This window comes from Algoriphagus sp., assembly GCF_030694375.1.
GTDB lineage: Bacteria > Bacteroidota > Bacteroidia > Cytophagales > Cyclobacteriaceae > Algoriphagus.
The window spans coordinates 1-230,686 of sequence record NZ_JAUXYL010000041.1 but is presented as its reverse complement, the minus strand read 5'-3'; the positions used below and the strand labels follow the sequence as shown (position 1 = coordinate 230,686).

188 protein-coding genes and 4 tRNA genes (1 of these 192 cut by a window edge) are annotated in these 230,686 nt (G+C 43.1%); 136 read left to right on the top strand and 56 right to left on the bottom strand.

Annotation, left to right across the window (positions count from 1 at the left end; genetic code table 11):
• From dnaE to Q8M62_RS16835, 7 genes are all read right to left on the bottom strand, one after another.
• Window positions 1–3,515 carry the 5' portion of a DNA polymerase III subunit alpha gene (gene dnaE / locus Q8M62_RS16865; RefSeq protein WP_304899304.1) on the bottom strand. Its footprint begins 778 nt before the window's first position, so the window shows 3,515 of its 4,293 coding nt (coding positions 1–3,515); its start codon is at window positions 3,513–3,515; the stop codon falls past the left edge of the window.
• A 154-nt stretch (window positions 3,516–3,669) separates the two neighbouring features.
• Complete coding sequence (locus Q8M62_RS16860) at window positions 3,670–4,836, bottom strand: ATP-binding protein (protein ID WP_304899303.1); 1,167 nt, start codon at window positions 4,834–4,836, stop codon at window positions 3,670–3,672.
• Between the two features lie 535 nt (window positions 4,837–5,371).
• Window positions 5,372–6,115: a GLPGLI family protein gene (locus Q8M62_RS16855; RefSeq protein ID WP_304899302.1), complete on the bottom strand. Its 744-nt coding sequence runs from the start codon at window positions 6,113–6,115 to the stop codon at window positions 5,372–5,374.
• 29 nt (window positions 6,116–6,144) lie between these two features.
• Complete coding sequence (locus tag Q8M62_RS16850; RefSeq protein ID WP_304899301.1) at window positions 6,145–8,961, bottom strand: TonB-dependent receptor family protein; 2,817 nt, start codon at window positions 8,959–8,961, stop codon at window positions 6,145–6,147.
• Window positions 8,962–9,792: 831 nt separating this feature from the next.
• Window positions 9,793–10,437 (bottom strand): 16S rRNA (guanine(527)-N(7))-methyltransferase RsmG, encoded by a 645-nt coding sequence (rsmG, locus tag Q8M62_RS16845; RefSeq protein WP_304899300.1) that lies wholly within the window; start codon window positions 10,435–10,437, stop codon window positions 9,793–9,795.
• A complete protein-coding gene (locus Q8M62_RS16840) occupies window positions 10,437–11,048 on the bottom strand; it encodes a sigma-70 family RNA polymerase sigma factor (RefSeq protein WP_092729134.1) in 612 nt (203 codons plus the stop codon). Before Q8M62_RS16840 ends, rsmG begins: the two co-directional genes overlap by 1 nt.
• The gene (locus Q8M62_RS16835; protein ID WP_304899299.1) at window positions 11,039–12,178 is read right to left on the bottom strand and encodes a glycosyltransferase; all 1,140 of its coding nucleotides are present in this window, start codon (window positions 12,176–12,178) and stop codon (window positions 11,039–11,041) included. Before Q8M62_RS16835 ends, Q8M62_RS16840 begins: the two co-directional genes overlap by 10 nt.
• A gap of 121 nt (window positions 12,179–12,299) precedes the next feature.
• On the opposite strand from Q8M62_RS16835, the gene tgt reads away from it, so the two are divergent.
• From tgt to Q8M62_RS16815, 4 genes are all read left to right on the top strand, one after another.
• Window positions 12,300–13,430, top strand: a complete 1,131-nt coding sequence (gene tgt / locus Q8M62_RS16830; RefSeq protein WP_304899298.1) for a tRNA guanosine(34) transglycosylase Tgt — start codon at window positions 12,300–12,302, stop codon at window positions 13,428–13,430.
• Window position 13,431: 1 nt separating this feature from the next.
• Window positions 13,432–14,505 (top strand): LptF/LptG family permease, encoded by a 1,074-nt coding sequence (locus Q8M62_RS16825; protein WP_304899297.1) that lies wholly within the window; start codon window positions 13,432–13,434, stop codon window positions 14,503–14,505.
• Entirely contained in the window at window positions 14,506–15,426 is a 921-nt protein-coding gene (locus tag Q8M62_RS16820) for a DMT family transporter (RefSeq protein WP_304899296.1), read from the top strand.
• A gap of 466 nt (window positions 15,427–15,892) precedes the next feature.
• Window positions 15,893–16,381, top strand: a complete 489-nt coding sequence (locus Q8M62_RS16815; protein ID WP_304899295.1) for a hypothetical protein — start codon at window positions 15,893–15,895, stop codon at window positions 16,379–16,381.
• A 111-nt stretch (window positions 16,382–16,492) separates the two neighbouring features.
• Here Q8M62_RS16815 and Q8M62_RS16810 read toward each other — a convergent pair whose 3' ends face one another.
• The 3 genes from Q8M62_RS16810 to ispE all read right to left on the bottom strand — a co-directional run bounded on the left by Q8M62_RS16810 (window position 16,493) and on the right by ispE (window position 17,930).
• Window positions 16,493–16,804, bottom strand: a complete 312-nt coding sequence (locus Q8M62_RS16810; protein ID WP_304899294.1) for a type II toxin-antitoxin system PemK/MazF family toxin — start codon at window positions 16,802–16,804, stop codon at window positions 16,493–16,495.
• A 7-nt stretch (window positions 16,805–16,811) separates the two neighbouring features.
• On the bottom strand, window positions 16,812–17,054 hold the full coding sequence (locus tag Q8M62_RS16805; RefSeq protein WP_304899293.1) for a ribbon-helix-helix domain-containing protein: 243 nt from the start codon (window positions 17,052–17,054) through the stop codon (window positions 16,812–16,814).
• A 69-nt stretch (window positions 17,055–17,123) separates the two neighbouring features.
• On the bottom strand, window positions 17,124–17,930 hold the full coding sequence (gene ispE, locus Q8M62_RS16800; protein WP_304899292.1) for a 4-(cytidine 5'-diphospho)-2-C-methyl-D-erythritol kinase: 807 nt from the start codon (window positions 17,928–17,930) through the stop codon (window positions 17,124–17,126).
• Window positions 17,931–18,456: 526 nt separating this feature from the next.
• Between ispE and ilvD the strand changes: the two genes are divergently transcribed.
• The 9 genes from ilvD (at window position 18,457) to leuB (ending at window position 29,710) form a co-directional block, all read left to right on the top strand.
• On the top strand, window positions 18,457–20,145 hold the full coding sequence (ilvD, locus tag Q8M62_RS16795) for a dihydroxy-acid dehydratase (RefSeq protein WP_304899291.1): 1,689 nt from the start codon (window positions 18,457–18,459) through the stop codon (window positions 20,143–20,145).
• A 4-nt stretch (window positions 20,146–20,149) separates the two neighbouring features.
• Window positions 20,150–21,844, top strand: coding sequence for a biosynthetic-type acetolactate synthase large subunit (gene ilvB, locus Q8M62_RS16790; RefSeq protein ID WP_304899290.1), 1,695 nt, complete (start codon window positions 20,150–20,152; stop codon window positions 21,842–21,844).
• Between the two features lie 10 nt (window positions 21,845–21,854).
• On the top strand, window positions 21,855–22,355 hold the full coding sequence (ilvN, locus tag Q8M62_RS16785; RefSeq protein WP_304899289.1) for an acetolactate synthase small subunit: 501 nt from the start codon (window positions 21,855–21,857) through the stop codon (window positions 22,353–22,355).
• Between the two features lie 48 nt (window positions 22,356–22,403).
• Window positions 22,404–23,447, top strand: coding sequence for a ketol-acid reductoisomerase (gene ilvC, locus Q8M62_RS16780; RefSeq protein WP_092729143.1), 1,044 nt, complete (start codon window positions 22,404–22,406; stop codon window positions 23,445–23,447).
• Window positions 23,448–23,466: 19 nt separating this feature from the next.
• On the top strand, window positions 23,467–24,975 hold the full coding sequence (locus Q8M62_RS16775) for a 2-isopropylmalate synthase (RefSeq protein WP_304899288.1): 1,509 nt from the start codon (window positions 23,467–23,469) through the stop codon (window positions 24,973–24,975).
• Window positions 24,976–24,977: 2 nt separating this feature from the next.
• Window positions 24,978–26,384 carry a 3-isopropylmalate dehydratase large subunit gene (gene leuC, locus Q8M62_RS16770; protein WP_304899287.1) on the top strand — a complete coding sequence of 469 codons (1,407 nt, stop codon included), beginning with the start codon at window positions 24,978–24,980 and terminating at the stop codon, window positions 26,382–26,384.
• A 103-nt stretch (window positions 26,385–26,487) separates the two neighbouring features.
• Entirely contained in the window at window positions 26,488–27,078 is a 591-nt protein-coding gene (gene leuD, locus Q8M62_RS16765; RefSeq protein ID WP_304899286.1) for a 3-isopropylmalate dehydratase small subunit, read from the top strand.
• Window positions 27,079–27,090: 12 nt separating this feature from the next.
• Window positions 27,091–28,674 carry an alpha-isopropylmalate synthase regulatory domain-containing protein gene (locus Q8M62_RS16760; protein WP_304899285.1) on the top strand — a complete coding sequence of 528 codons (1,584 nt, stop codon included), beginning with the start codon at window positions 27,091–27,093 and terminating at the stop codon, window positions 28,672–28,674.
• Window positions 28,643–29,710: a 3-isopropylmalate dehydrogenase gene (gene leuB / locus Q8M62_RS16755; RefSeq protein WP_304899284.1), complete on the top strand. Its 1,068-nt coding sequence runs from the start codon at window positions 28,643–28,645 to the stop codon at window positions 29,708–29,710. Before Q8M62_RS16760 ends, leuB begins: the two co-directional genes overlap by 32 nt.
• 53 nt (window positions 29,711–29,763) lie before the next feature.
• Here the strand turns inward: leuB and Q8M62_RS16750 are convergent, their stop codons facing one another.
• Genes Q8M62_RS16750 through Q8M62_RS16730 form a run of 5 tightly spaced genes read right to left on the bottom strand, consistent with a single transcriptional unit; the run spans window position 29,764 to window position 32,114 of the window.
• Complete coding sequence (locus Q8M62_RS16750) at window positions 29,764–30,663, bottom strand: restriction endonuclease (protein ID WP_304899283.1); 900 nt, start codon at window positions 30,661–30,663, stop codon at window positions 29,764–29,766.
• Window positions 30,644–30,961, bottom strand: coding sequence for a DUF86 domain-containing protein (locus Q8M62_RS16745; RefSeq protein WP_304899430.1), 318 nt, complete (start codon window positions 30,959–30,961; stop codon window positions 30,644–30,646). The genes Q8M62_RS16750 and Q8M62_RS16745 overlap by 20 nt, the downstream gene beginning before the upstream one ends.
• A gap of 28 nt (window positions 30,962–30,989) precedes the next feature.
• Window positions 30,990–31,280: a nucleotidyltransferase family protein gene (locus Q8M62_RS16740; protein WP_304899282.1), complete on the bottom strand. Its 291-nt coding sequence runs from the start codon at window positions 31,278–31,280 to the stop codon at window positions 30,990–30,992.
• A gap of 1 nt (window position 31,281) precedes the next feature.
• Window positions 31,282–31,488 carry a DUF2442 domain-containing protein gene (locus Q8M62_RS16735; RefSeq protein WP_304899281.1) on the bottom strand — a complete coding sequence of 69 codons (207 nt, stop codon included), beginning with the start codon at window positions 31,486–31,488 and terminating at the stop codon, window positions 31,282–31,284.
• Between the two features lie 41 nt (window positions 31,489–31,529).
• Window positions 31,530–32,114, bottom strand: coding sequence for a hypothetical protein (locus tag Q8M62_RS16730; protein WP_304899280.1), 585 nt, complete (start codon window positions 32,112–32,114; stop codon window positions 31,530–31,532).
• Between the two features lie 78 nt (window positions 32,115–32,192).
• On the opposite strand from Q8M62_RS16730, the gene Q8M62_RS16725 reads away from it, so the two are divergent.
• The 4 genes from Q8M62_RS16725 (at window position 32,193) to Q8M62_RS16710 (ending at window position 39,089) form a co-directional block, all read left to right on the top strand.
• A complete protein-coding gene (locus tag Q8M62_RS16725) occupies window positions 32,193–32,963 on the top strand; it encodes a tRNA pseudouridine(38-40) synthase TruA (RefSeq protein ID WP_304899279.1) in 771 nt (256 codons plus the stop codon).
• A gap of 327 nt (window positions 32,964–33,290) precedes the next feature.
• On the top strand, window positions 33,291–34,808 hold the full coding sequence (locus Q8M62_RS16720; RefSeq protein ID WP_304899278.1) for an arylsulfatase: 1,518 nt from the start codon (window positions 33,291–33,293) through the stop codon (window positions 34,806–34,808).
• A gap of 209 nt (window positions 34,809–35,017) precedes the next feature.
• Window positions 35,018–36,694, top strand: a complete 1,677-nt coding sequence (locus Q8M62_RS16715; protein WP_304899277.1) for an FAD-dependent oxidoreductase — start codon at window positions 35,018–35,020, stop codon at window positions 36,692–36,694.
• A 109-nt stretch (window positions 36,695–36,803) separates the two neighbouring features.
• Window positions 36,804–39,089 carry a sulfatase-like hydrolase/transferase gene (locus Q8M62_RS16710; RefSeq protein WP_304899276.1) on the top strand — a complete coding sequence of 762 codons (2,286 nt, stop codon included), beginning with the start codon at window positions 36,804–36,806 and terminating at the stop codon, window positions 39,087–39,089.
• 71 nt (window positions 39,090–39,160) lie between these two features.
• Here the strand turns inward: Q8M62_RS16710 and Q8M62_RS16705 are convergent, their stop codons facing one another.
• Window positions 39,161–40,615 carry a sulfatase gene (locus Q8M62_RS16705; protein ID WP_304899275.1) on the bottom strand — a complete coding sequence of 485 codons (1,455 nt, stop codon included), beginning with the start codon at window positions 40,613–40,615 and terminating at the stop codon, window positions 39,161–39,163.
• A gap of 275 nt (window positions 40,616–40,890) precedes the next feature.
• Here Q8M62_RS16705 and Q8M62_RS16700 point away from each other — a divergent pair, with 275 nt between their 5' ends.
• The 9 genes from Q8M62_RS16700 (at window position 40,891) to Q8M62_RS16660 (ending at window position 61,292) form a co-directional block, all read left to right on the top strand.
• The gene (locus Q8M62_RS16700; RefSeq protein WP_304899274.1) at window positions 40,891–44,757 is read left to right on the top strand and encodes a glycosyl hydrolase; all 3,867 of its coding nucleotides are present in this window, start codon (window positions 40,891–40,893) and stop codon (window positions 44,755–44,757) included.
• A 261-nt stretch (window positions 44,758–45,018) separates the two neighbouring features.
• The gene (locus Q8M62_RS16695) at window positions 45,019–49,041 is read left to right on the top strand and encodes a two-component regulator propeller domain-containing protein (RefSeq protein ID WP_304899273.1); all 4,023 of its coding nucleotides are present in this window, start codon (window positions 45,019–45,021) and stop codon (window positions 49,039–49,041) included.
• Between the two features lie 150 nt (window positions 49,042–49,191).
• On the top strand, window positions 49,192–52,344 hold the full coding sequence (locus Q8M62_RS16690; RefSeq protein WP_304899272.1) for a TonB-dependent receptor: 3,153 nt from the start codon (window positions 49,192–49,194) through the stop codon (window positions 52,342–52,344).
• A gap of 5 nt (window positions 52,345–52,349) precedes the next feature.
• Window positions 52,350–53,885: a RagB/SusD family nutrient uptake outer membrane protein gene (locus Q8M62_RS16685; RefSeq protein ID WP_304899271.1), complete on the top strand. Its 1,536-nt coding sequence runs from the start codon at window positions 52,350–52,352 to the stop codon at window positions 53,883–53,885.
• An 82-nt stretch (window positions 53,886–53,967) separates the two neighbouring features.
• Window positions 53,968–55,377 carry a sulfatase-like hydrolase/transferase gene (locus Q8M62_RS16680; protein WP_304899270.1) on the top strand — a complete coding sequence of 470 codons (1,410 nt, stop codon included), beginning with the start codon at window positions 53,968–53,970 and terminating at the stop codon, window positions 55,375–55,377.
• A 28-nt stretch (window positions 55,378–55,405) separates the two neighbouring features.
• Window positions 55,406–57,064: a right-handed parallel beta-helix repeat-containing protein gene (locus Q8M62_RS16675; RefSeq protein WP_304899269.1), complete on the top strand. Its 1,659-nt coding sequence runs from the start codon at window positions 55,406–55,408 to the stop codon at window positions 57,062–57,064.
• Between the two features lie 104 nt (window positions 57,065–57,168).
• Window positions 57,169–58,299 carry a glycoside hydrolase family 43 protein gene (locus Q8M62_RS16670; protein WP_304899268.1) on the top strand — a complete coding sequence of 377 codons (1,131 nt, stop codon included), beginning with the start codon at window positions 57,169–57,171 and terminating at the stop codon, window positions 58,297–58,299.
• A 10-nt stretch (window positions 58,300–58,309) separates the two neighbouring features.
• Window positions 58,310–59,698: a sulfatase-like hydrolase/transferase gene (locus tag Q8M62_RS16665; protein ID WP_304899267.1), complete on the top strand. Its 1,389-nt coding sequence runs from the start codon at window positions 58,310–58,312 to the stop codon at window positions 59,696–59,698.
• Window positions 59,699–59,735: 37 nt separating this feature from the next.
• A complete protein-coding gene (locus Q8M62_RS16660) occupies window positions 59,736–61,292 on the top strand; it encodes an arylsulfatase (protein WP_304899266.1) in 1,557 nt (518 codons plus the stop codon).
• Between the two features lie 85 nt (window positions 61,293–61,377).
• Here Q8M62_RS16660 and Q8M62_RS16655 read toward each other — a convergent pair whose 3' ends face one another.
• Window positions 61,378–61,875 carry a GNAT family N-acetyltransferase gene (locus Q8M62_RS16655; RefSeq protein WP_304899265.1) on the bottom strand — a complete coding sequence of 166 codons (498 nt, stop codon included), beginning with the start codon at window positions 61,873–61,875 and terminating at the stop codon, window positions 61,378–61,380.
• A 297-nt stretch (window positions 61,876–62,172) separates the two neighbouring features.
• Here Q8M62_RS16655 and Q8M62_RS16650 point away from each other — a divergent pair, with 297 nt between their 5' ends.
• Complete coding sequence (locus tag Q8M62_RS16650; protein ID WP_304899264.1) at window positions 62,173–63,753, top strand: peptide chain release factor 3; 1,581 nt, start codon at window positions 62,173–62,175, stop codon at window positions 63,751–63,753.
• 180 nt (window positions 63,754–63,933) lie between these two features.
• Window positions 63,934–65,091, top strand: a complete 1,158-nt coding sequence (locus tag Q8M62_RS16645; protein ID WP_304899263.1) for an ATP-binding protein — start codon at window positions 63,934–63,936, stop codon at window positions 65,089–65,091.
• A 135-nt stretch (window positions 65,092–65,226) separates the two neighbouring features.
• Here the strand turns inward: Q8M62_RS16645 and Q8M62_RS16640 are convergent, their stop codons facing one another.
• From Q8M62_RS16640 to Q8M62_RS16625, 4 genes are all read right to left on the bottom strand, one after another.
• Entirely contained in the window at window positions 65,227–65,676 is a 450-nt protein-coding gene (locus Q8M62_RS16640) for a hypothetical protein (protein ID WP_304899262.1), read from the bottom strand.
• A complete protein-coding gene (locus Q8M62_RS16635; RefSeq protein ID WP_304899261.1) occupies window positions 65,636–66,787 on the bottom strand; it encodes a DUF4221 family protein in 1,152 nt (383 codons plus the stop codon). The genes Q8M62_RS16640 and Q8M62_RS16635 overlap by 41 nt, the downstream gene beginning before the upstream one ends.
• 555 nt (window positions 66,788–67,342) lie before the next feature.
• Window positions 67,343–68,491, bottom strand: coding sequence for a DUF4221 family protein (locus tag Q8M62_RS16630; protein ID WP_304899260.1), 1,149 nt, complete (start codon window positions 68,489–68,491; stop codon window positions 67,343–67,345).
• Window positions 68,492–68,497: 6 nt separating this feature from the next.
• Complete coding sequence (locus Q8M62_RS16625) at window positions 68,498–70,894, bottom strand: TonB-dependent receptor plug domain-containing protein (RefSeq protein WP_304899259.1); 2,397 nt, start codon at window positions 70,892–70,894, stop codon at window positions 68,498–68,500.
• A gap of 347 nt (window positions 70,895–71,241) precedes the next feature.
• On the opposite strand from Q8M62_RS16625, the gene Q8M62_RS16620 reads away from it, so the two are divergent.
• The 3 genes from Q8M62_RS16620 to Q8M62_RS16610 all read left to right on the top strand — a co-directional run bounded on the left by Q8M62_RS16620 (window position 71,242) and on the right by Q8M62_RS16610 (window position 74,345).
• Window positions 71,242–72,948, top strand: a complete 1,707-nt coding sequence (locus Q8M62_RS16620; RefSeq protein ID WP_304899258.1) for a GMC oxidoreductase — start codon at window positions 71,242–71,244, stop codon at window positions 72,946–72,948.
• A 3-nt stretch (window positions 72,949–72,951) separates the two neighbouring features.
• Window positions 72,952–73,545, top strand: a complete 594-nt coding sequence (locus Q8M62_RS16615; protein WP_304899257.1) for a gluconate 2-dehydrogenase subunit 3 family protein — start codon at window positions 72,952–72,954, stop codon at window positions 73,543–73,545.
• A 605-nt stretch (window positions 73,546–74,150) separates the two neighbouring features.
• The gene (locus tag Q8M62_RS16610; RefSeq protein WP_304899256.1) at window positions 74,151–74,345 is read left to right on the top strand and encodes a CsbD family protein; all 195 of its coding nucleotides are present in this window, start codon (window positions 74,151–74,153) and stop codon (window positions 74,343–74,345) included.
• A gap of 178 nt (window positions 74,346–74,523) precedes the next feature.
• On the opposite strand, the gene Q8M62_RS16605 is transcribed toward Q8M62_RS16610, so the two are convergent.
• The 10 genes from Q8M62_RS16605 to Q8M62_RS16560 form a co-directional block, all read right to left on the bottom strand.
• Window positions 74,524–75,417, bottom strand: a complete 894-nt coding sequence (locus Q8M62_RS16605) for a Nif3-like dinuclear metal center hexameric protein (protein WP_304899255.1) — start codon at window positions 75,415–75,417, stop codon at window positions 74,524–74,526.
• Window positions 75,418–75,504: 87 nt separating this feature from the next.
• Window positions 75,505–76,164, bottom strand: a complete 660-nt coding sequence (locus Q8M62_RS16600; protein ID WP_304899254.1) for a hypothetical protein — start codon at window positions 76,162–76,164, stop codon at window positions 75,505–75,507.
• A 23-nt stretch (window positions 76,165–76,187) separates the two neighbouring features.
• Window positions 76,188–76,985 (bottom strand): SDR family oxidoreductase, encoded by a 798-nt coding sequence (locus Q8M62_RS16595; protein ID WP_304899253.1) that lies wholly within the window; start codon window positions 76,983–76,985, stop codon window positions 76,188–76,190.
• Window positions 76,972–77,652 carry an acetoacetate decarboxylase family protein gene (locus tag Q8M62_RS16590; RefSeq protein ID WP_304899252.1) on the bottom strand — a complete coding sequence of 227 codons (681 nt, stop codon included), beginning with the start codon at window positions 77,650–77,652 and terminating at the stop codon, window positions 76,972–76,974. The genes Q8M62_RS16595 and Q8M62_RS16590 overlap by 14 nt, the downstream gene beginning before the upstream one ends.
• A complete protein-coding gene (locus Q8M62_RS16585; protein ID WP_304899251.1) occupies window positions 77,645–78,406 on the bottom strand; it encodes an SDR family NAD(P)-dependent oxidoreductase in 762 nt (253 codons plus the stop codon). Before Q8M62_RS16585 ends, Q8M62_RS16590 begins: the two co-directional genes overlap by 8 nt.
• A 59-nt stretch (window positions 78,407–78,465) precedes the next feature.
• Window positions 78,466–80,184 (bottom strand): IlvD/Edd family dehydratase, encoded by a 1,719-nt coding sequence (locus Q8M62_RS16580; protein ID WP_304899250.1) that lies wholly within the window; start codon window positions 80,182–80,184, stop codon window positions 78,466–78,468.
• Window positions 80,185–80,394: 210 nt separating this feature from the next.
• Complete coding sequence (murA, locus tag Q8M62_RS16575; protein WP_092731142.1) at window positions 80,395–81,702, bottom strand: UDP-N-acetylglucosamine 1-carboxyvinyltransferase; 1,308 nt, start codon at window positions 81,700–81,702, stop codon at window positions 80,395–80,397.
• Complete coding sequence (locus tag Q8M62_RS16570) at window positions 81,702–82,364, bottom strand: DUF4290 domain-containing protein (protein WP_304899249.1); 663 nt, start codon at window positions 82,362–82,364, stop codon at window positions 81,702–81,704. Before Q8M62_RS16570 ends, murA begins: the two co-directional genes overlap by 1 nt.
• 66 nt (window positions 82,365–82,430) lie before the next feature.
• Window positions 82,431–84,689: an ATP-dependent helicase gene (locus tag Q8M62_RS16565; RefSeq protein WP_304899248.1), complete on the bottom strand. Its 2,259-nt coding sequence runs from the start codon at window positions 84,687–84,689 to the stop codon at window positions 82,431–82,433.
• Window positions 84,690–84,917: 228 nt separating this feature from the next.
• Entirely contained in the window at window positions 84,918–85,757 is an 840-nt protein-coding gene (locus Q8M62_RS16560; RefSeq protein WP_304899247.1) for a lysophospholipid acyltransferase family protein, read from the bottom strand.
• A 130-nt stretch (window positions 85,758–85,887) separates the two neighbouring features.
• Here Q8M62_RS16560 and Q8M62_RS16555 point away from each other — a divergent pair, with 130 nt between their 5' ends.
• The 7 genes from Q8M62_RS16555 to Q8M62_RS16525 all read left to right on the top strand — a co-directional run bounded on the left by Q8M62_RS16555 (window position 85,888) and on the right by Q8M62_RS16525 (window position 91,704).
• A complete protein-coding gene (locus Q8M62_RS16555; RefSeq protein ID WP_304899246.1) occupies window positions 85,888–86,487 on the top strand; it encodes a sigma-70 family RNA polymerase sigma factor in 600 nt (199 codons plus the stop codon).
• A gap of 11 nt (window positions 86,488–86,498) precedes the next feature.
• The gene (locus Q8M62_RS16550) at window positions 86,499–86,771 is read left to right on the top strand and encodes an anti-sigma factor (RefSeq protein ID WP_304899245.1); all 273 of its coding nucleotides are present in this window, start codon (window positions 86,499–86,501) and stop codon (window positions 86,769–86,771) included.
• Window positions 86,768–87,346, top strand: a complete 579-nt coding sequence (gene gmk / locus Q8M62_RS16545; RefSeq protein WP_304899244.1) for a guanylate kinase — start codon at window positions 86,768–86,770, stop codon at window positions 87,344–87,346. Before Q8M62_RS16550 ends, gmk begins: the two co-directional genes overlap by 4 nt.
• 2 nt (window positions 87,347–87,348) lie before the next feature.
• The gene (gene nadD, locus Q8M62_RS16540; RefSeq protein ID WP_304899243.1) at window positions 87,349–87,915 is read left to right on the top strand and encodes a nicotinate (nicotinamide) nucleotide adenylyltransferase; all 567 of its coding nucleotides are present in this window, start codon (window positions 87,349–87,351) and stop codon (window positions 87,913–87,915) included.
• A gap of 713 nt (window positions 87,916–88,628) precedes the next feature.
• Window positions 88,629–89,717 carry a BF3164 family lipoprotein gene (locus Q8M62_RS16535; RefSeq protein WP_304899242.1) on the top strand — a complete coding sequence of 363 codons (1,089 nt, stop codon included), beginning with the start codon at window positions 88,629–88,631 and terminating at the stop codon, window positions 89,715–89,717.
• A 559-nt stretch (window positions 89,718–90,276) separates the two neighbouring features.
• The gene (locus tag Q8M62_RS16530) at window positions 90,277–90,501 is read left to right on the top strand and encodes a hypothetical protein (RefSeq protein WP_304899241.1); all 225 of its coding nucleotides are present in this window, start codon (window positions 90,277–90,279) and stop codon (window positions 90,499–90,501) included.
• A 66-nt stretch (window positions 90,502–90,567) separates the two neighbouring features.
• Entirely contained in the window at window positions 90,568–91,704 is a 1,137-nt protein-coding gene (locus tag Q8M62_RS16525; RefSeq protein WP_304899240.1) for a 6-bladed beta-propeller, read from the top strand.
• A gap of 377 nt (window positions 91,705–92,081) precedes the next feature.
• On the opposite strand, the gene Q8M62_RS16520 is transcribed toward Q8M62_RS16525, so the two are convergent.
• The 7 genes from Q8M62_RS16520 to Q8M62_RS16490 form a co-directional block, all read right to left on the bottom strand.
• Complete coding sequence (locus tag Q8M62_RS16520) at window positions 92,082–93,437, bottom strand: vanadium-dependent haloperoxidase (RefSeq protein WP_305668227.1); 1,356 nt, start codon at window positions 93,435–93,437, stop codon at window positions 92,082–92,084.
• Between the two features lie 281 nt (window positions 93,438–93,718).
• On the bottom strand, window positions 93,719–97,012 hold the full coding sequence (locus tag Q8M62_RS16515) for a VCBS repeat-containing protein (RefSeq protein ID WP_304899238.1): 3,294 nt from the start codon (window positions 97,010–97,012) through the stop codon (window positions 93,719–93,721).
• Window positions 97,012–100,311, bottom strand: coding sequence for a VCBS repeat-containing protein (locus tag Q8M62_RS16510; protein ID WP_304899237.1), 3,300 nt, complete (start codon window positions 100,309–100,311; stop codon window positions 97,012–97,014). Before Q8M62_RS16510 ends, Q8M62_RS16515 begins: the two co-directional genes overlap by 1 nt.
• Window positions 100,308–100,874, bottom strand: a complete 567-nt coding sequence (locus Q8M62_RS16505; RefSeq protein ID WP_304899236.1) for a hypothetical protein — start codon at window positions 100,872–100,874, stop codon at window positions 100,308–100,310. The genes Q8M62_RS16510 and Q8M62_RS16505 overlap by 4 nt, the downstream gene beginning before the upstream one ends.
• Window positions 100,861–104,148: a VCBS repeat-containing protein gene (locus Q8M62_RS16500; protein ID WP_304899235.1), complete on the bottom strand. Its 3,288-nt coding sequence runs from the start codon at window positions 104,146–104,148 to the stop codon at window positions 100,861–100,863. Before Q8M62_RS16500 ends, Q8M62_RS16505 begins: the two co-directional genes overlap by 14 nt.
• Before the next feature lie 65 nt (window positions 104,149–104,213).
• A complete protein-coding gene (locus Q8M62_RS16495) occupies window positions 104,214–105,704 on the bottom strand; it encodes a RagB/SusD family nutrient uptake outer membrane protein (protein WP_304899234.1) in 1,491 nt (496 codons plus the stop codon).
• A gap of 19 nt (window positions 105,705–105,723) precedes the next feature.
• Window positions 105,724–108,717, bottom strand: a complete 2,994-nt coding sequence (locus Q8M62_RS16490) for a SusC/RagA family TonB-linked outer membrane protein (protein ID WP_304899233.1) — start codon at window positions 108,715–108,717, stop codon at window positions 105,724–105,726.
• Window positions 108,718–109,844: 1,127 nt separating this feature from the next.
• On the opposite strand from Q8M62_RS16490, the gene Q8M62_RS16485 reads away from it, so the two are divergent.
• The 5 genes from Q8M62_RS16485 (at window position 109,845) to Q8M62_RS16465 (ending at window position 121,721) form a co-directional block, all read left to right on the top strand.
• On the top strand, window positions 109,845–112,811 hold the full coding sequence (locus Q8M62_RS16485) for a SusC/RagA family TonB-linked outer membrane protein (protein WP_304899232.1): 2,967 nt from the start codon (window positions 109,845–109,847) through the stop codon (window positions 112,809–112,811).
• 18 nt (window positions 112,812–112,829) lie between these two features.
• The gene (locus tag Q8M62_RS16480) at window positions 112,830–114,464 is read left to right on the top strand and encodes a RagB/SusD family nutrient uptake outer membrane protein (protein WP_304899231.1); all 1,635 of its coding nucleotides are present in this window, start codon (window positions 112,830–112,832) and stop codon (window positions 114,462–114,464) included.
• 179 nt (window positions 114,465–114,643) lie between these two features.
• Window positions 114,644–115,246: a hypothetical protein gene (locus tag Q8M62_RS16475; protein WP_305668226.1), complete on the top strand. Its 603-nt coding sequence runs from the start codon at window positions 114,644–114,646 to the stop codon at window positions 115,244–115,246.
• Between the two features lie 335 nt (window positions 115,247–115,581).
• Window positions 115,582–118,917, top strand: coding sequence for an FG-GAP-like repeat-containing protein (locus Q8M62_RS16470; RefSeq protein ID WP_304900505.1), 3,336 nt, complete (start codon window positions 115,582–115,584; stop codon window positions 118,915–118,917).
• Between the two features lie 143 nt (window positions 118,918–119,060).
• Window positions 119,061–121,721, top strand: coding sequence for a DUF5686 and carboxypeptidase regulatory-like domain-containing protein (locus Q8M62_RS16465; protein WP_304900506.1), 2,661 nt, complete (start codon window positions 119,061–119,063; stop codon window positions 121,719–121,721).
• 190 nt (window positions 121,722–121,911) lie between these two features.
• Here the strand turns inward: Q8M62_RS16465 and frr are convergent, their stop codons facing one another.
• Both frr and pyrH read right to left on the bottom strand, forming a co-directional pair.
• Window positions 121,912–122,472 carry a ribosome recycling factor gene (frr, locus tag Q8M62_RS16460; protein WP_304900507.1) on the bottom strand — a complete coding sequence of 187 codons (561 nt, stop codon included), beginning with the start codon at window positions 122,470–122,472 and terminating at the stop codon, window positions 121,912–121,914.
• Window positions 122,473–122,480: 8 nt separating this feature from the next.
• Window positions 122,481–123,194, bottom strand: coding sequence for a UMP kinase (pyrH, locus tag Q8M62_RS16455; RefSeq protein ID WP_092731179.1), 714 nt, complete (start codon window positions 123,192–123,194; stop codon window positions 122,481–122,483).
• 193 nt (window positions 123,195–123,387) lie between these two features.
• Here pyrH and Q8M62_RS16450 point away from each other — a divergent pair, with 193 nt between their 5' ends.
• Window positions 123,388–124,215 (top strand): SDR family NAD(P)-dependent oxidoreductase, encoded by an 828-nt coding sequence (locus tag Q8M62_RS16450; RefSeq protein WP_304900508.1) that lies wholly within the window; start codon window positions 123,388–123,390, stop codon window positions 124,213–124,215.
• A 29-nt stretch (window positions 124,216–124,244) separates the two neighbouring features.
• On the opposite strand, the gene Q8M62_RS16445 is transcribed toward Q8M62_RS16450, so the two are convergent.
• The gene (locus tag Q8M62_RS16445; protein ID WP_304900509.1) at window positions 124,245–124,739 is read right to left on the bottom strand and encodes an acetyl-CoA carboxylase biotin carboxyl carrier protein subunit; all 495 of its coding nucleotides are present in this window, start codon (window positions 124,737–124,739) and stop codon (window positions 124,245–124,247) included.
• Between the two features lie 75 nt (window positions 124,740–124,814).
• On the opposite strand from Q8M62_RS16445, the gene Q8M62_RS16440 reads away from it, so the two are divergent.
• The 58 genes from Q8M62_RS16440 (at window position 124,815) to Q8M62_RS16155 (ending at window position 168,663) form a co-directional block, all read left to right on the top strand.
• Window positions 124,815–127,430, top strand: a complete 2,616-nt coding sequence (locus Q8M62_RS16440) for a M1 family metallopeptidase (protein WP_304900510.1) — start codon at window positions 124,815–124,817, stop codon at window positions 127,428–127,430.
• A 155-nt stretch (window positions 127,431–127,585) separates the two neighbouring features.
• Window positions 127,586–127,668: transfer RNA gene (locus Q8M62_RS16435), tRNA-Tyr, on the top strand.
• A 70-nt stretch (window positions 127,669–127,738) separates the two neighbouring features.
• Window positions 127,739–127,811, top strand: a tRNA-Gly gene (locus Q8M62_RS16430).
• A 34-nt stretch (window positions 127,812–127,845) separates the two neighbouring features.
• A tRNA-Thr gene (locus tag Q8M62_RS16425) sits at window positions 127,846–127,917 on the top strand.
• Between the two features lie 59 nt (window positions 127,918–127,976).
• Window positions 127,977–129,164, top strand: a complete 1,188-nt coding sequence (gene tuf, locus Q8M62_RS16420; RefSeq protein ID WP_304900511.1) for an elongation factor Tu — start codon at window positions 127,977–127,979, stop codon at window positions 129,162–129,164.
• Window positions 129,165–129,275: 111 nt separating this feature from the next.
• Window positions 129,276–129,346 (top strand) — tRNA-Trp (locus tag Q8M62_RS16415).
• Between the two features lie 17 nt (window positions 129,347–129,363).
• Complete coding sequence (gene secE / locus Q8M62_RS16410; RefSeq protein WP_092731189.1) at window positions 129,364–129,552, top strand: preprotein translocase subunit SecE; 189 nt, start codon at window positions 129,364–129,366, stop codon at window positions 129,550–129,552.
• Between the two features lie 13 nt (window positions 129,553–129,565).
• Complete coding sequence (gene nusG, locus Q8M62_RS16405; RefSeq protein ID WP_305351541.1) at window positions 129,566–130,123, top strand: transcription termination/antitermination protein NusG; 558 nt, start codon at window positions 129,566–129,568, stop codon at window positions 130,121–130,123.
• Window positions 130,124–130,126: 3 nt separating this feature from the next.
• Complete coding sequence (gene rplK, locus Q8M62_RS16400; protein WP_092731193.1) at window positions 130,127–130,570, top strand: 50S ribosomal protein L11; 444 nt, start codon at window positions 130,127–130,129, stop codon at window positions 130,568–130,570.
• A gap of 10 nt (window positions 130,571–130,580) precedes the next feature.
• A complete protein-coding gene (gene rplA / locus Q8M62_RS16395; RefSeq protein WP_304902276.1) occupies window positions 130,581–131,279 on the top strand; it encodes a 50S ribosomal protein L1 in 699 nt (232 codons plus the stop codon).
• A 2-nt stretch (window positions 131,280–131,281) separates the two neighbouring features.
• Window positions 131,282–131,824, top strand: a complete 543-nt coding sequence (rplJ, locus tag Q8M62_RS16390; protein WP_304902277.1) for a 50S ribosomal protein L10 — start codon at window positions 131,282–131,284, stop codon at window positions 131,822–131,824.
• Between the two features lie 40 nt (window positions 131,825–131,864).
• Complete coding sequence (gene rplL / locus Q8M62_RS16385; RefSeq protein ID WP_304902278.1) at window positions 131,865–132,248, top strand: 50S ribosomal protein L7/L12; 384 nt, start codon at window positions 131,865–131,867, stop codon at window positions 132,246–132,248.
• Window positions 132,249–132,404: 156 nt separating this feature from the next.
• Window positions 132,405–136,280, top strand: a complete 3,876-nt coding sequence (gene rpoB / locus Q8M62_RS16380) for a DNA-directed RNA polymerase subunit beta (protein ID WP_304902279.1) — start codon at window positions 132,405–132,407, stop codon at window positions 136,278–136,280.
• Between the two features lie 47 nt (window positions 136,281–136,327).
• Complete coding sequence (gene rpoC / locus Q8M62_RS16375) at window positions 136,328–140,644, top strand: DNA-directed RNA polymerase subunit beta' (protein ID WP_304902280.1); 4,317 nt, start codon at window positions 136,328–136,330, stop codon at window positions 140,642–140,644.
• 67 nt (window positions 140,645–140,711) lie between these two features.
• Window positions 140,712–141,026, top strand: a complete 315-nt coding sequence (locus Q8M62_RS16370) for a DUF3467 domain-containing protein (protein ID WP_304902281.1) — start codon at window positions 140,712–140,714, stop codon at window positions 141,024–141,026.
• A gap of 98 nt (window positions 141,027–141,124) precedes the next feature.
• Entirely contained in the window at window positions 141,125–141,541 is a 417-nt protein-coding gene (gene rpsL / locus Q8M62_RS16365; RefSeq protein WP_026966261.1) for a 30S ribosomal protein S12, read from the top strand.
• Between the two features lie 18 nt (window positions 141,542–141,559).
• The gene (gene rpsG / locus Q8M62_RS16360; RefSeq protein ID WP_092731221.1) at window positions 141,560–142,027 is read left to right on the top strand and encodes a 30S ribosomal protein S7; all 468 of its coding nucleotides are present in this window, start codon (window positions 141,560–141,562) and stop codon (window positions 142,025–142,027) included.
• A gap of 5 nt (window positions 142,028–142,032) precedes the next feature.
• Window positions 142,033–144,150, top strand: a complete 2,118-nt coding sequence (gene fusA, locus Q8M62_RS16355; RefSeq protein WP_092731223.1) for an elongation factor G — start codon at window positions 142,033–142,035, stop codon at window positions 144,148–144,150.
• A gap of 11 nt (window positions 144,151–144,161) precedes the next feature.
• Complete coding sequence (rpsJ, locus tag Q8M62_RS16350) at window positions 144,162–144,467, top strand: 30S ribosomal protein S10 (RefSeq protein WP_024284766.1); 306 nt, start codon at window positions 144,162–144,164, stop codon at window positions 144,465–144,467.
• Between the two features lie 245 nt (window positions 144,468–144,712).
• Entirely contained in the window at window positions 144,713–145,345 is a 633-nt protein-coding gene (rplC, locus tag Q8M62_RS16345) for a 50S ribosomal protein L3 (RefSeq protein WP_092731282.1), read from the top strand.
• A 3-nt stretch (window positions 145,346–145,348) separates the two neighbouring features.
• Complete coding sequence (gene rplD / locus Q8M62_RS16340) at window positions 145,349–145,978, top strand: 50S ribosomal protein L4 (RefSeq protein WP_092731225.1); 630 nt, start codon at window positions 145,349–145,351, stop codon at window positions 145,976–145,978.
• Window positions 145,979–145,982: 4 nt separating this feature from the next.
• Window positions 145,983–146,270 carry a 50S ribosomal protein L23 gene (rplW, locus tag Q8M62_RS16335; RefSeq protein ID WP_077346312.1) on the top strand — a complete coding sequence of 96 codons (288 nt, stop codon included), beginning with the start codon at window positions 145,983–145,985 and terminating at the stop codon, window positions 146,268–146,270.
• A gap of 13 nt (window positions 146,271–146,283) precedes the next feature.
• A complete protein-coding gene (gene rplB, locus Q8M62_RS16330; protein WP_304902282.1) occupies window positions 146,284–147,108 on the top strand; it encodes a 50S ribosomal protein L2 in 825 nt (274 codons plus the stop codon).
• 2 nt (window positions 147,109–147,110) lie between these two features.
• Window positions 147,111–147,389, top strand: coding sequence for a 30S ribosomal protein S19 (rpsS, locus tag Q8M62_RS16325; protein ID WP_074226879.1), 279 nt, complete (start codon window positions 147,111–147,113; stop codon window positions 147,387–147,389).
• Window positions 147,390–147,391: 2 nt separating this feature from the next.
• The gene (rplV, locus tag Q8M62_RS16320) at window positions 147,392–147,784 is read left to right on the top strand and encodes a 50S ribosomal protein L22 (protein WP_304902283.1); all 393 of its coding nucleotides are present in this window, start codon (window positions 147,392–147,394) and stop codon (window positions 147,782–147,784) included.
• Window positions 147,785–147,792: 8 nt separating this feature from the next.
• On the top strand, window positions 147,793–148,542 hold the full coding sequence (gene rpsC / locus Q8M62_RS16315) for a 30S ribosomal protein S3 (RefSeq protein WP_304902284.1): 750 nt from the start codon (window positions 147,793–147,795) through the stop codon (window positions 148,540–148,542).
• Between the two features lie 27 nt (window positions 148,543–148,569).
• Window positions 148,570–148,989: a 50S ribosomal protein L16 gene (gene rplP, locus Q8M62_RS16310; RefSeq protein WP_092731233.1), complete on the top strand. Its 420-nt coding sequence runs from the start codon at window positions 148,570–148,572 to the stop codon at window positions 148,987–148,989.
• Window positions 148,990–148,998: 9 nt separating this feature from the next.
• The gene (rpmC, locus tag Q8M62_RS16305) at window positions 148,999–149,181 is read left to right on the top strand and encodes a 50S ribosomal protein L29 (protein WP_092731235.1); all 183 of its coding nucleotides are present in this window, start codon (window positions 148,999–149,001) and stop codon (window positions 149,179–149,181) included.
• A 19-nt stretch (window positions 149,182–149,200) separates the two neighbouring features.
• Window positions 149,201–149,464, top strand: a complete 264-nt coding sequence (gene rpsQ / locus Q8M62_RS16300; RefSeq protein ID WP_092731237.1) for a 30S ribosomal protein S17 — start codon at window positions 149,201–149,203, stop codon at window positions 149,462–149,464.
• 2 nt (window positions 149,465–149,466) lie between these two features.
• Window positions 149,467–149,835 carry a 50S ribosomal protein L14 gene (gene rplN / locus Q8M62_RS16295; RefSeq protein WP_026966248.1) on the top strand — a complete coding sequence of 123 codons (369 nt, stop codon included), beginning with the start codon at window positions 149,467–149,469 and terminating at the stop codon, window positions 149,833–149,835.
• Between the two features lie 2 nt (window positions 149,836–149,837).
• Window positions 149,838–150,182: a 50S ribosomal protein L24 gene (gene rplX / locus Q8M62_RS16290; RefSeq protein ID WP_092731239.1), complete on the top strand. Its 345-nt coding sequence runs from the start codon at window positions 149,838–149,840 to the stop codon at window positions 150,180–150,182.
• A complete protein-coding gene (gene rplE, locus Q8M62_RS16285; protein ID WP_092731241.1) occupies window positions 150,175–150,735 on the top strand; it encodes a 50S ribosomal protein L5 in 561 nt (186 codons plus the stop codon). The genes rplX and rplE overlap by 8 nt, the downstream gene beginning before the upstream one ends.
• A gap of 2 nt (window positions 150,736–150,737) precedes the next feature.
• Window positions 150,738–151,007, top strand: coding sequence for a 30S ribosomal protein S14 (gene rpsN / locus Q8M62_RS16280; RefSeq protein ID WP_111670697.1), 270 nt, complete (start codon window positions 150,738–150,740; stop codon window positions 151,005–151,007).
• An 82-nt stretch (window positions 151,008–151,089) separates the two neighbouring features.
• A complete protein-coding gene (gene rpsH, locus Q8M62_RS16275) occupies window positions 151,090–151,485 on the top strand; it encodes a 30S ribosomal protein S8 (RefSeq protein WP_304902285.1) in 396 nt (131 codons plus the stop codon).
• A gap of 9 nt (window positions 151,486–151,494) precedes the next feature.
• Window positions 151,495–152,052 (top strand): 50S ribosomal protein L6, encoded by a 558-nt coding sequence (gene rplF, locus Q8M62_RS16270; protein ID WP_304902286.1) that lies wholly within the window; start codon window positions 151,495–151,497, stop codon window positions 152,050–152,052.
• Window positions 152,053–152,058: 6 nt separating this feature from the next.
• Window positions 152,059–152,409, top strand: coding sequence for a 50S ribosomal protein L18 (gene rplR, locus Q8M62_RS16265; protein ID WP_092731249.1), 351 nt, complete (start codon window positions 152,059–152,061; stop codon window positions 152,407–152,409).
• Between the two features lie 5 nt (window positions 152,410–152,414).
• Window positions 152,415–152,933, top strand: a complete 519-nt coding sequence (rpsE, locus tag Q8M62_RS16260) for a 30S ribosomal protein S5 (protein WP_077346324.1) — start codon at window positions 152,415–152,417, stop codon at window positions 152,931–152,933.
• 5 nt (window positions 152,934–152,938) lie between these two features.
• Entirely contained in the window at window positions 152,939–153,118 is a 180-nt protein-coding gene (gene rpmD, locus Q8M62_RS16255; protein ID WP_092731250.1) for a 50S ribosomal protein L30, read from the top strand.
• A gap of 2 nt (window positions 153,119–153,120) precedes the next feature.
• Complete coding sequence (gene rplO / locus Q8M62_RS16250) at window positions 153,121–153,567, top strand: 50S ribosomal protein L15 (RefSeq protein ID WP_304902287.1); 447 nt, start codon at window positions 153,121–153,123, stop codon at window positions 153,565–153,567.
• Window positions 153,568–153,571: 4 nt separating this feature from the next.
• Window positions 153,572–154,891 (top strand): preprotein translocase subunit SecY, encoded by a 1,320-nt coding sequence (secY, locus tag Q8M62_RS16245; protein ID WP_304902288.1) that lies wholly within the window; start codon window positions 153,572–153,574, stop codon window positions 154,889–154,891.
• 1 nt (window position 154,892) lies between these two features.
• Complete coding sequence (gene map, locus Q8M62_RS16240; RefSeq protein WP_304902289.1) at window positions 154,893–155,666, top strand: type I methionyl aminopeptidase; 774 nt, start codon at window positions 154,893–154,895, stop codon at window positions 155,664–155,666.
• 1 nt (window position 155,667) lies between these two features.
• Window positions 155,668–155,886 (top strand): translation initiation factor IF-1, encoded by a 219-nt coding sequence (gene infA / locus Q8M62_RS16235; RefSeq protein ID WP_009183359.1) that lies wholly within the window; start codon window positions 155,668–155,670, stop codon window positions 155,884–155,886.
• Window positions 155,887–155,892: 6 nt separating this feature from the next.
• Complete coding sequence (gene rpmJ / locus Q8M62_RS16230; protein ID WP_092731256.1) at window positions 155,893–156,009, top strand: 50S ribosomal protein L36; 117 nt, start codon at window positions 155,893–155,895, stop codon at window positions 156,007–156,009.
• 2 nt (window positions 156,010–156,011) lie between these two features.
• Entirely contained in the window at window positions 156,012–156,389 is a 378-nt protein-coding gene (gene rpsM, locus Q8M62_RS16225; protein ID WP_092731258.1) for a 30S ribosomal protein S13, read from the top strand.
• 15 nt (window positions 156,390–156,404) lie between these two features.
• Window positions 156,405–156,803: a 30S ribosomal protein S11 gene (rpsK, locus tag Q8M62_RS16220; RefSeq protein ID WP_092731260.1), complete on the top strand. Its 399-nt coding sequence runs from the start codon at window positions 156,405–156,407 to the stop codon at window positions 156,801–156,803.
• An 18-nt stretch (window positions 156,804–156,821) separates the two neighbouring features.
• A complete protein-coding gene (gene rpsD, locus Q8M62_RS16215) occupies window positions 156,822–157,427 on the top strand; it encodes a 30S ribosomal protein S4 (RefSeq protein WP_092731262.1) in 606 nt (201 codons plus the stop codon).
• Window positions 157,428–157,463: 36 nt separating this feature from the next.
• A complete protein-coding gene (locus Q8M62_RS16210) occupies window positions 157,464–158,453 on the top strand; it encodes a DNA-directed RNA polymerase subunit alpha (protein ID WP_304902290.1) in 990 nt (329 codons plus the stop codon).
• Between the two features lie 6 nt (window positions 158,454–158,459).
• Window positions 158,460–158,996 carry a 50S ribosomal protein L17 gene (rplQ, locus tag Q8M62_RS16205; RefSeq protein WP_304902291.1) on the top strand — a complete coding sequence of 179 codons (537 nt, stop codon included), beginning with the start codon at window positions 158,460–158,462 and terminating at the stop codon, window positions 158,994–158,996.
• 117 nt (window positions 158,997–159,113) lie between these two features.
• Window positions 159,114–160,211, top strand: a complete 1,098-nt coding sequence (gene carA / locus Q8M62_RS16200; RefSeq protein ID WP_304902292.1) for a glutamine-hydrolyzing carbamoyl-phosphate synthase small subunit — start codon at window positions 159,114–159,116, stop codon at window positions 160,209–160,211.
• Between the two features lie 22 nt (window positions 160,212–160,233).
• Complete coding sequence (gene eno, locus Q8M62_RS16195) at window positions 160,234–161,517, top strand: phosphopyruvate hydratase (RefSeq protein WP_304902293.1); 1,284 nt, start codon at window positions 160,234–160,236, stop codon at window positions 161,515–161,517.
• Window positions 161,518–161,614: 97 nt separating this feature from the next.
• Entirely contained in the window at window positions 161,615–161,902 is a 288-nt protein-coding gene (locus Q8M62_RS16190) for a septum formation initiator family protein (protein ID WP_304902294.1), read from the top strand.
• Window positions 161,883–162,431 (top strand): hypothetical protein, encoded by a 549-nt coding sequence (locus tag Q8M62_RS16185; protein ID WP_304902295.1) that lies wholly within the window; start codon window positions 161,883–161,885, stop codon window positions 162,429–162,431. Before Q8M62_RS16190 ends, Q8M62_RS16185 begins: the two co-directional genes overlap by 20 nt.
• Before the next feature lie 21 nt (window positions 162,432–162,452).
• A complete protein-coding gene (locus Q8M62_RS16180; protein WP_304902296.1) occupies window positions 162,453–163,301 on the top strand; it encodes a serine O-acetyltransferase in 849 nt (282 codons plus the stop codon).
• Between the two features lie 85 nt (window positions 163,302–163,386).
• Window positions 163,387–164,265 carry a cysteine synthase CysM gene (cysM, locus tag Q8M62_RS16175; protein WP_304902297.1) on the top strand — a complete coding sequence of 293 codons (879 nt, stop codon included), beginning with the start codon at window positions 163,387–163,389 and terminating at the stop codon, window positions 164,263–164,265.
• A 318-nt stretch (window positions 164,266–164,583) separates the two neighbouring features.
• On the top strand, window positions 164,584–164,790 hold the full coding sequence (locus Q8M62_RS16170) for a hypothetical protein (protein ID WP_304902298.1): 207 nt from the start codon (window positions 164,584–164,586) through the stop codon (window positions 164,788–164,790).
• Between the two features lie 452 nt (window positions 164,791–165,242).
• The gene (locus Q8M62_RS16165; RefSeq protein ID WP_304902299.1) at window positions 165,243–167,690 is read left to right on the top strand and encodes a hypothetical protein; all 2,448 of its coding nucleotides are present in this window, start codon (window positions 165,243–165,245) and stop codon (window positions 167,688–167,690) included.
• Between the two features lie 6 nt (window positions 167,691–167,696).
• Window positions 167,697–167,972, top strand: coding sequence for a hypothetical protein (locus Q8M62_RS16160; protein WP_304902300.1), 276 nt, complete (start codon window positions 167,697–167,699; stop codon window positions 167,970–167,972).
• Window positions 167,953–168,663, top strand: a complete 711-nt coding sequence (locus Q8M62_RS16155; RefSeq protein WP_304902301.1) for a hypothetical protein — start codon at window positions 167,953–167,955, stop codon at window positions 168,661–168,663. The genes Q8M62_RS16160 and Q8M62_RS16155 overlap by 20 nt, the downstream gene beginning before the upstream one ends.
• Before the next feature lie 65 nt (window positions 168,664–168,728).
• Here the strand turns inward: Q8M62_RS16155 and Q8M62_RS16150 are convergent, their stop codons facing one another.
• Window positions 168,729–169,640, bottom strand: a complete 912-nt coding sequence (locus Q8M62_RS16150; protein ID WP_305668225.1) for a sugar phosphate isomerase/epimerase — start codon at window positions 169,638–169,640, stop codon at window positions 168,729–168,731.
• A gap of 106 nt (window positions 169,641–169,746) precedes the next feature.
• On the opposite strand from Q8M62_RS16150, the gene Q8M62_RS16145 reads away from it, so the two are divergent.
• Genes Q8M62_RS16145 through Q8M62_RS16130 form a run of 4 tightly spaced genes read left to right on the top strand, consistent with a single transcriptional unit; the run spans window position 169,747 to window position 175,994 of the window.
• Entirely contained in the window at window positions 169,747–170,448 is a 702-nt protein-coding gene (locus Q8M62_RS16145; protein ID WP_304902527.1) for a hypothetical protein, read from the top strand.
• Between the two features lie 8 nt (window positions 170,449–170,456).
• Window positions 170,457–173,189 carry a carboxypeptidase-like regulatory domain-containing protein gene (locus tag Q8M62_RS16140; RefSeq protein WP_304902528.1) on the top strand — a complete coding sequence of 911 codons (2,733 nt, stop codon included), beginning with the start codon at window positions 170,457–170,459 and terminating at the stop codon, window positions 173,187–173,189.
• Window positions 173,189–174,337, top strand: coding sequence for a DUF4249 domain-containing protein (locus Q8M62_RS16135; protein ID WP_304902529.1), 1,149 nt, complete (start codon window positions 173,189–173,191; stop codon window positions 174,335–174,337). Before Q8M62_RS16140 ends, Q8M62_RS16135 begins: the two co-directional genes overlap by 1 nt.
• Window positions 174,330–175,994 (top strand): hypothetical protein, encoded by a 1,665-nt coding sequence (locus Q8M62_RS16130; protein ID WP_304902530.1) that lies wholly within the window; start codon window positions 174,330–174,332, stop codon window positions 175,992–175,994. The genes Q8M62_RS16135 and Q8M62_RS16130 overlap by 8 nt, the downstream gene beginning before the upstream one ends.
• A 1-nt stretch (window position 175,995) precedes the next feature.
• On the opposite strand, the gene Q8M62_RS16125 is transcribed toward Q8M62_RS16130, so the two are convergent.
• From Q8M62_RS16125 to tilS, 5 genes are all read right to left on the bottom strand, one after another.
• The gene (locus Q8M62_RS16125) at window positions 175,996–177,651 is read right to left on the bottom strand and encodes a mechanosensitive ion channel family protein (RefSeq protein WP_304902531.1); all 1,656 of its coding nucleotides are present in this window, start codon (window positions 177,649–177,651) and stop codon (window positions 175,996–175,998) included.
• Between the two features lie 66 nt (window positions 177,652–177,717).
• On the bottom strand, window positions 177,718–180,423 hold the full coding sequence (locus Q8M62_RS16120) for a hypothetical protein (protein WP_304902532.1): 2,706 nt from the start codon (window positions 180,421–180,423) through the stop codon (window positions 177,718–177,720).
• 102 nt (window positions 180,424–180,525) lie between these two features.
• The gene (mdh, locus tag Q8M62_RS16115; protein ID WP_304902533.1) at window positions 180,526–181,461 is read right to left on the bottom strand and encodes a malate dehydrogenase; all 936 of its coding nucleotides are present in this window, start codon (window positions 181,459–181,461) and stop codon (window positions 180,526–180,528) included.
• Window positions 181,462–181,606: 145 nt separating this feature from the next.
• A complete protein-coding gene (locus Q8M62_RS16110) occupies window positions 181,607–182,122 on the bottom strand; it encodes a Crp/Fnr family transcriptional regulator (protein ID WP_304902534.1) in 516 nt (171 codons plus the stop codon).
• A gap of 3 nt (window positions 182,123–182,125) precedes the next feature.
• Window positions 182,126–183,445: a tRNA lysidine(34) synthetase TilS gene (gene tilS / locus Q8M62_RS16105; protein ID WP_304902535.1), complete on the bottom strand. Its 1,320-nt coding sequence runs from the start codon at window positions 183,443–183,445 to the stop codon at window positions 182,126–182,128.
• Between the two features lie 125 nt (window positions 183,446–183,570).
• On the opposite strand from tilS, the gene Q8M62_RS16100 reads away from it, so the two are divergent.
• From Q8M62_RS16100 to Q8M62_RS16030, 15 genes are all read left to right on the top strand, one after another.
• Complete coding sequence (locus tag Q8M62_RS16100) at window positions 183,571–185,241, top strand: OstA-like protein (RefSeq protein ID WP_304902536.1); 1,671 nt, start codon at window positions 183,571–183,573, stop codon at window positions 185,239–185,241.
• Between the two features lie 142 nt (window positions 185,242–185,383).
• Complete coding sequence (locus Q8M62_RS16095) at window positions 185,384–186,094, top strand: T9SS type A sorting domain-containing protein (protein ID WP_304902537.1); 711 nt, start codon at window positions 185,384–185,386, stop codon at window positions 186,092–186,094.
• Between the two features lie 70 nt (window positions 186,095–186,164).
• A complete protein-coding gene (locus tag Q8M62_RS16090; RefSeq protein ID WP_304902538.1) occupies window positions 186,165–187,064 on the top strand; it encodes an outer membrane protein assembly factor BamD in 900 nt (299 codons plus the stop codon).
• A gap of 27 nt (window positions 187,065–187,091) precedes the next feature.
• A complete protein-coding gene (locus Q8M62_RS16085) occupies window positions 187,092–187,406 on the top strand; it encodes a DNA-directed RNA polymerase subunit omega (protein WP_092733029.1) in 315 nt (104 codons plus the stop codon).
• A 5-nt stretch (window positions 187,407–187,411) separates the two neighbouring features.
• Complete coding sequence (coaBC, locus tag Q8M62_RS16080) at window positions 187,412–188,620, top strand: bifunctional phosphopantothenoylcysteine decarboxylase/phosphopantothenate--cysteine ligase CoaBC (RefSeq protein ID WP_304902539.1); 1,209 nt, start codon at window positions 187,412–187,414, stop codon at window positions 188,618–188,620.
• Window positions 188,621–188,648: 28 nt separating this feature from the next.
• A complete protein-coding gene (locus Q8M62_RS16075; protein WP_304902540.1) occupies window positions 188,649–189,551 on the top strand; it encodes a DUF4835 family protein in 903 nt (300 codons plus the stop codon).
• A gap of 39 nt (window positions 189,552–189,590) precedes the next feature.
• Window positions 189,591–191,243 (top strand): DNA repair protein RecN, encoded by a 1,653-nt coding sequence (gene recN / locus Q8M62_RS16070; protein WP_304902541.1) that lies wholly within the window; start codon window positions 189,591–189,593, stop codon window positions 191,241–191,243.
• Between the two features lie 62 nt (window positions 191,244–191,305).
• On the top strand, window positions 191,306–192,121 hold the full coding sequence (locus Q8M62_RS16065) for an enoyl-ACP reductase (protein ID WP_304902542.1): 816 nt from the start codon (window positions 191,306–191,308) through the stop codon (window positions 192,119–192,121).
• A 286-nt stretch (window positions 192,122–192,407) separates the two neighbouring features.
• The gene (locus Q8M62_RS16060; protein WP_304902543.1) at window positions 192,408–194,000 is read left to right on the top strand and encodes an amidohydrolase family protein; all 1,593 of its coding nucleotides are present in this window, start codon (window positions 192,408–192,410) and stop codon (window positions 193,998–194,000) included.
• Between the two features lie 69 nt (window positions 194,001–194,069).
• Window positions 194,070–194,870 (top strand): alpha/beta fold hydrolase, encoded by an 801-nt coding sequence (locus Q8M62_RS16055; RefSeq protein WP_304902544.1) that lies wholly within the window; start codon window positions 194,070–194,072, stop codon window positions 194,868–194,870.
• A 137-nt stretch (window positions 194,871–195,007) separates the two neighbouring features.
• Complete coding sequence (locus tag Q8M62_RS16050; protein ID WP_304902545.1) at window positions 195,008–195,460, top strand: MarR family winged helix-turn-helix transcriptional regulator; 453 nt, start codon at window positions 195,008–195,010, stop codon at window positions 195,458–195,460.
• 78 nt (window positions 195,461–195,538) lie between these two features.
• On the top strand, window positions 195,539–196,093 hold the full coding sequence (locus Q8M62_RS16045; RefSeq protein ID WP_304902546.1) for a YceI family protein: 555 nt from the start codon (window positions 195,539–195,541) through the stop codon (window positions 196,091–196,093).
• Between the two features lie 167 nt (window positions 196,094–196,260).
• Window positions 196,261–197,211 (top strand): ring-cleaving dioxygenase, encoded by a 951-nt coding sequence (locus Q8M62_RS16040; RefSeq protein WP_304902547.1) that lies wholly within the window; start codon window positions 196,261–196,263, stop codon window positions 197,209–197,211.
• Entirely contained in the window at window positions 197,204–197,815 is a 612-nt protein-coding gene (locus Q8M62_RS16035; protein ID WP_304902548.1) for an alpha/beta hydrolase, read from the top strand. Before Q8M62_RS16040 ends, Q8M62_RS16035 begins: the two co-directional genes overlap by 8 nt.
• 266 nt (window positions 197,816–198,081) lie before the next feature.
• Window positions 198,082–199,278: an ATP-binding protein gene (locus tag Q8M62_RS16030; RefSeq protein ID WP_304902549.1), complete on the top strand. Its 1,197-nt coding sequence runs from the start codon at window positions 198,082–198,084 to the stop codon at window positions 199,276–199,278.
• Between the two features lie 725 nt (window positions 199,279–200,003).
• Here Q8M62_RS16030 and Q8M62_RS16025 read toward each other — a convergent pair.
• Complete coding sequence (locus Q8M62_RS16025; RefSeq protein WP_304902550.1) at window positions 200,004–203,036, bottom strand: SMC family ATPase; 3,033 nt, start codon at window positions 203,034–203,036, stop codon at window positions 200,004–200,006.
• Window positions 203,033–204,262, bottom strand: coding sequence for an exonuclease subunit SbcD (locus tag Q8M62_RS16020; RefSeq protein WP_304902551.1), 1,230 nt, complete (start codon window positions 204,260–204,262; stop codon window positions 203,033–203,035). Before Q8M62_RS16020 ends, Q8M62_RS16025 begins: the two co-directional genes overlap by 4 nt.
• 198 nt (window positions 204,263–204,460) lie before the next feature.
• On the opposite strand from Q8M62_RS16020, the gene Q8M62_RS16015 reads away from it, so the two are divergent.
• The 8 genes from Q8M62_RS16015 (at window position 204,461) to Q8M62_RS15980 (ending at window position 216,946) form a co-directional block, all read left to right on the top strand.
• Entirely contained in the window at window positions 204,461–205,018 is a 558-nt protein-coding gene (locus Q8M62_RS16015) for a septal ring lytic transglycosylase RlpA family protein (RefSeq protein ID WP_304902552.1), read from the top strand.
• A 434-nt stretch (window positions 205,019–205,452) separates the two neighbouring features.
• Entirely contained in the window at window positions 205,453–206,619 is a 1,167-nt protein-coding gene (locus Q8M62_RS16010) for a DUF4221 family protein (RefSeq protein WP_304902553.1), read from the top strand.
• Window positions 206,555–206,989, top strand: a complete 435-nt coding sequence (locus tag Q8M62_RS16005; protein ID WP_305668224.1) for a hypothetical protein — start codon at window positions 206,555–206,557, stop codon at window positions 206,987–206,989. Before Q8M62_RS16010 ends, Q8M62_RS16005 begins: the two co-directional genes overlap by 65 nt.
• A gap of 216 nt (window positions 206,990–207,205) precedes the next feature.
• On the top strand, window positions 207,206–208,285 hold the full coding sequence (locus Q8M62_RS16000; protein ID WP_304902554.1) for an efflux RND transporter periplasmic adaptor subunit: 1,080 nt from the start codon (window positions 207,206–207,208) through the stop codon (window positions 208,283–208,285).
• Window positions 208,282–211,326 carry an efflux RND transporter permease subunit gene (locus Q8M62_RS15995; protein WP_304902555.1) on the top strand — a complete coding sequence of 1,015 codons (3,045 nt, stop codon included), beginning with the start codon at window positions 208,282–208,284 and terminating at the stop codon, window positions 211,324–211,326. Before Q8M62_RS16000 ends, Q8M62_RS15995 begins: the two co-directional genes overlap by 4 nt.
• Window positions 211,323–214,427, top strand: coding sequence for an efflux RND transporter permease subunit (locus tag Q8M62_RS15990; RefSeq protein WP_304902556.1), 3,105 nt, complete (start codon window positions 211,323–211,325; stop codon window positions 214,425–214,427). The genes Q8M62_RS15995 and Q8M62_RS15990 overlap by 4 nt, the downstream gene beginning before the upstream one ends.
• 131 nt (window positions 214,428–214,558) lie before the next feature.
• The gene (locus Q8M62_RS15985; RefSeq protein WP_304902557.1) at window positions 214,559–215,707 is read left to right on the top strand and encodes a cellulase family glycosylhydrolase; all 1,149 of its coding nucleotides are present in this window, start codon (window positions 214,559–214,561) and stop codon (window positions 215,705–215,707) included.
• 75 nt (window positions 215,708–215,782) lie between these two features.
• A complete protein-coding gene (locus Q8M62_RS15980; protein ID WP_304902558.1) occupies window positions 215,783–216,946 on the top strand; it encodes a hypothetical protein in 1,164 nt (387 codons plus the stop codon).
• Window positions 216,947–217,005: 59 nt separating this feature from the next.
• Here the strand turns inward: Q8M62_RS15980 and Q8M62_RS15975 are convergent, their stop codons facing one another.
• From Q8M62_RS15975 to Q8M62_RS15945, 7 genes are all read right to left on the bottom strand, one after another.
• Window positions 217,006–217,704 carry a hypothetical protein gene (locus tag Q8M62_RS15975; RefSeq protein ID WP_304902559.1) on the bottom strand — a complete coding sequence of 233 codons (699 nt, stop codon included), beginning with the start codon at window positions 217,702–217,704 and terminating at the stop codon, window positions 217,006–217,008.
• An 81-nt stretch (window positions 217,705–217,785) separates the two neighbouring features.
• Complete coding sequence (locus Q8M62_RS15970) at window positions 217,786–218,952, bottom strand: ATP-binding protein (protein WP_304902560.1); 1,167 nt, start codon at window positions 218,950–218,952, stop codon at window positions 217,786–217,788.
• A 153-nt stretch (window positions 218,953–219,105) separates the two neighbouring features.
• Window positions 219,106–220,473 (bottom strand): Gfo/Idh/MocA family protein, encoded by a 1,368-nt coding sequence (locus tag Q8M62_RS15965; protein ID WP_304902561.1) that lies wholly within the window; start codon window positions 220,471–220,473, stop codon window positions 219,106–219,108.
• A 163-nt stretch (window positions 220,474–220,636) separates the two neighbouring features.
• Window positions 220,637–221,059, bottom strand: a complete 423-nt coding sequence (locus Q8M62_RS15960; protein WP_304902562.1) for a DUF6036 family nucleotidyltransferase — start codon at window positions 221,057–221,059, stop codon at window positions 220,637–220,639.
• 35 nt (window positions 221,060–221,094) lie between these two features.
• Window positions 221,095–221,310 (bottom strand): hypothetical protein, encoded by a 216-nt coding sequence (locus Q8M62_RS15955; protein ID WP_304902563.1) that lies wholly within the window; start codon window positions 221,308–221,310, stop codon window positions 221,095–221,097.
• A gap of 54 nt (window positions 221,311–221,364) precedes the next feature.
• Window positions 221,365–222,438: an Ldh family oxidoreductase gene (locus Q8M62_RS15950; protein WP_304902564.1), complete on the bottom strand. Its 1,074-nt coding sequence runs from the start codon at window positions 222,436–222,438 to the stop codon at window positions 221,365–221,367.
• A gap of 165 nt (window positions 222,439–222,603) precedes the next feature.
• Complete coding sequence (locus Q8M62_RS15945) at window positions 222,604–223,545, bottom strand: exopolyphosphatase (protein ID WP_304902565.1); 942 nt, start codon at window positions 223,543–223,545, stop codon at window positions 222,604–222,606.
• A gap of 174 nt (window positions 223,546–223,719) precedes the next feature.
• Between Q8M62_RS15945 and Q8M62_RS15940 the strand changes: the two genes are divergently transcribed.
• The 7 genes from Q8M62_RS15940 to Q8M62_RS15910 all read left to right on the top strand — a co-directional run bounded on the left by Q8M62_RS15940 (window position 223,720) and on the right by Q8M62_RS15910 (window position 230,479).
• The gene (locus Q8M62_RS15940; protein WP_304902566.1) at window positions 223,720–225,303 is read left to right on the top strand and encodes an acyl-CoA carboxylase subunit beta; all 1,584 of its coding nucleotides are present in this window, start codon (window positions 223,720–223,722) and stop codon (window positions 225,301–225,303) included.
• A gap of 51 nt (window positions 225,304–225,354) precedes the next feature.
• A complete protein-coding gene (locus Q8M62_RS15935; RefSeq protein ID WP_304902567.1) occupies window positions 225,355–225,708 on the top strand; it encodes a four helix bundle protein in 354 nt (117 codons plus the stop codon).
• 57 nt (window positions 225,709–225,765) lie between these two features.
• Window positions 225,766–226,830 (top strand): M20/M25/M40 family metallo-hydrolase, encoded by a 1,065-nt coding sequence (locus tag Q8M62_RS15930; protein ID WP_304902568.1) that lies wholly within the window; start codon window positions 225,766–225,768, stop codon window positions 226,828–226,830.
• Window positions 226,831–226,893: 63 nt separating this feature from the next.
• Window positions 226,894–227,652, top strand: coding sequence for an ABC transporter substrate-binding protein (locus Q8M62_RS15925; RefSeq protein WP_304902569.1), 759 nt, complete (start codon window positions 226,894–226,896; stop codon window positions 227,650–227,652).
• A 115-nt stretch (window positions 227,653–227,767) separates the two neighbouring features.
• The gene (locus Q8M62_RS15920) at window positions 227,768–229,120 is read left to right on the top strand and encodes a Gfo/Idh/MocA family protein (protein ID WP_304902570.1); all 1,353 of its coding nucleotides are present in this window, start codon (window positions 227,768–227,770) and stop codon (window positions 229,118–229,120) included.
• Between the two features lie 4 nt (window positions 229,121–229,124).
• A complete protein-coding gene (locus Q8M62_RS15915; RefSeq protein WP_304902571.1) occupies window positions 229,125–229,886 on the top strand; it encodes a DUF1080 domain-containing protein in 762 nt (253 codons plus the stop codon).
• Window positions 229,883–230,479 carry a DUF1080 domain-containing protein gene (locus tag Q8M62_RS15910; RefSeq protein ID WP_304902572.1) on the top strand — a complete coding sequence of 199 codons (597 nt, stop codon included), beginning with the start codon at window positions 229,883–229,885 and terminating at the stop codon, window positions 230,477–230,479. The genes Q8M62_RS15915 and Q8M62_RS15910 overlap by 4 nt, the downstream gene beginning before the upstream one ends.
• Window positions 230,480–230,686: the final 207 nt, after the last annotated feature.

Below are 230,686 nucleotides of genomic sequence, written 5' to 3'. Positions count from 1 at the left end.
TCGATAAGGGAAAGGTCTCCTGCCGGTGCTTCAAGGTATTGTCTCCGATGATGTTCTTTGAAACCGTCAAATGCTCCTGCCATGGCAAGGGCTTCCATCGTTTTCTTGTTCAAAGCTCTGGAGTTGACTCGTTTCGCAAAGTCAAAGATGTTTTTATAGGGTCCGTTTTTCTCCCGCTCCTTGATGATTTCGTCCACTGCGGCAGAACCTGCACCTTTGATCGCTGCCATTCCAAAGCGAATTTCCCCCACTTTATTTACTGTAAATCCTCCCTTGGATTCATTGACATCCGGACCGGCCACTTTGATGCCCATTCGCTTACACTCCTCCATGAAAAACGACACCTGTGTGATGTCATTCATGTTGTTGCTCAGCACCGAGGCCATGTATTCAGCAGGATAGTGGGCCTTCAAATATGCGGTCTGATAGGCAATCCAAGCATAGCAGGTTGAGTGGGATTTGTTAAATGCGTAGGATGCAAAAGCCTCCCAGTCCGTCCAGATTTTTTCCAGTTTCTTGGGCTCGTGACCTTTGGCTGATGCTTGCTCGACAAATTTTGGTTTCATTTTGTCCAGCACGTCCTTCTGCTTTTTACCCATTGCCTTTCGCAAGACGTCTGCTTCACCTTTGGTGAATCCTGCGAGTTTTTGGGACAAAAGCATCACCTGTTCCTGGTAGACGGTAATCCCGTAAGTTTCCTCCAGGTATTCCTGCATGTCATCCAAGTCATAAGTGATTGGCTCGGTGCCGTGCTTCCTTCGCACAAATGACGGGATATAAGCAATCGGTCCCGGACGATACAGCGCGTTCATCGCAATCAAATCCGCAAATACGGTCGGCTTGAGTTCGCGCATGTATTTCTGCATGCCGGCAGATTCATATTGGAAAATACCAACGGTCTCTCCGCGTTGGAAAAGCTCGTACGTTTTAGCATCCTCGATGTCAAATTCATCTGCATCGAGCTGGATTCCGTGTCGTTCTTTGACGATTTTGATCGCATCCTTGATCAAAGTGAGGGTTTTCAAACCCAAAAAGTCCATTTTCAGCAAGCCGGCAGATTCCACGACCGAGTTGTCAAACTGCGTGCAGACCATGTCTGAATCCTTGGCCAAAGCGACCGGGACAAAGTTGGTGATGTCATCAGGAGTGATGATCACTCCGCAGGCATGTATTCCAAGATTTCGCACGGATCCTTCCAGCATGGCGGCCTGATTGATTGTCTTGGCAGATTCGTCCTGTCCTTTTGAAATCCGGATCAGTTCGTCTGCTTTGGCAATCATGTCGGCTTGATCTTTCAGCTTGTCTGCGATGGCTGCCCGGTTACCCTGAAGGCTAAAAAGCGATTTGAGCTTGATGTCTGGGACGAGATTGGCCAGTCTGCCTGCTTCCGCTAGCGGTAGGTTAAGTACCCGTGCGGTATCCCGAATCGCAGATTTGGCTGCCATCGTACCGTAGGTGATGATCTGTGCGACTTGGTTGGCACCATATTTCTTGATCACATAGTCGATCACCGATTGTCGGCCTTCATCATCAAAGTCAATATCAATATCGGGAAGTGAAACCCGGTCTGGATTCAGGAAACGTTCGAATAGAAGGTTGTAGGCGATCGGGTCAATATTGGTGATACCCGTGCAATAGGCAACTGCGGAACCTGCGGCGGATCCACGGCCGGGCCCTACGGATACCCCCATTTTTCTTGCCTCCGCAATGAAATCCTGTACGATCAAGAAGTAACCCGGGTAACCGGTATTTTGTATTGTTGCCAGCTCAAAATCCAATCGCTCCTGAATCTCTGTGGTAATCTCAGGGTAGCGTTTTTGGGCACCTTCATAGGTCAGGTGTCTCAGATAAGCATTTTCACCCCGCTTGCCTCCGTCTGCTAGATCTTCTTCATGGAGAAATTCTTCCGGGATGCTAAACTTGGGCAGCAAAACCTCTCTGGCAAGTTTGTAGGATTCTATCTTGTCTACAATCTCCTGTGTGCAGACAATGGCCTCCGGCAAATCCGCAAAGAGTTTTTTCATTTCCTCCGGTGTTTTGAGGTAGAATTCGTCATTGGGAAATCCGTATCGAAATTCTCTTCCTCGCTTACCGATGTATTTTTTGGGTTTGTCGAAAAGTTCGCCGTCTTTGACGCAGAGTAGGACGTCGTGAGCCTGCGCATCGCTTTTGTCAGTGTAGTAAGAGTTATTGGCAGCGAAATATTTTACATCATATTTTCTAGCAAAATCCAGGAGCACTTCGTTGACTTTTTCTTCTTCAGGGACGCCATGACGGGAAAGCTCGACATAAAAGTCGTCTCCAAACTGTTCTTTCCACCAAACAAATGCTTCCTCTGCCTGAGTCTCTCCCACATTCAAAATCAAAAATGGAATCTCTCCCCAAAGTCCTCCTGTGGTAGCGATCAGATCGCCTTTGTACTGGAGGAGAAGCTCCTTGTCAATTCGGGGCAAATAATAGAAGCCTTGGATATTGGCATAGGAAGACAATTTGGCTAGGTTGTGATAGCCTGCTTTGTTCTTGGCTAAAAGCACCGTTTGGTAGCCGTCGTCTTTATTGCTTTTGTTTTTTCGGTCACGGCAGAGGTTAAATTCGCAGCCTAAGATTGGCTTGATTTCCTTGCTCATGGCCTCCTTGACGAAGTTGAACGCGCCCATCATATTTCCATGATCGGTCATTGCAATGGCAGGCATGCCGAGTGCTTTTGCTCTGGCGATCAAAACTGGAATCTCCGAGGTCGCCTGCAGGACAGAGTACTGCGTATGGACATGAAGATGAGTGAAAGATACATCAGCCAGATCGGAGATGTCAGCTTTTCCCGCTTGCTTCAGGACATCTTTGGCGTTTGTTTTTGTGGCATCTTTTACCTGGACAAAGTTGGCTTCTGCCAGTTGTGGAGTCTCGTAAATGACTTCAGCTACGGAGATGCCCGGCTCGGGAGACTGGATCCCCTGAGTGATCAATCCGAAAAAACAACGAGCCGTTGCGTCCACATCGTAAGCGGCATCGTGCGCATCTCCGAATCCCTTTCCGAATAGTTTTTGGTGCAGTTCGGTCAGGGTCGGCCACTTAAATTTGCCACCTCTTCCTCCTGGAAGCGCACAGAATTCAGTTGAAATATCCTTGGTATCGAGTTCTTTCTTATCACCTAAAGGCATGACTAACTCAGATCGGAGAAATTCCGATCCCACGACATTGATGTCAAAACCAATATTGTGACCTACCAGGTATTTGGCTTGGACCACGTCTTCGCGGAAGACTTGAAGGATTTCTTTCAGGTCATGGCCTTCCGCCAAAGCGCGTTTGGTGGAAATGCCATGGACTTTCTCAGCATTATATGGAATGGTAAAGCCTTCAGGCCGAATGATGTAATTGTGGTTGGAAAGTAGCTTACCCTTTGCATTGTGAAGTTGCCAGGCGATCTGTACGAGACGCGGCCAATTGTCCACATCGGACATGGGGGCATTGTAATCCCGGGGTAAGCCGGTGGTCTCGGTATCAAAAATAATATACATAGCTCAAATGGAATTGAAGCTTCAAATTAGGGCAATTCCTTTAAAGAAAGTAAGTCTGCGGAGGTAATTGTCAGAGAAAAGAAAAGTCCGAAGTCCTGATCAATTGGTAGAGTTTTGTTATTCTCTTGCCAAACAGAGACTTCAGACTTTTTGATCAGAATTCAGGAAAATCTTTCCAAGAAATCACTTGACCATAGGATCTTTTTTGATTGAGATCTCCGGCATAGACCAATCCCTTTTTAGAAATAGGAAGATCTGAAATGCCTTCAAACTTTGACAACCCATCAAAATTTTTGGTCAAAATGGTTTCACTGGCTTTGATTTCAAAGATGTCCAGGCTTAACCCTTGATCCAATAAAAGGTCCACCTCATCTCCATGATTATCTCTCCAAAACCAAGGTCTTTCATCTCGGTACCCATGGTGCATCTGCTTGTGAAATTCAGCAACGATCATGTTTTCAAACAAAGCTCCTTTGACAGGATGGGTCAGGAGAGTTTCTCTGGATTTAATTTTTAGTAGATAGGCCAATAAACCTGTGTCATAGAAATAGAGCTTTGGAGTTTTGACTACCCGCTTGCTGAAATTTTTGTGAAAAGGATAAAGTTGGAATGTAATGTAGCTGGATTCAAGTGCGGAGAGCCAGGATTTTGCAGTTGGCTGGGATATTCCAGTTTCATTTGCCAATGCGCTCAAGTTCAGAAGTTGGCCTGCCCGTGCGGCACAAAGACTCAAGAAATTTTGAAATTGTCTCAAATCTTTCACGGTCATGAGTTCCGTTACATCACGATTCACATAGGTCTGTACATAATTGGAATAGAAAACCCCCGGAGAGATCTTACGGTCATAGAGCGCAGGATAAAATCCGTGAATCAACTGGTCAAAAGGATCTTCAGCAAGCAAATTCGCGTCCTCCAGTTCCTGAATATCCAGTGGAAACAGCTTGAATAGCGCGACTCTTCCTGCTAGACTTTGAGTGATTCGCTCCATCAGGTGGAAATTTTGGGATCCGGAAAGAATAAATCCACCCATCCGGTCAGGTCGGCTGTCTACCAAAGTTTGGAGGTAGGAGAAAATTGCCGGAGCCTGTTGAACTTCATCAAAGATCATTTGGTCATTGTATTCAGCCAAAAATCCATTGGGATCCTTGAGGGCAAAATCACGGGAATCCGGATTTTCCAGACTGACGTAGCGGTAATCCGGGAAGAGTTGTTTCAATAGGGTAGTCTTCCCCGACTGTCTTGGACCTGTCAGAGCCAGAATCGGGTATTTGCCTTGGTATTCCCGTATAGCCTTGTAAATGTGTCTATTGATTACATTCATTTGCTACAAAAGAACGTCTTATTTTGAAAATGTACAAGGGTTACTTTGAAAATGTACAAGCTTTATTTTGAAATTGTACAAGGTTTACTTTGAAATTGTACAAGTTCTAATCCGTGATTTCAATATAAGAAACCAAGTAAAAATAGCGGTAGCTTTCTTCCCCAGCCTATTTCCAGATCGTCGGAAGAAAAAATAAGATTATCCGCAACGATACCGGTAAATCAAAATGGCCTCGACTTCGCTTGACCACCGGATCCTTGGTTAATGATGGGAGTGGAGGTGGACATTAATAAAGTTTGGTTTTTGTGAGAAAGCGGAAATACACAAATAAAAATTTCAAAATTGTATGATAGAAGATACAGTTATACCCAAAAATTGTATCCTGGAAGATGCAGTATTGCCTAAAAACTGTATCTCTCAAAATACACTTTATTACCTTTTATCCTACCAAGGCGTACAAACCATCTTTTTAGTCTCAAAAAATTTATCCTGGGAATTTTCATCCCTTTTACTTACCAGCTTACTACACTCTTTCTCAATATCTTATTTCCCACATCCAAGCTCGCTTGGTTTCGACAGAAGTCTGGATAAATTTTTTGACTATGTCCTGGTATGCAGAGCCCGATAACTCTCTCCCTTTCATTTTTTTTGGCAGGGTGATGATTTGCTCCGGTTCCCCGAAAGTAATTTTCTCTGCTTCCACGATAAGCATCCCGTCGTTGATGTCATAGGCTAAAATTAAACCTGGAAGCCCGAATTGTTCCTCAGGACCGATTGGAACGGGAATATCCGAGGCAAACCAAGCCGTGATCTTTTGGCCTTTGATGGGGTCTTCACTCACGGCTTTCATGCACATGTGCCCAAGAATATCCCGTATTTCGTTCATTACTCGCCATTTTGGAGCATTTAGGCTGTCACGGACTATATAGGTTTTGCCCATTTGATCCATGTACTTCAGATAGGTCTGATCATTTAGATTATTTTCAATGAAATAGTCTTGCACTTGCCAAGAGTAGCTCCGTACTTCATAGGGTTCACCGTAAGTGTAAAGACTTTTTTCCGGCCAAAACTGCAGTTTCATCCGGGTGCTGTAGCCTTCAGGATTATTCCAAGTGAGTAGAATTCTGTCCCGTTCCTGTTGGGTAAGGTGAGGCAAACTCGAATAGATTTTATCATAGAAAATCTTATAGCGGTATTCCACCTCACCTACTATATTTTGGGCTCTAAGTCCTGTGGTAATTAGGATCAGCACAAGGATATTTAAAAGTTTTAATTTCATTACTGTTTAGGTTGACTTGCTTGTATAGATTATCTTCTGCTTTTCACTTCTACTCCCCGCATATTATAGGTCACTCCGAGTAGGAAATATCTTGACAAAGTTTCAATACGTCCTGTGGATACGAAGTTTTGACCCGCAAACTGGCTGATAGTTTGATTTTGCTTGAAGACATCATAGGCAGAGAGCCTGACTTCCCATTTTTTAGCTTCCCCGATAAGTTTATAGATAAATGCATTTAGAATGGGAACTTCCTGGCTAAATCCAAAACTTTCGTTTTCAAATCGGTTGTAGTTGAATTTCATATCAAAATAGAAATCTTTGGGAAGCTTCACATTCATATTCGTATATGCACTCAAATTAACAATGTCCTGGTTCTGGGAGGGATTCTGTTCGTATTTGGTTTTGCTCAGACGGAATGATGTACCGGCATATAGACTGAGCCATTCGATTGGGGTCAAGTCTAAATTTACCCCAACGTTATGGCTCAAGGTATTTGTTTCTGTCTCGATGGAGTTGATTAGGGCGAGGCTTTTAGTATAGGATGGGTTTGCAGTTAGGTATGCATTAAATTTGGTTTTCACGATAGGAAACCCGAAACCTATATAAGAAAAGTAGCGCTGTCCACCGGAAACATTTCCTGCCTTAAAGGAAGTGACAAAAGTTTCAGGGTCTATGGATTGGTTTTGGACTACTTGGCTCTGATAGAATGTGGAATTCAATGAAAACTGGAAATTTATAAAGGTAGCCGGATCATACATGTTGTAACCTGTATTGAAAGAATGGGTTACTTCGGGCTGTAAATCGGGATTTCCTTCCCGGATATACAGTGGGTTGGCAATGTCCTTGAATGGCTGTAGATCGGCAATATTTGGTGGAGTGACCCCCATGGCATAGCCTGCGTTGATGCGCTTGTTGCCCTTCATTGTTTTCCAGTAAGAAACGTTAGGGGTGAAGTTCAGGTAGTTTTTGTCCACGGTGCCCAGAATCTCACTCTTTTTTTCTACTGAAAATTGCCCGTTCAATCGGTAGTTTGAGGCGGCTAATCCCACACTTAGGTTAGAGCCTTTGTTGGCATATCGGATACTGGAACCCAATCTGTTGTAAGTAATTGTATTGTCAAAAAACCGACTAAGATCAGGATTAAGCTCGCGGGTATCACTTGCCTCCACATCGAATACTTTTCGGTCTGTCTCGCTCTTTGATTGGCTGAAATTGTAGAACGTTTCCCAAAAAAAGATTTTTTTGATAGGTTCGACATAAAGCAAGCTTGACTTGATCGTGTTATTAGTATTCAATGCTTGGTTCAATTGGTCCAAATTTCTAAAGTAGGTATTAGGGTCTGTGGAGTTAACAAGGTCTACGACGGATTTTTGGATGCCATCTTGGTCTGCCTTGCTATAAGTATTGCTAAGGCTAGCGGCAAAGTTTCTTCCGCTTTTTTCGAATTTATGCCTATAGATTGCAGTACCCTGAAAAGCGCCAGACCATTTATTCGATCGGTTGTCACGTTCCATTTGGCTTTGCTCAGTGCTACTGCGTATCAGCTCCTGAAGGCTTCCCAATGAGGTATTGAGTGAACTTAGCCTTCCCTTTGCATTGATGGTGATGGTGTTGGCGCTGTCTAGTTCGTTTTGAAAACGAAGATTTGCCCGATGGTGACCTGCCACATTGTTTTGTAAACTTTGGTCGGTGGAACTGAAGGAGGAATTGTCCTGAAGGAAGTTGGTTCTGCTATTGAAGCTCTCTATGATTTGGTCACTGTGGCTATAGAAATAGTTGCCGCTGAAATCCTTTTTGTTCTTCAGGCGGTTGAAATTAACTCCTATAGCTTCATTATTGGAGAAGCCTGAGCTGAGGTTGTTGAAGGGGATCTCAAATGATTCTTCGCGGTCCCCTCCTGAAAAAGTAATGTAATTTATTCCCCCACTGCCATTAAAACCGAAATCTCCCGTATCGCCAAATTGGAATGCACTGCTACCCCTAAACTCCTGCAGGTCATCAAAGCTCAAACCTGTTTGGTTGACATTATTGCCATAGCCGATGATTGAAAATTGGTTTACTTTGTCAAACTTATTGTAAGAGGCATTTGTAGAATATCTCCCGTCGGTGCCTCCCGCCGCAGATACCTTACCAAAACCTCCTTTTTTTGCTTCCTCCTTCAGCTCAACGTTTAATGTTTTTTCCTTCACTCCATCATCCACTCCTGTAAGTTTGGACTGTTCTGATTTGTCGTCGTATAGCTGAAGCTTGCTTATGGACTCTGCATTCAGATTTTGTGTAGCCATTTTTGTATTTCCGCCAAAAAAACGCCTTCCATCCACTGTCACCTTCTGCACTTGTTGACCTTGAGCTACAATATTTCCATCCTTGTCGATTTGTATCCCCGGCAGCTTGCGGAGCAGTTCTTCCAAGGTCGCTCCGGGTGGCACTTTGAATTTGCTGGCATCATATTCAAGCGTATCTCCACGCATCATCAACGGTGCTTTTGCGGCTTTCACCACCACCTCGTACAGTTCCTGTAGGATGGGCATTAAGCGAATCTCTTCTACTTCCAAGACATCTGTCTCAGGCAGTACCAATTCCTTTTGGATGGGTAGGTAGCCCATATAGGTGGCTTTGATGAGGAGTGGCTGCCGATCTACGTTTTTGAATAGGTATTCTCCGGATTTATTAGTCAAGGTATAGGCCACCAAAGCGGAGTCTTTTGGGCTAAGAAGAAGTACAGAGGTGTAGTCGAGCGGGAGATTTGTGGTGTCTTTCACCGTTCCCCGAATAGTAAGTTTGGATTGGGCCTGAGAAGCAAAAGTGATGGCAACCAAAAGAAGGGATGAAAAGAGTAATTTCATTTTTTTCAGCGTTAAATTTTTACCTATAAAATCTATGACTAAAACTATATTCCGCTCCATAGTCACTGCCAGCTCATATTTGCAGGTAGAATTCTTTGCTTAAGATGACAGACTCAGGATTTTATGGACAGTTTTTGAATCCAGTTAATTTTAAAAAGAGTGTACTTTACTATTGCAACCTTAAGTTGACCTTTACCCTATATAACCCTAGGGCCCCAATCTCTAGATGAAGATGTCTCTCACTTCTTCCTTCATCGCTCAGTGCTGTTTTTAAACAAATCAAAAATTCTTTCAATCAAATGGTGCCTTTTAATAAAAAATCGGCAATCAACTAATTAGAATATTGATGAGTATTTTGATACTGCTAGTATAGTAATTATTCTATTAAAATAGAATGCCTAATTTGTTAAAAAATGTATTTTAGGAATACGAAATGGTTGAGCAGTGGAATTAATTCCAAATTTGAAGGTGGTAATTACCTCGTTACGCTAATTAAATTCTGGAAAAATCATTTTTGCCCCTTAGTGGTGGAAGAAATACCGGTAACTATTTCCGCTTTAAAAATGCCAATCGGCGCAAAAAATCCAAACTAATAAAAACTCAGTAAATATCGAATGACCGAAATATTGCCCCATTCATTTACGGGATATTTTTCATGCTACTGAAATTCATTTTTTTTTTATGTGTATCCGTGAACTTGCCTGTAGCTATTGAAATTTGGATCGGAGGACAGATTTGCTAAGCTATGGACTATTGACTGGAGTCGAGGATTCGCAACTTGCCGGGCCAATTTTCAGCCTACGTGCATCCTTGCGGAGACTCCTGTTTTTATCATCTTTTATCTTCCCAAGGCATGTACACGACCTTTTTGGTCTGGAAAAAATCTTCTTTGAAGTAGTCCTCCAGGTGATAGACTACATAGGACTTGTCCAAGGCTTCCATTTCCTCATCGACATCTCCGCCTTTAAGATAGAGGATGCCGTTTTGGAATTCATTGATGTCCTCTTTTTTTATCTTGTTTTTCACCCAGGGATAAAAATTGACCATTTGGGTCACGGCCCGGCTGATTACAAAGTCATATTTGCGAACCAGTTCCTCTGCCCGCGCTTGTTGGGGTTCGACGTTTGAAAGTTTCAATTGCTTGGCTACATCCTTTACCACGCCGATTTTTTTTCCAATGGAATCCACCAGGTGGAAATGGGTGTCCGGAAAAAGAATGGCCAGTGGAATACCGGGAAACCCTCCTCCTGTGCCGATATCCAGCACTTTGGTGCCGGGTTGGAAGGCCATCACCTTAGCTATACCCAAGGAATGGAGGACGTGATGGACGTAAAACTGATCCATATCCTTGCGGCTGATCACGTTGATCTTGGAGTTCCAGTCTTCGTAAAGTTCTTGGAGACGGTCAAATTGAGCGACTTGTGTTTCGCTGAGATTTGGGAAATAAGTAAGGATCAGCTGAGTGCCTGAGTTCATCAAATGTGTTTTTCTTTGCCGGAGGCGATCTCAAAAAGCAACTCCCGAGATCTGTGAAGTTGTGCTTTGACAGTTCCCAGAGGTTTTTCTAATTCCTGTGCGATCTCTTCATACGAAAGTTCGTCAAAGTAGCGCAACTGCACCAGTTTGCGGTATTTGGCAGGAAGCTTATCTACAAAAATTCGCACCATATCGATGCGCTGAGAGCGGATGTATTGATCCTGAGGATTGTTGTCGTCGTCCTCGATGTCTATAGTGACTGAGTTGCCACTGTCATCAGAAAGCGTATTGTTCAAGCTCATGGTTTTGAGCTTTTTCTTTCGGATAAAATCAATGGTATTGTTGGTGGCAATTCGAAAAAGCCAAGTACTGAATGTATAGTCCTTTTTGAATCGCTCCAGGTTTTTGAATGCTTTGGCAAAAGCCTCCATGGTCAGATCTTCAGCATCATCCGCGTCACGGATCATTTTCAGGATCATGAAATAAACGGCCTTTTTGTACCGCTTCATTAAAGTAGCGTAGGCTTGCTGGTCTTTATCCTGTACAGCTCTGTCGATCAGATCAAAATCCTCCAGTGCTTTAATCGAAAAACCTCGTTCGTTTATTTCCATGGGATATCTTTTGCTTGGTAAGAAACTGAACCCAATACCCAAAAATAGCCCAGATAAAGAAAATCATTGATCAGGACATTCATTGGTGTAGCGGATCCTTGGATCTTTTTTGAAGCCGAATTGAAAATACTCAACACCAAAAATGATCTTACTAAAACAATACCTAAAACGATTAAAAATTGTTCCAATTCTGTTTCAACTCCGAAATAAATCATCAAACCGATAGCCCCAATCCAAAATAATGCATGGGAAAGTGAGAATAGTCCAATTTTTCGTTTGTCCTCTCCCCGGTAATATTTTCCTGCATTTAAGTGACGCTTTTTCTGAACGAGGTATTTTTTCCAGGTTTCTTTTGGGATTGAAGTAGTCGTAGCGCCGGGATCAATTACGATAGCTGAATTTTTCCCTGTGGCGTATTGATTGACAAAAAGGTCGTCATCTCCACCCTCCAAGTGCCAGAGTCCCTTGAAAGCCTTTACTTCCATGAAAAAACTTTTGCGGTAGCAAAGATTTCTTCCCACCCCCATAAATGGTGCCTTCCAGAGTCCAAAAGAAAAGTAGAAGAGCGCAGTCAGCATTGTCTCAAACTGTATCCATTTATTCAAAAGCGATGATTTGACTTCATAGCCCGAGAATCCAATGGAGAAAGTTTTACCATCTTCTCTGATTGGGGCAGTCATTTTTCTGATCCATTGGTCATTTGTAGGCATACAATCAGCATCTGTCAAAAGGATGACGTCATTTTTGGCCACTTTGATACCAAGGGTCAGTGCAAATTTTTTGGGAGTGACGTGATTTGGGGTGTATTTGATCGTGACTGACCGGAGTTTTGGGTAGAGGGCCATCATTTCCTCAAGCAATCGCTTCGTGCGATCTGTGCTTCGGTCGTTGACGACCATCACGTCAAATTTGGGATAATCCTGTTCGAAAAGTTTGGGAATCAAAACCTTAAGGTTTTGAAATTCATTGTGAGCTGCGACAAGGACGGTCACTCCCTCCTCAGGGATTTGGTTTTTCGAAGACTTCGTAATTGATTTGAACCAGGCAGTCCGTCCGAAAATCACTAGAAGGTAAACCAACTGGATGATAACGCCGATGCCAAAGAAAAACCAGAGTAAAAATAGGCCCATAGGTCAATTTTGCTGGGCAAATATAAAATCAATTTCAGCATTCGTTTAAGAATAAGTGGATATTTTTGCCAGCAATTCGGAACAGTTTGTATATGAGTGCTGCGGCCTCAGAAATTTAGATATGAAGTTTACCTTAGGGAAAAAAGATTTACAGACAAAAGCGCGAACAGGGACACTTTTTACTGATCATGGGGAAATTCAAACCCCGATTTTTATGCCTGTCGGAACCGCCGCCACAGTAAAGGCCGTGCATCAGCGTGAACTAAAAGAAGACATCAAGGCTCAGATTATTCTTGGCAATACCTACCATTTATATCTGAGGCCAGGGCTTGACATTCTTGAAAAAGCTGGTGGGCTTCATAAATTCAACGGCTGGGATCGCCCCATTCTGACAGATAGCGGTGGATATCAGGTGTTTTCGCTTTCCGGTACCCGGAAAATCAAAGAAGCAGGCGTGACTTTCAAATCCCACATCGACGGATCTAAGCATGAGTTTACTCCGGAAAATGTGATGGACATCCAGCGAACCATCGGAGCAGATATTATTATGGCTTTTGACGAATGCACACCCTACCCATGCGAATATGGCTATGCCAGCAATTCCATGGAAATGACCCATCGTTGGCTGAGGCGTTGCATTGATCGATTTGACTCCACTGAAGGGAAATACGGCTATAGCCAGACCTTTTTTCCGATCGTTCAGGGCTCGGTTTACAAGGATTTACGCAAGCAAAGTGCGGAATTCATTGCTGCACAGGGAAGAGAGGGGAATGCAATTGGTGGGCTGTCTGTAGGAGAGCCTGCTGAAATGATGTATGAAATGACCGAACTGGTCACGGATATTTTACCTGCTGACAAGCCTCGCTACTTGATGGGAGTGGGGACGCCCGCGAATATCCTGGAATGCATCGCCCTTGGTGTGGATATGTTTGACTGCGTGATGCCGACCAGAAATGCCAGAAACGGAATGCTATTCACCTCAGAGGGAATTATCAATATCCGCAATGAAAAATGGAAAGACGATTTCAGCCCGATTGATCCGGCGATTGGAAATTATGCGAGTACTTTTTACTCAAAAGCTTACCTTCGTCACTTGACTGTTTCCAAAGAAATCCTTGCAGCACAGATTGCCAGCATTCATAATCTTGCTTTTTACCTTTGGCTAGTCGGGCAGGCGAGAGAACATATCCAAGCCGGTGATTTTGCCGTTTGGAAAGATCAGATGGTGAAAAAAGTGAGCACAAGACTTTAAAATGAAGATTCTCGACAAACTGATCATCAAGGAATTTTTGAAGACCTACTTTTTTGTGGTGGTCATGCTGATCCTGATTGTATTGGTTTTGGACTTCACAGAGAAGAATGATACCTATATCAGAAATGCTGTGCCTGCGGGAGAGATTCTCCGATACATGGGCAATTATGGCTTGTACCTAAATAACCTCCTGACTCCGATCACGGTATTTATTGCGGTTATTTTCATCACTTCCAAGATGGCCGGACGGACTGAAATCATCGCCATTTTGAGTTCGGGGGTGAGCTTTGTCCGATTGCTTAGACCATTTTTGTTTGCAGCGGCAATGATCGGAGCGATCAGTTTCTTGCTGAATGGTTGGGTTTTGCCTGTGGCAACCGGCGGTGTTACTAAATTTAGGATCGCCTATTTGGACAAAGGCAATGCTTCGACTGATCCCAATATTCACATTAAGGTAGGTCCTGACTCGTATGCCTTTCTGACGCGATTTTTCAAAACTAGCAATACAGGATATAGCTTTACTTTGGAAGAAATCCGGGATGGGCAGTTGTTGTCTAAACTTTCTGCAGATCGGATCCAATGGGATACCACAAAACATGTCTGGACATTGATCAATTGGCGGCTTCGCAAACTTCAGGAAAGAGGGGAAGATTATACTGTGGGAGAAAGTTTGGATACAGTTTTATCCATCACTCCGGCGGACTTTGATTTGCCTGAAAATCATCATGAGACCCTCAAGCTTCCCGAGCTTACCCGTCAAATCAAGATTTTGGAAGATCGTGGAGCAGATAATGTGAGCTTCTATCGAATCGAGCGTTATGTGCGGTTTATGTCTCCTTTTGCGGCATTGATTTTGACTTTTATAGGGGTGATTATGTCTGCGAGGAAGACCCGTGGAGGATCAGGATTCCAGATTGCGATGGGATTTTTATTGGCTTTTGTGTATATCCTGTTGTTCATTCTTTCCAGAACTTTTGCAGAGGCAGGTTCCCAATACCCGATATTTTCAGTTTGGTTACCCAACATCGTCTTTGCGCTTACCGGTTTGGTGCTTTATAAAACCGTACCCAGGTAGATGTTGATCCGACGGACTGTCAAAGATTATTTAATTCTCCATTTCATTGTGTTGATCTGGGGCTTTACGGCCATTTTGGGGCTTTTGATAAGCCTCCCTTCGCTGGAGTTGGTGTTTTATCGAACGCTCATTGCCTCTATTGGAGTGGCAGGACTGATTTACTTCAAAAAGGAGTCTCTTGTAGTACCCCTCTCTCAAATAATAAAAATAATGGGAGTTGGGATTTTGATTTCGCTTCACTGGATCACCTTTTTCTGGTCTGCGAGATTAGCTACGGCCTCAGTCTGCCTTGCAGGAATGGCCACTACCTCACTTTGGACAGCTTTTATCGAGCCTATAGTTAATCGTACTAAAGTAAAGTGGTATGAAGTTGTCTTAGGAGTTATAGTGATTTCCGGATTGTTGGTGATTTTCCAGTTTGAATCAGGCTATTGGTTGGGTCTTTCCGTAGCCTTGATTTCGGCATTTTTGGCTGCGTTGTTTTCCGTGCTAAATGGGCGATTGTCCCGGCGCCATACTCCCTACCAAATCACGTTTTATGAGATGCTTGCCGCCTGTCTTTTTGCCTTAGTGATGCTGCCGTTTTTTTCCGAACTGATGACTGATCAAAAAGCCATTCAATGGGCTTGGACCGGTTGGGATTGGCTTTGGTTATTAATTTTGGGCGTGATTTGTACTGTTTATCCTTTTTCAGTTACGGTTGAATTAATGAAAAGGCTTCCGGTTTTTTCAATAAACCTAACAATGAATCTCGAGCCTGTCTATGGAATAGTACTGGCAGTTTTGATTTTGGGAGAAAGCGAAAAAATGACACCCCAGTTTTATCTAGGGACGCTGATTATCCTGATTTCGGTTTTGATCTACCCCGTGTTAAACTATTGGAATAAGCGAAGGAAAAAAGCCCCCTTAACCGTAAGTTGAAAAGTGGATTAAAGCGTCGTGATATCTTGAAGTGTCGCTAGTGCGGTCTGCAGTTCCTTTTTTGAAATCTTACCCCAAGCCTTCTTCCTCATTTCACAGGACTCCAACATGGTTTGGATCTTACCTCCAAATTTCACCCTGCTTTTTATAACACTAAACGATCACTGATGTTGAGAATCATTATATAAAAAAATTAATTATAAATATAAATAAAATAATATTTATTGAATTTAATTGATTTTAAAAGTCTTTTAAAATTAATATTTTAAATACTGACTTTTATTTACATATTTGCAATTAAACTTTTAAACGAAATTTTTATGAAAAAAAATAGAGGATTCGGACAAAGATCCTATTTAGGAGTGAATTATGGAGTTGAAAGATTTGGGAAATTTGAATTTTATTTAGTTCCACAAATTCAAATTTGATAATGCGATCTAGTTTATTTCTTATTTTATGTTTTTGTATGATTTCCCTGAAGGGGATCTGTCAATCAAAAAACTATGATTTAAAAATTCATGGTGGGATTGTAAGTCAAATACAAGGAAGTTCGCAGTCGAATCAATTGGGTGCTTTTCTTGGTGGAGGGGCTGTACGACACGCTCAACTTGGAAGATGGGATTTGGATTTAAGCTTCATTTATCTGAATAAAACTACTCCTGATCGAAGGATTAACACCTATGAAGGAATAAGCTTGAAAGGGCAGACAAACTTTTTGTTTAAGATCCTGCCTATGGGTGACAGTTTTCTTTACCTTGGTCCAGGAATAGCCATTCACCAACCTTTAAATAGTAGTGGAGATTACAATGGGCCTAGTTTCGGTGCAAATGGTAAGGTCATGGCACCTTTAAAACTTTCTGGTATTTTGTTTTACTTAACTTATGATTTAGACTATCTCACAGGTCCAGGGTTTTGGAGAAATAGTGTTGGAATTGCCTTTTCACCGAACTTCTAAAATCAGCGAGGAAGGGTAGTCAATTTTTTTGATTACCCGTTTTTACTTTTAGCATAATTGAACTATTGGAATAAAAGGAGAATTCCGGTAAGAACACTTTGCTAAAAAATGCTAAAGTGTAGTAATATCATTAAGTGTGGCGAGTGCTGTTTTTAATTCCTCTTTTGAGACCTCTCCAATTTTTTCAATAAGCCGATCCTTGGAGATGGAGCGGATATGAAAAACCATCAGTTCAGACTCCAATTTTAGTCCATTCAAAGTAGAAGGTTTTAAAATCGGATTTCCCTGATAGTTTTTGATTTTGGATGTCAGCGGGGCTGTAATCACTACTTGGAGAAATTTATTCATCAAGTTGCCGCTAAGAATGACCACAGGTCTTCTTCCTGCTTGTTCAGAACCAATCACAGGATTCAGATCGGACATCCATATTTCACCCTGCCTCATCTTCGATCTGCTTCAAGTAGTCACCCATTCCTTCTTCTGCTACCAGAAGTATGTCCTCATCCTTCGCTGCTTGTCTGTAAGATTTGGCATATTCGGCCCTCTTGAGGTGATCCAGATAGAGATTCAGCGCATTCTCCATCAACTTGTTTTTTGGAAGAGAAAGCTTCTTGGCATAATCAGCGAGTCGCTGAAGCAGGTCGTCGGGAAGTGTACTGGTGAAGGTTGCCATTGTGATTTATATTTATGAATTACAAATATAAAAACATTTATTTTTTATAAACAATTTATTTTGAGATGATTACAAGCAAGATTCAAATTTAAAATTGTACACTGTAAATCCTACATCTGAAGGTTTCGTGTCAAACAATCCAAACACACTCGATCCCGAACCCGACATTGCTGAATAGAACGCTCCGGCATCATACATTTTCTCTTTGATCTCAGCTATTTCGGGATGGTTTTTGAAAATACTCGGTTCGAAGTCATTTACCAGTTCCGCTTTCCACCGGCTTCGATCTGCCAAGACTTCCTCCAACTTTACCTTTGGCGGGGCAGGTGTGACTCCTGCATAGGCTTCTTTGGTTCCGATATGAATTCCCGGATTGACCAAGACGAGGTAGGTTCCTTGAAGAGAAAGATCGATAGGTTCCAAGATTTCACCTCTCCCACGGGCGATTTTGGGTGTATTGGCTATGAAAAAGGGACAGTCGCTACCAAGTTCCGTCGCATATTCTTCCAAGAAAAAATCATCCAAGTGGAGATCAAAGAGGTTATTCATCAATTTCAGGGCAAAAGCTCCGTCCGCAGACCCTCCACCGAGGCCGGCACCCATCGGAATGTTTTTATGCAGATGGATATTTAAATTGGGCAGTCCCTGAAAGTCTTTTCTCAGGAGTTTTTCCGCTTTCAAGATCAAATTATCTTTTGGATCACCGGGTATATCCAAACCGGAGGAATTCCAGGTGGCTTTTTTATCAAGGATCATCTCTAGTGCATCGAATAGGGGTATTGGAACCATACAAGATTCGATGTCATGGTAGCCGTCCTTTCGTTTTGCAGTGATGTGTAGTCCTAGATTTATTTTTGCGTTTGGGAAGGTGATCATTGGATGAAGGTGTTTTGACAAAATTAATTGAATTTCGGTGAATGAGTTTTTCAATCGTGGTTTGAAAAATCTCTAATGTTTCCATCATTTATTAGCTTTTTGACAGCATATCATTTTTTTTCTTAATTAAAAGAGAATAAATTTTCAATTATTTTGAAATTACTTGAATTCGATACAAAATTTCGAAACACCCTCCTTTTTCCTACTATTCTTAAAAATTGATTTTGAATATACTCAAAAAACAAAACAATATTTGTTAATAAATATTTAACTATAGTATTTAAGTCTGTGAAAATTGAATTGTAGAGAATTAAATATTGTAAGTCTCGTGAATGGGTTTTAATATTGTCATGTGATTCGTCATCGAAGCATAAAACCTCAAACCAACCTATGCACCTCTCGGTCTTCTTGCTAAGCTTTATTATTCTCATCGGATTTTCGAAGTGAGGCACTAGACTATTTATAAAACAGCATATAAATCTAAAGTGTCTCACTCAAATGGGACACTTTTTTGTTTTTCAGACCTATGACCCAGAACAACCTAAAGAAATACAGTTGGGAAATCAGCGACAATGACGAGCATCCGGCGGGAAAAGCGATGCTTTATGCCACCGGCTTGAGCGATAAAAAAATGAAACAGCCATTTGTAGGGATAGCCAGTTGTGGCTATGAGAGTAATCCCTGCAATATGCACTTGAATGACTTTGCCGGTCTGATCAAAAACTCCTCACAGGAATATGATCTGACCGGTTTGGTTTTTAATACCATCGGGATTTCGGACGGAACTTCTATGGGAACTTTGGGAATGCGTTATTCCCTGGTCTCCAGAGAGATTATCGCCGACTCCATCGAGTCATTTATCCTTGGGCATTCCTTTGATTCCTGCATCGCTGTGGCGGGCTGCGATAAAAACATGCCCGGAGCTATCATGGGTATGATCCGCATCAATCGTCCGGCAATCATGGTCTATGGGGGCACCATTGCTTCGGGGCTATACAAAGGCGAAAAATTAAATATCGTTTCCGCTTTTGAAGCTTTTGGGAAAAAAATACAGGGCTCCATCTCCGCGGAAGATTATGACGGAGTGATCCGAAATGCCTGTCCGGGGGCCGGTGCCTGTGGAGGGATGTACACTGCCAACACCATGTCCTCAGCCATAGAGGCTATGGGCATGTCATTACCCTACTCTGCGTCCTTTCCGGCCAATTCTCCCGAAAAGCTCCGGGAATGCCGCGAGGTCAACAAGTACATGCGGATACTTTTGGAAAAAGACATCAAGCCAAGCGATATCATCACCCGAAAAAGTATTGAAAATGCTGTTCGTGTAGCTATTGCCTTGGGCGGAAGCACCAATGCGGTGCTGCATATTCTGGCTATTGCCCGAACAGCCGGAGTTGATTTTTCACTTCAAGACTTTAAAGCTTTGAATGCCAAGACCCCGATGATCGGAGACTTCAAGCCATCGGGCAAGTTCCTGATGGAAGATCTCCATGAGCAAGGTGGGTTACCGGCTTTCATGAAATACTTCCTCGATAAAGGTTACCTCCATGGAGATTGCATGACCGTGACAGGAAGGACATTGGCTGAAAATCTTGAGCATGTTCAAGCGATTGTTCCCTCTTCTGTCAATGTGATTCATCCGATCGAATCACCAATTAAAGAAACCGGGCACCTGTGTATCCTCTCCGGTAATCTGGCTCCGGAAGGCGCAGTGGCTAAAATTACCGGAAAAGAAGGGCGTTTGTTCACAGGTCCGGCAAGAGTATTTGATTCGGAATTGGAAGCCAACAACGCTATTCGTGATCATCAGGTCAAGGCAGGGGATGTAGTGGTCATTCGAAATGTCGGCCCTAAGGGTGCACCGGGAATGCCGGAGATGCTTAAACCGACATCTATGATTATCGGGGCAGGTCTTGGGTCAGATGTGGCATTGATCACAGATGGACGATTCTCTGGTGGAACGCATGGATTTGTGGTAGGTCATGTGACTCCCGAAGCTTGGTGTGGTGGCCCTATCGGATTATTGCACGACGATGATCTGATCACCATTGACACAGATAATCAGCTTCTTAGCGTACGGGTGAGTGAGCAGGAATTTGCCGAACGTAAAAAAACATGGTCTCCAAAATCCATCGAAGGACTTCAGGGGACACTCAAAAAGTACAATAAACTTGTGTCAACCGCATCTGAAGGTTGCGTTACCGATAAATTCTAATTCTATGAAGGATTCGATGATCAGAGGAGCAGACATTGTAGTGAGGTCAATTATTGCAGAAAACGCCGATATCATTTTTGGCTATCCCGGCGGAGCAATCATGCCCGTCTATGATGCCTTGTATGATTACCATGATCAGGTCAGGCACGTATTGACCCGTCATGAACAGGGAGCAATCCATGCAGCACAGGGTTATGCCCGTGTATCCGGCAAAGTCGGTGTCTGCATTGCCACTTCTGGACCTGGAGCTACCAATCTGATCACCGGATTGGCTGACGCGCAGATCGACAGTACTCCTTTGGTATGTATCACCGGTCAGGTAGCGGCTCATTTACTTGGGACTGACGCGTTCCAAGAGACAGACGTGGTCGGTATTTCTATGCCCGGGACCAAATGGAATATCCAGGTAAGAAGGGTGGAAGATATCGCACCGGCTATTGCAAAGGGATTTTACATTGCCCGCTCCGGCAGACCGGGACCGGTTTTGATTGATATTACCAAAAATGCCCAGGTAGATTTTGGAGAGTGGAACTATGTCCCATGCATGGGATTCAGATCTTATAAAACACATATTCCTGTGGATGTTTCATTGATCCAACAGGCTGCTGAGCTTATAAATAATGCAGAACGACCTTATCTGCTATTTGGTCAGGGAGTAGTTTTGGGAAAAGCTGAAACAGAACTTAAGTTTTTCCTGGATAAATCAGGAATTCCTGCTGCTTGTACACTCTTGGGCTCCGGCGCCATTTCCCAAGATCACCCAAATTATGTTGGTAAACTTGGAATGCACGGCAACTATGCTCCAAATCTGCTGACTAACCAATGTGACGTATTGATTGCCGTCGGAATGCGGTTTGATGATCGGGTAACGGGAGACTTAAAACGGTATGCCAAGCAAGCCAAAGTAATTCATCTGGAGCTGGATAAGGCAGAAGTTAACAAAAATGTGAAGGCAGAAGTAGCTGTAATAGGTGATTGCAAAGAGAGCCTTGCTATGCTTACGGAAGCCATTCATCAAAAGAAACACGATTCTTGGATGGGAAAATTCCGGGACTTGGAGCAGGAAGAAAGAGCTGCGGTGATGCAGTATGACATCACTCCGACCAAAGTTGGACTTACAATGGGTGAAGTCATCCATCAGATCAATCAATATAAAGCAGATGATGCGGTTTTGGTAACTGATGTGGGACAGCATCAGATGATTGCTTGGCGCTATTTCAATTATAAAAAATCCAGAACCCAAGTGACTTCAGGCGGACTTGGCACGATGGGTTTCGCGCTTCCTGCGGCCTTGGGAGCTCAATTGCATGACTATTCCAGACAAGTAATCTGTGTTGTCGGAGATGGTGGAATTCAGATGACCATTCAGGAATTGGGGACCATCATGCAGACTAAAGCACCGGTCAAGATTGTCTTGTTAAACAACAACTTCCTCGGCATGGTCCGTCAGTGGCAGCAGATGTTTTTCGACAGGCGCTATTCATTCACGGAATTGGACAATCCTGATTTCGTCAAAATTGCCGAAGCATATAATATCAGGGCTCAGAAAGTAACCGAAAGAACCGATTTGAAGGAAGCTATTGAGGATATGTTGATCCACGATGGACCATTTTTCTTAGAGGTAGTGGTGGAGAAAGAAGACAATGTATTTCCAATGATTGCCACCGGTTGTTCGGTGGAAGAAGTCAGATTAAGCTAATTCTAACCTAATGAAGCGCTACACTATTTTCGTCATCACAGAGAATTTCATCGGAATTCTCAACCGGATCACCATCATTTTTACAAGACGGGGGATAAATATCGATGCCTTGACTGCCTCAGAAAGCAGGATTCCGGGCATTCACCGAGTCACTATCGAAGTGACGGTCAACGAGGACACGGTGATTCAATTGGTCAATCAGATCGAGAAAATCATTGATGTGATCAAAGCCTTTTATCATGAAGATGAAGGCGTGGTCTATCAGGAAATTGCGCTATATAAAATCCCGGTTTCAAAACTTGACGGAGGATTGGAAAAGATAATTCGCCAACACAATGCGAAAATTATCGCCGCTGAGCCTGATTTCGTTGTCCTTGAACTCACAGGTCATAAAGAGCAAACCCAGGAATTACTGGAAATTCTGAAGGGCTATGGGCTTTTGGAGTTTGCCCGATCCGGTCGTGTAGCAGTCGCAAAGCGCATGCTCACCATCGAATCTTTCATCAAATAATATCTCAACCCTAGCATAATCAATCTATTAAATCAAACCTTAGAAAAAATGAAGTTAAAATTCGGCACAGTTGAAGAAAACGTAGTAACCAGGGACGAATTTCCTCTGGAAAAAGCCAGAGAAGTCCTCAAAAACGAAGTCATTGCGGTTTTGGGTTACGGAGTACAAGGTCCAGGACAGGCATTAAACCTGAAAGACAATGGATTCAACGTGATTGTAGGTCAGCGAAAAGGTTCTAAGACTTGGGACAAGGCAGTTTCTGACGGATGGGTTCCCGGTGTCACACTTTTTGACTTGGAGGAAGCTTGCGAAAGAGGTACTATCCTTCAATTCTTGCTTTCAGATGCAGGTCAGATTGCCCTTTGGCCTACAGTGAAAAAACACCTGACTCCAGGTAAAGCACTTTATTTCTCTCATGGTTTTGGAGTGACTTACAAGGAAAAAACAGGAATCATTCCTCCGGCAGATGTTGATGTAATTTTGGTTGCACCAAAAGGATCAGGTACGTCCCTGAGAAGAATGTTCGTAGAAGGCAGAGGATTGAATTCTTCCTATGCGATTTTCCAAGATGGTACTGGCAAAGCCAAAGACCGAGTAATTGCACTGGGTATTGGCGTTGGATCCGGATACTTGTTCGAAACTGATTTCTATAGAGAAGTAACTTCTGATTTGACCGGAGAAAGAGGAACTTTGATGGGCGCCATTCAGGGAATCTTCGCGGCTCAGTATGAGGTATTGAGAGCAAATGGTCACACTCCTTCTGAAGCATTCAACGAGACTGTGGAAGAATTGACTCAGTCCCTGATGCCTTTGGTAGCAGAGAACGGTATGGACTGGATGTATGCCAACTGCTCTACGACAGCTCAAAGAGGTGCATTGGATTGGTGGAAGCCCTTCCGTGATGCGACTAAGCCGGTTTTTGAAAAACTTTATGAATCTGTAAAATCTGGTCAGGAAGCACAGAAGTCTATCGATTCTAACTCCAAAGCTGATTATAGAGAAAAACTTGAGGCAGAATTGAAAGAATTGCGTGAATCTGAAATGTGGCAGGCCGGTGCGGTCGTCCGTCAGTTGAGACCAGAAAATAATTAAACCCCAAACCCCTAAGATTATGAGTGACAAGCTGTGGATTTTTGATACGACCCTGAGAGATGGGGAACAAGTGCCCGGGTGTCAGCTGAATACCCAGGAGAAGATTGTGGTAGCTAAAGCTTTGGAGGCTTTAGGAGTAGATATTATCGAAGCAGGATTTCCAATATCCAGCCCGGGTGATTTCAATTCCGTATTAGAAATTTCCAAGGCTGTTTCCAACCCGATCATTTGTGCGCTCTCCAGAGCGGTAGAAAAAGATATTGACGTAGCTGCTCAGTCACTCAAATTCGCAAAAAGGGGCCGAATTCACACTGGAATCGGTGTTTCACCTTATCACATCCAATTCAAACTTCGATCTACTCCCGAGGATATCATTGCCAGGGGAGTTGCTGCGGTAAAGTATGCCAGACGATTTGTGGACGATGTGGAATTCTATGCAGAAGATGCCGGACGATCTGAGCCGGATTTCCTTTGCCGAATCATTGAAGAAGTGATCAAAGCCGGAGCAACGGTGGTCAATATTCCTGATACGACGGGATATTGCCTTCCCGAGCAGTATGGGGCGATCATTGCCAATTTGAAAAACAATGTACCAAACATTGACCGTGCGATCATTGCAACGCACTGCCACAATGACTTGGGAATGGCCACGGCCAATACTGTTGCCGGGGTTCAGCATGGTGCCCGGCAAGTGGAGGTCACTATCAACGGTATCGGCGAACGGGCAGGAAACACCTCGCTTGAGGAAGTGGTCATGGCGATCAAATGCCATAAATCGATTCCTGTGTACACCAATATTGTAACACCGAAAATCTATCAGACCAGCCGCTTGGTTTCTAAGCTGATGAATATGCCGGTTCAGCCCAACAAGGCGATTGTGGGAAGAAATGCATTTGCACACTCTTCCGGCATTCACCAGGACGGCGTATTGAAGCACAGAGAAAACTATGAAATCATCGACCCGAAAGAAGTCGGTGTGGACGAGTCTACGATCGTTTTGACAGCCAGGTCAGGACGTGCAGCGCTAAAGCATCACTTGGATGCCTTGGGCGTCGAGCTCGAAGGCGAAGAATTGAGAGAGGTTTACGAGGCCTTCCTGATTTTGGCGGATAGCAAAAGAGACATCGGTCGAAAAGACCTTTTGAGCTTGGTCGGCAAATTCATGGAGGAATCCAACTTTATCGAATTGGAAAAAGTGAGCTACTCATCCAATGGACAGGTCAGTGCCCAGGTTACGCTGAAAATCGGAACGGAGACCCACCAGTCCTCTTCCTCAGGAGTAGGTCCGGTAGATGCTGTTTTGAAAGCTATCGAAAAAATCGCGAAGCCTCAGGTTGAACTTGAGGAATTTCTTATCCAAGCTATCACTCACGGAAGTGACGATGTGGCCAAAGTTCACATGAGATTAATCAAAGGAGAAAAACCATACTATGGTTTTGCCTCTAATGCCGACATCGTCCTGGCATCTGCCCAGGCTTTCGTCGACGCACTTAATAAAATACCGGTCAAAGAATATGCGACTGCATAATTATGGAAAAGACAACATTATTTGATAAAATATGGGATTCGCACGTGGTCAAATCCGTGCCTGCAGGTCCTGACGTGTTCTTCATCGATAAGCATTTTATTCATGAGGTGACTTCCCCTGTAGCCTTCCTAAACCTGGAAAAGCGTGGAATCGGCGTAAAAAATCCAAGCCGAACTGTAGCAACTCCGGATCACAACGTCCCTACAGTCGATCAGGATCAGACGATCAAAGACAAACTTTCGCGCATGCAAGTGGAGCGGCTTCGTGAAAACTGTGCGAAATACGGGATCGAACTGCATGACTTGGGCTCTGCCCATCATGGCATTGTACACGTGATCGGACCGGAATTGGGAATCACGCAGCCGGGAATGACGATTGTCTGTGGGGATTCACATACATCCACCCACGGAGCTTTTGGAGCCATTGCTTTTGGTATCGGGACTTCTGAGGTGGAAATGGTTTTGGCAACGCAATGCATTATGCAGACCAAAGCCAAGAAAATGAGAATTTCCGTGAATGGAACCCTTGGCCCTGGAGTGACTTCCAAAGACATCATTCTCTATATTATTTCTAAAATATCCGCTGCTGGTGCGACAGGCTATTTTGTAGAATATGCAGGTTCGGCTATCAAAAGTCTATCGATGGAAGCCAGAATGACCATTTGCAACATGTCTATTGAAATGGGCGCTCGTGGTGGCCTTATCGCCCCTGATGAGACTACTTTCAATTACTTGGAAGGAAAGCAATATGCGCCAAAAGGTGCCGATTGGGATAAAGCTGTTGCCTATTGGAAGACTTTGAAAACTGACGATGGAGCCGTATTTGACAAGGAATTGGTATTCGAAGCATCAGATATCGAACCGATGATTACCTACGGTACAAACCCGGGAATGGGAATCAAAGTAACCGAAAACATCCCTACAACTGAAGGAATGGAAGGTTCGAACAAAACTTCTTACCTGAAATCCCTTGAATATATGGGCTTTGCACCGGGTGAAGCAGTTAAAGGAAAGCTCGTGGATTATGTGTTTGTAGGTTCCTGCACCAATGGGCGAATTGAAGATATCCGATCCGTTGCTCAGTTTGTCAAAGGACACCAAAAAGCAGCTAACATCACAGCCTGGATCGTGCCAGGATCCCGTGAAGTGGAAAAAATGGCCCATGAAGAAGGTTTGGTAAAAATCTTGGAAGAAGCAGGATTTGAACTTCGTCAGCCGGGTTGCTCGGCTTGTTTGGCAATGAACGACGACAAGATTCCTTCTGGAAAATATGCGGTTTCTACATCAAACAGAAACTTCGAAGGGCGTCAGGGTCCGGGTGCCCGCACCATGCTTGCCTCTCCGTTGACCGTCGCAGCAGTGGCGATCACAGGACGCATTACTGATCCTAGGGAAGTGTTTCACAATTGAAATACGAAGATCGAAATACGAAATACGGGGTTGAGCAAATTTGAATAATGAATTTTGCAAACCTTACCACTTTCCAACTTTCCCACCTTTGAACTCCTAAAAAATGGCCTACGATAAATTTACAATCCTCAGAAGTACCGCAGTTCCCTTGCCAACGGAAAATGTGGACACCGACCAAATCATTCCTGCCCGATTCCTGAAAGCAACCGAGCGAGAAGGGTTTGGTGACAACTTGTTCCGTGACTGGAGATACGATGTGGAAGGCAAACCCAAGAAAGATTTTGTCCTGAACGACCCAACTTATTCCGGTAAAATTCTGGTAGCTGGAAAGAACTTCGGTTCGGGTTCCAGCCGGGAGCATGCTGTTTGGGCGATCTATGATTACGGCTTCCGCTGTGTGGTGTCCAGTTTTTTCGCTGACATATTCAAAAATAACTGCCTGAATATCGGAGTACTTCCGGTGACGGTCTCTGCTGAATTTGCCGATAAACTATTCGCGGCAATTCAGTCGGATCCTTCCACTGAGATCGAGGTAAATCTACCCGAGCAAAAGATCAAACTCCTTTCCACGGGTGAATTTGAGTCTTTTGACATCAATGAATACAAGAAAGACAACATGACAAACGGGTTCGATGATATCGACTATTTGCTCAATATGTCTTCGGAAATCGATGCTTTTGCAGCATCTAAATAATCCACTTTACAAATGGAGTCGAATAGAAGAATAGAAATCATGGATACCACGCTGAGGGATGGCGAACAGACCTCAGGGGTTTCCTTTTTGCCTTCTGAAAAGCTCCAGATTGCCAAACTTTTGCTCGAAGAGCTCAAAGTGGATCGAATCGAAGTGGCTTCTGCACGGGTTTCTGAAGGAGAACTGGAAGGAGTGCAGAAGATTACCCAATGGGCGGCCCAAAAAGGCTATCTCGATCGCGTGGAGGTTTTGGGCTTCGTGGATACACCTGTTTCGGTGAATTGGATAGTGGAGGCTGGCGCAAAAGTGCTCAATCTCCTGACCAAAGGTTCCTTGAATCATTTGGTTCATCAATTGAAAAAGACTCCGGAACAGCATTTCGACGAAATTGCCAAAAGCATAACTTTCGCCCAAAAAAACGGAATTGATGTCAACGTCTATCTCGAAGATTGGTCCAATGGCATGCGTAATTCACCTGAATACACCCTTTCGTTGATTGAGTTTCTGACGCATCAGCAGGTTAAGCGAATCATGTTGCCGGATACTTTGGGATTGTTGTCACCGGATGAAGTTCGGGTTTTCTTCGATCAGATTTTGGCGAAATTTCCCGGCGTCCATTTCGATTTTCACGCTCACAATGATTATGACCTTTCTGTAGCCAATGTGATGGAGGCAGTGCTGCATGGAGCGTCAGGAATCCATACCACGGTAAACGGCTTGGGAGAACGTGCGGGCAATGCCCCTCTGGAATCAGTGGTAGCGATGATCAAGGACTTCACCAAGTTGGAGATTGGAGTTCAGGAACAGAAAATTTTCCGGGTATCCAAGCTGGTAGAGCAGTTTTCGGGTCAGCACATCCCTGCTAACAAACCGGTAGTTGGGGAAAATGTATTCACCCAAACGGCAGGGATACATGCCGACGGTGACAATAAAAAGAACCTGTACTTCAACGATTTGATGCCGGAGCGATTTGGTCGTCAGCGGAAATATGCTTTGGGAAAAACCTCCGGGAAAGCCAATATTCTCAAGAATCTGGAAGAATTGGGGATATCCTTGGAGAAGGACGAACTAACGCGTGTAACCCAGCGGATCATCGAATTGGGTGATAAGAAGGAGCGGGTGACCACCGAGGATTTGCCCTATATCATTTCGGATGTCCTGCAGAATAATTCCATCTCTAAAAATATCAGCATCGAAGGATACCACATGACCCATTCCAAGGGGTTGAAACCTTCAGTTCAGCTTCGTTTGAATGTGCATGGAAAATCTTTTGACGCAACAGCTACAGGAGATGGGCAATACGACTCCTTTATGAAGGCAGTCAAAAAGATCTACAAATCCCTCAAAAAAGAACTTCCCAAATTGATCGATTATCATGTTTCCATTCCACCCGGGGGAAAAACCGACGCCTTTGTGGAGACGGTGATCACTTGGGATTATGGGAAAATTTTCAAAACGAAGGGCCTCGACCCTGACCAAACTGTGGCAGCGATGATGGCCACGGAAAAAATGTTGAACATCGTCGAATCATTTAATACAAACCCAGAAAAAGAATCCGCGAACTATGGAAATGAATATCGCGCTGTTGCCGGGTGACGGCATCGGCCCTGAAGTCATTGCTCAGGCAGTGAAAGTAGTCAATGCTATCGGGCAAAAATTTGGTCATAAAATCAGCTTTAAAGAAGGACTTGTAGGTGCATGCGCCATTGACGCCACCGGAGATCCTTATCCGGATGCTACACATGAGATTTGCGCTGCTTCTGATGCTGTTCTTTTTGGTGCGATTGGCGACCCGAAATATGACAATGACCCCAAAGCCAAAGTTCGCCCTGAGCAGGGATTGCTGAGAATGAGACAAAAACTTGGACTCTTTGCCAATGTCAGACCAACTTTTACTTTTCCTTCCTTGGTTCATAAGTCTCCCTTGAAACTGGATCGAGTTGACGGAGTGGATTTGGTATTTTTCAGAGAATTGACCGGAGGGATTTACTTCGGAGAGCCGAGAGGCCGAAACGAGCAGGGGACGAAAGCTTTTGACACCAATGTGTATAGCAAAGAGGAGATTGTCCGACTTGCTCGAATGGGTTTTGAAGCTGCGCAAAAAAGAAGAAAGCTCCTGACCTGCGTGGACAAAGCCAACGTAATGGCAACTTCTCGACTTTGGAGAGAAACGGTTCAGGAATTGGCACCTGAATACCCGGATGTGAAAGTGGAATATGAATTTGTAGATGCTGTGGCGATGCGACTTATCCAATGGCCAAAAGCTTATGATGTTTTGATTACCGAAAACCTGTTTGGAGATATTTTGACAGATGAAGCTTCCGTGATTTCCGGTTCTATGGGCTTGATGCCATCGGCTTCTTTGGGTTCCAAGGTGAAGCTGTTCGAACCGATCCATGGTTCCTATCCTCAAGCAGCTGGCAAGGATATCGCAAATCCACTGGGTACTATTCTTTCCGCCGCCATGATGTTTGATTATGCGTTTGATTTATCTGAAGAATCGAAAGCAATCAGCGATGTGGTCAATCTTTCCTTAGCCGAAGGGATTGTGACCGAAGATATTGCCGAAGGAGGAAAAGCCTACAAGACTTCTGAAGTCGGGGATTGGCTGGCAGCGAAGATTTTGGGATAATATTTCTAGATAAAAAAAATGAAACCACCTCAGGAATGGGGTGGTTTTTTGCACTATTTCATTTCCCTATATCTCTCGAAAAATTTCATATCTGGATCGAAAATGGTTTTTGGGATCACTCCAAGTTCTTTCTTTTCAAACATTTCTACAAGTTTTGGACCGTCTATCAGTTCAAGCTTAATATTGGACTTTTCGATTTCATGAGCAGCTCTAGCGAAATTTCCAGTTGTAATAATTAGTCCTTTTTCAACACTTCTCTTATTAGTTTCCATTACTCCAATGAAAGCTTGGACCTTTTCAGTTGGCACCGTTCCTTGGAATCTTTTGCACTGGAAAAACACACTCAAGCTTACGAAGGGATTAAGTTTAAGAGTGGCATATCCATCAATTCCCCCGTCGTTGGAGCGTTGCGTAATTTCAATATTCTCAAAATCATACTCCTTCAGAAGCCTACCGCAAAGATGCTCAAAGCCAGTTGGAGATATACTTTGGAGAACCTCCAACAATGAAGGTTTTACTACTGATTGTCCCTCCTCCGATTCTGCAGTTTCGATTGCTTTTTCAATAACCTTTTCTTCCTGCTCAATTGAATCCTTGTTCTGCCTTAGATCTTGAAATACTTTTACCCACTTAAGAAATATGTCATAGGACTGTTTTTCATTAAGGAAAGTGACCCATCCTAATTCTGAAAGTGCCCAAATTCCATGCTTTGAAGAGTCTAATAGTCCTTCCCAAACAAGATATTGTCTTGCCCACGCAATTTGATTTGGGAATTTTAATTGGCCGGACTTTTCATATTTTTCATTTAGAATCTCATCAGGCAGATTTTGATTTTCGCCTATCCAAGACGCAATTTCTCTTGGTCTTGCAGAGCCCCCTAGTGCTCTTAGTGCATCTAAAACTGGCCCGAAAAACTTTATAAACTCTGCTTTGCTACTTTTCCTTTTTGCCATTATTAAGTAATTCAGAAAGTTGAAAAATCAATTCTTCAATATCAGTAACAATAATCGACCAGATAATTTCATAATCAATTCCAAAATATTCGTGGACAATTCGATTTCGGAAACCTCTTAGACTTCTCCATTCAATTTGAGGATTATCGAGCTTAAAATCATCGTCAACCCTGATTGAAGCTTCTCCAATAATTTCGAAATTTCTTACTACGGCATCGATAGTTTTTTCATCTGCTAAAAAATCATCAAATGACATTTCTTTTGTGTATTTCAAAATTTTCTCTGCGGACTCCTTCATGTCCAGGAGAAGTAATTCAATGTCTCTTCTAGACATAAATCAAATCTTCTTTTATCCTTTCAAAATATCGCTCTTTGATCCCTTTTCGAGAAACCAAATCGACTTTGATTCCAAGGATATCCTCAAGTTCATCAGCTAGTTCAATAAATTCCGAACCTACTCGACTGTGAAACTCGACCATAAGATCAAGATCACTTGATGCCGTTTGTTCATTGCGGGCAAAAGAACCAAAAATCGCCAAGGTTTTGATCGGGTACTTTTCGAATAGTTCCTTTTTCCGGTCTTCCAGTTTGGTTTTGATGTATGAGAAAGTATCCATTCTATAATTTTAAGAGTTTTTCTATGGAAAGATCCTCATCAATCAATGGCCAGTGAATTCCATAGCCTGAGGGAGAAATCCGATACAAATTACGTTCGCCTTCAGAAGCGTCCAAAAGCTTAGAAGAAACGACCTTTAAATCGACCACTTTTCTTTGTCCATTCTTCAGAATGACCATATCATCGTTATTAAATTCAATTTCTACCATTCTACACAATTAACTTATTGACTTTTAACTTTTAACTTTTTTCAATCCCTCGCCGGATTGATCATAATATGCGCCCGATGCGTGCCCGGATCCATGATCCAAGGTAATCCGGGGGCGGCAGGTTTGAGTGGTAACCCCGTACTCTCGGCAGTGGCCCAAGGGATATAGACGACTGAGCGGGTGTAGGTGTTTTTCGCTTCTCCTGTAGTCCAGTTCACGTCTTTTTCATCAGCTGTCAAAGCATTGAGCAAACTTCCCTGATCCGGAAGTCGAAGTTTGCCGCTTTTGGATTCGGCTTCTCGGATCTTAAAGATCTCATCTGCATTTTTGCCTTCTTTTCTTAAATCCCAGCCTCGGGCCATAAAAGGCTGAGCACTGATATGATAACAGGATACGCTGAGCCCTTCTCTAGTTGAATCATCAGCCAGGCAAACGGTTTTATTTGTTCCTTGGCGAAGTAAAATCACTTCCCCTTTGGCATCATAGCCATACACTGTCGCATCAGCCCGTTGATCTTCGGGAGCAGCTAAAACAGCCATTTTTATCTGGATTTCTTTGGAGGGCGGAGTTTGTGAGATTGCCTGAAAACTGGCGAAAATCATCAAAATGCTAAGAAATGTTTTCATAGTCTGTAGTTTTGGGTTCCCTCAATTTAGTCAACCTTTGAGGGCTTTCAAAAGAAAACTCCAATTTGGAATCAACCGATGCGCACCCGAGCCCACGCTTACCTCTTTTCGATTTCTTACTTCGGTGCCAGATTTAAAGGTTGGGCAAAGCAAAAAGGTCAACCTACCGTGGAGGGGAAGTTGGATCGAGTCTTTCGCTTTGTACTTGGACATGATGATTTTCGGTTTATCGGGTCCAGCCGTACGGATTCAGGAGTAAGTTGTCGAAGTGGATTTGTCCAGATTTTCCTCCGGGAAAAAGCTGAGCTAGAAGCGATGATTCCCCAATTTAATTCCAATCTGGGAGGTGAAATCCGATTGAACTCGGTTAGTGAGGTGTCTAGGGATTTTAACTTAATTCAGTCAGTTAAGCAGAAGACCTACCGCTACTTTTTCTCCGACTCCAAATCCTTTCATCCTTTTGCATCTCCAATGCTGACTTGGGCAAATGGAATTAATTCCTTGGAACAGATGCAGGAAAATGCGGGATTATTTGTTGGAGAACACAATTTCAAAGCCTTTTGCAAGGTTTCAGGAAACAAGACCGATTTTACCAGAGAAATTTTGCGAGCTAAAGTCTTCGAGACAGAAGCTTTTTCTACTGAGTTTTCGCCAGAAAAGACCTATTGTTTTGAGGTAATCGGAACCGGTTTTCTTTATCATCAAGTCCGCAAAATGGTCAGCGCGATTTGGTATTTTTCTCCTGAGGAAATTAAAAAAAGGCTGGAAAATCCTTCCGATGACTGGAATCCCGTTCCCACAGCATCGGCCAGTGGATTGGTTTTATGGGAGACACTGGTGGAGGTTTAATATAGAGCACATTACGAAAAAATCCCCCTGCTCCCTTGGAAAGGGGGAGTCAAGAGAGCTCACTTAAGGGTTACTTTATTTGGTTGATTTACCCCACTTTATGATTGATTAATACCATAGGATAGAAGTTCAATAAACGTTTTTTGTATAAAGTAAATCCTCCATTCTAACAACATTAGCCCAAAATATCAATTACGAATTCATTTTGTAAACGGATTAATTGCGATCAGTGCAGTTGGAAATGAGTTTTATTAAACCCTTTAGGCCTATTTATTAACCTTAAAGAGAAAGTACTTTTCACCCAATAGTTTCTTTAAATCCACAATCATGCGAAGATTTAAACATGTTTTGGGGTTGATTATGGCCTATTTGTTTCTATGCTGTAGCTCCCAGGAAAAGCAAATTCCAAATGATCCTTTGCCCAATATCCTATTCATATTTGCAGATGATATGGGCTATGGGGATCTAGGTGTTTACAATCCTAATTCAAAAGTTCCCACACCCAATCTGGATCGACTTGCCAGTGAAGGGATTAGATTTAGCGATGCCTACTGCCCGGTTTCAGTATGTTCCCCGAGCCGCTATGCCCTCATGACCGGGGAATATCCATGGAGGAGTTGGAAGAAAACCAGAGTGATGTCCAATTATGAACCTTCGATGATTGATGAGGGAACACTTACTTTACCCCAAATGCTTCAAAACGCAGGTTACCAAACTGCAGGATTTGGAAAATGGCACTTGGGCACCACTTTTCCTACCACAGATGGTAAGCCTCCTGTGGGATATGGGGAATTTCAGCATGACCGAAATGGAGCCAACCTTGATTTTTCCAAACCTGTCAGCGATGGGCCTTTGGATCGGGGATTCGATAATTGGTTGGGCTTCAGTTGTGCCAGTGAATGCTGGATATTTGAGGACAAACAAGTCATGGGAGCTATTATCCATGACTTATATTCCATTGAAGCTGCCTCTGGGACTGAGAACCTTGAAAAGATTTTCTTAGAAAGGTTTCTACCTTATATCACAGAAAAAAGCATAAACTATCTGCAAAGGTTCAAAAAGAGTAAAAGTGAAAAGCCTTTTTTTCTCTATTTTTCACCCTATGTCCCCCATATTCCCTTAGCTGTTGATCCCGATTTTAGGGGTAAAACAGAAGCAGGTCTTTATGGGGATTATGTGCATGAACTGGATCATTTTGTAGGTCAATTATTGGATGAACTCGAACGGCTGGGTTTAAAGGAAAATACCTTGGTTTTATTTGCCAGTGACAATGGGTCCCAGTTTATAGCCACCAGCTCAGAGGATGATGGGAAAAAACTATCAAATAGTCCTTCGGATGAGGCCGTAGAATTTAACCCTGATACCCATCATCCAAATTTTCCATTTTTTGGAACAAAATGGACAGCATATGAAGGTGGAGTCAGGACGCCATTGATTGCCAGGTGGCCGGATAAATTCCCAAAGGGGAAAGTCAGTAACCAAATGATTGCCCTAAATGATATTTTACCAACTTTAGCAAGCCTTGTAAATGAGGATTTACCAGTTGGATCTGCTAGGGATGGTCATAATCTTCTGCCGGCCTTTTATGGTCATCAAATAGAAGGTGAAAGGAGGGAGTCCGTAGTGGTTCGGGGTAGCGGAAATATTTACGGTTACCGTCAGGGCAAATGGAAAGTGGTTCAGAATGAATCCTTCAAATCTTCTGAATCAAAAGGAGATGGTTGGGAACTTTACAACCTGCAGGAAGACCCGGGAGAGAGTAGAAATCTTATTTTGGAGCAGCCAAAAATAGCGGAGCAGCTATTAAAACAATTAAATGACCATCTTAAATCAACTGGTAATTAAAGTATATTTTATGTGATTATCCGCAATTCTATCTGTATGCTAAAATTGAACTTGAAAAGAATGAATAATCGTCGACAGACGACCGTCCAAAGTCCACAGCTCGTCTCACGGACTTCTAGCCTTATTTCCTATGGCTACTGGTAAGAAAGCGGATATATAGAATATTTTATATCCAAATTAGATATAATCACTATTTAATCCTTCATAACATGTTTGCGAAAATCAATTTGAAACCAGTTTTATGGGCATCATTGATCCTATGGTCTGTTACGGCTTGTTCCAAGGTCCAAGAAAAAGTAACTGACATAGTTATCTATGGAGGAACCTCAGCTGCGGTTACGGCTGCCGTTCAGGCCAAAAAAATGGGCAAATCCGTGATTATTGTGTCGCCTGATATCCACCTCGGTGGATTGAGTTCGGGTGGCCTCGGTTGGACTGATACCGGCAAAAAAGAAGTGATCGGAGGCCTGTCCAGGGAGTTTTACCAAAGATTATACAGCCATTACCAAAGCGATGAAGCCTGGAAATGGGAAGACAAAGCTGCTTATGGCAATGTAGGGCAGGGAACCGCCGCCATTGATGGGGATGCCAGGACTATGTGGATTTTTGAGCCCCATGCGGCGGAAGGAGTGTTTGAGGATTTTATCCGGGAATATGAAATAGAAGTACTCCGGGATGAATGGCTAGATCGTGAATCAGGGGTGTCTAAAGAAGGCAACAAGATCGTGGCGATCAGGACTCTCAGCGGGAAGGAATTCAAAGGCAAAATGTTTATCGACGCCACATATGAAGGGGATTTGATGGCAGCAGCAGGAGTTAGTTATCATGTGGGAAGAGAAGCGAATAACGTCTATGACGAAGAATGGAATGGGGTACAGACCGATGTTTTCCACCATCAACACCATTTTAATGTCCTGGATGAACCCATTGATCCCTATGTCATCAAAGGGGATCCTTCCAGCGGTCTATTGCCAAAGATCAGTGGGGAACATCCAGGGGAAAAAGGGTCTGGGGATGATAAGATACAGGCCTATTGTTTTCGCCTGTGCATGTCCAACCATCCAGACAACCGGGTTGCTTTCCCAAGACCTGAAAATTATGATTCCACCCAGTATGAGCTTTTGGTCAGGATTTTTGATGCCGGCTGGAATCAATGGTTTGGGAAATTCGACATGATTCCCAACCGCAAAACAGACACCAACAACCACGGCCCCTTCAGCAGTGACAATATCGGGATGAATTATGATTACCCGGAAGCCAGCTACGCGCGGAGAAGGGAAATCATCAGGGAACACGAGGATTATCAAAAAGGGCTCCTTTATTTTGTGGCAAATGACCCAAGGGTTCCCGCTTCAATCCAGGAGAGATTTCGAGAATGGGGTTTGGCCAAAGATGAATTCACCGACAATGGCAATTGGCCCCACCAGATTTATGTGAGGGAGGCAAGAAGGATGATCGGGGAATTTGTGATGACAGAAAACGAACTCCTTCAAAAAAAGTCTACGCCTGGATCCATCGGTATGGGATCCTATACGATAGATTCGCACAACATCCAGCGGTATGTCACCAAGGAGGGTCATGTCCACAACGAAGGAGACATCGGGGTGTCCTTACCGGGACCTTACCAGATTGCCTATGGATCCATTGTGCCAAAAGAACAGGAATGTGCCAATTTATTGGTTCCAGTGGCAGTTTCATCGAGTCACATCGCCTTTGGCTCCATCAGGATGGAACCAGTGTTTATGATTTTGGGTGAGTCCGCTGCCACTGCCGCTTCGATGGCATTAGATGAAGGAATCGCTGTACAAAAGCTGGATTATGATAAACTAAAAACACAGCTGGAAGCAAACAATCAGATTTTATCGAAGACACAAACGTTAAAATGAAGGACTTCTACCGCAAGTAGATTTTACATTTCCAGATGATTAAATGACCTAAAGGAAGGCAATTAAAAAACTAAATAGCTCTTCTAAAAAAGAAAATAAACCAAGTACGATGAAAAACCCAATTTTATTGTTTCGAGCAGTTTTTTACATTTTGGCCTGTCTGGTGTGTAGCTCCTTCCAGGGAGAAAAAACAGAAAAACCCAAAAAAGAATTACCCAACATCGTTCTCCTGATGGGCGACGACCACGGCTGGGATGAGGTTGGCTACAATGGCCATCCTTATCTGCATACTCCGGTGTTGGACGAAATGGCAGCAACAGGATTAAGGATGGACCGTTTTTATTCCGCCTCGCCAATTTGCTCCCCTACGCGCGGAAGTATCATCACTGGACGTCATCCCAACCGTTACGGGACCTTCACCCCTGGATTCTCCATCCGACCTGAGGAAATCAGCATTGCCCAGATCATGAAAGATGCTGGATATGCTACAGCACATTTTGGCAAATGGCATCTGGGACCGGTGAAGGCTGGTTCGCCCACCAATCCAAAAGCCATGGGTTTCGATGAATACTTGTCCCACGACAACTTTTTCGAAATGAATCCTCATCTTTCCCGAAATGGTGATCCGGAGCGACAATTTGAGGGGGAAAGTTCTGAAATACTAATTGCCGAGGCCATCCGATTTATCCAAAAGGCCAAAGAAAATAATCAGCCCTTCTTCGTAGTGATCTGGTATGGGTCTCCCCATGAGCCTTACAGTGGTTTGCCCGAAGACCTAGCGCTTTATGAGGACTTGCCCAAGAGTTTTGCAAATAAAAAGGTAAGTCTGACTTCCAATCAAACAGGTAATCCTGTGGAAAGACTACAGCGGGACGTATTGAGGGAGCGCTTTGCAGAAATCACTGCTATGGACCGATCCATTGGAATGATGCGGAAATATTTGGATGACGAGGAGATTCGGGATAATACCCTGCTCTGGTATTTTGGGGATAATGGTACCCCTCAAGAAGGGAATGCCACAGGTCCTTTTAGAGGATTCAAGGGAAGTGTTTATGAAGGAGGTATCCGAGTTCCGAGTGTTCTCGAATGGCCTTCCAGGATTCCCAAGCCCATCGTTAGCCCTGTCAATGCCGTGAGCACTGACCTGCTTCCAACTTTAGCTGACCTTGTCGGCCAAGCCTTGCCCGACAGACCTTTGGACGGCATCAATCTAATGCCTCTTTTCGAAGGAAAAATGGTTGATCGTCCGGAAACTATACAATTTTGGAACGGAAGTCCTCGGAAGCAGGAAGGATACTCACCCTTGGATTATATAGATGCGGAATTGCAAAAAGGAACGAGTCCGCTGGCCAAACTGATGGACGGAATTTCAACGCGAAATTTCAAAAATTTTCACCATCCCGATATTCAGGCTCAGGATTTTGGAGGACCTCGGGCAATCTTGGACAACCGATACAAACTGGTCATCCACGGTCAAGTAGATGGACGTGTTAGTCGTGAATTATTCGATGTTCGGGCTGATTCCGCAGAAAAAATTAACCTGATCGCAGAGAAACCAGAAATAGCAGAGAAACTGGAAAAGCAGCTTCTTATCTGGCAGCAATCCGTGCTGGAAAGTTTGATGGGGGAGGACTATCGAAATTCTAAAGCAAGTGAGGATTCAATAGCCGACATGGATATTTACCTTTTAATCGGACAATCCAATATGGCTGGAAGAGGGGAATTGGGGGAAGATGCTGATCACGTTTTACCGAATGTTTATCTTTTCAATGGAGTGGATTGGGAGCCCGCTTCCAACCCTTTGAATAAGTTCAGTACTGTAAAAAAGGATATTATTCAGGGGCTGGGTCCAGGGTATACCTTTGGGCAAAGGCTTGCTGAGAAATCATCAAATCCAATTGGTTTAATCGTTAATGCCCGAGGAGGAACTACGATACAGCAGTGGCAGAAAGGTTTTGAAGGAAAAGAAGATTTTGATCTGTTTGAAAAGGCTGTGACTCAAGTCAGAAAAATCAAACACGGCGGGAATCTAAAGGGAATTATCTGGCATCAGGGAGAGTCGAATCAATCTAATCTTACCGGCTATCTGGAATTGTTGAAAAAACTGGTCTCCGATCTCAGGGCCGATCTTGAAAATGAAGAACTTATTTTTATCGCCGGAGAATTGGGACACTGGCAACCCAGAGCGGAAGCCGTTAACCAAATTATCCAAAAAATCCCTGAAAATATCCGTAGGGGCTACTTTATAACTGCTGAAGGTTTAACCCCATTAAACAATGACCCAACTGATCCACATTTTGATGGATTAAGCCAAAGAGTTTTGGGAGAAAGGTATGCGGATAAGGTCCTGGAAATAATGGCAGAATCCGGGAATGTAAGAAAGGCAGGCAAATAAAAAGGGGGTATAATTAAATAGCAGTTCACAAAGCAGGATTTAGAAATCCCATTTAAAAGATTAGCCCCCCACTAGTTATTTGGCCTAGGGAAAGCAGCTTTGGATTCGACAAGCCAATCGAACAATTCTGTTTTGAGCTTTCCTACTAACTCTGCTTCCTGATCAGCTAGGTTGTGTTTTTCACTTATATCCACGTTGAGATTGTATAATTCTACTTTTTGGGTTTCGTAGAAATAGATTAGCTTCCAATCTCCTTTTCGGATGACCGAACCCGGATTGCCCCCCTGATTTCCATAGTGCGGATAGTGCCAGAAAAGCGCTTCCCTATCTTTCGCTGTTTCAGGATCCAAAATCCAGTTTTTCAGGCTTTTCCCATCCAATTCTGGAATAGTTTCTAAGAATTTCCCATTTCCGCTGAGGTCCAAAAAGGTGGGAAAAAAGTCATTGGAAATCACCGGAGCATGGATTTCCTTTCCCGCAGGAACTTTCCCCTTCCAAGACATGATCATCGGCACGCGAATGCCTCCTTCATACAGCCAGCCTTTACCAGCTCTGAGCGGAAGGTTGGAGGTTGGACTTCCTTCGGCAGTGGATAGGCCACCATTGTCAGAGAAGAAAACGATGATTGTATTTTCAGACAGTCCCTGTTTTTCAATTTCATCCAAGACGGTTCCCACGGCTTGATCCATGGCCTCGACCATTCCTGCATAGACGGCATGCGCTTGGGTGATGCGGTTTTGGTTAGCATGCTCGGGTTCAAACTTATCCTCCAATCCCATCGCTGCCCGTTTCTTCAAATATTTATCTTCCAGCGCCTTGGTTGTCATCAGCGGAGTATGAACCGAGTAGAAAGAAAGCATCGCAAAAAAGGGCTTGGAGCGATTGTCCCGGATGAATTTGGCTGTTTCCCCTGCTAATCTCAAAGGAAGGTATTCTCCCTCCGGTCCGTTTTCCATTTGTGGATTATTATAAGGCGAAAAATATTTGTTTCCAGTGGAAGGTGCTCCTTTGCTGTTGCCTCCAATGTTAATGTCGAAACCCTGATTTTCCGGCCAATGACTTTCTTCTTCGCCTAAATGCCATTTTCCTGCAAAGAAAGTCTGGTAACCGACAGACTTGAAGGCCTCAGCGAGTGTGATTTCTTCCAAGGCCAAATTGGGCTCGTAGTGGGCAGGTTTCAGCGGTTTGTTTTTTGTCCAGTGATTTTGAATCTCAGTGGGTTGAGGAGCTCCAAACCAATCCGTGTTGTAGATTTTGGAGGGGTATTTCCCTGTCATAATACTGGCACGGGTAGGTGAGCAAACCGGCGAGGCGGTATAAGCCTGCGTAAATTTGATGCCTGATTTTGCAAGCCGGTCGATATTGGGAGTTTCATAAAAATTGCTGCCGAAGCTTCCCAAATCTGTCCAACCCAGGTCATCCACCAGGAAAAAAACCACGTTGGGCCGACCGTCAGTTTGAGCCTGAACAGGCTTGAAGCAGGTCAGAAGAAGCAGGCAGATTCCAAAAGTCAGAAGGGGGTTCATTTTATTCAGGGTCTTGTTTTCCGAATACTAAGATTCATTTTTTAAAAAGCCTAGTCTCTTGGGATAAACCCAGCTTTACTGAACGATTTGTCACCTCATTTGAATGAATTCACCCCCGAATCAGATTCTCTTCAGACCGCAAGGCCTTTAATTCACGATTTGAGATAGCAATTAGACAGATACGGCTAGGGCTTTGGATGATTTGCCCCAGGGAAGGTTGAACTCAAAGATTAAGTTTGGGTAGGTTAATTAGTTAGAACCAAACCCAATAGACCATGAAAAAATTTTACAACAAGTTACGGAAAAGGCTTCTTTATCTTTTCTGTTTTGGCTTTTCCCTTTCGGGATTTGCTTTTCAAAATCAGGGTAACCCCTGTAACTCATCCACAACCTATCTGTACTGGACAGGGGAAGAAGATTCGGACTTTTTCAATGAAAAAAACTGGAGGGAAACCAATCAAAGACCCACTCCTCCGGATCAGGCAAGTGAGAGCAATCCGGTCTGCCTGCCGGGAGCAAACAAAAAACCTTACACTATATGTCCCAATGTGCCTGATCTGATTAAGGACAAAAATCCAAAACCCGGCACACTCGATCCGGGCAAACCGATTGACATGAACCTAATCATTACAGGTGCCACTGTTCAGGCAATTGGAGACATTGGATTTGCATGTGCTGAAAAGGGGTTGACTTTAGTCAATACCCAACTGGAAGCAAATCAAATTACACAGGGAGTAATTTCTCTCGACGGAGAAAGCACGCTTTACCAAAATCAGGATGCGCTTTCCACAGCCGTCATTTTCAACTTTCTGGATGCTGCATCCTGGATCTATTTGAAGCAAATCAATCCTGTTGAATTGCAGCCGAGTCTTTCTCAGGTTTTGGTCAATCACAGTTCGGGAACTTTGGGATTGGATTTTAGGGTCCATCAATACTATCAAAAAGGTGCTGTCATCCGGCCGCTCGACAGGGGTTTTGCACCGATTCAAGTTTATTCAGGAATTGGTTATCAAGGAGCTCCTGTACCACTGGCTGAAGATTTAATTCATCGGGGTGCTGCAATTCCGACGGGTGACAATTCGGTTCAGTCCTTTGTATTGAAGCGGGGCTTTATGGCCACTTTTGCCAACAATCCTGACGGAACTGGCAAAAGTAAAGTCTACATCGCCTCTGAAAAAGATATGGAAGTAGAGGCATTACCTGCTGCGCTGCAGGGGAATGTGAGTTTTATCCGTGTAGTTCCCTGGAATTGGGTGACTAAAAAAGGAACAGGTTTTAAGTATCCCCAAATCGATGCCGGATGGTTCTACAACTGGAATCTAAACGGAAATCCTGAACCAAATTACGACTATGTACCCATGGCATGGGGTGCGGGGGGTGCCTCACCATCCGGCATCAATACCATGATCGGGAAGAAATCCACCACACATGTACTCGGATTTAATGAGTCTGATAATTGCAACGGAGAGTCCGGGCAGTTTAACAACCTGTGTCAACCGGCAGTAGCTGTTGCGTATTATGAAAGCTTGATGGGAACCGGTGTCCGATTGGGATCTCCTGCGCCTAGGGAGGAAGGGCCGACAGGCTGGCTCTTGGAATTCAACCGCATTGCCAAGCAGCGGGATGTGCGATTTGATTTTGTCGCGGTACATTGGTACGACTGGGGAAGTGGCCCTGCCAACAGCCCAAATGCTGACCCACAGGTGATTTTCAACAGATTTAAGGCGTATTTGGCCAATGTCTATCGCATCTATCAGTTGCCTATCTGGATCACGGAATTCAATGCCAATCCCAACCGGGGAATTGCGATTCAGGAGGAATTTTTGAAGTTGGCGTTGCCTTACCTGGAAAGCCTGGAGTATGTGGAGCGCTATGCCTATTTCCAGCCCAATCCAAACAACGCCAATCCGGCAAACAATCCGGGGCGATCTGATTATTTGGATTCAGATGGAAACTTGACTGTAATCGGACAATTGTTTCTTGATCAAGAATCCACTCCTTCCATACCGCTGGAAACCTATGCCGCGCCTAACAATCTGGAAGGAATGGATCAGCCATTTATTCAAAAGCCGGTGAACTCCCTCTCATTCGAGGCGGAGTGCGGAGATTATTTGGGCAATCAGTGGGATGTACTCACAGACGAAACAGCTTCCAATGGTCTTTATATTCGGGGGAATACCCAAAAACCAGGGGGGAGTCCGATTGCGAAACAAGTTCATTTCGAATTTGACTTGACGGAAGCATCCCAATACAGAGTGTGGATTCGCGCCAGAAATCTGAATGCCAATGGAGCGATCCGAATCGGTGTGGACGGGAAAGCACTGGAGCAAATCGCACCGTTCAACAGCGGTTCATTTATCTGGTTTCAAGTGCCGAGATTCTATGATTTGGGAAAAGGCACGCACCGGTTGACCATCGAATTTCCCAATTCCAATATCCTGCTTGACCAAGTGGCCTTGGTAAATGGACCAACGGATCTGGAGCAGTTTGTGCAGGAAGCAGGAACCTGTACTCCGGGTGACTTCAGCTGGGGATTGGTAAAAACAGATGTTGTGGACTTTTTTGAAGCCGAAGCAGCCGTAAAGGGCCCATGGTGGGAAATACAGGCAGCTGCAAGGGCTCAAGGGGGACTTTTCACCCAATCGATAGAGGGTCAGAAGTCATTGGAAGAAGCACCGGGTTCCAAAGGAATGTTGACATTCAATTTCGAGGTAGCTGAAGCAGACGAGTACGAGTTGTGGGCAAAAATCCAGGCCTACGAAAATGAGGACTATAGTCTATGGGTTTCTGTGGACGGAGAGCCCTTCCGTAAATGGAATAACCTGGGTAATCCGATTTTTGAGTGGTACTGGAAAAAGGTGTTCCATGGCTATGAGGCTGAAGAGCGAAACTTCTCTTATTTCCTGACTGCCGGTTTGCATGAAATACGGCTGGCGGTATCCAGCGGAAATGTGGCCGTGGATCGGATTGCCATTGCCAGCAAAGGAAAACTCCCCGAGGAAATCGATCCCAATGTGATTTTGGTAAAAGAAAATCTGGAATTCGAAGCGGAACATGCGACACTTCTCGGTGCTGCAAGAATCGCAGCCTGCGCTGCATCTTCCAACGGTCTGCAGGTAGAACTTGCAACCGCTTCGGCCAATGGAGTTAGATTTGATCAAATCGTAGCCAAGGATGCCGGAACTTACCTACTGAATATTTCCTTGATGAATAAAAACACGCGATCCTTCCGAATTGCAGTCAATGGAGTAAATCTGGGTCAAAAGACAGTTCAGCCTACAGGAAATTGGTGCTTTGAAGGTGGGTCTCCCGGGTCTTACCAAATGGAAGTGCAGTTGCTGGAGGGAGTAAATACAATTGCGATCAATGTATTTAACAATACTCCCGGGCCGATTATCGATAAAATCAAGCTGGAAAAAGCACCTTTTGCAGGACTTTCGTTTGAAGCTGAGTTAGCCGAATTGACCGGAACTGTGACAACTCCTGCATGCAACAGTGCCTCCAATGGACTGCTTGCCAATATGGGTCAATTGGGGACTAATGTAGTCAAATTCAATGCAGTCAATGTGCCTTTTGCCGGCAAATACCTAATGGAAGTTCACTATGTGTCTGCCGTGGACCGAAGCTTGAGGTATTCGATAAATGGAGCAACTTTTGTCACAGCAAGCTTCCAGGATTCGGGCGAGTGGTGCTTCAATGCCGGTGTGCCGGGCACCAAATTGATCGAACTGGATCTAAAGCAAGGGAATAACACCATTGAATTCAGGCCTGTAGCAGGTTCAGATTCTCCTTTCTTGGATAAGATTGTAATCAAAGATTCCGATGAAGGTCAGAATCTCAGGGTGTTGGACACGATTCAGCCTTCTTTTGACACTGTAAAAGCCGTGGGTGAATTCAAAGTCTATCCAAATCCGGTTAGCTCCGGTAATTCGATTACGCTGGAAATCCCCCGACTCTTTGAAGAACCCGGAACTACCAACGTGCAGGTGACGGATTTGACAGGAAGGGTGATCCATTCTCAAGTCGTTCCGGACGGAACTCGGCAAGAACTCCGGTTTGATACCGGTTTATCCCGTGGAATGTACCTCATCATGATTCAGCAGGGTCAGATTTGGCAGAGCAAAAAATTGATTGTTCAATAGAAAATCCAAAATTTCAGGAGGGCTGATCGTTGATTAGCCCTCTTTTTTTTTTATTTGATTTTGGGTTTGGAAAATGCTGACTGATTACCCCACAATCCTGACCTATTTCACCCCCTTATTCAGCGGCATTCCTGGCTAAATTTCAAATTCTTAAACAGAATCTGAAGTCCCGGGTTGATTGGCTAACAATTGGTTGGATTCAATTTCTGTTTCTGAAAAAAGCCATAACTTAAGCCCAACCCAAACTAACCTCCTGAATTCATGCGGATTTTAGGTCTTTTTATTTGCCTGTTTCTGTTTTCTGTTCCGTCATTTTCTTTTCAGGAAAAAATGGAAGAGGAATTTTCTATTGATGTCCTGAATGTCCGAAAGGGACTGCTCAGTAATTATGTAACCAGAGTCGTCAATGACGAATTCAATGCGAAGTATTTCGCGACCGAAGGAGGAATCACCAAATATGACGGGTATGATTTTTCCGAGTACAGACCCGGACCACACTATCCCGGATTGGAGAATGAAAATATCGAAACGCTCTTTAAAGACCGGGAAAACCTGATTTGGATCGGGACCAAAGGCGGTGGATTATCGGTATTGGATCCCGGAAAAAACGCCATTCGCTCCTTTAATCCGGCTTTTGTAAAATTCACAGAAAAACCGCTTCGGGTCATCTCCATCAATCAGGGGGGGGACGGTAAAATTTGGCTGGGTACCTGGAGTGATGGGGTATTCAGGATTGATCCCCAATCGGGGCAGGTGGAGGAGCATTTTTCTTTCAATCAGCCGATTTACAATATCATCCGCGACCGCTTTGGGAATATCTGGTTTTTGGCGGGTTATCAGTTGGTGAAATTTGACCCTTCCGAAAACAGACTGATTCATTTTCAGACCGGAAGAACGCACTATAACCTGATTGAAGATCCGGTCCGGAAGAAAATTTGGATGATTGGCAATGAAGGCACCAAATCCGTTCTGACCGAATTCGACTACGAGACACAACAACTTGAACGAATCCCCACTGATTTTGAGGGCCGACACTTGGTCAGTATCGGATTGGATACCCGGGGAAGGCTCTGGATTGGGAGCTGGGGTGATGGACTGTTCATCAGTGACGAGAGACTCGAAAACTTCCGCAGAGTTAATACCAATCCCCAAGGTGTCTCCGAAAATAACATCAACTACTCCATCATCCTCAGTATTGATTTTGACGATAACGGGATCGCCTGGTTGGGAACTTCCCATGGCGGGGTGTTGATCCTGTATCCAAACAAGGGTTTTTCTTTTGCATCGATCTCCGGAGACCAAAGTGTGGCTGATAAAAATGTGACCGCTTTTCTGATCTCCAAGTCAGGCAAAACCTATTTGGGTACCCTGGCAAAGGGCTTGTACGCTGCTGCGGAAGGGGGGAATTTTCAGCTGGTAAATCAGGTGGTAAAATCTAAAATCCACACGGTATATGAATACGAAAACCACCTTTTTGTAGGCACAGGGAACGGACTCTACGTGGTGAGGGACGGGGACTTTGAGGGGGCAAAACGCTACTTCCGAAATCAAAAAATCACAGCCATTCTGATTGATTCCAAAAGCAGGCTTTGGGTAGGAACCCAACAATCCGGGATGAAAATGATTGATTTTACCGGGTTTCCGAATTTGGAAAACTGGATGGTTTTCGAAGAAACAAGTAAGGATCACCCCCTAGAAAACAATCGAATCAGTCAAATCAAAGAAGACAACAATGGAGAAATCTGGGTGGGGACCTACTCCGGGATCAACCGGTATGATGAGGATAACCAAAAGCTCATTTCCCATCGGTCCATTTTGGGCAATGAACTGGCCAACCCCATAATCAATGACTTTTTCCTGAAGGAGAATATCATGTATCTGGGAACACCGAATGGATTGGCTGAATTGAAGGTTACAGGGAAAAATCTCAGTTTAATCAACTTTTTTGACAAGAATGACGGCTTGATCAATGATTTCATATGTGCAATGGAAGAAGATCAGGAAGGGAATCTTTGGCTGAGTACTACCACGACCATTACCAAATTTAAACCTCATCTAAAGAACTTCATCAATTTTGACCGCGAAGATGGGGTATTGATCAATTCATTCCACTTGGGTGCCTCTTTTAAAGATGAGAACGGGAAGATCTATTTCGGTGGGTCAAATGGAATGGTTTCATTTTCTCCCCAATCCATCAGTGAGACTTTCAATTTGCCAGAGGTTGTACTGACCAAACTGATCGTGAATAATCAGGTACTTCAGGTAGGAGATGAGGTCAACGGAGAAGTGATCCTGGAAAACGCCATTCAGAAAACCGGGAAAATTATTTTGGATTACTCCCAAAACCACCTCTCCCTGTCCTTTTCCGCCAACGACTTTCTGGGTCCCGACAATATTGCCTACTCCTACAAACTGAAAGGGATGAATGAGGAGTGGGTGAATCTGGGGCGCCTCAATCAGATCAGCTTTACGGGATTGCCATGGGGAGAGTATGAATTGCTCATCAGAGCGAGCCGAAACAATCAGGATTGGAGTGTGCCAAGAAGTCTGTTAATTGAAATCCAAGCCCCGCCATGGCTTTCTTGGTATGCATTTTTGATCTATTTGGCAATGTTTGGCGGGATCATGTACCTGTTCAGATATATTTCCATCCGTCAGGCCAAATTGCGCGCCGAGCTTCAGATCATTCAGATAGAAAAGGAAAAGGAACATGAACTCAACGAAGCGAAAATCACCTTTTTCACCAATATTTCCCACGAGTTCCGAACGCCGCTTACCCTCATATTGAGTCCTGTGACTGAGCTTTTGGAACAGTTTGATTTTAAAGAATCTGTACGGGAAAAGCTGTTGCTTGTTGAATCAAACGGAAAACGGATGCTCCGTCTGATCAATCAATTGTTGGACTTCAGAAAGTCAGAACACGGCCTGCTCAAGCTCAATAAAACGTACTCAGACTTCGTTTCCTTCTCCAAAGAAGTATTTGTCAGCTTTCAGAATTTGGCGTCAAAAAAACAGATTGACTACTGTTTTGAGTCAGAAGTGGAGGCCTTTCCAATGGAGTATGACAGGAATCAAATGGAAATTGTCCTTTTCAACTTACTCTCCAACGCATTCAATTATACGCCTCAGGGCGGGAAAATTGATTTCAAAATCCGCTGTGATCATGGATACCTGACTGTGATTGTGGCTGATACGGGAATTGGCATGACAGAGGATCAAGCCGGAAGAGCCTTTGACCGGTTTTACCAGGTACAAAATGCGGAAACTTCCAATTTGGCAGGAAGTGGAATCGGATTGGCTTTTTCCAAAAATATCGTGGACCTCCATGAAGGTGAAATTGAAATTCACAGTGCCAAAGGTGCAGGCACAGAAGTTAAAATTCTGTTTTCCCTTGAGGATATTCCCGAAGGGGCATTTAATAGACCCAAAGGAGAAGAAATCAGTTTGGATTTTCTTCACGAAGATGCGCTTGAAGAAGGAAATGATCTCAACATGGAACGCGCCGGAAAATGCGCTACCATCCTGATTGCAGACGATAACGAGGACATCCGCAAGTACCTGAGAAATCTGTTGGAGGAAGAATATTACATTCTGGAGGCAGAGGATGGCCTGGTCGCCCTGGATCTGACCAACAGGGAACTCCCCGATATTATCATCAGCGACGTGATGATGCCTCAGATGGATGGGATAAAACTGTGTGAAGTCCTCAAAAGCCAAATCAACACCTCCCATATTCCGGTAATACTGCTTACCGCGCGTGCTTCCCTGAGTTATGAAATGGAGGGCCTGAAAATCGGCGCAGAGGATTACATCACCAAGCCGTTTAATCCCGGAATAATCAAAACCAGAATTTCCAACATCTTGGAAAACAGATCGAAACTCCGGGAATATTTTCTCAATAAAGTAAGGTTTGAACCGGATTCTCATCAAGTGCATGAATCGGACATTGATGCCCGTTTTATCGAAAAAGCAATCCAATTGGTGAATGAGAATTTGCAGGATGAAAATTTCGGGATAGAGACCCTCGTAGATCAGCTATTTATGAGTCAATCCACGCTTTTCCGGAAAATCAAATCCCTGACCGGCCTTTCGATTACAGGCTTTATCCGATCAGTACGACTCAAGCAAGCTGCCCAAATCATTCTCCAGTCCAATATGAAATTAAGTCAAGTCGCCATGGATGTTGGATTCAATGATTACAAGCATTTCAAAAAGTCCTTTCAGCAACAGTTTGGCTGTCTTCCCTCCGAATACAAGAGCAAAATCCTGGAACAGGCCGAATAGGTCAACCTTTTTCAAAAGCACCCCCGATGGGTGCTTTTTTTATTATGGCTGATTTACCCCCCTAAGATGGCCGATTCAGCCCACGGAAAGGAGCTTGTTTGGGTCAAATTTGGGCAGTAACAATTATCGCGAACCCAAAAATCGTAATTCATGAAACTCATCAAAGTAAAGGAGACTGTTCCTTTAAGAAGATTTGGCAGGTTCCTTTCTCAGAAAAAAATGCTCTTGTTAGGATTGCTTTACATCCAAACGATAGCTTTTGCCTGGGCTTGGCAAACCACCGCAAGTATATCCGGAAAAGTTATTTCTCCTGATGGGGAGGCACTTCCCGGTGTTGTTGTATTGGAAAAGGGAACATCAAATGGTCAGGTGACTGATTTGGACGGAAATTTTTCAATCCGGGTAGCTTCCCAGGAATCAATTCTTGTGTTTAGCCTGGTGGGATTTAATTCTCAGGAAATCCAAGTTGGAAACCAATCGATAATCAATCTGACACTTCGCGAGTCTGAATCACTACTCCAAGAAGTAGTGGTGGTCGGCTATGGAGAGCAGAAAAAGCTCAACCTGACGGGATCTGTGGAGACGGTGCGATTTGACGACGCAGTCAATCAGCCTGTCACCAATTCCGCACAACTGATGTACGGTAAGTTTTCCGGTGTGCAGCTTACCCAGTCCTCAGGTCTTCCCGGGGCAGATGGGTCTGCGATAGTCATTCGTGGAATTGGAACTTTTGGAGGTACCAACCCACTCGTGGTGATTGACAATATCCAATACACCGGATTGGCGGAATTCAATAACCTGGCTCCATCCGATATCGAAAGCATCTCCGTATTGAAAGATGCATCCGCATCGGCCATCTACGGTGCCAGAGGTGCAAATGGGGTCTTGGTGGTGACAACCAAAAAAGGAACCAAGGGGAAATTTTCAGTGGATTACAACAACTACTACGGGGTGCAGCGGGTCACCGTGGTACCGGAGTATTTGGATGCTGTCAATTATGCTTTGCTCAGAAATGAGCGTGATCGAAACGTTAACGGTCCGAATGCTCCCTTAAGATTTTCTGAGGCTAATATAGAAGCCATTCGCAACGGTACCGACCCTGACCAATTTGCTAATACCAATTGGGCAAAGGTAGCATTGAGAGATGCTCCGATCCAGAATCACTACCTCTCCTTTACCGGAGGATCCGATCAGGTAACTTACCGGGTGTCTTTGGGTTATCTCAATCAGGAGGCTGTTGTAAACGGTAAATTCAAATCAGACCGCTACAATCTTGGGTTAAACCTGACATTGAAGCCAAATAAATGGTTGACGGTAACTAATGTGACCAACGGTTTTTGGTCCAGATTTGTAGGCCCCAACGGTGGTGCAAATGCCATTACCGGGGAAACCGGAATTATCAATCAGTTTCAGCGCTCTTCCCCGCTTGTTCCGGTATATTATTCCAATGGTGAATTGGGGGTAGTAGATGGCGCTTACGAGAATGTAAATTTCTCCTATCCGATCAACAATGTCCTGCTGACAGGGAATTTTGGAGATTACAGCAGTGACAATATCAATTTAAGTGAGCGAATTGGCTTAAGTGCCAAGATTGCCGACGGACTGTTTTTTGAAACCAGCGGAAGTGCAATCATCAACTTTGATAACATATCCAATTTTCGTCCCACATTGACCACACGTGACTGGGCGGGTAATGTGGTACAGCAAAATGTATTGAATTCCCTTTCCAACACCTTGGATTTCAACTATCGCTTACTCAATGAAAATATCCTGAGATATTCTACCCGCATCAAGGAAAAGCATAACCTGAGCGTAATTGTGGGACATTCTGTGATCTATGACAAAGTCGATGGGTTTTCGGGGTCACTTCAGAGTTTTCCTTCGGATGCCATTCAGGAATTCAACGGAGGCGGCGTACTCAATCCATCTGTGAGTGGAGGAGCTTCGGAAGAAGCATGGCAGTCATTTTTTGCACGAGTGAATTACAACTACAAAGAGAAATATCTCTTTGAGGCCAATATCAGAAAAGACGGCTCCTCCAAATTTGGGAGAGATAACCGCTACGGAACGTTTCCTTCTGTATCAGCGGGCTGGAATATCGCAAGGGAGGAATTTCTGAGTGGTTCGCGAACCATCACAGATTTGAAGATCCGCGGAAGCTGGGGAATAAGCGGCAATGACCGAATCGGAAATTACATCTTCGAGCAGACCTACAACACCGGTCTTGACTATCATGTAGGACAGGATGTGATCCTATCGGCAGTGGCTTTGACCTCTTTGGCAAATCCCTTTATCACCTGGGAATCGATCGAGCAATTTAACATAGGATTGGATGCCTCTTTTTTCAATAACAAAGTCAACCTGACAGCAGACTATTTCAAGCGAATCAGTTCGGATATTCTTTACACCAACTTTCCTATTCCAAACTCTATCGGAGTGACCAATCTTGCCGCAGTGAATGCGGCAGGAATGGAAAATGCAGGCTTGGAGCTTTCGCTCGGTTATCGTGAAAATATCGGCAAACTGGTGATGAACTTTTCAGGAAACGTCACCCGAATGGCAGACAACCGAGTTACCAGCCTGGGTCCAAACGGTATTGAGACAATCGGTGGAAATACAATCATCCGAATCGGGGTTCCGTTCAATTCCTACTTTGGCTATCAGGCACAGGGTATCTTCCAAACCCAAGAGGAAGTGGATAGCGCACCGAGACAATTTGGGAGCAACTTGACCCGTCCTGGCGATATGAGATATGCAGATCTCTCGGGTCCTGACGGAATTCCTGACGGAGTCATCAATGCCTTCGATCGTACAGTTATCGGAAATCCCTTTCCCAGATGGATTTATGGTATGAATGCCAATTTTCAGTTCAGTGGTTTCGATCTGAATATGGTCTTCCAGGGAGTTGGAAAATTGGACAGGTTGCTGTTCAGCAATGGGCAAACTCCCATGGAAGGTGATCGGAATAATTCACTCTCTTATTGGGTTGACCGATGGACACCGGAGAACCCATCCCAGACTTTACCAAGATTGGGAGGCATAAATAATTCGGTCACCTCCACTTTCTACATCCAGGACATGTCCTATTTGAGATTGAGAAATCTAGAGTTTGGCTATACAATTCCCGTGACTGCTTCTCAGAAGGTATTGCTTCAGAAGGCCAGAGTTTTCGTGAGTGGACAAAACCTGCTGACATTCACCAAGGTGAAAAATTTCGATCCTGAAAGACAAAGAGGAACCGGTACAGATCGGACCACCCCGCTGTACAAAGTGATTTCTGCAGGTATCAACATCAAATTCTAATTCCCATGAAAAAATTTATCTATATCATCAGTTTGGTTTTTCTCGCTTCCTGTTCAGAAGACTATCTGGAGCGGGGATCATTGACCCAGTTGGCGGAAAGCAATTTCTGGATGAATGAAAAGGATGCACAATTGGGGGTCAATGGCATCTACGCCGCGCTCCAGGACAGAGTATTATATGGAGGCAATCTCAATGCAACCGCAGGTATTCCCCAGCATGACGCATTTGCAGACAACGCGTTCAACAATTTTAAATTCGAAGGGCCTGGAAATTTTATGGAAGGTCGCGCTGATCCTGCATTTTCTTTCTTCAATGCCTTTTGGACTGCGCTTTACCGGGGAATAGGCCGGGCGAACATTGCGATCGAAAAAATAGCAACCATTCCCGATGCCAATATCAGTGCAGGATCAAAAGCCGCCTTACTCGGACAGGCAAGATTTCTGAGAGCTGTGTTTTACTCTCATTTGGCCGTGTATTATGAGGATGCTCCTCTGATCGAAAAATTCCAGACTTTGGAGCAGTCCTATGTGGCAAAGAATACCTATGAGGAACTGAAGGCGCTTATCACGGCTGATTTAAAAGCGGCAGCCGAAGCATTGCCTGTAGCCTACCCTGCCAATCAGTTTGGTTATGCGACCAAAGGTGCTGCTTTGGGGATGTTGGCAAGATTTGAATTGTACAATAAAAATTACGGGGAAGTAATCAGACTGACTTCGGAAATTATGACCTTGGGCTATCAGCTTCACCCGGATTATGCCCAGTTATTCACTGAAGCGGGCGAGCAATCCAAAGAAATTGTATTTTCTGTCCGTTTTATCCAAGACCAATCCAATAACGGTGAGACATTTTCGTCCACATTCCTGGGGATTCCCCGTGTGAATATGCAACCGATGCCCAACTTGGTTGATGCTTACCTTTGCATAGATGGCCTTCCTATTACGGCATCACCTCTTTACAATCCTGCACAGCGAAAAGCAAACAGAGATCCCAGACTTGGAGCTTCGATATATTTTCAAGGAGATATATTCCTGATTCACCTCAACAGAGCATTTGCAGGAAACACAGCAACCCGCTTTGGTCAGAAAAAATACATACGGAACAATTTGTCTGCAAGTGGAATAAGTCCGGATAGTCAAGGCGGTCAAGACTTTTACGTGATCCGTTATGCGGATATACTGCTGATGAGAGCTGAAGCATTGGCGGAATCAGGTCAGCTTTCCGAAGTCTATCCTTTATTGAACCAAATCAGGACTAGGGCCAAAATGCCCACCGTGACGCAGGTAAATGGTACGTCCCTGACTCAGGCTCAACTGATAGCGCTCATCCGTAGGGAAAGAAGGGTTGAGTTGGCATTTGAGGGCTTACGTTTCTTTGACGTGAAGCGCTGGGGAGAGGTAGAAGCTGCTTATGCAAGAGCGAAGGCAGATCCAGTTGGGCCGTACAATCCGGTCTATCGCGGTCGTCAGTCAGAAGTATTTGCGATTCCCCAAAATGAAATCGATGCGAATGACCGACTGGTTCAAAATCCGGTTTGGAATTAAAAATCAAAAGTTAAACATAGGGTAGATTGGTTAATCACTCCCGTCTTTTTGAGACGGGGGTGGTTCCTTTTAATTTCCAACCATGATAAAATCCTATTGGACAGTTCTTTTTCTGATTTGGGCGGGATATTCTTTTGCGCAGCAAAGGCCCGCATCCGAAAAACCGAATGTCGTCATCATCCTGACGGACGACCAGGGTTATGCCGATGTAGGATTCAACGGAAGCAAGGATATTCCTACTCCGGGAATCGACCGCATTGCAAAAAATGGAGTTGTATTTAGAGCGGGATATGTCTCCTACGCAGTTTGCGGTCCGAGCAGGGCGGGGTTGATTACAGGGCGTTATCAAGATCGATTCGGATTTTCCCGTAATCCACTATTGGCCCCTAAAGATTCAACCATGGGACTTCCGCTTGCTGAGGAGACGATGGGTGATTTGTTGCAAAAAGCAGGGTACAAAACCGGAGTTTTGGGTAAATGGCACCTCGGTGCACATCCCAGTTTGACACCCAACAAGCGTGGCTTTGATGAATTTTATGGCTTTCTGGAAGGGGGACACCGGTATTTTCCGGAAGAGTGGAATCTGGAAGAAAGTCAGGTTCAAAGTCAATACGATGGCTACCGCACCAAACTCACCCGAAATGACGGACCCGTTGAGGAAACGGAATATCTGACTGATGCACTCTCGAGGGAAGCATTGGACTTTGTGAAGAGGAATCAATCTGAGTCTTTTTTCCTCTATCTGGCATACAATGCACCCCATGCACCCCTTCAGGCTACCGAGAAATACCTGAGTAGGTTTGACCACATCGAAGATCCCCGAAGAAAAACCTATGTGGCCATGGTCTCCGCTGTGGATGATGGGGTTGGGGCTTTGTTGGATTTGTTGAAAGAGCTGAAACTGGAGGAAAATACTTTGGTATTTTTTCTTTCAGACAATGGCGGGCCAACGAAGGACAATGCCTCCGATAACCGACCGCTGAGAGGATTCAAAAGTGATTTCTTCGAAGGAGGAGTACGGGTCCCCTTTGCGGTGCAGTGGAAAGGTCAGATTCCCGAAGGTCAGGATTTTGATCATCCGGTGATTTCACTGGACATCTTTGCTACGGCTGCGGCATTAGCCAATGCAGAGCCCAAAAACGAGCTGGATGGTGTAAATCTGATCCCCTTTTTGACTGGAGAAAATCAAAATCCACCCCATCAGGCGCTTTACTGGAGAAACTTTGACCGCGGAAGGGTAGCTATCCGGACTGCAGATTCAAAGATGATTTTGGAAAAAGAAATCGGGCAGCTCTTTGACATACAGTCAGATTTATCCGAAAGTAAAAATGTGATTTCAGTTGATCTCCTCCGTAAAAATTCCCTTTCGGCGAAGATTTATCAGTGGAAGATGCTCCTGATGGATCCTGTTTTTTTGGGTCTTTTGGAGGATAGGGAATACAGCCGATTGCATCCGGATCGATTTACGCCGGAAATCAAAAAAAATGACTGAGTGATTTTTTCAATAAACTTTAAACCTAATGAAAACTAATTTATCCTATATATTCCTCTTGGGATTGATCTCCCTTTTCCTGTGTACGGCATCGGCTTTTTCGAAGGATTATTTCTTTCATCCCCAGAAAGGCAATAACCAGAATTCAGGCCTTTCAACTGACGAGCCTTTTCAATCCCTTTCTAAAGTCAGCGACTTAAAGCTTGTTCCTGGTGACCGGATTTTGCTGGCAGAGGGACAGATTTTTCAGGGGACTTTGGAGCTAAAGGGCTTTCAAGGAAAGGAAGATCAGCCCTTGATTATTACCTCATTCAGTGAGCATGGATCCTCTTTTTCAAGTCCTGCAAAAATCGATGCCAAGGGGTTTCCAAACGGCATTCTGATTCAAAACTCCAGCTTCATCCGGGTTGAAAATCTGGAGATCACTGCTGAGGGTTACGGTGCAATGAAACCCGCAGGAGAAATGCGGGTAGGCGTTTTGATTTTGGCAACAGGCGACGGACTTGTCAAAGGAATCACGCTGGATAGGCTGAAGATTTCCCGGATTTTCTTTGAGGAAAAAGGCTTCATTCGGGGAACTGATGAAGTCCGATCAGCTAACGGGACCCAACGCTACGGCTGGGGAATCCGGCTGATCAACCAATCGGAGTCCGCGTTGATCGAAGAGGTGAAAATCCTGAATTCTGACATTGCGGATGTCAGTCATACCGGGATCAAATTGACCGGGAATTCAGCACAAAATATCAGAAGAGTTACGATTTCAGGCAATAAGTTGACCCACACAGGCGGCCCGGGAATTCAGATGTCGGGAGTGAAATTTGTCCATGTCATTACCAATGAAGTGAGCTATTCTGGTAGCACGAACGACTTCAGAAAATGGGGTAGAGGTAGTGGGCTTTGGACCTGGAGTGCTTCCAATGTGCTGATCGAAAAAAATAAATTCATGTATGCCAATGGTCCGGGCGATTCTGCCGGGGCTCATATCGATTACAACTGTGACAACATCGTCCTGCAATACAACTTCAGTGCGCACAATGCAGGAGGATTTATCGAAGTACTGGGAAACAATTTCAACTGCGCTTACCGATATAATATCAGCGTCAACGACGGTCACCGGGTGAAGGGCGAAAACGGTGCTTTTCAGGAAGGAAAAACTTTTTGGCTGAGTGGGTATCAGGGGGAGAAAAAGGCAAGAAAGGGGCCTGTCAATTCCTATTTCTACAACAATACGATCTATGTCGGTTCGGATATTGTCCCGAAAATCGCCATTGATAACCGATCCGAAGGCATCTTGATTGCCAACAATATTTTCCATTTGGAAGGTCCTGCGCAAATGGTTCCGGGTGATCAGTACAAGCCTGATGATGGGGAGACGGGAAATCTGGAGCGGGTATTTTTTAAAAACAATATTTTCCTGCAGGCAGGAAGCTGGCCACAGGATGCTTTGATTCAGGATTCAAATCCGATTATCGGCAAAGTCAGCTTCAGTAAGCCAGGAGGATTGAATGCAGAGGATTACATCCCTCAAAGAGGCCAATATGTAGAACCCGGGATTACCATCCCCTTTTTGGAAGGAGATGATTTCGGCTTGATTCAGGGAGTGGATTTGGAGCGGGATTTCTTAGGCAATCCTATTGATGGAAAGCCGGGGATCGGAGCGATTAAGTTTGTCGAAGGTGAAAATTGAGTTGAATATGAAATGCCCATGATAAAAGTTTCTCGCACAGGGGGATGCCCCGAGCTATCGGGGCAGGGCATTCCATGTGACCGAAAAAATCAAATTATAAACACATGAAATTGAAAATATTAATTATAGCCATTCTCATTACCGGATTTATATCCAAGGATGTCTCCTATGATCGGTTTCATCCCGGAAAGGAGTGGAAAGATGACCGGGGAGAACATATCAATGCACATGGCGGAGGGTTTTTGACAGTTGATGATACTTATTATTGGTTTGGGGAGCATAAGATTGGGGGCAAAGAAGGAAACAAAGCTCAGGTTGGAGTGGGGGTTTATTCCTCAAAGGACCTTTACAATTGGAAAAATGAAGGGATAGCACTAAGCGTACATGAAAATCCCGATTCACCTCTTGTCAAAGGATGCGTGATTGAGCGTCCAAAAGTGATTTACAATGAGAAGACAGGTAAATTTGTGATGTGGTTTCATCATGAACTCAAAGGTAAAGGCTATGAATCGGCACTCACTGGTTTGGCAGTAAGCGATCAGGTGACTGGTCCTTATACGTATGTAAAAAGTGTCAATCCCAATCCCGGAATTTGGCCGGCAAATTATCCGGATAGTATGAAAACCAAGCCTGTTAATTTGGAAGAGTTAAAAGCTTGGTCTCCTGAATGGAAAGAAGCGGTTGTGGATGGGATATTTTTACGAAGGGATTTTGAGCGCGGGCAGATGGCAAGAGATATGACATTATTTGTAGATGATGATGGGAAGGCTTATCATTTTTATTCATCAGAAAATAATCAGACTCTTCATGTAGCCGAGCTCAGCGAGGATTACCTGAGTCATACCGGAAATTATACCCGTGTACTGGCAGGACAGCAAAATGAAGCTCCGGCAGTTTTCAAAAAGGATGGAAAATATTACATGTTTTCCTCTGGATTGACAGGTTGGAAGCCAAATCCAGGTAAATCCGCTGTTGCCGATCATCCCCTGGGTCCCTGGACAGCCTTGGGCAATCCGTGCAGGGGAACAGAGGAGGAAAATATGACCACATTTTGGTCCCAAAGCACCTATGTGATTCCGGTGATTGGGAAAAAAGAGGCCTTCATCTACGTGGGGGATCGATGGACCCCTGAAAACCCGATCGACGGAAAATATATCTTCCTTCCGGTGGAATTTGAAGGGTCAATGCCTATACTTCGCTGGTATGATCAGTGGGATATTTCCCGCTTGGAGTAAAATTGGAATTATGAATAAACTTATCATCGTTTGTTTGCTGGTGTTTGGTCTGGGCGAGAAGTTGATTGCCCAAAATCAAAAACCCAATATTGTACTCATTTTAGCGGATGATCTGGGCTATGCAGACTTGAGTATCCATGGGAGTAAGCAGATTCAGACACCTTTTATTGACAGGATCGCCCGGGAGGGAGTCCATTTTTCCCAGGGGTATGTTTCCGCACCGGTCTGCAGTCCTTCCAGAGCGGGCCTGTTGACTGGCAAAAATCAGGTTTCTTTTGGCTATGATAATAACCTCTCTGAAAAGCAACGTGGCTTTGATCCTGAATTTGCAGGCTTGCCAGTAGAAGAAAAGACCATTGCAGACCGATTGAAAGCAGCTGGGTATGTAAGCGGATTAATTGGGAAATGGCATTTGGGTTCTCAGGACCAGTTTCATCCCCTCAATCGTGGCTTTGACGAATTTTGGGGCTACCTGGGTGGAGGCCACAACTATTTCAGATCAGATCCGAACGGGGTAGGATATTTATCGCCCTTGAGCAGCAATATCAAAACCCTGCAGACGATCAGTTACCTTACCGATGATAAGGGCGACGAATGTGTGGATTTTATCAAGCGGCATAAGGGGAACCCTTTTTTCCTTTATGCCTCATTCAATGCCCCGCATGCGCCTCTGCAGGCTTTGGAAGATGATCTTGACTTATTTTCTCATATAGGGGACCTTGAGCGGAGAACATACCTAGCCATGGTGTACCGACTGGATCTGAATGTGGGGAAAATTTTGCAAGCTCTTGAATCGGAAGGCTTGGAGGAAAATACCCTGGTGATTTTTTTAAGTGATAATGGTGGTCCTGTCGATAGCAATGCCTCGATCAATGCGCCTTTTAATGGTCAGAAAGGAATATTGTTGGAGGGCGGATTACGGGTGCCTTTTTTTATAAAATGGCCAAAACAAATCCCGGCAGGCGTTCGGTTTGATCGGGCAATTTCTTCCCTGGACCTGATGCCTACATTTCTGGCAGCTGCCGGAGTTGATTTTGATGAGTCAGCTGGGTTGGAGGGGAGAAACCTACTTCCCTATATTTTGGGGCAGGAATTGACACCTCCACATCCGAGTCTGAAGTGGAGATTTACCATCAGCGCAGGAATTCTTGAGGCGCAATGGAAACTGATTCGCCTTCCCGACCGATTGCCTTTGCTTTTTGATTTATCAAATGATAGTTCAGAGCAAAACAATCTTGCGCTAAAGTATCCTGAGATTACCATAGATCTACTCAAAAAACTTGGTGATTGGGATCTGAGTTTGCCCCATCCTTTATTTTTGGAGGGAGCATCCTGGAAGGTCCAACAGCGAGACTTGTACGATCAAAACTATCAACTGTCTCAACCTGAAAACAAATAGAAATCTTATATCATAAAACCAGCAAAACCCAAAGTCCATGGAAAAAGTAAAATCCTTTCTTCTACTCTGTATCCTGTCATTTTGCCTCTTTTTAAGCTGTCAAGCGCCCAAGACAAATGAGGAGGTTACCGCTGACAAACCCAACATCGTTTTCATTTATCTTGATGATCTGGGCTATGGAGATGTCAGTGCCTATCAGTCCGGGACGATCCAAACTCCCAATATGGACCGCTTGGTCAACGGAGGTATAAAATTCACCAATGGCTATGCTTCCTCGGCTACCTGTACCCCAAGCCGATACGCCCTTCTGACCGGAACGTATCCCTGGAGAAATCAAAACGCCAAAATCCTTCCCGGTACAGCCCCATTGATCATTGATACTGCGCAGATGACCATTCCAAAAATGCTGAGAAGCCAAGGTTATGAAACCGCTGTGATTGGTAAGTGGCATTTGGGTTTGGGAACTGGCGTGGTGGATTGGAATCAGGAGATTTCCCCAAATCCAAATCATGTAGGCTTTGATCATTCGCATATCTTGGCGGCCACGCAAGACCGTGTGCCAACTGTTTATATCGAAAACGGACGAGTGGTTAATCTCGATCCAAATGATCCCATTTTGGTAGATTATGATAAAAACTTTGACGGTGAACCCTCAGCGATCACCAATCCGGACTTGCTCACCATGAAGTGGCATCATGGACACAACAACAGCATCGTCAATGGAATTCCTCGAATAGGATTCATGAAAGGTGGTCAGAGTGCCAAGTGGAGTGATGTGGATATGGCGGATCATTTCTTGGAAAAAGGCAAGGCTTACATCAAAGAAAAATCACAGTCAGCCGAGCCGTTTTTCCTTTTCTTTCCCATGCAGCAGCCACATGTGCCGCGTACGCCACATCCGAGATTTGAGGGGAAATCGGGGATGGGTCCTAGGGGAGATGTGATTTTGGAGGCAGATTGGGTGATCGGTGAACTATATAAAACGCTCGAAGAGGAAGGGTTGTTGGAAAACACACTGATCGTCTTTTCAAGTGATAATGGACCTGTGCTAAACGACGGGTATTACGATGATGCAGTAGAAAAATTGGGCAATCATACGCCCGCTGGACCATTTAAAGGCGGGAAGTATTCCCTTTTTGAGGCAGGGACACGGGTTCCTTTTGTGACCTATTGGAAAGGCAAGATCCAGCCCGGCGTATCGGATGCTTTGGTCACTCAGATAGATTTGTTAGCTTCTTTGGCGGCCTTGGTCGGAAGTTCGGCGAGTGGTCCTGACAGTGAGAATCTATTGGAAGCCTTTTTAGGGAAAAGCCAGCAAGGAAGAGAATCATTCGTATTGGAAGCTACCACCAGAACAGCACTGCGATCGGGAGATTGGGCGATGATTCCTCCTTATCCGGGTCCGGCAGTACAAAATCAAGTCAATATTGAATTGGGAAATTCAACGGATTATCAGCTGTTTAATCTGAAAGATGACCCCAGTCAACAAACAAACTTGGCTACTTCCAATCCTGAAAAACTCGAGGAAATGAAGAAAAAATATCTGGAGATCAGGGGAGACAACAGTAAGATCGAGCAGGTCGAACTAAAATAAAAAACGGGTTAAAGCTCACAGATGGCACAGATGTACACAGTTATAGAAAAATCTGTGTACATCTCAGGTATCTGTGAGAAAATCATCAAAGGCTCAGCTCCATCACCACATCGTCCATGATGTAGCCATTTCCAATATCGATGACTTCTTTGTAAATCTCTTGAAACCCTATCCGATTGTAAAACTCGATCGCCTTCTGATTGTACCTGTTGACATTCAGAAGTAGACTTTTTTGACTTGCTTTTCTGGCCCGATCGGCTACTTCCAGGATTAATGCTTTTCCGGCACCTTTTCCCTGTGCCTCCGGCAAGAGGTAGATTTTATGAAGCTTGGCATTGGGTCCTTCTGAATAGTTCAATTCAAAACCCGCAAAACCAAATTCGGTCCCTTCTTCCTCAGCCAGCAAAAATGTGTGTCCTTTCTCCAGCTGAGATTCCAGCATTTCGAGCGAATACATCCAATTCAACATGTACTCGATTTGCTCCGAACTCAAAATATTGGCAAAAGTAGTAGGCCAGGTGCGTTGGGCGATGGATTGAACTTTGGAGAGTTCATCGGCTGGTAATTTTCTGATCGAGATCATTATGGGTTTTGAAGTTTTGATTTATCGACACGAATCGGGGACCTTTTTAAGCTGAGATTTGAAGACTTGCCAAATTACATTTGCGAATTTAACTTGAATAGTTAAACTGTTAATCTCAATGCCTAAATGCATGAGATTTTTTGATAGGTAATATTATCCGCCATCTTCCTTGCTCATTTTTTCTTACTGGCAGACTTGCGGATGATCCTAGTACCGAATGCTTAAAGATGGGAATTGTTCTAATTCAAAATTAATAATTCCATTTTCCCTACCTTTGCCCCCTGAAATTCAATACCCATGACGCTGAAAGAAGAGATCCAAAAGAGAAGAACTTTTGCCATTATTGCCCACCCCGATGCCGGAAAAACCACATTGACAGAAAAATTACTCCTTTTTGGTGGTGCGATTCAGACTGCAGGAGCGGTCAAATCCAACAAAATCGACACAGCAACCAAGTCCGACTGGATGGAAATCGAAAAGCAACGGGGGATCTCTGTAGCGACTTCCGTAATGGGTTTTGAGTACAAGGACATCAAAATCAATTTGCTAGATACGCCTGGTCACCAGGATTTTGCGGAGGATACCTATCGGACGTTGACGGCTGTAGATTCGGTCATCATGGTCATCGACTGTGTGAAGGGGGTCGAAATCCAGACTGAAAAATTGATGGAAGTCTGCCGAATGCGGAACACGCCTGTAATCTGCTTTATCAACAAGCTCGACCGGGAAGGCCGGGATCCTTATGATTTGCTGGACGAGGTCGAAACTAAGCTGGGAATCAGCGTAAGACCGCTTTCCTGGCCTATCGGTATGGGCAAAGGATTCAAAGGAGTCTATAATCTCTACGATCAGCAGCTCAATCTTTTTACTCCATCCCAGCGAAAGCTTAGCGATGATCGGCAGGTGTTTGAAAATCTGAAAGATCCGCAACTGGATGGACTGATCGGGCCCGGGAATGCCAAACAACTGCGTGAGGATGTGGATTTGATCGAAGGGGTTTACCCGGATTTTGATGTGAATGAATACCTGGAAGGAAAAATCGCTCCGGTATTTTTTGGATCGGCGGTGAATAACTTCGGGGTAAACGAAATGCTCGATACGTTTATCAAAATCGCCCCTGCTCCTAAAAGCCGCGAAACGGATGTGCGTGAAGTAAAGCCCGAAGAATCCAAGTTTTCAGGATTCATCTTCAAGATCCACGCAAATATGGACCCAAACCACCGGAACAGAATTGCCTTTTTGCGGATCTGCTCAGGGAAGTTTGAGCGAAATAAACCTTACAATCATGTCCATGGCGCTAAACCCCTGCGATTTTCCAATGTCACGCAGTTTATGGCGCAGGACAAAGAAATCATCGACGAAGCTTTCCCCGGAGATATTGTCGGGCTATATGATACCGGTAATCTAAAAATCGGAGACACGCTCACCGATGGAGAAAACATGGTGTTTACCGGGATTCCGAGCTTTTCACCGGAGATTTTTAGAGAGGTGGTGAACAAAGACGCCATGAAAACCAAGCAACTGGAAAAAGGCCTTAAGCAGCTAATGGAAGAAGGTGTCGCGCAGCTTTTTACTTTCGATATTGGTTCCAGAAAAGTAGTCGGAACGGTGGGTCAACTTCAGTTTGAAGTAATTCAATTCCGTCTCAAGAATGAATACAACGCCACGGCGGAGTTTCATCCCATGAACCTTTACAAAGCCTGCTGGATCAGCAGCAAGGACAAAAAGCAATTGGATGAGTTTGTGCGCTCAAAGAACCGCTACATCGCTAGGGACAAAGATGACAAGCTGGTCTTTATGGCCGAGTCAAAATCCTGGCTGCAAATGGTGCAAGACAATTATCCGGATATTGAGTTTCACTTTACTTCGGAGTTTTAGGGTCATCAACCCTCCAAGGGTTCGGAACCCTTGGAGGGTTTTTATTAATTGTCCTGCTTCTCCTCCGATTGCTATCGGAGCCGGACTTTTTCTTGCCAAAAAGCTTTTTCGGTACTTGAGTTGATTGAAAAAACTGGAAAAATATGGAATCCAATTCCATATTTTTCCATATTTTTGATTATGATTTCAAGGAGGGCAACCGAAAAGCTTCAAGAATTGGCAAGCTATTTTAAAGTAGTAGCTGTAGTTGGTCCACGTCAATCTGGCAAAACCACGCTCGTTCGGTCCATTTTTCCCCATAAACCCTATGTATCCTTAGAAGATCCTGATCAAAGGAGGTTTGCGCTTGAGGACGCAAGAGGATTTTTAAGTGAATTCCCGGAAGGGGCTATTTTGGATGAGGTACAGCGCACGCCCGACCTGTTTTCTTACTTGCAAGGGGTGGTAGATTCAAGTCCTCAGCCAGGACAATTTATCCTTACAGGTTCAAACAATTTCCTCTTGCAGCAGTCCATCACTCAGAGTCTGGCAGGAAGAGTAGGGTATTTGCAACTGCTTCCTTTTTCTTTGACAGAACTTTACCCAGAAAAAGCTGGCATTCCTTCGGAAGATGAATTAATGATTAAGGGGGGGTATCCACCGCTCTTTGAGCCTGGTATTCCTATGGATTTATGGTTTCCAAATTACCTGCGGACTTATATTGAGCGGGATGTAAGGCAGATCAAGAATATAACTGATTTAATTGTTTTTGAGCGATTTATTCGCCTTTTGGCCGGAAGGGTAGGCCAAGAATTGAATATGACTTCGCTCGGAAACGAAGTCGGGGTAGATACCAAGACGATTCAATCTTGGATCGGTATTTTGGAAAGTAGTTTTTTGATTTACCTATTAAGACCCCATTTTCAAAACTTCAATAAGATTATCGTCAAACGTCCAAAAATCTATTTCTTAGATACAGGGTTGGTTTGTTTTCTTTTGGGAATCAGTACTGTTGCACAGATGGATTTTCATCCTTTGCGGGGGGCACTGTTTGAAAATTTGGTGGTATCGGAATTGATCAAAGAAAGGACGAATCAAGCAAAAGAGATCAATCTGTTTTTCTGGAGAGATAAGACCGGACATGAAATTGATGTGCTGATCGATGAGGGATTAGACTTATTTCCCATGGAAATTAAATCTGGGAAAACCATCAACTCCGATTATTTCAAAAACCTGAGATTCTGGATGAATTTGAGTCAGAAAAAAATGGGAACGCTGCTGTACGCAGGTACTCAACCCCAATCCCGAAGTGAAGGAATTACTATCATGAACTGGAAGGAATATTTTTTTAGAAGATAGATCCTCGGTTCCTTAACGCTGATTCTAAATTCGAATTACATTTGGTTCAGGACAATTATCCCGATATCGAGTTTCGCTTTACTTCGGAGATTTAGGGTCATCAGCCCTTCAAGTGATCAAGACCCTTGGAGGGTTTTACTTGTAGGAGGCAATGGAATGAAAAACTTTCTCGTAGTTAAGAATATCAAATTTTTCCACGCTGCCATCCTTGAATAGTAAAATTTGATCTTGAAGTTCCAGAACCCCTTTTTCGATTAAAACCTTATATTCGTCGAGATACAAAGGAAGGGGGGAGTCTTGAATCAATGGAATCATTCGTAGATTTTTCGAGCTTTTGGCAAGGATTACGATTGCTGCGTCGGCATTTGAAGTGAGTGACGCCAAGTCATCATACAAGCTTTCCAAGCAGGTCTTACATCCTTCAGGATGGATAACCAGTATCCAGTCCTTTGGCTCTTCAATACCCAAAATTTCGGCTACCTCACTTTTGCCTTTTGGCTTGCAGGCAATCAGCCCGAGCAGAATTAAATAAAGGACAACCGGACTATTCCTCATACTCCAATCCCTCAAAGCGGATAATATCATACCTCAGGTAATTCTCATCAAAATCTTCCCGGTTAGGATTATTGGTAGAGACGTAGAGTCCTTTTTTGCCTACAAAGTAGTTCCAAGGTTCGATTTGAAAATTCTCAAATAAATGTTCTCCAATGACTTCTAGTTGTTGGTTTAAGACCATTATTCCCATTTTGGGACGATTTCCGAAAAGATCCCTTACAGAGTAGGTTTCGAACTCCTCTAATTCAAATCCGCGGAAGAAAAATCTGTAAAAAACATTTCGATAGGTATCAGATATGAGTAGTTCATACCGATCAGTATTAAGGGCCCTAATCATACCGCCATCACCATATGGCAATTGATCTAATACAGCGAACTGATTTACAAAGTTTGATTTGACTTCCTCGTATCCGAGTAATTTTTCGGATCTTTTTGAAATAATCCAAAGTCGGTGATCGCTTACCGGAGAGACAATGATTGAGTCTCCAAAATCTGCCCAAGTCAATTCCATACTTTTTCTGCCTTTTTCCCAAGTACCAGCAGGGTGGTAAATTGGAAGCCATTCCACTTTTTCCTGAATATTTTCTAACTGTACTTTATAGATATGTTTTGAAGATTTAATATCGCTTTCAGAAGTCTCATAAATATTTTTGAAAAATGGTTGAGCACCAAAAATGACTCGATTTCCGAAAAGAAATGGAAGGCGGTTATCAGAGGTTAGAAAATTGACTCCATTATCAGGGTCGCGGACTGGAATTGTCCTTTTGAGATTACCTTTGAAATCAATTATCTTAATTGCTGGAGGTATTGTTGCGATAAAGATACAATCGGGATTAATGATGCGAAATCCTACTTCACTACCTATTTTGTTTGGACCGTCTAGTGGTAAATAAATTTGATGTTCCGAAGCGAGTGTATTAAAGCTAAATAGCTCAATTTTTCGTTGGGCTTTATTTACCATAGCAAGGTATTCTCCAGAATCTGATTCTATGTATTGGCTTTTATGCGAAGATGGAGCGAATGACTCAGGTAATTGTATTTCAAATTGATTATAAGTGTAGGCCTTAAAAGAATTTTTTTCCTGTGATAAATTACAACCTCCTAAAACAATTGAAATGAAGACAACAATGAGATATTTCATTAACAGAATTTTGATTTTGTAAAACCAGGAAATTTTCTTAATTTTTAGGTTAGTTTTTCCAGGCTCTTAGTAGATTTTAAATAGTTGAGTTAAGGTAATCCTCTTCTAAATTTAAAAAGAGGATTACCAACTAGAATTGAATTCAATCCTAATTATCTTCTTCTTTTTCCTCACAAATACACATATTGTGCTCTATGGGATCAAAGCAGTCGTTTCCGTTCCAGGAACATTGGGCAATTGGACCTCCTTGTGCCTCAGCCTCACTTGCCCCGAAATACGAGACGCCTAAGGCGGTCATCCCAAAAATGGATGCTCCTAAAACAAATAACTTTAACTTTTTAATCTTGATAACGAATTTATTGGTTAAAAATCCCTTTGCGTGGGCGGATTTCGGTTTCCCTGATCACTTGGCCAATAAGATCACCAGCAATATAGGAGTCGCAAAAAAAAAAACAAACTAATTGTTAAAAATATTTTAATAAAATGTTTAAGTGGCTAAATATTCGTTTTGTAATGTATTTAAGTTGGGTTTAACTAGTAGTTGCAAATCTTTGCTTAATCCTCATACTCCAATCCCTCAAATCGGATAATATCATACCTCAGGTAATTCTCATCAAAATCTTCCCGGTTAGGATTATTGGTAGAGACGTAGAGACCTTTGCGACCTACGAAGTAGTTCCAGGGTTCGATTTGATGGGTTTCAAAAAGATGGTTTCCAATAATTTTCAGATTGGCGTCCAAAACCACTAATCCTATTTTGGGTCGATTTGAATACAATTCCCGATAATGAACTTCAAAGTCGTTGACATCTATACCTACAAAATAGAATCGGTAAAATACGGCTCGAAATTCATCATAAAGAAGAAGTTCGTATCGGTCGGATTCTAGTTCTTCTATGATTCCCTGATCTCCGGAGGGTAATCCCTTGATTATGTGAAATTGATTCACCTCTGGTGCCTTTGCTTCTACCAGTTCTAGTAATTCTTTCCTTTTCTTGGAAATAACCCAAATTCGGTGATCGTTGTAGGGAGACACCAAAATACTGTCTCCCCGATCTGTCCAGGTAAATTTTGATACTTTTTTTCCTTCCTTCCAAGTGTCCTCGGGATTGGAGATGGGCAGCCATTCGGCCTCTGGATTGATAGATTCCATGTCCAGTTGATAAATATGACTGTATTTGCCCAGATCAGAAGCAGTCATGTCAAAGAAATTCCTAAAAAATGGTTGTGCTCCAAACACCTTTTTTCCATCAAATAAAAAGGGAATTTCGCTGTTGGAAGAAATGTAATTCACATCGTTTTGGGTGTCTTTAATCGAGAATTCACTTGTTTTTATCCCTTCAAAATTGAAGAGCATCAGTTTTTGAGGATAAGAGGCAACCAATAGCGAGTCATTTGAAAATATCCGAAAGCCGTTGACTGAACCCGAACCATTAGGGCATTCTCTTTGAAGTTTTATTTTCTTATTATGAGCCCCAGTTTTCAGATTGAAGAATTCAATTCCATGTACTGATTTGTTCTGAAGTGCTAAAAATTCTCCCGAATCAGAATTGATGTATTGATAAGTTGTCCGATTTGGGTTGACTGTGGAACCCAAAGAGATTTTGATTGTTTCGATTACTTGAAGTGAAAGACTCACATCTTCTGTTTTGGAATTACAAGAAAGGACTGAAGCAACAACAAGTAACTTGAATAGATTTTTCATACAAATTTATCTCTCGATTTTTCCTCCAATTTGAAATCTCAAAACTCCCACCTCGCCTTTCCAGCTGATCCCTTCGAGTTCACCCCGGAGGACGGATTCAAGGTCATGATTATAAAATAGAACTGTGGCTCTTCCCGTGGAATCAGTTTGGACGTCCGGTGCCCAAAAGAGTGTCACTCGCTGATCGGGTCTAGGCTGTGGAGGTTCCTTAGCTTCATACTTTGGAGAATAGAATTCCTTTTCAATCTGATATCCGCTTGGCACGGGTGGGTGATCCGATTGATTTGGGGTGCTGGACTGCGCTTTGCCTCTTTTGGTGTAGAAACCCAATACACCATTCGCTCCCCGAGAACCAAAAATCGCGGCATCCGGCCCTTTCCATACCGATACACTTTCAATTTCCAAAACAGGAATTGAACTTAAGCCTTCGATCGGAACCGGAATGTCATCCACCATGATCAGGGGCTCAACACTACTGTTGATGGAGCTTACGCCCTGGATCAAAATGCTCCAGATATCACCACTGCCCCAAACTTGCACTCCTGCGACTCTTCCTTTGACCAAGTCCAACGGATGCTGAAGGTTTTCTAAGGCAGGATTGTCTGCCACAGTGATTTTTGCCGATCCACCTCCATAGATTCTTGGACCGGTGTATTGATCTATGATTTTTGTCCCGGTAACTTCCACTACCTCTAGGGCAATAAGGTCTTCGTCAAAATCAAATGCTCTGCTTATATTTTTTCGCTCCATGCTTTTGATTAGAAATTCCCTTTCGAGTACAGTTGGAGTGGAAAAGAAGGGTAATATCGGATACCTAAGTGTGGGAGTCCTACGAGTGTGATCAGCAGAAACAGTAGCAGTGGATTTTCCATTTTTCAATTTCCCCTGAATCATGACCTCAGCAGAATCAAAATAGATGAGGTCTTCGAATTCAAACTTACCCTCCGCATCGCTAGAGGTGGTCCTGGATTCAGAAACAGGAAAAAGCGAAAGAAACGAGGCGGTACTGCTGGCAATGGGTTTGTTGGTTTTTGGATCTGTGAGTTGCCCGCTGATCGTAAGTCCTTTTTCGATTCGGTAAGCGGGTTTTGGGAGTTCTCCGCTCAGTGCCTTTTTGAGTGAAAATTTTCGCCAACCTTGAGTGAGCAGGAGGTAATCGAGTGCAACTTCCCGATCCGGATTTTCAGGATTGAAATAGTACCCCGGCTTTTCAATTTGTCCTTGCAGTTCGGATGAAAGCAATAGGTTGGATTGGATGGTTTCGTGGTCCTCATCAAAAGGCACTTGGCTCTTATCAAAAACACTCAGGGAGAAGTTGGCTACCACTGGCTGTCCAGTCTTGTCTTTTGCGGTGATGTCAATTCGTACCGGTTCTCTGGGGGCATAGTTGGATTTGTCAGGGACAGCAGAAAGTGAGAGCTGATCCTGATGGTCGATGAAGACCAAGCGCTCTGCCAAAGGAATTCCGTTTTCATCCAAAGCGGTGATTTGAGCGATTCCTGTCGGAAATGCTTTCTTAGGAATTCGTACAAATACCACTCGATTTGCCAAGTCGGCCCGACTCGATGCACAGACCAAACCGCGAGTCTGTGCCAAAAGACTGATTTTGGAGATTTGAGAGTTCTCCGAAGATTGGATTTTCACCACAATATCTTCAGACTTGCCGGAGTTGTTCACTGACATGACTAGGCCTGATTCCAGGGCAGCGGGCAGGTCCAAATCCATTTTGTAGCCTTCTAGGTGGACCTGATAGGTTTTTCCTTTTTCAGGTAAAAGTGGAAAAACTCCCATTCCAAGTGAATTGCTTTCAAACTCAGTGATGACGGCATCTCCTTCCAGAATTTTTCCCTTTACAGCTTTTCCAAGTCCATTTTCGCCAATGGCTTTGAAAGCCACTTTACTGAGAATCCCCTGGACCAAATTTCCCCCTTCGGGAAAAAATTGAATGTCCACTTTTCCAGTAGCAAGCTCAGTTTCTGGAGTCGTAAAAGGCTCGGGGATGACTTGACTGTTCCAAATTTTTAAGGGTCGGTGAAAAAAATATTCCTCACCTGAATTTCGCATCCAATTGGTGTAGGCTCGCAGTAGATAATTACCTGAGGGGAGTGAATCTGAAAGCTCAAGTTGACCGGAGGCAAAACCATCAGGTGTGAAAAGCTTTTGTTGCTGGATTAGTTCTCCCTCCGAGCCGATCAACTCCACATAGACAGTGCTACTCAGCGAGGAGGGGATGTGGAAAGGTCCGGCTGTGAGGTAGGCTTTCAGCCAAATGGTTTCACCTGCGGCATAGGTTTGTCTGTCGGTGTGTAAATAAACCTTTTCCTGAGGTTGCTCAGAAATGTAGCGCTGAAACCCTGCAATGATCTCTTCCAAAGGATCTTTAGCGCTTGAAAATGAAATCAATAGGCAAGAAGTTGCCAGAAAGAGTACTTTAAAAAATGGCTTTATCCCTTTTAGCCAACCTAATTTTCTTATTCCTTTTCTCAACTTAATCCAATCTTAATTCTGAACTCCAATAAATAATTTTCTGTAAGATGGTAGGAATTCAGTGTTTCTACAAATAATACGTAAATAAACGTATTTCAACTTTTCAAACTATCCAATTCAACTGCTTTAAAAAAAGTGCTTCCCATCTTTTCAAACTTTTGGGATTTGGTCAAAACTTAACTTGTTGAAGATATCTGATCGTTTGAAATCACCCAGTTCAGCAAAATTTTGGCTATACTTGATCCTCTTTTAAACCTATTAGAATGGCTAATTTCAAAATTGATGCAGACAAAAACCTGACTTATGATGCGATTGTCATCGGTTCGGGAATCAGCGGAGGCTGGGCAGCAAAGGAACTTTGCGAAGCCGGACTCAAAACCCTCGTTCTGGAACGGGGGCGAATCGTAGAACATGTCGTGGACTATCCCACCATGACCCTCGATCCATGGGAAACAGAACTCCGTGGCGGACTCACTCCCGAGCAAAAAGCAAGACATCCAAAAGGAGGGCGGTCCGGTTTTATCGGCGAAATGAACGAGCATTTTCATGCGAATGATGTCGAAAACCCTTACACAGAAGTAAAGCCTTTTCTATGGGTTAGGGCCCATCAGATGGGTGGCCGATCTCTGCTTTGGGGAAAGCAGTGTTACCGTTGGTCGGATTTGGACTTCGAGGCCAATGCCAAAGATGGCCATGGCGTTGACTGGCCGATTCGTTATAAGGATTTGGCACCTTGGTACACCCATGTTGAAAAATTTGCCGGGATCAGCGGTGAAGCCTTGGGATTGCCACACTTACCGGATAGTCATTTTTTACCTCCTATGGAACTCAACTGCGTGGAAAAACACGTCAAAGAGCGAATCGAAAAGGAATTCAAAGGAAGAAATATGATCATCGGTCGGGTGGCTCACCTGACCGAACCGCTGAATGGTAGAGGGAAGTGTCAGTTTCGTAATCGATGTGATAGAGGTTGTCCTTATGGCGCATATTTCAGCAGCAATGCGGTAACCTTGCCGGCGGCTCATGCCACAGGAAACCTCACCATCCGTCCTTTTTCCATTGTGCAGTCCATTGTCTATGATGAGCAAAAAGGAAAGGCTTCCGGTGTCAGAATCATCGATTCAGAGACAGGAGAAGAGTTGGTATATAAAGCCAAAATTGTCTTTGTCAACGCATCTACGCTCAGCACCACACAGATTTTGCTCAACTCCACTTCCAATCGTTTTCCAAACGGCATGGGAAATGATTCCGGTGAATTGGGACATAACCTGATGGACCATACCTATCGGGTAGGAGCAATGGGTGCTGTGGAAGGTTTTGAGGATCAGTATTACAAAGGACGCCGTCCAAATGGAATCTACATCCCACGATATGTCAATCTGGATGAAAAGACCAAGTCGGATAAATTTGTCCGAGGTTTTGGTTTTCAGGGTGGTGGAGGACGCGCAGGCTGGGGAGCGGGTTCCAATCAGGAGGGATTTGGAGGAGACTTCAAAGATGGACTGATGAAGCCGGGTCCCTGGGAATTTTTCATCACAGGTTTTGCAGAGTGCTTGCCCTATCACGAGAATAAGGTGTACCTCAACACAGACGTGCTGGACAAATGGGGTCAGCCGACGCTATCCATCGATGCGGAATGGGGCAAAAATGAATTGGAAATGAATGCCCAGATCCGGATTGATGCCAAAGAAATGCTCGAACGCATCGGCGTGAAAAACGTCCTGGATTTTGACAATAAACATGAAATGGGCTACGGAATCCATGAAATGGGAACCGCGCGAATGGGACGTGATCCGAAGACTTCCGTGCTGAATGCGACAAATCAGGTTCATGATTGCAAAAACGTTTTTGTCACTGACGGTGCTTGCATGACCTCATCATCCTGCGTCAATCCTTCGCTGACCTACATGGCACTCACTGCCAGAGCGGCCAGTCATGCGGTTTCAGAACTCAAAAAATCAAATCTCTAAGCCATGAACAGACGAGACGCACTAAAAAAAACAGCCCTTTTTGCGGGTTCGGCAGTAGCTGCACCGACCATGCTAAGCCTTTTGCAGGCATGTGCCAAACAGGACCGCCTGACTTGGACTCCCCAGTTTTTGAGCGAGGATCAGGCGCGATTCATTTCGGCTTTTGTGGATTTTCTATTGCCAAAGACCGAAACTCCAGGTGGACTGGATGTGAAGGCGGATATTTTCATCGACTCCATTTATGCCAAAACCTACGATGAAGCCGGACAGAAAAATGTCCTTGCCGAAATCGAAAAGTTCAATGCGGATTGTAAAGCTGCCTACGGAAAAGTTTTTGCTGAGCTTAGTCCGGAGGATAAAGCTGCCTGTTTCCAAGGACATGAAGCCAAGTCGCCCAAGTTCCCAAAGAATGTATGGGGCTCGGCAGTGGGGCCAAGAGAGCCGGTAGGATTCTATCGAAGTCTGAAATCAACAGTGCTTTGGGCATATTTTACCTCGGAAGAAATCGGAAAAAATGTCCTGAGTTACGACCCCATACCGGGAGAATTCAAAGGTTGTATTCCGGTTTCGGAAGTAGGGAATACTTGGAGTTTGTAGGGAAGACTTTTGTGTATACAGAAAAAAGGCTGTCTCATAACTGTTGTTTGTCACATTGAGTCTTAAATATTCTGCGAACATACAAAATGGAAATGGCGGTAAATCACTTCGAAAGCAGGGGGGTTGTCACCTTGAGCATTTGAGAGACGAGAGTCTCGAAATCGAAAGGTCCTCGACTCCGCTCGGACTGACACACATTCAGCTGCCAAAATACCTTACGTGATTGGTAGCACCTGTCTGTCGTGTAGGCAGGAAGTTCAAATGCAGCTGTATTTGCTGCAGAGGGTCTTCGACTCCTGTCACGCAGAGCGGAGTCGAAGTATCATCAGGCTGACACATTTAGGCCTTTTGAGACACCATCTTTTAACTTTAAGTCTTTTCATAAGTCTTCCTAAAAAAGTCTAAAAGTGACCGAGCGCTTCAGGAAATTCAACAGGCATTTATTCCATAGAATTGGGCTAATAAACCCCAATCTGAATAATAACTCAACAATTCGGTTTAGGATTTACGCCTAATTTGCGTCGGAAACCTAATTCCGTGTCGTGGCACCGGGTTTGAATAAGTTGAAGTAATAATTTATTGTTTCACTTTAACCCCAAAACAAAATGAAAACTGACACTAGACTTCAAATGAAAGGTACTTGGAATGAAGTTAAAGGAAAATTGAAGCAGAAGTATGCTGATTTGACCGATGACGATTTGCTATACGAAGAAGGAAAAGAGGACGAGCTCCTCGGGAAATTGCAGAAAAAGCTTGGTAAGACGATGGATGATGTTAAAAATGAGATTAACTCACTTTAATCGTTTTAACAAGGTGTTTGGGAATGATTAAAAATCATTGGTAAGCCAGAACTGTAGCAAATCAAACAAAAACAAAAGGGCTGATGTGAAAATCGGCCCTTATTTTTTTACTCACAGATTTCACTGATTCTCACAGATAGGAATTGGGTCTTTGGTCATCTGTGTCATCACTCATCCGCTAAAAGATCTGTAAGGAATTCCCTGAAGGAATATGATGCACAGGAAGCCCCGGCATGTTTTCATTCAGCCAGTTTTTTACAAATTCTGATCCGCCTTCCTCACTGGCCGAATGGCCGATTTCGATCATAGAAAGCTTCATCCCGATTTCATTTGCTGCACGCACATATTCTGGAGTTTCCCATTCGTTGGATTCACCGCACACCAAGGCGTCAGGCTTTTCTTTCATAATGGATTCTATTTGCCTTCTACCTCCTACTGCTCCGGGAAGAAGCAATACTTTGCTGCAGGTCTGATTCAGATCACCTACATAGCGCATCGCCGGTACACCAAGTTTGCCTTTGATATGATGAATTAATTCACGAAGGCTGGTTCGGGGAATATTCAGGATCGGGCTTTTTGGTTGATAATATGCATTCCATCCCAAATCTCCCACGACTCCAATCCGAACTCCATCGTCATTCATGCGATGGACATAGTCGTGATTGCGCCAAAGTGTAATTTCATGTTCAGCCATCAGATCATACTTGGCACGGAAGACGGGATCATTTTGCAAATAATCTGTTTCATCCTGTCCTGAAAAAAAGGTGGGCTCGTGTGGAATGATCAGGTTAGCCTTCAGTGCGATCGCTTTTTTGATGATTTCCATCGTGGTAAACATGGTAGTTACCACCCCTGTCACCACTGTTTCTCTGGATCCGATTTTGATTGTATCCACAGTTTGGGAAAAAGGTGCGTTGGGAACTTGGGAGATGAACGTGTCCATGATTTCGCCGACTGTCCAAGACTTTTCTTTGGAAAAAGAGAATCCCGAAAAAGGATTTACAAGCATTCCGGCACCGATCAGTGCACTTGATTTGAGTAAAAATTCACGCCGGTTAGTTTGGGATTTCATAAGCCTTGTTTTTTTGTTAAGATATAAAAAATGCCGCTGGTAGCTCACCAGCGGCATAAGGAGATTCAGTTGAATTTCAAATATGGATTAGTCAACCTTGATATTGGTAAACCAAATGAACCGCTTACCGGCATCATTGGAGTGGTCGGTTGCAAACTTGAGTGGGCCGAAGTCCTGCACATTTTCCCAAGTGACCGCACGTCCATCCGGTCCGTTTCCTCTACGGAAAACCCATTCTGTGATCATTTTATTTTCATCCAAATAAAGGTCATAGGCATCGCCTGGGGTGTACCCCATTCCGGGTGCCGCAGGCTCTCCTGAATTATAAAGAATGGTCAGCTTGGTAGAATTGGCCCCGGCAATTGGGGAAGGGACATTTTCCAGAATTTCAAAGGTGTACCCAGTGTCCCATGCGAGTTGGAAAGGCATCATCAACCAGTATTTGTCATTGATGAATCCTCCGTCCTGCTTTGGCAAAGAGTCTGAAGCCAAGCTGTAAGTGAAGGTAGTGTCAGGTCCTGAATAATAAACTGTATTTTCTTTAATATTCCATTTCCAGTCCCTGGAAAGCACATTTACCGAATCACGTTGCACATTCCATGTATATGCGATGGAGTTTACCTGGTCAAAATTACTAAACCCGTAGGCCTTTGCCACTTGGATAGGTAGGGTGTCAGGCAGTTCTGTTTTTTGCTCACAGGAGCTTATTAGCCAGATGAATGAGAGTAAGAAGAAATAGTTTTTCATGGAATGTGGTTGATGATTTGAAATTAAACTGAACTGTTATTGCTTTGTTTTGCTTGCCAAGATCGGAATTTCTTTGATTCAATTGTCTGATAGATCGGTCGAATGAAATAAAGGAAATTATTCAAGTGAAGCAGGATTTTAAAGAGGGGAGATGGAAAAATCATGTTTTTGCCTTTCTGCACTCCAATTAGAATTTTTTGAGCGACAATTTTTGGGCTTTGCATTGGGAAGGCTTTTGGGATTTCGCTACCGGCGGAATCAAAAAAAGCGGTGGATGTGGCGATTGGAAATACTAAACTTAGCCAACTTCCTGATTTTTCAGCCCAAATCGTTCTTGCCCATTGGAGTAGTGCAGCTTTGCTGGCACCATATACACTGTACCCGGGAACAGCCCAAAATGCAATTGCAGAACAAGTGATGATGTGTCGAAATGTGATGTTTGGAAAGCAGGTCTTTAATTCCAATCCCAGCTGAATCGGGCTGAAGACATTGAGTTGGAAAAGCGAGTCCATTTCATGCCAATTTTGATTCTCCGTAGCATTGTATTCAGCTTTCCCTGCATTTGCAAAACAAAAATCAATCCCGATCCAATTTGCTTTAATCCATTCCAAAATCAGTTTGTTTCCTGTTTTTTCACTTAAATCTGCAATTAGAAAACCTTCAATTTCGGGAAGTTCATCCTTTAATTTCTCAAGATTTTGACCTGAGATATCCACGGCTAAAATACGCTTTGTCGATGGGTAGAGTAGTCTTACCAGGGCTAATCCGATCCCCGAACTTGCTCCGGTGACAATAATTTGTTTGTTTTCAAAATGGTTCATCCCCATAGGTTGGCTCCGGGAATTTGATGTGAAAGGGGCTTATCTTCATGGCCAAGAGAGGCTTGATATCCCGAATGTCAGGAAAAAAAGTGGGATCCAAATCGAGGCTTTTTATTTTAGCCAGCTTTCCCCAACCATATCCGCTTGGTTTGGTGTAGTATTTTACCTTATTCCAAATTTGGCATAGACTGATAGGCAAAAGTGAAGTAGTCACCGGGAAAGGCAGCCCACTATGTGTGATTTCTGTTGAAAAAATCACTTGGTCACCGGATTTGATTTGGATTATATCTTTGCCTAGCTCCTTTTCCCAGGTAAAAGGAAGTGTTTCCTTAGGTATTCCCCAGTTGTTTCGTCCATTTTGGGTACTGACCTCTGTATCCACATAAATTTTGGTAATCGCCTGTTTTTTTATTTTTCGAAATTTCCCGGGGATGATCAGCAGTTCGTGATAAGGTCCTACCGGTGTTTTTTCATAGTTGACGAGCATGACGTAACCCAGTCCGCCTTTGAATTTTCCTTCGAGATGTTTTGGGAGTAAACCAAAGTTTTCAACCCAATTTTTTTTGAATTTGAAAATTAGTATGATCCCTTCACCACTGAGCTGCCAGGGGGGTGGAGATTTTAATACCAGGTGAAGATCTTTACTGATAAGATGATTTTCAGGCATAAGGAGAGGGGCTAATCGCTGTCCAGCCGCCATCTACGATGAGTGTTTGCCCGGTGATGTGACGTGCGGCATTGGAAAGTAGAAATGCTGCAGCCTCAGCTATATCAGTCGTAAAGGCGGGACGGCCGATCGGGGTAAGTTTTGACCAGGTTGTGACATATTCCGGGTCAGAAGTAGTGCGCTCGGTAAGGGTAGCACCGGGTGCTATGGTATTGATTCGAATGCCAAAGGGAGCAAGTTCCAATACCAGATTTTTGGCCAACATCTCAATGGCGGCCTTGCTCATGGCGTAAGCGGCAAGATTTTCATGGCTTTGATGTGCAGTCACAGAGGAAGTAAGCAAAATTGACCCTCCGTTTTTCTGGTCTTTCATTACACGTGCAGCTGCTTGTGTCAAAAAGAATGTGCCTGCTTGATTGACCCGCATTACTTCCAGGAAATCCTTTCGGGAATACTCCAAAAAATTACCGAAAAGCGTAATGCCGGCATTTGCGACCACTTGGTCAATTTGACCAAAATGATGCATGGCCAGTTCGATCAATTCCGAAATCACCTCCTCGGAAGAAGAATCGCCCGAGCATCCTATGACTTGACCTTTGCCCATGCGGGCGAGGGAAGCTACGGCCTCTTCAGTCAGGCCGACTTCCAGATCATTTAGGACAATATGTGAACCGGTATCAAGCAGTTTTCTGGCAATCTCCAATCCGATTCCCTGACCTGCTCCTGTAATAATGGCTACTTTTTGAGGTTTCATAATTCTCTTTTAAAAACCCTCCAAGGGTTTAGAACCCTTGGGGGATGCTTCCCTTTTGATTAATGCGAATCTCTTTTCACTTCTGAACCTGAGCTTCCTTGGAGAAAATCAAAGTCTACGCCTTCGTGTGCTTGATTTACTTTGTCAAGGAAAAGATTCACGTAGCCTCTTTCATAAGGGAGCTTGGTCGGCTGGAAGCCTACTCTTCGCCTTTCAAATTCCTCTTCGGAAATCAATAGGTTTAGGCTGCGATTGGGTACATCCAAGGCGATCATATCTCCGTTTTGCACAAAAGCCAAGGGTCCTCCGATTGCTGATTCTGGAGAGACATGCAGTACGACTGTGCCAAAGCCTGTGCCGCTCATCCTACCATCGGATATGCGAATCATATCTTTGACTCCTTTCTCAAGCAGTTTTTTTGGCAAGCCCATATTTCCGACTTCCGGCATGCCGGGATAGCCTTTTGGCCCTACATTTTTCATGACCATCACGCAAGTTTCATCGATATCCAGGTTCGGGTCGTCTACTTTGGCTTTGTAGTCATCAATATTTTCAAAGACAACGGCTCTTCCGGTATGGGTAAGCAGACTTGGAGTGGCGGCAGAAGGTTTCAGTACTGCACCGTTTGGACAGAGATTACCTTTAAGTACTGCTATGCCTGAGTCCGGTTTGATGGGGTTTTCCAGTGTGCCAATCAGATTTCTATCCCAGCATTCAGCCTTTGCAATGTTCTCTCCGATAGTTTTCCCATTGACAGTAAGGGCGTCACGGTGGAGATGCTTTTCGATTTCGCGCATGACCGCCGGTAGTCCACCTGCATAAAAGAGATCCTCAACCCAATGCTCTCCGGACGGCTGAACATTGGCGATCAGCGGGATTTTGGCTGAGAAATGATCAAAATCGGTGAGATCCAATTCCACTCCGATTCGCTTGGAAATGGCTGTCAAATGAAGAATAAAATTGGTGGATCCTCCTACAGCCGCATTGACCATGATGGCGTTTTCGAAGGCTTTACGGGTCAAAATTTTACTCATTTTCAGGTCTTCTTTCACCATCTCCACGATTCGCATGCCGGTCATGTGGGCCATGACTTTCCGGCGGGAATCAGCTGCAGGGATGGTTGCGTTATCAGGTAAAGAAAGACCCAAAGCTTCTACCATCGCCGCCATGGTAGAGGCAGTACCCATAGGGGCGCAGTGTCCTACAGAACGGGACATGGCGGCTTCTGCCTCAATAAATTCTTCCTGAGAAAGCTTTCCCAACTTGTATTCCTCTGCAAATCTCCAAATGTCCGAAGTGCCGATTTTCTTTCCTTTGAATCTTCCCACGAGCATAGGTCCACCCGAAAGTACCATGGCCGGAATATCGACAGAAGCGGCTCCCATGACTAGGGAAGGGGTGGTTTTGTCACACCCACACATCAGCACCACGCCATCCATGGGGTTGGCTCGGATGCTTTCTTCCACATCCATGGAGGCTAAATTCCTGAAAAGCATCGCGGTAGGTTTGATGGAGCATTCGCCCAAGGACATCACCGGAAATTCCAATGGAAATCCACCGGCTTCCCAGATACCACGCTTTAAGGCTTCAGCTAAATCCCTGAAATGGGCATTGCAGGGGGTGAGTTCAGACCAGGTATTGCAAATCCCAATCACTGGCTTATCGCCTTCGAAAAGATGATGGGGGAGTCCCTGATTTTTCATCCAGGATCGGTAAATAAATCCGTCTTTTCCGGTCCGGCCGTACCATTCTTGGCTACGGAGTTTTTTCTTGGTCATAGGTTAAAATGGGTTGAGCTATTTGGCCAAGAAGTTACCAAAAAAATGTAGAAAAGGGCAAAAGGGAATGGATAATTGGGAAAAGAAGTTCTGAAAACGCTTTTTTTCAGTTTCTTTTCTTACCTCTATCCATAGGCATGATCGGTGTTTGATTCTCTGAAACCAGCCGAAATTAAAAAAGAAATTGGGAGCTTTTGGCTCCCAATTGAATTATGCAATCCGTTCAATTTTTGCGCCAAGCGCATTGAGCCGGACATCAATGTTTTGATACCCTCGATCAATCTGCTCGATATTGTCAATGACAGAAACCCCATTAGCAGACATGGCAGCTATGAGCAGTGCCACTCCCGCACGGATATCCGGTGAAGTCATTCGAATACCCCGAAGTGGATACTTTCGGTCCAGTCCGATCACGGTGGCTCGATGCGGATCACAAAGGATGATCTGTGCCCCCATGTCGATCAACTTGTCCACAAAGAATAAGCGCGATTCAAACATCTTTTGGTGAACTAGGACGGTTCCTTTTGCCTGCGTCGCAGTGACTAGGATAATGGAAAGCAAATCCGGTGTGAATCCAGGCCAAATCTGATCGGCAACAGTCAAGATCGACCCGTCGATGAATGTTTCAATCTCGTAGTGCTTTTGTGCAGGAACGAAAATGTCATCGCCTCGAAATTCCAAATGGATGCCCATTCGCTTGAATGTCTCCGGAATTATTCCCAAGCGCTCAATTTGACAGTCTTTGATGGTGATCTCGGACTGAGTCATTGCTGCCATTCCGATGAACGAACCGATCTCGATCATATCCGGAAGCATGGTGTGCGTTGTACCGCCAAGTTTTTTGACACCCTCAATAGTCAGCAAATTTGAGCCTACTCCTGTGATTTTTGCCCCCATACGGTTGAGCATGTCACAAAGCTGCTGAAGGTATGGCTCGCAGGCTGCATTGTAAATAGTGGTTTTGCCTTCGGCAAGCACTGCTGCCATCAAAATATTGGCCGTGCCGGTGACCGAAGCCTCATCCAAAAGCATGTAGGTACCCTTGAGTTTTTTTCCATCGATGTGGAAAATCTCATTTTTGGCGTCGTAATGGAATTCTGCTCCAAGTTTTTGAAATCCAAAAAAGTGGGTATCCATTCTTCTTCGGCCGATCTTATCTCCTCCCGGCTTGGATAGTTTGCCTTTTCCGAATCTCCCCAATAGCGGACCCAGTATCATCACCGAGCCTCGAAGTGCGGATGCCTTGGTCAGGAAATCTTCCGTTTCCAAGTAATCCAAGTTGACCTCGTCTGCCTGGAAACTATAGGACTCAGGACTCAGTTGCTTGATTTTGACGCCCATATCGGCAAGCAGCTCGATGAGCTTGTTTGCGTCACGTATGTTTGGGATTTTGTTGACAGTGATTTTTTCGGGAGTGAGTAGGACAGCGCAAAGAATTTGAAGTGCCTCGTTTTTTGCTCCCTGAGGGGTGATTTCACCTTTTAGTCGGGTACCACCGGTAACTCGAAATGATGCCATTAATTTCTGCGCTTTTTATTATTGTGGCCGTTGTTTCTGGGCTTTTTGGGATGGTTGAACTTCTTTTTCTGAGGTTCAGCCTCGATATGAGGAATTTTGAAATCTCTTCTGGTATTGGATTCGAAGAGGGCATTCTCCCTAACTTTTTCCAGATCGATATGAAGTCTCCCTTTTGACATCGTTTTGATATCGTCAAGGATAATCCCATCATCGAAGTTCTCCCTGTTCCAGGTAGAGTGGAAGGAACGCATTAATTGGCCGATGTAGATGATTGCAGATTCCTGATCGTCATCATTCTCAATCTCTATGGCTTGTTCGATCAGTTTTTCGATATTTCTGCCATAGTGCTTAAACTTCACTTCGCCTTTGGGGTATCCGATGGGCTGTGGTTTTTTGCCTAGAAGCTCTTTTTCCGGCATCGGAAAAGGGCCATCCACATCGAGTTTGAAGTCCGACATGATGTAGATGTCATCCCAAAGCTTCTGATCATTTTCCTGCTTCCAGGTTGGATTGAGCTGTTTGATGATTTCGATGACAGTGTAGGCACTCTGAGTGCGCTTTTCACGGTCTTCAATCGCGGTGACATGATCTACCAGGCGTTGAATGTTTTTGCCGTATTCTTTCAAAATAAGTCGTTGTTTTTCAGGTTCGGTGTGCTCCATGTTGCTTCCCGTTTATTGCCATTCAAAAGGTAACAAAAAATCACCAAAAGGCAGGAAGGCAAGTGATTAGTCTATGATTCTGAGCTTGGCAAAGCTAAGCAATAAAGTTTTCTCACCAAAATGCTCAAATTGAATCGTTGCCTTTTTGTTAAGTCCTTCTGTTTCAATTTTTTGAACTTTTCCAAAACCAAATTTCGGGTGCTCTACCAATTGGGCTGCTTTCAGATTGTTGGTATTTGAGGGCTTAAAATCAGGAGATGGGGTATGAATTTTCAGTTGTGAGGGTTGTCTGGATTCGGGTTGTCTTTTGATTCCCACAAACTCTCCTGCTCCGGGTAAACCTTCCTTGCGAAGCGCCCCCGGCATATCCTTGGAGGACATACGCTTGTTTACCTTGATCATGTTTTGGTCCACTTCTTCCAGGAATCTGCTCGGTTCACAGTTGAGTAATCGCCCAAAACGATAACGGGACAAAGCATAGGTCAAATACAATTTGTCCATCGCCCGGGTAGTCGCGACGTAAAATAAGCGCCGCTCTTCCTCCAGATCTTCGCGGCTTTGCATCATCATTTGCGAAGGAAAAAGATCTTCTTCCATTCCGACTACAAATACCTGTCTAAACTCCAAGCCCTTGGAAGAATGGATAGTCATCAGGGTGATTGCATCGGTTTTGTCTTTGTCCTGATCATTGTCGGTAAGCAGGGCAATTTCCTGAAGGAATGAGCCCAAGCTTTTGTCCTCATTTTCAGGGTTGTCCACGTATTCTTTGATTGCATTCAGCAATTCTTGGACGTTTTCGTATCGATTGAGCCCTTCTATGGTTTTGTCTTCGTAGAGCTCCCGCAGCAAACCACTCTGCTTGGCGATGCTGCTGGCCACTTCAAATGCGTCTTTTCGCTCGACTTCGATTTGGAATGCCTTGATCATCGTGGCAAAATCATCTACCGAACTTCCCGCTCTGCCGGGCAGAAAACTGTGGGCGTTTTTTACAACCTCCCAAAGCGGGATATCATGATCGTAAGCGGCAACAAGGATCTTCTCCACGGAAGTATCCCCGATTCCCCGCTTGGGATAATTGATTACACGCTTGAAGGCTTCCTCGTCCACCGGGTTTACGGTGAAGCGCATGTAAGCCATCAAGTCTTTGATTTCCTTCCGCTGGTAAAATGATAGCCCACCCACGATTTTGTAGGTTAGGTTCATTTTGCGCAGTGCTTCTTCCATCGACCTGGACTGGGAGTTGGTCCGATAGAGAATCGCAAAGTCACTGTTGTTGAGTTTTTTATTGTTTTTCTCCTCAAAAATCGTGTTGGCCACGATCCGCCCCTCCTCTCCATCCGATGTTGCTTTGATCAGCTCGATCAGTTCACCTTCGGGATTGGAGGTCCAGACGAGCTTTTTGAGCTGTGCTTTATTCTTGTCAATAATGGAATTGGCAGCTTCGACGATGGTCTTGGTGGACCGATAGTTTTGCTCCAGTTTGACCACAAAAAGGTCCGGGTAGTCCTTTTCGAAATTCAGAATATTCTGGATATCCGCTCCGCGAAAAGCATAAATACTCTGTGCGTCATCGCCCACTACACAGATGTTTTGGTGGACAGCAGCGAGTTTTTTGGTGATCAGGTATTGGGAAATATTGGTGTCCTGAAACTCATCCACCATTACATATTTGAAGCGCTGCTGGTATTTATTCAACACGTCCAAATGATCCCTAAATAGGACATTGGTGTTGAAGAGCAGATCGTCAAAGTCCATCGCCCCGGATTTGAAGAGTCGCTTTTGGTATTTCTCGTAGATAACCCCCATATGAGGTTTCATGGCTGCTTCGTCGTCTGCTTTGACATATGGGTCATCCTGATAGGCTTGCCAGGAAATGAGGCGGTTTTTAGCGCCCGAGATTCGGGAAAGTACCACACTCGGCTTGTACACTTTGTCGTCGATTCGCATCTCTTTGACGAGGGTGCGAATGAGGGATTTGGAGTCGTCGCTGTCGTAGATCGTAAAGTTGGAAGGGTAGCCGATTTTACCGGCTTCGACCCGGAGGATTTTCGCAAAAACGGAGTGAAAAGTCCCCATCCAGGTATTTCTGGCCTCGAGCCCAACCAGCATCTCGATGCGGTGCTTCATTTCCGCAGCGGCTTTGTTGGTGAAAGTCAGGGAGAGGATATTGAAAGGATCGATTCCTTTGGCATAGATCAGGTGTGCAATGCGGTAAGTCAGAACCCGGGTTTTACCCGAGCCGGCACCTGCAATGATCATCACCGGACCATCAGTATGTTGCACCGCCTGAAGTTGCGGGGGATTCAGTTCCTTGAGGTAATCCATTTTTAAGTATCAAGTAGCTAGATTTTAGTATCAAGAGGTATGATCCAATTAGCTAGGGTTAGTGGTAATTTTTTAATGTACGATTCTTCGACTTCGCTCAGTACAAGTTTTAGAGTTACAAATTACTGGGGAATTGGAGGTGTCGTGGTAAACCCTCGGTTGATGTTTTGTGAGTTTCGGACAGCTACTCCTCAACCTTACAACCTTTTAACCTTACAACCTTCCAACTCACATTTTCCACCGCTTATGACTCCACAAATAAAGATCCGGTTGGTTTCTGATGTTTTCTTCAAGCCTACGGCAGAATTCGTCCGTGATGCTGTGGGCTTTATGTGAATCGTAAGGAGGCTCGGCAACTTTCGCGAATTCAAATCGGTAATGTCCCCGTTTTAATTTGGTCATGGTACCGAAGAAAACGGGTAATTCCATCTTTTTGGCCATAAATTCTCCGCCTTCGAAGAAATAAGCCGATCGGTTGAGTAAATCCCGCTGGTAGCGCTTTTCCGAACTCGGAGGGCGTTGATCTGCGGCCAAATGTACGATTCTAGGTTGACTTCGCATGGTGATCATGCTTTTCCGAAAGTCCCTTTTCTCGGTCATCACCCCGCCAAAATGTGTCCGGATCTTCAACATAAGCTGGTTGAAGAAGGGATTGTTCAACTTGAGATAAACCGTTTCGGCTGTTACTTTGGTATTCAAGGCCACGCCCAAGATCGCCATTTCCCAGTTGAAAACGTGACCAGCCATCATCAAAGCACTTTTTCCCTTTAGAACTTCCGCATCAATTATTTCTTGATTGACTACCTGGAAGCGCTGTCGAAGTTCTTTTTCAGAAATGGTCAGCATTTTGATGGTTTCAGCAAAGAAAGCATCCGTGAAATTCCGGTAGAATTGGTTTCGGATTTGCTTACGTTCTTCTGCGGATTTTTCGGGAAAAGCAAATTTCAGGTTTTCGTCGATCACATTTTTGCGGTAGCTGAGCAGGTATCGGGCGATCAGATAGATCAAATCCGAAAACAAGTACAACACCGAAAGCGGCAAATAGGACAGCAGCCTAAAGAAAAACATAACAAATACCTTTGTTGATGGGGAGGTTTGCTCCGAACCTGGAGTCAATTCAGCAACAAAATAAATTAATTCAGCCGACTTTCGGTTTAAATTCTGGTTATAAATTGGGCTTTCATTACTTTTGAACCTTATGTCTGAAGTACAGCGCAGAAAATATTCTCAAGAAGAGAAAACGGCCATCTTTGATGGGGAGTTTATGCCACACATAGATTCCATGTACAATTTTGCTTTTCGACTCACCTTTGACGAGGATGATGCCAAGGATCTCGTGCAGGATACTTACATGAAGGCCTTCCGGTTCATCAACTCTTTTGAGCAGGGAACGAATGCCAAAGCATGGCTTTTCAGAATTCTGAAAAACAGCTTTATCAATGAGTACCGGAAAAAAAGCAAGCAACCAACGAAGGTAGATTATCAAGAGGTGGAAACTTTCTACAACTCGGATGATGTTGACTACCAAAGTACTTCTGATCTCCGGGCTGAATCTGTCAAGGATATGCTCGGGGATGAGATCTCCAATGCACTCAATGCACTGGCTGTTGATTTCCGTACGGTTATCATTCTGGCAGATCTGGAAGGCTTTACTTATGAGGAGATGGCCAAGATCCTGGACATCCCCATTGGGACGGTAAGATCCAGGTTGCATCGCGCCAGGAATCTTTTGAAAGAACAACTGAAAGGGTACGCTCAGTCTATGGGCTACAATACGAACGAAGAAGAGGAGGATTAAAACGATTACTCATGGAAATAAACGATCAACCAGGCGGTGAGCGAAAGCTGGCGTGCAGTGATGTAACCAAGTGTTTTCAGTTGCTTGAAAGCATATTGGACGGCGAAATGGGCGAAACGGGCCAGGAACTGATGAAGGAAAAGTTGGCAAAATGCCAGCCTTGCTTTGAGCACTTTCATTTGGAACAGGCGATTCGGGACGTACTGAAGACAAAATGCACCAAACAACCTGTCCCAACGGAACTGGCTAGGTCTATACGCCAGATGATTCAGGAGAGCAAATGAGCAAAACCCAAGGCAAAGCAATTATTTTCTCAGCCCCATCGGGATCAGGAAAAACCTCCCTGGTCAAGCACCTGATACAGCATGTACCTAATCTTGGATTTTCTATCTCGGCCTGTACCCGTGACAAAAGAGGCAGACATGAAGTTCACGGCAGAGATTACTACTTTTTAAGTATCGATGAATTCAAAAAGAAGATAGACGAAGATGCCTTTGTGGAATGGGAAGAAGTCTACGAGGGGAATTTTTACGGAACCCTCAAAGAAGAAGTCCAACGAATCTGGGACAATGGTAAAGCAGTCATTTTTGATGTGGATGTGAAAGGCGGCTTGGCTCTCAAAAAATACTTTGGACCGCAGGCACTGGCGATTTTTGTAAAAGTGCCCTCACTGGATGTGCTGAAAACCAGGTTGAACGACCGGGGAACTGAATCCGAAGAATCCCTGTCCAGAAGATTGTATAAAGCGCAGTTTGAAGCCATGTTTGAGCCTCAGTTTGATGTGAGTATTCTCAACGATGACTTTGATCGATCCTCGCAGGAGGCGGTAGCATTGGTATCGGAATTTTTGGCAAAATAAAGATGAAGGTTGGACTGTATTTCGGAAGCTTCAATCCGATCCACGTCGGACACCTGATCATCGCAAATGTATTGTACGACCGCACCGACCTGGACGAAGTTTGGTTTGTGGTCAGTCCACAGAATCCATTCAAAAAGCAACAATCCCTGATCCACGAATTTGACCGGCTGCGAATGGTCGAACTTGCGATTGCGGATCATTACCACTTTCGGGCGAGTGATGTGGAGTTTCGGATGCCGAAGCCAAGCTACACCATTGATACGCTCACGTATCTGAGCGACCAATATCCACAGCATCAGTTTTGTCTTTTTCTGGGTTCGGATAATCTGACTCACTTCCAAAAGTGGAAAAACCATCAGGCGATTCTGGATAATTTTGAGATTTTTGTCTACCCCCGACCGGGTGAAGCCAAGGGCTTTGAACATCCCAAAATCAAAACCATCGAAGCCCCACTTTTGGATATTTCAGCAACTTTTATCCGCAAGTCCATCCAAGAAGGCCACTCGGTGAAATACTTACTGCCGGATAAGGTGGAGGAGTATATTTTGGATCGGAAGCTGTATCAATAAATCTTTTTTAACCGCAAAGCACGCGAAAGTTCGCAAAGAAAATTTTACCACAGAGGCCACGGAGAATAGGAGATTTCAAGGGGCATTATTTCCTGAGAACCTTTGGTGCGATTTCATATTTAACCTTTTAGAGGCCACAGAGAAAAGCGAAAGCTTTTTTGTTTTGGGTATGCCTAATTCAAGATCTTTTTGGCCGTTCAAAAAAAAAAACGCCGTCTAAGTATTTTCATGGTAAATTTTAAAACTAGATCTTGCATTCTTTTGACTAGGCCATTAGATTAATTTCAGCTTCAGGATGAAGTCGTTTTTGGGCCAGAAACTTTTTAGTAAAATCTAACTCTTTAAAAAACTATGAAAAAATTAATCTTTGGATTGGCCTTTATAGGGTCAATAACCATGTTTAGTACTGCAATCAAAGCCCAAGGAGTGGGCGGAGGCGGAAATTCTTATGGAGGTGTCTGTTGTTTATCAGAGCTTGATTGTGAACACCCGAAATATGGATTAGTTGCCGAGTCGACTTGGACCCCTGATATCAGTTTTTGTCCATGATATCTTAATTAATGAGGGGCCTTCCCTCCTTATTCGATTTTATACTCGAAAAGACTTACGAAATCATGCATGACCCCTGCTGTGTCTGCCAGAGGATAGCCCCCATAGCTATCGGGGTAACATGCGATATTATATATGGACTTGAAGAATCAAATAAAAATTCTATGAAAATTAAATTTCGCAATCTATGTCCATTAGTTGTTCTTATTCAATTAGGCTGTAGTACACCTAACTTTCAATCTGATTCTATTCGATTCACGGAAAAGGATCTTCCAGAACCAGTCCTCCTAAAAGGGCACAAATTCGACTTTCCGCAAATCATCAATCCAAGAGGTATTTTGGTTACAGACTCTAAAGCCATTGTCTTTGAAAGGAAAAATGTACAAAATGATAAATTTCATATAATCGATCTTGTATCGGAGTCCTATGTACAATCCAAGGGAATAGATGGATTAGGTCCGGGAGAAATAACAGTAATTACTCAGATTGAGGAGTTAGATGAACCTAATAAAATTTTGACATTTGATCCTGAGGTACGATTGTTTTCAAAGTTTGATTTATTAGATACCAATCGACTTGCCGAAGATCAGTTTCGTGCTCCAGAGACTGCTTATTTTATAACTAAAGCGACTTTTACCTCTGACTCTTCTTTCCTAGGGAATGCAGTTGATGGTTGGTCTAAATACCTTCATTTAACTAATTCCGGAGATACTTTAGGGATATTTGGTGATTGGAAAGATATGATCAAAGGAAAAGAATTGCCAAATGGATATAAGGAGGAGGAATTGGATGCAAACCTTGTGAGTAGTCTTTTTCAAGGACCACTTAAAATTAATTCCAGTAAGAAATATGCAATAAAAGTGGGATTAAGAGCAAATTATATTGATATAATTCAAATTAAAGATCATAAAATATTAACACTTTTTGGGTCAGAAAAGGATATACCTGATTTTGAAATTGGATATTGGGATGGTTATCAAATGCCCTCTTTAAATCCTAATTCACCCACGATTTATGGGGATGTCTATGCAGGGAAAGCCTCTTTCTTTGTCCTGTTTAAAGGTAAACCCTACAGTCAAATTAGTGATATGACAAACTTAAATCGAATTTTTGAATTTGATTATAAGGGAAAAATCTTGAATCAGTATCAGTTAGACTACCCATTATTTGGTTTTTCAATTGATGAAAATAATAGGAAGATTTATGGAGTGACCACTGATGAGGAGCCCAATTTGGTTAGATTTGATTATTGAGATAAACAATCTATTTCCAGTGAAATTTAGGAACAAGTTAATTAACCTATACCCCGAGAAAGTGGAGAGGTATATTTTGGATCGAAAGCTTTATCAATAAATTTCTTTTTTACCGTGAAGAAGTTTTACCACGGACACTGAGGAGAGGAGGGGAGATTGTATTTTGTTATTGGAACCTAATACTTTTTCACTTCGGGTGACTTTTTTCAAGGGCACGGAGGAAAAGCTAAAGATTTTTGTTTTTTCACCGCAAAGCATGCAAAGGATCGCAAAGGAAGATTAATTGAAGACTTGAGTGAACTTGATTATGAACTTCAGTCCATCTAGGCACAGGAGACATTTTTCAAGGGCACAGAGGAAAAGCTAAGCTTTTATGGATTGCAAGAAGACAATTGCGAATAGTGACCGTTCAAAAAAAAAAACGCCGTCCAAGTATTTTTTAATAAAATTTCAAACTAGTACTAGGGCATTTGATACTAGCTCATTAGATTATTTTCAACTTCAGAAAGAAGCCGTTTTTGGGCCAAAAACTTTTTAGTAAAATCTAACTCTTTAAAAAATGAAAAAATTAATCTTTGGATTGGCTTTTTTGGGGTCAATGGCATTTGGAACAAATGATGTAAAGGCGCAGGGTGTTGGTGGGCCAGGAGGAGGCATTGGTGGCTTTGAATGTAAGGTTGAAATTTTTATTTGCAATTATTTTACAGGTTCAAGTCGCCAAGTTTGTCATCAAAATGGAGATGGAGTGAGTTGCTTATGTGGTGAATCTACCACTTGTCCTTAATTTTATTCCCCTTCCCCCATGGTAAATGGTTATGGGGGAATTTATGTCTCACTAAAATTCATTTATATGTCAAAATACTTTTGTTTTTATAAGTTTTTGTTTTTGATTCTTCTATTTTCTTGTAATACATCTAGAAAAAATGATTTAAAAATAGTAGTCCCTCCCGAATCCTCAGAGAACCGGACCGTGAGTTCTCTGGTGAGAGAAGTTCAGTTTCGACCACTAACAGGAGATCCTAGACTAGTTCCTTTTGAAGCGGATCGGATCGATTTCTCGGATGAGCTGATGATACTCGGAGACTTTTCCCTTTCTCAGTCAGTTTATGTTTTTAATAAGGAATCGGGAAAAGCACTCGAAATTCCCCTTAAGAAAGGAGAAGGGCCGCAGGAAGTTCGGGCAGTAAATGACTTTTGGCTGGATGGGGATATGCTTTATGTCTTGGACGGGATCGGGCGAAAAATCGTTTCTATTTCTTACTCATCCGGCACTTTTCAACAACTCGAGCACATCAAACTGGAAATTCCCTTTCGGCGCTTTGCCAAGACAAAAACGGGTTTTGTTGGACTTACGGGAGGAGGACAGGAGAATGCTCTTGCCTTTGTAGATGAAACAGGCAAATTGATTTCTGCACACTTACCCAATTCGATTGAGTTTCTATTGAGTCCTCCAAACCCTTTCCACAAACTGGTGGATGGAAATGAGGTACAAGTTCTCTTTAACTCTTCCTTCAATCCGGAGATTATCCGTGTGGATAATGGGGTAATCGAATCCTTTAGCGGAATTGAATACGAAGGAGAGTTAGTAAAAAAACCTAAAAACACAGATTTTGTAAAAGATCAGGCTGGCTTCAAGCTGTTCCAAGAGAGTTTGGTAAGTCAACCTTCACTTTTCACCATTTTTGAAAGTACACCTGAGCAATTTATTTTCCTGTATTTTATTCAGAATACGCCTCGATTGGCTTTTTCTTCAAATGGGAAAGGCAGTACGTTTAAAATTGAAAACCTGAAAAATGACTTGAGTTTTGATAATCAGCCATTCCCCAAAGTGATCGGAGTGGATGGATCCCGATTTGCGGCTTTAGTCAGTACGGATCAGTTGAACCGCGATGATCCAGCATTTGCAGGTTCAGCATTGGAAAAAGCGATTCTGGCTAATCCTGATGCCTTGGTTTTCGTGCTTGAATTTGAGCTGAATGTTGAGTAATGGCTTTTAACCATTAAGGGAATTGAGAAAATTAAGTTTGTTAAATCAAATGCAGTGAAAATATCAAACCCATTTGATCTACTGAAAACGTAGAATCTGAAGCGCTGGTATTCATTTCTTAATGTCCTTAATTTTCTTAATGGTTAAAAAATCAGGAACAAAAAATCCCGAAACTCACGCCTCGGGATCTCTCATGTATCTCGCTACTTTTAGCTTTCTGACTTTAGCTTTCTGACTTTTTCTAACATCTTATGTCTAAAATCTAACGTCTTTCATTTCGGCTCTTGCTTCTAGCAATTTCAGCCTACCTGCGGCAGGAAAACTTTTTGACTTTAGACCTCTTACTTCTTCTTTGTCTAAAATCTTGTATCTAATATCTAGCGTCTTTCTAACAATGCCACCCGATCCGGCTTGGTCGAGATTTTACTCCAGATCAGTTCCCCGACTTTCTGTCCTTGCTTGGTTCCTTCCGTGATAGCTGGCATATAATGAATTCCACCATAAAATCTACTGATGGCTGCTTCTGCCGCTGCCTCCGAAAACCCATTAAACTCCCGGATGGGAAGACCATAAGCTACCTCAGTGCTGTCTACGATATGCAGCTCATCTCCGAAAAGTTGGGTTAAAGTAAAAGCCGCTGCTGTCGAAGCCACACTATGTCCCGAGGTATGTTCGGGGAAAGGAGGCGTCTGCAATAGCGGAACCCAATCTTCGTCGATAAATTGATTGATATAAGTCTCCGGGCGGATCAGGCGACTTCGGTATTTCTCATCCCAGCAGGCAATAAATGCTTCATTGAGTGAAATTCCTGTCATAGCCAAAGCTTCCACAGTTCCTTTCCAGTCTTTTTCCGCTGCCGCCGATGCGATAGATGCGATGCCCATCCAATGGCCACCTGGAGTGATCTTTTTCTCTGCAAACATCACATGGCCTTTGACATTCATTTTGTAGGGATTGCAATCCCAAAACATCGCAATCGCTGTTTCTTCGGGAGTGGCGTTTTGTTTGGCATCATAGACTTCTTTGGCCAGCTTATAAAACTCAGAATTAGGTTCTGTCGAGTAAGCTGGGGGAGGAGTGATCCTAAATTGTGAAGCAGAGTCCAGGACAAAGGTTCGGATTTTGTTCCAGTGGGGCTCTACAGCCTCCATGTATGCGGGTGGAGTAGGCTGCCAAGTTCCCGGCTGATTGACGACGGTGTACTTAGGAAAAGACCGGCTTTGGTGGTAGTTATCCTTTTTAGAGTAGTCTTTCACCTTTTCACCGACTTCCTGTCCAAATTTTACTGAGGCTTCAAATACCTCACTTGGGATTCCTTTTTTCTTCAATTCCTTGAAGACCTTGTCCCGGTGCTCATTCATCATTTCCTCCGAGAAGATCAGGGCGGTTCCTACGTGATAATAAGCTGCCAATGCTGCCAAAGGTGGATAGACTTTCTCAGGTATGGACAGATTCAAAGCTTCCGAACCGTTCAGTTGACCCATAAGCGGGGCGTAACTGGCAGGGTCTGTTGCTGCAGCTACTTCGTAAGCTGCTAGTGAAGCATAGGAATAGATCCTGACAGCAACAGGCGGCGAGAAGATGTCATGAATGATGACTTCCGTGATCCGATTTTGAGCACGATGAAAATACTGACCATCGCTGATCGCATTGGAGTAATCTACCGGTTTTTGGCATGCCAGGAACGCAAAGCTGATGACAAGCGCGAGACAAATTAATTTAAGGATACGCATAAAAGGGTTTTTCATTTAGAAGTTGACGATCGATTTTCCCTTGCGGGCGATTGGGTTTTATCAACTTACATGAGATTCAATTGGATTTCAAAGCTAAGTATAAGGTATTCAATGCCAAATGATTTTACTCAGGTTTTTGTGGAATGTATTTTATTTTGCTCACAGATTACACAGAAAGGCACAGATACTAACGGTGCCTAAAGATTTATCTTCTTGGATTATTCCTAGGGGATTCCGGGCTCTTCAGGTTTTCGATTAATTTCTCCAAATCTTATACCCATTCATTTGATCCAGACTAGTGAACCATTGTTTTGGGCACCGAGAAGCTGATTCCCTTTGTTGGTTTTAAGGAATTTCAGATTTCGGACTTCGGATGCTTCGACTACGCTCAACACAGGTTTCGGATTTCGGGTTTTTTCCGCCTCCAACCATAATGACTGGTTCCACCTATATGCCAGTATTCCAATGTTCAGAGATTTTCCAAGGTCGACTCGGAAGTCAGAGGAATTTCCACCGAGGTAAATTGTGCCTGTCTGCTCATCTACTTCTATAGCGAAAATGGGACTCCACTGCGCTTCTGACGGGAAAGGAATAAATTCAAAGCTTCCGTCTTCGGTCTGAAAGTAAACTCCGGAGCGGAATTCATAGGCGGGGAGCTTTCTTGCTTTTTGGATTTCTTCTTTGGGAAAAAGATCTCCGGGGGTTCTGATTTTTGAGTAGTCTTGGTAAGAATTATGCTGGCGCTTGATGCCCGGAATCTGTCGGATCAGATCATCCCGTGTGGCGAATGGGACGAGTTTGTCGCCCATGTAATGAAAAATCAGCGGATCTGCCTGCCCGTTTCCGTCAAAGTCATGATGATAGAGCCAAACTGGTCTTTTTTGGGAGGACTTGAGCTTGCTGTTGAGTCCGAGATTTCCTGTCAAAATATCCGGTCTGCCGTCGCCATTCATGTCAGCGACTTGGATCGTATTGATCCAACCTGCGGAGAATTCCAGACCTCGAGGTTTGATTTCGCTAAGTTTATTTTCTGGCGAAAGCTCAAATACCCTCACTCCTTGCCAGTCACCACTGATTAAGAGCTCCGCTTTTCCGTCTCCATTCAGATCGGCCCAAGTTGCGGTGTTGACCATGCCTAAATCCGATCCCGATTCAAACCAAAGCTGAGTTTCATCCCTGAATTGTCCATTGCCCTGATTGATCAACAAGCTGCTTTTTGGGCTGGCTCCGTAATCCCCAGTTTTGACAGCACTTCCTACAAAAAGATCCAAATCTCCATCTCCATCCACATCGTGAATTGCAATGCAGGAAGTGTTTTCACCGATAGGAGGTAAGGAATTCATAGAAAATCTGAAATTCCCGTTGCCCTCTCCAAAGAAGATTCGATCAAAATTGAACAAGGCCCCACTTTCGTACTCATTTCCACCGCTACCAATAAACAAATCCAAAAAACCATCCCCGTTGAAGTCGGCAAATTCCGCCACCACATCCTCGGCTTTGGCCAATTGGACAAACATGGGATTGGGGATTTCCTCAAATTGCCCATCGGGCTTCTGAAGGAAAAATGCTCCGGCCCGGTCTTTGGCTCCACCCACATAGAAGTCGTCCAAACCGTCTCCATTTACATCAGCTACAGCCAAAGCAGGTCCCATTTTGGAAAAGCTTTTTGGAGCCAAATACTCCCGTTTGATAAAGTCTACCTCATCTTTTTCTACATGCACCCAATTTACCTGAGGAAGATTTTCTTCATTAGGATTTACTCGAGCTGTTGGTTCAAAGGGCTTTCCTTGACCTTGAGCAAGCACCAAACTTTGATTCGAAGCAGTTTTTGGAAAGATTTCTGATTTTCCATTTGGCCAGTTTACCTGAATAGAATCTACCGAAGAGGTTTTTCCCAATCCGAAAACCAGGGTGGTGGAAGGACCAGACTGAAAACCACGGCTGGTGCTGATCCGCTGCGTCCATTTTTCGGTACCTGAGAAAAGAATCACCTGGGAGCCGATACCAAAGGTGTTTTGCCTTGTGGATTTCAAGTCAATCCGAAGAAAGTTGTTTCCTGACTTTTCGCTCTGATTCTGATAAACGAAAGCTTCCTGATCCAGATTGTTGATGACCAAGTCCAGGTCTCCGTCATTGTCCAGATCGGCGTAGAGGGAGCCGTTGGAATAGCTTTCCTGATCCAAACCCAGGGATTTTGCTTCGTTTTTGAATTGTAAATCCCCCTGATTTTTCCAGGCGAAGTTTGAAATTTTGAGGCTTGGAAGCATGTCGATCTGCCTTTTTCGCAATTCTTCCATACTCAGATTGGGATCTGCTTCTTGGCTATATTGGATGAAATCGAGGTCATTGGGTCGCTTGACAATTCCGTTTGTCACATGGATATCTGGAAACCCGTCATTGTCCATGTCAAAAATCAGGGGAGACCAACTCCAATCTGAAGCATGAACTCCTGCGAAAAGGGCAATTTCCGAAAATCCATTTTCACCCCGATTCAACTGCAGGTGATTGCGCACATATTGATCCTGGTAGCCAAATTGTTCCTTGACCTGATAGACTTCCGCCTTGTCCTCTCCGACGGATTTCATCCAGATTTCCGGATTCTCGGGGAGCATGTCGGTGGTGAAAATCTCCGGTAGTCCGTCTCCATTCAAGTCTGCGGCATCGTTGCCCATGCTGTAGCGACTGGTACTGGGGATGAATTCATTCAAAGCCTCCCGGAAAGTCCCGTCCTGATTGTTGAGGTAGAGGTAATCGTTTTCGGTAAAATCGTTGGAAACGTAAATATCCAGCCAACCATCTCCGTTGAAATCTTCTGTGCTGACACCCAGTCCAAAACCTAAAATACTGGAATAGATTCCCGAGGCTTCGGTCACGTCTTCAAAACCGATTTCTCCTTCCGAAGCCAGGTTCTTGAAAAGTTTGTCTCCGCTGGGGTCGGTCTTTTCCCGAGCCCCTGCTTTCGCAAAAACTTCAGGCGACTTGACATTGTGATTGAGCAAATACATGTCCAAATCCCCGTCCCGATCGTAATCGAAAAATACGGCATGCGTGCTGTAGCCTTTGAAATCCAGTCCAAATTCAGCCCCCGCTTCACGGAATTTTCCTTCGCCGAGGTTTATGTAGAGTTTGTTTTTTCCTTCGATTCCCGGAAGATCCCCAACCTGGCAGACATAAATGTCAAGTAAGCCATCCCCATTGACATCGGCCATCGTGACACCTGTCGACCAGCCTCCATCTCCGCCCACTCCAGCCGATTCGGTAATGTCTTCAAACTGGAAATTCCCCTTGTTAAGGTAGAGTTTGTTCGGGACTTGGTTGCCGGTGAAGTACAGATCGACTAAACCATCTCCATTAATATCTCCTGCCGCTACTCCGCCACCATTGTAGAAATAGAGGTATTCGAGGATGTTGTTTTCAGAACTTGAAGTCAGTTGATTTTGGAAAGTGATTCCCGTTTGCTCCGCAGGAAGTAAGGAGAAAAGGGGGGGAGTTTCCTCGGTTTTTTCATTTTTGCAGGAGAAAAGCAAAATACCGAGACCAAAAGCCCAAGTGAAATATCCAATCGATCTAGGCATCAGTAGTTCCAAATTTCAGCCGAAGCGCTGTTTTTAACCACTAAAATCCGATTGCCTTCCAAAAGTGAAAAGGCTCTTACATCTCCTTCGAGCTTCAGTCCATTTTGATAATTTGGGTTGAAAGTGAAAGTTCCGTCGCCTTTGCCGATGAGAACTTCACCAAAACTAGCATCGAACTTCCCGATTTCCGGTTTGATCTGTGCCAAATTTCCACCCAAAATCAAATCGAGAATTCCGTCTTTGTTGATGTCCAGCACTTGGATTGCAAAAGTCCAAGACCGTTGGGCAAATCTCGGAAAGGGCTTCCACTCGAAATTTCCTCCGCCAAGGTTCAATAAAACTCCTGATTCAAAGTTGTTGACTTCTTGGATGATGGACTTGTCGATGACTTCTTGGGAGAAAATATCATTGAGTCCTTTATTGTTGTAATCAGCATAGCGGATGTACTTTTTCTTAATTGTAGGCACTTGCCTTTCCAACTCATGTTTCAAAGTATAGGGAATTTGAATATCCCCCACTTTCTGTGTGAAAATTTGCTCGATGGATCCGTTTTGATCAAAGTCATTCAAAAACAAACTTATTGGAGAGGTTGCCGAAGCCTTAAAACGGGAGTTTAATCCGTGATTTCCCAATGCAATGTCCGGTAATCCATTCCCGTCGAAATCTCCGATTTCAACTGTTCGATACCAGCCTTTCAAATTTTCCAAGTTTGGCAATTCTGTTTTTTCCAGCTTTCCTCCGGTGTTTCTGAAAAAGGTGGGGGCCATCCATTCACCGACTACAACGAGGTCATTTTTCCCATCTCCATCCCAGTCCAGCACCTGCGCATCGGTCACCATGCCCATGTCCTTCAAACCCGGAGCCAGTGCGGCGGACTGCTCGGTAAAATTGCCTTTGCCGTCATTGATCCACAATTGGCTACTTGCAGGAGCACCATAGGTGAATGGAACAAGTCTTCCTCCGACAAATAAATCCACTGCACCGTCGCCGTTAATATCGATTAGTTTTACAGTGCTGCTGCTTCCAACTACTGAAGAGAATCCTCCCCCGGAAATTTTGCGAAAGTTTCCTTTTCCATCATTCAGGTATAGCCGGTCAGCCAGATCAGGCGATCCAAATCCTGATTCATTGCCTCCCGAGGTGACAAACAAATCCAAATCCCCGTCTCCATCCGCATCAAAGAAAACAGCATCAGTGTCCTCAGAAATCGCATCTGCAAGGAAATCATCCTGAGGGCTTTCTGTGTACTTGCCCGAAGGGCTTGCCAAGAATAGCTTGGCAGGAAAGGATTTTGCTCCACCGAAAAAGAGATCCTCCAGGCCGTCGCCGTTTACATCTGCTTTGGCAAATGCCGGTCCCTCGGTGGAAAACATAAAGTAAGTCAGTCGATCCCGATCAAAGTCAACGAAAGCGTTTTCTTCATGAAGGAATTTCAAACCTGGATTTTCGACTTTGGTGAATTGTTGGTTTGAAGTCTTTTCAAAAAAGGATTTGCCAACTGGCAATTCTCCTGCTTCTTCCCACTTCACTATCAACAACTGATCGGTGGCCTGATTTTTCAACTCTGTGTATTTGCCGTCAGGCCAGAGGATTTCAATGGATGCTATCTCAGTAAGAGAACCTAATCCAATGGTGATCTTTGGGTCTACTGAGGATTGAAATCCCCGGTTGGGCATTTGCTCCGCATAGAAGATTTTCCCTTCTGATTTCAGGCGGATTTGCGTCCCTATGGCTTGTGTATTTTTGCCTTTCCCCACCAATTGGAATTGGATGGAATGATGACTTGGATTGATTGTTTTCCCCAGATTTCTGAAGATCTGAGCAGGTTGATTGACGTTATTCACGACCAGATCGAGTGTGCCGTCATTGTTGAGATCACCGTAGGCGGCACCGTTGGAATGGATGGCTTTGCCCAGTCCCCAAGTATCTGCATGGTTTTCAAATTTCAGCTCCCCGAGATTTCGGAATGCATAATTTGGGATGGGATTGACCGGAATCGGATCGATCAGGGCTTTGTAGTTGACGCCTTCCTGAGAGATGATTTTACGCTTAGTCTGCTCATCGTCGATGAAATTGAGGTAATCCAGGTCGGTGATGTCTTGGTAGATGCCATTGGCCACGAAAATATCCCGTAGTCCGTCATTGTCCATGTCAAACATCAGCGCACCCCAACTCCAGTCTGTGGCTTCTACATTTCCCAGTCTGCCGATTTCGCTGAAGGTTCCATCTCCGTTGTTGAGATGGAGCATATTTCGGGAGTATTGGTAGTGATAGCTGTGAGTTTTATTGAACTGGAATTTATCCCAATTCTCAAAGGTTGTCACCTGCTTCAGGCGGGTTTGGTGTTCGGGAAGCATGTCAGTGACAAAGATATCCAGTAGTCCGTCTCCGTTGATGTCGGCAATGTCCGCACCCATGGAAGCAGCACTGATCGAGCGCATGGAGCTTTCCATGGATTCGGTGAACGTACCGTCCTGATTGTTGATGTAGAGGTAATCCTTTTCAAAAAAGTCATTCGAAATAAAAATGTCGGGCCAGGTGTCCTGATTTACATCTCCGATGGTAATCCCCAAACCAAAACCGATGATGGAACCATAGATTCCGGCTGCTTCAGATACGTCGGTGAATTTGTCTCCGTCATTCCGGAATAGTTTGTCTCCGCCAACCGCATCCCGCTTGATTCGCTCGTTCTGCATTTTGTTAAATGAACCAATTGCCTGATAGGAATTATTCAGCAGATAGACATCGAGGTCCCCGTCCTTGTCATAGTCGAAAAAAACCGCGTGCGTGGAGAATCCCTGATCTGCCAAGCCATAAGCTTCAGCCATTTCATTGAATGTCCCATCGCCCTGATTGATGAATAGCTCATTTTGCTTGTTGTCGCCGGAGATGTCGCCGGAGTTACACACGTAAATATCGACAAATCCGTCCCCATTGACGTCAGCCATGGCTACTCCGGTGCTCCAGGCGCGGGTACCTGCCACCCCTGCACCGTCTGTAATGTCTTCAAATTTGAAGTCACCCTTATTGAGGTAAAGTTTGTTTGGCCCTAAGTTGGCGGTGAAATACAGGTCAACAAGTCCGTCATTATTGATGTCCCCGATGGCTACTCCTCCACCGTTGTAATAGTTTCGATAGGTAAAAACATTAAAGTTTTCATCGAAACTTAGGTCGTTGCGGAAGTTGACGCCGGTAGAATCGACATCCATCTCCTGATAGAGCGTAGGCTCTTTTTCCTTTTGTTCAGAACAGGAAAAAAGCAAACTCAAAAGAAAAAGACTTGGAAATAGGATTCTCATGAATTGCTGTTTTCCTTTAATTTTTTCTCGATGGGAAGATCAGATATTTCGGCCCTTACGATAGAAATATGTTTTTTGAAAATCCGGATTCTGCGGTTTCCGTCCATTTTTACAAATACGATTTGGGATTTGTCTTCATTGGTGACTTCAATAAATCCCGGTCCATACCATTCTTCAAAGAGTTTGACCACATCGGCACGGAGTTTTTCCGCGCTTAGCTCCTCATTCCATGGCGCCCACCCTTCGTAAGTAAATTCAACGGGCATCATGTAGATTTTATCCTGCTCAAATTTCGGATAGAAACGCATTTTGGCTGAATTTCCAGAAGCCAATTCAGTCCTATACTCCACTGAAAGTTCTGAAGGACCATTGGTAAGTTTGCCTTGTTTGTTTAGTTCCCAGCAAGTCTCGAAGAAGGTTTTCTGATCCATTCCCAGCTCCAATCCCAAGAAGAGTTCATTGACCTGTTTGCCTGAGGCAAGTTCTCTTTTTTCCAGCTTTTCATATTCGGATTGGCAGGAGAATAGGAGCGATGCGAAAATCAGCGTGCTAACGTATTTCAAAAACGAGTGGCGTATCATTGTTTCTTAGGACTACTAAATTTGGTTTGTTTTCAAGATTAATTTGGAGGAACTGTCGGATTTCACCTTTGACGTACAAGCCGCTTTCCTCCGGCAGAAGCGCTTTCCATTGGTTGTTCCCGAGCGGTTTCAGTGCCCATGCAAAGCTTCCCATTTGACTTCCCAGTTCCGGTTTGATCCGGCTTTGATTTCCTCCGAAGAGCAATAGTGGAAGTTGTGAATCAGCGGAAATTGAGGTGATTGAATGGACAGGTGCCGATTGAATTTCAGAGGGTAAGGCAGTACGGATAAAATTTCCCTGACCTCCATTTATCCATAGGCTAGTTTCCAGAATGTCAGCGCCCAAAGTTAAGGAATTTGCCCAAACTGCTTCAGGGAAAAGTTCTTCCAAGGACTTATTTTGGTAGGATTCATAGGTTAAAAGTTGCTTTCGTAAAGCAGGAATTTGACGAAGTAAAGCGGGTTTGAGAACCCAGGGAATTGTTTTTTGATCTTCATACTTGGAAAGGATATGATCCAAGGCTCCATTTTGATCAAAGTCATTAATCAGCATGCGTAGCTTTGAGCTTTCTGAAGTGCGAAGTCGGGAGTTTAAGCCATGGTTGCCGGCAAGAATATCAGGTTTTCCGTCCCCATTGATATCTGCCACATAAAGGCAATTCCATAGCCCTGCGGTATTTTCAAAACCAAATTCAGCCGTTTTTTCCAGTAATTTATTGTCCTGAAAAGCGAAAATCCGGACAGGCATCCACTCCCCCGTAAAAATGAGTTCCAACTCTCCGTCTCCATCCAAATCTGCCAAAGCCCCGGAAGTCAGCATTCCAAGCTTAGAAAGTTCGGGATTTAGATTTCGGGAAATTTCCTTGAAACTTCCTTTGCCGTCATTTTCCCAAATCTGAAGTCCCGCAGGAATCCCGTAGGCAAAGGGTATCGCCCGACTTCCTACAATCAAATCCAAATCTCCGTCTCCATCGACATCTTGGGAAAGTATGAAAGCCGTAGGGGTAGGGGAGAAGGCTTGTGGAGATTTCTGAAAGTTGCCTTTACCATCATTGAGGTAAAGTCGATCTGCATAGGCAGGTGAATAGTCTCCAAACTCGATACCTCCGCTGCCTACAAGCAAATCAGGTTTGCCATCTCCGTCAGCATCAAAAAAATGTCCAGTGACATCTTCTGAAATAGCATCCATTGCAAAAAGGTCTGCTAGCTGTGGGGTGAATTTCCCACTTGAGTTTTGGGTAAGCAAAACAGAGGCTTGGCCTTTTGCGCCGGGAATAAACAGATCATCCAATCCGTCTCTGTTCAGGTCTGCTTTTGCAGCCTTTGGTCCTTCATTACTGATCATCCAAAACCGCAAGCGGTCACGATCGAAGTCGATAAAATCACTCTCTTTGTGCTGAAAAGGGAGCTTTGATTCACTTTGGAGGAAAGGCTGATTTTGAGCTTCCTGGAATGTTGGTTGAATTTTATCCTCTATTCCAGGTGAGAGTTTGAGTGTTTGATTGCTTTGGATATTTTTGAGCGTTCTTGTTTTTCCGCTTGGCCAAAGAATCTGAAGGGAGTCTAATTTTTCAATTTTCCCCAAACCAAAATGGACCCGTGGATCTACCGATGACATATACCCTTTGACAGGTTGGTACTCCTGATAGAATTTTTGTTTTCCGAAGAAGGCCGTGACTTTTGATCCAAACGCATTTCCAAGTTCAATGCTTAAATAATTGCCATTTTTTGAATCGGTACTTGTGTTTTGATAGATGAAGGTCCGTTCGTTCAGGTTGTTTATGACCAAGTCCAAATCCCCGTCATTGTCCAAATCTCCGTAAGCAGACCCGGTGCTAAAAGTAAGCTGATCCAATCCGAGGCTTTGGGAGAGGTTTTCAAAATTCCAATTGCCTTTGTTTTTGAACAGGAAGTTTTGCTGCGGATTGGAAGGAAATGCATCAATCATTTTGGTTAATAGAACCGAGTCTCTGATGAATTCCGATACCCGTTGTTGACTATTGACATAAAAGTCCACAAAGTCAAAATCGGTTAGATCCTTTACAATGCCGTTTGCGACGAAGATATCCTTCTGTCCGTCATTGTCCATGTCAAAAATCAAAGCGCCCCAACTCCAGTCTGTGGCTTCGACTCCTGCCATCCGGCTGACTTCGGAGAAAACAGGGATTTGGGTTCCCGGTTGAAATCCTAAATTTCGTTGGAGGGTGTTTCGGGTAAACTGATGATGATATCCGGCTTTTAGGCTTGCCTGATATTTGTCCCAATCTTCAAAGGGTGTTTTGGTTTTGACTCGGGCAAGATCTTTCGGGAGCATTTCTGTGACAAAAATATCCGGACGGCTGTCATTATCCAGATCCGCAATGTCAGCCCCCATACTTCCCATGCTGATTTCGGAGAGCAATTCGGGAAGGACTTCGGAAAATGTCCCATCCTGATTGTTGAGATAGAGGTAATCCCGCTCAAAAAAATCATTGGAGACATACAGGTCCGGCCAGTTGTCATCATTCAGATCGGCGACGGTAACCCCGAGTCCATAACCAATGCTACTTCCAAATATTCCTGCTGCTTCGGAAACGTCGGTGAATTTGTTGCCGTCGTTTCTGAAGAGTTTATTTCCACCCTCGGGATCCCGGATTTCACGCTGTCCCTCACGGAGGTCGTAGATTCCAACAGACCGCCCGGAATTGCTGAGAAGGTACATATCCAGATCCCCGTCTTTGTCAAAATCGAAGAAAACGGCGTGCTGGCTCAGGCCTTCTTCGGCAAGTCCGTATTCTTTGGAACTTTCGGTGAAAGTCAGGTTGCCATTGTTGATAAAGAGTTCATTGTGACGTTTCTCCCCTCCCGGAGGTCCTGATTTGCAAACATAAATGTCCAGCAATCCATCTCCGTTGATGTCTGCCATGCTTACTCCAGTGGACCAATAGCCGGTGGAGTTTAATCCGGCTTGGTCTGTAATGTCTTTGAATTTCAGATTACCCAGATTAAGGTAAAGTCTGTTGGATGTTTGGTTGCCTGCCAGGAAAATATCGATCAGTCCGTCATTATTGATGTCTCCAAGCGCCACACCGGCACCGTTATAAAAATTCCGAAACGTATAGGGGTTTACTTTTTCGGTATAGGTGAGGTCATTTATAAACGCAATACCTGTTTCATCCTCAGAGAGGAGGCGAAAAAGTGGGGCAGTGTTTTTTTCTTCCTGTTGACAGGAACAAAGGGAAAGAAACAGAAGTAAAAGGATGTTTCTTTGCTTCATGGATTTAAAGTAAAAAAAGGAAGTGTACCAAAGCACACTTCCTTTCAAATTTAATTCAGGCTCGATCAATAACCGGGATTTTGTTTCAACGCAGGGTTAGCATTGATCTGGTTTTGAGGGATTGGGAAAAGTGCTCTGAATGGCTGAGAAGCTGACTTCTCCCACCATGGCTGATTCCATTTCCCGAATCGGATCATGTCAGTTCTTCGGCTTGCTTCAGCAAACATTTCAAAACCTCTCTCATCAAAGATATTATCCAATGTGAGTGTAGTGAAAGCAGGCATATTAGCTCTTGTTCGGATCTGATTGATTGCAGTAAGCGCAGCTGCTGTTTTTCCCTGACGGAATGCAGCTTCAGCTTTGATCAGGATGATATCTCCCAGACGAATCAAAGGATAGTCATTGTTTAAGCTGTTTGCAGCGCCTAAGGCGAATTCAAACTTACCTACTCTTGTACCTGCTTGTCTGAATGCATTAGGAGCAAGCATATTGATATTGGGAGTAAAAGTCAATGGAGGACCGTCCGGATCATTAGGTTCTGCTGAGATATCAATCAAACGTGTACCGTCTGAAGCAAATTGAGGACCTACAAGGAATGACTTTTTACGTACATCCTTGTCATCAAATTTGTTATAGAATTCCTCCAAAGATGCATATCCATTCCAGGGTTGATCTTGCAAATTGTATGTTCTCTGACTTAGGTAGTGTAAAGTCATTTGAGGCAAGTTGAAGCCCGGAGCGTTGTTCTGATCATAAGGAAGCGTCAAAATATTCTCAGTCGAGCCGCTGTTTCTTTCCGAGAAATTGGCAAAGAAATTTGAGGACAAAGAGTATTTGCCACTATTGATCACCTGATCAGCTGCTGCTTCGGCCTCAGCCCATTTGGCAGTACCCGTGTAAATTTGCGCATTCAAATAAAGCTTGGCAAGCATAGCCTGAGCTGTATAGAAATTAACCGTAGACTTTGCGTTGTCCTTTGGCAATGCATCGATGTTGTCCTTTATGGATTTTTCAATGAATGCAAAAACTTCTGCCCTTGTCTTATTGGTTGGATTACCACCTGTGGTAGTTTCGTCAATAATCGGCACATTACCGAATGAGTCAATCAACCATAAGTAAACCAAGGCTCTCAGTACTTTCAGTTCAGAATTCAAGGCTGCCACATCCGGGAACTGGATCAACAGGTTGTTGATTTCACCGATTGCCGTGAAGCAATAGTTCCAGGAGTTGTTGAAGGATTCCTCAGAAGGGTTCCATGTATGTCTGTGCATTCTGATCCATTGGCCTCCGTCTTCCCAGTCAGCACCCTTTTGAGGAATTGCCATTGCATCTGAAGAGACTTCATAAATAGACCAAATACTATTGTGACCTCCCCATGAACCTACGATTCGGGAATAAGCGGAAGCTTTCAGGACGTTTATCAAATTCGGATTTTTGCTGTTTGCAATATCCTCTGCAGTCACACCGTCCAACACCTCTTGCTCAAGCTCCTGACATGCGCCCAATGCATAAACCAATGGGAGCATCAAACAGATTTTACTTATAGATTTTAACATATCTGTAGAATTTGATTGGTTATTTAAAGTTTACTGTTACACCCAACGTGAAAGAACGAGTCTGGAAGTAAGTATTTCTACGCTCGATTCCTGGAGAAAGTGCAGATGTAAATGGGTTATCATTCTCGGAATCATTTATTCTTACTTCTGGATCCACACCAGTGTAGTTTGTTATTGTAAATAAGTTCTGTGCAGCGAAATACACTCTCAAAGAACTCAAATTCGGAGATTTGGTTTGGAAATTATAACCCAATTCCGCGTTGTCCAATCGGATAAACGATGCATCTTCCACCAATGAGCTATTAAATGTCGGAGGTGATTTTACCAAAGGGCTTGTAGGTGTCTTATCTGTCACAACTGAGTTCCATGTGTTTGAGGCGGTATCACCGTTTTCATAGAAACCTCTGTAAGAGTTGTAAAGATCATGTCCCCAAGCGCCTCTAAAGAAGAAGTTCAGGGTCCATTGACCGTACATAAAGCTGTTGGCAAAACCAAATTCACCTTTAGGCAGACCATTACCCAACTTTTCGAATTCATTCGGGTCAGTAGTAGAGAGAATGTACTCACCGTTTTCAGTTAAGCCATTCAAACGAGGACCGTAGAAATCACCCAAATTCTGACCTACTCTGTTGTAGATAATCGGGTTGTTGTTTTGTCCAGGAGAACCCGGAGTTGCAAATCTCAATTCTTCGAAACCTAATTCACCGGCTGATAAGCTTTCGATGGAGGTTTTGTCATAAATTGTAAAATTGAAGGTTGGAGACCATTTCAATGAACCTTTACCGATCTGATTGACAGAGGCTAGAAATTCAAAACCTGCAGCTCTTAAATCTGCCAAGTTTACCCAAGTCGAACCTGCAGTATTGAATCTTCCTGGATCAAATGGGTTTGGTGCACCTGTAGCTACAGGAACATTGAACAACAGGTCAGATATATTTCTGGTGTAGTAGTCAACACTACCGGTTACTTTGTTATTGAACAAGCCAAAGTCAACACCGAAGTTTAATTCCTCTTTAGTTTCCCACTTCAATTCCCGATTTGGGTTGGAGAATTGGTTGATCCCTACGAAGATGTCATTTTGAGTCAGCGGATCCCCGTCAAGATCGATTCGGTTTCCGTTACCGAACACACCCAAGGCCAAAGTTGGAGAAGGAGGTAGGTTACCGGTCACACCGAAAGACACTCTAGGTTTGAATTGAGAGAAAACGCCCATATCGAAAATCTGAGTAAAGTCGGATCCAATAGATACTGCAGGGAATACACCAGTTTGGTTGTTTGGTCCAAAACCGGAATAAGTTTCTGCTCTTACGGATGCTGAGAAGAAAATCATGTTATCCCAATTGAAGTTTGCTCTACCGAATAATGAGTTAAGCTGGTCTTCATTTGCAAAAGATGATACGTTGGTATTGTTACCAACTCTGATTGCGCCGGCGCCTAAGTTATTCCAGCCTAGGTCAAAGAGATATTGTCTTACCCGGGCGTTGAATCCTTGGTTTGTAGTGTACTGCAATCCTGCTCCCCCTAGAAGTGTCATACTTAACTTATCAGAAAGGTCAGTTTCGTATCTCAATGTGGATTCAAAGATTCGCTGCTTACGGTCAAATGTATTTCTTTCAGCTGATCCAGTTGCTCCTAGACCTACCTGAAAATCCTGAAGTGACCAGAATCCACCGGAAAGTGTATTTCTTCTGTCCTGAGAATATTGCCCTGAAAGAGTCAAATTTGGTAGGATGTCGTACTCTACTCGGTATGAGGTTAAGGATGTTTTGGTCTCTCCAACAAACTTTTGTTGTCTGGCCAAAGCTACCGGATTGAAGAAATCAAACAGATCTCGTTGGAAGTAGCCACCAAATCTGTTTCGGGCATCTTCAGTGTTTTCAAATACCGGTGCAGTAGGATTGTAGATCGTTGCATATCTAAATGCAGCATCATTGATTGACTCGGAGTCTACATTGGTAAACGATAAATTGACATTGAATCTCAATTTGTTGTCCAATGCACCTTGGGAAAGGTTCAATCTCGTATTGAGTCTTTCATTTCCGACACCGTTTACGATACCATTGTTATCCCGGTAGTTGACCGAAGCCATGTAGTTGGAATTTCCAAAGCTACCGGATACGCTTGCGTTTGTGGTGTAAGAAAGTGCATCATCGATCAATTCATTTCTCCAGTCGGTCTTGCTGCCGAAATTATTACCGCCTCTCGCTACAAACTCTTCAGCAGATAGAATTGGGATCAAATTTGCTGCCCGATCCATTGTTGCGAAGGAATTGATAGTAACGTTAGTCGTTCCTTCTTTCTTGCCTTGTCTGGTGGTAGTGATCAAAATAACACCGGAAGAACCTCTAGCTCCGTAAATTGCCGCAGCGGAACCATCTTTCAATACATCGATGGATTGAATGTCGTTTGGATCCACGTTTTCAAGAGAAGCACCGATTACACCATCCAATACGATAAGTGGAGAAGCATTCGCACCGAAAGTCGAAAGACCTCTAAGACGCACATTGAATGCATTGTTTGGATTGCCTCCCGGTCTTGTAATGGATAGACCGGCAACCTTACCTTGAAGCAATTGAGCAGGGTTGGAAACGTTACCGCGGTTGAAGTCTTCAGGTTTTACACCGACTACTGCAGAGGTAATTTCCTTTTTGTCCTGCGAACCATATCCAATTACCACAGCTTCCTGAAGGCTTTGAACGTCCTCCTGCAAGTTGATAGTGATGGTAGACTGGTTGCCGATCTCTATTTCCTGTGTCAGATATCCGACAAAGGAAATAACCAATACCTGATCTCCTGCCTGAAGTGGAATCGTAAACTTTCCATCCAGATCAGTCGCAGAACCCCGGGTGGTACCTTTGACGATAACCGTGGCGCCAGGAACAGGATCTCCAAGTCTTGCGTCCATCACTGTGCCAGAGATGGAGCGGGTTTGGGCATTGACAGCTACGATTGCACCGATTGTAAGTGCTAAAGCAAGTGTCAATGACTTGAGTTTTAGTAAATAATTTCTCATAGGGTTTTTTGTTTTTTTAAAAATCGAAATAGGTATGAGTACTTGTATTTCGAATCTAAGGTGAAATGTAAATTTTGATTTTGCAATTATTAACGAAAGCAGTCTTCTTACTTCTAAAAATCTATTTTCAACAGAATAAAGTATTATTTAGCAAAAACACAATGATCAGCTGAATATGTTAAAGTATGTTTAATGGAAAACGTTTTCCATTTGTAGAAACTTAAAAAAATCACTTTTTATTAAATAAATGAAAATTTATCTAAATCCAGAAATAGCCAATTCTGGCAAAAAATAGAATTCTAAAAAAATCAAAAAAGCAGGACATTTTATTGTAATAATTTAAAAAACAAAGCAGGAAATTTAATTCTCTTTGGTTTAAAATGGCATAGATATTAAAGCAATTATCCAAGAAATACCTATAGAAAAATGATCAATTTTTTTGATTGCCTAAAATTATTAAATGAAATAATCCTCAAGATAAGCAATGCTCCTTCCTTTCTCCTTGGGTGACAACCTTAAGCATTATATTTCCAATGTGATAGAGTAACTGCTTTAACCTAATTTTTCATGTTTAAGATTTCATCAGCGAAATTTTTCTCGAATTTTTTTTTTAAAAGAGGCCTAACCTGTCTGTAGGAAGTTGGAATCTAGCATGGTAAATAATCATTCCAGTATGAGTAGGCTCGGACAAGCTCGATTTCATCATGTTTCCCAAAACCTATTGGCTTTCTCAGATTCAGAATTTAATTTTAGTGAAAGATATATTTTCAGGAAATAATTTCATTGATTCAAAGGGATGCCAAATAATAGGTCTTAAATCTAGCAAAAAACAAAAAACTGGCAATAAACAGTCGATTTTGAACAAAAAACAGTCAGAATTTAAGGTTGAAAAAAATCAAATTTGGTATAGAAAGAACAAATGTCAAATGACTTTGGTGTTGGTGATCGCGAGATGCCATTCATTTCGGAAGGTCATTGATTCTGTATTTTCAGTTTAATCGATCCTTTCAAACAGCCACCGAAAAGTTCTCAATCACTTTGGATTGGGACTCCTTTGAGGAGGTTTTTTGGATCGAATTATTCATAAAAGAATATTTAAAACAATTATCAACAACCCAAAAAAACACATGAAAAAACAACTACGAATGATTTTCGTGTTTGGTTTGCTTTTTGTTTTTTGCGTAGGCCATTCGGCTTATGCCCAACTAGCAAAAATTACAGGAAAAGTGACTGATGTTACCTCTGGGGAAGGAATGCCCGGGGTAAGTATTTTGGTGAAAGGTACTTCGCGAGGTGCTGTGACTGATTTAGATGGAAATTACTCTATTGAAGCTGGCCCAAATGAAGTTTTGATAATTACGTTTATTGGTTTTCAACCGAAGGAAGAGTTGGTCGGTACCAGGCTAGTGATAAATACTTCGCTTGCTGAGTCCATTCAAGCACTTAATGAAGTGGTTGTGGTAGGATATGGTACACAAGAAAGAAAAGAAATTACCAGTGCTGTGACGAGTGTCAAAGCTGAGAGTTTTAATCAAGGCACGGTAAACGATCCACGACAATTACTTCAGGGCAAAGTAGCCGGGCTAAATATTGCTAGGCCTGGAGGTAACCCCAACGGGGGATTTAATATGCGTTTGCGGGGGATTTCATCGATTGGAGAGAATGCATCGCCACTCATTGTAATTGACGGGGTTATTGGTGCCTCCCTGAGTACGGTGGATCCCAATGACATCGAATCAATGGATGTTTTGAAAGATGGTTCGGCCGCGGCTATATATGGGACTAGGGGTTCTTCCGGTGTGATCCTAGTTACCACCAAAGCAGGAAAAAAAGGAAGAACTGTTGTTGAATTCAACAGCAGTGTTGCTACCGAAAATGTGGCAAGGACGATCAATGTCATGACAGCTGAGGAGTATAAGCAGATTCCCGGTTCAAGAGACCTTGGAGGCAATACAGATTGGATGGATGAAGTGACCAAGACAGGATTTAGCTTTATCAACAACCTCTCTCTGGGCGGGGGCAACGAAGGTACCAGCTATAGAATTTCGATCAACTCCCGTAATGTTGATGGTGTTGGAATAAATTCCGGTTTTGATCAATTAAATGCAAGATTGAACCTGACCCAAAGAGCGCTTAAAGACAAAGCTGTATTCAGTGTAAACATTTCCAATACATCTATTGACAGACAATTTGGCAATGAAAACTCTTTCAGATATGCCATTATAAGCAATCCAACTCTTCCGGTCATGGATCCAATGCCCCAGAGTCCGAATTTTGGAGGCTATTCCGAACGGGATATATTTGATTGGTTCAATCCTGTATCTATCGCGGAACAAAATATAGCAGATGGTCGCGATAGCAGGCTTCTTGCAAGTATTCGTGGAGAATACAATTTCAGCAGCAAATTTAGAGGTGCGGTTTTTTATGCCAGTCAAAGAGAAACTGATTGGAGAGGTTCTTACTCACCGAAGACCGCCAAATTTGGAGGTGGATTTGGCCGAAACGGATTGGCCACTATTCAAAACAACGAAAGGCTTAACGACCTATTTGAGACTACTTTGAATTATGATGAAACGGCAGGAAAAGTCGGAATGGCTTTTCTGGCAGGTTATTCTTATCAGGAGTTTTTCAATCAAGGGGACTATACCCAAGCAGGAAATTTCCTTACAGACGCATTTACTTACAATAACATAGGTGCAGCACTTGACTTTGCCAATGGTTTGGCGACTGTTTCAAGTTATGCCAACTCAAACAAATTGGTAGCCTTCTTTGGCCGTGCCAACTTCAATTTGGAGGATACCTACCTTTTGTCAGTGAGCGCGCGATACGAAGGTTCAACCAGGTTTGGAGCTAACAACAAGTGGGGCTTGTTTCCTGCCATTAGCGCAGGGGTGAACATTGCCAACTTATTGGATATGTCAGGTGTAAGTGCCATGAAATTCAGAGTAAGTTATGGCAGAACAGGTACACAGCCTGGAGAATCTTATCTGTCACTTTTGAGATTTGGCCGTCAGGGCAACTTCTTCTATAATGGTCAATTCGTACCATCCTATGGACCAGTTTCAAATGCAAACCCGGATTTGGCATGGGAAACAAAGGACGAATACAACATAGGATTGGATTTTGTGATTCTTAACAACAAACTAGATGGTGCGATTGACTACTACACTAGGGTAACAACAGGTATGATCTTACCGATCAACGTTCCTGTTCCGCCAAACCTATTCCCTACCACACAATTGAACATCGGTGAAATGTCCAATTCAGGTCTAGAGGTCATGTTAAATTACAAAGCCATCCAAAAATCTGACTTCAGATGGACTACAGGAATCAATTTCTCGACATTAAAAACAAACCTTAAAAGTTTGTCTTCGGGAGATTTGAGCTTTGGAGAAGTTAATTACCGCTCCAATTTTGGATCACCGGGTCAAAATCTGACTCAGTTGATCCGAATCCAGGAAAACGGACCACTTGGGCAGATTTGGGGTCCTGTACAGGTAGGAATCAGTGAAACTGGAGCACCTATTATGAAAGTAATCAATGGCACCGCCAAAGATGCAAACGGAAATCCAGTCTACTGTAACTGTAATGATGACAGGACCCAATTAGGAACAGCTTATCCTACTTTGAATTTTGGTTTCAACAACACTTTCAATTATAAGAATTGGGACTTGAATTTCTTCTTTAGAGGTTCATTTGGCCATTATCTGATCAACAGCTATAGGGGTTTCTATGAAAACACAGAAAGCACTACTGTTCAAAACTGGAATATTGTAAATACCAAATATTTTGATCCGAAAATTACCAAAGCAGAATATAACAGCACGCATGTTGAAAAAGCTGATTTCGTGGTTCTGGACAATGCTACCCTTGGTTATAACTTTAATGTTGGACCAGGCAGAGCAATCGGGAGAATCAGGACTTTCATCTCTGTTCAAAACCCGCTGATGTTTACCGGATATACCGGTGTGGATCCTGAGGTAAGGTATGGTGACTCAGAATCGGGTAATGATCCGCTTGCACCGGGTATTGAGCGCAGAGCAACTTATTTCACTACTACGATTACTACTCTAGGCCTTAATCTAAGTTTCTAAGCTTAAATATTAAACAACATGAAAAAAATTATAAATGTAAGATACTTCGTGATAGGCTTGGTAATGAGTTTTTTCGCTTCATCATGTATCGATTTGAAAGAAGAAGTTTTCAGCGCTGTCACAGCAGAGAATTTCTTCAAAACAGATGAGGAGTTTATTTCAGCCCTTGGGCAGGCATACACTTCTTTAGGCGGATTGGGTAACCATTCAGGTCTTTGGTCCATCAATGAAATTGCTTCGGACGAAATTACTGTATCACACAAAGGAGGAGACTGGTTTGACGGAGGGGTACTTTTGCAATTGCATCAGCATGAATTCAAAAGTGACAATCCGTTCTTTCAAAATTCGTGGAATTTCCTTTTCGGAGGAATCAATACCTGTAACAGGTTGATCTTTTCATTTGAAAAATTGGACAACCCCAACTCTCCGGCATTTATTGCAGAGCTCAGGGCATTAAGGGCCTTGTATTATTACTGGGCGATGGATGCATTCGGGAATATTCCAATTGTAACAGATTTTGCCGATGTAGAGGCTCCTGCAACCAAATCAAGGAAAGAAGTTTATGACTTTGTGCTGAAGGAACTCAATGAAGTCATCCCTTTGTTGAAGGCAACTAAAGACGGTACAACCTACGGAAGGATGACCAAATGGAGTGCTTTGATGATCAGAATGAAGCTTTACCTGAATGCAGAAGTGTACACAGGCACTCCTCAATGGGCTTTGGCTGCGGCAGATGCCTCTGAAATAATCAACAGCGGGGTTTACAGCTTGATGCCATCTTACAAAGCCAATTTTGCGATCAACAACAGTCAGTCAACTGAAAACATTTTCGTCTATCCTTATGACAAAGTTTTCGCTGGAGGTTTCAACTGGGTGATGATGACGCTTCATATTGTAAGCCAAGCTACATTTAATCTTACCCAGCAACCATGGAATGGCTATCAGACTGTGGAAGAGTTTTACAATTCCTATGTTGATCCTGCCAAAAACCCCGGAACTCAAGGTCCGGTATGGAAAGGCCTGGCTTTGACTCCTTCCACCGGAACTATTGATGGAAGATTAAGCAATTTCCTGGTTGGACCCCAGTTCAGAGCAGATGGAACAACTTTGATTGACCCAGGGGTGGAACCCACGGATCCGACAGGAAGAAACGGTGATCCCAATGGTCCACCGCTCACTTTCATGCCTTACCTTAATGAAATTTCTCCGGGTGGTCTGCGCCAGGCTGGAGCTCGGATTGCCAAATATGAATTTGAAAGAGGCGGGACAAATAACATGAGTAATGACTTTGTGATATTCAGGCTTTCGGATGTCATCCTTTCTTTGGCTGAAGCCAGATTCAGATTGGGACAAACTACAGAGGCTTTGGCTTTGGTCAATCAGATCCGTGCCAGAGCAGGCAATCTTGATCCTTTTACTACCTTGACTGCTGAAAGTCTTTTGGCAGAAAGAGGAAGAGAAATGTATGTGGAAATGACAAGAAGACAGGATCTGATCCGATTCAAAAAATATGGGGATGCCTGGTGGCCTTTTGCGGGAATGAACAGACCCAAGCTGGTGCATTCTCCGGGAAGCTTCCTGGAACTGTTCCCAATTCCTGCACCTCAACTGCTTGCCAATCCAAAATTGAAGCAAAATCCAGGTTACAATTAAATAGGGTTTTTAATAAATTAAGGCAGGCTGAATATTTTTTCAGCTTGCTTTTTTTTAATCCATTTTTAGACCAAACTTTAAAAAAAGATTGAATTACAGATACAAATTCATTTCACTCCTCCTCTTCGGAAATCATATTTGGAGTAAATTTTCATAATTCATTGATTCCAAATTAACCCATGCGTAATTACAAACCTTTATTATTCCCTTTATTCATTCTCAGCATCATCTTTCAGAGTTGTGATTCTCCAATCTATACTTCTTCTGATGATGGTTTTGCTAAATCCGACAGCTTGTTTTTAGGATTTCATCTGGGTATGGCCCAACGGGATTTTTTTGATCACTGTACTGAATTGAACAAACAACAAAAAATCACGCAGGGACCCGGTGGTTCCACTAATGTAGAGTATAGAATTGTAGATGAATATGACAGCGAAATCAGCATGCGCTTTTTTCCGACATTCATCGATGAAAAAATATTTGAGATGCCTGTTACCTATTCATACGTAGCCTGGGCTCCTTGGAACCGGCAATATTGGGCTGAAAATTTGCTTCCAAAAGTGCTGGAGAAATATAAATCAATCTATGGCGATGATTTCAAATTGATCAACCATCCTACTCAGGGAAAAGTGTACTATAAAATTGATGGAAAAAGAAGGATTAACATATTTATCAAAGATGAACAGCATGTTCAATCCGTTTTCACAGATTTGAAAGTAGAAAAGAGGCTCAATGAAGAATTTGAAAAAAGCCAATCCCTAGAGAAAGCACCCTCTAATTGACACGAAATGGAAGGGATTTATGAAAAACCCAAAAGATGAAATGCCCATGATCCCATTGTTTCGGGATTGCAAAGAGGGATTTATTCTGCATGCGAAGATTCCATCTGACCAATAAAAACAAATTATGAACAGATGAAATCGAGCCTGCCTGAGGCAGACAGGCATGACTAAAAAGTCACACACTGGGATGATTATCGACCATGCGAGATTCCATGTGGCAAATAAAAATCAAATTATAAACACATGAAATCGAGCATGACGAGTACGTCACACACTGGGATGATTATAATTCATGCGAAGATTCCATCTGACCAAAAAAATCAATTTATAAACAGATGAAATATGCCTATTTTCCATTTTTGTTTTTTTGGCTGTTCAACCTGATTTCATGTTCCCAAAAGTCTGAAATACAACCAATAGAACCGCTTTTTGTAAGACTCCCCTTCCAACTAACAGGGATTGATTTTATAAATAATCTGACTGAGACAGAGGCATTCAATATTGTTGAATACCTCTATTTTTATAACGGAGGCGGGGTAGCCGTTGGGGATATCAACAACGACGGTCTGGTTGATTTGTATTTTTCTTCCAATCAGGGCTCCAACAGACTTTATCTGAACAAGGGGGAAATGAAGTTTGAGGACATTACCCTGAGCGCAGGCCTCGCCTCAGAAAATCCCTGGAAGACCGGGGTTAGTATGGTAGATATTAATGGGGATGGATTTTTGGATATATACGTCTGTAGGCTGGGAAACTGGAAGGGGATTGTTGGTAAAAATGAATTATATATTAACAACGGGGACTTGACGTTTACAGAAAGTGCGGAGGAATATGGTTTGGATTTTCAGGGTTTCAGTACGCAAGCCGCGTTTTTTGACTTTGACAGAGATGGAGATTTGGATATGTACCTTCTCAATCATGCCGTCCATACAGAAAGGAGTTACGGGAGGGCCGAAACAAGATATTATGATGATGGATTGGCAGGAGATAGGCTTTTTAGAAATAATACAGAAAAAGGGGAAAAGAGATTTACCGGGGTCACCCGGGATGCGGGGATCTTCTCCAGCCTGATCGGGTATGGGTTGGGGATTGGTATTTCGGATATCAATAACGATGGTTGGCCCGATATTTATGTTTCCAATGACTTTAATGAAAATGATTACCTCTATATAAATCAGGCAGACGGAACTTTTAGTGAGCAGATTTCTTCGATGGTCAATAACCACAGCAGGTTTTCGATGGGAAATGACTTCGCGGATATCAACAATGACGGATGGATAGATTTCATCACTTTGGATATGCTGCCCGGGGAGGAAAGCGTTCAAAAAATGTCCGTAGGGGAGGACAGTGAAGAAATCTATCAACTCAAACTTGGTTTTGGGTTTGAAAGACAGGTCTCCAGAAATAGCCTTCAGCTCAACAATTCAAATGGCACTTTCTCTGAGATTGCTCAATACTCGGGAGTTTATGCCACAGATTGGAGTTGGGCGGCCCTTTTTGCGGATTTCGATAATGATGGCTGGAAAGATTTGTTCATTTCCAATGGAATAGTAAGAAGGCCAAACGACTTGGATTACATCAACTTTATCACCAATCCCGAATTGAAAGATGGCTTGCGAAATAAGCCAGACATGAGTAATCTGAGTCTTTCTGAAAAAATGCCTCCGGGAGATGTCAGTAATTTTATTTTCAAGAACAACAGAGATCTGACATTCCGGGACGTTTCTAAGGAATGGGGGATCGACAGTAAAAATTTCTCCAATGGTTCAGTTTATGCGGATTTGGATAACGACGGAGATCTGGATCTGATAGTCAATAACATTAACGAACATGCCGGCATCTATGAAAACCGGGGCGGTCAGATTTCAGGGAAGTCTGGCAATTCAAATTATTTGAAAATTAGATTTGAAGGACAAGGAAGTAACAGATTTGGGATTGGAGCCAAAGTGGAGCTATACAATAAAACCAAAATTCAGATTCTGGAAAACTATACCAGCAGAGGTTTCCAGTCCTCTGTGGCACCTGAACTCCACTTCGGGCTGGGAGATGCCAAAAGCTTCGATTCCCTGAGGATAATCTGGCCAAATGGAAAATCAGAAACCCTGACGAAAGTAGGCGTAAACAGTACTGTCATCCTGAAGGAATCAAAAGCCACAAAACCTTTTGATTTCTCTTCTGATTCTTACGTTCCACCGGTGAAGATGCTAAGCAAAGTATCTACGGGATTGGATTTTAATCATCTTGAAAATGAGTACAATGATTTTAATGCAGAGCCGCTTTTGCCCCATAAATTATCACGGGAAGGGCCTGCGTTGGCTACCGGAGACTTAAACCGAGACGGAATGTCGGATATTTTTGTCGGAGGGGCTTCCGGTCAGCCGGGAGTGGTGTTTCTTCAGGGCAAAGACGGTAAGTTTTATCCAACGAATCAGCCCCTGTTGGAAGAAGATTCTTTTTTGGAGGATGTTTGTGCCGTTTTTTTTGACAGTGACGGAGACGGGTTTATGGATTTGTTAGTGGGAAGAGGAGGAAATATCCCTGATGCAAACAATGAAAGGATGGCCACAGGAATCTATCTCAATGACGGAAAGGGGAAATTTTTCCAAAGGATAAATTTGGCTTTGGAGATTAATGCTCAAGTGTCGGTGGTGAAAGCAGTGGATTTCAACGGGGATAGTTTAACAGATTTAATGATCGGCGGGAGAAATGTGGCCGGAAAGTATGGACAAAGCCCAAGAAGTTATTTGCTGAAAAATCTGGGGAACAATCAATATGAGGATGTGACAAAGGAGCTTGCCCCTGACTTGGAATATTTGGGGATGGTCAAAGACGCGGCTTGGACAGACCTCGACCTGGATGGGAATTTGGACTTGATCGTAGTAGGTGAATGGATGCCTATCACCGTTTTTATGAACAGAAATGGCAAACTAACAAACGAAACATCATCCTTTGGATTGGATAAATCAACAGGTTGGTGGAACTCACTTGTCGCCGAAGATCTCAATGGGGACGGCTTTCCTGATTTGGTGATTGGAAACTTAGGCTTAAATACCCGGTTGAAAACCCGTGGAGAATTTCCGGTACAAATGATTCTCAAAGATTTTGACCAAAATGGAAGTACCGAACAGATAATTTCCTATCCGGTGGAGGGAAAATATTATACTGTGGCATCAAGAGATGAACTGCTAAAACAAATTCCAGTCCTAAAAAAGGACTTTGTTCGCTACCGTGATTTTGCAGGAAAGGACGTTGGGAAAGTGTTTCGTTACATAAATACAGAAGGAGCGAAATATCTGGAGGCAAGTCAATTTGAGTCTGTGGTGCTGCTAAGTCAAAAAGGCAGGGGATTTTTGTCACAGGCCCTGCCGGCCGAGGCTCAGTTTGCCCCCATTGAGGCGATTGAAGTAACTGATGTGGATCAGGATGGGTTTCCGGATTTGATAATTGGAGGGAACAATTCTGCCGCGGCACCTTATTTTGGAGCCTACCTGGGAAGTTGGGGACACATTCTGAAAGGAAATGCTTTGGGTGAATTTAAAGCAGACAATGGATATCCCCTGAAAATCAGAGGGGATGTCAGGGGGATCAAAAAAGTAACTGTGGGATCTCAAACCTGGTTGGTATTTGCTAAAAACGACGGTGAATTGGAGGTTGTACGGTTCGGTCTTTAACGCTATTCCGCCCCTCCCAAACCGTCCGGAAGAGATTGTCTCAAAGGTTTTTCATTAACAATCCTAAATCATCTTAAAACTACCCGGACAACCAATCTGTTGCTTTGAGCATCTGTATCTTTACAAGATGCTAAACCACTTTTATGAGAGAATATAAGCGCACTATTTTATATTTCGCGATATGTCTTTTTGGCATTTCATTTTATTCACAAGCACAGGGGATCAGGGGCAAAGTAACAACCAAGGAAGGTGAACCTTTAGCTTATGCCTCGGTTTACATCCGGAATCTCGAAGATGGTGTTCCAACCAATGAAAATGGGGATTATGAGTTTCGCCTAAAACCCGGGTATTATGATGTGCTGGTTCAGTTTCTGGGCTATAAGTCTCAACTGGAAACCGTGGAAATTCGTGAAGGTTGGGTTGATCTGAATTTTAGCCTGGAACCTCAGATCTACACCTTAAGCACAGTCGAGGTTCGGGCGGGGGCAGAGGATCCTGCACTGACCATCATGCGAAAAGCCATCTCCAAAGCCAAATACCATCGACTCCAACTCCAGCGATATGCCATGACGGTTTATCTTAAGGGTACCGGACAATTGACCGATGCGCCTTTTTTCATGAAAAAGACACTGGAAAAAGAAGGATTGAAGCTCAATGAGGCCTACACTTCCGAATCAGTATCGAGAATTACCTTTACCCTGCCCAATAAAGTGGAGGAAAAGGTCATTTCCATCCGAACAAACGGGGATAATCAAGGCACTTCACCCGCGCCTTATATTCAAACCTCATTTTATCAGGACCAGATCAACGAGATCGTTTCTCCACTTTCCCGCTATGCTTTTAACTATTATCAGTTTAAGTATGAAGGAAGTTTTTTTGATCAGAATGTGATGGTCAGTAAGATCAAAGTGACCCCGAAATCACGTGGCGAGCGGGTTTTTGAAGGATACATTTACATTATCGAAGGTCTTTGGGCTATTCATAGTCTGGATTTGAAGACCTCGCTTTTGGGTTTTCAGATTTCTGCCAAACAACAATATGCCCCGGTTTCTGATAATGTCTGGATGCCTCTGACACATACTTATACCTTTGGCGGAAAGATTTTTGGCTTCGAAGGGGAATTCAAATACCTGGCGTCTACCCGGGAATATGATATTGAATTGAACCCTGATTTGGTTGCTGTCCCCGAGATTATCGATGAAAAGGTTCAGGAGATCCCTCAGGATTTAAAAAAATTCAACAAGTCAATTTCGGCTTTGGAACAGTTGGCCACTGAAGAACCCAAAACCCGAAAAGAGTATCGGAAGCTGATCAATGAATATGAAAAGGAAGCTCTGAAAGAACAACAAGTCGAAGATAAGCAGGGGGTGGTTTCGGAACGCTATTACAGTGTGGATTCCCTGGCAAAAAAGCGTGGCTTGGCTTATTGGGACAGCATTCGGCCGGTGCCTTTGACCTTGAAAGAAGTGGAAGGTTACAAGCGGGATGACAGCCTTGCGGTAGTGGAAACAGCAAAAATGAGTGAGGTAGATTCAGTGGCCAAAAAGGCAAGAAGCAAATTTAAGCCTATGGACTTTATGAACGGAGCCCGATACAGTTTTGGCAAGGGCGTCTCGGTCGGCTTCCGGCAAAATTGGACCAAGATGTCATTCAATACCGTGGAAGGCTGGAAAGTAGGCGTTGGCATGTATTACAGAAAGTACTCGGAAGTTAAGCTTGCCGACAGCGTCAATCGCGTGAGAAAAAGCTTCAATATTGAGCCTGAGCTCCGCTATGGATTTTCCAGTGATCGATTTTATAGGAAAGTGAATTTTCGCTGGTCTCATACCCAGCCGACATCCGGTCAGACTTGGGGCGTGGAAGGTGGGCGATACATATACCAGTTTAATACTGAGGATCCTATTCAGGAGCAAATCAACGCGGCCTATTCCTTATTGCTCAGAAGTAATTACATGAAGCTGTATGAGCAGGATTTTGCCCGTGCCTATTGGTCACATCGGGTGAATTATGGGTTTACTTATCGGGTCAATTTTACCTTGGCTGAGCGAAGATCACTGTTCAATAATTCTGATTACTCGTTGTATAAAAAACCAGAACGTGTTTACACTTCCAATCAGCCTGAGAATGTGGAAGCAGGGGATGTCGCTTTTCAAAATCACCGAATCGCAAAGTTAAACACTGCAATAGAGTGGAGACCTGGCCTGACCTATTCAATTCGAAATGGAAGAAAATCCCCGAATTACGAGCGATCGCCGCTTATTACACTCCTGTATCAAAAAGCGCTTCCCAACTTAATCACCGATGAAAACTCTTCCAAGTTTGATCTTCTTGAATTGGGGGTGAAGCATGATGTCCGCTTTGGGGTCAGCGGAAAGTTGGACTTCAATGTGACAGCGGGAGCGTTCCTGAACAACGACAGGGTCTTTTTTCAGGATTTCAAGCATTTTGGGGGTAACCGGACGATCTTTTCCAATTTTGGTCCAGCTTCGAATTACCGATTTATGGATTATTACAAGTACAGCACGAACTCCAATTATATTTCAGGAATCGCCCATTATCAGTTCAGAAAATTCCTTTTGACTCAGTTGCCGATGCTACGCTTCTCTGGAGTGCGTGAGAATATTTTTGTCAATTATCTAAAAACAGAAAATTCACCACACTATACCGAGATCGGCTATTCGCTGGATAACCTCTTCCGGATCTTCAGACTTGAACTGGGAGTAGCCTTTGAGAATGGCAAATACCTCAGAAGCGGCCTCCTGTTTGGAGTGGCGACATTTATTAATATGAGTTTTGATGATTGAAAAAAGTAGGGATGCAGGGAGTTAAATTGATTGGGTTAGGGGAGATTCGCCGGATGGAATTTTAGATTATCCGTTCAATTCACCCAAAGGCATTATAATTGGTGAATTGATCTTAAGCCTAAAGTTTAAAAAATAAAAACCCGGCTTCAGTAAAGTAGCCGGGTTTTCAATTGGGTTATTGAAGTCAAGATCAGACCTTCATAATATCCGCTTCCTTCTTCACCAGAAGCTCATCGATTTTGGATGAATAGTTATCTGTTAATTTCTGAACCTGGTCCTCAGCCCGTTTGATTGCGTCTTCTGCAGCGCCGTCTTTCTGAAGTTTTCTTAAAGATTCATTCGTGTCCTTTCTGACACTTCGGATCGAAATTTTTCCTGATTCACATTCTTGTTTGGACTGTTTCACCAGATTGATTCGACGCTCTTCTGTCAAGGAAGGGATCGTCAGTATGATGGTTTCCCCGTTGTTTTGTGGAGCCAAACCAAGGTCTGAATTGATGATTCCCTTTTCGATTTCCGAGATCAGATTCCGTTCAAATGGCTTGATCGCAAGGGTTCTCGCGTCAGGTGTAGTGACAGAGGACACTTGGTTGATTGGTGTGGGAGTCCCATAATACATCACCATTACGCCATCCAGCATATTTGGCATGGCCTTGCCTGCACGGATTTTCAATAATTCAGCCGCGGTATGGTCCACCGCTTTCTGCATCAGTTCTTTTGCTTCGTCTAAGAATAATTCGATTTCTTCCATGATTTAATTCAGGATTTATCAGTGATCAATGTTCCGATTTGTTCGCCAAGTACGAGTTTACTCAGGTTGCCGGTCTTGTTCATATCGAAGACAATAATGGGCAGGTTGTTTTCCTGGCAAAGCGTGAAGGCAGTCATATCCATCACGTTGAGATTTTTTTCATAAACCTCACTGAAGGTAATCTGTTCGTATTTCGTTGCGGTCGGATCTTTTTCAGGATCTGCTGTGTAAACACCATCCACTCGGGTACCTTTCAGTACCACATCTCCTTCGATTTCGATGGCACGCAGTGCAGCCGTAGAATCAGTGGTAAAATAGGGATTTCCAATTCCGGCTCCAAAAATCACAATCCTGCCTTTTTCAAGGTGTCTTATTGCTCGTCTTCTGATGAAGGGTTCGCAGACACTTTCGATTTTGATCCCGGACATGAGTCGGGTGTACATGCCATTTTGCTCCAATGCACTCTGCAATGCCATCGCATTGATCAGGGTAGCAAGCATGCCCATGTAATCTCCCTGGACTCGGTCAATACCGGATTTCTCTGCCTGAACTCCCCGAAAAATATTTCCTCCTCCAATCACAATTGCTATCTCTACTCCCATTTCCTTCACTTTTTTAATTTCATCAGCATATTGTTGAAGGCGTGAAGGATCGATTCCGAAGTTTTTGTCGCCCATCAAGGATTCTCCACTGAGCTTGAGCAGGATGCGGTTGTATTTCATTGGGTGGTTGATTTCTAAGTTGCTTTCGGGTAAAGCCCGAAATCTTTTGGATTTAGCTGTCAAATTGCGATCGAATCGACCCTGAGAAGCCCGAGCAATCCGACAAATATAATTTCTTCATCTCACAATGCTAGGGCCAAATCCAAAAATGGGAAAATGTGTATTAAATTAGAATAGTTAATAGGCTGATAATATGGGCTTTTGGGATAAAAAAAGGGTTTGGATCATCGGAGCTTCTTCGGGTATTGGAGAGGGATTGGTTAATATTTTAGCAGAAAATGGAGCGAGACAGCTCATATCTGCCCGAAATAATTCAAAACTCGAGGAGTTAAAAACCAATTTTCCGAAAGCAGAAATTGTTGTTCTCCCGGTAGATGTTGAGCTACTTTCTGAGCTTACAACAAAAGTTGAGGAGGCCTGGCAATTTTTTGGAGGCTTGGATTATGTGTTCTTGAATGCAGGAATGTCGGTAAGAGATTTGGTGACTGAAAGCAAATTGGATGTGGAGCGGAAAATAATGGACATCAATTTTTGGGGACCGGTGGCTATTACCAAGGCGCTCTTAAAAAAACGAAGTACTGAAACTGCGCTTCATCTGGTATTGACATCCAGTCTGAGCGGCAAATATGGAGTCCCAAAGCTCGCTGCATATTCAGCCTCAAAACATGCTATGCAGGGATATTTTGATTCCTTGAGGGCAGAGACTTTTGCTACAGGTTTGTTTATTCATGTCGTCATTCCGGGATTTATAAGGACTAATATTACAGTGGCAGGGCTGAGAGGGGATGGAAGCAGAAGCGGGAAAATGCAGAATGCTTTGGCGGAGGGAATGGAAGCAAGCGATTGTGCCAAAGGGATACTCAAGGGACTAGAAAAGGGGAAAGAGGAATTTGCAGTGGGAGGTGCTGAGCGATTTACCATTGGACTCAACCGATTTTTCCCCGGGTTGATGAAAAAAATGATCCGATCCAATCCGCTGCAACGGCTTAAGCAAATGCAAAAAGCAATCTTTGCAAAATAAGGTTACTGGATAATTTGTACGGTCCGAAGTTAAAATTGAATCAGCACCTGATTTTTTTCCACGCTTTGTTTCAGTGCTACTTTTACATCTTTGACGACCCCGTCTCCCGGAGATTTGATGATATTTTCCATCTTCATGGCTTCCAAAATCAGGACTACATCGCCCTTTTTGACTTCGTCTCCCGGCTTTACTTTCAAGTCTAAAATCAAGCCCGGCATGGGGGCTTTGATGTCTTTTATCGCTCCCGTTCCCGCTGCACTCATTCCCATTTGCTCCAAAAGTAGGTCGAATCGATCTTTAAGCTGAAGGGTAGCAGTTTTGTGACCAATTCGAATCTGCAGGCTTTTTGTGTCTCGGTCAATTGACAGCAATTCCGCTTCCATGGATTCATTTCCCCGGATCAAATGGACTTTTCGATCTCCTATCCATTTCAAATCCCAAGAAATCGGTTTTTGGTTTACTTTGATTAAATCCTCGGTTTTTTCAACCGAATGGGGGGCGTTTTGAAGGATTACTGAAAACATTCCTGCTATTTTGGGTGTGAATATACAGCTACAGAATCAAATGCTCCGTAGAGATTTCTTCCAAATATGATACAAATGCAATCGACGCCAAAGAAAATCTTGATGACTTGCCTGACTTTTGGCAGCTTGTCTATGGCCCTTTTTACAGTTTCCTGTAAATCAGAAAAATCTGCACTGGTTCAGAATTCCGAGAATTCAGCCGTGGCTGAAGCTTCACCTGAAGCCCGGATTGACAGTGCAAAATTACTGCGAATGATTCGTGAGAAAAATGCTGAAATAGCAGGATATCAGCCCAGTGCAAAGCGGGATTTTGACTTGCTTCACACTGAGCTGGATTTGGCTTTTGACTGGTCAAATCAGGCAGTTTTAGGAAAGGCCAAGTTGAAGTTAACTCCCTATTTCTATCCTCAAAAGGAGTTGGTCCTGGATGCCAAAGACTTCGAAGTTGGGGCGATTTATCTTTTGAACGGGGAAGCCCAAAGCAAGCTGAATTATCGATACGATGAAAAGCAGTTGCGTATTTACCTTCCCGAACTATTCACTTCCAAGGACACCATTCAGGTTGAAATCAATTACATCGCATTTCCTGACAGGAATTCTGGTTCGGGAAGTGAGGCAATTACCGACACCAAGGGCCTGTATTTTATTGATCCCTTAGACACGATTCCGGGTAAGCCAACCATGATCTGGACACAGGGCGAGACCGAACATAACAGCAAGTGGTTTCCGACGATTGACAAACCCAATGAGCGATTTACACAGCTCTTCAAATTGACCGTTCCGGATTCGATGGTTTCGATCAGCAATGGAGTATTGGTAAAGCAGGAAAAACTGGAGAATGGGCTGCGAAAGGATTATTGGGAAATGAAATTGCCGCATGCGCCATATTTGGCGGCTATTGCGGTCGGGAATTTTGGAAAGGTGGAGGCAAAATGGAAAAATATTCCACTGGGATATTATGTTGAAAAGGGCTTCGAAAAGGGTGCTGCAATGGTATTTGAAAACACGCCTGAGATGATCGGGTTATTCGAAGAAAAGCTGGGGGTTGACTTTCCATGGCCAAAATATGATCAGATTGTAGTGCGGGATTTTGTCTCAGGAGCAATGGAGAATACCACCGCATCGATTTTCATGGAAGAATTGCGGTTGGATGAGCGGGAAGCGATTGATTCTGAATGGGATTACATCATCGCTCATGAGCTTTTTCATCAGTGGTTTGGGGATTTGGTCACAGCGGAGTCTTGGGCTAATTTGACTCTGAATGAAGCCTTTGCGAACTACAGTGAGTACCTATGGAATGAACACAAGTACGGACAAGATCAGGCAGCACTCAAATTGGTGACTGAAATGGAAGGCTATTTTGCTGAATCTGAGTCCAAACAAGTTGATTTGATCCGGTTTAACTATGCCGATTCTGAGGACATGTTTGATTCACACAGCTACAACAAGGGGGGTGTTGTATTACACATGCTTAGGCAACATTTAGGAGATGAAGCTTTTTTTAAAGGATTGAATCTTTATTTGAAACAGCATGCTTTCCAGTCGGTGGAGATTCACGATTTGAGGCTGGCGTTTGAGCGGGTAAGCGGACAGGATCTCAATTGGTTTTTCAATCAGTGGTTTTTGGACAAAGGACATCCTGAGCTATTTTTCGAAGTTGATTATTCGCAGCCTGAAAATATTCTTCTGACTGTGTACCAAGTTCAGGATTTAGAAAAATTGCCCCTGTATCTGCTTCCTATTGAAGTGAGTTGGTATGAGGGCAAAAGTCGGAAATCCAAAAAATTTCAGATGACAAGTTCGTTCCAGCAGTTTGCCTTAGAAAATGAATTTCCGGTGACCCAGGTTTATATTGATGAAGGGAAAAATTTGTTGGCAAGAAGAAATCAAGAAATCAGTACAGCTCAGTATGCACTTCAGTTCAAAGAATCAACTCTTGGTGTGGCAAGGTATGAGGCATTGGATAGTTTGGTTTCAAGGGAGGCTAAAGATTACCTGATTGAGATTTTACCCATTGCAGTTATGGATTCTTTTTGGTCAGTAAGGGAAAATGCGTTGGGCTTTATGCAAAATGATCCGGAATGGAGAAATCAAATTCAGGGCTTGGAGGACATGGTTTATGAACTGGCAGAAAAAGATCCTAAAAACTCGGTCAAGGCGGCTGCGATAGATCTATTGGCGGCATGGGATCCTGATAAATATCAATCGGCTTTTCTTCGCTTAGCAAATGAGCAATCCTATTTGGTGGCAAGTTCAGCATTGATGGGATTGGTAAGGGCAGAGGAGAATCCTGTGGACGCCGCGGTGATTGAAAGATTTGTCGGAGAAAGAAATTTCAGGATGATAATTCCAGTGGCAGAATATTATATTTTACAAAATGTAAAAGGTAAGGGTCCATGGTTTTTGGACCGGGTAGATCAGCTGTCAGGCGAGGGACTATATTTCTATCTGGGATATTTTAGCGAATATTTCTCCAGATTCCCAGAGGAGGGAAAAGATCAAGCGGTTAGGAAACTATTTCATCTTTTAGAAAATGATTCGAAAAGTTTTGTTCGATTGGGAGCTTTTCAGGCGCTAATGGGATTTGCAGATGAGGAAGCAGTGATCAAAAAGTTAAATCAGGTGGTCCAAACTGAAAAAGATGAAAAACTTAAAAACTATTACAATTATTTCCTTGAAGCACTCAACTGAAAAAATTAATCAGTTGATTTTTAAATCATTGAATTACAACACGTGAAAAAGTTATCAAATTTGGTGGTCATCCTTTGATACTTTGACAAAAGGCTATAATTTTGCCATCCGTTAAGACCACTAGGGTTCAATCCCCAAGAGATTTTAGCGCAGTTGGGGGAATACCAAAGCGGCCAACTGGGACGGACTGTAAATCCGTTGACTTATGTCTTCACAGGTTCGAATCCTGTTTCCCCCACGTGATTGCCCGAATGCAAAATTTTTTATCTAGTTTTGCAGGGCTAAAAAATCCGGTACGCCGGTTACAAGCGGGAGTAGCTCAGTTGGTAGAGCGGCAGCCTTCCAAGCTGCAGGTCGCGGGTTCGAGCCTCGTCTCCCGCTCTTTCTTTTCTTTCGGGAAATTAAAGGGCAAAAAGCCGACGTAGCTCAGGGGTAGAGTACTTCCTTGGTAAGGAAGGGGTCACGGGTTCAATTCCCGTCGTTGGCTCAATTACAGAGAATTATTATCTAAACATATCTTTAAACTTAAACTGAGGATTTTCACGCATGGCAAAAGCAACCTTCGACCGTTCCAAGCCGCACGTTAACATCGGTACGATTGGACACGTAGACCATGGCAAAACAACCCTGACTGCCGCCATCACTACCGTATTGGCTAAAAAAGGTCTTTCTGAATTGAGAGATTTCTCTTCAATTGATAACGCTCCTGAAGAGAAAGAAAGAGGTATTACTATCAATACTTCGCACGTAGAATATCAGACTGAAAACAGGCACTACGCTCACGTAGATTGCCCTGGTCACGCTGACTACGTTAAAAACATGGTAACTGGTGCTGCCCAGATGGACGGTGCTATCCTTGTAGTAGCTGCAACTGACGGCCCAATGCCTCAGACTAGAGAGCACATCCTTTTGGCTCGTCAGGTAGGTGTACCTCAGCTTGTAGTATTTATGAACAAAGTTGACATGGTTGACGATCCTGAGCTTCTTGAGCTTGTGGAAATGGAAATCAGAGAACTTCTTTCATTCTATGATTTTGACGGAGACAACATTCCAGTAATCGCTGGATCTGCACTTGGAGCCTTGAATGGTGAAGAGAAGTGGGTTGAATCTGTTATGGAGTTGATGAACGCAGTAGATTCATTCATTCCGATTCCTCCTCGTTTGGTGGACAAAGATTTCTTGATGCCAGTTGAAGACGTATTCTCGATCACAGGTCGTGGTACTGTAGCTACAGGTAGAATCGAAAGAGGCGTAATCAACTCTGGCGAACCGGTTGACATTATCGGTATGGGTGCTGAAGGCTTGAAGTCTACAGTTACTGGTGTTGAGATGTTCCGTAAAATCCTTGATAGAGGAGAAGCTGGTGATAACGTAGGTCTATTGCTTAGAGGTATTGAAAAATCACAGATTAAGCGTGGTATGATTATCTGTAAGCCAGGATCTGTGAAGCCTCACGCTCACTTCAAGGCTGAAGTTTATGTTCTTTCAAAAGAAGAAGGTGGACGTCACACACCATTCTTCAACAAATACAGACCACAGTTCTACCTTAGAACTACGGATGTAACTGGCGAGATCAAACTTCCAGAAAACGTTGAAATGGTTATGCCAGGTGATAACGTAACTATCGAAGTTACCCTTCTTAATGCAGTGGCATTGGAAAAAGGTCTTCGATTTGCAATTAGAGAAGGTGGTAGAACAGTAGGTGCCGGTCAGGTTACCGAAATTCTTGACTAATCATACTTAATTACAAGTAAACTATGCGATCCCAAATTAATTTGGGATCGCATTTGTTTCTAAAGACATTATTCCTAATTTTGCGTTCCCATTTACGGAGCGTTCATTCATACGGGCATAGTTCAATGGTAGAATAGCGGTCTCCAAAACCGTTGATGGGAGTTCGAATCTCTCTGCCCGTGCAGCAAGTAAGTAGACTATGAATCTTAAAAACTTTGTCCTTGAATCTTACGACGAGATGGTAAATAAGGTCACTTGGCCTAAATTTTCATCTCTTCAGAATAGTGCCGTATTGGTGTTGGTGGCATCTCTCATTTTCGCGCTGTTTATCGGTGTGGTGGATTTGGGATTTGAGAACATCATGACATGGTTTTATGATTTATTCTAATTGACATTACAGAATGGCTGAACATAAGTGGTACGTACTCAGAGTAGTAGCGGGACAGGAGAAGAAGACCAAGACTTATTTGGATAATGAAATCCAAAGACAGAAAATTGGCGAGTTTATTCCTGAAGTGCTGATTCCTTCTGAGAAGGTATATGAAATGCGAAATGGCAAAAAGCGTGTCCGAGAGAGAAATTTCTTTCCGGGATATGTTTTGGTCAATGCAGATCTTTCCAACGGTGAAGCCAATCACGTAATAACGAGTATCCCGGGTGTTATCGGGTTTCTTGGATCAAACCAGGGGGGAGCTTCCAAAACCCCTGAACCGTTACGCCAATCAGAAATCAACCGTATTTTAGGTAAGGTTGAGGAGATTGATGAGTTTGCCGAGAAGCAGGACACACCATTTATAGTAGGAGAGGCCGTAAAAGTAATGGACGGGCCCTTCAGTGGTTTCACCGGGACAATTGAGGAGATATTTGAGGAGAAGAAGAAGCTTAATGTTATGGTTAAGATCTTCGGCCGAAATACTCCTGTTGAATTAAACTTTATACAAGTAGAAAAACAAGACTAAGCAATGGCTAAGGAAATCACTGGTTATGTAAAACTGCAGGTGAAAGGTGGCCAGGCTAATCCGTCACCTCCAGTAGGTCCAGCTCTTGGTTCCAAGGGTTTGAACATTATGGAGTTCTGTAAGCAGTTCAACGCACGTACCCAAGAAAAAATGGGCACAGTGCTTCCGGTACTGATTACGGTTTTTTCTGACAAGTCTTTTGAGTTTGTTGTAAAAACTCCTCCGGCAGCTAATCTGTTGTTGGAAGCTGCAAAAATCAAAAGCGGTTCAGCGGAACCAAATAGAAAGAAAGTAGGATCAGTTACCTGGGATCAGGTGAAGGTGATTGCTGAGACGAAAATGCCTGACCTAAATGCTTTCAGAATTGAGTCTGCCATGAAAATGGTAGCTGGTACTGCACGAAGCATGGGTATAACAGTATCTGGTAAAGCCCCTTGGGAAGTATAAATAAAAAACAATGGCTAAGTTAACAAAAAAGCAAAAAGAAGCTCTTTCTAAGTACGACGCAAGCCAAGTGTACTCCCTGGAGGCAGCTTCTTCACTGGTTAAGGAAATTACCCTGACAAAGTTTGATGCATCTGTGGATGTTGACGTTCGTTTGGGCGTCGATCCGCGGAAGGCTGATCAAATGGTACGAGGTGTAGTAGCACTTCCTCACGGTACAGGCAAAGACATCAAAGTATTGGTTCTTTGTACTCCTGACAAAGCAGCAGAAGCAACTGAAGCAGGTGCAGACTACGTTGGTTTGGACGATTACATTGCCAAGATAGAAGGCGGATGGACTGACATTGATGTCATCATCACGATGCCTAACGTTATGGCAAAAGTAGGTAGGTTAGGTAGAGTATTGGGTCCTCGTGGCTTAATGCCAAACCCTAAATCAGGAACAGTTACTCTTGATGTGGCTAAGGCAGTTAGAGAAGTAAAAGCCGGTAAAATCGACTTTAAAGTTGATAAATTTGGAATTATCCACGCCGGTGTTGGTAAAGTATCTTTTTCTCCAGAGCAAATCGAAGAGAATGTGAAAGAACTTATCATGACTATCTCCAAGTTGAAGCCATCTTCTTCTAAAGGTACATATTTCAAAAGTATTCATTTGTCAAGCACAATGTCTCCGGGTATTGCTGTAGACAAGGGTAGCATTCAAGGTATTTAATCATGACTAGAGACGAAAAGAAAGTTATAATCGACAGTCTGACTGAGAAACTAAAGGAAAACCCTTTCTTCTACATCACTGATGCTTCCGGATTCTCTGTAGCTCAGGTGAATGCATTCAGAAGGACTTGTTACGAAAAAGGTGTGGAGTACAAAGTGTACAAAAATACCCTGATCGCAAAAGCTCTTGAAAATCTGGATGCGGACTACTCCAAACTTGCGAGTGGTGCATTGAAAGGGTTCTCTGGAATTATTTTCTCAAAAGAGACTAGTAACCTTCCAGCAAAAGTATTGCTGGACTTCAGAAAGAAAATAGGTAAAAAAGAGACTAGACCAGTATTCAAAGGTGCGGGTATCGATTCAGATGTATTTCTGGGCGAGAACAACCTTGAGTTACTATCTAACCTCAAGTCTAAGCAAGAATTGCTTGGTGATCTAATTGGATTGCTACAATCTCCTGCTAAGAATCTCGTATCGGCATTGCAGTCAGGACAGAACAACATCACTGGTGTTCTTAAGACGCTCGCTGAACGAGAAGCAAAATAATCTTATCAAATCATTCAAAAACAATTAAATAAACAATACAATGGCAGATCTTACACAACTTGCAGAACAGTTGGTAAACTTGACTGTAAAAGAAGTTAAAGAATTAACAGACATCCTTAAGGATCAGTACGGCATTGAGCCTGCTGCTGCTGGCGCTATTATGGTAGCTGGTGGTGGTGCTGGTGCTGGCGAGGTTGCTGCTGAAGAAGAGAAAACTTCTTTCGATGTAATCCTAAAAGCAGCTGGGGCTTCTAAGCTTGCAGTTGTAAAACTGGTTAAAGAATTGACTGGTCTTGGATTGAAAGAAGCAAAAGATCTTGTAGACAGCGCTCCTAAAGCCCTTAAAGAAGGAATTGCTAAGGACGAAGCTGAAGCTCTGAAGAAGTCTCTTGAAGAGGCTGGTGCTGAAGTAGAGATCAAATAATTTGCTGATTTCGCGCCTTTAGGTTCGGAATTAGCCCGAAGACCTGACTTTATAAGTCAGGTCTTTTCCTGTTTATGCTCAGGTTAATAATTGCATTATTCCAAGTGATTATTGTCACTTTCTGATATTAAATTTCACCATAAACTATACACTACCTTGGCTATCAAGAATCAAACCGAAAGGAAAAGCTTCTCCTCCATTAAGGTGGTCAAAGACTATCCCGATTTTCTAGATATTCAACTTCAGTCTTTCAAGGACTTTTTTCAGTTGGATACTCCCGCAGAAAAGCGCCGGGCAGATGGGTTGTTCAAAGTTTTCGCTGAAAACTTTCCTATTAGTGATTCCAGAGAAAATTTCACTTTGGAATTCATCGATTATGCAGTAGATCCACCAAAATACAGTGTGGAAGAATGTATCGATAGGGGATTGACTTATTCTGTTCCGTTGAAAGCAAAATTGAGATTGCTTTGTCACGATGAGGACAATGAGGATTTCGAAACTATCGAGCAAGAAGTGTTTCTTGGCAATCTTCCTTACATGACTGAAAAAGGGTCATTTGTAATCAATGGAGCCGAGCGGGTAATTGTTTCTCAATTGCACCGTTCTCCGGGGGTGTTCTTTGCACAAAGCAAGCATACCAACGGTACCAAGTTATACTCTGCCAGAATTATTCCTTTCAAAGGTTCTTGGATCGAATTTGCAACTGACATCAACAATGTCATGTATGCTTACATCGACCGTAAGAAAAAATTCCCGGTTACTACTTTGCTTCGTGCAATCGGATACGGTTCAGATAAAGATATTCTGGATTTATTCGGTCTTTCTGAAGAAGTAGCTGCTACTAAGGCCGCACTTAAAAAAGCGGGAGGACGTAAATTGGCCGCTAGAGTATTAAGAACTTGGGTGGAGGATTTCGTGGATGAAGATACCGGTGAGGTAGTTTCTATCGATCGAAATGAGGTATTGCTTGAGCGTGATACTGTTTTGACTGAAGAAGATATTGAAATGATCTTGGATTCAGGCTCCAAGTCCATCATTCTCCACAGAGAAGATGTGAACGTGGCTGATTTCTCTATCATCTATAATACGTTACAAAAAGATAACTCCAACTCTGAAAAAGAAGCCGTGGAAGTTATCTATCGTCAACTTAGAAATACCGAGGCACCTGATGAGTCTACAGCTCGTGAGGTAATCCAAAGCTTGTTCTTTTCAGATAAGCGTTATGATCTTGGTGAAGTTGGGCGTTACAGAATAAATAAAAAACTTGGTCTTGACATTGAGCCTGAGAAAATTGTTTTGACTAAGCAGGATATTATTTCCATCGTGAAATATCTGATTGGTTTGATCAACTCGAAGGCTGTTGTCGATGACATTGACCACTTGTCTAACAGACGAGTGAGAACTGTTGGTGAGCAGCTGTACAGTCAATTCGGTGTAGGTTTAGCCAGAATGGCCAGAACGATCCGTGAAAGAATGAACGTGCGTGACAATGAAGACTTCAAACCAGTCGATTTGATCAATGCCAGAACGCTTTCTTCCGTGATCAACTCCTTCTTTGGTACCAACCAACTTTCTCAGTTCATGGACCAAACTAACCCGCTGGCAGAGTTGACTCACAAGAGAAGACTTTCAGCTTTGGGTCCAGGTGGTCTTTCCAGAGAAAGAGCAGGTTTCGAGGTTCGTGACGTTCACTATACACACTACGGTCGTCTGTGTACTATCGAAACTCCTGAAGGCCCAAATATCGGTCTGATTTCCTCCCTATGTGTTCACGCGAAAGTGAACTCTATGGGATTCCTCGAGACTCCTTACAGAAAGGTGGCTGAAGGTAAAGTTGGAATGAAGGTAGAAGACATCGTATTCCTTACAGCCGAAGAAGAAGATAATCATAACATCGCTCAGGCAAATGCGCCATTGGATGATGCTGGTAAATTTATCAATGAAAAGGTAAAAGCAAGGTTTGAAGGGGATTTCCCAGTTCTTGAACCAAGCGAAATTACCTATATGGATGTGGCTCCAAACCAGATTGTATCTGTAGCAGCTTCTCTAATTCCATTCCTCGAGCATGATGATGCGAACCGAGCCTTGATGGGCTCAAACATGCAACGTCAAGCAGTTCCATTGCTGAAAGCGGAGGCTCCAATTGTGGGTACAGGTTTGGAATCAAAGGCAGCAATCGACTCTAGAGCGCTGATTATTGCAGAGGCTAATGGGGTTGTGGAATATGTTGATGCTAAGAAAATTACCATCAAGTATGATCTAACTTCCGACGAACTTTTGGTGAATTTTACCAATGAGTATAAAAGCTACGATCTGATCAAATTCAGAAGAACTAACCAGGATACGACAATCAACTTGACGCCATTGGTGCTGAAAGGTGAGAAAATTTCTAAGGGACAAGTTCTTGTGGAAGGGTATTCTACCAACAACGGAGAGCTAGCTTTGGGTAAAAACCTTAAAGTTGCCTACATGCCTTGGCAAGGATATAACTTCGAAGATGCGATTGTAATTTCTGAGCGGGTGGTTCGAGAAGACATCTTTACCTCTATTCACGTTGAGGAGTTCCAATTGGAAGTTCGTGACACGAAGCGGGGTGAAGAAGAATTAACTTCTGAAATTCCAAACGTTTCTGAGGAAGCAGTTAAGCACCTTGATGAAGATGGAATTATCCGTATCGGTGCAGAGGTAAAAGAAGGTGACATCATCATTGGTAAGATCACTCCAAAAGGGGAAACTGATCCGACTCCTGAAGAAAAACTTCTAAGAGCAATTTTTGGCGATAAAGCTGGGGATGTGAAAGATGCTTCATTGAAAGCTTCTCCTTCTTTGAATGGTGTGGTCATTGAGACTAAACTATTCTCCCGACCTAAAAAGGATAAGGATAACAGAGCAAAGTCTAAAGCTGAAGTTGAAAAACTGAAAGGCATATATTCTAAGGATCTCCTTGGAATTAGAGCCAGAATGATCAATAAGTTGGTAACGATTTTGGATGGCAAAACTTCCTTGGGAGTGCGTCACAAGTTTGGAGATGAAATCATCACCAAAGGCACCAAATTCAATCTAAAGAACATTGAAAATAATCTTTTCCCTGCTAAGAACCCTTACAGAGATGAGTCTAACTATAATGTTCCTGAGGAAGCTAACCTGATTTCAGATATCATTTTAGATGACTGGACAGATGATGCGTATACCAATTCATTGATTGTCAAATTGGTGAAAAATTACACCAATTCCAGAAATGAGATTTCTGGCCTATTCAAGCGTGATAGATTTACACTTGAAGTAGGTGATGAATTGCCTGCTGGCATTGTGAAGCTTGCTAAAGTTTACATTGCCAAGAAGCGTAAGCTGAAGGTAGGTGATAAAATGGCAGGTCGTCACGGAAACAAAGGTATTGTGGCTCGTATCGTAAGAGACGAAGACATGCCTTTCCTGGAAGATGGAACTCCAATGGACATCGTGTTGAACCCACTTGGTGTACCTTCTCGAATGAACATTGGACAAATCTTCGAAACTGTATTGGCTTGGGCTGGTCAGCGAATGGGTAAGAAATATGCAACTCCAATCTTCGACGGAGCAACTTTGGAAGAAGTAGCTGCAGAATTGGAACTTGCAGGTGTTCCACCTTATGGAAGAACCTACCTATACGATGGTCTTTCTGGAAACAGATTCGATCAGCCAGTTACAGTAGGTGTTTCCTACATGCTGAAATTAGGTCACTTGGTGGATGACAAGATGCACGCTCGTTCAATCGGTCCATACTCGCTCATTACACAGCAGCCCTTGGGTGGTAAAGCGCAGTTTGGTGGTCAGCGATTTGGAGAAATGGAAGTTTGGGCATTGGAAGCATTCGGTGCATCACACGTTCTTCAGGAAATCCTGACTGTGAAGTCTGATGACGTAATCGGTAGAGCGAAAGCTTATGAAGCGATCGTGAAAGGTGAAAACCTTCCTAAACCTAACATCCCTGAATCATTCAATGTATTGGTTCATGAATTGAGAGGTTTGGCTCTTGAAATTACTTTGGATTAATTTGGCTCATAGGGCGAGCAATCGCCCTTAACATATCTCAAAAAATTATGTCGTTTAGAAAAAATAAAAAACTCAACAACGATTTTTCCAGAGTTACGATCAGCTTGGCCTCTCCAGAATCAATTTTGGATAGTTCAAATGGTGAAGTGACTCAGCCAGAGACAATCAACTACAGAACATATAAGCCAGAAATGGGTGGGTTGTTTTGTGAGCGAATCTTTGGTCCTGTAAAGGACTGGGAATGTCATTGTGGTAAATACAAGCGAATCAGATATAAAGGAATCATCTGCGACCGTTGCGGTGTGGAGGTGACTGAGAAAAAAGTGCGTCGTGAGCGCATGGGACACATCGAATTGGTTGTTCCTGTAGCACACATTTGGTACTTCAAATCTCTTCCTAATAAAATCGGTTACCTTCTTGGTCTTCCTACCAAAAAGCTTGACCAGATTGTTTACTATGAGCGCTATGCAGTAGTTCAGCCGGGTATCAAAGCAGAGGAAGGTGTTCAATATTTAGACTTCCTGACCGAAGATGAGTATTTGGATATCATGGATAAGCTTCCTAAGGAGAACCATTCTCTGGATGATGCAGATCCAAACAAATTCATCGCCAAGATGGGTGCTGAGGCTCTTGAGATGTTGTTGGCAAGATTGGATCTCGATGATCTTTCTTACTCACTCCGTCATCAGGCAGCTACCGATACTTCGCAGCAGCGTAAGGCTGAAGCCTTGAAGCGTCTGAAAGTGGTCGAAGCATTCCGTGATGCGAGAACCAGAATCGAAAACCGTCCTGAGTGGATGGTAGTTCGTATGGTTCCTGTGATTCCACCGGAATTGCGTCCATTGGTTCCTTTGGATGGTGGTCGTTTTGCGACTTCCGATTTGAATGATCTATATAGAAGAGTAATTATCAGAAATAACCGTCTGAAGCGTTTGATCGACATCAAAGCTCCTGAGGTTATTTTAAGAAATGAGAAGCGAATGTTGCAGGAAGCTGTGGATTCACTTTTTGACAACTCAAGAAAAGTAAATGCGGTAAGATCCGATGGAAACCGTGCCTTGAAGTCCCTTTCTGATATGTTGAAAGGTAAGCAGGGTCGTTTCCGTCAAAACTTGCTCGGTAAGCGTGTGGATTACTCCGGTCGATCTGTGATCGTCGTAGGTCCTGAATTGAAGCTTCACGAGTGTGGTCTTCCTAAAAATATGGCAGCTGAGCTTTTCAAGCCATTTATCATCAGGAAACTGATCGAAAGAGGCATTGTAAAGACCGTGAAATCTGCAAAGAAAATTGTGGACCGTAAGGATCCGGTAGTTTGGGATATCTTGGAAAACGTATTGAAAGGACACCCTGTTCTTTTGAACCGTGCTCCAACACTTCACAGACTTGGTATCCAGGCTTTCCAACCGAAATTGATCGAAGGAAAAGCAATCCAGCTTCACCCATTGGTTTGTACTGCATTCAACGCCGATTTTGACGGTGACCAGATGGCAGTTCACGTACCTCTCGGACATGAGGCAATCCTGGAAGCTTCGACTTTGATGCTTTCTTCACACAATATCCTAAACCCTGCCAACGGAGCGCCGATCACGGTACCTTCTCAGGACATGGTTTTGGGCCTCTATTATGTGACTAAAGGCAAAAAATCTACTCCTGAAGAAATCGTTGCTGGTGAAGGCATGACTTTCTACAGTCAGGAAGAGGTAATCATTGCCATGAACGAAGGCAAAATCTCCAAGCACGCCAACATCAAGTGTAAGGTAAAAGTAAAAGATTCCGAGGGAGTGATAGCAGACAAGATCATCGAAACCGTTGCAGGTCGATTGATCTTCAACCAGTTTGTTCCTGAGGAAGTAGGGTATGTAAATGAGCTTTTGACCAAGAAAAAACTACAGCAGATTATTGCTGAGGTGGTAAAAGTTTGTGGCATCGCCCGTACTGCACAGTTCTTGGATGACATCAAGCACTTGGGTTTCCAAATGGCATACCAAGGTGGTCTTTCTATGGGACTGAATGACGTAATTATTCCTGATGAGAAAGTTCCGATGATCGCCAAGGCGAAAGAGGAAGTAGATCAGGTTTGGAACAACTACCTCATGGGTCTGATCACCGACAATGAACGATACAATCAAGTAATTGACATCTGGACTCGTACCAACTCTCATTTGACTAACATTCTTATGAAGCAGATGGAAGAGGATAAGCAAGGATTCAATGCTATTTACATGATGATGCACTCAGGAGCCAGAGGTTCAAGAGAGCAAATCCGTCAGTTGGGTGGAATGAGAGGTCTGATGGCGAAGCCGCAGAAAAACCTTCAAGGTTCTGTTGGTGAAATTATTGAAAACCCAATTCTATCCAACTTCAAAGAAGGACTGGACGTATTGGAATACTTCATCTCTACACACGGTGCTCGTAAAGGTCTAGCCGATACAGCATTGAAAACTGCCGATGCGGGTTATTTGACCCGTCGTTTGGTAGATGTTGCTCAGGACATGATTGTGACCGAAGAAGATTGCGGTACCTTGAGAGGTCTGGTAGTACAACCATTGAAAGACAACGAGGAAATCGTTGAGCCACTTTCTGAGAGAATCCTCGGCAGAGTATCTGTACACGACGTGTACGATCCGATCACGGATCAATTGATCATTCCTGCCGGAATAGAAATTGGAGATGACGTTGCCAAAATGGTGGATGAATCTGCTATCGAAGAGGTGGAAATTAGATCAGTATTGACTTGCGAAACCAGAAGAGGGATTTGCGCAAAATGCTACGGAAGAAACTTGGCTACCGGTAATATGGTGCAGGCAGGTGAATCTGTGGGTGTTATTGCTGCACAGTCTATCGGTGAACCGGGTACACAGCTTACCTTGAGAACATTCCACGTAGGTGGTACAGCTTCCAACATGGCAGTAGATGCTTCCATTCCGGCTAAGTTTGATGGGGTGATCGAGTTCGATGAGGAATTGAGATACATCGAGACGACCAACAAGGATGGCGAAGCAGTCACTATGGTGATGGGCCGTTCTGGCGAAATCAAAATCAACGAAGCGAAAACAGGAAAGACCTTGGTATCAAACCACGTTCCTTACGGCGCGATGTTGAATGTGAAAGATGGGCAGAAAATCGCTAAAGGACATTCCTTATGTACTTGGGATCCTTACAATGCGGTCATTCTTTCAGAATTCGATGGTAAAGTTGAATTCGAAGCGGTCATTGAAGGTATCACCTATAAGGAAGTGGCTGATGATCAGACTGGTTTCCGTGAGAAAGTAATTATCGAAACAAAAGACAGGACTAAGAATCCTTCAATTATTATCAATCACGGTGATGATTCCAAAGCTTACAATATTCCGGTTGGAGCTCACCTTGCTGTAGAAGCTGGTGAAAAAGTGAAGTCCGGACAAATCTTGGTGAAAATCCCAAGATCAGTTGGTAAGACAAGAGATATTACCGGTGGTCTTCCACGAGTTACAGAATTGTTTGAAGCAAGAAACCCATCCAACCCGGCTGTGGTATCTGAAATCGACGGTGTCGTGACTTATGGTGGTATCAAGCGAGGTAACAGAGAGATCATCATCGAATCAAAAGATGGTGTGATCAAGAAATACATGGTATCTCTTTCGAAGCACATCCTGGTTCAGGAAAATGACTTTATCCGTGCCGGTGAACCATTGTCTGATGGAGCCATCACTCCAAATGATATCCTTTCCATCAAAGGCCCAACGGCCGTTCAGGAATATTTGGTGAACGAAATCCAGGAAGTTTACAGACTTCAGGGTGTGAAGATCAACGATAAGCACATCGAAGTAATTGTAACTCAAATGATGCAGAAAGTAGAAATTTTGGATGCTGGTGATACAGGATTCCTTCAGAATCAAATCGTGGATAAGTGGGCGTTCCGTGAGGAAAACGACAATATCTTGGACAAGAAGGTGGTAATGGATGCCGGTGATTCTTCTACTTTGAAGCCAGGTATGATCATCTCTGCAAGAAGACTGCGCGATGAGAATTCAAGCTTGAAGCGTAAAGATCTGAAGCTGGTACAAGTAAGAGATGCGGAGACTGCGGTTTCCAAGCCAACTCTTCAGGGTATCACTGCAGCCTCTTTGGGAACTGAAAGCTTTATTTCTGCGGCTTCCTTCCAGGAAACTACCAAGGTGCTTTCTGAAGCAGCGATCAGAGGTAAGCGAGATGAGCTATTGGGCTTGAAGGAGAACGTGATCGTAGGTCACTTGATCCCGGCAGGTACCGGTCAGCGCAGGTTGCGTAACCTGATCGTTGGATCTCAGGAAGAATATGATAAGCTTTCTGAAAATATGGAGAAGACATCTTCTTCCAAGAGATCAAGCGAAGCTATCCTTTAATAGCATTAGTATATCAATCAAAAGGCCTGTACTAATCATACAGGCCTTTTTTTAATTCTAAAATAATATGGAAGACAATAAAAGACTTGATCAGCAGATCAATGTGGAGCTATCCGAAGAAGTCGCCGAGGGAGTTTATTCCAATTTGGCGATGATCGCTCACTCCAATTCTGAATTCGTGATCGATTTCATCCGATTGATGCCGGGAGTGCCAAAGGCAAAAGTAAAGTCCAGAATCATTGTGACTCCGGATCATGCCAAGCGATTGCTTGCTGCACTCAAAGATAATATTGAAAAATACGAGGCTGCTTTTGGCAAAATCAACCAAGGTGGAGGGGCTCCGTCCTTTCCGATTTCATTTGGAACTCCGGGTGAAGCCTAACAAAAATATAACTACTTAATTTTGTTACTCTTATTACTTTCTTTACCTTTGCAGTCCAAAATTTAACAGTTTACAGGAAAACTAAATATCATCAGTTAATGCCTACTATTCAACAGTTAGTAAGAAAAGGTAGAACTACACTGGAAATCAAATCAAAGTCTCGGGCTTTGGACGCATGTCCTCAGCGTAGAGGTGTTTGTACCAGAGTATACACTACGACCCCTAAGAAGCCAAACTCTGCGATGAGAAAGGTGGCCAGGGTAAGATTGACGAACGGAAAAGAAGTGAACGCTTACATTCCAGGTGAAGGTCACAATCTACAGGAGCACTCGATCGTATTGATCAGAGGTGGTCGTGTAAAGGATCTTCCAGGTGTGAGATACCACATCATCCGAGGTGCACTAGATACAGCAGGAGTAAAAGACCGTAAGCAAGGTCGCTCCAAGTATGGTGCTAAAAGACCTAAGGCTGGCAAAGGTGCTCCAGCAGCCCCTGTCAAAGGCAAAAAAAAATAATAAAACACATTTAAAGAAATGAGAAAAGCGAAACCAAAGAAGAGATATATTCTTCCTGATCCAAAGTTCAATGATACTTTGGTGACCAAGTTTGTAAACTGTCTGATGTTTGACGGGAAGAAGAGTATTGCTTACAACATTTTCTACGATGCAGTTGCAAAAGTAGAAGCTAAAGTAGGCGAGAATGGTCTTGAAGTTTGGAAAAAGGCGCTTAACAATATTACTCCTGCCGTAGAGGTAAAGAGTCGTAGAGTTGGTGGTGCTACATTCCAGGTTCCTATGGAAGTCAGACCTGAAAGAAAAGTGTCCCTTGGTATCAAGTGGATGATCAACTACGCTCGTAGAAGAGGTGAGAAAACAATGATGGACCGTTTAGCAGGTGAAATCATCGCGGCAGCAAAAGGCGAAGGAGCCGCTGTCAAGAAGAAAGATGATACGCACAGAATGGCTGAGGCTAACAAAGCATTCTCACACTTTAGATTTTAATTAGAATGGCAAGAGATTTAAAATATACCAGAAATATTGGTATTGCCGCTCACATTGATGCTGGTAAAACGACTACAACTGAGCGAATCCTTTTTTACTCAGGGGTAAGTCACAAGATCGGTGAAGTTCACGACGGTGCTGCAACAATGGACTGGATGGCGCAAGAGCAGGAGCGAGGGATTACCATCACTTCAGCAGCTACCACAGTTTTTTGGAACTACCGGAACAACAAGTACAATGTTAACATCATAGATACGCCTGGACACGTTGACTTTACTGTTGAGGTTAACCGTTCCCTTCGAATCCTAGATGGCCTAGTTTTCTTGTTTAGTGCTGTGGATGGTGTAGAGCCACAGTCTGAGACCAACTGGAGATTGGCAGATAATTATAAAGTAGCCCGTATTGGTTTCGTTAACAAAATGGACCGAGCTGGCGCTAACTTTTTGGAAGTTTGTAAGCAAGTGAAGGAAATGCTAGGAAGCTATGCAGTTCCATTACAGCTTCCAATCGGTTCTGAAGATAAATTCCGTGGTGTAGTTGATTTGATCAACAACCGGGGAATAGTCTGGAATGAGGATGATTTTGGAATGACTTTCCAAGAAGTTCCGATTCCTGAAGATATGCTCGAAGAAGTTGCTGAGTATAGAGAATATCTATTGGAGGCAGTTGCAGATTACGATGAGTCTTTGATGGAGAAATTCTTTGAAGATCCAAATTCAATTACTGAAGCTGAGATTTTGAAAGCACTTAGAGCAGCTACCATCGACATGAAAATTGTCCCTATGGTTTGCGGTTCTTCTTTCAAAAACAAAGGCGTTCAGACCATGCTTGACCTAGTAATGGAATTGCTTCCTTCTCCTTTGGACAAAGAAGCAATCGTTGCGACTAGCTTGGATACTGAAGAGGATGTTGCAATTAATCCTGACGAAAAAGAGCCATTTACTGGCTTGGCGTTCAAAATTGCCACTGACCCATTTGTAGGTCGTCTTTGCTTTGTAAGAGCATATTCAGGTACGCTTGAGTCAGGTTCTTATGTATTCAATAGCCGTTCTGGCAATAAGGAGCGTATCTCCCGAGTATTCCAAATGCATGCTAACAAGCAAAACCAAATCGAAAGACTGGTTGCTGGCGATATCGGAGCAGTAGTAGGTTTTAAAGATATTAAGACTGGAGATACCCTTTGCGACGAAAAGCGTAAGGTCGTTCTCGAGTCCATGGTATTCCCAGAGCCGGTAATCGGATATGCAATTGAGCCTAAAACTCAGGCAGACGTTGATAAACTAGGCATGGCAATTGCCAAATTGATCGAAGAAGATCCAACACTTCAGGTGAATACTGACCACGAAACTGGTCAGACCATCTTGAGAGGTATGGGAGAACTTCACCTGGAAATCATCATCGACCGATTGAAGCGTGAATTCAAGGTTGAAATCAACCAAGGTGCTCCACAGGTTGCTTACAAAGAAGCTTTATTTGGATCAGTTGAACACAAGGAAGTTTACAAGAAGCAGACAGGTGGTAAAGGTAAATTTGCAGATATCGTATTCGAACTTGGACCTAAAGATCCAGATGCTGAAACCGGTGAAATAAAAGCAGGCCTTGACTTTGTAAATGGTATCGTTGGTGGTGTGATTCCAAAGGAATTCATCGCTCCAGTTCAGAAAGGTTTCCAGGAAGCTATGAAGAATGGTCCTTTGGCTGGTTATCCTATAGAGTCAATGAAAGTGAGATTGTTTCATGGTTCTTACCATGATGTCGATTCAGATGCACTTTCCTTCGAATTGGCTGCTAGAATCGGTTTCAAAGAAGCTGCTAAAAGGTGTAAGCCAGCTTTACTTGAGCCAATCATGGCAGTAGATGTTGTGACTCCGGATGAATACACCGGACCAATCACAGGTGACCTGAACAGAAGAAGAGGTTTGATGAAAGGAATGGATACAAAAGGATCCTCTACCGTAGTTAAAGCTAATGTTCCTTTGTCCGAATTATTTGGATATGTAACTGACTTGAGAACAATCACCTCTGGTAGAGCGACAGCGTCTTTGACCTTCTCTCACTACGAGCCTGTTCCAAACAACATAGCCGAAGGTGTAATTGCTAAAGTAAAAGGTGAAAAAGCCTAATCTTCAAGAAAATGAACCAGAAAATCAGAATAAAACTAAAATCATACGATCACAGCCTGGTGGATAAGTCATCAGAGAAGATCGTGAAGGCTGTAAAAGCCACCGGTGCAGTAGTAGTTGGACCTATTCCATTGCCGACTAAAAAGGAAAAGTTTACTGTGTTGAAATCTCCACACGTAAACAAGAAAGCCCGAGATCAGTACCAATTGTGTACGTATAAAAGGCTAGTAGATATCTACTCTAACTCTTCCAAAACAGTGGATGCTTTGATGAAAATCGAGCTTCCTAGTGGAGTAGATGTTGAAATCAAAGTCTGACAGTACCTTATAATTACGACTCCAAAAGGCCTGCATACCCTGCAGGTCTTTTGTTTTTTTAGCAATTTTAAAATTTTCGATTGAGATAGGGTTTGAAGTTCTACCCAGACAGAATCATTTTTTCTAATTGTTTGAAAATATTGGAGTTGAGATTTGTTGCCAAATTTTATTTCAGTAACTTTGCAGTCCTTAAAAAGGGCCCAAGTGTATAATCTCTTGTGGATTATCAAATTATCTTATTAAAGATGTCTGGTATTATAGGAAAAAAAGTAGGAATGACTAGCATTTTCAGTGCCGATGGGCGTAACGTCGCATGCACGCTAATAGAAGCTGGTCCTTGCGTAGTGACGCAAGTAAAAAACGTTGAAACAGACGGGTACAACGCAGTGCAGTTGGCATTCGGTGAGCGTAAGGAGAAAAACACTCCTAAGCCACTAATCGGTCATTTTAAAAAGGCCGGTACCACGCCAAAGCAGAAAGTTGTTGAATTCCGTGACTTCAGGGTCGAGTTTGAAGGCCAAGTGGAGCTCGGAAAGACAGTGAATGCCAAAGAGGTTTTCGTAGAAGGCGACTTCGTAGATGCCATTGGTACTTCAAAAGGTAAAGGTTTCCAAGGTGTTGTTAAGCGTCATGGTTTTGCCGGTGTGGGTGGACAAACTCACGGTCAGCATAACAGAGGTAGACACCCAGGTTCCATTGGTGCATGTTCTTGGCCATCCAGAGTATTCAAAGGCATGAGAATGGCCGGAAGAACTGGTGGTGACAGAGTAAAAGTAATCAACCTAAGAGTATTGAAAGTCTATCCTGAGCAGAACCTATTGTTGGTTTCCGGTTCAGTGCCTGGCCCAAAGAACTCTTTTGTAATTCTTGAGAAATAAGCCATGGAATTAGCAGTAATCAATCATAAAGGACAAGATACAGGTAGAAAGGTGACGCTTTCTGACGAGATTTTCGCGATCGAGCCAAACGATAACGCAATCTACCTGGATGTGAAGCAGTACCTGGCTAACCAAAGACAGGGAACTCACAAATCAAAAGAAAGAAACGAAGTAGCAGGTTCTACTAAGAAGATCAAAAAGCAAAAAGGTACCGGTGGTGCTCGTGCTGGATCTTTGAAGGCGCCTCACTTCCGTGGTGGTGGTAGAGTATTCGGTCCTAGACCAAGAGACTACTCTTTCAAACTCAATAAAAAAGTAAAACAGTTGGCTCGTAAGTCTGCACTTTCTTATAAAGTGATAGAAAATAGCCTGGTAATCATGGAGGATGTTTCTTTTGATGCTCCAAAAACCAAAAACTACATCGCGTTATTGAATGGACTTTCTCTTTCTGACAAGAAGACCCTATTGGTTCTTCCTACAGAAGACAAGAATGTATTCTTGTCAAGCAGAAACCTTCCAAAAGCGAAAGTAGTGACTGTAAATGATGTAAATACTTACCAAGTTCTCAATGCAGACCAATTGGTTTTGTGCGAAGGATCTGTAAGTAAGTTGGAAACCATTTTATCGAAATAAGACAATGGATATTCTAAAGCAGCCTTTGATTACAGAAAAAATTTCTGCTGGAAATGAGAGAGGTGTCTACGGCTTTATTGTAGAAAAAACCGCTGACAAGATTCAGATTAGAAATGCTGTAGAAAAAACATACGGCGTAAAAGTTGTGTCTGTTCGTACCATACGATATGCTGCAAAGCATAAGACGCGCTATACCAAGAATAAGATCGTATCAGGCTTCACCAATGCTTTCAAAAAGGCAATTGTGCAGGTAGCTGATGGTGAGGTAATTGATTTTTACGGAGAAATTTAATTGAATCAATATCATGGCAATTAAAAAAATGAAGCCTGTAACTCCAGGGACAAGATTCAGAGTGGCTCCAGCTTTTGACGAGATTACCAAGTCAAAGCCGGAAAAATCACTTCTTGCTCCTTTGAAGAAATCAGGCGGAAGAAATAATACAGGCAAAATGACTGCTCGCTATATCGGTGGTGGTCATAAGAGAAGACTTAGAATTGTAGACTTCAAAAGAAACAAGTTTGGTGTACCTGCGACGGTTAAAGCTATCGAATATGACCCAAACAGAACAGCTCGTCTTGCCCTACTTTATTATGCAGACGGTGCGAAGGCCTATATTATCGCCCCGGAAGGTTTGACAGTAGGTCAGACAGTGATTTCCGGTGAGCAAGTTGCTCCAGAAGTGGGCAACGCTATGCCAATGGCTAATATCCCGATGGGTACAATTGTACACAATGTGGAATTGAAGCCAGGTAATGGTGGAGCCATGGCAAGAAGTGCGGGAGGGTATGCACAGATTGTAGCTCGTGATGCGAGATACGTAACTGTAAAACTTCCTTCTGGCGAAATGAGACTCGTTTTGGGTACTTGTATGGCAACAGTAGGTACTGTTTCCAACGGAGATCACATGAACGTGGTGTTAGGTAAAGCCGGTCGTAAAAGATGGCTTGGAGTAAGACCTCGTACAAGAGGTGTGGCTATGAACCCAGTTGATCACCCTATGGGTGGTGGTGAAGGCCGTTCTTCAGGTGGACATCCTAGATCAAGAAAGGGACTTCTTTCTAAAGGAAAGAAAACCAGATCACCTAAGAAGTATTCAAACAAGTTCATCATCAGCAAAAGATCTAAATAATTATGGCACGTTCATTAAAAAAAGGTCCTTATATCGAGCACCATCTGGTGAAGAAAGTAGATGTCATGAACGAGTCAGGCAAGAAATCTGTCATCAAGACTTGGTCAAGAAGATCTATGATTTCCCCGGATTTCGTAGGCCATACCTTCGCAGTGCATAACGGAAATAAATTTATCCCGGTGTTTGTCACTGACAACATGGTAGGTCACAAGCTGGGTGAATTTGCTCCGACTAGAAACTTCCGTGGCCACATTGCTAAAAAAGATAAAGGAAAGAGATAATCATGGAAGCAGTAGCAAGATTAAAAAACGTTCCTACATCCCCGCGCAAAATGCGCCTTGTGGCTGACCTCGTGAGAGGTAAGCGAGTAGGATTGGCACTTAGCATTTTGAAATTCACTCCAAATCATGGAGCGATGAAATTGGAGAAACTTCTCCTTTCTGCGGTAGCCAACTGGCAGGCTAAAAATCCTGACGAAAAGCTTGAAGAGGCTGATTTGTATATCAAGACCATTATGGTTGATGAAGGCAGATCACTTAAGAGACTAAGACCGGCTCCTCAGGGACGTGGTCATAGAATTCGCAAAAGATCCAATCATGTAACCCTTGTAGTTGACGCGTTCATCACAGGAGACGTTACCGCTGATTTAGTTGAAACAAACGAAAAGGCAAATTAAGAAAGACTATGGGACAAAAGATTAACCCAATAGGATTTAGACTTGGTGTAGTCAAAGGCTGGGATTCCAACTGGTATGGTGGGAAAGACTTCGCAGAAAAACTATACGAAGATCAGCAGATCCGTAAGTATGTCCTTGCCAGGATCCCTAAAGGAGGTATTTCCAAAGTAATCATCGAGCGTACGCTTAAAAGAATCACTTTGACGATACATACCGCCCGTCCGGGAGTTGTAATTGGTAAAGGCGGAGCCGAAGTAGATAAGCTAAAAGAAGAGCTTAAGAAGATCACCAATAAAGATATTCAAATCAATATCTTCGAAATTAAGCGACCAGAATTGGATGCGAAATTAGTCGGTGAGTCTATCGCACAGCAACTTCAAGCTAGAATTTCCTTCAGAAGAGCAATGAAGCAAGCAATTGCAGCATCCATGAGAGTGGGAGCAGAAGGAATCAAAGTTAAACTTTCTGGTCGATTGGGCGGAGCTGAAATGGCCCGTTCTGAAATGTATAAAGAAGGACGTATTCCTTTACATACCTTGAGAGCCGACATTGATTACGCACTTTCCGAGGCACTTACTGTGTACGGAATCATCGGAATCAAAGTATGGATTTTCAAAGGTGAGGTATATGGAAAAAGAGATCTTTCTCCAAACCAAGGTGCTGCAAATGAGCCGAAAGGCGCACAGCGTGGCCCGAACCCTAAGGGTGGTAGAGGTGATCGAGATAATAACGGTCCAAGACGCAGAAATAAGAAATAACTATTTTCACCGAATAAGTGAGAAATCATGTTACAGCCGAAAAGAACGAAATATAGGAAAATGCACAAGGGCCGCGTCAAAGGTCTTGCTACTAGAGGGGCAGAACTCTCTTTTGGTAACTTTGGCGTCAAATCCCTTGAGCCAGGATGGATTACTTCTCGCCAGATCGAGGCAGCACGTATTGCCATGACAAGAGCTATGAAGAGAGAAGGTCAAGTTTGGATCAGGATTTTTCCTGACAAGCCGATCACTAAAAAGCCCGCAGAAGTACGTATGGGTAAGGGTAAAGGTGCTCCGGAATATTGGGTAGCTGTTATCAAACCGGGTACGATACTCTTCGAAGCTACAGGCGTTAGCCTGGAGGTTGCTAAAGATGCATTGAGACTTGCGCAGCAGAAGCTACCCGTAAGTACAAGTTTTGTTGTTCGTAGAGACTACGCAGAATAATCATAAGCAATGAAAAATACAGAAATCAGATCCCTTTCCGCAAGTGAGATCGCTGAGCGAGTAGTCGCTGAGAAGGAGAATCTAAGCAAGCTTAAGTTTGCTCACTCGATTACTCCGATAGAGAATCCTAACAGAATCAGAGAAGCCAAGCGTCTTGTCGCAAGATTGAAGACTGCATTAGCTTCCAAATAACTAGCTAACAGAAAAGAAAATGGCTACGATTGAGAGAAATCTTCGCAAAGAGAGAATTGGTAAGGTTGTTAGTGATAAAATGGATAAATCCATAACAGTGGCAGTGGAACGTAAAGTGAAGCACCCTATCTATGGTAAATTTATGGCTAAGACTACCAAATTTATGGTTCATGACGAGAACAATGAGTGCCACCCAGGTGACTTGGTGAAAATCAGTGAGACTCGTCCGCTGAGCAAGAACAAGCGTTGGAGATTAGTTGAAATTATTGAAAGGGCTAAGTAATCATGATACAGCAAGAATCCAGACTAGGCGTTGCAGATAACTCAGGTGCTAAAGAAGTACTCGTTATCCGCGTATTGGGAGGAACTGGGAAGCGTTATGCTTCCATCGGTGATAAAGTAGTCGTGACTGTAAAGTCGGCCCTATCTTCCAGCAACATGAAAAAAGGTACCGTTTCTAAAGCGGTTATCGTGAGAACCAAAAAGGAGATCCGTAGAAAAGATGGATCCTACATCCGATTTGAAGATAATGCTGCCGTGTTGCTTAACAACAACGATGAGCCAAGAGGTACACGTATCTTCGGACCCGTGGCCAGAGAACTCAGAGAAAAGCAGTTCATGAAAATCATTTCTTTGGCCCCTGAAGTACTTTAATCATGGAAAGAAAATTGAACAAGCAGACGAAACTGCATATCAAAACCGGTGATACTGTTAAAGTAATCGCTGGCGATGATAAAGGAAAAACAGGAAAAGTACTTTCTGTAGTTGTTGAAAAAAGAAAAGCTTTCGTGGAAGGGATCAATATGATCACAAAACACGTCAAGCCCACTGCAGCAAAACCACAAGGTGGCATCGAAAAGAAAGAAGCTGCGCTACATATCAGTAACCTGATGCTAGTAGATCCTAAAACTGGTGAAGCCACCAGAACAGGTCGTAAGGCAGGTGAAAATGGAAAACTAGTTAGATTCTCAAAGAAAACCGGGGAGGTGATCAATGGCTAATTCAAGAATGAAAGCAAAGTATGTGGGCGATATCGTTCCTGCTTTGAAGGAAAAATTCCAATACTCTTCTGTCATGCAAGTGCCTCAGTTGACCAAGATCGTCCTTAACAAAGGAATTGGTGCTGCCGTAGCTGATAAGAAATTGGTTGATCAGGGAGTTGAAGAGCTTTCATTAATCACTGGACAAAGAGCTGTAGCTACCAAGTCAAAAATCGCCGTATCCAACTTTAAGTTGAGAGAAGGTATGCCAATTGGAGCTAAAGTGACACTTAGAGGTGAAAAAATGTACGAGTTTCTTGACCGTTTGATTACTGTCGCTTTACCTCGTGTTCGTGATTTTAAAGGCATTTCTGACAAAGGATTTGACGGAAGAGGTAACTATACGCTGGGTGTAACTGAGCAAATTATCTTCCCTGAAATTTCTATAGAAAAAGTGAATAGAATATCCGGTATGGATATCACCTTTGTTACTTCAGCCAAGACAGACGAGGAAAGCTATGCTTTATTGAAAGCTTTCGGAATGCCGTTCGTTAACAAAAATAAAGAAGAATAATCATGGCAAAAGAATCCATTAAAGCTCGTGAGAGAAAGAGAGAGCACCTGGTAGCCAAGTATGCCAAGAAAAGAGCTGAGCTGAAAGCAGCCGGTGATTATGAAGGCCTTGACAAATTGCCAAAGAATGCTTCACCGGTAAGATTACATAATCGTTGCAAACTTACTGGTCGCCCAAAAGGCTACATGAGAAAGTTTGGTATCAACAGGGTAACTTTCAGAGAAATGGCCTCAGCGGGCAAGATTCCTGGAATTACAAAGTCCAGCTGGTAAAATAACGACAGTAGTTTTTATTCTAAAAATCAATTCGTAACTTTGCACGCCCAAAACGGGTGGAGCTAGACTATAAAATACCATGACTGATCCAATAGCTGATTATCTGACAAGGTTGAGAAATGCCATAAAGGCTTCTCACCGAATCGTTGAGATACCTGCTTCTAACATCAAGAAGGAGATTACGAAAGTATTGCACGACAAAGGATATATTCAAAACTATAAGTTTGAACAAGATGGTCCTCAGGGAACCATCAAGATCGCTTTGAAGTACAATCCTGCAAGTAAGCAGAACGCAATCGTAAGCCTTGAAAGAGTTAGTAAGCCAGGTTTAAGAAAATATGTAAAGCATGACGAACTCCCGAGAGTTATCAATGGCTTGGGCATAGCAATCGTATCCACCTCAAAAGGTGTGATGACTGACAAAGAGGCACGTACCGAAGGTATCGGAGGCGAAGTACTTTGCTACGTTTATTAATATACTATCATGTCTAGAATAGGTAAAAAACCAATAAATCTACCCGGCGGTGTTACTGTAGACGTGTCAGCTCATGGAACTGTCACTGTTAAAGGTCCAAAGGGTACACTGACTCAGGATGTGAATCCGGATATTCAGGTGAAAGTAGAAGGCAACGAAATAGTTGTCACTAGACCTACCGAGTCTAAAAGACACAAATCTTTGCATGGTCTTTACAGATCATTGATCAACAATATGGTGATTGGTGTCTCTGAAGGATACAAAAAAGATCTTGAGTTAGTCGGTGTAGGTTATAAGGCTTCTAATCAAGGCCAAATACTTGAGCTTAGCTTAGGTTATTCTCACAGTATTTTTATGGCGATGCCAAATGAAATCTCTATCAAAACAGAGACTCCTAAAGGTAAAAACCCATTTATTACTTTGGAAGGTATCGATAAGGAATTGATCGGGCAGGTAGCTGCCAAAATCAAGTCACTCCGTAAGGTTGAACCATACAAGGGTAAAGGTGTGCGTTTCGTTGGTGAACAAGTTAGACGTAAGGCTGGTAAAACTGCCGGTAAAAAATAAAAGGTTATGGCATTTAATAAGACTTCCAGAAGACTTAGAATCAAACAAGGTATCAGAAGAAAGATTTCTGGTACAGATTCCAGACCTCGTCTGTCAGTATTCAAAAGTAATACAGGCATTTACGCGCAATTGGTGGATGACCTTAAAGGTCTCACTTTGGCACAAGCATCTTCAAAAGAGCTTGGTGCGAAAACCAACACTACTATTGGAGTATCCAAAGAAGTAGGTAAAAAACTCGCTGAAAGAGCAGTAGCCAATGGCGTATCTGTAGTTGTATTCGATAGAAACGGCTACTTGTATCATGGTAATGTGAAAGCTTTGGCTGAAGGCGCCAGAGAAGGTGGCCTTAAATTTTAATCATTATGTCTCAAGTAAGAAGAAAACCCATTAGGGCTACAGATACAGAATTAAAAGAGAAAGTAGTAGCTATCAACCGAGTAGCCAAAGTGGTTAAAGGTGGTAGAAGATTCTCCTTCTCTGCAATCGTAGTAGTAGGTGATGGCCAAGGTGTTGTAGGTTACGGATTAGGCAAAGCCAACGAAGTAACAGATGCAATTACCAAAGGCATCGAGGATGCAAAGAAAAACCTGGTTAAAGTACCGGTTTTGAAAGGCACTATTCCTCATGAGCAAATCGGAAAATTCGGTGGTGGACTTGTATTGATCAAGCCAGCTGCAGCGGGTACGGGTGTAATAGCCGGTGGTGCCATGCGTGCGGTTTTGGAAAGTGCTGGTGTAACTGACGTTTTGGCTAAATCTAAAGGTTCATCGAATCCTCACAACGTGGTGAAAGCTACTATCGATGCACTTACTCAGTTAAGAGATGCAATCGCTGTTTCTCAACAGCGTGGTGTGAAAATGGCGAAAGTCTTTAACGGATAATTATCATGGCGAAGATTAAAATCACACAGGTAAAAAGTACGATCGACAGACCAAAAGATCAGAAAGCAACAATTACTGCTTTGGGTCTGGGGCGTATTAGCAAGTCTGTAGTAGTAGAGAATACTCCACAGATTGCTGGAATGGTAAATAAAGTGAATCACCTTGTAAAAGTGGAGGCAGCTTAATCATGAAACTAAATACATTAACTCCGTCAGAAGGTTCAACTAAAAACCGTAAGAGAATTGGTCGTGGTACTGGTTCTGGTCGAGGTGGAACATCTACAAGAGGCCATAAAGGCGCTAAATCCCGTTCAGGATATAAGTCTAAAGCTGGTTTTGAAGGTGGTCAGATGCCTCTTCAAAGAAGAGTGCCCAAATTTGGCTTTAAATCCTTTAACAGGGTTGAGTTCAAACCAGTAAATTTGGATACCTTGCAAGGCCTAGCCGATCAATTCAATCTTGCTACAATAGACATGGATGCCTTAGTGGCTCATGGTATTGCTTCCAAGAATGATAAGATAAAAATTCTCGGTGGTGGTGAACTAACGGCCAAATTAGAGGTGACTGCCCACAAGTTTTCCGCTTCAGCTGTTGAAGTTATTGAAAAACTAGGCGGTACCGTAAACAAGATTTAAGTAAATGAAAAAGTTTATTTCGACAGTTAGGAACATTTTCTCAATCGAAGATTTGAGAGTCAGAATTGTAAACACAATTGGATTCTTAATTATTTTCAGGTTAGGATCATTTATCGTTCTTCCCGGTGTAGATCCTTCCAAGTTGGGAGACGCTCCTGAGGGAATTTTCGGTTTGATTGATACTTTCCTTGGAGGGGCATTTAGCAATGCTTCAATCTTTGGACTGGGAATTATGCCCTATATCTCTGCATCCATTGTGCTGCAGCTGTTGACTGTCGGGGTTCCTTATTTTCAGAAAATGCAAAAGGAAGGTGAGTCCGGTAGAAAACGTATAAACCAAATCACCCGAGTTCTTACAATTGCAATTACGATTGCGCAGGGTATTGGCTATGTTTCAGCCACTATCTTGCCTACCGGTGCTGTGATGGTAAGTACATCTCTTTTCATGTTTAGTTCCTTGGTTCTGCTTTCAGCAGGAACGATGTTCTGTATGTGGCTAGGGGAAAAAATCACTGAAAAAGGAATAGGCAATGGAATTTCAATGCTTATCATGATTGGTATCATTTCAAGATTTCCAGGCGCCATAATAGCTGAGGGTCTTGAAAAAGGCACTTCAGGAATGTTACTCCTCATTATTGAAGCTGCTGTTTTGTTCTTTGTTGTTGTGGGAGTAATTGCTCTTACGGAGGCGACAAGAAGAATTCCGGTTCAATATGCGAAGCAGGTAGTAGGTGGTAAAGTATATGGAGGACAAAGACAATACATTCCAATTAAGGTAAATGCGTCGGGTGTAATGCCTATCATTTTTGCTCAATCATTGATGTTTGTTCCTGCACTGATTGCCCAGATTTGGGCAGGGGAAAGTGACATTGCTAACTACATAGGTACTACTTTCAGTGATTTCACCTCATGGCAGTATAACCTCTTGTTTGCAGCTTTGATTATCATCTTTACGTTCTTTTATACTGCAATTACGGTTAACCCCGAACAAATTGCTGAAGACATGAAGCGTAATGGTGGTTTTGTCCCCGGTATTAAGCCAGGTGCACCTACCTCAGAGTTTATCGATGGGATTATTTCCAAGATTACTTTACCAGGTTCGGTATTGCTTGCTGCCGTAGCGATCCTTCCTGCCTTGGCGATAATCGCCGGAGTGGGTGGTGAATTTGCGCAATTCTATGGTGGAACATCCCTCCTTATCATGGTAGGTGTGATCATGGATACGCTTAGACAAATCGAAAGCTACTTACTGATGAGACATTACGAAGGGATGATGAAGAGTGGTAATTTGAAGAATAACCCTTCCAATTACCAGGTAGCTTAGTATGATTCAATACAAGACTTCGGAAGAAGTTCAGTTAATAAAACAGTGTGCTGATATTCTTGGTAGAGCTCACGGAGAAGTTGCCAAGCATATCAAAGAAGGGGTAAAGACCTCTTTTCTTGACAAAGTTGCTGAAGAGTTTATTAGGGATCACAATGGCGTACCTTCATTTAAAGGGTACAACGGTTTTCCCGCTTCACTTTGTATTTCAGTGAATGAGGTAATTGTTCACGGTTTTCCAAGTGATTATGAATTGAAAGATGGCGATATAATCTCAGTAGATTGTGGAGTCTTTCACCAAGGTTTTCATAGCGATTCCGCTTATACATATCCTATTGGTGAGGTATCCCCTTCTGTTCTAGCATTATTAAAAGCCACTCGAGATTCGCTCTATTTAGGAATTGAGCAAGCCGTAGTAGGAAATCGGATAGGTGATATTGGTTTTTCAATCCAAAAATTCGTCGAAGCGAAAGGCTATACTGTAGTCAGAGAGCTTGTAGGACATGGTTTAGGAAAGAAACTTCATGAGGCTCCAGAGGTTCCTAATTACGGAAAAAAAGGAAGTGGTATCCTGCTCAAGGCAGGGATGGTGATTGCAATTGAGCCAATGATCAATCTTGGTACGCGAAATATCGTCCAAGAACGAGACGGCTGGACTATCCGAACTGCAGATCGGAAACCTTCAGCTCATTATGAGCATACGGTTGCAATATTGGAAGATAAAACAGAAGTTTTGACAACGCATAAATACATAGAAGAGGTCTTTAAATTCTAATATGGCCAAACAGACATCAATCGAGCAAGACGGTACCATCATTGAAGCATTGTCTAACGCAATGTTTAAAGTGGAACTGGAAAATGGACATCAGTTGATTGCTCATATTTCGGGAAAAATGAGAATGAATTACATAAAAATTCTTCCCGGGGATAAGGTTAAGCTGGAATTATCTCCCTATGATTTGACAAAAGGCAGAATAGTATATCGATATAAATAGACTGACATGAAGGTAAAGGCATCTATTAAAAAGAGAAGTGTTGACTGCAAGCTAATCCGTAGAAAAGGGGTATTGTATGTCATCAACAAGAAGAATCCTAAGTATAAACAAAGACAAGGTTAATCATGGCTAGAATTGCAGGTGTAGACATACCAGACAATAAGCGCGGCGAAATCGGACTTACCTATATCTTCGGAATAGGAAGAAGTGCTGCCAAAGCGATCCTGACTAAGGCCGGTATCTCTTTCGACAAAAAGGCCGGAGAGTGGAATGATGAAGAATCTACCGCAATCCGTAACATTATTGCCGAAGAACTCAGAACCGAAGGTGTACTGAAGTCAGAGATCCAATTAAACATCAAGCGTCTGATGGACATCGGATGTTACAGAGGTTTGAGACACAGAAAAGGACTTCCGGTACGTGGTCAAGGCACTAAAAACAATGCCAGAACAAGGAAGGGTAAGCGTAAAACTGTTGCTAACAAAAAGAAGGCAACTAAATAAAACCTGATTTAGATTATGGCTCAGAAAAGAAACGATAAAGCAAAGGGTAAAAAAAGAGTAGTAAAGGTAGAAGCTGTAGGTCAGGCACACATCAGAGCCTCCTTCAACAATATCATCATCTCTATTACCAATAATGCAGGTCAAGTGATCTCTTGGGCTTCTGCCGGTAAAATGGGTTTCAGAGGTTCTAAGAAAAATACTCCGTACGCTGCTCAGATGGCTGCCCAAAACTGCGGTCAGGTAGCTTACGACTTAGGTTTGAGAAAAATCGAAGTGTTCGTAAAAGGTCCAGGATCTGGTCGTGAATCTGCGATCAGAACATTGCAAAACGTAGGATTGGATGTAACAACGATCATTGACGTGACTCCAATGCCGCACAACGGCTGTCGTCCTCCTAAGCGTAGAAGAGTTTAATTTTAAAAAGGTAACAGAATGGCAAGATATACAGGTCCTAAAGCGAAAATCTCCAGAAAATTTGGAGAAGCAATAGAAGGGCATAGCAAGGCGCTTCAAAAGAAAAACTACCCTCCGGGAATGCATGGACGTGGTAGAAGAAAGAAGCAGTCTGAATATGCTGTCCAGTTGGCTGAGAAGCAAAAAGCAAAATACATCTATGGCATATTGGAAAGACAATTTGCAAAGATGTTTGATACCGCTTCCAGAAAAACAGGTATTACTGGTGAAAATCTCCTTCAGCTTCTTGAAGCTCGTTTGGATAACACCGTTTATAGATTGGGAATTGCTCCTACACGTCGTGGTGCAAGACAGCTTGTTTCGCACAAGCATATTTTGGTCAACGGAGAAGTAGTAAATATCCCTTCCTATACTTTGAAGCCGGGTGATCTTGTTTCAGTAAGAGAGCGTTCTAAATCTCTCGAAGCAATCACCAGCAGCCTGGCAGGTAAAGCAGCAAATAGATATCCTTGGTTAGAGTGGGATAATGCTTCTTTGACAGGCAAATTCGTCAGTGTACCGGGCAGAGATGATATTCCAGAGAATATCAAGGAGCAGCTCATTGTCGAACTTTACTCTAAGTAATTTTACAATTTTCAGCTAAAAACCAGAACGAGACATATGTCCATACTAGCATTTCAAATGCCCGAGAAAGTGGTGATGGAAAAAGCCGATGACTTTCACGGCTTGTTCACTTTCAAACCACTCGAAAAAGGCTATGGAGTTACCATTGGTAACGCCCTGAGAAGAATTTTGCTTTCTTCATTGGAGGGATACGCCATCACTTCTATCAAAATCCCAGGAGTGGTTCACGAATTCTCATCCATTGATGGTGTAGTAGAAGACGTGACTGATATAATTTTGAACATGAAACAAGTGAGATTCAAGAAGGTGCATGATGCATTTGATGGAAAAATCACTGTGGAAATCAAAAATCAGTCTGTATTCACTGCAGGGGACATTGCTAAGTTCACTTCTTCCTTCGAAGTGCTCAATCCGGAATTGGTAATCTGTCATATCGACGAAACCAAAAACTTCGAAATTGAGATTACAGTCGAAAAAGGAAGAGGTTATCTGCCAGCTGAAGAATCCAGACCTAAAGAGCAGGTTTTTGGTCAAATAGCAATCGATGCGATCTTCACTCCTATCAAGAATGTGAAGTACAGCGTGGAAAATACACGTGTAGAGCAGAAAACTGACTTTGAAAAATTGATCCTTGAAGTATCTACAGATGGTTCTATCCATCCTGAGAAGGCACTTCAGGAATCAGCCAAAATTTTGATTCAGCACTTTATGCTATTCTCTGACCAGACCATGGTCTTAGATTCTACCGGCATTGCAGAACCGGAGCCTATCGATGAGGAATTCCTTCACATGCGTAAGCTTCTTAAGACTTCTTTGAGCGATCTGGATTTATCTGTTCGCGCTTTCAACTGTCTTAAAGCTGCTGATGTGAGAACTCTTGGTGATTTAGCTAGACTTGAAATTTCCGATATGATGAAATTCAGAAACTTCGGAAAAAAGTCATTGGCTGAACTCGAGCAATTAATCCAAGAAAAAGGTCTGACCTTTGGGATGGATATTTCTAAGTACAAACTTGACGAAGAATAATATAAAATGAGACACGGTAAGAAATTTAACCACCTTGGTCGGACTGCCTCTCACAGGAAGGCAATGCTCTCCAACATGGCAACTTCCCTGATTCTTCACAAGCGTATTTCAACTACGCTTGCCAAGGCGAAAGAATTGAAGAAGTTTGTTGAACCTTTGGTGACCAGAGCCAAAGAAGACTCCACACATAACAGGCGTATTGCATTTTCATATCTCAAAAGCAAAGATGCGATTAAAGAGCTCTTTGGTGAGATAATTGAAAAAGTAGGCACTCGTCCAGGAGGATATACCAGAATTATTAAAACTGGATTCCGTCTTGGTGATAACGCTGAAATGTGTATCATCGAGCTGGTAGATTATAATGAACTTATGCTTAAGGATGCTAAGCCTGCGAAAAAGACCACCAGAAGATCCCGTAGAGGGACTGCTGGAGCTAAAGAAACAGTCGCTACTGAAGCTGCTTCCGTCCCAGTTGTGGAAGCCAAAACTGAAGAGCCTAGTGCTCCTGAAGCTTCGGCTGAAAACGAAAACGAAGAAAAATAAATTGAAAATTAATTTCAAATATCAAAAGGATTGGACTTTCGTTCAATCCTTTTTTTATACCCATTTCACTTATCCTCCTTCCCAAGATTTGGTTAACTTTGGGCAACTTTCAGACAAATGATAAAACAAAAAGCAACACTTCTTTTGGCCGATGGAACTGTTTTCCATGGCTCCTTAATTGGTAACGCAGGCACCAATGGTGGTGAAATTTGTTTCAATACCGGAATGACCGGTTACCAGGAAATTTATACCGACCCATCCTACACCGGTCAAATTGTTGTAACCACCACTTCGCATATTGGAAACTATGGCGTGCATTCAGAAGAAATTGAATCTGAGCATCCATGTGTTGCAGGTATTGTCGTCAACAGTTTTTCAGATATTTTTTCACGGGTGGACGCCTCCGGTTCCTTGCAGGATTACCTAGTGAAATATAAGATTACGGGCATTGCAGATATCGACACCCGGAAACTGGTGAGACACTTGAGATCAAAAGGTGCCATGAATGCCATTATCAGTTCCGAATTTGAAGGAAACCTAGAAGGCTTAAAAACCGAATTAGCTAAGGTTCCAGACATGAATGGCTTAGAACTTTCTTCTACTGTTTGTACTCAGGAACCATTTTTTTATGGAGACGAGTCATCTAAAATGAAAGTAGCCTGTCTTGATTTTGGTATCAAAAAAAATATTCTTAGAAATCTCGCTACACGAGGAGTTTACTGCAAAGTTTTTCCTGCTAAAACCAAGCTAAAGGAAATTCAGGAATGGAATCCTGATGCATTTTTTCTTTCCAACGGCCCTGGAGATCCTGCTGTAATGGATTATGCGGTCGAAACTGTTAAAGAAATTTTAGAAACCGGTAAGCCTGTTTTCGGGATCTGTCTGGGGCATCAACTTCTTGCCGAGGCAGTTGGAATCAAAACCTACAAAATGCATCACGGTCATAGAGGCCTCAATCATCCTATAAAAAATTTGATTACAGGAAAAAGTGAAATCACCTCTCAAAACCATGGTTTCAATGTGGTCAGAGAAGATACTGAGAAAAACAGTGAAGTAGAAATAACTCACATTCATCTAAATGACAACACGGTGGCTGGTATTCGGCTGAAAAATAAGCCTGCATTCTCTGTTCAATATCACCCTGAGTCCTCACCGGGGCCACATGATTCTCGTTACCTTTTTGACGAGTTCATAGCACTTATTAATAAAAACTAATTTTCACAAACCTTTTAAAACTATGACGTTGATTCAATCAATTCATGCAAGACAAATCCTCGATTCAAGAGGTAATCCAACTGTAGAAGTAGATGTTTTCACCGAAAATGGTGCATTTGGCCGAGCGGCCGTACCAAGTGGCGCTTCTACCGGTATGAATGAAGCAGTCGAACTCCGCGACGGGGACAAAAGCAAATATTTAGGCAAAGGCGTACTAAAAGCCGTTGCCAATGTAAATGAAATAATTGCCCCTGAGTTGGTAGGAATGGATGTATTTGAGCAAAATACGATTGACCAAATTATGATCGAGCTGGACGGTACTGCCAACAAAAGCAAGCTCGGAGCAAATGCCATCTTAGGTGTTTCTTTGGCAGTTGCCAAAGCCGCAGCAATGGAGTCAGGTCAGCCACTTTACAGATACATCGGAGGAGTAAACGCAAATACGCTTCCTGTTCCGATGTTGAATATTATCAACGGTGGTTCTCACTCTGATGCTCCTATTGCTTTCCAAGAATTCATGGTTCGCCCTGTCGGCGCTTCCAGCTTTTCCGAGGCGATCCGGATGGGGGCTGAGATTTTCCATAATTTGAAAAAAATCCTTCATGATAAAGGGCTAAGTACTGCGGTAGGAGATGAGGGCGGATTTGCTCCAAACTTCTCCGGCGGAACAGAAGAGGCTTTGGGTTGTATCTTGGATGCCATTGCAAAAGCCGGCTACAAAGCTGGTGCTGATGTCACGATTGCATTGGATTGTGCTGCTTCCGAATTCTATAAAGACGAAAAATACGATTATACCAAGTTTGAAGGACCAACTGGAAAAATCAGATCAAGAGAAGAGCAGGTTGCCTACTTGGCTGAATTAACAGAAAAATATCCTATTGATTCTATCGAAGACGGCTTTGCTGAAGAAGACTGGGCTGGATGGGCGATGCTGACTGCTAAAATTGGCGATAAAGTTCAACTGGTTGGTGATGATCTTTTTGTAACAAATGTCAAATTCCTGAAAAGAGGAATTGAAGAAAGATCCGCTAATTCTATTTTGGTAAAAGTAAACCAAATTGGAACATTGACTGAGACCTTGAATGCAATCAGCTTGGCTCACAAAGCTGGGTTTACGGCAGTGATGTCACACAGATCCGGTGAAACGGAAGACTCCACTATCGCTGACTTGGCAGTGGCAGTGAACTGCGGACAGATCAAAACCGGCTCAGCTTCCCGTTCTGACCGTATGGCCAAATACAATCAGTTGCTCAGAATCGAAGAGCAATTGGGAGAATCAGCCGTTTTCAAGGGAAGATTGAAATAATAGCGCTTTAATAGCTATCGTGAGACAGCCTGCTAAAGCGGGCTGTCTTTTTTTTTGCACCATTTTTGTACCTTGGATTACGAGATTCAATTCCATTATGAAGAAACTTATCAAATACAGCAGTAATTTTTATGTCCTTGCCACATTGGTTTTTCTTTTTTGGATGATTTTTATTGATTCCAACAACTTGGTAAATCATTTTCGACTAAGTCACAAGCTATATCAGCTGGAGGACCAAAAGGAATTTTACTTGGAGAAAAAAGGTAAAATTACTGCCGAACGGGAAGAATTGATGAGTAATCCTGAACTTTTGGAAAAGTTTGCCCGTGAACGCTATCTGATGAAAAAGCAAACCGAAGATCTTTATGTTGTTGTCGAAAAGTAAATGGATAGCTATTGTCCTTCTGGGACTTTTTTTTGTTTCAAATCACAGTTTTGGACAGCGGGAAATTTCCAGTGATTCCGTTTCATTTAAGGACCGCTTATATTTTGGAGGCAATCTGGGCTTTCAGCTCGGAACAATCACCTTGATTGATGTATCTCCTCTAATGGGAGTCATGGTCACACCCAAACTATCCGGAGGCCTAGGTGGTACCATTCAATATTATGATGATAAGCGTTTTCAGGGTGCACAGAGCACTTCTTATGGAGGCCGGGTATTTGGGAGGTACAATATTCTGCCCAATATATTTACTCATTTAGAGTATGAATCCATCAATTGGGAGCGATATGATGTTCGCGTCGAGAATTTTAGACGAATCTGGACCAATGCTTTTTTTGTGGGAGGGGGGTATTTTGCTCCATTTGGACCAAGGGGTGGAGCTAACTTTACTTTTTTATACAACGTCCTTCACGATAACCAAAATTCCTACTATGCTGAACCTTATGTAATTCGGGTTGGTTTTGTCCTGTAACAATTCCACCTTTAACTTCCTATGGAATCTTTTATAAAAAAAATACATAAGTCTCATCAGGATTGTTCTGATTGCCCTTCTCCAAAGCTTATCCAACAGTATTTTGAGGATTTATTAGGGTTACTTTTCCCAGAATATTCCGTCCAAAAAATCCGTGAAGAGGAAGATGTAAAATCTAGGTTGGAAAATCTTCAAGCTCAGCTTTCCAATATCTTAACCCGAAATATCCACCTCCATTCTGGTGATGGAGAAAAACTTGCCAAACGGTTTTTTGTCGATTTAGAAAAGGTTTTTGATTGGATAAATCAAGACGTGGACGCCATGTTCGCAGGAGATCCCGCTGCTAAATCACGCACAGAAATCCTCAGAAGTTATCCTGGTTTCTATGCGATTGCAGCCTATCGAATTGCCCACCTTTTACTTCAGTTGGGTATTAAATTAATTCCAAGAATGATCACTGAATTTGCACATAGTCGAACGGGAATTGATATCCACCCAGGGGCTACCATCGGGCAATACTTTTGCATTGATCATGGTACAGGGGTGGTAATCGGAGAGACAACTGTGATCGGGAATCATGTAAAAATCTACCAAGGCGTGACGCTTGGAGCACTCAGTGTGGACAAAGCTGATGCAGACATCAAACGTCACCCCACGATCGAGGATAATGTGGTCATTTATGCTGGTGCTACCATCCTCGGAGGTAAGACAACGATTGGCAAAAATAGTGTCATCGGAGGCAATGTATGGTTGACCAAGTCTGTACTTCCCGGGTCGAAGGTCTATTACCAAACCCAAATGCATCACGAGGAAGGTACAGTGACTGACGTATATGTCTTCAAAAATGACATAGACGAATTAAGTCACTAAGGATTTGTTCTCATTTCATAAAAGTTAATCATTCCAGCATTTCCTTTTGAATTAGGCATTGTGTCAAAAATCATCAAAAAAAACCATGAAACTCTTTGAACTGATCGGGAATACGCCTTTGGTGGAATTGGAAGTCATTCCTACTAATCGGCGGGTAAAGATTTTTTGTAAAATGGAAGGCCAAAATCCTGGTGGAAGTGTCAAGGATCGTGCAGCATATAATATGATTCGTTCGGCTTTGGATCGCGGAGAAATCAAAAAAGGAGATAAACTGGTCGAAGCCACAAGTGGAAACACCGGAATTGCCCTGGCGATGGTGGCTAAAGTCTTGGGACTGGATATGACCCTAATCATGCCGGATAACTCCACCAAAGAGCGGGTGCTTTCCATGGAAGCCTATGGGGCAAAGGTTATTTTGACCCCAGCCGCAAAGACGATTGAATATTCCCGGGTTTTAGCAGAAACGATGCGGGATGAGGAAGGATATTTTATGCTCAATCAGTTTGGGAATCCGGACAATTACCTGGCTCACTATAAGACCACCGGTCCCGAAATCTGGAACGACACAGCCGGGAGGGTGACCCATTTTGTCACAGCAATGGGTACAACTGGAACGATTATGGGAGTTTCCCGATACCTGAAAGAGGTTAATCCGGCCATACAAATTGTCGGTACTCAACCTACTGACGGTTCCAGTATTCCCGGAATCCGACGCTGGTCCCCTGAGTTTTTGCCAGAAATATTTGAGCCAGTCCGTGTGGACCGAGTGATTGACGTCAGTCAGCAGCAAGCTACTGAAATGACCCGGAGAATGGCCAAGGAAGAAGGAATCCTAGCCGGAATGAGTAGCGGAGGAGCCTTGCATGCCGCAATCGAATTATCCAAAGAACTGGAAGAAGGCCTGATTGTCTGCATCACCTGCGACCGGGGAGACAGATATCTCAGTTCGGATTTGTTTGGGTGAGGAGATTGTAAGATTGGAAAATTACAAGATTAAAAAATTGAGATCTCTCCAACTATAGCCTGAAAGTTCTGATAATTTGCCTCCTGCTTTAGTAGGGGGGATTGAAAATAGGCATGAAAAAAGTTTGGGCTTTAGCCCAGCATTCGCAATGCTAATTTTGGCTAAAGCCATGGGTATTTTGTAAAATCCTTTGGGGATGAGCTAAAGCCAAATTCCTTTTCATCAAAGTAAAAGGAATTATAGATAGAAAAGAGTTGATGCGATCTACGCATAGCGTCAACGGAACCTCAACCCTGAACGACAATAGACTTCGCCGAGGTGGGAAGTACCCTGCTTGGGATGAAAAAAGGGAAAAGTTCGACACCCTCCGGGGTCGTGGGGATCGTTCATCCATTCTCATTTCCATGGGTTATACCCATGGCTATTGAGAAGTTTGACCCCTTATCAGGGGTCGGAGATCTGAAAACCATCGATCTCCAAACCAATGACCGCGGAGTGGTCGAACCTCTCAATAACCCTAGGTGAAACCTAGGGAAAAGTGTAAAACAGAATGCAGAAAACAACCCTGAATAGGGTTGAACTTTTTGGAAAAAAAATTCTTCGTACAATTTTTGGGTAATTATTACCCAAGTTTCATTGTTTACCTACTGAATTTCCCTAAAACTAAATATCTTAGAGCATATAGAATTCTAACTTTTCAATTGTGGCAGCTCCAACCTTTGGTCTTGAACTTGAAGACCTCAAAAAGTATTTAAAAAAGTGGCGAAAATGAAGACGCAAAGCGTCAACTTCTCTTTCCTCTTTTCAAAAAGCTTTTCAAAGATAATTTCAGGGCTGAATCGGGAGCTTTTGGCGCAGATATTTATATTCCGGGACAAATAATTGTAGAGAGTAAATCTTCCTTTTCAGACTGGGCAAAGGGGTTTTATCAAGCCTTTCATTACAGTAAGAGATTTGGTCTGGCCTATAATACTGTAATGGTGATTGCACAAGAATTTGTTGGGATTTGGAAGACAAACAAGATACCTGAGTTTGCAGCAATTCTCATTAATACTGCTGATGCTTCGATATCGCCCAATCAAATGGGAGTGAACAATGCACGAAAAACTCAAAAGGCCCAACTTAACCTGATTAAGGATTCTGCAATCTATTGGCTTGACCCTAAATCAATGCAAGGAGATATGTTTGCAGGAGCTAAAAATCTCACTACAGAAACCTTCGAGATTCTAAAAGTTCTCAAAAACTTAGATTCTTCACGTATTCAGATCAATACTCACAACTTCATTCATACTATTGAATTGATGAAGTCTATGTTTGAAAATCCCATTGATGCTATACATGCCTTTTACACCGTAGTTAATTACTGGGATATTACAGCAACAATGTCAGAGAATGATTATTCTAATACTGTACAAGTGGTTGGTTTTAGAGGTCATAAAAGCAGTGAACCATTACACATTGAAGCAAGATTCAAAAAAGAATTCAAAAACCTGATTGAAAATCATTATGTCTTTACAAATGAGGGCTCTGGTCTTACAGCTGATTATTACTTTTCCCGATTTGATGAAGTATTAAGTGCCTTAGACCCCGAATATGCCAAGCAACACGGGATTTTCTTCACGGACGGGAATCTCAGCAAGTTTGCCATGTGGTTTGTTCAAAACTATTTCAAAGAGGATCTTGGAGAGAATTACATTGTATTTGACCCTGCAGGGGGCTCTGGTAACTTGGTGACAAGTTGGAGAGGAAAATTAAAACATAAGATCGTATCTGAACTTCAGCCTGATTTACTTCGGACTATAGAGAAACGAATGAAAATAGATCCCTATCACATGGATACAGGATTTACCATCATCCCCAAAACCTCAGATAATAAGGGATTAAATTTTTTGGATGTTTCTGCCAGGGAATATTTGGAGCGTCTAGAGAAGGAATTAAAAGGCAAAAACCTAAAAATGGATAAGCCTTTGGCCTTCTTACTCAATCCTCCCTATAAAAACACAGATGAAAATGTAAAAAATCGTTCCGATAAGGATGCTGAGTATGAAATTGATCCTTCAATTCTGGAATTGACCGGAAGTGATGCTGGTAAAGAGAGATACTTAGCATTTCTCGGTCAGATTTTGTTGATCGCCAAAGCTCAAAATGAAAAAAATACTGAACATCATCCCTTGGTTTTCATTTTTACGCCCACCTCATGGTTAATCCCTCGGCCAACGTATGTTGGTTTTAGAGAAAAATGGGATCAGCATTTTAAATTTGAAACAGGATTTCTGGTGACGAGTAATGAGTTTTTTAAACTAGACGGAAAGTGGCCCTTAGCCTTCACTGTTTGGAAATACGATCAGAGTGATAAAACAAATGAAGTCAGAACATTGGATTTGACCCAATTCAAAAAAATAGACTTGAATCTAAATTGGACTGCGTCTTCTGAAGAAATAGATCAGCAATGTAATCAATTAATAGATAGGAAGGAGAATGTTAAGCTTGCTCTCAAAACATCCATTCAAGATTGGCTTAATCAAAGTAGTTTTGATTTTAAAAGAGATCCTACAAAGACTGAGAAAGAGTCCATGAAAGTATTTGGAGGGTTACCTCTGCTTGATCCTAGACGGGAGAATAAAAAAACTTATGGTATTGAAAGCTCCGAATTTATCGGATTCATGGATAATTGTACTCCGGTAAGAGTTAAATACCGTCTTGAGGATCCTCGTTTCCAAATGCCGATTCAAAGAATTTGGTTTAGACTAGATTCAGTTTTTAAGGACAAAAATAAGTCAAAGTGTTTTAACGGCCCAAGTGATAACAGGTCATTTTGTGCATTTGATTTGATTTCTGCAAAAAGAACTTTGACGTGGTTTGCGATTTCAAAAAATTTGGAAACATATCCTTTATGGGCAAATCAATTTGATATATGGGTACCTGATATTAAGCCCGAATTGGCTAATTATTGGTATTCCTTATGTTTTGCTTTTGTATTGGCTGAGAACCGATGCGTGGTAACAAAGTTTGAGGCTAATAATCCTATGCTCGGGGCGCCAGAGGTATTTGTAGATAATCCACTCTCTACAAATAACTCAGAATCATTTTGGAACACAGTATTGGACCAGCAAATCGTCTCTAATCCTCCTGCTGCGATTAAATTGGTGGATAAAATCAAGGAATTGTACCGTGTTTGGAATTATGAATATTGCAAAGGCGGAATCTTGGAAAATGTAGGCCTCCACGATGAACCATATTTCAAATACTTTGATTTTCCCGACTTTGTGACCAAGAATTCAGGTTTAATTCAGATTAAGAAATATGCAAGTGATAATAATTTGACAGATCTGGGAGAATTGTTTGCGGAGATATCTTCCTTGACCAAAATGGTCAAAGGGGAAATTTACAGATTGTTGGTGGAGGAATTTGATTACTTCGAATAATTTCCCATGGCAAAAAGTAATTCAAATAAGAAAAGAAAAGATTGGAGGGAGGTTTTTAATTCCAATGCTGGGGTCTTTGTTGTGGTCCTCACTATTTTTGGTTTCGGATTTGGTACTGGTCAATTGGTCGCAGATATTTTTCATAAAATTGAAATGAATGAATCAAATAAAAATCATAATGATAAATTGTATGAAAAGGTAAAAGAATTTGATGATTTGATTTTAGAGCTTAAAACTGAAAACCAATTACTTAAAGTAGAAAATGAAAAACTTAAAAAGTAATCTGGCGTCTAATATAGATCGAATTTTTGCGATAACGATAATTGTTTTATTGTCGATTTATTCTTTGGTTTTAACTTACTATACAGATACGTTGCAGAAGCAATTACACGAACGAGATATTTTAATCGAAAAGTTGGCAAAGAGAGATTCAATTTTAAATAAAGTATTTACTTTAAATATTGACTCCGTAACAAATTCGATTAGTTACAATTATATTGAAAGAGATGGGGAGGTTGTGAAATATGATGTTTTGGCGAAAGACTTGAAGCAGGCACGAAATGATTTAAATGAAAAATTAGAGCAATTATCAGAGGCACTTTATGTTTCAAATGATTTAGAGGAGGGATTAAAGGTGAGTGAGGGCAAATACGATACTTTGGTTTATGATTATAATAAACTAGTTGGTTTATATAACCAATTGGCAAATGACGCTTATTCAAATTCTAAGAAAGCAGATTCTGTAATTAATTTAATGAATCGTTCACTTGATTCGATGTCTGTCTATAAAGCATTCACGAAGCATCTCCAAGAAAATTATGGATTCAAATACACTTTAGATAATAATAAACGAACTATCCAAATCAAAAATCCATCGGTAGATTCAGCGATGATATTATTACCCTATTTCAGAAAGAGATTATCATATGATAACAACAAAAAGGTTTGGGTAATTGAAATTGATAAAGAATAAAAGTAAAACCTAAAGTGATTTAATCTCTTTAGGCTTACCCTCCTTAAATCGTCCTCTTTCCCAACTCAGAAGAACCGCTTCATCTTCTCCAAACCAGTCTTCACCACATACTCGGCGTCCATGGCGTAATAAGTCGGATTGAAGAGTTCCAATGAGAGGATAATGGGCTTGCCTTTGGACTTGAGGGTGTCAGCCAATTCCTTCATTGGTGCGCCGCCATCACCGGGAAAAACCCTATCCTTGTCTTGTTGCTCGGTTCTTGGGATTTCGATGGGGAAATCATTCATGTGAAAAATGTCTATCGCATGTCCATCAAGCATTTTCATTCCTTCAAATCCAGAACCTCCGCGAAATAGGTGATAGACATCGGCGAGGATCTTGGCGTCTTTGTCGTCCGCCGCCGCCGCCACAGCCATGGCCTGTCCCAAGTGGAAAAAGGAAGGAAAAGCTCCCCAAAACTCCAATTGCGGCATAACTCCGGTTTTCCGGCCCAGTTCCAGAAGCTTCTTATAGCGCTCACCGGCTTTCAGCAAATCCAATGGTGCTTCGGTACCTATCGCAGGAGCAGCTACCCGTGGGCAAGCCAATTCCGCCAAGACGCCCATTTCCTTTTCCATCTGGGTGAAACCAGTTCTGCTTTTTTCCTCATCCTGTGCCATCCACGTCGGGAATCCGATGCAGTCAAAAAATTCAATACCCGCATCAGATGCCAATTTTTTCAGCGAGGCCACGGACTTTCCGGTTTCCAAATACGCTTGAATCTCCATCATCCAGGGTTCGAAGCCATCATATCCTGCTCGTGCTGCGAGTTCGATGATTTGTGGTAAACTTAGCTTTTGCCCCCGGATCGTGCTGGTGTTTAAGGAGAATTTAAAAGAGCTTTCTTTCTTTTCAGCGGATTGTCCAAAGACAGGAGCAGCAGAAATAGCCAATGGGGAAAGTGCTAAGGTTTTTAACAGGTTTCTTCGGGTAGTCATGGAGGTTGAATTTTAGTAATTTTTGCCCTTTCAAAGTTACAGATAGCCGTTCATACTTATTCTGAATTAATCTAAACGGTTAGGATTTTCAATCGTATTTTACGGCATGCAAAAAATAATATTTTTTCTTTTCACCACGATATGTTTTGTGAGCAATGGAGTTGCTCAGGTGGTTGGGGGAGATTTGGCTTATCTTACGGAGTACAGGGAGCAGTTGCCCTATTTTCAGGAATTGATCACAGGAGGCCAATATGCCGAGGCCTCGAGACTCATTCAGGGAGACCCCTATTTTGCTTCCAGACAATTTGAAAAAGGAAGATTAAGCATCAATGGAATAGTCTATCCTGAAGTGCCTTTGCTTTACGACAGCTATTTAGATCAATTGGTGACATTTCATCCGATCTTCAATCAGAAAATCCTGATTAAGCCTGAGAAGATTGATGGATTTACCCTTTCAAACGGGTCAAGTTTTCGCTTTTTGTCCGGAAACTCAGGATACTCCCGAAATCAAAACGGAATCTATGAAATCTTGGGTGAGGGCAAGTTCAAAGCACTTGCAAAGCGCTATAAGACCACCAAAGCCCTTCGTGAAATGTCTCAATTCGACGCCCTTTTCGTAGAAAAGACTGATTTTTTTCTATGGAAAAACGGGGAATTTTTCCCGGTCAGTTCCAGGAACCAAGCAATTGAAATTATCGGGCTAAATCCAAAGGACACCAAAAAAGAACTTCGGGCTGAAGGCTTGAATTTTAAACAAAGTCCTGAAAAATTCCTTCGGTATTTAGTCACAAAATCCTCCGATCAGTAAGCTGCCCTATGAGACTTTTCACCAAAGTGTTAGTATTCTTGCTGTGTATAATTTCGACTTTTTCTTTTGCGCAGCAAGCTCCTGAAAGAATCTCCGGATTTTATCCCGGAGTCACTTTTGAGCGATTTATGGAAAAGGTGGAAGAAGAAACCAACTATCGATTTTTCTTTAAAAAAGCAGATATAGCGGGTCTGACAGTTAATCTGCAAGCCAATAACGATAAGTTGGAGGATGTACTCGGGCTGATTTTTTCACAATCAGACCTTAAATTTTCCATCTCGAAGGTAGGAGAAGTTTTCATCAGCAAGGGAGTAAAATTGTCGGTGGACTTTCCGGACACTTTTTTTAGCCAAACTTCAGGAAATCAATCCGGGGAATCGGCCGGATCAGAAGATGAATTTGTCAGAAATAGAAGGTACGTAATTGGAGTGCCAAGTGGCGGCAGTGCCACTGCAAAAATCCGCGGTCAGGTCTTAAGTCTTGAGAAAGGACAAGCCATCCAAGGTGCTGTAGTGTACGAGAAACTTAGCCAAACACAAACTATTACCGATCAGCAAGGACGCTATGAGCTGACTATACTGAAGGGCAATCAGACGATTTTGGTTCAAAATATTGGAGGCTATACCGAGCAGCGGCTGATCGATCTCCAAGGAGACGGTGAGCTGAATATGAGTATTGGAGAGGGTGTGTTTTCGCTTAGTGAAGTGATAGTCCGGTCAGGCGCTTTGACCAATGTCTCCCGCCCTGAGATGGGGGTTCAGTCTCTTACTGCCCAACAAATGAGAAAACTCCCCTCCGTGATGGGCGAAGTCGATATATTGAAAGGAATCCTTACCATGCCAGGAGTAAATACAGCGGGCGAAGCAAGCGTAGGCTTCAATGTGCGCGGAGGTGCCGCTGACCAAAATTTGATTTTGTATGATCAAAACACCCTATTCAATCCTTCTCATTTATTTGGATTTTTCTCCTCAGTCAACTCTGATATGGTGGAGGGTGTGGAATTATACAAGGCAGGAATTCCGGCGAGTTATGGAGGAAGATTATCATCCGTCCTGCAGGTCACTCCAAAGCTGGGAAGAACCGATAAAATCGGGGGATCAGGAGGGATCGGTCCCCTGACGAGTAGATTGAGTTTGGATGGACCAATTGGACAAAAGACCACCTTTATAGTAGGTGCTAGAATGACCTATTCAGATTGGTTGTTGGATTATTTGGAGGATCGAGCAGATCTAGGAGCGAGTAGGGCATTTTTTGCTGATTTCAATGGCACTATTCAGCATCAGGTCAATGAGAAAAATATTTTAAGGTTTACCGGATATTACAGTGAAGATGAGTTCCAGTTTGATCCCGATACGGTTTACAGCTATTCCAACCAAAATTTCGCACTGTCCTGGATACATTATTTCAATGACCGGGTGGAGGCAACCTTTTCGGTTGGACAAGATGCCTACGATTTTCAGGTTCAGGGAGAGGATAATCCATTGAATTCTTACCGGTACAATTTCGATATCCGTCAGCGTTTTCTCAAGGCCCAGTTTCGTCAGGAAAAAGGTGAACGCCACATTTTCACTTATGGGGTTCATTCCATTTGGTATGATTTGAATCCGGGGAAAATAGCTCCTTTTGGGTCAGAGAGTATTGTCATTCCTGATGATGTGCCTACCGAGAGGGCATTGGAGACTTCCCTCTTTTTTGGAGACGAATTTGAAGTCAATGAACAGCTTACAATCTCCGGAGGGTTGCGATACAATTTGTATGGATACTTTGGCCCGCAGACTTTGCCTATTTATGCATCTGGCGAGCCAAATTTGCCACAAAATATCATCGGTGAGCAAAACTACAGTTCCGGTGAACTGGTCAACACTTATCATGGCCCTGAGTTCCGTTTGTCAGGTCGGTATGCCTTGACCAATTGGTCATCCATCAAAGCGGGAGTGAATACCATGCGACAGAATATCCACCTGCTGAGTAATTCATCTGTGATCACGCCTACCGATACCTGGAAGTTGAGTGATGCGTTCATTGCTCCGCAAAGAGGAATTCAATACGCACTGGGCTATTTTCAGAATCTTAAAAACAATGCGGTCGAGTTTTCTGCGGAAGTTTATTATCGTACGATGGAGAACCTTTTGGACTATCGGTCCGGAGCATCGATTATCCTAAACGACCGCATCGAACAAGATGTCCTGGTTACCAAAGGTAAGGCCTATGGATTGGAACTCTTTCTTAAGAAATCCACAGGAAAACTGAACGGATCAGTCGCCTACACCTACAGTAGATCCCTCTTACAGACCGATCCACGCGAAGGGAAGGAGCAAATCAACCGGTCGGAATGGTATCCGAGTAATTTTGATCAGCCCCACAATGCCAACGTCGTGCTGAATTATGAACTGAGCCGAAGAGTAAATACAACCCTTGCCGGAAAATACAGTACTGGCCGCCCCGTCACGTTGCCCATTGCCAAGTTTGAGTATGGGGGGTCGGAACGCGTGTATTTCGGGGATCGTAATTCAGTCCGAATTCCGGATTATTTTCGAATGGATTTTTCAGTAAATCTGGAGGGAAACCACAAAGTCAAAAAGCTGGCGCACGCCTCCTGGTCATTCGGGGTATACAACATTTTGGGAAGGGACAATCCTTTTTCTGTGTATTATATTCCGGAAGGAGGAAAATTGCAGGGGTATAAGCTTTCGATATTCGCAGAGCCTATTCCATTCATCACTTATAATTTCAGATTCTGATGCGAGCGAATATCCTAGGTCTTCTTGCTTTGATTTTTGGGCTTTTTGCCTGTAGGGAACCTTTTGATCCTGAAATTCCCCAACAGCTCACTTCGGTATTGGTAGTGGAGGGATACCTCGATACAGAAGGGCTGGAGAGCGAACTTCGGATCAGCAGAACTGTTCCGATAGACGCTAAGACGACTTTTGCGCCGGAGATTGGAGCGAGTGTGAACTTATACTCCGAAAGCGGTGCGGCTTTTTCACTGGCTGAAAAAGTACCGGGCGTTTATGTCTTCGCCCGTGACCTTCCTGAAAATGCCAACTATCGACTGGAAATCGTCCTGCGAGGCGGAGAGCGTTTTGAATCTACTCTGATCCGACCCATCATCACGCCTGATATTATCGATGCCGGTTTTGTAAGAGACCAAGAAGGAGTGGAGGTCTATGTCAATACCCAAGGGAATGAGGCTGCTGATGATTTCCTTTGGACGTATGAAGAGACCTGGATTTTCCGACCTCGAATCAGAACGAACTACATCTATGATCCGGCCACCAGAAATGTCAGAGACAGAACTCAGGCTGAACAGATTTCGCTTTGCTTTAAAAGCGAGCAAAACCCCGATATTTTGTTGGAGACAAGTTCAAGATTTCAAAATCAGGTGGTTTTCAGAAAAACTATTGCCGAAATACCGGTTGGAGATGAGCGAATTCAGGAGCGATACAGTATTCTGATTTCCCAAAAGGCAATCGATGCAAATGCAGTAAAATTTTGGGAAACCCTAAAAAGAAATACCGAGGATATCGGGTCAATCTTCAGTCCCTTACCTTCACAGATTTCTGGAAATATCAAAGCTGTCGGCAACTCCAATATCCTTGTGCTCGGTCAAATCAGCATGGGGGTGATCAAGCAGCGTAGAATTTACATCAACCTCAGTGATGTTTCCCCATGGGGTTATACCAACCCTATTTTCAGTGGTTGTATAGTTGCGGAAGAGCCTGTCCGATTTCCAGCGTATCAGTCAGCTTTTGCCGCCGGAGTGGTAGTCCCTGCCCGCGAATTGATGGAGGGCACCACCATAGTAGGGTATTATCCAACAGAAAGAAAATGTGCCGATTGCACCCTGTACGCTTCCCGAACAGTACCTGATTTTTGGAAAAATGATTAGACGACCAAGAGAAATAGCATTGATCGGATATTTTGATTCGATTTTCAGGAAGCGATTCTTTTCCTTATTTGGGATGATTGTCTTGCTACTGATCACGTTCTCCTCAGGTAAAGCACAAGGAGTCAATAGACCAAAAGAAAATGTATCCTTTCAAATTCCCAAAACGCTCTTTTTGGTTGGGGAAAAAATCTGGTTGGAAGCTGAGGTAAAAGGAGATCAAAAGCCAAGCCCCTCAAAAGTCCTTTATGTGGAGTTGGTGGATCGCTTTTCAAATTCGGTAGCTTACGCCAAAATCCCGTTGGAGGAGGGCAAGGCCTTGAATTATTTACTGCTTTCGACAGCCATTCCTTCTGACCACTATTTACTCAGAGTCTACACGAGGATCAGCCCATATCTTGATTTGGAAATTGGGATTGCTCAGCAATTCGTTACAGTAATCAATCCAAAAATTCCCCCCAAAACGGCTGGGACAAATGAATTAATTCCAAAAAGATCAGGAGGAACATCGTCAGATTTAATACAGTTGAGTGAAGCAAACCCCAAAGTAGGCTCCACATTTCTGCTTTCGTTTGACAATTCTGCAGAGATTATTTCCTCGGGGGTTTCCATTTCCAACTCGTATTTGGAAGAAGAGCAGCGTCAAATTAATTCCAGAGAGGCCTATGTTGAAATTGAACAAAGGCCACTTTTACCTGAGCTTTTTGGACACATTGTGGAATCAAGAGTCCCTCAGGCTGATACGAGTTTGACCTATTTTCTCTCACTCCATGGAAAGCAAAGTGCACTGTACACTGACCGTGCCGATGTAAAGGGACAGATTCTATTTGATGCAGGAGGCCTTTCACACTGGGACAGACTCGTTATCCAGCTGGAAGATGGTGCTGAAATGGAAGGTCTCGAAATCATTTCTCCTGTGGTTAAAACGAAATTCCGTCAGGATTTTAATTTTCCAGTTCTCTCGATTCCAAAAACCGAGTTAACTTTTCTTTCGCAACTCCAAAAAGCAGCAGCTGTTGAATCCTATTTTGTGGAGAAATATGACAGTGATTCACTGGAGGTTGTTACAGGATTTGTTGCCGATTACACGTTTTCTTTAGATGATTACACACGATTTGAAACCGTCGAGACTGTCTTTCGGGAATATGTTCCAAGTGTTTCTGTCCGGATTCGCGATAAGAAGAAGGAATTTCGACTTTTGAATGAAGCAGTGAAAAATGTTTTCGATGCCAATCCATTAATCCTTATCGATGCAATGCCGGTCTTTGATTCGGATTTGCTCTCCGGCTTCAATCCCAAATTTCTAAGCAAACTGGAAGTCCTCAATCGGGAATTCTATCTCAATGACCGGGCCTATCCGGGAGTGCTAAGCTTTAGTAGCTTTGGAAATAATTTTGGACTTTACCCACTGACTCCAAGCGCTCGTTTTTTTGATTATTTCGGTCTTCAGCCAAAAATCGAGCTTGATAAATCACAGTTCACAAAACCCGGGGATGGCGGTAAATTTCCCGATTTCAGGACCGTATTGTTTTGGGGAAAAGCAAAGGGCGAAAGTATCCAGACATCCGAATTAAGCGGGGACTTTTTGGTTTGGGTTAGGTATTTGGATTCAAGTGGGGAAGTCCGGATAGCAAGGAGAAAATTCTCAACCAACCCTTAGATTATTTGGGTTTCTTCGTCAACTCATTCGTTACAAACTGATTTAACCGAGCCTTGTATTCATCCTGACCGGGATAGGATGGAGCAAGCCCACTCTTTTCGGGGAACGATTCCATGTGAAGGGTTTGGGTAGGGAAAGCAAAGCGAACCCCCAATGTATTGGCAAGTTTGACAATCTGAATTAGAATTTCGTGTCTTGCCTTGAGTTCTTCAGGCCATGTCGGTACCTCAAAGAAAATGTAAAACATTACATCCTGACTGTAGGCCGAGAGATTGTTGAAGAAGATGTTGAAGTAATCCTTGCGGGTCATTGGATGAGCCAATACGATTTCATGAAGTCCATTGACAAACTCCTCGATCAGCTCCGGAGGAGTGTCATACGTGATGGTTAGTGTGGTAAAAAATCTGCGGTATTGCCGGAGACCATGATTGTCCACGACAGCATCGGCGATTTTCCCATTAGGCACATACATTACCGAATTTCTGAATGTACGAATACGCGTAGATCGAAATCCGACTTCCTCGACAGTTCCGTCAATTTCCCCTGAGGTCACCCAATCTCCTACCTGAAAGGGTTTGTCAATGAAGATCATGATAGAGCCAAAAAAGTTTTTGATAGTATCCTGAGCGGCTAAAGCGATGGCGACACCTCCAATAGAAATTCCGGTAAGAAATGGGAGAATATCAAGGTTGAGCCCGTCCCGCAGGATGAATAAGGTTCCAACCAAAATAACCAAAGCTTTTAGTGTCTTACGAATCAGCGGGACTAATTGGTCATCGAGTGTGGATTCGGTTTTGGCTGCCAAACTTGCAAAATATGCCGCAATGACATCGACGATTTTATAGAAAATCACCGTGATCAAAAACGGCTTCAGGGTGTCAAATACGGGGATAATCCAGGCATAGATTTCCACTGGCAATTGCAATATCCGGATCAGCAATGACAGCAGCAGTACGATGAGGTAAAAGCTGGTGATTTTGGCAACGGGAAGCAGGTAATTCTCACCGATGTATCCGTATCCCAATCGGTCCAGGAAATAGATCAGCCCTTTGTCAACCAGAAAAGTGAAAATCAAGTGGGCAAGAAAGGTGAGGAAAATCAAAAAAGTAATCCCGACCAATTGCCAAAGTTGAAGTCCCAGATATTCATCGGTCCCAATCTTGGGAAGAATATTCAATAGTTTATCGCTCCCGTAAGGATAGGTTTCCTTATGAAGTTTTTGAATTTGGCTGACTGAGAAGGATGAGAATTTCCATTGACTTCCCTTTTTTTCAAGAAAGATCCCGGGCAGTTTTGTTCGGTCAAAATAGAATTTATGTTCTCCGTTTGCAGTAGAATCTACAAAGTTGGCATCGTTTGGGACTTCACTTGTTCGGATGACCAGGCCTTTACCTTCAAAGATCTGTTGCAGCTTGATGGCGAGTTCCTCAGGGTCACTGTCATTGCCTTGCAGATCCAATGTCCTTGCTGCGCGCTTTGGAAAAAAATGATTTTTGTCGAGGTTGTAGAAAAAAGTTAGAGTGGTGTGATAAGGAGAACCTAGGTTGATCCCTTCTTCGATTTGAAGTTCTGTTTTGCTGTCAGTTATGAGTTGTGAAAACGCAGAAGAATGAAGGGCGAAAAGAAAAAGCGAAAGCAGGAAAAACTTTTTGGACATCAGCTATAGTGTTGATTTCAGGACTGCAAGTTACTTAATCCTGAAGGGCCACCCAAGTTTCCATCCTCAATCAGGCATGAGGTACTCCATCATACGGCGTCCACTGACTGTCCGGATGGCATATTGATTTCGGGTAGGTTGATGACTGATTTGAATCGCTCCCTCACTCTCCAGAGGAGTGGTGGTCAGCATTGTTCCCTGGAGATTATATAAGTAACCAAATCCCTGTTCAGAATCAGAAACTGCGATTATTTTCCTATCTGAGCCAAAATCAAAATAGCCAAACCCTACCTTTTCACCTGAAATTGGCAGTGTAAACAATACTTTTTCCTGTTCATTCAGGATTAGCGTTTTTGAATATTGCCTTGATAAAATAATCTCGGAATGTCCCGATTGATCCGCCAATAAGACAAAGCGATTATCCTTGTCGGCTTTGACGAGTTGCGTTCTGTAAGTGATCTCTCCTCCGAAGCTGGCATGGATCAATTCTCCCGTTTGCGATATGGCTGAGATTTTCAAGGTATTCCCTCCAATTCCTGTGGTGATATTGATCGGGGACACAAATTCTTTTCCGAGCACGAGAGGGGAGCCAGCCTGGTTTTCGCCTCTTCGATTGAAGAAGTGAACTTTTCCGCCTTCGGTCTGTGAGACCATGAAGTCTCCTTTACCGGGTACACGGATATGTCGTGGCGCCAAGACTGGTTTCTTTCCCAATTTCAAGGGGTTCCAACCTTCCAAATCCTTTCCGGTTCGGTCTAAAAGCCAGAGATTTCCTGATTCTGTCGCTAAGAAGTAACGGTAATCACGGGAATTGTCATAGTCAGCAAGGCTTAGATACGTTATTTTTTCATTTCCAAGGTACAATGGGAAGCCCGGAAGTGAATTTCCCAACCGATCGATCGCATAAAGTTTGTCAGAAGTGGCTACAAGCAATTGAAGCTTTCCGTTTTTCAAAAAATCAATCTGAAATGCATCCGAAACTATTGGGCCTGTCAGTTGCTGGGAATAAACAATTTCTCCACCAGAATTAACCAAATACAAAATATGATTGGCATCCTGCAAGACTAAATCTTCAGTCTTATCATTGAAATTAAGGATGCCTTTAGGGCCGTAAATTATTTTTTCGGGAAGGGTTATAGTTCTGGATGGAACTAAGCTTAATCCAGTTGTTTCTTTTACTGGAACCAAGTTTGCTGTCTGATAGGGGATGCTCAAAGTTGCCTCTGGTTTCCCTCCGATTTGATTGATCCTAAAACTTAGGTAAGGGAATGTTTTAAATACGGAAGCATAAATTTGAAGAAAAGGACTCCAGGCAGGATTGCTTTTGACTTCCCATTTTTTCCAAATTTTATCCAAAATGAAAGTTTTGGAGTATCCCGCAGCCGGATTTATTGCCCGATTTCCCGGAGCCGATTCTGGGACTTTTGCCCAGGTGTTTCCCGAAGCCAAATCATCCAATATGAGTTTCATTCCAGCCGATGAATTGGTCATTACCAGGATTTCGCCAATCAGACTGATATGTGTCTGAGGAAATCCCGGAAATTTTCCATTGAATAAATGGGCGGGAAACTCTTCCTCAGGGAAAAACAGAATTTCCGAATCACGATAGAAGTCAGATTGATCCTGATCTGTTCCATTTCTGAATTCTTTGAGAAAGGCAAAGGTCTGTGCCGGGTCTAGTGCTTTCGCCAAGATTACCAAATTATCATTCTGATTTCCCAAACTTTCTAATTGAAGGAAATAGAATTCTCCCGAAAAATTATCCAAAAATCCCCGGTCAGTAAGACGGTTTTGGATTTCCCCGCTGATAGTTGACTTAGGTGAAAATGCGGCATTCTGAAGTTTTTGAGACTCAAAAATCCCATCCAGATTGATCTGAGTAAGTGCCTGAGTTCTGTTGGAGATCAGTTTTTGGAGGTCAGGGAAATTTGCCCTTACCGAGGGAGTGAAATTGATTTCTGCTCCTAGTAGTGCGGGTCCTTTGAAGGTAAGTAGACCGTCTTCAAATGTCAGGTTCAAAGCAAAAATTGATTCATTTAAGGCAAGTTCCTTGACAGTTGAATTTCCCCTTTCTGTCCCGATACCTTCCAGAAATTTCGAAACTCCCTTAGCCGAGAAGATCAATCTTCCCAATCCCGATCCTTTCTTGAGCTCGTCTCCTAATTTTGAGGCTAGAGAATTTTGGTCAGAACTAATGTAAAGTCTTATCGCTTCCTCAACGATGAAGGAGGAGGCAGAAGCAAGTATGACATTGCCCAAGATCGTTACAGTCCATTTTCTGGAGTTTCCTGTTCCAAAAAATTCGAAAACTTCCTGATCACTGTATTTTCTGTTTTGTATGCGAATGTTTTTTGGAAGGCGACTTTTTATTTCTTCCAGAAAATTCAGTGGGGAGTTTGCCCCGAAGTTTATGGAGTATAAAAGTTCAAAGCTGTCTATACCGATGGAATGGTAGCTGATGGTGACTTGCTTTCCACGAAGGGTCTTGGAAACCTGTCCATTTGCCCCAGTGAGACTATCCAAACTGACCAATTGATTGGCTGTTTTAGAAAAGGCTGGCAATTGAGAAAGAATTTGCCAAACCGGCTGATTGACCAATTCATTCCATGTTTGGTCGGCTTGGTAGGTCTCAAAAACAAAAATCGCATCGGGCTGGATGAGTTCCAGGCTATTGATTTTGCCGGAATAAAAGTAATTTTCATACAGCCAGTATCCGCCCAGTGAGAAAAGGGTTATTCCAATCAGAACCAAAAGACTCTTCCAGATTTTCACTTAGCTGATGTAGGTAATTTGAAATCCATTATACAAAAAATAGACCTAAGAAGCCCCGCTTTAGACGGAGAATCTTAGGTCCTATCAAAGCATCAGGCCGAATTACTTAGCCAGTTTATCCAAAACATTCATTACTTCCTTCACATGACCACGGGAAGTTTCAAGCAGGGCCTTTTCTTCGGCGTTGAGATCAAGCTCAAGTACTTTTTCAACTCCATTTTTTCCCAAAATAACCGGTACGCCCAGGTAGCAATCGTCAATGCCGTACTCGCCATCCAGCTTGATGCAGACAGGGAATACTCTTCGCTGATTCTTCAATATGGCTTCCACCATTTGAGCGGCAGCCGACCCAGGAGCATACCAAGCTGAAGTGCCCATCAGTTTTACCAATTCCCCACCGCCAAATTTGGTTCGTTCGATGATTGCATCCAATTTGTCTTTGGATATCAATTCAGTCACAGGGATGCCTGCTACTGTTGTATAGCGCGGCAGCGGAACCATGGTATCACCATGTCCACCCATTAGAATCGCCTGAATTTCTTTTCCGGATACATTAAGCTCTTCAGCTAGGAAAGCTCTGTATCGGGCGGTGTCAAGGATGCCGGCCATTCCGATTACTTTGTTTCTGTTGAATCCGGAGGTAAGGTGAGCCTGATAAGTCATGACGTCCAATGGATTGGAAACCACGATGATGATCGCATTTGGGGAATGCTTTACCACATTTTCAGTCACAGACTTGACGATACCCGCATTGGTTTCGATTAAGTCGTCACGGGTCATTCCCGGCTTACGTGGGAGGCCTGAGGTGATCACTACTACATCAGAATTTGCAGTCCTGCTGTAGTCATTTGTGCTGCCTACAGTGCGGCTGTCATACTGATTGATCGGAGCTTTTTGCCAGATGTCAAGGGCTTTGCCTTCAGCAATTCCCTCTTTGATGTCGATTAAAACAATTTCTTCGGCTACTTCGCGATAAGCTAAAACATCGGCACAGGTTGCACCTACGTTACCTGCACCTACTACGGTTACTTTGCTCATGTTTTTATTGATTTTTATTTATGATTACTGGCTTTGAAAGCGCCGCTAAGATATTAAACAACCGCTAGGAATCGAAACTAGCTTCGGAATACTTTGGTCAGGGCTTGGGATTTTTGATAAATGAAAAGCTAAGCGGATGAACTGCTTATTCAAACATTTGCCGAAGGCTGAAAAAGCCAAAAGATTCCCGATAGGATCGGAAAAGGCGTTGGTTATTTCCATTGTAATATTCTGCCAGCGAGGTCATCATTTTTGCTTTGATCTTTGGGTTGCTGTCAAAAATCTCCTGAATTGCAAAATGCGGAATGACAATGAGTTCCGCCTCTTCAGAGTCGATCAGGGCTGTATAGGTTCGTTTCGCATTTTCCAAAAGTGAATTTTCGCCAAAACATCCCCCATGTGTGACTTCCATGATCATTTCGAAATTGTCTTTAATATCAATGGTCAGGTTGACTTTGCCACTTTTGACTAGATACAGTGCCTGACTGGGATCTTTACTGAAAAAAACCACCTCATTACACACATATTTACGATGGTGCATGGCGGGCAGAAATCGCATCAGTTCTTTTTGCCTAAGTCGTTCAAAAAATTTGATCCGCTGCAAAAAATCAAACATCATCAATTCTTCCCCGTCGTAAGTTTTGGAAAATGGATTTATCATGGATCAGTATTTTTTAAAATAGAGAATGCGTTGAGTCGCAGGGGTAACCTTGCCCCAATCGGCAATCCTCAGTCCGATTACCCAAGCAATTTCCCCAGCTGAAAGTAAAACTTTTATGCTTTTTTTCTTTGCAAGAGGCACTTTAATATCAATTAAAAAGTCAGAGATTTTTTTTGAGGAATTCATCCCTAGCGGGATAAATTTATCTCCTTCTTGCCAATCTCTAACTTCAAGCGGAAAATCCAACCTTGAAAAATCAAGTTGGGCGTTGACGGGCGATTTATCCAGTTGACAGGGGTAGTCTTCTCGGATTAATTTATATTTCCCATCAGGAAGTACTAGTTCCGGCGTGTTTTCAGCAATAAAGATCGGATCGAAATTCTTTTGATTCTGTGCCAGAACCAGCTCCTCACGATCAAAGTAAAGCACATAACCCGAGCCTTCAAATATCAATCCCGTCTTGGGCTGATCCAAAGCTTCTGTGATGGCATGAGCCTGATCCGAATTGAAACCGAAAGGGCGAAGCCAAAAATAGAGTAGCGTGGAGGCTCCGGGCTGATTTTGGATTGCTGCAAAGGGAAGGGATTGGTAAGGATGATCTTCCTTAATGTTGGTTTTTTTCCAGGTTTCAAAAAGCCCGCCAAAAGCCCTACCGGTATCTTTTAGCCGTTGGAAGCTGGTCAATAGATTTTTCCGTGCATCAGGCTCGAGTTCATATATCGCAGGTAGACCATTGATTCTTAGGTTATTTCGCTTGTAATCTGATTTTTCGTTTGAGCTATCTTCTCTCCAGGTAAGTTGATTTTCTTCCATGTAATTTTGGATTTCGGCTCTAGAAAAATTTAATAGCGGACGGATCAGCCAACCTTTTCGCTCCGCCATTCCGTAGACACCTTCTATTCCGGTTCCTCTTAGCAAGTTGAGAAAAACCGTTTCCAACTGATCATCTTCGTGATGCGCAAGGATTATCCCATCGAGCTTTTGCGCAGCTCTGATTTCTTCAAAAAATGCATAGCGGATTTCCCTTGCAGCCATTTGGATGGAGATTCCACCTTGCTTTGCAAATTTCTCAGTGTCTGCAAGTTTTGGATGAAAAGTGTGACGATTGCTCTTTGCCCAATTTTGGACGAATAATTGGTCTTCCTCACTCGCTTTTCCGCGAAGTTGAAAATTGACATGTGCCACCTCGAAATTGATTCCCGACCGAAGTAAAAGGTCGCCTAAACACATGCTATCCATTCCTCCGCTGCAGGCTAGCAGATAGTTGGAAGTGGGAGTAATCAGCGCACGGGTTTTAATGTGGGATTGAAAAGCTTCAAGCATTGATCAAAAATAGTTTTTTCTTTGGGAAAAATGGAAAGGTTCATCGCTTCAATATGTGTGCTTGTGGTCTATTTCGATGTAGTTTTACAAGTGTTTCTTCTATTTTTGTCACCTAGTATTCACTTATGAACATTCAATACTTTCTCGCATCTGTTTTTTGTCTACTGTTTTTTTCGATCTCAGAGGAGAGTTTTAGTCAGCAAGCTTCCACTCTTGAAATCAATAGGGCTGACATACTGAGGGGTGCAAATGGGTTTGAACGATTATTGGGGAATGTCGAAATGAAGCATCAGAAGTCCCTGATTTATTGTGACTCAGCCCATTTTTTCAGAGCGGAAAACAGAGCACAGCTTTTTGGAAGAGTTCGGATCAAAGATATCGAAGACCCTATCACCACGACCAGTGCCTATGCGGAATACGACGGCAATACCAAAGTCGCCAAGCTCCGGAGAAACGTGGTTTTCACCAATCAACAAACGACACTCTACACCGATTACTTGGATTACAACCGAGAAACTAATATAGCCACGTATTTCAATGAGGGAAAAGTAGTGGATTCTACAAATGTCCTTACCAGCGAACGGGGGATTTATGAGGTGAATTTGGAACGTATCACTTTCCGCCAAAATGTAGTCTTGGTAAATCCGGATTACACCATGAAGACCAATAATTTGATTTACCTGACGATTCCAAAAACTTCAGAAACTAAAGGATTGACCAATATTGTATCCAAAGAAGGCTATAAGCTTGATGCCCAGAAAGGAAGCTTCTATGATACCCAACAGAAGCAATTTCGGTTTTTTGATGGGATAGTGGAGACGGAAGAAAGTCGAGTGAAGGCACAGGAGTTGTTTTATGATGAGGCAAAAGCATATTACGAAGGCAAAGATGACGTTCGTGTTTTGAACAAGGAACGCCAAGTTGAAGTCTATGGTGACAGGGGGAAATATTGGGAAAACCGTAAGTATAGCGTAGTACACGGCAATGCATTGGTTCGAAAGTACTTTGAAAAGGACACCCTGTTTATGACTGCAGACACCTTAATATCCCAGGACAGTGAGGCAGATACGGCAAAATATTTATTGGCTTTCAAATCCATCAAACTTACAAAAACAGATCTCGCGGGAATTGCTGATTCGCTGGTGTACAATTATTCCGATTCCTCGATCAGGTTATTTCAAGACCCGGTGATGTGGAACCATAAAAGTCAAATCTCAGCAGACTCTATGGTATTTTTTATTGCAAATGAAGAGCTTGACCGCGTTTTCATGAAGGATAAAGCTTTCGCCATCATGTCAGACACATTGCTGAACTTCAATCAAATGAAAGGAAGGGAAATGACCGGGTATTTCAAAGAAGGGCAGATGGAGCGGCTGCTAATTGATGGGAATGGGGAATCCCTGTATTTTGCATTAGAGGCAGACACCCTTACACAGGGGATTAACAGGATTTTGAGTGCCAATATAAAATTGACTTTTAATGATGGGGCAATTCAAAAGGCCAATTTTGGAATCAGGCCCGACGGGAAATTTACACCTGTCCAAAAAATCGATGAAAAGGTCTCCAAATTGGAAGGCTTTAACTGGAGAATAGCAGAAAAACCGGATCGAACGACCATTGATGCGTGGAGAAAACCTGAAGAAATCGATCTCGGGGCTGAAAATTTATTCAATGTTCCGGATGTAAAATTAGAAATGCCTACGGACCGTCAAATACAGGAAAAACTTGGGAAATCGAATTTAGCACCAATTAAAAAGCCGTTGAACCCAGCGATCATGAAAGATAATTTTCTTTGAGTTTTACGTTGTCTTTTTTTTTCCAAAAGCTTAACAACAATTAACCCATATTTTTATTGTGTTACTAATCAAAAAAGTATTTTTGTACGTATATTAAGTTCATAGAAACCCTTTTAGAGCACTCATTTGATTAAAGTTTTACATGAAGTCCTTGTTCAGATTTTTAACATGCTTGCTGGTGTTGGTTCCCGTTTTGGCGGGAGCGCAACAGGTTCGTGTGTTGAGTGAGGTGCTGGATTTTTCTGGAGACATTGGTTCTTCTCAACGTAAAACTGTCATAATCCAGAACGAATCAAATCAGACTAAAACCTATTTTCTAAAAAATGTTAGAGGTAGTGTTGGGTCCTCCCAGAGAGTAAAAGTTTGTCTCAGTGACCAATGTTTTGATCCTAAAAAGGACTTGACAAAGATTTCTTTAAAGCTACAGCCGGGAGAGGTTTTTACAGACCTCTATTTGGAATTTGAAATGGGCATTACAGAAACTCGAGGAAGTTTTGACTTATTTTTTGTTAACTCAGAAAATATTCGAGAAAATTTCGTCGTTGAGGCTAGGTATGAAGTAGCCACTGGTTCAAGTACTGATTTCACCCATAAAGACATCAAACTGAGTGAGATTTTCCCAAATCCAAGCAATAGAATTGCACAGTTGGATTATGAATTGGTTAATCCAAAAGCGAAAGCGAAGATTTCAATCAACAGTTTCATCGGTAATCCTATCGCCGAATTTGAATTGGATCCTGAGCGCAATTCCTTAGTGATCAATGTAACGGACTTTCAGCCCGGTGTGTACTTCTATACACTCTTCGTAGACAACAAAAACGTAGTGACTAAGAAACTACAAGTCAAGAAGTAACAATCCTTGAATAATTCAGGCATTTGAATACGAACAATTTACCCGTATATTTGCGGTCTTGAAAATGAGCATGCAGCTAAAATCCCTTCTATTTCTTTCAGTTCTATTTCTAATCGCCTCCTGTGGGCCATTTGCCAAGTTGGAAAAAAGCACCAATTGGGAAGAGTTATATAACGGGGCCAATAAGTACTACCAGGAAGGAGAATATTCAAAGGCGATTATCCTCTATGAAAAGGTTTTGCCTGTGATTAAGGGGTCTGAGAAGGCCGAAATGGCCGAATATAATTATGCCAACTGCCATTTTAAGATCAAGCGGTATATCGAATCAGCGGGTTACTTCAATTCTTTCTATAGAACCTACAACAGAAGTCCGTTGGCTGAGGAAGCCCTTTTTATGCATGCTTATTCCCTCTACTTGGATGCTCCTGATTTCAATCTGGATCAACAAAGCAGTCGGGAAGCAGTAGCGGCAATACAGCAATTTGTTACCCGATTTCCTGAATCTGCAAGTTATGAGCGGGCAATGGACATGCTGATTGATTTGGAAGGTAGATTTGAGGACAAAGCATTCAGTGAGGCGCAGATGTACTACAGGCTGAAGGATGGGCTTTTCCCGGGTGACTTTTACCGAGCCTGCATTGTTAATTTTCAGAATTTTGCAAAAGATTATCCTGAAAGTAAGCGCAATGAGGAGTTGGGGTACAAGCTGGTCGAGGTTGGATTTGGTTATGCTAAAAACTCCGCTTTCGATAAAAAAGAAGAGCGTTTGAATGATGCAATTCGATTTGCCAGCAACTTTTACAGAAAATACCCAAGCAGTGCTTACCTTGGTAAGGTTAAGGGATTTGAGGCTGATACACGAAAAGAACTCGACGCGCATCTGAAGCTCAAAAAAGAATACGCTGAAAGAACGGCAGCTGCCGAAGCCAAAGCTTTGTCTGAGGCTAAGGCAAATGAAGACGATAATTAATACAGAAAATCAAAAACTAACTATAGTATGGCTATTAACCCATCAATTGTAACGCGTGATCTTGATAAAGTTGCTGATAAAACAGGCAACATCTATGAGTCTCTTCACATCGTGGGACAGCGTGCAAAACAGATTTCCACCAATCTTAAGGAAGAATTGAACAATAAACTTTCCGAGTTTGCTTCAACTGTGGATAATCTGGAAGAAGTATTTGAAAACAAGGAGCAAATTGAAATCTCCAAGTTTTATGAGCGTATGCCAAAGCCCTCTACCATGGCAATGGAAGAATTTATGGAAGGTAAAGTGTATTACCGATTCCCTGCGGAAGAGGGAGCGGAGTAATAGCCATGAACCTTCAAGGTAAGCGAATACTAGTAGGCGTGACTGGCAGTATTGCTGCTTACAAGTCTGCTCACTTGACGCGTTTACTTATCAAATCCGGAGCTGAAGTGCAAATCATTATGAGCACTTCAGCTTTTGACTTTATCACCCCCCTCACGCTTGCCACCCTATCCAAGCGCCCTGTTTTTTCTGAATTTTCCGACAAAAAAACCGGAAAGTGGACTAATCATGTGGAACTTGGGCTTTGGGCTGACCTTTTTATTGTTGCTCCGCTAAGCGCAAATACCCTTGCTAAATTCGCCAACGGGATCTGCGACAATCTTCTCTCCGCAACTTATCTCTCCGCCCGTTGCCCAGTCATGCTGGCTCCGGCAATGGATCTGGACATGTATCAGCATCCATCTGTTCGGGAGAACATCAGCAAAGTTCAGGCCTTTGGCAACATCTTGTTGGATGCCGAAAGCGGAGAATTGGCGAGTGGTCTGTCAGGTCAGGGAAGGATGATGGAGCCGGAACACATCCTGAATCAGGTTGAAGTTTTTTTCAATACTAAAAAAGACTTTGCTGGCAAAAAGGTTTTAATAACTTTGGGTCCTACTCAGGAAGCGATCGATCCTGTTCGGTTTATAAGTAATCACTCCTCCGGTAAAATGGGAATAGCGATTGCAGATGCTTTTAAGTCCCGAGGGGCAGAGGTTTTTTTGGTTTCAGGACCTATTTCCATTCCTTTTGGGTCTGCTGATTTCCATTTGACCAAGGTCAAATCTGCTCATGAAATGTATGAGGCGGCCAGAAAGATTCATGCTACTATGGATATCTGTGTTTTCGCAGCGGCAGTTGCAGACTACGCTCCGGCAGTAATCGCTTCCCAAAAAATCAAAAAAAATGAATCCGAGATGTCCATTTTATTGAAAAAGAATGTGGACATCGCCTTAGAATTGGGCAAAGTAAAACAGCCGCGGCAATTGCATATTGGCTTTGCATTAGAAACTGAAAACGAAGAAACGCACGCCAAAGCAAAACTGGATAAGAAAAACTTTGATTTGATCGTTTTGAATTCAGCTAAGGACGAAGGAGCAGGATTTCAACATGACACCAACCGGGTGAAAATCTTTCATGCGGATGGTAGATTTGCTGATTCAGGACTTATTTCAAAATCAGAAGTTGCAAATTTGATATTGGAAGAAATCAAAAAAGTGCCCGTTTGGATTTGAGCTTTGGAATTTTAGCTAATTTAGACCTATGACAAAATTCAGACTTCTGATCCTCCTTTATTTTTTCGCACAGGCTCTGCAGGCTCAAGAATTGAACTTCACTGTGATCATCAACAGTGACCGCTCCAGAATTCAGAATACAGATATTTTCAATCAAATGAAGTCCAGTTTTGAGCAGTTTCTCAATGGAAGATCCTGGTCAAATGACGAATATCGTCCCGAAGAAAGAATCAAAGGAAATCTTTTGATTACGATAAATGAAGTGCCTCAAATCGGATTCTTTAGTGCCACAGTTCAGGTTCAGGTTGTGCGCCCGGTTTACGGGACCAATTACGAGTCCTTGATTTTTAATTACGCGGATAGAAATTGGAATTTTGAATACCTCGAATCTCAGCCATTGGAGTTTAATAGGTTTACTTTTTTGAATAATATCAGTTCGCTTTTGGCATTTTATGCTCATATCGCCTTGGGAATTGATTATGACACCTTCGCCAGTCGTGGAGGCAATCCCTACTTCGAAGTAGCAAATGATATAGTCAATAATGCCCAACAATCCGGTCGTCCGGGTTGGGTTCAGACTCAAGGCGACCGTAGAAGTCGTTATTGGCTGATCAATGATATCTATGTTTCCACGATCTACGGATCAATTCGAGAAGCCTATTACCTCTATCACCGTCAAGGGATGGATCTGATCCAGATAGACCCCGATACGGCCTATAAAAACATACTGGAAGCAATACGCCTTGTCACTGAAGCTAACAAACTTCAACCAAACGGGATTTTCACCATTGCCTTTGTAGACGCCAAATCAGAGGAGATTTCCCAGATTTTAAAAAGAGCACCTTTTGAAATTAGAGACGAGGCGGTCAAATTACTTTTGCAAGTTGACCCAAATAACGCCAGAAAGTATAACGAGCTACTGAGAAGCTAAGTCTGTTTTTTTTAGCTTTGCGCAAAGCCTTTCCTGTATATGCTCAAATCGCTCAGCATTTCCAATTACGCACTCATTGATCAGTTAGACATGCAGCCAAGTAAGGGGCTTAGTATGATTACCGGTGAAACGGGGGCAGGAAAATCAATCATGCTCGGGGCTGTCGGGCTTCTGCTTGGGAATCGTTCAGATACCAAAGTACTCCTTCATGACGACAAGAAATGTGTCGTTGAAGGGGCTTTTGATATTCGTGAGTATGGGCTGAATAAGTTTTTTGATCAGGAAGAACTTGACTACGAAGAAACTTGCATTATCCGCAGGGAAATCAGTCCGGGAGGGAAATCCCGTTCCTTTGTCAATGACACCCCTGTTTTACTCGAATCTCTTAAGATTCTCGGGTCAAAACTCATGGATGTCCACTCACAGCACGATACGCTTCAACTCGGAGAGGGGAGTTATCAGCTGAGCTTGGTGGATGCTTTTGCTTACACGAGCTCCGAACTGGATATTTATCAATTGAAATTTAAGAGCTTTAGAAAGGCAAAAAAGCAATTTGAAGAGTTGAAACAAAAGGCCTTTGAAATGCAGAAGGAGGCGGATTATAATCAATTCCAGCTGGATGAATTAAGCGCCATGACATTGGTAGCGGGAGAACAAGCCGAACTGGAATCTGCTCAAGAAGTCCTCGAGAATGCCGAAGAAATCAAACTCAAAATAAATGAGATGCTAGCCCTTTTTCAGGAGGAGCAGATAGGAATTATTCAGGGTTTGGCTCAGATTCAGCATGGAATGCAAAGCCTGGAGCGCTTAGCGCATAAGTTTTCCGAAATCCGGGAGCGTTTCCAAAGTGTATTTATTGAAGTAAAGGATCTTACAGAAACCTTGATCGATGAAGAAAGCAAAGTGGAAATCGACTTTGCGAAATTGGATCAGATTCGGGAGCGACTCAGCAAAATCTACCAACTTCAGAAAAAACATGGGGTAAATTCGGTGGAGGAATTGATGCAGATCGAAAATGACCTCGCGGATAAAGTGTTTCAATTTCAGAATCTGGACGAAAGTCTGGCAGTAGCGGAAAAAAGCCTAAAGGAAGCACAAGCATTGTTGGCTGATTCCGGAGCCCTGCTGACTAAAAAGCGGCAGTCTTGTTTTCCGCTATTCGAAAAGGAACTCCAGGAGTTACTTATCGGGCTGGGGATGGAAAACGCCCGAATCCAATTCGAGCACAAATCAATTTCGCCTTCTTTGTCTGGACTTGATGAAGTGGAGATTCTATTTTCAGCCAACAAAGGAGGGGTTTTGCAACCCTTGAAGAAAGTAGCTTCGGGAGGGGAGTTTTCCAGGTTACTCTTTGCAATCAAATATTTAATGGCCGATAAAATGGCTTTGCCAACTTTGATTTTTGATGAAATTGATACGGGAATTTCCGGTGAAGTTGCCCTTCAGATGGTCAGGATGATGAAAGAAATCGCAACCCGACATCAGGTGATTTGCATCACACATCTGCCTCAGGTAGCAGCCAAAGGAGACTTGCATTATTTTGTTTACAAGGATAATTCATCAGAAAAAACGATCAGTAAAATCAAGCTGTTGGCCGCCGAAGAGCGAGTGACCGAGCTTGCTAAAATGATCGCAGGAGCCAATCCCTCTACCTCTGCATTGGAGAGTGCCAAGGAGCTATTGCTTAATTGACAAGTGTAATCCCAAATTTTCCCTATTTTTACATCGAATTTTTGAAATCAATCCAAAGCTATATGCCAGAAAATTTACTAAAAGGAAAAGTTGGAATCATCACAGGAGCCCTGGATGAAAATTCAATTGCCTGGAAAACTGCTCTAAAAGTAAAAGAACAAGGAGGTCGATTTGTCCTCACCAATGCTCCCATTGCCATGAGAATGGGCGCAATTAAAGAACTGGCAGAAGAATGCAACACGATCGTCATTCCGGCTGATGCCACTGTATTGGAGGATATTGAGAAGCTTTATGCCGAGGCCAAAGAGTATTTGGGTTCTGATTTTGATTTCCTTTTACATTCCATAGGAATGTCTCCAAATATTAGAAAAGGCAGAAGCTACGGCGATCTGAATTATGAGTGGGCGATGAAATCCTATGATGTTTCCTCGATCTCTTTTCACAAAATGATGCAGGTAGCTGAGAAGATGGATGTGATGAAGGAGTGGGGATCAATCGTAGGGCTATCTTATATCGCTGCGCAGCGCGTATTTCCATTCTACACCGATATGGCCGATGCAAAGGCTTTGCTCGAAAGTATTGCCCGAGGATATGGATATCGGTATGGTAAATTGAAAAAAGTAAGAGTCAATACAATTTCCCAATCTCCAACCAAAACCACTGCAGGTTCGGGCATCGGAGGATTTGATTCCTTTTACAACTTTGCAGAGTCCCTTTCACCACTGGGCAATGCCTCAGCAGAAGCTTGTGCGGATTACATTGTCACGATGTTCTCTGACTTGACCAGAATGGTGACCATGCAAAATCTCTTTCATGACGGAGGCTATTCCTTCACAGGAATTTCCGAAGACATTATGGAAAAGTTTAAAGATTTATAAAACCACTAATCTCCATCCAAAAGCCCGATTGAATTTCAGTCGGGCTTTTTTAGTGTATATCGGCTTTTTGCCAGGTTAAATTCAATAAAGGAAAGCCCGTATAACCGATGAATTCATAGATTCTTCGGTCTCCCGAATTCGGTCTTTTTTTCGGAGACGGAGGGAAAATTAGTATACTGCCGGAAATGCGCCTAATCCCTATTGACTTTAATCCAGCTGTCCAAATCACATTTTTTCCTGATTCATTTTATACTAACTTATTGTCCTAATGTTAGCCATCCAATCTATGTTTAAGAGAATTTTATTCATAGCCTTAACAGGCTTTGCTGTTGCTTTTCAAGCTTTTGCCCAAATCATGCCCGCCCCAACCAGATCGGAAGGTGAGGGGCCCTATTCTAAATTGATCATTAGGGGCGTGATTTTGGTAGACGGAACAGGTGCTCCTCCAGTTGGCCCAGTGGACATCGTTGTCGAGAAAAACCGGATCACTCAAATCCAATCTGTAGGCTATCCTGGTCTTCCAATTAATGAAAACAGACGTCCAAAAGCCGATGAAAACACCAAAGTGCTGGACATGGAAGGACATTACCTCCTGCCCGGATTTGTGGATATGCATGGACATATTGGAGGCTCCGGTCAAGGAACGCCGGCTGAATATGTTTTCAAATTATGGATGGCACATGGCATTACGACCGTTCGTGATCCATCTGCCGGTAACGGTCTGGATTGGGTGCTGGATCAGAAAAAGAAATCCGTAACCAATGAAATCACCGCACCCAGGCTTTTGGCCTATACTTCTTTTGGACAAAAAAGCGAGTTTCAGATTACTACTGCCGAGCAGGCAAAGGCTTGGGTAAATCAAAATAAAGCAAAAGGTGCCGACGGTATCAAATTCTTTGGAGCAAATCCCGAGGTGATGCAAGCGGCAATTTCTGAAAACAAAAAAATAGGCCTTCGCTCTGCTATGCACCATCAGCAATTGGACGTAGCAAGATGGAATGTCTTGAATTCTGCCCGTGCCGGTTTGACCTCAATGGAGCATTGGTATGGTTTGCCTGAAGCACTTTTTCAGGATAGAACCATACAGGATTTCAGATTGGATTATAATTATCAAAATGAGCAGCACAGATTTGGGGAGGCTGGAAAGCTATGGAAGCAGGCAGCTCCGCCATATTCCGAACATTGGAATAAGGTCATGAATGAGTTGCTGGAACTTGACTTTACACTTGACCCGACTTTCAATATCTATGAAGCTAATCGGGATTTGATGCGGGCTCGTACCCAAGAATGGCATGCGGTCTACACTTTGCCCTCTCTTTGGAGATTTTATGCGCCCAGCAGACAATCTCATGGTTCCTATTGGTTTGACTGGACTACCGAGGAAGAAGTTCAGTGGAAAGAAAATTACCGCCTTTGGATGACATTTGTAAATGAGTACAAAAACCGAGGAGGCCGTGTGACGGCAGGTTCTGACTCTGGGTTTATTTATCAGTTATATGGATTTGCCTACATACGCGAACTCGAACTCCTGAGGGAAGCGGGATTTCACCCATTGGAAGTAATTCGTTCGGCAACTATGTATGGGGCAGAAGCCTTGGGGATGGACAAAGAAATCGGGACAGTTGAAGTAGGTAAATTAGCAGATTTCGTAATAGTCGAAGAAAATCCTCTTCAAAACCTAAAGGTACTTTACGGTACTGGTACTATTCGGATCAATGAAAATAATGAACCTGTAAGGGTCGGAGGTGTGAAATACACAGTCAAAGACGGGATAGTTTACGATGCCAAGCAGCTGCTCGAAGATGTCCGAAAGATCGTTGATGCTCATAAAGCCAGAGAAAACGCACGGATAACCCAGCCAGGATTGGATTGGGAATAAGCTGCCATTGATAGCTAAACTGTTGATTATATTCCATTTACAGACAACTTACCCTTAATCCTAATTTTTATGCCGCTAATCGAAGTCAATGGAGTGAACCTTTTCTATCAAGAAAAAGGAACCGGTAAAGAGACAATAATCTTTTCTCACGGTTTGCTTTGGAGCCATAAAATGTTTCAAGCACAGATTGATTTCTTTAGCCAGAATTATCGGGTGATTGCATATGACCATCGGGGGCAAGGTCAAAGTGAGGTGAAGGGTCCATTTGATATGGAAACTGTAGCAGAGGATGCAGCGGCATTGATTCAAAAGTTTTGCAAAGAACCCATCCATTTTGCAGGCCTATCCATGGGAGGTTTTGTAGGAATGAGGCTTGCCTCGAGACACCCCGAATTATTAAAAAGTCTGATTCTACTGGAGACTTCAGCCAATGCCGAACCGGTTGAAAATTTACCCAAGTACAAAACATTAAATGGAGTGGTAAAATGGCTGGGAGTGATTCCGCCAGTTGCAAAAAAAGTGATGCACATTATGTTTGCGGAAAGTTGGCTTACAAATCCATCAAACAAATTGGCGATTAAGCATTGGAAAAATGAACTTTCGTCAAATAAAAAAAGTATCACAGGTCCAGTGGAGGGAGTGATCTTTCGCAAGGGAGTGGAGGACGAATTGTCAAAAATTACCTGCCCAACTCTGATTATCGTGGGCGATGAGGATGTGGCTACTAAGCCTGAAAAGGCGAAATACATTCAAATGGGGATAGCAAGTGCAAAACTTCATGTGCTCACCGGTGCCGGACACAGCAGCTGCATCGAAAAGCCGGATGAGGTCAACCGGCTGATTTTAGATTGGCTGACTAAGAGTAATTAAGAATAAAAGGTCAATGATGGCCTTTTTTCTTTTTGAGGCAAATGAAAACGAGTTGGAATTTTTTTTGTTTTTTTTTCCGAAAATTAAACTTTTTCCTACATTTGAATGTATATACATTAAATCCAAATGTAATTAATATGGGAAAGATCGAAGATGCCATTCAGCAAAAGGAGTTCAAGGATCCTTACAACAAGTTGGTGGTGAACTTGCTTTACACCCACAGTTACTTGGTGACTTCTCAAAATGCCTTATTCAAGCCGCATGATCTTTCACCGGAGCAGTACAATGTGCTCAGGATTCTAAGAGGGCAAAACGGGGATCCGACGACAGTTTCTTCCATTCAGGATCGGATGCTTAACAAAATGTCCAATGCTTCAAGACTTGTGGACAAACTTAAAATGAAAGGCTTAGTCAAGCGGGAGGAGTGCCCAAGTGATCGGCGTCAGGTTGATGTTTTAATTACTGAAAAAGGGCTTGAGCTTTTGAACGAATTGGAGGTTAAGGTAGAACAAGGCAACAGAACCTTTGTAAATCTCACAAAGGAAGAAACCAATCAGTTAAATGACCTTTTGGATAAATTAAGGGGGTAAAAAAATTTCAAAAAATAAATGTCTATACAATCAATGTTAATACAATTCTAACAAATACCAATTTAAATAAACAAAATTATGAGTACTACAAAATGGATTATTGACCCTACACACTCTGAAGTTTCTTTCAAAGTAAAGCATTTGGTGATCTCAACAGTGACTGGTTATTTCAAAAGTTTTGAAGGAACTGCCGTCTCAGCCTCTGAAGATTTTGAAGGTGCAACAGTTGGCTTTTCTGCAGCTATAGACAGCATTGATACCAATCAGGCTGACCGTGATGGTCACTTGAAGTCTGCGGACTTCTTTGATGCCGCCAATCACCCAAATTTGACTTTCGAAGGAAAAATCTCAAATAATGGTGGAGAATATAAGTTAGTCGGAGAACTTTCAATCAGAGGGAATAAGAAGGAAGTCTCTCTGGACGTTGATTTTGGAGGAATTACTGCAGATCCTTACGGGCAAACTAAAGCCGGTTTTGAAATCGAAGGTAAAATTAGCCGTAAAGAATTCGGATTGGTATGGTCAGCAGTGACTGAGGCTGGTAGCGTGGTAGTAAGTGATCAGGTTAGATTGATCCTCAACGTGCAGTTGGTAAAGCAGGAAGTAACAGAGTCGGTAGCGGCTACTGCTTAAAAACAAAAAAGGCTGCCTAAGGGCAGCTTTTTTGTTAAATTAAATGTAGAGCTTATTCAATAGGCACATCTTAGAATGATCATTATGCACCTGCCTATGGCAGACCGGCCTGTTGGATAATTTAGGGACAGGAGAATTATAAGGACCTTTGAAAAAATAATAATCACATGACACCATTAATCACCGGCATTCACCACATCACGGCCATCGCCGGAAGTCCGCAAAAAAATATTGATTTCTATTCAGGCATCCTTGGATTGAGGCTGGTGAAAAAGACAATCAATTTTGATGCTCCGGATGTTTATCATTTCTACTTCGGAGATGAATTGGGTCGCCCGGGGACGGTTTTCACTACGTTCCCATTCAGCGGAGCAAGAAAAGGCACTAAAGGAACAGGCGAATTGACCTATACGGCCTTTTCTATTGGAAAAGATTCACTGGACTATTGGATTGAGCGGTTGAAAAAGTTTGGAATCATAGTTTCTGATGTCCAGAGCCGATTTGGAGAAAAACTAATTCGATTCGAAGATCATGACAGTATGGGGATCGAATTGGTTGCAAACGACCAAGACGACCGGCCCGGATGGACGTATGGTCACATTCCTTCACAGCATTCCATCAAAGGGTTCTATGGCGCAACATTAAATCTTCGGGCTAAGGAATTGACTGCCAAATTGCTGACCGAACACATGGATTACAGATACATCGGTCAAGAGGGCGATCGATTCCGCTATGGTACTGAAGGGAAGCCAGGCGATATTGTGGATCTATTGATTGATAAAATAGGAAACCGTGGAGTTCAAAGTGCAGGGACAGTTCACCACATCGCGTTCCGTACAGCAAATACACTTACTCAGTTTCAGATTCAGGAAATTCTGATGAAAAACGGTTACCAGGTGACTGAAGTCAAAGACCGGAATTATTTCAAATCGATCTACTTCCGCGAGCCGGGAGGCGTATTGTTTGAAATCGCAACTGATGAACCGGGTTTTGCGATTGATGAAGATGAAGCACATTTGGGTGAACTGATAAAGTTGCCAAGTTGGGCTGAATCCAGCCGTGAAAAGATCGAAAAGAACCTGACATCTGTGAAGCTTGACATTGAATCCTATGCCTGATATCAAAAGAGTAGGGCTTCCCCTACATGAAGCTAAAAGAGCAATCATCCTGATTCATGGCCGTGGAGCTACCGCTGAAAGTATGCTTTCGCTCGTTCCTCACCTGAATCTGACCGATTATGCAATTTTGGCTCCTCTGGCCAACGGAAATTCTTGGTATCCGTTTGGATTTATGGCAACAGATGAAGGCAACAAAGTTGCATTGGATAATTCGCTTGGTATTTTGAAAGAAACATGGAGCGAGGTTGAAGCAGCTGGAATTCTTGCCGAGAACACAGTTTTTCTGGGATTTTCTCAGGGGGCCTGTCTCAGTCTTGAATTTTCGGCTCGTAACGGTCAAAAGTTCGGAGGGGTAATAGCTTTTACCGGTGGACTGATCGGAGAGCAATTGAAACCTGAAAATTATTCAGGTGATTTTCAGGGAACTCCAATTTTCATCGGTAGCAGTGACCGTGATTTTCACGTTCCTGCCAAAAGAATAAAAGAATCAGCTGATCTGCTTCGCAAAATGGGAGCAGATGTAACCATAGAATTATTTGATGACCCGGGTCATACGATCAGGGATGAAGAGATAAACTGGGTAAACCAAAACATTTTTATTTGATCATTACTCATTGTGTAGCCCATGTGTTGCGCTCATTTTCTTGTAAGGTCTATTTAGTTTAAAAAATCCCTGGCTAGTTGCCGGGGTATTTTTTTGTCTTTTCTATTCGGATTTAATTGAACTTTGATTCCGATTTAAGTGATTTTTAATCGTTTTTTTTGTTAAAAATTATTTCATAACTAATTGAATATAAATAAAATGAATTCCATATTTGGAATTTACTCAATGTATTGAGTAAATTTACTCAATACATTGAGTAAAAAGAAATGACCTATCAAAGAGCGGAAAAAATCCAAATCCAGCACCGTCTTCAAAACGAACCCCGCAGGTTTATCCAAGTGATCTATGGCCCGCGACAGGTTGGAAAAACTACGCTCGTGCGTCAGGTAATCCGGGACATGAACAGTCCGCATTCTCTTGTGGCTGCAGATGCCGTTCCTGCAAGTGATCAGGTCTGGATCGCTCAGCAGTGGGAAAATGCGCGGGTTCGGCAGCAACTTTCACCCGAGGCTCCCTACCTCTTGGTTATTGATGAAGTCCAAAAGATTGATAATTGGAGCGAGCAGGTCAAAGCGGAATGGGACAGGGACACCCTAGAGGAGCGGGATATCCGTGTGATATTGCTTGGTTCCTCCCGGTTGATGTTGCAGCAGGGGTTAACCGAGTCATTGGCAGGAAGATTCGAGGCGATGTATTTGGGGCATTGGTCATACGCTGAAATGAAGGAAGCATTCGGCCTGACTCCTGCCGAATACATCTGGTTTGGAGGTTATCCAGGAGCTATTACCTTGAAGGAGGACGAAGACCGCTGGAAAAGCTATGTCCGGGATTCGCTCTTGGAGACCAGTATTTCTCGCGATATTCTGATGCTGACTCGTGTGGATAAGCCTGCACTGATGAAGCGGCTTTTTGAGATTGGTTCAGCGTATTCCGGACAAGTGCTCAGCTTCACCAAAGTCATGGGGCAGTTGGCAGATGCGGGCAATACCACTACTTTGGCTAATTACCTTGAGCTCCTCAATGAGGCAGGTCTCCTTGGCGGACTGGAGAAATACAGTCCCAATCTGGTCCGAAAGCGCTCATCAAGTCCCAAATTCATGGTGCATAATACCGCCATCATGTCTGGGATTTCAAATGAAACCTTCGAGACACTTCAGGCGGATCACCGAGCTTGGGGTCGCTGGGTGGAGTCCGCAGTCGGGGCGCATTTGATCAATCAGGCCTTCAAAGACAAGAGAATCTCCATTTACTACTGGCGGGAAGGAAATGACGAGGTGGATTTTGTAGTCGAATACAATAAACGCATCATCGCATTGGAAGTGAAGACTTCCAAAGTCGGCGGACTTGCCGGGTTGAATGGGTTCGCTAAAATCTATCGTCCCGAAAAGGCATTGGTCATTGGCACTGATGGTATTCCATGGGAAGAGTTTCTTCAGATGAATGTGTTGGATTTATTTACCTAAAAGACAGTCTTTTGGCTGTCTTTTTTGCTTAAAAATTATTTTCTAACTTAATGGTTTTCAGTAGGTAAGACCATATTTTGGAAATTTACTCAATGTACTGAGTAAAATTACTCAATAAATTTTTTTCGCCACTAAGTCCCGAAGGCTCGAAGAAATTGAAGTCCCTGCTAGCACAAGCCTTTCGACCTCCCTAGCCGCTTTACAGGCTTGTACTTGGGATAATGCAGTTTTCAGACTGCTTTCAATTTATGATGATTTATTCAACAGCAGCATCCGTCTACTTTGGGCAGGTCTGAACCATGAACCAATTTAATTAAAATGTTCCCGCAGATTTTCGCAGAAAAAGACACAGATTTTCACGGATTATTAAACACAGAATCATGGATTAATAATTTAACAATAGCCTCCTTTCTGGGTAAATCTGAAGACTGCATGGGGTCCAGGTCTGAAGAACCGATTTATTGACAAAAAGCTTTAGCTTTTCTCTGTGCTCTCAAAAAAGCTCAAAAGTGAAATTGGGATTGAAGTTCAAATCAAGCCAAAGATCTACCAAAAACAATCTCTCTCCTTTCTCTGTGGTAAAAAATTCAAATTAAAAGCAGTCTGAAGACTGCATTAAAATAGGTCCAAGCCTGCCTGACGGCAAGGCAGGTCTGAAGACTTGAATAATTCCGAATTTTTGGAAATTTTTATTTGCGTCTTACGGCCTTTGTGGCAATCTTTTCTTAAAACGAATAACTCACCTGCGAACCCCGATCCGGATCGAGCTCGATCTGTGCATAGACGCCGACTTCCTGCTGCAATTCTTCCACGTGGCTGATGATTCCGACGATCCGGTTTTCATGGCGAAGGGACTTGAGTGTCTCGAAAACTACCCGTAACGCATTTCTATCCAAAGCCCCAAAGCCTTCATCGAGGAAGAAGAAGCTCTGATCTGCTTGGTTGAGTGCTTTGACTTTTTCTGCCAAAGCCAAAGCCAGACAAAGCGATGCCTGGAAAGTCTGCCCCCCGGAAAGCGTCTTGAGCAAACGTCTTTTGCCGCCATTCAGGTAATCGATTACCCAAAACGTATTGTCATTGTCGATCTCCAGGCGGAGGCTATTTTTGCTCAGTTTCATAAATCGCACATTAGCGGTATTGCAGAGTTCTTTGAGGTAGATGGAGCTGACGTATTTGACAAATCCGCTTCCCCGAAACATATTATCCAGCTCTTTGAGGTTGCTTTCCCGGTTTTGGAGTTTGGAAAACGCAGCCTCCAACAGCACTTTTTCTTCGAGACTCTTTTTGGCCTCTTTGATTTCCTGCCCCAGGAGAATACGTTGGTTTTGTAGGCTTTCCGCTTCCGAGTTCAGGATTTGCAGTTTTGCCGAAAGCTTCAAAAACGATTCCTCATCAAATCGGCTGACTTCGGGGTCCTCGGACAATTCTCGGATTCTGCTTTGGGCTACCGCCAGATCCTGATCAAACTTCGTGATTTCCCGCAGGACTTTCTCCGCATCGATGGAATGCTCAAAAAGTCGGATCAGCGCCTGTTCGTCCTGAAAACCAAATTCGATTTTCAAAGACTCAAAGTTTGTCCGGAGTTTTTCAAGCTTTTCGCCTGTTTCAATTTTCAATCGGGAAAAAGTCTCCAGATCAGCGAGGTTTTTGGTCTGTTCTCTCCGTTTTTCCTGCAGGTGTTTTTGCTTTCCCTCGAGCGATTGAATTGCGTCTTCGATGTCTTTTTCGACCTTTCGGATGTTCAGCCGGATGACTTCCGGATCCTTATCATAGAAGTTCTGACAAAAAACCGGGTCTTTGATTTCTTCCTGTTTTGTGCTGATGCCGGTTTGAAGTGACTGAACTTTCAATCGGGCCTGATTGAGATCAGCTTCGGCTTTTTCCAATGTCTCCTGTTCAATGTCAAGCTTTTTCCGAAGGGATTTGTTTTCAAGCTGCAACTTTTCAAGGCTTTTACCCGAATCCGAGATGTGTTGGATCTGTGTGGAAAGGGCCGCCGGAGTGTCAATCCCAAGACTTGCCAATCTGGATTTCAGGCTGGCAATGGATTGTGAAAGAAGATTTATTTCTGATTTTTTGGATTCTCCGTTTTTCTGGTGATTTTCCAGATGTATGTTCAGTTCATTCTGCCGTTGAATCGAGAAATTTATTTGATCCAAAACTGACTTCGAAGCTAAAATCTCACTGTTTTTTTCATCCAGTTCTTTGGCTTCGTCTTCCGCCTGTAGCGGATCCGGATGCTCCAAGGCTCCACAAAGCGGACAGGCTTCCCCATCATGGAGGAGATGAATGTGGGCGACCAATCCCTGCTTTTGAATCAGTGAATCCCGCTCGGATTCAAGTGTTTGTATTCTGTTTTTTTGCGACTGAAGCCAGTTTTCGAGTGTTTTTTGGTTAGTAGGTAACGCTTGAATAAGTCGGTCCGATTCGTTTTTGACAGTTAGGGCGGCCTTGTTGAATTGCTCCAGTTCTTGGTTGAGCTTTGTCAACTGGAGTTCCCAGTTTTTCCAATCCCGCTCGGCAGACTTTAATTCTGCCAAAAGTGAACTGTCAGTCGGCGTTATCTTTTCACTTTCCTCTTCCAATTGTTGAATCTGAAGTTTCAGTGTTTTTTGATTCGCTTTTTTACCGTCAATCTGAGGTTGAAGGATTTCAAGTTGATGCCTGGCTGCGCTGAGATTCTGCTGTAAAATCTGCAATTCCAGCACTTTTTTCAGATCACGGATCTTCGCTTCCCGCTGCGGTCTTTGCTGGTTCTTCTCTTTGAGCTCATTTTCTTCTTTCTCCAGTACGGACACTTCATTTTCAATACGACTCTTAAATCTTGTGCAGTCTTCCACGCTCACCGTATATTTTTCCAGCTCGGTTTGTGCATCTTTTAGCTGATCCCACACAGGTTTCAAGTGGGTCTTAGCCGTGATGAATTCCTGATGCAATTGGCGTTTGGATTCGATTTCCGGCTTTTTCTCCAGAAGCTCTTTGTGGAGGGCTTGGTACTTCAGGAGTTCCTGATGACGGGTTCTCAGGATTTCCTTTGCCCTAAAATCCGTATCGGCACGCTTGACGAGTTGCTCAGCATTTAAGACTGCTTCATTTATTTTGGCAAAAAGCGTTTCTTTTTCTTCCAGATTTTCTTTGCTGAAAAGCTCCAATACGCTTAGCTGCGTTTCCAGCCGGATTTTTTCTTCCCGAACTACTTTAAGCAGTGATCCGGTTTTACCGGAAAGATCAAAGCGCTCCAGGCCAAAAAGCTCCTTCATCATCTCTGCCCGTGGCCCGGGAGTGAGGTCGATGAATTCCCGAAATTTCCCCTGAGGTATAATCACCGTCTGCTTGAAGTGTCCTTTTTGCATCCCGACAATCTCCTCACCACGCTGACTGAGGGCTTCCCAAGTGTCACAGACACGCTCATAGAATGTATGTTCGGCAGGTTTTACGTCCTCAAAGTTTTTCGGATTTCGCTTTGCGGCATAGCGGGCGAGATAGGTTTTGGCGTTATTTTTTCCGGCACGGAATTCAAAATTGATCAGAAGCTGCTCGCTTTGCAGGTTGAGCATGGAGTTCTTTTCTCCCCGGTCCGAAAGTCGCTCGGTACTGCCGTAGAGTGCCAAAAGTATGGCTTCCAAGATGGAGGATTTGCCGCTGCCCACAGCACCGAATATCCCGAAAAGTCCAGCACCGGTGAGTTGATCAAACTCTACGGTTTGTTTTTCCCGATAGGAATATAGGCCTTGAATTTCCAGTCGTACAGGAATCATACGTTTTCGTTTTGGCTGATGACTTCTTTGAAAAGATCCAATAATTCTGAATTGGGTTCCTGCCCTTTTTCACTCTGATAGAAAAGGGTAAACAGTGTGGTCATGTCCTTACCCAAATCCTCGACCTGAAGGCTGTAATTGACTTGTCCGAGTGGATTTTTGATTTGGGGAATCAGATTGACGATGCCGTCGTGGGCTTTCATCAGCGCTTTCCGTGTTGCTGCATCAATGGAGTGCTCCGTTTCATAAGTCAACTCCACAAAACAATAGGGGTTTTCTTCCAGCCATTGGAGTGCAGGGACAAGCTCATCAAACTTGACACGAAAGAGTGGCCGTCCTTGTTTGAGACCGATTGGGCGATATGCAGCGGGTTTTCCGGGTTCCACTTCGATTAGAATAACATTTTTTGTCTGATCCGCTTCGCTGAAAGAGTAGGCTAGCGGAGAACTCGAATAGACCACCGGAATCGAATCATGACCTACGGCATGGTAGCGATGGAGGTGACCCAAAGCGGCATACTGGATTTGACTGGGGAGGTTTTGGGTGAAAAGGGCCTGTGTGCCACCCACGTGAAGAATCGGACGCTCGGATTCGGGTTCGGCTTCCGGTGTTTCTCCTTCTTTCATAAAGAAAAAATGGCCCACAAAAAGATTGACACCGGCCTGATCGCAATATTTCTCGGCAAGTTGATCCCATTTAGTTGACAGGATTGATCGGAATTCTCCTTCACGATCTCCTTCGCCCAAATAGGTTTTGAGCGAAACTTCATTGGCATAAGGTGCCAAAATCAGCCGTATTGGAAAATTATGCCCGGGCAATTTCAGTTCGATAAAACCCGATTCGGAGCAGGTAATTTCCATGCCGGAATCCAGCTTTCCTGTAGGAACCACGTTTTCATATTTCCCGTAGAAAAATATCCCCAATTCCCTCGCCAGTGGATCCGGTGCCTCGACAAACTGCGTGCTGTCGTGATTGCCGGAGATGGCCACGATGGCTCGGGTCCCGTTTTTGGAGAGTCGCTTTAGGGTTTTGTAGAGCAACTCGACGGCTTCGTGTGTGGGATTGAAAGTATCGAAAATATCGCCTGCGAGGAGGATCAAATCCACGTTTTCTTCATCAGCAACCCGGCAGATTTCATCGAGCACGAGCTTTTGTTCTTCGAGACGGGAATATTCCTGAAGGCGCTTTCCTAGGTGCCAGTCGGCGGTATGGAGGATTTTGAGCATTTTTTTAGACCATGGTCCATGGTCTATAGTCCATGGAGGTGGAGAATTAATTTTGGATCTGTTCAATTTCTGGAGCGTATTTTCCGGAATTGAAACCGACTAAAGAATATGTACTAAGATAGGCGAAGGGTGAACTTGCTGCAAGCAAAAAGTGGAGCTTGACATGAATTGGCACTTTTATTGAAAAATGGGGCGGAAATGGTAGATTCGGCGGTGAAAATTCGATTGGGTTTGTTTTTTCTGTTGGGGTTTTGGGCTTCGGTGGCGGAGGCACAGGTGGATTCCTTATTCATCCAAAAGGGGACAGCGAGTTATTATGGGAGGAAATTTCACGGCAAGCGAACTTTCAGCGGCGAAGTTTTTTCGATGGATAGTCTGACTGCGGCACACAAAAGGCTTCCGATGGGCACGCTGGTTCGGGTGATCAACCAAAAGAATGACTTGGCTGTAGTGGTACGGATCAATGATCGATTGCCAAGCTACTCAAAGCGTCAGATTGATATTTCCCGTGCGGCGGCCACAAGGATCGAGATGATTCAGGATGGTTTGGCAAAAGTGCGGATCGAGGCGGTGGATCTGAAGGAACTGGATCGGCTCGTGGAGTATTATTCGGATAAGGAGCATCCGGGATTAAGGATCAGACCTTATTATCAGGGGATTGAAATACTAAAAAGAGAGTTAAATCTGAATTTAGTACATTACACACCTGATTGTATTAAAATTTTTCCATCTGATTTTCAATTAGTTAAAAACTAATTTTAAGTTTTTCAAGAACTACACTTGCTTTTTTGAATGGGGGGGGGGGTAGTTTGGCTAACGAAAGATCAAGGTCGGCGCCGAAGTCTGGATTTTTTAGGGAGTGTGACCTCACCCTGCATGGTGTGAAAGGAGATAACAATTATTGTAAGGTTAATATGAGAAAGACAATTTTAAAATTTGGTATTTTAAGTGTGATTACTTTCGGCACATATTTCATTAATGTTTCTGAAGTAAAGGCAGACTGTACAATGACATCAACCCTGGGAACAGATGGGAGATGTTTTTCTTCAGATGGAGAATATGTTTGTCTTGAAAGATCGGAAGATCGACATTGCTTTGTACCAGACACAGGAGGGGAAACTCCACCAGTTAAAGGAGGTTAATTTAAAAGGGTGGTAAATTTTGCCACCCTTCAACTTTATTCTTGTTTTATGAAATATAAAAATATTTTAATTTTGTTTCTGTTGGTTTCAGCATCCTGTAAAGAAGATAATAAACTTATCTCACCTTTAATGGACAGAGATTTGATATTGACTAAACAGGACAGTGTTTATTTCCATTTAGACAGTATTTCTACTGGAAGAAATGCAAATTCTAGTCTTTATAGAGATAATGGGAAACTGTTTTACACATTTTTAAACAAAAAAAACAATTCATTGTATTTTTATAATATTGAGTCTCCAAATATTACCAAAGTGATACCCTTTGAATTAGAAGGTGAAAATGGAGTAGGAAATATTTCTTCTTTTCATATATCAAATATGGACTCGATATTTTTATATAACTATGGCAGAGGTCAAACTTTTCTTGCCGATTCTAATTCAAAAATATTAAGAAAGTATTTTGTAAATCCTGAAATTAATGCAGTAAAACCACAAGTGGATAATAGAAGGCCATTAGTTAAAATGGGTAATCAACTAATTTTTAACAGTTGGGGTTCAGAAAAGGAATACTATAAAAACTCCTATTTCCCAGAAACCTTGTTTATGTCTCTCGATTTAAAGGAGTCAACTAAAAAGTATATTATTTCATATCCAGATTCGTATAAAGAAGCTGTTTGGGGAGTTCAATTTTTCCAAGCATATCACGAATTTAATGAAAAAGACAATAAACTTATTATAAGTTTTCCAATTGAAAATGATTTGTTCGTATACGATTTTGAAGGTTTAACCCTAAATGCGATTTCGACTAATACAAAAAGAAAATTAAAAATTGAACCTTTATCCTCTACTGCTGATAAATTTGTTCCAGATATTACAGAGGAAGTGAAGCATCAGATGGGCCAGTCTTATTACACTGTCATTAAATATGATTCTGTAAATGATATTTATGTAAGGGTTATAAATGAGAGTTTTGATGAAAAATTTATTAACGAGTTTTCGGGTATCGGTTCAGTTTATGGGGCATATTCTTTGGTTTTTCTAGACAATAAATTTCAAACCATAGGTATGGTTTCTCTCCCTAGTAATTCCTACTATCTGGGCTCTATGTTCTTCGAAGGTGGTAAGATGTATTTAGAAAAAATTCAAAATTATGATGAAGATTTACTTGTATTTGATGTTTTTAATTTTTCTTGGATGCGGGAAAAGCGAAAATAAAATTATTTATTTGTCGAGTGACTCCAGGTTAGATAATAAATTAAAATACCCTACTGTTTTTATTCCCAATGCTGGATGCCCTGGTTGCATTTCTCAAGCTGAGGAGATTTTATTAACTTACAAAGGAGCTAATTATATTGATTTTGTTCTTTGCAGAGTAATTTCGCGAAAACAACTGAATGTTAAATTAGGCCAAGATATCTTAAATTATTCTAATATTTCCTTGGATACTATTGATATTTTGTCAAAATTAAATATTACTGGATTTTATCCAGTAATATTGTACTCGAAAGATTCATTGGTTGAAATAAGCCCAAGCTTTCCTACGGCAGGCTCTGATTTAGTCCGGTATTTGGAAAGTCTTAATTAGGTTTGGAAATTGTTACTCTAACTGCAATTGTATCGATTACGTTTTTTTATTCTTGATGTAGGAATTACAAATATTTTATTCTAATAATTTCAATTTTCGAAATGTTTATAGAATGTGAAAGGTTCTCAAAATGATTAAAAAAAAATTAGACCTCTCCGTTGGAACACTCTGATTTTTTCTCATATCTTAGTTCCTCTACTTTGAAGCCATAAGCCAATGAATGTTTTTACCACTTTTCGTTTTGGAATTCTAGCCCTTTTGCTTTTCTCCTGTACCAAGGCTGAGAAAAGTTCTCAGGAAATCCCATCAGAGTCCTTCCGCAATGAAGTGGCAGCCACCGAAGTCCGAATAGCCACCGCCGAGCGCAAAAGCTTTGATTACCTGATCAATGCCATCGGGAAACTCGAAGCTCAAAGCGAGGTCAAGGCACTCGTCGAGCGGGAAGGTTACCTGGAAAAGGTGCAGATCGTGGAAGGTCAGTATGTCCAAAAGGGACAGATCATCGCCATACTGGACCGACGGGAGGCTGAATTTGCTTTGGAAAAGGCCAAAATAGCCGTAGTCAAAGCACAATCTGAATTGGAAGTACTAAAGACACAATTTCATCTGGCTTTGGAATCCAAGGATAGTACGGTTTCCAAAACAGTTCAAAACCGAATTCTTGTCAACAGTGGCCTTTCGCTTGCCGAAGTAGAGTTGAAAGAAGCCCAACTGAATCTCTCCCGCTGTGAAGTTCGTGCTCCTGTCTCCGGCAAAATTGCCAATATCAAATTCAGAGAAGGAAGTCTGGTCAGTAAGAATGCTGAATTTGCGGAGATTTTGTCAACAGATCGACTTTTGCTGCGGGTCAATGTGCTCGAATCGGACATTCCTTTGATTTCATCCAATCAGCGTGCGGAAGTCTATCCCATCTCTGATTCTCAAAATGCCATCGAAGGCCGCGTCACCGCCATCAATCCCAAAGTGGATGAAAACGGTTTGGTTCAAGTCTCGATCACGCTTACCTCTGTCAAGAACCTTCTTCCGGGCATGAATGCCCGTGCAATCATCCGTTCTCCACAAAACAACAGCTTGGTTGTGCCGAAAAATGCCGTGGTTTACCGATCCGGTCGAGCCGTGGTCTTCACCGTCGAAAACGGCAAGGAATCCAAATGGAACTATGTGGAAGTGGGCAAAGACAATGGACAGGAGATCGAAATCCTGGACGGAATCCCCGAAAACAGCACCGTCATTACCACCAATAACCTTCAGTTGGCTCATCAGGCACCTGTTCAAATCGTAAAAGATACCCCATGATCCGATTTTTGCTTGAGCGGCCGATCGCGGTGACCATGTCTTTTTTGGCGTTGATGGTGTTTTCGGTGATCGTTTTTCGGTTGCTGCCGATCTCGCTTTTGCCCCCCATCGATGTGCCGCAGATCGTGGTGAAGGTCACCTATCCCAATGCCTCTCCCGAATCCATCGAACAAAACGTCCTGCAGCGAATCCGTGAAGGACTCATCACGCTCAATGGCCTGGAGGAAATGGAAAGCAAGGCAGGTTCGGAAATCGGAACCGTCCGCCTGACCTTTGACTACGGGACTAAAATGGAACTGGCCTACATCGATGTCAATGAAAAAATCGACCGCCTGACCAATTCCCTTCCCCGGGACCTTCCCCGGCCTGAAGTCATTCGGATCAATACCTCCGATATTCCCGTCGCCCGTGTTCAGGTCATTCCCAAAGTAGATGTGGATCAGGTCGAAGTCAGCCTTTTGGTAGAAAATGTCCTCAAAAAGCGGATCGAGCAACTTCCCGGAGTCTCCTTGGTCGATATCAACGGAAAGCGGGAGCGCATCATTTCTGTCCAACCGAATGACGGTGCCTTGGCGGCACTTGGTATGACCCAAAAGGAACTGATTGAGGCTATCAAATCCGGTAATGCGGAGCTGCCGGGAATCAGTGTCAAAGACGGACAGTTTCGCTATTATCTTCGATTGGCCACCCGAGTGGACACGCCTCAGGATATTGAATCCTTGCCTGTGCGATCTCCAAGCGGGGCGATTGTCCCTTTGGGAAGAGTGGCCAATGCCCGGTATGAAACTCAGGAAATGCTGGGTTATCACCTTTTCGGACTGAATGAAGGTCTGGTGATCACCGTTCACAAACAGGCTTCGGCCAAGATGAATGAGTTGATCCCCGAGCTGAAAAAGTCGCTTGAGCTTTTCCGTGTGGACTATCCTCAGGTGGATTTTGAGATCACCCAAGATCAAAGCAGCCTGCTCAATGCTGCCATTTCCAACCTTCAGACCAGTTTGCTTTTTGGGGGGATATTCGCATTTGGCGTGCTTTTCCTTTTCATCAAAGACTATCGGATTCCGCTGATCATGGGAATCAGCTTGCCGTCTTCGCTGCTGATCAGTTTCCTGGTTTTCTACTTTTTCAATATTTCAATCAATATTATCTCCCTCTCAGGACTTGCGCTGGGGATTGGGATGCTGATTGACAATGCGATCATCGTATTGGATAACATCACTCGGAAACGGGAAGCAGGAATCCCCTTGTTTGAGGCTTGCGTGCAGGGATCCAATGAAGTGATGGGTGCGCTGATCAGTTCGGTGCTGACGACTTTGGCGGTATTTGTTCCGCTGGTGTTCCTGAGTGGGATCTCAGGAGCTTTGTTTTACGATCAGGCAGTGGCTGTTGCGGCGATTCTTTCGGTATCCCTTTTGGTGGCCTTTGTGTTGCTTCCGTTGCTTTATTGGTTGATTTTCCGTGTGGGAAAACGGGATTCGCTCAAGGGCGAGCCCAAGGCTTTTCTTCGGGTTTTGGGTGTCTATGAACGGGGTTTTAACTGGATTTTTGCCCGGAAGAAATTGGCTTTGATCGGTTTCTTCATTTTGATTCCTCTAGGTTTAAGCATCAGTCTTTTACTTAAAACTGAAGGCCTGCCTGAAATCGAAAAGCCGGATGCGACACTTGAAATCGACTGGAATGAACCCATTTCTGCGAGTCAAAATCGGGATCGGCTGATTAGGTTGATTCAGGAAGTGAAGGACTATTCTCAGGCCGAAGCGGATGTGGGTGTACGGCAGTTTTTACTTTTTGACGGGGACAATTCGATTCAGCGCTCCTCACTTTATTTGCTTTTCCCTTCGGAAAAAGAAAAAGAGACCCAGCTGGAAATCCTCAGAAAACGACTGCTAACCGATTTTCCGCTGGCCACTTTTATCCTTGGAGATGCCCCAAATGCATTTGATCAGCTTTTCAGCTCCAATATGCCGTATTACGAAGTTCGCTGGAAGGACTTGAAAGCCAAGAAGCCAATTGAGGCGGCCAAAATGAAGCCTTGGCTCGAAGATTTCCCGACGAAAAACTGGGAGACCGGCCCGGGCTTGCAGGAAGAATCTTCGGTTGTTTTCACTTTGTTGGCCGATAAACTTGCCCTGTATCAGATTCCTGTCACCAATGTCCAAGATCAACTTTCCAGGCTTTTTGGAGTTTTTACGATTACAGACATCCGTAGATTCGGGGAGATTACGCCGATCCGGCTTCGGGAAAATCAGGAGCGCTTTGAAGATCTGTTGCGGAATACGCGGGTTTATGCCTCGGACAGCACCTCCTATCTGTTGCGTGAATTTGTGGATTACCGGTATGCCGATCAATACAAATATGTGACGGCAGACCGTGGGGGGATTTTCCAAAGTGTAGCAGTGACTTCCGAAAAACCGAATGCCCAACTTAAGGACTATATCAAATGGGGGGTGGACAAAAATCTTGCGGTGGAAACCAAAGGGCAATATTTCAGGGATCGGGAAAATATCACCCAACTGATTGGTATTTTGGCTATTTCCGTGTTGCTGCTCTATTTTATTCTGGCGGCTCAATTTGAAAGCTTCGTTCAGCCTTTGATCGTGGTTTTCACTTTGCCATTGGGGATTGCAGGTGCATTTTTGGTGCTTTTGGTTTGCGGCGCGACGCTGAATGTGATGTCTGCCATCGGACTTGTGGTGATGCTCGGAATCATGGTGAATGATGCGATCCTGAAAATCGACACCATCAACCGGCTGAAGGTCGAGTTTGCAGCGAAGTACGGGCTTTCCGAAAAGGAACTTTTGGATAAAGCACTCCATGAAGCAGGAAAAATCCGCCTCAAGCCAATTCTGATGACCTCGATTACAACGATTTTGGCCTTGATTCCGATTATTTTCAGTTCGGGTTTGGGAGCGGATTTGCAGCGACCACTGGTTTTTGCAGTAATTGGAGGCTTGACTATCGGGACGGCTACCGCCCTGTATTTTGTACCCTTGATGTATTGGTTTTTTGATTCATTGGTGGGGAAAAGGGAGAAGCTATGACAGCATTTCGGGTTCTGATCGCATTCGTGGTTTTGGGGATTTTGGGCTTCGCCGTAGTTCCTTTACTTTCTGTGGATCTGAATCCGAGGGAGCGGGAACCCGTCCTGTCGATCAGGTATGGGATTCCTAGGTCCTCGCCTGAAATCATCGAAAAACTCGCCACCTCTCCGCTGGAAGGTGCTTTTTCCCAGCTTTCCGAGCTCAAAAAAATCACTTCGGTGTCCAACTACGACCAAGGGTCGATCACACTTCGGTTTGATAAAAAAGCGGATATGGAGTTGAAGAAGTTTGAGGTATTGGCACTGATCCGGCAGGTGTACACCCAGCTTGACGAGCGGCTGAGCTACCCGATAGTCACTCAATCTGCGCAGGCACGGAATGATTTCAAAACCCCGATCCTGACCTACAGTGTCAACGGTCCTTTTGCTTCGTTTGAAATAAAAAAGATCGCGGAGGATGTCCTGAAGACAGCCTTGACACGGTTTGCGGAAGTGGAGGAAGTGCAGATTCGCGGGGCAAATGACTTGCAGGTTTTTGTGACTTTTGATGCCCAAAAGATGCAGTCCTTCGGAATTTCGCGAAATCTGCTTAACACTCAAATTACCCAAGCCTTTGGTCAAAAGTATCCCGGAACAGTGTATAACAACAAAGATGAAACACTCTTTGTCACGCTGGACAGCAAACTGAACAATCTGGAACAGCTCGAAAATCTCAACATCCGTCAGGTTGGCGGAATGGAAGTCCGGCTTAGGGATATCGCCAAAGTGACGATGGAAGAAGGCGAGGCGACAAACTATTACCGGATCAACGGGAATAATTCAGTGACTTTGACAGTCATTAATCGGGATGGCGTGAATAAGGTTTTGCTGGCAAAAACCCTCAAAGGGGCCATAGAATCAGCCAAAGCGAATCTCCCTCAGGGTTTCGAAGTTCGCCTTGAAAATGACGATACGGAGTTTCTCGAAAAGGAACTGAACAAGATTTATAAGCGATCCGGCTTGTCCATCTTGATCCTGATCACATTTATTTTTCTGATCAATCGCAACTGGAAATACCTGAGCATTCTGTTTTTGGGAATTGTAGTCAATCTGAGTTTGACGGCAATGGTCCTATATTTTTTGAAAGTGGATATCCACATGATCACCATTGCCGGATTGACGATCAGCTTTGGGTTGATAGTCGATAATGCCATCATTATGATGGATCACCTGCACAAGTATCGAAACCGAAAGGTCTTTGTCGCATTGCTTGCTGCTTCGTTGACAACTGTAGTCGCTTTGATGATGGTGTTGCTCTTGCCTGAGGAAGACCGGAAAAGTCTGACTGAATTTTCGGTAGTAGTCTCGGTAATGTTGGGAGTGAGTTTACTTGTTGCACTCTTTTTTACTCCGGCATTTTATGAGGTTTTATTTAAAGAATCGGTTCAAAAAGGCAGAAAACTCACTCTTCCCAAACTCAGAAACCGGGTCAACTGGCTTCGGAGATATGAGAAGGGGATAGCTTTTACCGCCAAGTACAAAAAGACCTTTTTGATCGCAGTTTTGCTCCTCTTCGGGACACCGATTTTCTTTCTTCCTGCCAAATGGGAAGGACAGGAATGGTACAATAAGACGGTGGGCAATACTTTTTATCAGGAAGAAATCAGGCCGTATATCGACAAGGCGCTCGGCGGTTCGCTTCGGATGTTTGTGCGGGGAGTATATGAGAAAAGTGCCTATCGCGAAGCGGAAAAGACGCGTTTGTATGTTTCGGCCCGGCTTCCGTTTGGCAATACGCTGGATCAGATGGACTTTATCATGCGTGAGTTTGAGGCCTATCTCAAAGGAGTGGAAGGTGTCGATCAGTTTGTGACCAATGTGATTTCCGGTCAATACGGCCAAATCACCATCACTTTCAAGGAAGCTTACGAAAGAGGGGCTTTACCCTATCAGCTCAAGGGAAAGCTGTCGGTGAAATCAACCGACTGGAGCGGTGCGCAATGGAATATTTACGGGGTAGGTCAGGGCTTCTATACAGGAGGAGGCGGTGAGGGAATCCCGAGTTTCCGGGTGGAAATGAAAGGCTACAATTTTGACGAACTCGAGCGGCAGTCGGAAGTATTGGCTGAGAAGCTACTGCAGCATAAGCGGATTCAGACAGTCAATACCAATGAACGCCTCAGTTACAATGAACAAAAGACACGGGAATATGTCCTGCGTCTGAATCAAAATCAGATTGCTTTGGGCGGGACGAATCAGTTTGAGGTGCTCAATACGCTGCAGGATCTGTCCAAACCGCAAGGGCCCTCAACTTATCTGGAACTGGCCGATCAAAACTACGGGCTGATGCTTCGGGAGCGGCTTTCGGAGAATTTCAGCAAGTTTGACCTGGAGCAAAAAGGCCTGATCAGCGGGGAAGACCGGATCCTCAAAATTTCGGATTACGGAACTCTGAATCTGGAAAATACCACGAACACCCTTCACAAAGAAGACCGTCAATACATCCGGTCTGTCAGCTTTGAATACATGGGATCGGCTAAGTTTGGCAACGAATACCTGGACGAAGTACTGGATGAAATGAAAGTACTCATGCCGATCGGCTATGTAGCCAAAAAGCAAACTTGGAGCTGGAATTCTGACAAAGCCAAACGGGAATATGGGCTTTTAGGTCTCCTTGTGGTAGGGATTTTCTTTATTTGTACGATCCTCTTCGAAAACTTCAAGCAGCCTTTTTACATTATTTTCCTGATTCCGATCAGCTTCATTGGCTTGTTCCTGATATTTTCCCTGTTTGATTTTTACTTTGATCAGGGAGGTTATGCGGCTTTTGTGATGCTGGGCGGCCTGGCGGTAAATGCCGGGATTTTTATTCTGAATGATTTTAACAATCGAAAAACCGGAGTTTTCAACCGCAACATTCTGAAATCAGTAGCAGGAAAGGCTATTCCGATTCTGTTGACAGTGCTTTCGACCTGTTTTGGCTTGGTGCCCTTTCTGATTGAGGGTCAGAATGAGATCTTTTGGTTTTCCCTGGCGATCGGTACGATTGGAGGTTTGGTGTTTAGCATGGTGGGTGTTTTTTGGATATTGCCGGTGCTGATGTGGAGGAAGAGAAAAGTTTGACCTTTTTCAGTGAAATTTTTAAAAGTTTCCCGCAGATTATCGCAGAAAAAGACACAGATTTTCACAGATTTTATTAAATCGATGTGTAGTGTCTTGGTATTTTCCATTCTCAAACTCAACCTATTTTGTCTATGAACCAGCCGGATTCCCGCCGTGATTTTCTAAAAAAAACCGCCCTAGCCACTGCCGGAGCGAGTTTGCTTCCTTTGTCGTCTATTGCGCAAGCGAAACCAAAAAACAAACTTCCGGCATGGAAGGGCTTCAATCTACTGGATTTTTTCTCCCACAATCCCGATCAGGGCAGACCGACCAAGCCGGATTACCTTACTTGGATTGCAGACTGGGGTTTTGATTTTGTGCGTGTGCCTATTTCCTATCCGAGCTATTTGGACATCGACCGCAGTCGTCCCATCCGGCCGGATGAAGTGCTGAATTTTGACGAAAGAAGGTTGGAAAAAGTGGATCAGTTGGTAGAGAAAAGTATCAAACAAGGCTTGCATGTGAGTCTGAACCTTCATCGTGCACCGGGATTTTGCATCAATGCGGGGTTTGAAGAGCCGTACAACCTGTGGAAAGATCAGGAAGCCCTGGATGCATTTTGTGCGCATTGGGAAATGTGGGCAAAGCGGTATAAAGGAATTTCATCAAAGAGGCTGAGCTTTGATCTGGTCAATGAACCCTTTCAGCGGGAAAATCCCAATGATCAACACAGTCCGGGCGGACCGGTAGATGTGTCGGATTACCACCGTGTAGCGAAAGCCGCCTTAGTGCGGATCAAGTCTGTAAAAAAGTCTCGATTAGTCATCGCTGACGGCAATGGGGGTGGAGGAATTGCGGTTCCTGAATTGGCTTATTTGGACTTGTCGCAAAGTTGTCGTGGATATCATCCTTTCCCGATTTCGCATTACAAAGCAAGTTGGGTTTACAAAGATCCCTCGACTGTGCCTCCAGTGGAATGGCCGCTTCAACAAGGTGAAAAGATTCTGGATATCGATAACATCCGCCAATACTATGCGCCTTGGAAAGACTTGATTGATCGGGGCGTTGGAGTTCACTGTGGTGAATGCGGTTGCTACAATCAAACACCGCATGATGTGTTTTTGGCTTGGTTTGGAGATGTACTTCAGGTATTGAAAGAGATGGAAGTGGGATTTGGAATTTGGGAGTTTTCCGGTGCTTTTGGAGTAATGAACTCAGGCAGAAAAGATGTCGATTATGAAGATTGGTATGGGGAAAAGTTGGACAGGAAGTTTTTGGAGTTGCTGAGAGCTCAGATTTGAAATAAAACGAATTTTTTCATAGTGCCTGTCATATAAATGACTGATCTGAACGATTAATCATTTAAAAGTATAACTATGAGAAAATTGATTTTTGTGATGTCATTTTTGGTTTTTTTGGGAAGTTGCAATTCTTCATCTGATCTAGTTTCTTCCCAAATGAAAGAGGTACAATTTCAGCTGATTGATTCATTGGTTGTTGAATCGCTTTCAGAGCTGTATTTGGTTGGAAAACAGGAAGAATCGGGCCGGTATTTGTTCAAGGATAAGTTTGTAAATGATATTTTACTGACTGATTCGAAAGGTAGAATTACCGTAACACCAAAATTGAAAGGGGAAGGCCCAGACCAAGTCGGTCAACCTTGGGGAATCGGTTTTGCCGGAAATGAGATCGCTGTCAAAGAGTTTTCAGCAGAGTCTAAGGTTCACTTTTTCGATCAATCATTTAAAAAATTACGAATTTCAGAACCTCTTGCTGGGGGTATGAATTTATTGGAAGTTGCTCCAACTAGAAATGGAGCTTCATTTCTAGAGATTAACGGAAAAAGTCTTTTGATTGGCTCGGATCCCAATGCTGTCGACCCTGCATTGATGGCGGAAAAGGAACAAAATCCTGGATTATATGAGAAGTCAACAAACGGGTTTTTTGTTGATGTCAATTCAGGAAAGGTCAAAAAGTTGAATATTTATCCCGATTCTTGGCAACCGAAAAAAGAAGGGAAATGGGTCGGACCAGCTTATCCCTTTATTGCGGCTAGTTCGAAAAGTAAGGTTATTGCAGTTTTACCCAGAATTGGCGATCAAGTGTTCTTTTACCAACTCGTGAGCAATGAATTAATTCCTAAAGGAGAAACGCTGATCAATCATCCCAAACGAAAGCGAGGGTTGGTTTTTAATCCTGAAGACGATGCGTTGCTTTATCCTAGTTTCTTCGATTTGAAGGCTGGGGGGAATTTGTTTTTGATACATTTCTATACCGAAGTTCCAAGAGACTTGTATTTGCCAATGAAAGCGCAGGGAACTGCTAATGGTAAAAATCCGGAATTTATCGATCTCTTGAGGAGAACGAGAAGATCAAAATATATTCTGGCGGACGATAAAGGAAATCAAACACCGATTGAGGAATTGCCGATCGAAGGTCAAATCCACTTCATCGACGCCAATGATGTGATCTACATCAAGCCAGCTAGCAAAGAAGAAAAAGACTACAATGTGTTTTATCGATATCGGGTGAAAATGTAGGAAGGAATTCTAAAGAAGCTTCAAAGCTGGTTAATCCAAGATTCGATAGCATTGAAATTTCAAAAAAGGTCGATGTAAACTAGACCAACCGAAAAGACAAGGTTTTCCATTGGGGCTCGTCGATAGTGATAGTCGAATGTGCCTCCTCCCCCAGATTCCGGTACATAGGTTACGTCTCCTTTTGTAAGAAAACGCAGTGAATTTCCAGTTTGATAGTTGCCTTTGATTTCCAGAAATAGTCCGGGATTGCTAGGAATTGGGATTTGTATCCCCGTCCCAAAACTATATGCTAAAGTCCAACTTTCGTGATCCTTGCCGGACTCAATTACTTCATCCGAAACAATAGAATCTCTTATTTTGAACCGAGTGTAAAGGTAGTTGGCTCCGAATTTGGCTTCCATGAAATGCCTAATATTCCCGAGAGGATTCGTTTGATAGCGCATCACGGCCATTCCCGTCAAGATGTTGTTATTGCGTCTGAGTCGAAGTTCATCATTGAAGCCTTGATAAAAATCTGTTCGCTTTTCCAACTTGCTGCCATAAATTCCATAGCCCAATTCAAATCCAACCTGAATGGGGATGGTTTGGGCTTCATGAAGGAAAATGCCTGAGATCGTGGGAATGAAAAGTCCATTGGTTTCGTCTTTTAATTTTCCTTGGGCAAACCCACCATTGAAATGACCTCCTGCAGACCAAAACTGTGCATCAGCAGTATATCCAAAAAGCATCAAAAAGAGGGAGAGGGATAGTTTTTTCATACAAAGAATTATTTCCTTTTACGGAAAAAGGAGCCAAAGTGGTTTTGAATAGTTGGAAAAGGGGCAGTAGCTTTTTGGCTACTAACCCTTGGTTTTGCTTTGCTCCAAAAACTCTAAAAATCCAATCAATCCAATCACTCTGACATTTTTTGCTAATGGATAATTTTCATCTTTTGGTACGATGACATGAAGAAGTGGGATTTCGAGATCTTGCATTGCTATATAGGTCCCTTTTGTCAAGACTGGAGCAGAACTGAATTTGATCTCTGCTGCGGCAAGCCATCGGTTATTTCTTCGGATTAGCAGATCGATTTCGGCGCCGTCATGAGTTCTATAAAAATACATTTCATCATCCGATAAGAGTACGGAGGAGACTTGTGCAATCACAAATGACTCCCAAGATGAACCCAAAATCAGATTTCCGAAAACAGAATCTCTATTGAATATGCCCAATAGATAGTGCAACATACCTGTATCTCTATAATAAAGTTTAGGAGCTTTTATGAGTCTTTTCTTTGGATTGACTGCCCAAGGAGATAATTCTCGAATTAGAAATGCTTCTACAAAGAAGCTGAGGTAGGTCTTAATGGTTGGGATACTTAGCCCAAGGGACTTTGCAAAAGTTGAGTAATTTAAAATTCCACCGTTTGATGAAGCAATCATCATTAGGAATTGGCGAGTTACTCTGGAATCGGCAGGTAGTCCATATTGAGGCAAATCACGATGGATATAACTTGAGACAAAATTTCGATACCAATTGCTCTTAGATTTTGCATTGGAATAAAGAAATACCTCAGGAAATCCCCCAAAAATCCACAGATCTTCCCAAGATTCGGTTTGATCTATTTCTAAGAGAGAAAGCGGCATCATTTCGATATAGGAAATTCTTCCTGCCAAACTTTCAGCACTTTGTCTTAGGAGAGCAGGTGACGCTGAACCAAGGATAACAAACCTTCCAGGCTTTCTATGAATATCTACCATGGCCCTGATCAATGGAAATAGGTTTGGCAAATGGTGGATTTCATCCAAAATGATGGTTTTGTCCTGATTTACTTCGAAAAAAAACTCAGGATCATTTAGCCTGTTTAGATCGGAGATTTTTTCCAAGTCCAAATAAATCAACTCAGACTGATAAATAGCAGATTTGGCAAGGGTGGTTTTCCCCGCTTGTCTTGGTCCAATCAATCCAGTAACAGGAAACTGACTGATTGATTCATTGAAATCTGGTTCTATTTTTCGCTTAATCATCCCCGTAAATTTAAAAATAAATTTTAGATTTACGGGGATAAAAAATCTATAAATAGCTGTTAATCAGTAAAAAAAATCCCGGACATCTAAATTTTGTCCGGGATTAAATTTCAAATCTCAAATTCTTGTGCTGAGCGTAGTCGAAGCATCAAATCAAACGTTTTTTGGCTCCGGGTGAACGTAAGGAGCACGGTAAGGTCTGCGCAGCTTGGCAGTGGCTTCAGGATCACCAATCACGGTCATCGTTTTAGGATCGTAGCGAAGGGCTCGACCACCAAGATCCATGGAGATATTGGCTAGAATGCATGCGGCAGTGGAAATATGCCCTTGCTCCACATCAGCGATGGGAAGCTCATCTTTATCGATGGATTTTAGCCAGTCCTGCATGTGAATTCTGGTGGCAGGGGCGGCGTTAAGCTCGATTCGTTCTTCGGTCAGATCCTCCGGATATTTCTCCCGCTCAAAGAAGCATTCGAAATGGACTTTTTCTTCTTTGGTGTCATAAGGAATGTAATCTGCCTGCATGGTGCTTCCCGCCAGCATTCCTTTTTCTCCAAATAGCTTGAAAGACCATGGGTATTCCGGATCCGGAGCGTTGCCCCATGTGCGGTGTTGCCAGACGACATTGAGTTCGTCGAATTCAAATATGGCGCTTTGGGTGTCAGAGATGTTCGATTTCCCTTCTTTTTGCACGTAGATTCCACCGGTGGAAGAGATTTGTTTTGGCCACCCAAGGTCCAGCATCCATCTTACGGTGTCGAGCATGTGCACACACATGTCGCCGGTGATTCCATTACCATATTCGATGAAAGTTCTCCACCAGCGAATATGCGGAAGACCATCATAAGGTCGCAATGGCGCAGGTCCAGTCCAAAGCTCATAATTTAAGAATTCAGGAACTGGCTCGACAGGTGGATTACCGTTGGCCCGCATGTGGAAATAGCAGCAAACCTCGGCATGGCTGATTTTGCCCAGTTTTCCGGTGTCGATGATTTGTTTTTTGGCATCGATGAGGTGTGGGGTACTCTTGCGTTGGGTGCCGATTTGTACTTTTTTGTTGTATTTACGGGCAGCAGCAAGAATAGCCTCGCCTTCGATCACATCGACTGAAATAGGTTTTTGCAAATAAACATGCGCACCTGACTTCAATGCGTCGATTGCTTGAAGTGCATGCCAGTGATCGGGGGAACCGATCAGAACTAGGTCACACTTATGTTTTTTAAGCAGCTCGCGGTAGTCTTCGAAAAGCTCCGGGACTTTCTTCGATTTTTGTCTTTGGGAAACAAGCTCACCGGCGGCGTTGAGAAGTTTTTTGTCTACATCGCAAAGCGCGACCACTTCTATATCGGCCACTTGGATCAGGCGGAAAAGGTCGGACTTGCCATACCATCCTGTGCCGATTAGGGAGACTTTAAGTGGACCTTCACGGTCTTTGAAGTCCATACCAAACAGGCCAAAACTGGCCAATGTCATCATGGCTGAGGAGCCTTTCAAAAAGTCACGTCGATTTACTTGATTCATAGGTTTTTGGGTTAAGAGGTAATGTTGATCGACAATTTACAAAAAGGGTGGACAGATGCAAATCGGGAAGGGATGGGAGGCTAAAGTTGGAAGGTGGGAAGGTTGAAAAGTTGGAGGGTCCTTTCTTGTTTTAGAAATGAACGAAATTTATAAATGACTACCCTTAACTCTTTTCCAAATTCTCCAAGTCGTCAAGGTCTTTCGGTCTTTTTGACGCGTTTTTCGCGGCTATCAAATCATTTTTATGCAGTGTCCTGACTTGCAAACCGCCATCATCATAGATTTTCGATTTTTCAAAAGCTAAATCAAAATCCAGACCTTTAACCTCAGTCATTATATCGATAGCTACAGGGGATCTACCATAAGAGAATACATTCCAATCAGGATGATATAGGAAATTGTCTTCACTCATGTCAAATAAAGGCATTCCAAATTGTAGAAATGACTGTACAATTTTCCTGTAATTTTCTTTAGTTCTCCTTACCCAAATATCCATATCACCAGTAGTTCTGGAGTATCCATGAATAATGACTGAAAAACCTCCAACCAAGATATATTCAACTTTTTGGGCATTAAATGCATTCAAAAATTCCCGGAAATCCTCCTGAAAGATGTTTCCCATCACTCCCTTTTTTTGATCTGAAAAAATGTTTTGTCCATCCGTGGAGGATTGTCCAAGTCATATCCGTAGGCAATGCTATTGAGGTATTGGTGGATTCGCATACGTTCCTGCCAAGTGAGTTTTTGGTGTTCTTTGCCGTAGTTCACTTGTTCAGAAGCATTTCTGGCTTGGAAGGCCGTTCGGTCCAGGCGGTATTTTTTTGGAGATTCACTCATAGAGTTCAAGTTATGAATTTTCCACTTTGAAAAAATAAATCAGAAATCGAAGCATCAAAACCTCACCCCAAATCGTTCACCCAACTCAGTCAAATCCTTTACCACTGGATCAAGCAAAGGAATTCCTTCGGTTCTTCGGATAGCCTCCAATTCCCGCTCCGGGTCACCAGGAATTAACACTCTTTCGTTTCCTGGAGTTGGAGTTGCCGAGCGAAATCGACTGATCCAATTGTCCATGTGAGATTTGAATTCATCCGCAGGGCGGAAAGCATCCACTCGCATGGCTCCAAAAAAGTGACCAATTCCTTCACCTACCAAGTTTGGCAAAGGGTCAAGAAATGCAACAAATGGAGGAACCCAAGGGCCATAATTGGCGCCTGAAAGTACAGCTGAGAAAATATCCACAATAGCACCCAATGCATAGCCTTTGTGCGAACCGTGTTCCCGATCTCCTCCAAGAGGAAGCAAAGCTCCACCGTCTTTTACACCGTTAGCAGAGGTGGTTGGACTGCCGTCTTTATCCTGCACCCAGCCGGTTGGAGTATCGAGACCTTTACGTTGCAGGATTTCCAGTTTTCCATTGGCAGCAGTGGTGGTTGCCATGTCGGCGACAAATGGAGGTTGGTCTTTTGCCGGAATAGCCACAGCGATCGGATTGGTGCCAAGCAGTCTTTCTCTGGAAAATGTTGGGGAGACAAGCGGACTGGCATTTGTTAAGGAAATCCCGATCATGTCGTGTTCCAATGCCATCATGGCATGGTAGCCTGCAATTCCGTAATGGTTGGAATTTTTGACAGAGACCCAACCTGTACCGACATTTTTAGCTTTTTCGATGGCTACTTGCATCGCAAATGGTGCCACCACCAAACCTAAACCACTGTCTCCATCGACAACCGCAGTGGAGGGTGTTTCATAGGAGACGTGAACATTCGGGGTAGCATTGATTCTTCCTTTTTCCCACAATCTTACATAACCAGAAAGTCTCGCAACACCATGGCTGTCCACACCACGAAGATCTGCGGATAGCAAAACCTCCGTACCAATCCTGGCATCAGCTTCGGGACAGCCGATTTTGGTCAGCATTTCGAATGTGAAGTGGTATAATTGATCGTAGGAGTAGGTTTGCATAAAATAGGGAGTCGTAAATTCTGAAAATCGGCTAAAGATAAGTATTCAGGTAAACTTTAGAGATTGATTTTTGTCTCGGAAACTCCCTTAAAAAGTCAGGATTGTCCACGGAATTTCCTTTTTGGCCTAAAGCCTATCGGAAGGATAAAGCAATTGACAGGAAGGTTAAACCGTAGTTTCTCCTGAAAGTAATCTGGCTACGGCTCCTTCTTTCAAAGAATAATGAGAGCAGACAATGGCCTCAACTGGAACGTATCTAAGGATAAATTCAATGAGGCAACTGGCGACTACGATCATATCGACACGCATCGCAATCATTCCGGGGATTTTCAGTCGCTCTTCTCTGTTTTTGGTTTTGAGCATTTCAAAAATACGTTCAAAGTCAACGGTAGGGAGTTCAAACACATGCTGACCGGTCAATTTGCACTGAAGCATTGATTCGAAATAGATATCAGTCAGTGTATCAAAAGTCCCGGAAGCGCCGACCAAAGCCGTTGGCTTAAAGTTTTCAATTGCTTCAATCAGTGGCTGAAGTTTTTCCTTGCAGTAAGATTCCAGTTTTTCCACCTCGTCCTGCAGAATGGGATCGTGATAGTGGAAAGCATCCAAAAGGCGTTGTCCTCCAATTTCAAAGCTTCTTTTCCAAAATACCTCTCGGGAAGTGCCTATGATGAATTCAACAGAGCCACCCCCGATGTCCATCATCAATGTAGTTTGACCATTGAGCGAACCGGAAAGGTTGATTCCTTCATAAATAAGCTGGGCTTCTTGCTCTCCGGATATCACATTGATATGAATTCCAAGATCAGCCTTGACTTTGGATACAAACTCAGATCCGTTTTCGGCGTTTCTTACCGCGCTGGTAGCAAAAGCAAAAACCTGATCGATGTGTTCTCCGTCGATCAGGTTTTTGAAGTGTTTTAGGGTATGAAAGGCTCTTTTTTGAGCGTCAGGGGCGATTTGATTTTGACTAATTCCGCCTTGGCCAAGTTTGACAGCAATTTTTTCCTTGTAAATAGTCTTAAAGCCTACTCCATTCAGTTCCACCAATAACAAATGAAATGTATTGGTTCCCATGTCAATCAAAGCTGCTTTCCGGGTACACATTTTAGTGCCAAAATTTTGGATGGGCGAATATAGAATTTTTTTTAAAAGTTCGGGTGAGGATTTGAAAAGTACAGTGCTATGCTTTTTTGAACTTCAACTTTCAACCGATGAAGGAAGCTGAATTTTTCCAATCCAATCAAGGGGCTATATTTGGAGGGTAATAAAATCAGAGAAATGACAGAATCGAATAAACCCATTTATACTTTGCCGGGAAATGCTGAAAAGCTTGAGCTTTTACAGAAGAAAAATGCGGAAGCTTTAGAAGGAGGAGGAAGAGCGCGGATTGCTTCCCAGCATAAAAAAGGAAAATTGACTGCACGGGAGCGGGTAGATCTGTTGATGGACGAGGGGACTTTTGAAGAAATCGACAAATTTGTGATGCATCGCTCAAAGGATTTTGGTCTGGACAAAGAACATTACTTAGGTGATGGGGTAATCACAGGATATGGGGAAGTCAATGGTCGATTAGTTTATGTTTTTTCTCAAGACTTCACGGTTTTTGGAGGTTCGCTTTCAGAAACTCATGCAGAGAAAATCTGTAAAATCATGGATATGGCCATGAAAAATGGAGCTCCCGTGATAGGCTTGAATGACTCCGGAGGAGCGAGAATTCAAGAGGGAGTAAACTCATTGGGAGGCTACGCGGATATTTTTTACAGGAACACGAGAGCTTCAGGGGTAATTCCCCAGATTTCTGCAATTATGGGGCCTTGCGCGGGAGGGGCTGTTTATTCTCCTGCGATCACAGATTTTATCCTGATGGTAGAAAATACCTCTTACATGTTTGTCACCGGACCAAATGTGGTGAAAACTGTAACTCAGGAATCAGTAACTGCAGAAGAACTTGGTGGAGCGTCAGCGCATAGCACAAAGTCGGGTGTGACACATTTTGCCTGTGCCAACGAACTTGAGGCAATCAGGCATATCAAACGCCTGCTGAGTTATATTCCCCAAAATTGCGAGGATCATGCCCCTGTTTATCCTTATGAATTGAAAAAGGACGAGGGAAGAAAAGTGCTGAATACGCTGATTCCTGAAAACCCAAACCAACCCTATGACATGCGGGACGCGATTCGTGGAATCGTGGATGAGGAATCATTTCTGGAAGTTCATGAAAACTATGCAGATAATATTGTTGTTGGTTTTGCCAGAATTGCAGGAAGAAGTATAGGCATCGTAGGGAATCAGCCGCAATCCATGGCGGGAGTTTTGGATAATCACGCTTCTGTGAAGGCAGCTCGATTTGTCAGATTCTGTGACAGTTTCAATGTTCCCTTGTTAGTTTTGGTAGATGTGCCTGGCTTTTTGCCGGGAACTGATCAGGAATGGAACGGGATCATCACCAACGGCGCCAAATTGCTTTATGCCTTTTCGGAAGCGACAGTGCCGAGAATCACCGTGATTACCAGAAAAGCCTACGGAGGCGCCTATGATGTCATGAACTCCAAACATATCGGGGCAGATTTGAACTACGCTTGGCCAACAGCTGAGATTGCAGTGATGGGAGCTAAAGGTGCGGCAGAGATTATTTTCAAAAAAGAAATTGCGGAAGCATCTGATCCAGAGGCGAAGCTTCAGGAAAAGGTAGACGAGTACACCGCCAAGTTTGCCAATCCGTATCGGGCCGCACATCGAGGCTTCATTGACGAGGTGATTTTGCCATCAGACACAAGAACCAAATTGATCAAAGCTTTTAAAATGCTGGAAAATAAGGTAGATAAGCTACCTAGGAAGAAGCATGGGAATATTCCATTGTAGTCCATGGATTATAGACCATGGTCCATAGAGCGTTAACTCTTAATTTTAAGTATGGCATTTAAATTTGAAAATCTTCAGGTTTGGCAGAAAGCTATGGATCTAAATGATCTTATATTCGAGATTTCGAAGGAATTTCCAATAGAAGAGAGGTATAATCTTACATCTCAAATTAGAAGAGCAATTGATTCAGTTTCTTTAAATATTGCCGAAGGAAGCACCAGCCAAACTAACCCCGAATTTGCTAGATTTTTGGGTTATTCTATTCGATCTGTTGTTGAAGTAGTCTGCGCCTTATTTATTGCAAAAAGGAGAAATTATCTTTCGAACGAGATCTTTCAAGAAGCCTATTCTAAGAGTGAAGAGTTAGTGAAAATGATTCAAAGTCTAAAAAACCATCTTAAGTAAACTTTAAAATTCGGGAATCCATGGACTATGGTCCATGGACTGCTAAACTGAAAACACATGAACCCACTCCACTTCCTCACCACCTACCTCAACAACGCTTCCCCCACCGGCTTCGAAGCATCAGGCCAGCAGATTTGGTTGGATTACATCCGCCCTTTTGTGGATACCTACTTTACCGATAATTATGGGACGGCAGTTGGTGTCATCAATCCTGAGGCAGAATTCAAAGTAGTGATCGAGGCGCACGCTGATGAAATAAGCTGGTTTGTTAACTACATCAAAGATGACGGCTACATCTATGTTCGCCGAAACGGAGGATCTGACCACATGATTGCACCATCTATGCGGGTGAATATTCATACAGATAAAGGAGTTATTCTAGGGGTTTTTGGTTGGCCCGCTATTCATGTTCGGAAAGAAGGAAAAGAGGATGCGCCAACTTTGGATAATATTTTTATCGATGTAGGAGCTCGCTCCAAAGCCGAAGTGGAGGAAATGGGAATTCACGTAGGCTGCGTGATTACTTTCCAGGATGAATTGATAGAACTCAACGGGAAATTCTGGTCCGGTAGAGCTTTGGATAACCGAATCGGAGGATACATGATTGCCCAAGTTGCCCGCAGAATCAAAGAAGCAGGAGTCCAACTGCCATTTGGGCTTTACATCGTAAATGCAGTGCAAGAGGAAATCGGACTTCGTGGTGCTGAAATGATTGCCAAACGAATTAAACCTAATTTGGCTATCATCACAGACGTCTGCCATGATACCACAGCACCTCTATATAATAAGGTGACGAGCGGAGATCAAACCGCAGGCAAAGGTCCTGTTTTGACTTACGGAGCATCCGTCCACAAGAAATTACTCGATATGATTATTTCTAAAGCCAAAGAAAAAGCCATTCCATTCCAGCGAGCAGCTGCATCTCGGGTCACAGGTACGGATACCGATGCGTTTGCTTATTCCAATGAAGGCGTACCCTCAGCTTTGATTTCACTTCCTTTGAAATACATGCACACCACAGTGGAGACTGCAAGTAAGGAGGACATCGAGCAGGTGATCAATTTGATGTATGAGTTCTTGTTGGATTTTGACCCAAATTTTGATTTTAAGTACATTAAATAAGTCCACTGACCACTGACCACGGTCGACAGCTGTGGTCTTTGGACTGTCGGCCGGGGACCAATCATGCATTTCACAGATCACCTAAGCCGCACTATTTTCCTTTCAAAGCCACCCGAGCGGATTATTTCCCTCGTTCCATCCCAGACTGAATTATTGGTGGATTTGGGTTTGGAGGAAAAGATCGTCGGTGTGACCAAGTTCTGTGTTCATCCTTCTCGCTTGAGAAAGTCAAAGAAAATCATCGGCGGCACTAAAAATTATCGGCTCGAAGTCATTGATGCCTTAGAGCCAGATTTGATTATAGGCAACAAGGAAGAAAATGATCAAACGGGAATCGAATCTTTGGCAGAGAACTATCCAGTTTGGATGAGCGATATTTTCGATTTTAAAGATTCCTTAAGAATGATTTCAGACATAGGCGAAATCACAGGAACACAATCCCAGGCCACTGAAATCATTTCGAAAATCGAATCTACTTTTGCTAAAACCATTCCATTCAAAGGAACATGTGTTTACCTGATTTGGGAAAACCCAAAGATGGCTGCTGGAAAAAATACCTTTATCGATGCTATGCTCTCTGTCGCAGGATTTGAAAATCTGATTCAGGCAGTGCGATACCCTGAGCTTTCGGAGGAAATGCTAATCAAGCTTAATCCTGATTATTTGCTTTTGAGTTCAGAGCCTTTTCCCTTTAAGGAAAAGCATCAGGATACTTTTCGGAAGCTTTTACCAAAATCTAAGGTCCAATTGGTAGATGGAGAGCTTTTTTCGTGGTACGGAAGTCGATTACTACATGCCTCCGACTATTTCAAAAGATTATAGGCTAAGGAGGCGGAAGTGTTTGATCTCCACTCGTAAAAATTAAACTTACTAGCAGGTACTTTTTTAAAAAATTCAATTAACTTTTGAGCTCTAACATTAAACCTATTGTAATCAAATGAAGGATAATCGAAGGAGCTTTCTAAAAAAGCTCGGCTTGACTACCGGTGCGGCGGCTTTGTCACCGTCCATTTTGGCAGAAACTAATACCAATAACCAGGAATTTCTCAATCGTTCAGAAGATTATTCGGCGGATCAATCCATTAGATTGGCTTTGATTGGTGCCGGGATAATGGGTACAGAGGATACCAATACGGCACTGCGTCATGCGAATGTGTCTTTGGTTGCTGTTTGTGACTTGTACGATGGACGACTAGCAAGTGCCAAACAAAAGTGGGGAGACCATCTTTTTACCACTAAGGATCATAAGGAAATCCTGAAAAGAGCGGATGTAGATGCCGTAATCATTGGGACGCCTGATTCCTGGCACAAGCAAATCTCCATCGATGCATTGAATGCCGGGAAGCATGTGTATTGCGAAAAGCCGATGGTTCACTCTGTAAAAGAAGGAGCCGAGGTAATCGAAGCCTGGGAAAAGTCTGGCAAAGTGATGGTTGTAGGATCTCAGGGGATTTCATCATTGGGGAATGAAAAAGCGAAAGAATTATTGGCTGCCGGAGTAATTGGAGATTTGGTTTATGCAGAAGGGTTTTGGGCAAGGCATTCTCCGGAAGGAGCATGGCAATACAATGTGCCTGCAGATGGGAATGAGAAAACAGTCGATTGGAAGCGATACATTTCAAATACCAAAGCCAGAGATTGGGATCCATTGCGATTTTTCCGTTGGAGAAATTACCTTGATTATGGTACCGGTATGTCAGGAGATCTTTTTGTTCATCTTTTTTCGAGTTTACACTTTATCACCAATTCTAAAGGTCCGAATAAAGTGTCATCCATGGGAGGATTGAGATATTGGAAAGATGGACGTGAAGTTCCGGATGTGTTATTGGGGATGTTTGACTACCCCGATAGCCCTGAGCATGCTGGCTTTAATCTTTCACTGAGATGTAATTTCGTGGATGGGACCAGCGGTACTACTTATTTGAGAATCGTTGGGACAAAGGGTTCTATGGATGTAAAATGGGAAGAGGTGGTGGTTAAGTTGAATAACAATGCTGAAAGTGATGATCCGTTTATGAAAGAGCAGGCAAAACTTCGGTCAGCGTCAGGGGAAGAAGAAAGGGCGAAAATTCTTCCTCCTCGTGAAACATCTTACGCAGCCGAAAGAACTTGGAAAGGTGCACATTACGATCACTTTGGAAATTGGTTTAAAGCAATTCGAACAGGAGGAACTGTTGTCGAAGATCCTATATTTGGATTCAGAGCTGCGGCACCTGCGTTATTATGTAATGACAGTTACTTCCAGGATAAGTTTATTAAGTGGGATCCAATAAATATGAAATTGATATAAGACTATGAAGAAAAGTAAAATAATATGGATGGCTTTGCTCTCCCTTGCATGGGCTTGTGGCCCCAAGGAGACCAAAGAAACTACTGAAGAGGTGGAGGAAGTTGTTGTTCTTGACAATTCGCTCTCGGAAGAGGAAAAAGCTGGCGGCTGGTTCCTTCTTTTTGACGGCACATCTATGGAAGGTTGGCGCGCTTTTAATGGAGACACTACTCCTCCAAACTGGATTATCGAGGATGGAGCGATGAAAGGACTTGGCGCAACCGGTGGAGAGGACTTCGGAGGAGACATTGTATTTGGCCCGATGGAATTCGAGCAGTTTGAAATGGAGTTCACCTGGAAGATTTCATCCGGTGGTAACAGTGGAGTATTCTACCACGTTGTGGAAGGTCCAAAATACAAAGCTCCTTATTATACAGGACCGGAATACCAGGTGATAGATCAGATTGGTTTTCCGCAACCTTTGGAGAAATGGCAATCATTGGCAGGTGACTATGCCATGTATGAACCGGATTACGAGGGGGTCGTTAAGCCAGCAGGAGAATGGAATACTTCAAAAATCATTTTCTCTGAAGCTGGAGCTAGCTATTGGCTAAATGGGAAAAAGACGGTAGAATTTATTCCTTATTCTGAAGATTGGACAACCAGAAGGAATTCCGGTAAATGGAATGATTTTCCTGATTATAAGATTGCGAAAAAAGGACTGATTGCGTTGCAGGATCATGGTGATCCTGTTTGGTTTAAAAATATTAAAATAAGACCCCTATGAAAAAAGTACTAATACTTGGGCTTTTGCTTCTCGTAGCTCAGGCTTCAATTGCTCAAAAGAAGAAGAAATTATTTAACGGCAAAGACCTTTCGGGGTGGGTCATCTACGGTACTGAAAAGTGGTATGTAGAGGATGGGCTGTTAATTTCCGAGAGTGGGCCGGATAAAGGATATGGTTATTTAGGTACTGAGGAAAATTTTGATGACTTCGAGATCAATCTTCAATTCAAGCAGGAAGCCAACGGAAATAGCGGGGTTTTTATCCGTTCCACTGTGGATGGCACCAAAGTTTCTGGCTGGCAAGTGGAAGTAGCACCTCCGGGCAATGATACGGGGGGCATATATGAATCCTATGGAAGAGGGTGGTTGGTTAAGCCCGAGCCTGAAAAGGATAAAGCTTTGAAATTTGGTGAATGGAATAAAATGAAAATCGTTGTGAAAGGGGATAATGTCACTTCCTATTTGAATGGCGTAGAGATGGTCAACTTCACCGATGCTAAAATTGGAGAAGGAAAAGGAGGGATTTTGCTCCAGATCCATGATGGTGGAGGAATTAAAGTTTATTGGAGAAAAATTGTATTGAAGAAGTTGTAAGAAACGAAAACACTCCAAATTGAGGCCTTGAGATTTTAATTCTCAAGGCTTTTTTATTTGTTGGATATTTTTCTTAATCATTTCCAGTGACTTATGTATTTGGGCAATTTTTTTCAAGGTTTGGTATTGTTGTGGTGAAAAAAAGGGAGATATTTGCACTCCCAATCGAGGCAAACGGCTTTGATCAGTGGAGGAGAGAAGAGAGGA

Bases quoted from the DNA above. Each gene is read 5' to 3' on its own strand.
- Q8M62_RS16605 (WP_304899255.1), bottom strand. From the start codon at position 75,417: ATGAAATCCCAAACTAACCGGCGTGAATTTTTACTCAAATCAAGTGCA.
- secY (WP_304902288.1), top strand. From the start codon at position 153,572: ATGAAAAAGTTTATTTCGACAGTTAGGAACATTTTCTCAATCGAAGAT.
- Q8M62_RS16555 (WP_304899246.1), top strand. From the start codon at position 85,888: ATGTCTGAAGTACAGCGCAGAAAATATTCTCAAGAAGAGAAAACGGCC.
- Q8M62_RS15930 (WP_304902568.1), top strand. From the start codon at position 225,766: ATGAACCCACTCCACTTCCTCACCACCTACCTCAACAACGCTTCCCCC.
- rpsG (WP_092731221.1), top strand. From the start codon at position 141,560: ATGAGAAAAGCGAAACCAAAGAAGAGATATATTCTTCCTGATCCAAAG.
- rpsC (WP_304902284.1), top strand. From the start codon at position 147,793: ATGGGACAAAAGATTAACCCAATAGGATTTAGACTTGGTGTAGTCAAA.
- Q8M62_RS16645 (WP_304899263.1), top strand. From the start codon at position 63,934: ATGATTTCAAGGAGGGCAACCGAAAAGCTTCAAGAATTGGCAAGCTAT.
- rplL (WP_304902278.1), top strand. From the start codon at position 131,865: ATGGCAGATCTTACACAACTTGCAGAACAGTTGGTAAACTTGACTGTA.
- ilvB (WP_304899290.1), top strand. From the start codon at position 20,150: ATGAAGGATTCGATGATCAGAGGAGCAGACATTGTAGTGAGGTCAATT.
- Q8M62_RS16480 (WP_304899231.1), top strand. From the start codon at position 112,830: ATGAAAAAAATTATAAATGTAAGATACTTCGTGATAGGCTTGGTAATG.
- Q8M62_RS15945 (WP_304902565.1), bottom strand. From the start codon at position 223,545: ATGTGTACCCGGAAAGCAGCTTTGATTGACATGGGAACCAATACATTT.
- Q8M62_RS16035 (WP_304902548.1), top strand. From the start codon at position 197,204: ATGCCTGATATCAAAAGAGTAGGGCTTCCCCTACATGAAGCTAAAAGA.
- Q8M62_RS16710 (WP_304899276.1), top strand. From the start codon at position 36,804: ATGAAAAACCCAATTTTATTGTTTCGAGCAGTTTTTTACATTTTGGCC.
- Q8M62_RS16535 (WP_304899242.1), top strand. From the start codon at position 88,629: ATGAAAATTAAATTTCGCAATCTATGTCCATTAGTTGTTCTTATTCAA.
- rplV (WP_304902283.1), top strand. From the start codon at position 147,392: ATGGAAGCAGTAGCAAGATTAAAAAACGTTCCTACATCCCCGCGCAAA.
- Q8M62_RS16515 (WP_304899238.1), bottom strand. From the start codon at position 97,012: ATGCCTAGATCGATTGGATATTTCACTTGGGCTTTTGGTCTCGGTATT.
- Q8M62_RS16475 (WP_305668226.1), top strand. From the start codon at position 114,644: ATGCGTAATTACAAACCTTTATTATTCCCTTTATTCATTCTCAGCATC.
- rpsS (WP_074226879.1), top strand. From the start codon at position 147,111: ATGGCACGTTCATTAAAAAAAGGTCCTTATATCGAGCACCATCTGGTG.
- rplJ (WP_304902277.1), top strand. From the start codon at position 131,282: ATGACTAGAGACGAAAAGAAAGTTATAATCGACAGTCTGACTGAGAAA.
- Q8M62_RS16720 (WP_304899278.1), top strand. From the start codon at position 33,291: ATGCGAAGATTTAAACATGTTTTGGGGTTGATTATGGCCTATTTGTTT.
- Q8M62_RS16015 (WP_304902552.1), top strand. From the start codon at position 204,461: ATGGTAGATTCGGCGGTGAAAATTCGATTGGGTTTGTTTTTTCTGTTG.
- Q8M62_RS15925 (WP_304902569.1), top strand. From the start codon at position 226,894: ATGCATTTCACAGATCACCTAAGCCGCACTATTTTCCTTTCAAAGCCA.
- Q8M62_RS15940 (WP_304902566.1), top strand. From the start codon at position 223,720: ATGACAGAATCGAATAAACCCATTTATACTTTGCCGGGAAATGCTGAA.
- Q8M62_RS15955 (WP_304902563.1), bottom strand. From the start codon at position 221,310: ATGAGTGAATCTCCAAAAAAATACCGCCTGGACCGAACGGCCTTCCAA.
- rplR (WP_092731249.1), top strand. From the start codon at position 152,059: ATGGCATTTAATAAGACTTCCAGAAGACTTAGAATCAAACAAGGTATC.
- Q8M62_RS16825 (WP_304899297.1), top strand. From the start codon at position 13,432: ATGAAGATTCTCGACAAACTGATCATCAAGGAATTTTTGAAGACCTAC.
- Q8M62_RS16565 (WP_304899248.1), bottom strand. From the start codon at position 84,689: ATGGATTACCTCAAGGAACTGAATCCCCCGCAACTTCAGGCGGTGCAA.
- rplD (WP_092731225.1), top strand. From the start codon at position 145,349: ATGGAATTAGCAGTAATCAATCATAAAGGACAAGATACAGGTAGAAAG.
- Q8M62_RS16775 (WP_304899288.1), top strand. From the start codon at position 23,467: ATGAGTGACAAGCTGTGGATTTTTGATACGACCCTGAGAGATGGGGAA.
- rplO (WP_304902287.1), top strand. From the start codon at position 153,121: ATGAAACTAAATACATTAACTCCGTCAGAAGGTTCAACTAAAAACCGT.
- leuB (WP_304899284.1), top strand. From the start codon at position 28,643: ATGGAAATGAATATCGCGCTGTTGCCGGGTGACGGCATCGGCCCTGAA.
- Q8M62_RS16715 (WP_304899277.1), top strand. From the start codon at position 35,018: ATGTTTGCGAAAATCAATTTGAAACCAGTTTTATGGGCATCATTGATC.
- Q8M62_RS16760 (WP_304899285.1), top strand. From the start codon at position 27,091: ATGGAGTCGAATAGAAGAATAGAAATCATGGATACCACGCTGAGGGAT.
- Q8M62_RS16675 (WP_304899269.1), top strand. From the start codon at position 55,406: ATGAAAACTAATTTATCCTATATATTCCTCTTGGGATTGATCTCCCTT.
- Q8M62_RS16570 (WP_304899249.1), bottom strand. From the start codon at position 82,364: ATGGAGCACACCGAACCTGAAAAACAACGACTTATTTTGAAAGAATAC.
- Q8M62_RS16695 (WP_304899273.1), top strand. From the start codon at position 45,019: ATGCGGATTTTAGGTCTTTTTATTTGCCTGTTTCTGTTTTCTGTTCCG.
- Q8M62_RS16700 (WP_304899274.1), top strand. From the start codon at position 40,891: ATGAAAAAATTTTACAACAAGTTACGGAAAAGGCTTCTTTATCTTTTC.
- ilvN (WP_304899289.1), top strand. From the start codon at position 21,855: ATGAAGCGCTACACTATTTTCGTCATCACAGAGAATTTCATCGGAATT.
- Q8M62_RS16520 (WP_305668227.1), bottom strand. From the start codon at position 93,437: ATGCGTATCCTTAAATTAATTTGTCTCGCGCTTGTCATCAGCTTTGCG.
- Q8M62_RS16615 (WP_304899257.1), top strand. From the start codon at position 72,952: ATGAACAGACGAGACGCACTAAAAAAAACAGCCCTTTTTGCGGGTTCG.
- rpsH (WP_304902285.1), top strand. From the start codon at position 151,090: ATGACTGATCCAATAGCTGATTATCTGACAAGGTTGAGAAATGCCATA.
- Q8M62_RS16510 (WP_304899237.1), bottom strand. From the start codon at position 100,311: ATGAGAATCCTATTTCCAAGTCTTTTTCTTTTGAGTTTGCTTTTTTCC.
- Q8M62_RS16560 (WP_304899247.1), bottom strand. From the start codon at position 85,757: ATGTTTTTCTTTAGGCTGCTGTCCTATTTGCCGCTTTCGGTGTTGTAC.
- Q8M62_RS15920 (WP_304902570.1), top strand. From the start codon at position 227,768: ATGAAGGATAATCGAAGGAGCTTTCTAAAAAAGCTCGGCTTGACTACC.
- Q8M62_RS16730 (WP_304899280.1), bottom strand. From the start codon at position 32,114: ATGAAAACATTTCTTAGCATTTTGATGATTTTCGCCAGTTTTCAGGCA.
- rplN (WP_026966248.1), top strand. From the start codon at position 149,467: ATGATACAGCAAGAATCCAGACTAGGCGTTGCAGATAACTCAGGTGCT.
- Q8M62_RS16140 (WP_304902528.1), top strand. From the start codon at position 170,457: ATGAGACTTTTCACCAAAGTGTTAGTATTCTTGCTGTGTATAATTTCG.
- Q8M62_RS16610 (WP_304899256.1), top strand. From the start codon at position 74,151: ATGAAAACTGACACTAGACTTCAAATGAAAGGTACTTGGAATGAAGTT.
- rplK (WP_092731193.1), top strand. From the start codon at position 130,127: ATGGCTAAGGAAATCACTGGTTATGTAAAACTGCAGGTGAAAGGTGGC.
- Q8M62_RS16190 (WP_304902294.1), top strand. From the start codon at position 161,615: ATGAAGAAACTTATCAAATACAGCAGTAATTTTTATGTCCTTGCCACA.
- Q8M62_RS16670 (WP_304899268.1), top strand. From the start codon at position 57,169: ATGAAATTGAAAATATTAATTATAGCCATTCTCATTACCGGATTTATA.
- Q8M62_RS16745 (WP_304899430.1), bottom strand. From the start codon at position 30,961: ATGAAGGAGTCCGCAGAGAAAATTTTGAAATACACAAAAGAAATGTCA.
- Q8M62_RS16050 (WP_304902545.1), top strand. From the start codon at position 195,008: ATGGGAAAGATCGAAGATGCCATTCAGCAAAAGGAGTTCAAGGATCCT.
- coaBC (WP_304902539.1), top strand. From the start codon at position 187,412: ATGAACCTTCAAGGTAAGCGAATACTAGTAGGCGTGACTGGCAGTATT.
- rpsQ (WP_092731237.1), top strand. From the start codon at position 149,201: ATGGCTACGATTGAGAGAAATCTTCGCAAAGAGAGAATTGGTAAGGTT.
- Q8M62_RS16045 (WP_304902546.1), top strand. From the start codon at position 195,539: ATGAGTACTACAAAATGGATTATTGACCCTACACACTCTGAAGTTTCT.
- Q8M62_RS15985 (WP_304902557.1), top strand. From the start codon at position 214,559: ATGAACCAGCCGGATTCCCGCCGTGATTTTCTAAAAAAAACCGCCCTA.
- Q8M62_RS16525 (WP_304899240.1), top strand. From the start codon at position 90,568: ATGTCAAAATACTTTTGTTTTTATAAGTTTTTGTTTTTGATTCTTCTA.
- infA (WP_009183359.1), top strand. From the start codon at position 155,668: ATGGCCAAACAGACATCAATCGAGCAAGACGGTACCATCATTGAAGCA.
- rplX (WP_092731239.1), top strand. From the start codon at position 149,838: ATGGAAAGAAAATTGAACAAGCAGACGAAACTGCATATCAAAACCGGT.
- rpsK (WP_092731260.1), top strand. From the start codon at position 156,405: ATGGCTCAGAAAAGAAACGATAAAGCAAAGGGTAAAAAAAGAGTAGTA.
- rsmG (WP_304899300.1), bottom strand. From the start codon at position 10,437: ATGAACTCAGGCACTCAGCTGATCCTTACTTATTTCCCAAATCTCAGC.
- tuf (WP_304900511.1), top strand. From the start codon at position 127,977: ATGGCAAAAGCAACCTTCGACCGTTCCAAGCCGCACGTTAACATCGGT.
- rplP (WP_092731233.1), top strand. From the start codon at position 148,570: ATGTTACAGCCGAAAAGAACGAAATATAGGAAAATGCACAAGGGCCGC.
- Q8M62_RS16640 (WP_304899262.1), bottom strand. From the start codon at position 65,676: ATGATATTATCCGCTTTGAGGGATTGGAGTATGAGGAATAGTCCGGTT.
- carA (WP_304902292.1), top strand. From the start codon at position 159,114: ATGATAAAACAAAAAGCAACACTTCTTTTGGCCGATGGAACTGTTTTC.
- Q8M62_RS16740 (WP_304899282.1), bottom strand. From the start codon at position 31,280: ATGGATACTTTCTCATACATCAAAACCAAACTGGAAGACCGGAAAAAG.
- ilvC (WP_092729143.1), top strand. From the start codon at position 22,404: ATGAAGTTAAAATTCGGCACAGTTGAAGAAAACGTAGTAACCAGGGAC.
- rplA (WP_304902276.1), top strand. From the start codon at position 130,581: ATGGCTAAGTTAACAAAAAAGCAAAAAGAAGCTCTTTCTAAGTACGAC.
- Q8M62_RS16040 (WP_304902547.1), top strand. From the start codon at position 196,261: ATGACACCATTAATCACCGGCATTCACCACATCACGGCCATCGCCGGA.
- ilvD (WP_304899291.1), top strand. From the start codon at position 18,457: ATGACCCAGAACAACCTAAAGAAATACAGTTGGGAAATCAGCGACAAT.
- Q8M62_RS16095 (WP_304902537.1), top strand. From the start codon at position 185,384: ATGAAGTCCTTGTTCAGATTTTTAACATGCTTGCTGGTGTTGGTTCCC.
- rplW (WP_077346312.1), top strand. From the start codon at position 145,983: ATGGATATTCTAAAGCAGCCTTTGATTACAGAAAAAATTTCTGCTGGA.
- Q8M62_RS16725 (WP_304899279.1), top strand. From the start codon at position 32,193: ATGCGCACCCGAGCCCACGCTTACCTCTTTTCGATTTCTTACTTCGGT.
- leuC (WP_304899287.1), top strand. From the start codon at position 24,978: ATGGAAAAGACAACATTATTTGATAAAATATGGGATTCGCACGTGGTC.
- tgt (WP_304899298.1), top strand. From the start codon at position 12,300: ATGAAGTTTACCTTAGGGAAAAAAGATTTACAGACAAAAGCGCGAACA.
- rpmD (WP_092731250.1), top strand. From the start codon at position 152,939: ATGGCGAAGATTAAAATCACACAGGTAAAAAGTACGATCGACAGACCA.
- Q8M62_RS16125 (WP_304902531.1), bottom strand. From the start codon at position 177,651: ATGTCCAAAAAGTTTTTCCTGCTTTCGCTTTTTCTTTTCGCCCTTCAT.
- Q8M62_RS16470 (WP_304900505.1), top strand. From the start codon at position 115,582: ATGAAATATGCCTATTTTCCATTTTTGTTTTTTTGGCTGTTCAACCTG.
- Q8M62_RS16020 (WP_304902551.1), bottom strand. From the start codon at position 204,262: ATGCTCAAAATCCTCCATACCGCCGACTGGCACCTAGGAAAGCGCCTT.
- Q8M62_RS16655 (WP_304899265.1), bottom strand. From the start codon at position 61,875: ATGATCTCGATCAGAAAATTACCAGCCGATGAACTCTCCAAAGTTCAA.
- Q8M62_RS16155 (WP_304902301.1), top strand. From the start codon at position 167,953: ATGAAAAACTTAAAAAGTAATCTGGCGTCTAATATAGATCGAATTTTT.
- Q8M62_RS16855 (WP_304899302.1), bottom strand. From the start codon at position 6,115: ATGAAATTAAAACTTTTAAATATCCTTGTGCTGATCCTAATTACCACA.
- Q8M62_RS16680 (WP_304899270.1), top strand. From the start codon at position 53,968: ATGATAAAATCCTATTGGACAGTTCTTTTTCTGATTTGGGCGGGATAT.
- pyrH (WP_092731179.1), bottom strand. From the start codon at position 123,194: ATGAAATACAACCGCATCCTGCTCAAGCTCAGTGGAGAATCCTTGATG.
- ispE (WP_304899292.1), bottom strand. From the start codon at position 17,930: ATGATCACCTTCCCAAACGCAAAAATAAATCTAGGACTACACATCACT.
- Q8M62_RS16055 (WP_304902544.1), top strand. From the start codon at position 194,070: ATGCCGCTAATCGAAGTCAATGGAGTGAACCTTTTCTATCAAGAAAAA.
- Q8M62_RS16065 (WP_304902542.1), top strand. From the start codon at position 191,306: ATGCCAGAAAATTTACTAAAAGGAAAAGTTGGAATCATCACAGGAGCC.
- Q8M62_RS16500 (WP_304899235.1), bottom strand. From the start codon at position 104,148: ATGAAGCAAAGAAACATCCTTTTACTTCTGTTTCTTTCCCTTTGTTCC.
- Q8M62_RS16650 (WP_304899264.1), top strand. From the start codon at position 62,173: ATGACGCTGAAAGAAGAGATCCAAAAGAGAAGAACTTTTGCCATTATT.
- secE (WP_092731189.1), top strand. From the start codon at position 129,364: ATGAATCTTAAAAACTTTGTCCTTGAATCTTACGACGAGATGGTAAAT.
- Q8M62_RS16860 (WP_304899303.1), bottom strand. From the start codon at position 4,836: ATGAATGTAATCAATAGACACATTTACAAGGCTATACGGGAATACCAA.
- Q8M62_RS16815 (WP_304899295.1), top strand. From the start codon at position 15,893: ATGATTTCCCTGAAGGGGATCTGTCAATCAAAAAACTATGATTTAAAA.
- rplE (WP_092731241.1), top strand. From the start codon at position 150,175: ATGGCTAATTCAAGAATGAAAGCAAAGTATGTGGGCGATATCGTTCCT.
- Q8M62_RS16580 (WP_304899250.1), bottom strand. From the start codon at position 80,184: ATGACCAAGAAAAAACTCCGTAGCCAAGAATGGTACGGCCGGACCGGA.
- gmk (WP_304899244.1), top strand. From the start codon at position 86,768: ATGAGCAAAACCCAAGGCAAAGCAATTATTTTCTCAGCCCCATCGGGA.
- leuD (WP_304899286.1), top strand. From the start codon at position 26,488: ATGGCCTACGATAAATTTACAATCCTCAGAAGTACCGCAGTTCCCTTG.
- Q8M62_RS16000 (WP_304902554.1), top strand. From the start codon at position 207,206: ATGAATGTTTTTACCACTTTTCGTTTTGGAATTCTAGCCCTTTTGCTT.
- Q8M62_RS16085 (WP_092733029.1), top strand. From the start codon at position 187,092: ATGGCTATTAACCCATCAATTGTAACGCGTGATCTTGATAAAGTTGCT.
- rplQ (WP_304902291.1), top strand. From the start codon at position 158,460: ATGAGACACGGTAAGAAATTTAACCACCTTGGTCGGACTGCCTCTCAC.
- Q8M62_RS16585 (WP_304899251.1), bottom strand. From the start codon at position 78,406: ATGAAACCTCAAAAAGTAGCCATTATTACAGGAGCAGGTCAGGGAATC.
- Q8M62_RS16685 (WP_304899271.1), top strand. From the start codon at position 52,350: ATGAAAAAATTTATCTATATCATCAGTTTGGTTTTTCTCGCTTCCTGT.
- eno (WP_304902293.1), top strand. From the start codon at position 160,234: ATGACGTTGATTCAATCAATTCATGCAAGACAAATCCTCGATTCAAGA.
- Q8M62_RS16810 (WP_304899294.1), bottom strand. From the start codon at position 16,804: ATGTCCGATCTGAATCCTGTGATTGGTTCTGAACAAGCAGGAAGAAGA.
- cysM (WP_304902297.1), top strand. From the start codon at position 163,387: ATGAAACTCTTTGAACTGATCGGGAATACGCCTTTGGTGGAATTGGAA.
- Q8M62_RS16485 (WP_304899232.1), top strand. From the start codon at position 109,845: ATGAAAAAACAACTACGAATGATTTTCGTGTTTGGTTTGCTTTTTGTT.
- Q8M62_RS16620 (WP_304899258.1), top strand. From the start codon at position 71,242: ATGGCTAATTTCAAAATTGATGCAGACAAAAACCTGACTTATGATGCG.
- Q8M62_RS16665 (WP_304899267.1), top strand. From the start codon at position 58,310: ATGAATAAACTTATCATCGTTTGTTTGCTGGTGTTTGGTCTGGGCGAG.
- Q8M62_RS16635 (WP_304899261.1), bottom strand. From the start codon at position 66,787: ATGAAATATCTCATTGTTGTCTTCATTTCAATTGTTTTAGGAGGTTGT.
- Q8M62_RS16465 (WP_304900506.1), top strand. From the start codon at position 119,061: ATGAGAGAATATAAGCGCACTATTTTATATTTCGCGATATGTCTTTTT.
- rpsL (WP_026966261.1), top strand. From the start codon at position 141,125: ATGCCTACTATTCAACAGTTAGTAAGAAAAGGTAGAACTACACTGGAA.
- Q8M62_RS16030 (WP_304902549.1), top strand. From the start codon at position 198,082: ATGACCTATCAAAGAGCGGAAAAAATCCAAATCCAGCACCGTCTTCAA.
- Q8M62_RS16180 (WP_304902296.1), top strand. From the start codon at position 162,453: ATGGAATCTTTTATAAAAAAAATACATAAGTCTCATCAGGATTGTTCT.
- Q8M62_RS16820 (WP_304899296.1), top strand. From the start codon at position 14,506: ATGTTGATCCGACGGACTGTCAAAGATTATTTAATTCTCCATTTCATT.
- Q8M62_RS16705 (WP_304899275.1), bottom strand. From the start codon at position 40,615: ATGAACCCCCTTCTGACTTTTGGAATCTGCCTGCTTCTTCTGACCTGC.
- Q8M62_RS16130 (WP_304902530.1), top strand. From the start codon at position 174,330: ATGATTAGACGACCAAGAGAAATAGCATTGATCGGATATTTTGATTCG.
- Q8M62_RS16440 (WP_304900510.1), top strand. From the start codon at position 124,815: ATGCAATCGACGCCAAAGAAAATCTTGATGACTTGCCTGACTTTTGGC.
- Q8M62_RS15975 (WP_304902559.1), bottom strand. From the start codon at position 217,704: ATGAAAAAACTATCCCTCTCCCTCTTTTTGATGCTTTTTGGATATACT.
- Q8M62_RS16835 (WP_304899299.1), bottom strand. From the start codon at position 12,178: ATGGGCCTATTTTTACTCTGGTTTTTCTTTGGCATCGGCGTTATCATC.
- Q8M62_RS16495 (WP_304899234.1), bottom strand. From the start codon at position 105,704: ATGTTAAAATCTATAAGTAAAATCTGTTTGATGCTCCCATTGGTTTAT.
- Q8M62_RS16600 (WP_304899254.1), bottom strand. From the start codon at position 76,164: ATGAAAAACTATTTCTTCTTACTCTCATTCATCTGGCTAATAAGCTCC.
- Q8M62_RS16590 (WP_304899252.1), bottom strand. From the start codon at position 77,652: ATGCCTGAAAATCATCTTATCAGTAAAGATCTTCACCTGGTATTAAAA.
- rpsN (WP_111670697.1), top strand. From the start codon at position 150,738: ATGGCAAAAGAATCCATTAAAGCTCGTGAGAGAAAGAGAGAGCACCTG.
- rpsD (WP_092731262.1), top strand. From the start codon at position 156,822: ATGGCAAGATATACAGGTCCTAAAGCGAAAATCTCCAGAAAATTTGGA.
- rplF (WP_304902286.1), top strand. From the start codon at position 151,495: ATGTCTAGAATAGGTAAAAAACCAATAAATCTACCCGGCGGTGTTACT.
- nadD (WP_304899243.1), top strand. From the start codon at position 87,349: ATGAAGGTTGGACTGTATTTCGGAAGCTTCAATCCGATCCACGTCGGA.
- Q8M62_RS16630 (WP_304899260.1), bottom strand. From the start codon at position 68,491: ATGAAAAATCTATTCAAGTTACTTGTTGTTGCTTCAGTCCTTTCTTGT.
- Q8M62_RS16595 (WP_304899253.1), bottom strand. From the start codon at position 76,985: ATGAACCATTTTGAAAACAAACAAATTATTGTCACCGGAGCAAGTTCG.
- Q8M62_RS15995 (WP_304902555.1), top strand. From the start codon at position 208,282: ATGATCCGATTTTTGCTTGAGCGGCCGATCGCGGTGACCATGTCTTTT.
- Q8M62_RS16450 (WP_304900508.1), top strand. From the start codon at position 123,388: ATGGGCTTTTGGGATAAAAAAAGGGTTTGGATCATCGGAGCTTCTTCG.
- Q8M62_RS16550 (WP_304899245.1), top strand. From the start codon at position 86,499: ATGGAAATAAACGATCAACCAGGCGGTGAGCGAAAGCTGGCGTGCAGT.
- Q8M62_RS16165 (WP_304902299.1), top strand. From the start codon at position 165,243: ATGGTGATTGCACAAGAATTTGTTGGGATTTGGAAGACAAACAAGATA.
- Q8M62_RS15980 (WP_304902558.1), top strand. From the start codon at position 215,783: ATGAGAAAATTGATTTTTGTGATGTCATTTTTGGTTTTTTTGGGAAGT.
- rpmC (WP_092731235.1), top strand. From the start codon at position 148,999: ATGAAAAATACAGAAATCAGATCCCTTTCCGCAAGTGAGATCGCTGAG.
- rpsJ (WP_024284766.1), top strand. From the start codon at position 144,162: ATGAACCAGAAAATCAGAATAAAACTAAAATCATACGATCACAGCCTG.
- Q8M62_RS16445 (WP_304900509.1), bottom strand. From the start codon at position 124,739: ATGTTTTCAGTAATCCTTCAAAACGCCCCCCATTCGGTTGAAAAAACC.
- Q8M62_RS16010 (WP_304902553.1), top strand. From the start codon at position 205,453: ATGAAATATAAAAATATTTTAATTTTGTTTCTGTTGGTTTCAGCATCC.
- Q8M62_RS16145 (WP_304902527.1), top strand. From the start codon at position 169,747: ATGCAAAAAATAATATTTTTTCTTTTCACCACGATATGTTTTGTGAGC.
- Q8M62_RS15910 (WP_304902572.1), top strand. From the start codon at position 229,883: ATGAAAAAAGTACTAATACTTGGGCTTTTGCTTCTCGTAGCTCAGGCT.
- mdh (WP_304902533.1), bottom strand. From the start codon at position 181,461: ATGAGCAAAGTAACCGTAGTAGGTGCAGGTAACGTAGGTGCAACCTGT.
- Q8M62_RS16135 (WP_304902529.1), top strand. From the start codon at position 173,189: ATGCGAGCGAATATCCTAGGTCTTCTTGCTTTGATTTTTGGGCTTTTT.
- Q8M62_RS16025 (WP_304902550.1), bottom strand. From the start codon at position 203,036: ATGATTCCTGTACGACTGGAAATTCAAGGCCTATATTCCTATCGGGAA.
- fusA (WP_092731223.1), top strand. From the start codon at position 142,033: ATGGCAAGAGATTTAAAATATACCAGAAATATTGGTATTGCCGCTCAC.
- frr (WP_304900507.1), bottom strand. From the start codon at position 122,472: ATGGAAGAAATCGAATTATTCTTAGACGAAGCAAAAGAACTGATGCAG.
- map (WP_304902289.1), top strand. From the start codon at position 154,893: ATGATTCAATACAAGACTTCGGAAGAAGTTCAGTTAATAAAACAGTGT.
- Q8M62_RS16735 (WP_304899281.1), bottom strand. From the start codon at position 31,488: ATGGTAGAAATTGAATTTAATAACGATGATATGGTCATTCTGAAGAAT.
- Q8M62_RS16840 (WP_092729134.1), bottom strand. From the start codon at position 11,048: ATGGAAATAAACGAACGAGGTTTTTCGATTAAAGCACTGGAGGATTTT.
- Q8M62_RS16075 (WP_304902540.1), top strand. From the start codon at position 188,649: ATGACAAAATTCAGACTTCTGATCCTCCTTTATTTTTTCGCACAGGCT.
- Q8M62_RS16805 (WP_304899293.1), bottom strand. From the start codon at position 17,054: ATGGCAACCTTCACCAGTACACTTCCCGACGACCTGCTTCAGCGACTC.
- rpsM (WP_092731258.1), top strand. From the start codon at position 156,012: ATGGCTAGAATTGCAGGTGTAGACATACCAGACAATAAGCGCGGCGAA.
- Q8M62_RS16370 (WP_304902281.1), top strand. From the start codon at position 140,712: ATGGAAGACAATAAAAGACTTGATCAGCAGATCAATGTGGAGCTATCC.
- rplC (WP_092731282.1), top strand. From the start codon at position 144,713: ATGTCTGGTATTATAGGAAAAAAAGTAGGAATGACTAGCATTTTCAGT.
- Q8M62_RS16160 (WP_304902300.1), top strand. From the start codon at position 167,697: ATGGCAAAAAGTAATTCAAATAAGAAAAGAAAAGATTGGAGGGAGGTT.
- rplB (WP_304902282.1), top strand. From the start codon at position 146,284: ATGGCAATTAAAAAAATGAAGCCTGTAACTCCAGGGACAAGATTCAGA.
- Q8M62_RS16490 (WP_304899233.1), bottom strand. From the start codon at position 108,717: ATGAGAAATTATTTACTAAAACTCAAGTCATTGACACTTGCTTTAGCA.
- rpmJ (WP_092731256.1), top strand. From the start codon at position 155,893: ATGAAGGTAAAGGCATCTATTAAAAAGAGAAGTGTTGACTGCAAGCTA.
- Q8M62_RS15915 (WP_304902571.1), top strand. From the start codon at position 229,125: ATGAAGAAAAGTAAAATAATATGGATGGCTTTGCTCTCCCTTGCATGG.
- nusG (WP_305351541.1), top strand. From the start codon at position 129,566: ATGGCTGAACATAAGTGGTACGTACTCAGAGTAGTAGCGGGACAGGAG.
- rpoC (WP_304902280.1), top strand. From the start codon at position 136,328: ATGTCGTTTAGAAAAAATAAAAAACTCAACAACGATTTTTCCAGAGTT.
- Q8M62_RS15935 (WP_304902567.1), top strand. From the start codon at position 225,355: ATGGCATTTAAATTTGAAAATCTTCAGGTTTGGCAGAAAGCTATGGAT.
- Q8M62_RS16185 (WP_304902295.1), top strand. From the start codon at position 161,883: ATGTTGTTGTCGAAAAGTAAATGGATAGCTATTGTCCTTCTGGGACTT.
- Q8M62_RS16005 (WP_305668224.1), top strand. From the start codon at position 206,555: ATGATGAAGATTTACTTGTATTTGATGTTTTTAATTTTTCTTGGATGC.
- Q8M62_RS15950 (WP_304902564.1), bottom strand. From the start codon at position 222,438: ATGCAAACCTACTCCTACGATCAATTATACCACTTCACATTCGAAATG.
- murA (WP_092731142.1), bottom strand. From the start codon at position 81,702: ATGGCATCATTTCGAGTTACCGGTGGTACCCGACTAAAAGGTGAAATC.
- Q8M62_RS16110 (WP_304902534.1), bottom strand. From the start codon at position 182,122: ATGATAAATCCATTTTCCAAAACTTACGACGGGGAAGAATTGATGATG.
- Q8M62_RS16060 (WP_304902543.1), top strand. From the start codon at position 192,408: ATGTTTAAGAGAATTTTATTCATAGCCTTAACAGGCTTTGCTGTTGCT.
- Q8M62_RS16090 (WP_304902538.1), top strand. From the start codon at position 186,165: ATGCAGCTAAAATCCCTTCTATTTCTTTCAGTTCTATTTCTAATCGCC.
- recN (WP_304902541.1), top strand. From the start codon at position 189,591: ATGCTCAAATCGCTCAGCATTTCCAATTACGCACTCATTGATCAGTTA.
- Q8M62_RS15970 (WP_304902560.1), bottom strand. From the start codon at position 218,952: ATGATTAAGCGAAAAATAGAACCAGATTTCAATGAATCAATCAGTCAG.
- Q8M62_RS16530 (WP_304899241.1), top strand. From the start codon at position 90,277: ATGAAAAAATTAATCTTTGGATTGGCTTTTTTGGGGTCAATGGCATTT.
- Q8M62_RS16150 (WP_305668225.1), bottom strand. From the start codon at position 169,640: ATGACTACCCGAAGAAACCTGTTAAAAACCTTAGCACTTTCCCCATTG.
- tilS (WP_304902535.1), bottom strand. From the start codon at position 183,445: ATGCTTGAAGCTTTTCAATCCCACATTAAAACCCGTGCGCTGATTACT.
- Q8M62_RS16750 (WP_304899283.1), bottom strand. From the start codon at position 30,663: ATGGCAAAAAGGAAAAGTAGCAAAGCAGAGTTTATAAAGTTTTTCGGG.
- Q8M62_RS16850 (WP_304899301.1), bottom strand. From the start codon at position 8,961: ATGAAATTACTCTTTTCATCCCTTCTTTTGGTTGCCATCACTTTTGCT.
- Q8M62_RS15990 (WP_304902556.1), top strand. From the start codon at position 211,323: ATGACAGCATTTCGGGTTCTGATCGCATTCGTGGTTTTGGGGATTTTG.
- rpsE (WP_077346324.1), top strand. From the start codon at position 152,415: ATGTCTCAAGTAAGAAGAAAACCCATTAGGGCTACAGATACAGAATTA.
- Q8M62_RS16660 (WP_304899266.1), top strand. From the start codon at position 59,736: ATGGAAAAAGTAAAATCCTTTCTTCTACTCTGTATCCTGTCATTTTGC.
- Q8M62_RS16690 (WP_304899272.1), top strand. From the start codon at position 49,192: ATGAAACTCATCAAAGTAAAGGAGACTGTTCCTTTAAGAAGATTTGGC.
- Q8M62_RS15965 (WP_304902561.1), bottom strand. From the start codon at position 220,473: ATGAATCAAGTAAATCGACGTGACTTTTTGAAAGGCTCCTCAGCCATG.
- Q8M62_RS16210 (WP_304902290.1), top strand. From the start codon at position 157,464: ATGTCCATACTAGCATTTCAAATGCCCGAGAAAGTGGTGATGGAAAAA.
- Q8M62_RS16100 (WP_304902536.1), top strand. From the start codon at position 183,571: ATGAACATTCAATACTTTCTCGCATCTGTTTTTTGTCTACTGTTTTTT.